Origin of the sequence: Flavobacterium piscisymbiosum (genome assembly GCF_020905295.1) — a bacterium.
In the GTDB taxonomy this organism is placed as follows: Bacteria; Bacteroidota; Bacteroidia; order Flavobacteriales; family Flavobacteriaceae; genus Flavobacterium; species Flavobacterium piscisymbiosum.
Genome location: NZ_JAJJMM010000001.1, coordinates 5,074,486 through 5,305,171, shown reverse-complemented (window position 1 = coordinate 5,305,171; position 230,686 = coordinate 5,074,486). Strand labels below are relative to the sequence as shown.

At 34.5% G+C, this 230,686-nt stretch carries 171 protein-coding genes, 7 tRNA genes, 6 rRNA genes and 1 pseudogene (1 of these 185 cut by a window edge); 96 read left to right on the top strand and 89 right to left on the bottom strand.

Annotated features, from left to right (window positions below):
• Positions 1–560: the start of a hybrid sensor histidine kinase/response regulator transcription factor gene (locus LNP81_RS22505; RefSeq protein WP_230039522.1), read on the bottom strand. It extends 3,511 nt beyond the left edge of the window; the window shows 560 of its 4,071 coding nt (coding positions 1–560); it begins with the start codon at positions 558–560; the stop codon falls past the left edge of the window.
• Positions 561–2,047: 1,487 nt separating this feature from the next.
• On the opposite strand from LNP81_RS22505, the gene LNP81_RS22500 reads away from it, so the two are divergent.
• The 8 genes from LNP81_RS22500 to LNP81_RS22465 all read left to right on the top strand — a co-directional run bounded on the left by LNP81_RS22500 (position 2,048) and on the right by LNP81_RS22465 (position 14,835).
• The gene (locus LNP81_RS22500; protein WP_230039521.1) at positions 2,048–4,990 is read left to right on the top strand and encodes a SusC/RagA family TonB-linked outer membrane protein; all 2,943 of its coding nucleotides are present in this window, start codon (positions 2,048–2,050) and stop codon (positions 4,988–4,990) included.
• A 6-nt stretch (positions 4,991–4,996) separates the two neighbouring features.
• The gene (locus tag LNP81_RS22495) at positions 4,997–6,604 is read left to right on the top strand and encodes a RagB/SusD family nutrient uptake outer membrane protein (RefSeq protein ID WP_230039520.1); all 1,608 of its coding nucleotides are present in this window, start codon (positions 4,997–4,999) and stop codon (positions 6,602–6,604) included.
• Positions 6,605–6,636: 32 nt separating this feature from the next.
• A complete protein-coding gene (locus LNP81_RS22490; protein ID WP_230039519.1) occupies positions 6,637–7,704 on the top strand; it encodes a SusE domain-containing protein in 1,068 nt (355 codons plus the stop codon).
• Positions 7,705–7,785: 81 nt separating this feature from the next.
• Entirely contained in the window at positions 7,786–8,883 is a 1,098-nt protein-coding gene (locus tag LNP81_RS22485) for a glycoside hydrolase family 53 protein (RefSeq protein WP_230039518.1), read from the top strand.
• Positions 8,884–8,886: 3 nt separating this feature from the next.
• Positions 8,887–9,918: a glycoside hydrolase family 53 protein gene (locus LNP81_RS22480; protein WP_230039517.1), complete on the top strand. Its 1,032-nt coding sequence runs from the start codon at positions 8,887–8,889 to the stop codon at positions 9,916–9,918.
• 120 nt (positions 9,919–10,038) lie between these two features.
• Positions 10,039–12,477 carry a DUF4982 domain-containing protein gene (locus LNP81_RS22475; RefSeq protein WP_230039516.1) on the top strand — a complete coding sequence of 813 codons (2,439 nt, stop codon included), beginning with the start codon at positions 10,039–10,041 and terminating at the stop codon, positions 12,475–12,477.
• Between the two features lie 164 nt (positions 12,478–12,641).
• Positions 12,642–13,367 (top strand): hypothetical protein, encoded by a 726-nt coding sequence (locus LNP81_RS22470; RefSeq protein ID WP_230039515.1) that lies wholly within the window; start codon positions 12,642–12,644, stop codon positions 13,365–13,367.
• Positions 13,368–13,476: 109 nt separating this feature from the next.
• On the top strand, positions 13,477–14,835 hold the full coding sequence (locus LNP81_RS22465) for a DUF3108 domain-containing protein (RefSeq protein WP_230039514.1): 1,359 nt from the start codon (positions 13,477–13,479) through the stop codon (positions 14,833–14,835).
• Positions 14,836–14,891: 56 nt separating this feature from the next.
• Here the strand turns inward: LNP81_RS22465 and LNP81_RS22460 are convergent, their stop codons facing one another.
• The 7 genes from LNP81_RS22460 to LNP81_RS22430 form a co-directional block, all read right to left on the bottom strand.
• Positions 14,892–16,211, bottom strand: coding sequence for an OmpA family protein (locus LNP81_RS22460; protein ID WP_230039513.1), 1,320 nt, complete (start codon positions 16,209–16,211; stop codon positions 14,892–14,894).
• 28 nt (positions 16,212–16,239) lie between these two features.
• Positions 16,240–19,722, bottom strand: a complete 3,483-nt coding sequence (locus LNP81_RS22455) for an MBG domain-containing protein (RefSeq protein WP_230039512.1) — start codon at positions 19,720–19,722, stop codon at positions 16,240–16,242.
• Positions 19,723–19,731: 9 nt separating this feature from the next.
• Positions 19,732–21,153 carry a phosphatidylinositol-specific phospholipase C domain-containing protein gene (locus tag LNP81_RS22450; RefSeq protein WP_230039511.1) on the bottom strand — a complete coding sequence of 474 codons (1,422 nt, stop codon included), beginning with the start codon at positions 21,151–21,153 and terminating at the stop codon, positions 19,732–19,734.
• 127 nt (positions 21,154–21,280) lie between these two features.
• Entirely contained in the window at positions 21,281–21,931 is a 651-nt protein-coding gene (locus LNP81_RS22445; RefSeq protein WP_230039510.1) for a response regulator transcription factor, read from the bottom strand.
• Entirely contained in the window at positions 21,924–23,552 is a 1,629-nt protein-coding gene (locus LNP81_RS22440; RefSeq protein ID WP_230039509.1) for a sensor histidine kinase, read from the bottom strand. Before LNP81_RS22440 ends, LNP81_RS22445 begins: the two co-directional genes overlap by 8 nt.
• A gap of 300 nt (positions 23,553–23,852) precedes the next feature.
• A complete protein-coding gene (locus tag LNP81_RS22435; protein WP_230039508.1) occupies positions 23,853–24,884 on the bottom strand; it encodes a hypothetical protein in 1,032 nt (343 codons plus the stop codon).
• 62 nt (positions 24,885–24,946) lie between these two features.
• Complete coding sequence (locus LNP81_RS22430) at positions 24,947–26,065, bottom strand: LacI family DNA-binding transcriptional regulator (RefSeq protein ID WP_230039507.1); 1,119 nt, start codon at positions 26,063–26,065, stop codon at positions 24,947–24,949.
• 230 nt (positions 26,066–26,295) lie between these two features.
• On the opposite strand from LNP81_RS22430, the gene LNP81_RS22425 reads away from it, so the two are divergent.
• Both LNP81_RS22425 and LNP81_RS22420 read left to right on the top strand, forming a co-directional pair.
• A complete protein-coding gene (locus LNP81_RS22425) occupies positions 26,296–26,994 on the top strand; it encodes a DUF1826 domain-containing protein (protein ID WP_230039506.1) in 699 nt (232 codons plus the stop codon).
• A 92-nt stretch (positions 26,995–27,086) separates the two neighbouring features.
• Positions 27,087–27,644: a hypothetical protein gene (locus LNP81_RS22420; protein ID WP_230039505.1), complete on the top strand. Its 558-nt coding sequence runs from the start codon at positions 27,087–27,089 to the stop codon at positions 27,642–27,644.
• A gap of 302 nt (positions 27,645–27,946) precedes the next feature.
• On the opposite strand, the gene LNP81_RS22415 is transcribed toward LNP81_RS22420, so the two are convergent.
• Complete coding sequence (locus LNP81_RS22415) at positions 27,947–30,130, bottom strand: TonB-dependent receptor (RefSeq protein ID WP_230039504.1); 2,184 nt, start codon at positions 30,128–30,130, stop codon at positions 27,947–27,949.
• 583 nt (positions 30,131–30,713) lie between these two features.
• Between LNP81_RS22415 and LNP81_RS22410 the strand changes: the two genes are divergently transcribed.
• Both LNP81_RS22410 and LNP81_RS22405 read left to right on the top strand, forming a co-directional pair.
• Positions 30,714–30,794, top strand: a tRNA-Tyr gene (locus tag LNP81_RS22410).
• Positions 30,795–31,299: 505 nt separating this feature from the next.
• On the top strand, positions 31,300–31,527 hold the full coding sequence (locus LNP81_RS22405) for a hypothetical protein (protein WP_230039503.1): 228 nt from the start codon (positions 31,300–31,302) through the stop codon (positions 31,525–31,527).
• Positions 31,528–31,807: 280 nt separating this feature from the next.
• On the opposite strand, the pseudogene LNP81_RS22400 reads toward LNP81_RS22405, so the two are convergent.
• The 4 genes and pseudogenes from LNP81_RS22400 to LNP81_RS22385 all read right to left on the bottom strand — a co-directional run.
• Positions 31,808–32,194 (bottom strand): annotated as a pseudogene (locus tag LNP81_RS22400) (peroxiredoxin family protein); the annotation flags it as partial.
• Between the two features lie 18 nt (positions 32,195–32,212).
• Entirely contained in the window at positions 32,213–32,974 is a 762-nt protein-coding gene (locus LNP81_RS22395) for a DUF4369 domain-containing protein (protein ID WP_230039502.1), read from the bottom strand.
• A 259-nt stretch (positions 32,975–33,233) separates the two neighbouring features.
• Positions 33,234–33,674, bottom strand: a complete 441-nt coding sequence (locus LNP81_RS22390) for a KTSC domain-containing protein (RefSeq protein WP_041515768.1) — start codon at positions 33,672–33,674, stop codon at positions 33,234–33,236.
• Between the two features lie 622 nt (positions 33,675–34,296).
• The gene (locus LNP81_RS22385; RefSeq protein ID WP_089480432.1) at positions 34,297–34,548 is read right to left on the bottom strand and encodes a hypothetical protein; all 252 of its coding nucleotides are present in this window, start codon (positions 34,546–34,548) and stop codon (positions 34,297–34,299) included.
• Positions 34,549–34,635: 87 nt separating this feature from the next.
• Between LNP81_RS22385 and LNP81_RS22380 the strand changes: the two genes are divergently transcribed.
• The 12 genes from LNP81_RS22380 (at position 34,636) to LNP81_RS22325 (ending at position 46,413) form a co-directional block, all read left to right on the top strand.
• Positions 34,636–35,178 (top strand): hypothetical protein, encoded by a 543-nt coding sequence (locus tag LNP81_RS22380; RefSeq protein WP_230039501.1) that lies wholly within the window; start codon positions 34,636–34,638, stop codon positions 35,176–35,178.
• The gene (locus LNP81_RS22375) at positions 35,178–35,324 is read left to right on the top strand and encodes a hypothetical protein (RefSeq protein ID WP_230039500.1); all 147 of its coding nucleotides are present in this window, start codon (positions 35,178–35,180) and stop codon (positions 35,322–35,324) included. Before LNP81_RS22380 ends, LNP81_RS22375 begins: the two co-directional genes overlap by 1 nt.
• 92 nt (positions 35,325–35,416) lie before the next feature.
• Entirely contained in the window at positions 35,417–35,644 is a 228-nt protein-coding gene (locus tag LNP81_RS22370) for a hypothetical protein (protein WP_230039499.1), read from the top strand.
• A complete protein-coding gene (locus LNP81_RS22365) occupies positions 35,634–35,987 on the top strand; it encodes a YchJ family protein (RefSeq protein WP_230039498.1) in 354 nt (117 codons plus the stop codon). Before LNP81_RS22370 ends, LNP81_RS22365 begins: the two co-directional genes overlap by 11 nt.
• A 130-nt stretch (positions 35,988–36,117) precedes the next feature.
• On the top strand, positions 36,118–37,236 hold the full coding sequence (locus LNP81_RS22360) for a vWA domain-containing protein (RefSeq protein ID WP_230039497.1): 1,119 nt from the start codon (positions 36,118–36,120) through the stop codon (positions 37,234–37,236).
• Between the two features lie 158 nt (positions 37,237–37,394).
• Complete coding sequence (locus tag LNP81_RS22355; RefSeq protein ID WP_230039496.1) at positions 37,395–38,858, top strand: AAA family ATPase; 1,464 nt, start codon at positions 37,395–37,397, stop codon at positions 38,856–38,858.
• A 734-nt stretch (positions 38,859–39,592) separates the two neighbouring features.
• On the top strand, positions 39,593–40,186 hold the full coding sequence (locus LNP81_RS22350) for a 2OG-Fe(II) oxygenase (RefSeq protein WP_230039495.1): 594 nt from the start codon (positions 39,593–39,595) through the stop codon (positions 40,184–40,186).
• Between the two features lie 250 nt (positions 40,187–40,436).
• The gene (locus LNP81_RS22345; RefSeq protein ID WP_230039494.1) at positions 40,437–40,877 is read left to right on the top strand and encodes a MarR family winged helix-turn-helix transcriptional regulator; all 441 of its coding nucleotides are present in this window, start codon (positions 40,437–40,439) and stop codon (positions 40,875–40,877) included.
• A 1-nt stretch (position 40,878) separates the two neighbouring features.
• Positions 40,879–42,198: a serine hydrolase gene (locus tag LNP81_RS22340; protein ID WP_230039493.1), complete on the top strand. Its 1,320-nt coding sequence runs from the start codon at positions 40,879–40,881 to the stop codon at positions 42,196–42,198.
• 30 nt (positions 42,199–42,228) lie between these two features.
• Positions 42,229–43,083 carry a DMT family transporter gene (locus LNP81_RS22335; protein ID WP_230039492.1) on the top strand — a complete coding sequence of 285 codons (855 nt, stop codon included), beginning with the start codon at positions 42,229–42,231 and terminating at the stop codon, positions 43,081–43,083.
• A 467-nt stretch (positions 43,084–43,550) separates the two neighbouring features.
• Positions 43,551–44,837: a Glu/Leu/Phe/Val family dehydrogenase gene (locus LNP81_RS22330; protein ID WP_230039491.1), complete on the top strand. Its 1,287-nt coding sequence runs from the start codon at positions 43,551–43,553 to the stop codon at positions 44,835–44,837.
• A gap of 352 nt (positions 44,838–45,189) precedes the next feature.
• Positions 45,190–46,413, top strand: a complete 1,224-nt coding sequence (locus tag LNP81_RS22325; RefSeq protein ID WP_230039490.1) for a sterol desaturase family protein — start codon at positions 45,190–45,192, stop codon at positions 46,411–46,413.
• Between the two features lie 315 nt (positions 46,414–46,728).
• On the opposite strand, the gene susR is transcribed toward LNP81_RS22325, so the two are convergent.
• Positions 46,729–48,327, bottom strand: coding sequence for a SusR family glycan utilization regulator (gene susR / locus LNP81_RS22320; RefSeq protein ID WP_230039489.1), 1,599 nt, complete (start codon positions 48,325–48,327; stop codon positions 46,729–46,731).
• A gap of 481 nt (positions 48,328–48,808) precedes the next feature.
• On the opposite strand from susR, the gene LNP81_RS22315 reads away from it, so the two are divergent.
• The 6 genes from LNP81_RS22315 (at position 48,809) to LNP81_RS22290 (ending at position 58,630) form a co-directional block, all read left to right on the top strand.
• Entirely contained in the window at positions 48,809–49,333 is a 525-nt protein-coding gene (locus LNP81_RS22315) for a DUF5004 domain-containing protein (protein WP_230039488.1), read from the top strand.
• Between the two features lie 8 nt (positions 49,334–49,341).
• Complete coding sequence (locus LNP81_RS22310; RefSeq protein WP_230039487.1) at positions 49,342–50,424, top strand: hypothetical protein; 1,083 nt, start codon at positions 49,342–49,344, stop codon at positions 50,422–50,424.
• A gap of 121 nt (positions 50,425–50,545) precedes the next feature.
• On the top strand, positions 50,546–53,566 hold the full coding sequence (locus LNP81_RS22305; RefSeq protein ID WP_230039486.1) for a SusC/RagA family TonB-linked outer membrane protein: 3,021 nt from the start codon (positions 50,546–50,548) through the stop codon (positions 53,564–53,566).
• Positions 53,567–53,590: 24 nt separating this feature from the next.
• The gene (locus LNP81_RS22300; RefSeq protein ID WP_230039485.1) at positions 53,591–55,105 is read left to right on the top strand and encodes a RagB/SusD family nutrient uptake outer membrane protein; all 1,515 of its coding nucleotides are present in this window, start codon (positions 53,591–53,593) and stop codon (positions 55,103–55,105) included.
• A gap of 235 nt (positions 55,106–55,340) precedes the next feature.
• Positions 55,341–56,585, top strand: a complete 1,245-nt coding sequence (locus tag LNP81_RS22295; protein WP_230039484.1) for a glycoside hydrolase family 99 protein — start codon at positions 55,341–55,343, stop codon at positions 56,583–56,585.
• A gap of 26 nt (positions 56,586–56,611) precedes the next feature.
• Positions 56,612–58,630: a glycoside hydrolase family 97 protein gene (locus LNP81_RS22290; RefSeq protein WP_230039483.1), complete on the top strand. Its 2,019-nt coding sequence runs from the start codon at positions 56,612–56,614 to the stop codon at positions 58,628–58,630.
• A gap of 720 nt (positions 58,631–59,350) precedes the next feature.
• Here the strand turns inward: LNP81_RS22290 and LNP81_RS22285 are convergent.
• Positions 59,351–60,268: a hypothetical protein gene (locus tag LNP81_RS22285; protein WP_230039482.1), complete on the bottom strand. Its 918-nt coding sequence runs from the start codon at positions 60,266–60,268 to the stop codon at positions 59,351–59,353.
• 641 nt (positions 60,269–60,909) lie between these two features.
• Here LNP81_RS22285 and LNP81_RS22280 point away from each other — a divergent pair.
• The gene (locus tag LNP81_RS22280; RefSeq protein WP_230039481.1) at positions 60,910–62,082 is read left to right on the top strand and encodes a hypothetical protein; all 1,173 of its coding nucleotides are present in this window, start codon (positions 60,910–60,912) and stop codon (positions 62,080–62,082) included.
• Between the two features lie 145 nt (positions 62,083–62,227).
• Here the strand turns inward: LNP81_RS22280 and LNP81_RS22275 are convergent, their stop codons facing one another.
• Entirely contained in the window at positions 62,228–62,662 is a 435-nt protein-coding gene (locus LNP81_RS22275; protein WP_230039480.1) for a DUF6526 family protein, read from the bottom strand.
• A gap of 313 nt (positions 62,663–62,975) precedes the next feature.
• On the bottom strand, positions 62,976–63,458 hold the full coding sequence (locus LNP81_RS22270; protein ID WP_230039479.1) for a DNA-deoxyinosine glycosylase: 483 nt from the start codon (positions 63,456–63,458) through the stop codon (positions 62,976–62,978).
• A 216-nt stretch (positions 63,459–63,674) separates the two neighbouring features.
• On the opposite strand from LNP81_RS22270, the gene LNP81_RS22265 reads away from it, so the two are divergent.
• The 3 genes from LNP81_RS22265 (at position 63,675) to LNP81_RS22255 (ending at position 66,383) form a co-directional block, all read left to right on the top strand.
• Positions 63,675–64,700 (top strand): helix-turn-helix domain-containing protein, encoded by a 1,026-nt coding sequence (locus LNP81_RS22265; protein ID WP_230039478.1) that lies wholly within the window; start codon positions 63,675–63,677, stop codon positions 64,698–64,700.
• Positions 64,701–65,021: 321 nt separating this feature from the next.
• The gene (locus LNP81_RS22260; protein WP_230039477.1) at positions 65,022–65,972 is read left to right on the top strand and encodes a bifunctional helix-turn-helix transcriptional regulator/GNAT family N-acetyltransferase; all 951 of its coding nucleotides are present in this window, start codon (positions 65,022–65,024) and stop codon (positions 65,970–65,972) included.
• An 87-nt stretch (positions 65,973–66,059) separates the two neighbouring features.
• Positions 66,060–66,383, top strand: a complete 324-nt coding sequence (locus LNP81_RS22255) for a cupin domain-containing protein (protein WP_230039476.1) — start codon at positions 66,060–66,062, stop codon at positions 66,381–66,383.
• Positions 66,384–66,466: 83 nt separating this feature from the next.
• Here LNP81_RS22255 and LNP81_RS22250 read toward each other — a convergent pair whose 3' ends face one another.
• The 20 genes from LNP81_RS22250 to LNP81_RS22155 all read right to left on the bottom strand — a co-directional run bounded on the left by LNP81_RS22250 (position 66,467) and on the right by LNP81_RS22155 (position 90,298).
• Positions 66,467–67,666: an NAD(P)/FAD-dependent oxidoreductase gene (locus LNP81_RS22250; RefSeq protein WP_230039475.1), complete on the bottom strand. Its 1,200-nt coding sequence runs from the start codon at positions 67,664–67,666 to the stop codon at positions 66,467–66,469.
• Positions 67,663–68,151 (bottom strand): low affinity iron permease family protein, encoded by a 489-nt coding sequence (locus LNP81_RS22245; protein WP_230039474.1) that lies wholly within the window; start codon positions 68,149–68,151, stop codon positions 67,663–67,665. Before LNP81_RS22245 ends, LNP81_RS22250 begins: the two co-directional genes overlap by 4 nt.
• A gap of 6 nt (positions 68,152–68,157) precedes the next feature.
• Positions 68,158–70,977, bottom strand: coding sequence for an AsmA family protein (locus LNP81_RS22240; protein WP_230039473.1), 2,820 nt, complete (start codon positions 70,975–70,977; stop codon positions 68,158–68,160).
• Positions 70,978–71,117: 140 nt separating this feature from the next.
• The gene (locus tag LNP81_RS22235; protein WP_230039472.1) at positions 71,118–72,014 is read right to left on the bottom strand and encodes an MlaD family protein; all 897 of its coding nucleotides are present in this window, start codon (positions 72,012–72,014) and stop codon (positions 71,118–71,120) included.
• A 24-nt stretch (positions 72,015–72,038) separates the two neighbouring features.
• Complete coding sequence (locus LNP81_RS22230; RefSeq protein ID WP_230039471.1) at positions 72,039–72,824, bottom strand: ABC transporter ATP-binding protein; 786 nt, start codon at positions 72,822–72,824, stop codon at positions 72,039–72,041.
• A gap of 1 nt (position 72,825) precedes the next feature.
• Positions 72,826–73,584, bottom strand: a complete 759-nt coding sequence (locus LNP81_RS22225) for an MlaE family ABC transporter permease (protein WP_230039470.1) — start codon at positions 73,582–73,584, stop codon at positions 72,826–72,828.
• 270 nt (positions 73,585–73,854) lie between these two features.
• The gene (locus tag LNP81_RS22220) at positions 73,855–76,131 is read right to left on the bottom strand and encodes a glycosyltransferase (RefSeq protein WP_230039469.1); all 2,277 of its coding nucleotides are present in this window, start codon (positions 76,129–76,131) and stop codon (positions 73,855–73,857) included.
• Positions 76,112–77,206, bottom strand: coding sequence for a glycoside hydrolase family 130 protein (locus LNP81_RS22215; RefSeq protein WP_230039468.1), 1,095 nt, complete (start codon positions 77,204–77,206; stop codon positions 76,112–76,114). The genes LNP81_RS22220 and LNP81_RS22215 overlap by 20 nt, the downstream gene beginning before the upstream one ends.
• A gap of 474 nt (positions 77,207–77,680) precedes the next feature.
• A complete protein-coding gene (locus LNP81_RS22210; protein WP_230039467.1) occupies positions 77,681–78,148 on the bottom strand; it encodes a DUF1440 domain-containing protein in 468 nt (155 codons plus the stop codon).
• A gap of 12 nt (positions 78,149–78,160) precedes the next feature.
• Positions 78,161–78,670, bottom strand: coding sequence for a DinB family protein (locus LNP81_RS22205; RefSeq protein ID WP_230039466.1), 510 nt, complete (start codon positions 78,668–78,670; stop codon positions 78,161–78,163).
• Between the two features lie 22 nt (positions 78,671–78,692).
• Entirely contained in the window at positions 78,693–79,070 is a 378-nt protein-coding gene (locus tag LNP81_RS22200; RefSeq protein ID WP_230039465.1) for a VOC family protein, read from the bottom strand.
• A gap of 81 nt (positions 79,071–79,151) precedes the next feature.
• On the bottom strand, positions 79,152–79,361 hold the full coding sequence (locus tag LNP81_RS22195) for a hypothetical protein (RefSeq protein ID WP_230039464.1): 210 nt from the start codon (positions 79,359–79,361) through the stop codon (positions 79,152–79,154).
• A 9-nt stretch (positions 79,362–79,370) separates the two neighbouring features.
• Entirely contained in the window at positions 79,371–79,751 is a 381-nt protein-coding gene (locus LNP81_RS22190; protein ID WP_230039463.1) for a DoxX family protein, read from the bottom strand.
• Between the two features lie 411 nt (positions 79,752–80,162).
• Entirely contained in the window at positions 80,163–80,900 is a 738-nt protein-coding gene (locus LNP81_RS22185) for a GNAT family N-acetyltransferase (RefSeq protein WP_230039462.1), read from the bottom strand.
• Between the two features lie 63 nt (positions 80,901–80,963).
• Positions 80,964–81,569 (bottom strand): Crp/Fnr family transcriptional regulator, encoded by a 606-nt coding sequence (locus LNP81_RS22180; RefSeq protein WP_230039461.1) that lies wholly within the window; start codon positions 81,567–81,569, stop codon positions 80,964–80,966.
• A 415-nt stretch (positions 81,570–81,984) separates the two neighbouring features.
• A complete protein-coding gene (locus tag LNP81_RS22175) occupies positions 81,985–83,403 on the bottom strand; it encodes a TolC family protein (RefSeq protein ID WP_230039460.1) in 1,419 nt (472 codons plus the stop codon).
• A 130-nt stretch (positions 83,404–83,533) separates the two neighbouring features.
• On the bottom strand, positions 83,534–86,695 hold the full coding sequence (locus tag LNP81_RS22170) for an efflux RND transporter permease subunit (RefSeq protein ID WP_230039459.1): 3,162 nt from the start codon (positions 86,693–86,695) through the stop codon (positions 83,534–83,536).
• 11 nt (positions 86,696–86,706) lie between these two features.
• Complete coding sequence (locus LNP81_RS22165; RefSeq protein WP_230039458.1) at positions 86,707–87,930, bottom strand: efflux RND transporter periplasmic adaptor subunit; 1,224 nt, start codon at positions 87,928–87,930, stop codon at positions 86,707–86,709.
• A gap of 241 nt (positions 87,931–88,171) precedes the next feature.
• On the bottom strand, positions 88,172–88,765 hold the full coding sequence (locus LNP81_RS22160; protein ID WP_230039457.1) for a TetR/AcrR family transcriptional regulator: 594 nt from the start codon (positions 88,763–88,765) through the stop codon (positions 88,172–88,174).
• 603 nt (positions 88,766–89,368) lie between these two features.
• Positions 89,369–90,298 carry a ketopantoate reductase family protein gene (locus tag LNP81_RS22155; RefSeq protein WP_230039456.1) on the bottom strand — a complete coding sequence of 310 codons (930 nt, stop codon included), beginning with the start codon at positions 90,296–90,298 and terminating at the stop codon, positions 89,369–89,371.
• Positions 90,299–90,398: 100 nt separating this feature from the next.
• Between LNP81_RS22155 and LNP81_RS22150 the strand changes: the two genes are divergently transcribed.
• Positions 90,399–91,229, top strand: coding sequence for an AraC family transcriptional regulator (locus LNP81_RS22150; RefSeq protein WP_230039455.1), 831 nt, complete (start codon positions 90,399–90,401; stop codon positions 91,227–91,229).
• A 174-nt stretch (positions 91,230–91,403) separates the two neighbouring features.
• Here LNP81_RS22150 and LNP81_RS22145 read toward each other — a convergent pair whose 3' ends face one another.
• The 7 genes from LNP81_RS22145 to LNP81_RS22115 all read right to left on the bottom strand — a co-directional run bounded on the left by LNP81_RS22145 (position 91,404) and on the right by LNP81_RS22115 (position 100,705).
• Positions 91,404–91,856, bottom strand: coding sequence for a GNAT family N-acetyltransferase (locus tag LNP81_RS22145; RefSeq protein ID WP_230039454.1), 453 nt, complete (start codon positions 91,854–91,856; stop codon positions 91,404–91,406).
• A gap of 330 nt (positions 91,857–92,186) precedes the next feature.
• Positions 92,187–92,612, bottom strand: coding sequence for a response regulator (locus LNP81_RS22140; RefSeq protein WP_230039453.1), 426 nt, complete (start codon positions 92,610–92,612; stop codon positions 92,187–92,189).
• A gap of 415 nt (positions 92,613–93,027) precedes the next feature.
• Positions 93,028–96,132 (bottom strand): efflux RND transporter permease subunit, encoded by a 3,105-nt coding sequence (locus tag LNP81_RS22135; RefSeq protein WP_230039452.1) that lies wholly within the window; start codon positions 96,130–96,132, stop codon positions 93,028–93,030.
• Positions 96,133–96,166: 34 nt separating this feature from the next.
• Complete coding sequence (locus tag LNP81_RS22130; protein ID WP_230039451.1) at positions 96,167–97,255, bottom strand: efflux RND transporter periplasmic adaptor subunit; 1,089 nt, start codon at positions 97,253–97,255, stop codon at positions 96,167–96,169.
• A gap of 32 nt (positions 97,256–97,287) precedes the next feature.
• Complete coding sequence (locus LNP81_RS22125; RefSeq protein ID WP_230039450.1) at positions 97,288–98,574, bottom strand: TolC family protein; 1,287 nt, start codon at positions 98,572–98,574, stop codon at positions 97,288–97,290.
• A gap of 98 nt (positions 98,575–98,672) precedes the next feature.
• On the bottom strand, positions 98,673–100,031 hold the full coding sequence (locus LNP81_RS22120) for a sensor histidine kinase (protein WP_230039449.1): 1,359 nt from the start codon (positions 100,029–100,031) through the stop codon (positions 98,673–98,675).
• A 2-nt stretch (positions 100,032–100,033) separates the two neighbouring features.
• Positions 100,034–100,705 carry a response regulator transcription factor gene (locus LNP81_RS22115; RefSeq protein ID WP_230039448.1) on the bottom strand — a complete coding sequence of 224 codons (672 nt, stop codon included), beginning with the start codon at positions 100,703–100,705 and terminating at the stop codon, positions 100,034–100,036.
• A gap of 694 nt (positions 100,706–101,399) precedes the next feature.
• Between LNP81_RS22115 and LNP81_RS22110 the strand changes: the two genes are divergently transcribed.
• Entirely contained in the window at positions 101,400–101,948 is a 549-nt protein-coding gene (locus LNP81_RS22110; protein WP_065449057.1) for a type 1 glutamine amidotransferase domain-containing protein, read from the top strand.
• A 1,127-nt stretch (positions 101,949–103,075) separates the two neighbouring features.
• On the opposite strand, the gene LNP81_RS22105 is transcribed toward LNP81_RS22110, so the two are convergent.
• Positions 103,076–103,441, bottom strand: coding sequence for a helix-turn-helix domain-containing protein (locus tag LNP81_RS22105; RefSeq protein WP_230039447.1), 366 nt, complete (start codon positions 103,439–103,441; stop codon positions 103,076–103,078).
• Between the two features lie 126 nt (positions 103,442–103,567).
• Here LNP81_RS22105 and LNP81_RS22100 point away from each other — a divergent pair, with 126 nt between their 5' ends.
• From LNP81_RS22100 to LNP81_RS22090, 3 genes are read left to right on the top strand one after another with little or no spacing between them, the layout of a single operon-like run.
• Positions 103,568–105,163, top strand: a complete 1,596-nt coding sequence (locus LNP81_RS22100; RefSeq protein ID WP_230039446.1) for a hypothetical protein — start codon at positions 103,568–103,570, stop codon at positions 105,161–105,163.
• Positions 105,141–105,707, top strand: coding sequence for a hypothetical protein (locus LNP81_RS22095; RefSeq protein WP_230039445.1), 567 nt, complete (start codon positions 105,141–105,143; stop codon positions 105,705–105,707). The genes LNP81_RS22100 and LNP81_RS22095 overlap by 23 nt, the downstream gene beginning before the upstream one ends.
• Before the next feature lie 11 nt (positions 105,708–105,718).
• The gene (locus LNP81_RS22090) at positions 105,719–106,279 is read left to right on the top strand and encodes a hypothetical protein (protein WP_230039444.1); all 561 of its coding nucleotides are present in this window, start codon (positions 105,719–105,721) and stop codon (positions 106,277–106,279) included.
• Positions 106,280–107,223: 944 nt separating this feature from the next.
• Here LNP81_RS22090 and LNP81_RS22085 read toward each other — a convergent pair.
• From LNP81_RS22085 to LNP81_RS22075, 3 genes are read right to left on the bottom strand one after another with little or no spacing between them, the layout of a single operon-like run.
• The gene (locus tag LNP81_RS22085; RefSeq protein ID WP_230039443.1) at positions 107,224–108,309 is read right to left on the bottom strand and encodes an efflux RND transporter periplasmic adaptor subunit; all 1,086 of its coding nucleotides are present in this window, start codon (positions 108,307–108,309) and stop codon (positions 107,224–107,226) included.
• A complete protein-coding gene (locus LNP81_RS22080; protein WP_230039442.1) occupies positions 108,299–111,583 on the bottom strand; it encodes an efflux RND transporter permease subunit in 3,285 nt (1,094 codons plus the stop codon). The genes LNP81_RS22085 and LNP81_RS22080 overlap by 11 nt, the downstream gene beginning before the upstream one ends.
• A 10-nt stretch (positions 111,584–111,593) precedes the next feature.
• A complete protein-coding gene (locus LNP81_RS22075) occupies positions 111,594–112,979 on the bottom strand; it encodes a TolC family protein (protein ID WP_230039441.1) in 1,386 nt (461 codons plus the stop codon).
• Positions 112,980–113,144: 165 nt separating this feature from the next.
• On the opposite strand from LNP81_RS22075, the gene LNP81_RS22070 reads away from it, so the two are divergent.
• A complete protein-coding gene (locus LNP81_RS22070; protein WP_230039440.1) occupies positions 113,145–114,185 on the top strand; it encodes a sensor histidine kinase in 1,041 nt (346 codons plus the stop codon).
• Complete coding sequence (locus tag LNP81_RS22065; protein ID WP_230039439.1) at positions 114,182–114,880, top strand: LytR/AlgR family response regulator transcription factor; 699 nt, start codon at positions 114,182–114,184, stop codon at positions 114,878–114,880. Before LNP81_RS22070 ends, LNP81_RS22065 begins: the two co-directional genes overlap by 4 nt.
• A gap of 105 nt (positions 114,881–114,985) precedes the next feature.
• On the opposite strand, the gene LNP81_RS22060 is transcribed toward LNP81_RS22065, so the two are convergent.
• Positions 114,986–115,702, bottom strand: coding sequence for a DUF4386 domain-containing protein (locus LNP81_RS22060; protein WP_230039438.1), 717 nt, complete (start codon positions 115,700–115,702; stop codon positions 114,986–114,988).
• Between the two features lie 150 nt (positions 115,703–115,852).
• Here LNP81_RS22060 and LNP81_RS22055 point away from each other — a divergent pair, with 150 nt between their 5' ends.
• The gene (locus LNP81_RS22055) at positions 115,853–116,326 is read left to right on the top strand and encodes a hypothetical protein (protein ID WP_230039437.1); all 474 of its coding nucleotides are present in this window, start codon (positions 115,853–115,855) and stop codon (positions 116,324–116,326) included.
• A gap of 162 nt (positions 116,327–116,488) precedes the next feature.
• Here LNP81_RS22055 and LNP81_RS22050 read toward each other — a convergent pair whose 3' ends face one another.
• The 9 genes from LNP81_RS22050 to LNP81_RS22010 all read right to left on the bottom strand — a co-directional run bounded on the left by LNP81_RS22050 (position 116,489) and on the right by LNP81_RS22010 (position 126,527).
• On the bottom strand, positions 116,489–117,253 hold the full coding sequence (locus tag LNP81_RS22050; RefSeq protein ID WP_230039436.1) for an SDR family oxidoreductase: 765 nt from the start codon (positions 117,251–117,253) through the stop codon (positions 116,489–116,491).
• Positions 117,254–117,392: 139 nt separating this feature from the next.
• Positions 117,393–118,118 (bottom strand): SDR family oxidoreductase, encoded by a 726-nt coding sequence (locus LNP81_RS22045; RefSeq protein ID WP_230039435.1) that lies wholly within the window; start codon positions 118,116–118,118, stop codon positions 117,393–117,395.
• A 335-nt stretch (positions 118,119–118,453) separates the two neighbouring features.
• Positions 118,454–119,377 (bottom strand): helix-turn-helix domain-containing protein, encoded by a 924-nt coding sequence (locus tag LNP81_RS22040; protein WP_230039434.1) that lies wholly within the window; start codon positions 119,375–119,377, stop codon positions 118,454–118,456.
• Between the two features lie 206 nt (positions 119,378–119,583).
• Positions 119,584–120,147 (bottom strand): 2'-5' RNA ligase family protein, encoded by a 564-nt coding sequence (locus tag LNP81_RS22035; protein WP_230039433.1) that lies wholly within the window; start codon positions 120,145–120,147, stop codon positions 119,584–119,586.
• A 64-nt stretch (positions 120,148–120,211) separates the two neighbouring features.
• The gene (locus LNP81_RS22030) at positions 120,212–121,582 is read right to left on the bottom strand and encodes an alginate export family protein (protein ID WP_230039432.1); all 1,371 of its coding nucleotides are present in this window, start codon (positions 121,580–121,582) and stop codon (positions 120,212–120,214) included.
• Between the two features lie 3 nt (positions 121,583–121,585).
• Complete coding sequence (locus LNP81_RS22025; RefSeq protein WP_230039431.1) at positions 121,586–123,373, bottom strand: amidohydrolase; 1,788 nt, start codon at positions 123,371–123,373, stop codon at positions 121,586–121,588.
• Between the two features lie 47 nt (positions 123,374–123,420).
• Positions 123,421–124,110 carry a hydrolase gene (locus tag LNP81_RS22020; RefSeq protein ID WP_065449042.1) on the bottom strand — a complete coding sequence of 230 codons (690 nt, stop codon included), beginning with the start codon at positions 124,108–124,110 and terminating at the stop codon, positions 123,421–123,423.
• Positions 124,111–124,339: 229 nt separating this feature from the next.
• A complete protein-coding gene (locus LNP81_RS22015; protein WP_230039430.1) occupies positions 124,340–124,654 on the bottom strand; it encodes a hypothetical protein in 315 nt (104 codons plus the stop codon).
• 841 nt (positions 124,655–125,495) lie between these two features.
• Positions 125,496–126,527, bottom strand: a complete 1,032-nt coding sequence (locus LNP81_RS22010; protein ID WP_230039429.1) for a helix-turn-helix domain-containing protein — start codon at positions 126,525–126,527, stop codon at positions 125,496–125,498.
• A 107-nt stretch (positions 126,528–126,634) separates the two neighbouring features.
• On the opposite strand from LNP81_RS22010, the gene LNP81_RS22005 reads away from it, so the two are divergent.
• The 3 genes from LNP81_RS22005 to LNP81_RS21995 all read left to right on the top strand — a co-directional run bounded on the left by LNP81_RS22005 (position 126,635) and on the right by LNP81_RS21995 (position 131,800).
• On the top strand, positions 126,635–129,028 hold the full coding sequence (locus LNP81_RS22005) for a TonB-dependent receptor (RefSeq protein ID WP_230039428.1): 2,394 nt from the start codon (positions 126,635–126,637) through the stop codon (positions 129,026–129,028).
• Positions 129,029–129,052: 24 nt separating this feature from the next.
• Complete coding sequence (locus LNP81_RS22000) at positions 129,053–130,291, top strand: DUF4374 domain-containing protein (RefSeq protein ID WP_230039427.1); 1,239 nt, start codon at positions 129,053–129,055, stop codon at positions 130,289–130,291.
• A gap of 75 nt (positions 130,292–130,366) precedes the next feature.
• Positions 130,367–131,800 carry a PepSY-associated TM helix domain-containing protein gene (locus LNP81_RS21995; RefSeq protein ID WP_230039426.1) on the top strand — a complete coding sequence of 478 codons (1,434 nt, stop codon included), beginning with the start codon at positions 130,367–130,369 and terminating at the stop codon, positions 131,798–131,800.
• Positions 131,801–132,019: 219 nt separating this feature from the next.
• On the opposite strand, the gene LNP81_RS21990 is transcribed toward LNP81_RS21995, so the two are convergent.
• On the bottom strand, positions 132,020–132,967 hold the full coding sequence (locus LNP81_RS21990; RefSeq protein WP_230039425.1) for an alpha/beta hydrolase: 948 nt from the start codon (positions 132,965–132,967) through the stop codon (positions 132,020–132,022).
• Positions 132,968–133,410: 443 nt separating this feature from the next.
• Between LNP81_RS21990 and LNP81_RS21985 the strand changes: the two genes are divergently transcribed.
• The 8 genes from LNP81_RS21985 to LNP81_RS21950 all read left to right on the top strand — a co-directional run bounded on the left by LNP81_RS21985 (position 133,411) and on the right by LNP81_RS21950 (position 143,350).
• A complete protein-coding gene (locus LNP81_RS21985; protein WP_230039424.1) occupies positions 133,411–134,886 on the top strand; it encodes an MFS transporter in 1,476 nt (491 codons plus the stop codon).
• Positions 134,887–134,972: 86 nt separating this feature from the next.
• Positions 134,973–135,812, top strand: coding sequence for a 5-dehydro-4-deoxy-D-glucuronate isomerase (kduI, locus tag LNP81_RS21980; RefSeq protein ID WP_230039423.1), 840 nt, complete (start codon positions 134,973–134,975; stop codon positions 135,810–135,812).
• Positions 135,813–135,817: 5 nt separating this feature from the next.
• Positions 135,818–136,609 (top strand): gluconate 5-dehydrogenase, encoded by a 792-nt coding sequence (locus LNP81_RS21975; protein ID WP_230039422.1) that lies wholly within the window; start codon positions 135,818–135,820, stop codon positions 136,607–136,609.
• Positions 136,610–136,632: 23 nt separating this feature from the next.
• Complete coding sequence (gene uxaC, locus LNP81_RS21970; RefSeq protein ID WP_230039421.1) at positions 136,633–138,039, top strand: glucuronate isomerase; 1,407 nt, start codon at positions 136,633–136,635, stop codon at positions 138,037–138,039.
• Positions 138,040–138,294: 255 nt separating this feature from the next.
• Positions 138,295–139,317 carry a sugar kinase gene (locus tag LNP81_RS21965; RefSeq protein WP_230039420.1) on the top strand — a complete coding sequence of 341 codons (1,023 nt, stop codon included), beginning with the start codon at positions 138,295–138,297 and terminating at the stop codon, positions 139,315–139,317.
• 10 nt (positions 139,318–139,327) lie between these two features.
• Positions 139,328–139,999, top strand: coding sequence for a bifunctional 4-hydroxy-2-oxoglutarate aldolase/2-dehydro-3-deoxy-phosphogluconate aldolase (locus LNP81_RS21960; RefSeq protein WP_230039419.1), 672 nt, complete (start codon positions 139,328–139,330; stop codon positions 139,997–139,999).
• Positions 140,000–140,205: 206 nt separating this feature from the next.
• Positions 140,206–141,648 (top strand): tagaturonate reductase, encoded by a 1,443-nt coding sequence (locus LNP81_RS21955; RefSeq protein WP_230039418.1) that lies wholly within the window; start codon positions 140,206–140,208, stop codon positions 141,646–141,648.
• An 88-nt stretch (positions 141,649–141,736) separates the two neighbouring features.
• Complete coding sequence (locus tag LNP81_RS21950; RefSeq protein WP_230039417.1) at positions 141,737–143,350, top strand: UxaA family hydrolase; 1,614 nt, start codon at positions 141,737–141,739, stop codon at positions 143,348–143,350.
• A gap of 229 nt (positions 143,351–143,579) precedes the next feature.
• Here the strand turns inward: LNP81_RS21950 and LNP81_RS21945 are convergent, their stop codons facing one another.
• On the bottom strand, positions 143,580–144,608 hold the full coding sequence (locus LNP81_RS21945) for a LacI family DNA-binding transcriptional regulator (protein ID WP_230039416.1): 1,029 nt from the start codon (positions 144,606–144,608) through the stop codon (positions 143,580–143,582).
• 335 nt (positions 144,609–144,943) lie between these two features.
• Here LNP81_RS21945 and LNP81_RS21940 point away from each other — a divergent pair, with 335 nt between their 5' ends.
• The 12 genes from LNP81_RS21940 to LNP81_RS21885 all read left to right on the top strand — a co-directional run bounded on the left by LNP81_RS21940 (position 144,944) and on the right by LNP81_RS21885 (position 163,538).
• Positions 144,944–146,332: a glycoside hydrolase family 28 protein gene (locus LNP81_RS21940; RefSeq protein ID WP_230039415.1), complete on the top strand. Its 1,389-nt coding sequence runs from the start codon at positions 144,944–144,946 to the stop codon at positions 146,330–146,332.
• A gap of 36 nt (positions 146,333–146,368) precedes the next feature.
• Positions 146,369–149,545 (top strand): SusC/RagA family TonB-linked outer membrane protein, encoded by a 3,177-nt coding sequence (locus LNP81_RS21935; protein WP_230039414.1) that lies wholly within the window; start codon positions 146,369–146,371, stop codon positions 149,543–149,545.
• An 11-nt stretch (positions 149,546–149,556) separates the two neighbouring features.
• Positions 149,557–151,251, top strand: a complete 1,695-nt coding sequence (locus LNP81_RS21930) for a RagB/SusD family nutrient uptake outer membrane protein (protein WP_230039413.1) — start codon at positions 149,557–149,559, stop codon at positions 151,249–151,251.
• Positions 151,252–151,351: 100 nt separating this feature from the next.
• Positions 151,352–152,284 (top strand): alpha/beta hydrolase, encoded by a 933-nt coding sequence (locus LNP81_RS21925; RefSeq protein WP_230039412.1) that lies wholly within the window; start codon positions 151,352–151,354, stop codon positions 152,282–152,284.
• Between the two features lie 11 nt (positions 152,285–152,295).
• A complete protein-coding gene (locus LNP81_RS21920) occupies positions 152,296–153,261 on the top strand; it encodes a DUF4861 family protein (RefSeq protein ID WP_230039411.1) in 966 nt (321 codons plus the stop codon).
• A gap of 171 nt (positions 153,262–153,432) precedes the next feature.
• Positions 153,433–154,635 (top strand): glycoside hydrolase family 88/105 protein, encoded by a 1,203-nt coding sequence (locus tag LNP81_RS21915; RefSeq protein WP_230039410.1) that lies wholly within the window; start codon positions 153,433–153,435, stop codon positions 154,633–154,635.
• 22 nt (positions 154,636–154,657) lie between these two features.
• A complete protein-coding gene (locus LNP81_RS21910) occupies positions 154,658–155,878 on the top strand; it encodes a glycoside hydrolase family 88/105 protein (protein WP_230039409.1) in 1,221 nt (406 codons plus the stop codon).
• 120 nt (positions 155,879–155,998) lie between these two features.
• Positions 155,999–157,597 carry a glycoside hydrolase family 43 protein gene (locus tag LNP81_RS21905; RefSeq protein ID WP_230039408.1) on the top strand — a complete coding sequence of 533 codons (1,599 nt, stop codon included), beginning with the start codon at positions 155,999–156,001 and terminating at the stop codon, positions 157,595–157,597.
• A gap of 103 nt (positions 157,598–157,700) precedes the next feature.
• Positions 157,701–159,710 carry a pectate lyase gene (gene pelA, locus LNP81_RS21900; RefSeq protein WP_230039407.1) on the top strand — a complete coding sequence of 670 codons (2,010 nt, stop codon included), beginning with the start codon at positions 157,701–157,703 and terminating at the stop codon, positions 159,708–159,710.
• Between the two features lie 225 nt (positions 159,711–159,935).
• Complete coding sequence (locus LNP81_RS21895) at positions 159,936–161,285, top strand: glycoside hydrolase family 28 protein (protein WP_230039406.1); 1,350 nt, start codon at positions 159,936–159,938, stop codon at positions 161,283–161,285.
• A gap of 253 nt (positions 161,286–161,538) precedes the next feature.
• On the top strand, positions 161,539–162,282 hold the full coding sequence (locus LNP81_RS21890) for a rhamnogalacturonan acetylesterase (RefSeq protein ID WP_230039405.1): 744 nt from the start codon (positions 161,539–161,541) through the stop codon (positions 162,280–162,282).
• A gap of 899 nt (positions 162,283–163,181) precedes the next feature.
• Positions 163,182–163,538 (top strand): hypothetical protein, encoded by a 357-nt coding sequence (locus tag LNP81_RS21885; protein ID WP_230039404.1) that lies wholly within the window; start codon positions 163,182–163,184, stop codon positions 163,536–163,538.
• Here LNP81_RS21885 and LNP81_RS21880 read toward each other — a convergent pair.
• Together LNP81_RS21880 and LNP81_RS21875 are read right to left on the bottom strand one after the other, a co-directional pair.
• Positions 163,500–163,691: a response regulator gene (locus LNP81_RS21880; RefSeq protein ID WP_346432745.1), complete on the bottom strand. Its 192-nt coding sequence runs from the start codon at positions 163,689–163,691 to the stop codon at positions 163,500–163,502. The genes LNP81_RS21885 and LNP81_RS21880 overlap by 39 nt on opposite strands.
• A gap of 5 nt (positions 163,692–163,696) precedes the next feature.
• Entirely contained in the window at positions 163,697–164,788 is a 1,092-nt protein-coding gene (locus LNP81_RS21875) for a sensor histidine kinase (protein ID WP_230039403.1), read from the bottom strand.
• 483 nt (positions 164,789–165,271) lie between these two features.
• On the opposite strand from LNP81_RS21875, the gene LNP81_RS21870 reads away from it, so the two are divergent.
• The 7 genes from LNP81_RS21870 (at position 165,272) to LNP81_RS21840 (ending at position 173,672) form a co-directional block, all read left to right on the top strand.
• A complete protein-coding gene (locus LNP81_RS21870) occupies positions 165,272–166,906 on the top strand; it encodes an NADP-dependent glyceraldehyde-3-phosphate dehydrogenase (RefSeq protein ID WP_230039402.1) in 1,635 nt (544 codons plus the stop codon).
• A gap of 1,155 nt (positions 166,907–168,061) precedes the next feature.
• Positions 168,062–169,575: ribosomal RNA gene (locus LNP81_RS21865) — 16S ribosomal RNA — on the top strand.
• 127 nt (positions 169,576–169,702) lie between these two features.
• Positions 169,703–169,776 (top strand) — tRNA-Ile (locus LNP81_RS21860).
• A 137-nt stretch (positions 169,777–169,913) separates the two neighbouring features.
• A tRNA-Ala gene (locus LNP81_RS21855) sits at positions 169,914–169,987 on the top strand.
• Between the two features lie 186 nt (positions 169,988–170,173).
• Positions 170,174–173,057: ribosomal RNA gene (locus tag LNP81_RS21850) — 23S ribosomal RNA — on the top strand.
• A 137-nt stretch (positions 173,058–173,194) separates the two neighbouring features.
• A 5S ribosomal RNA gene (gene rrf, locus LNP81_RS21845) occupies positions 173,195–173,304 on the top strand.
• The 16S, 23S and 5S rRNA genes sit together here with 2 tRNA genes alongside, the layout of an rRNA operon.
• 125 nt (positions 173,305–173,429) lie before the next feature.
• The gene (locus LNP81_RS21840; RefSeq protein ID WP_230035762.1) at positions 173,430–173,672 is read left to right on the top strand and encodes a hypothetical protein; all 243 of its coding nucleotides are present in this window, start codon (positions 173,430–173,432) and stop codon (positions 173,670–173,672) included.
• Positions 173,673–173,840: 168 nt separating this feature from the next.
• Here LNP81_RS21840 and LNP81_RS21835 read toward each other — a convergent pair whose 3' ends face one another.
• From LNP81_RS21835 to mnmE, 4 genes are all read right to left on the bottom strand, one after another.
• Positions 173,841–174,056 carry a transposase gene (locus LNP81_RS21835; RefSeq protein ID WP_230039401.1) on the bottom strand — a complete coding sequence of 72 codons (216 nt, stop codon included), beginning with the start codon at positions 174,054–174,056 and terminating at the stop codon, positions 173,841–173,843.
• 193 nt (positions 174,057–174,249) lie between these two features.
• Entirely contained in the window at positions 174,250–175,032 is a 783-nt protein-coding gene (locus tag LNP81_RS21830) for a GLPGLI family protein (protein ID WP_230039400.1), read from the bottom strand.
• A gap of 4 nt (positions 175,033–175,036) precedes the next feature.
• A complete protein-coding gene (locus tag LNP81_RS21825) occupies positions 175,037–177,835 on the bottom strand; it encodes an outer membrane beta-barrel family protein (protein WP_230039399.1) in 2,799 nt (932 codons plus the stop codon).
• Between the two features lie 639 nt (positions 177,836–178,474).
• Positions 178,475–179,875 carry a tRNA uridine-5-carboxymethylaminomethyl(34) synthesis GTPase MnmE gene (mnmE, locus tag LNP81_RS21820; RefSeq protein WP_230039398.1) on the bottom strand — a complete coding sequence of 467 codons (1,401 nt, stop codon included), beginning with the start codon at positions 179,873–179,875 and terminating at the stop codon, positions 178,475–178,477.
• 184 nt (positions 179,876–180,059) lie between these two features.
• On the opposite strand from mnmE, the gene LNP81_RS21815 reads away from it, so the two are divergent.
• Complete coding sequence (locus tag LNP81_RS21815) at positions 180,060–180,893, top strand: universal stress protein (protein ID WP_230039397.1); 834 nt, start codon at positions 180,060–180,062, stop codon at positions 180,891–180,893.
• A gap of 65 nt (positions 180,894–180,958) precedes the next feature.
• The gene (locus tag LNP81_RS21810; RefSeq protein ID WP_230039396.1) at positions 180,959–182,731 is read left to right on the top strand and encodes a MutS-related protein; all 1,773 of its coding nucleotides are present in this window, start codon (positions 180,959–180,961) and stop codon (positions 182,729–182,731) included.
• A gap of 345 nt (positions 182,732–183,076) precedes the next feature.
• Here the strand turns inward: LNP81_RS21810 and LNP81_RS21805 are convergent, their stop codons facing one another.
• From LNP81_RS21805 to LNP81_RS21775, 7 genes are all read right to left on the bottom strand, one after another.
• Complete coding sequence (locus LNP81_RS21805) at positions 183,077–183,706, bottom strand: DsbA family oxidoreductase (RefSeq protein WP_230039395.1); 630 nt, start codon at positions 183,704–183,706, stop codon at positions 183,077–183,079.
• Between the two features lie 397 nt (positions 183,707–184,103).
• A complete protein-coding gene (gene dnaN / locus LNP81_RS21800) occupies positions 184,104–185,222 on the bottom strand; it encodes a DNA polymerase III subunit beta (protein ID WP_065448533.1) in 1,119 nt (372 codons plus the stop codon).
• Between the two features lie 107 nt (positions 185,223–185,329).
• A complete protein-coding gene (gene gldG, locus LNP81_RS21795) occupies positions 185,330–187,015 on the bottom strand; it encodes a gliding motility-associated ABC transporter substrate-binding protein GldG (RefSeq protein WP_230039394.1) in 1,686 nt (561 codons plus the stop codon).
• Positions 187,015–187,740, bottom strand: a complete 726-nt coding sequence (gene gldF / locus LNP81_RS21790; protein ID WP_230039393.1) for a gliding motility-associated ABC transporter permease subunit GldF — start codon at positions 187,738–187,740, stop codon at positions 187,015–187,017. Before gldF ends, gldG begins: the two co-directional genes overlap by 1 nt.
• Positions 187,741–187,948: 208 nt before the next feature.
• Positions 187,949–188,245 carry a putative quinol monooxygenase gene (locus tag LNP81_RS21785; protein ID WP_230039392.1) on the bottom strand — a complete coding sequence of 99 codons (297 nt, stop codon included), beginning with the start codon at positions 188,243–188,245 and terminating at the stop codon, positions 187,949–187,951.
• A 156-nt stretch (positions 188,246–188,401) separates the two neighbouring features.
• Positions 188,402–188,923: a hypothetical protein gene (locus LNP81_RS21780; RefSeq protein ID WP_230039391.1), complete on the bottom strand. Its 522-nt coding sequence runs from the start codon at positions 188,921–188,923 to the stop codon at positions 188,402–188,404.
• 52 nt (positions 188,924–188,975) lie between these two features.
• The gene (locus tag LNP81_RS21775) at positions 188,976–189,803 is read right to left on the bottom strand and encodes an SAM hydrolase/SAM-dependent halogenase family protein (protein ID WP_230039390.1); all 828 of its coding nucleotides are present in this window, start codon (positions 189,801–189,803) and stop codon (positions 188,976–188,978) included.
• Between the two features lie 272 nt (positions 189,804–190,075).
• Here LNP81_RS21775 and LNP81_RS21770 point away from each other — a divergent pair, with 272 nt between their 5' ends.
• The 8 genes from LNP81_RS21770 (at position 190,076) to LNP81_RS21735 (ending at position 198,134) form a co-directional block, all read left to right on the top strand.
• Positions 190,076–191,026: a PhoH family protein gene (locus LNP81_RS21770; protein ID WP_056190794.1), complete on the top strand. Its 951-nt coding sequence runs from the start codon at positions 190,076–190,078 to the stop codon at positions 191,024–191,026.
• A 321-nt stretch (positions 191,027–191,347) separates the two neighbouring features.
• Positions 191,348–191,863, top strand: coding sequence for a hypothetical protein (locus LNP81_RS21765; RefSeq protein ID WP_230039389.1), 516 nt, complete (start codon positions 191,348–191,350; stop codon positions 191,861–191,863).
• Between the two features lie 15 nt (positions 191,864–191,878).
• On the top strand, positions 191,879–192,229 hold the full coding sequence (locus LNP81_RS21760; protein ID WP_230039388.1) for a DUF1801 domain-containing protein: 351 nt from the start codon (positions 191,879–191,881) through the stop codon (positions 192,227–192,229).
• Positions 192,230–192,239: 10 nt separating this feature from the next.
• Positions 192,240–192,701, top strand: coding sequence for a DUF6985 domain-containing protein (locus tag LNP81_RS21755; protein WP_230039387.1), 462 nt, complete (start codon positions 192,240–192,242; stop codon positions 192,699–192,701).
• A gap of 158 nt (positions 192,702–192,859) precedes the next feature.
• Complete coding sequence (locus LNP81_RS21750; RefSeq protein WP_230039386.1) at positions 192,860–193,690, top strand: Cof-type HAD-IIB family hydrolase; 831 nt, start codon at positions 192,860–192,862, stop codon at positions 193,688–193,690.
• Between the two features lie 196 nt (positions 193,691–193,886).
• The gene (locus tag LNP81_RS21745; RefSeq protein WP_230039385.1) at positions 193,887–196,232 is read left to right on the top strand and encodes a S9 family peptidase; all 2,346 of its coding nucleotides are present in this window, start codon (positions 193,887–193,889) and stop codon (positions 196,230–196,232) included.
• Positions 196,233–196,494: 262 nt separating this feature from the next.
• A complete protein-coding gene (locus tag LNP81_RS21740; protein WP_230039384.1) occupies positions 196,495–197,451 on the top strand; it encodes a phosphoribosylaminoimidazolesuccinocarboxamide synthase in 957 nt (318 codons plus the stop codon).
• Between the two features lie 302 nt (positions 197,452–197,753).
• Positions 197,754–198,134, top strand: a complete 381-nt coding sequence (locus LNP81_RS21735; RefSeq protein WP_230039383.1) for an ankyrin repeat domain-containing protein — start codon at positions 197,754–197,756, stop codon at positions 198,132–198,134.
• A gap of 57 nt (positions 198,135–198,191) precedes the next feature.
• Here the strand turns inward: LNP81_RS21735 and LNP81_RS21730 are convergent, their stop codons facing one another.
• Positions 198,192–198,731 carry an SRPBCC family protein gene (locus tag LNP81_RS21730; protein WP_230039382.1) on the bottom strand — a complete coding sequence of 180 codons (540 nt, stop codon included), beginning with the start codon at positions 198,729–198,731 and terminating at the stop codon, positions 198,192–198,194.
• Between the two features lie 363 nt (positions 198,732–199,094).
• On the opposite strand from LNP81_RS21730, the gene LNP81_RS21725 reads away from it, so the two are divergent.
• Positions 199,095–199,475, top strand: coding sequence for an ankyrin repeat domain-containing protein (locus LNP81_RS21725; RefSeq protein ID WP_230039381.1), 381 nt, complete (start codon positions 199,095–199,097; stop codon positions 199,473–199,475).
• Positions 199,476–199,649: 174 nt separating this feature from the next.
• Here the strand turns inward: LNP81_RS21725 and LNP81_RS21720 are convergent, their stop codons facing one another.
• From LNP81_RS21720 to LNP81_RS21690, 7 genes are all read right to left on the bottom strand, one after another.
• Positions 199,650–200,252, bottom strand: a complete 603-nt coding sequence (locus tag LNP81_RS21720) for a DUF2238 domain-containing protein (protein WP_230039380.1) — start codon at positions 200,250–200,252, stop codon at positions 199,650–199,652.
• A 145-nt stretch (positions 200,253–200,397) separates the two neighbouring features.
• A complete protein-coding gene (locus LNP81_RS21715) occupies positions 200,398–203,496 on the bottom strand; it encodes an efflux RND transporter permease subunit (protein WP_230039379.1) in 3,099 nt (1,032 codons plus the stop codon).
• A 3-nt stretch (positions 203,497–203,499) separates the two neighbouring features.
• A complete protein-coding gene (locus LNP81_RS21710; RefSeq protein WP_230039378.1) occupies positions 203,500–204,585 on the bottom strand; it encodes an efflux RND transporter periplasmic adaptor subunit in 1,086 nt (361 codons plus the stop codon).
• An 11-nt stretch (positions 204,586–204,596) separates the two neighbouring features.
• On the bottom strand, positions 204,597–205,841 hold the full coding sequence (locus LNP81_RS21705) for a TolC family protein (protein ID WP_230039377.1): 1,245 nt from the start codon (positions 205,839–205,841) through the stop codon (positions 204,597–204,599).
• An 83-nt stretch (positions 205,842–205,924) separates the two neighbouring features.
• Positions 205,925–207,286 carry a sensor histidine kinase gene (locus LNP81_RS21700; protein ID WP_230039376.1) on the bottom strand — a complete coding sequence of 454 codons (1,362 nt, stop codon included), beginning with the start codon at positions 207,284–207,286 and terminating at the stop codon, positions 205,925–205,927.
• Entirely contained in the window at positions 207,283–207,963 is a 681-nt protein-coding gene (locus LNP81_RS21695) for a response regulator transcription factor (RefSeq protein ID WP_230039375.1), read from the bottom strand. The genes LNP81_RS21700 and LNP81_RS21695 overlap by 4 nt, the downstream gene beginning before the upstream one ends.
• Before the next feature lie 66 nt (positions 207,964–208,029).
• Positions 208,030–209,118 carry a M42 family metallopeptidase gene (locus LNP81_RS21690; protein WP_230039374.1) on the bottom strand — a complete coding sequence of 363 codons (1,089 nt, stop codon included), beginning with the start codon at positions 209,116–209,118 and terminating at the stop codon, positions 208,030–208,032.
• A gap of 81 nt (positions 209,119–209,199) precedes the next feature.
• On the opposite strand from LNP81_RS21690, the gene LNP81_RS21685 reads away from it, so the two are divergent.
• The 8 genes from LNP81_RS21685 to LNP81_RS21650 all read left to right on the top strand — a co-directional run bounded on the left by LNP81_RS21685 (position 209,200) and on the right by LNP81_RS21650 (position 216,441).
• Positions 209,200–209,880 (top strand): DUF4294 domain-containing protein, encoded by a 681-nt coding sequence (locus tag LNP81_RS21685; RefSeq protein WP_230039373.1) that lies wholly within the window; start codon positions 209,200–209,202, stop codon positions 209,878–209,880.
• Between the two features lie 1,059 nt (positions 209,881–210,939).
• Positions 210,940–212,453 (top strand): 16S ribosomal RNA (locus tag LNP81_RS21680).
• Between the two features lie 127 nt (positions 212,454–212,580).
• Positions 212,581–212,654 (top strand) — tRNA-Ile (locus tag LNP81_RS21675).
• A 137-nt stretch (positions 212,655–212,791) separates the two neighbouring features.
• A tRNA-Ala gene (locus tag LNP81_RS21670) sits at positions 212,792–212,865 on the top strand.
• A 186-nt stretch (positions 212,866–213,051) separates the two neighbouring features.
• Positions 213,052–215,935: ribosomal RNA gene (locus LNP81_RS21665) — 23S ribosomal RNA — on the top strand.
• A gap of 161 nt (positions 215,936–216,096) precedes the next feature.
• Positions 216,097–216,206, top strand: a 5S ribosomal RNA gene (gene rrf, locus LNP81_RS21660).
• Between the two features lie 70 nt (positions 216,207–216,276).
• A tRNA-Phe gene (locus LNP81_RS21655) sits at positions 216,277–216,349 on the top strand.
• A gap of 6 nt (positions 216,350–216,355) precedes the next feature.
• Positions 216,356–216,441, top strand: a tRNA-Leu gene (locus LNP81_RS21650).
• A gap of 456 nt (positions 216,442–216,897) precedes the next feature.
• Here LNP81_RS21650 and LNP81_RS21645 read toward each other — a convergent pair.
• The 3 genes from LNP81_RS21645 to LNP81_RS21635 all read right to left on the bottom strand — a co-directional run bounded on the left by LNP81_RS21645 (position 216,898) and on the right by LNP81_RS21635 (position 218,271).
• Complete coding sequence (locus LNP81_RS21645) at positions 216,898–217,116, bottom strand: hypothetical protein (RefSeq protein ID WP_230039372.1); 219 nt, start codon at positions 217,114–217,116, stop codon at positions 216,898–216,900.
• An 82-nt stretch (positions 217,117–217,198) separates the two neighbouring features.
• Positions 217,199–217,528 carry a YegP family protein gene (locus LNP81_RS21640; RefSeq protein ID WP_230039371.1) on the bottom strand — a complete coding sequence of 110 codons (330 nt, stop codon included), beginning with the start codon at positions 217,526–217,528 and terminating at the stop codon, positions 217,199–217,201.
• A 203-nt stretch (positions 217,529–217,731) separates the two neighbouring features.
• Positions 217,732–218,271, bottom strand: a complete 540-nt coding sequence (locus LNP81_RS21635) for an NAD(P)-binding domain-containing protein (protein ID WP_230039370.1) — start codon at positions 218,269–218,271, stop codon at positions 217,732–217,734.
• Positions 218,272–218,752: 481 nt separating this feature from the next.
• Here LNP81_RS21635 and katG point away from each other — a divergent pair, with 481 nt between their 5' ends.
• The 3 genes from katG (at position 218,753) to LNP81_RS21620 (ending at position 222,279) form a co-directional block, all read left to right on the top strand.
• Positions 218,753–221,026, top strand: a complete 2,274-nt coding sequence (gene katG / locus LNP81_RS21630; RefSeq protein ID WP_255700763.1) for a catalase/peroxidase HPI — start codon at positions 218,753–218,755, stop codon at positions 221,024–221,026.
• Between the two features lie 151 nt (positions 221,027–221,177).
• Complete coding sequence (locus LNP81_RS21625; RefSeq protein ID WP_230039369.1) at positions 221,178–221,780, top strand: 2,3-bisphosphoglycerate-dependent phosphoglycerate mutase; 603 nt, start codon at positions 221,178–221,180, stop codon at positions 221,778–221,780.
• A 121-nt stretch (positions 221,781–221,901) separates the two neighbouring features.
• A complete protein-coding gene (locus LNP81_RS21620; protein ID WP_230039368.1) occupies positions 221,902–222,279 on the top strand; it encodes a nuclear transport factor 2 family protein in 378 nt (125 codons plus the stop codon).
• Between the two features lie 196 nt (positions 222,280–222,475).
• Here the strand turns inward: LNP81_RS21620 and LNP81_RS21615 are convergent, their stop codons facing one another.
• From LNP81_RS21615 to LNP81_RS21605, 3 genes are all read right to left on the bottom strand, one after another.
• Complete coding sequence (locus LNP81_RS21615) at positions 222,476–223,225, bottom strand: polysaccharide lyase (RefSeq protein WP_230039367.1); 750 nt, start codon at positions 223,223–223,225, stop codon at positions 222,476–222,478.
• A 547-nt stretch (positions 223,226–223,772) separates the two neighbouring features.
• Positions 223,773–224,399, bottom strand: coding sequence for a DNA-3-methyladenine glycosylase (locus LNP81_RS21610; protein ID WP_230039366.1), 627 nt, complete (start codon positions 224,397–224,399; stop codon positions 223,773–223,775).
• An 81-nt stretch (positions 224,400–224,480) separates the two neighbouring features.
• On the bottom strand, positions 224,481–224,630 hold the full coding sequence (locus tag LNP81_RS21605) for a hypothetical protein (protein WP_230039365.1): 150 nt from the start codon (positions 224,628–224,630) through the stop codon (positions 224,481–224,483).
• Between the two features lie 398 nt (positions 224,631–225,028).
• Here LNP81_RS21605 and LNP81_RS21600 point away from each other — a divergent pair, with 398 nt between their 5' ends.
• Positions 225,029–225,571, top strand: coding sequence for a YcxB family protein (locus tag LNP81_RS21600; protein WP_230039364.1), 543 nt, complete (start codon positions 225,029–225,031; stop codon positions 225,569–225,571).
• A 185-nt stretch (positions 225,572–225,756) separates the two neighbouring features.
• Positions 225,757–226,206, top strand: coding sequence for a hypothetical protein (locus LNP81_RS21595; protein WP_230039363.1), 450 nt, complete (start codon positions 225,757–225,759; stop codon positions 226,204–226,206).
• Between the two features lie 114 nt (positions 226,207–226,320).
• Here the strand turns inward: LNP81_RS21595 and LNP81_RS21590 are convergent, their stop codons facing one another.
• Positions 226,321–227,445 (bottom strand): glycoside hydrolase family 88/105 protein, encoded by a 1,125-nt coding sequence (locus LNP81_RS21590; RefSeq protein WP_230039362.1) that lies wholly within the window; start codon positions 227,443–227,445, stop codon positions 226,321–226,323.
• A 23-nt stretch (positions 227,446–227,468) separates the two neighbouring features.
• Positions 227,469–230,270, bottom strand: a complete 2,802-nt coding sequence (locus tag LNP81_RS21585) for a glycosyl hydrolase (RefSeq protein ID WP_230039361.1) — start codon at positions 230,268–230,270, stop codon at positions 227,469–227,471.
• Positions 230,271–230,686: the final 416 nt, after the last annotated feature.

Sequence of the window (230,686 nt, the reverse complement as noted above, 5' to 3'; positions counted from 1 at the left end):
TAGAAGATTTGCTTTTTCGAATTATAAGCTATTGATCTTGCGATGTAATTTAATTTTCCGTTGAAAGGGATCGCCGTTCCAATTTTTTCTCCCTCTTTATAAATAACGATTGCTTCTTTTGTAGCAACGAGAATAATATGTAATGAGTGTACCGCAATGATTTCGTAAGCAGTAACATTGAGAGGTTTGATTTTTTTATTGGTATCATAATATTTCAATGGACTAAAAGAAGATCTTTCTGCATTAAAAATTACAGGTCCGGCAGTTGTTCCTATCCACAAATTATTTTCAAAATCACCTTCGATACAGCTAATGGCATTTCCCTGAATAGAATTAGGATCGGTATGAATGTGGCGGTAAATCTTAAAATCGTTACCATCATATCGGTTTAGTCCATCAAAAGTTCCAAACCACATATACCCATTTTGATCCTGATATATAGAGGCAACAGAATTGTTCGAAAGTCCCGATGAAATATCAAGATGTCTTATCGGGTAATTTTGTCCGGATGCATTTATGTGCAGAAGACTAACAACAAGAAAGAACATTAACTTATTCATAGAAAATTTTTTAAAAGCGTGCTGTTCTTTGATATACGAAAAAATGATAGGGATGTAATCAGAAAGCGGAATCAATTTTTTATGTGAATATATTTGAAATCTGTATACTTTGCGAAATTAACACAATTATTAAGTAATGTTTAAAAACACTACCGGTTTTTTTAGATTAACGATAACTGTTGATTATGCATAAAAATTTAATTAAACACATAGAAACATAGATTTTATGATTTTGAAAAAGATAGATCAAAAAACTAGTTTCTCACACATAGTCCCAAAGCGCAATATTATTAAAGTAAGTCGGATCTATAGAATTAATACATTTTAATCAGGAAAATAATTAGAAAAATCCGTTTTTATCAGCGTTTTCGCTTTAGCGAATCAGTAAAATCAGCGTCTAATTTTGACGCGGATAAAACAGATTTACTTCGTAAAAACGCGGATTAAAACGGATTTTATTTGTAATAATTTTATTTTGTAAAAGTGTAACTTAATGACATTGCCGAAGCCTCGGATAGATTTTAATTAGAAAAATCCGTTTTTATCAGCGTTTTCGCCTTAGCGAATCAGTAAAATCAGCGTCTAATTTTGACGCGGATAAAACAGATTTACTTCGTAAAAACGCAGATAAAAACGGATTTTATTTTCTAAAAGCTTACTGTTTTTTAACGCAGAGAACACAAAGATTTTTATTTAAGATTGCTTTAAAAAAAACACAGAGAACGCAAAGCTCGATCAATAGAAAGCTTTTGAACTTGTGTTTTATAAAAAGTTAAGAGTAAAAAAACTTAGCGCTCTTTGCTGTAAAATTTTTTTCTTTCTCTAAAGGGTTTAGTTTGATATATTAATTGTTTTTTACCGCAGAGAACACAAAGATTTTTATTTAAGGTTGCTTTAAAAAAACACAGAGTTCGCAAAGCTAAATGAAGACAAAGCTTTGCGAACTTTGTCCTTTTTAAAAGCTAAGAGTAAAAAAACTTAGCGCTCTTTGCGGTATAATTTTTTTCTTTTCCGTAGTTTTTTTTGAGAATATACCGGTTAAAACCTACAAACGATTTGATTATTAAATCGATTATTTTAAAGCTTAATTATTGATATTTTGATTTTTTTTAAACCAAAAAAATAGATAATATGTTTTTATGAAGTGTTGTAGAGACACTTTTACGAAATTGTCCCCTTTTATAAATGAATTTTTCCCTGTCTAAATAGCTTGCTCTGTATTTAATTTGCAGAGTCAGTTGATAAGCTATAACGTTTGAGTAATACTACTTTATTTTTCGACCATAACAAGTCAACCAAAACAAACTAACCAATTATCGTAACCAAAAACAATTTAAACATGACCAACACTTCAATTACAATTTACAACGGGAAACACTTTCCTAAACACTAGACTTATTTTAAAAAGCAGATTATAGTCCTGACTTATAAAATTCTGCAATCATTTTGTAACCAACACTAACTTAAACCAACCCAATTAAAAAAGTATGAAAAGAATTAAAAACAAATTTTTACTTTTATTACTCTTACTTCCTTTTTGTGTTTTTGCTCAGAACACTATTAGCGGTGTTGTTTTGGAACAAGGATCCAAACAGCCCATACCAGGAGTAAACATAAAAGTATCAGGGGCAAACATTAGTACCTCTACCGACTTTGATGGAAAATTTAAATTATCCGGAGTAAAAGCAGATAGCCAGATTACGTTTTCTTATACCGGTTATTCCAATCAGACTATTCCGGTTGCCGGACAAAAAAACATAACCGTATATCTCGAAGAAGATACTAACTTACTAAAAGAAGTAGTGGTTCAGGTAGGTTACGGAAGCGTGAAAAAGAAAGATGCGACAGGATCTGTTGTCGCACTTACGACCAAAGACTTTAACAAAGGAAATAATATTACTACAGAAAACCTGCTTAATGGTAGAGTTGCCGGTTTAACCGTAAATTCAACGGGTGCTCCGGGTTCTAGTTCTCAAATCAGAATTCGAGGCGGAAGTTCGCTTTTTGCAAGTAATGATCCTCTTATTGTTATCGACGGATTACCTCTTGATAATACTACAAATACAGGATCTTCTTCGTTTTTAGCTTCATTAAATCCTGCAACAGTAGAATCTATTACGGTTTTAAAAGATGCATCGGCTTCTGCAATTTATGGTTCTCGCGCTTCAAATGGTGTTATTATTATCACGACCAAAAAAGGAAGCAAAACATTATCTGTAGATTATAATGTACAATATGCCGCAGGAACGCTGACTAAAACGGTAGATGTTTTTAGTGCAGATGAGTTTAGAAGTGTTATCGCAGACAGAAGAAGCGATGATTTAAGTAAACTGGGAACTGCAAATACAGATTGGCAAAAAGCAATTTACAGAAACACCGGAACAATCGATCAAAGTTTAGCCATAAGAGGAAGTTTATTCAATATTATTCCAACGAGTTTGACTTTAGGAAATACAGATCAGCAAGGTCTGCGTTTGACGAATAATTTCAAAAGAAATACGGTTGGTTTAGTCATGAATCCTGCTTTCCTTGACAATCATTTAAAATTGAGACTTTCGGCGAATTATACCAACGAAAAAAACAGATTTACAGATGCTGTTGAAGGAGCTGCTATTGGTTTTGACCCGACTCAGCCCATAAAAGTTGAAGGTGCGCCTTATGGTGGTTATTTTGAATATACTACCGGAATTGATTCTAACGGAAATTATCCTTTAGTTTCAACCGCAGCAAGAAATCCTGTTTCGCAATTGTTGAACACCAATGACAGAGGAACGAATGACAGAATTTTTGGAAATTTTGAAATGGATTATAAATTCCATTTTTTACCTGCTTTAAGAGCCGTTGTAAATGTTGGTTATGATGAATCGAATGGAGACAGAAGAAGATTGGTTGGTGCTGATGCAGGTTCTGCTCCGTCAAACAACAACATTCCGTATGGTACAAATGAATATACAGAAGCCACTAGAAAAAATAAATTATTAGATACTTATTTAGTGTATAATAAAACTTTTAAATCATTGAATTTTGAGGCGACAGCTGGTTATTCCTATCAAAAATTTCAAAGTTCAAAATTTGAAACCGGTAATATCCTAAACCCGGATTTACCATCAACATTTCCTGAAACAACTTTGGATACAGATGTAGTTTTATTAGGATTCTTTGCCAGAACAAACTTAAATTTTAGAGATAAATATTTATTAACGCTTTCTTACAGACGAGATGGTTCTTCAAGATTTGAAGAAGCAAACCGTTGGGGGAATTTCCCTTCTGTAGCTTTTGCATGGAAAATCAAAGAAGATTTCTTTAAAGAAAGTACCGTATTATCGGATTTAAAATTAAGATTAAGTTACGGTATTACAGGACAACAAGATATTCCTGAGCCAAATGGATATTTGCAGAAATATCAGGTGGGTAGCGGAAACTCTGAGTACTATTTTGGTACAAGTCCGGTTCCGGTTGCACTTCCTTCAAAAAGAACAAACAATTTGAAATGGGAAGAAACTACTTCGTACAATGCAGGTCTTGATTTTGGATTTTTAGACAATCGTTTATCTGCCGGACTTGATGTGTATTACAAAGAATCGAAAGATTTATTGGTAAATGCAGCAATCTCTGATGGTAGTAATTTCTCTAACCGTGTGTATCAAAACGTAGGAAGCTTTACCACAAAAGGGGTCGAGTTTACGCTTAACGCGAATGCCATTAAAACAGAGAATTTCAATTGGAATATGAATTTTAATATTGCCAAATTCGAAAGAAGAATCAAAAATCTGGTAAACGGAAGTGATATCTTTTTAGGAGACAATATTGCAGGAACGGGAACTCCGGGACAAATTTTCAGAGAAGGTTACACACCTTATTCTTTCTATGTTTATAAACAATTATACAATAATGAAGGAAAACCAATCGAAGGTGCTTTTGCAGATTTAAATGGTGATAATATTAGAAATGATTCAGATAAATACATTTATAATAATCCTGATCCGGATTTTACTTTAGGATTTGCATCTAATATGAATTATAAAAAATTCGATTTTTCATTCAATTTAAGAGCCAGTATTGGTAACCGAATTTACAATGCCGTAGATGCCAGCAGAGCACAATATGATGCTATGGAAAACGGTGGGGTCTTAAGTAATGTTCCGTCTCAGATACTAGATACTAATTTTCAGACTACTTCAAGTGTTGTATTATCAGATCTTTATATCGAGAATGCTTCTTTCTTAAAAATGGACAACATTACGTTAGGTTATACTTTAAACAACTGGTTAAACAGTAAAGCATCGTTAAGATTTTCGACTGGAGTTCAGAACGTTTTTGTTATTACAAAATACAGCGGTTTAGATCCTGAAATTACTAATAACGGTGTAGACAAAACAATTTATCCTAGACAACGATCTGTTTTATTTGGTCTTAATCTTAAATTTTAATAAAAGATGAAAAAATATATTTTAATAACAATTTTAGCATTGACTACCGTTTTTCATTCTTGTACAGATGACTTAAACGTAGTCTCTGAAGATGATGACGTTCTTTCGTCTGATGTTTTATTTTCGACTCCGGACGGATACAAAAAGGCTTTCGCAGGAGTTTACGGAAATTTAACTTTAACGGGAGTTTTGGGTCCAGATAATTCTTCGCTTGAAGGTGTAGATGCAGGAACAAGCCAGTTTACAAGATGTTTATTATACATGCAGGAATTAACGACAGACGAACTGGTTTGGAGTTATGAAAATGACGGAGGAACAGCAGAATTACAACGTAATATCTGGACACCGGCAAATCCTGTTATTCTGGGAATGTTTAGCAGAACCATGGTTTCTGTTTCGTATGCCAACGAATTTTTGCGTCAGAGCACGCCTGAAAAATTAAGTTCAAGAGGTATTACAAATGCTACAACGCTGGCAGATATTGCACTTTGGCGTAAAGAAGTTCGTGTTTTAAGAGCGTATGCGTATTATAACATGATGGATTTATTTGGAAAAGCACCAATGTATACCGAAAATGATCCTGTAAATTTTGCCGGACCTGAGTTTAACAGAAAACAATTATTTGATTTTATCGAAAGTGAATTAAAAGCAGTTTTACCAGATTTAAAAGCAGCCAGAACAAATGAATACGGACGATTAGATCAATCTATGGCGCGTATGATTTTGGCAAAAATGTATTTGAATGCTCAGGTTTATGTTCAGGCGAATCGTTTTGATGACTGTATTACAATGTGTAACGAAATCATTGCAGGCGGTTATACTTTGAAACCAAAATACCTGGACAATTTTAAAGCAGATAACGAGAACTCAGAAGAAATTATTTTCGGAATCCAGTCAGATGGAGCAGTTTCTCAAAACTGGGGCGCAACAACGGTTTTAACAAACGGACAAATTGGTGCCTGGGAAAACAATGGTGCCGATTTTGGAATTGGCGGTTGGACTGGAGCACTTAGAATAAGAAAAGAATTTGCGCAAAAATTTGATGGTGTAAAATTCAGCCAAGACACAAGAAATACTATAGGGAAAGGTGTTGCGGGCGATCCTGCAAAACAAAGATCTATTGATATTGAAGATATTGGTGTAAAAACACAAGGTTACATTTTATCTAAATTTTCGAATAAAACTACCGCAGGAGTAAACGGAATCAGTTCTACTTATGCTGATACTGATTTCCCATTATTCAGATTAGCCGATGTATATTTAATGTACGCAGAAGCGACTTTAAGAGGCGGAAACGGGACAACTGCTCAGGCATTAACTTATGTAAATGCTTTAAGACAAAGAGCGAATAGTAATTCGACTATTGGAAACATTACTTTAAGCGAATTAACACTTGATTTTTTAATTGACGAAAGAGCGCGTGAATTACATTGGGAAGCACACCGAAGACAAGATTTAATTCGTTTTGGAAAATATACCGGAGGATCTTACAATTGGGCGTGGAAAGGAAACTCTTCAAAAGGAATTTCGATTCCGGCTTACATGAGCGTTTTCCCTATTCCGGAAGGATCATTGGGAGCCAATAGAAATCTGACTCAAAACACGGGTTACTAAAACTTTTTTTTTTAACATAAACGATACAAAAAATGAAACACATATATAAAATTTTTATAGCTATTGCTTTAGTTACAGGACTTTGGTCTTGTGAAAACGAAACAGATTTGATGATCCTTGAGCCTCAGGAAGCTGCTTTCTCTATAATTACACCTGATAATGGTTCTTCGACTGTTTTAAATAAAGACACGCCTAACAATACTGCCCTGACTTTTACCTGGGAAAAAGTGAGTTACGGTACACCAACTATCGTTACTTATACCGTACAGTTTGCAGCGAGTAATACAGAATTTGCAGCTCCCGTAGATATTACGTCTTCGACTTCTACTCATGCCAGTATTACAGTAGCAGAACTTAATGCAAAAGCACTTGAATTGGGGCTTACGCCTGATGTTGAAGGAACAATCGATGTTAGGATTAAATCTACGGTTGGAACAACACTTTCTGAGCCAAAACTTTCTACGCCAATCACTATTGCATTAACGCCTTACAGAGGTGTATTCCCTAAAATTGATTTGTTTTTAGTAGGACCTGGAACCGCTGCAGGATGGAGTGTAACGAGCAACAATATGCCAATTTACAGAGATACAAAAGAAACGGCAAAGTTCTATTATACAGGATTTTTTAATAAAGATGGTTTTAAATTAATTGAACAAATTGGATTCTGGGCTCCGGCTTACGGAACAAATGGTGCAAAAGTACAATACAGAGCAACAGAAAGCGATACTGATCCGGGGGTTTTCCCTACAGCAACTTCAGGTTATTATAGTTTTGAACTTAATCTTGAAGAACTAACCTATAAAATTGAGCCATATACAGGACCAATGACAACGTATGCCACAATTACTTTGACAGGATCTGTATTAACAGGCGATGACACCGGATGGAATATGGATGTTCCTTTAGTGAAATCTGATTTTGATGGACATATCTGGAAAGTTACACAAACTTTAAAAGCCGGAAAAATGAAGTTTAAAGCTAATGGCGGATGGGATGTAAGCTGGGGTGATAATGGCGGAGATATTATTGTTGAAGCTGGAAAATATGAAATCTGGTTCAATGACTTAGATGGTCGTTATACATTCATTGCAACTCCATAATTGAATTAAAAAAAAAGAGAAGCCTCAGCTTATTTTGAGGCTTCTTCTAAATTCAAAATTTCAATCATTATAACTCCTATCATGAAAAAATATATAAAAATTCTTGGGTTAATTGCGATCACTGCGATTCAGTTTTCGTGCTCGAATAATGATTCGGCCGATACAGAAGCGGTGAATCCGCCGGATGCAACGGATACTTTTATCAGAGCATCAGATGTTTCTTTTCTTCCTCAAATGGAATCTTTGGGAACTAAATTTTACAGCAATGGCAAAGCCGAACCAATGCTTACAACACTAAAAAATGCAGGTTGTAATACCGTCCGAATTCGTTTATGGAAAAATCCTGTAAACGGTCGTTCCGGTTTAAGTGAAGTAAAACAATTGGCACAAAAAGCAAGACAAGCCGGTTTAAGAGTTTGGCTTACCGTTCACTATTCTGATAATTGGGCAGATCCGGGAGAACAAACCGTTCCTGAAGAATGGAAAAATTTATCTTTTGCTGATTTAAAAACAGCCGTTACCAATTATACATCAACTATAATGACAGAAATCAATCCGGATATTATTCAAATTGGGAATGAAATCAATAGCGGATTATTGTGGCCACAAGGAAATCTAATCAGTAACGAACAACAATGTATCGCTTTATTAACTGCGGCTAGCGCAGCAGTTCGCAGTAAAGCGCCCAACACAAAAATAATGATTCATTATGCAGGTGTAGATGGCGGTGCAACGGATTGGTTTTTTACTAAAATGAAAAGTATCGATTACGATTATATCGGGTTATCGTATTATCCGGTTTGGCACGGTAAAGACTTAACAGTAGTAAAAAATACTATTGATGCTTTGGGACAGAAATTTGGTAAAAAAGTCCTGATTGCAGAAACTGCTTATCCTTTTACTTTATTGCATAATGACCAGACGAATAATATTGTAGGAACAAACGATCAGTTGGTAGCGGGTTATCCGGCAACTCCGGCGGGACAAAGAACTTTTGTTACGGATATTAAAAACATCGTAAAAGCATCCCAATTCGGACAGGGATTTGCGTATTGGGGAGGCGAGTGGGTTGCTTTTAAAGGGCCACAATCGACAAGCGGTTCTACATTCGAAAATCAGGCTTTATACAGTTTTGATAACAATGCCTTATCAGTAATGCAGGCTTTCAGTAAAGAATAAAATATGAAAAAATCACTTAAAATTGGATCTTTTTTAATGCTAATGGTACTTGCATTTACTTCTTGTAAACCAAAAATGATTAGCGAAAAAAACTCCTTTTCAAATGGAGCAGATGTAGGCTGGCTGCCACAAATGGAAGCAACAGGCTATAAATTTTATGATGCAGACGGTTCTCAAAAAGACTGTCTGCAATTATTAAAAGACCGAGGAATAAACACCATTCGTTTACGTGTTTGGGTAAACCCGAATAATGATAAAGCCAGCGGACATTGCAGTCCGGAAGAAACGGTTGTTATGGCAGTTCGTGCGCAAAAAATGGGAATGCGTATCATGATCGATTTTCATTACAGCGATTCATGGGCAGATCCCGGCAAACAAAATAAACCTGCTGCATGGGCAAAACATTCTTTTCCGGAATTGTTAACCGATGTTTATCAGCATACTTATGACGTTTTGAAAATGCTGAAAAAAGCAGGAGTAACGCCGGAATGGGTTCAGGTTGGAAATGAAATCCCAGGCGGTATGCTTTGGCCGGAAGGCAGTACAGATAATTTCAGTCAGCTGGCGCAATTACTGGATAAAGGATATGAAGCTACGAAAGCGATCGATCCAAAAATTAAAGTAATTGTTCATTTGGATGAAGGAAATAAAAGTGAAAAATTCAGATGGTTTTTTGACAAAGCGACTGAAAATAAGGTAAAATATGATGTAATTGGTTTATCGTATTATCCGTATTGGATCAAAACTGATTATCAAAGTACTATATTAGATTTAGAAAATAATCTAAAAGACATGGCTTCCCGTTACAATAAAGAAGTGATGGTGGTTGAAGTTGGTGGTGATTTCGAACAAGTACAAAACACTAAAGAGATGCTTGAAGCTACTATAAAAGCGGTAAAAAGCGTGCCTGATAATAAAGGATTAGGTGTTATTTATTGGGAACCACAAGGCGAAAAAAGCTGGAGCGGTTATCAATTGAATGCCTGGCTTTCTGACGGGAAACCGTCGCCGGCATTGGATGCTTTTAAAGAATAGAAATTTTTTAAATTAAAAATTAAAAATTAAAAATTAAAAATTAAATTTTACCATTAAGATATTAAGTTTCATAAAGCTAAATGATCTTAATATCTTAAGGGTGAAAAAATAAAACATAAAATGAAATTAATTTTTAGATCAATATTATTCGTATTTCTTCTGGTTTTTTCTTCCGGAAAAATGATGTCACAATCAACGACTGTTATTTTAAAAGACAATTGGCGCTTTTCTAAGGAAGTAAAAGAAGATGCATCTTCGATAAAATTTAATACTTCGAAATGGGAAAAAGTCAGTGTACCGCACGATTGGGCCATTTACGGACCTTTTGATAAAGAATGGGACAAACAAGTTTCGGCAATTGAACAAAACGGAGAAAAAGTGCCTACAGAAAAAACAGGTCGTACCGGTGCGCTTCCGCATATTGGTACAGGCTGGTATCGCAATACGTTTTCTATTCCGGAGTTTAAAAAAGGAAAAAAAGCACTTCTTATTTTTGAAGGCGCCATGAGCGAACCTCAGGTTTATTTAAACGGAAAAAAGGTAGGAGAATGGGGTTACGGATACAGCTATTTTTATATTGATATTTCGAAAGATTTAATAGCCGGATCAGAAAATGTACTGGCTGTAAAATTGACTAATGAACCATTTTCTTCAAGATGGTATCCCGGAGCAGGTTTATACAGAAACGTGAGTATTGTAGTAAAAGAACAGGAAAACTTTGTACAATGGGGAACTTTTATTACCACTCCGGACATCAAAGAAAACAGCGCTGTTGTTGATCTTAAAGCTGAAGTTAATGGCAGTAATTTGTCGATGGTAACGGAAATAAAAGACGCAGCTAATACTACAGTAGCAACACAGAAAGTGACAGAAATAAAAGACGGAAAATTTCATCAAGCTATTGATGTTGCAAAACCTCATTTATGGAGTCCTGAAACACCTTATTTGTATACAGCGATTACTAAATTATACGCTGCCGACGGAACTTTAAAAGACGAACAAAATATAAAATTTGGTATCAGATCAATTAAATACGAAGCCAATAAAGGATTTAGCCTTAACGGAAAAGTAACTAAATTTAAAGGAGTTTGTCTGCATCATGATCTTGGTCCGCTTGGTGCTGCGGTCAATAAAGCGGCGCTTCGAAGACAGCTTACGATTCTGAAAGATATGGGATGTAATGCAATTCGCAGTTCTCATAATATGCCTTCTTTTGAACAGCTTGAGTTGGCTGACGAAATGGGATTTATGTTTCTGGCTGAAAGTTTTGATGAATGGGCAAAGCCAAAAGTGAAAAACGGATATCATCGCTTTTTTGAAGAATATGCAGAAAAAGACATTGTAAATTTAGTGAGAGCTACGAGAAATCATCCTTGTATTGTAATGTGGAGTTCAGGAAATGAAGTTCCGGATCAATATGGTGCAGAGGGTTTAACAAGAGCTAAATTTTTACAAGATGTCTTTCATAGAGAAGATCCTACGCGTCCGGTAACAGTTGGAATGGATCAGGTAAAACAAACTATGGAATCCGGTTTTGGGGCTTTATTGGATGTACCGGGTTTGAATTACAGAGTGCATCTTTATGAAGAAGCTTATAAATCATTTCCACAAGGATTTATTTTAGGTTCAGAAACTGCTTCTACAGTGAGTTCAAGAGGAATTTATAAATTTCCTGTTGTACAGCAAAAAGAGAAACAATACGATGATCTACAATCTTCGTCTTATGATCTTGAAGCTTGCAGTTGGTCGAATGTTCCTGATGAAGATTTTGTGCTTCAGGATGATAAACCGTGGGTTATTGGCGAATTTGTCTGGACTGGTTTTGATTATTTAGGAGAACCAACGCCTTATGATGAAAAATGGCCATCAAGAAGTTCTTATTTTGGAATTTCTGATTTAGCAGGACTTCCTAAAGACCGTTTTTATTTGTACAGAAGCAGATGGAATAAGGAAGATAAAACGCTTCACATCTTGCCGCATTGGAACTGGAAAGGAAGAGAAGGAGAAATTACTCCGGTTTTTGTTTATACCAATTATGACAGTGCAGAACTTTTCATAAACGGAAAAAGTATGGGTGTTCAGAAAAAAAACAATTCAACTCCGCAAAACCGTTATCGTTTAATGTGGAATGATGTCAAATACGAACCCGGAACTGTAAAAGTGGTGGCATTTGATTCGAATGGAAAAATAGCTGCTGAAAGCGAGGTTAAAACCGCCGGAGATCCTTATAAAATTATTCTGGAAGCAGATCGAAAAGTGATCAAAGCCGATGGTGATGATATCTCTTTTGTAACTGTTTCGGTGGTAGATAAAAACGGAATTCCTTGTCCTACAGCAGTTAATGAACTAAATTTTAAAGTAACGGGCGCTGCAACGTACAGAGCTGCTTGTAATGGCGATGCTACTTCATTAGAAATATTTCATGACAATAAAATGAAGCTTTTCAGCGGTAAATTGGTAGTCTTGGTTAAAGCAATTAAAACTGCAGGAGCAATACAATTGGAAGTAACAGGTAAAGGACTTCAGAAAGGTAAAATCGATTTAAAGTCAGAATTGTAATAATTATTGATGTTCATTTCAAAACGGTATTTTTCATAATAAAAAAGCGCAAATGTCACTGACTTTGCGCTTTTTTTTGTTTCTTCGAAATTCTAAATATCATAAAATTCTATCATTTTTTGTATTCAGTTTTGTTTAATTCATGCTCAACATTCGTAACCATTATGAAAATTACGCTCAAAATATTAATACTATGTTTTCTGTTTTTTTCTTGTAATAAAACAACAAAATCAATAGACAAAAAATTAAATAATAAAGAAGTTTCAATCAAACAGGAAGAAAAACTAGCGTGTGCAAAAAAAGAAACTACAAATAATTCAAAAGAATATATTCAAATTAAATTCTCTAATTTAACTATTTCAATGAAAGATTATGATTTGAGTTGGGGAGACGAACATCCAAATGATAGAATTTATGAAACTAAACAAGATACAGTTTTTTTTACCCTTGATCCAGGTTATATGCTTGACCAACCATTTAAAATTGAAAAAACTGCATTTGATGAAATAGAATTATATGGACAATTTGAAATAAAAACAGGAATGAATACACATCAAGATGTTGAAGAGCCGCTTTGTGTTTTGGAAGACTGGAAAAGTTACACTTCAAAATGGAGCAAGCTTAAAATTGACAGAGAAGACATGAAATTTGTATACATTGAGTCAAAGACAGATTATCCAATAAACTTCACTATTGAAGAATTAAAATTTGCTGTAGGAAAACATTGCGGACCTGAATGGTTAAATGAAATCAAGAATGCTAAATCGGTTGATAAATCAATTATTACATTTTTTCTAACCAAATATGTTTACAAAATTAAAGCTAAGAATAGCCAAACAAATAAAGTAATTGAAAAATACATTGTGTTTTATACACCTACAAATTGCTAGACATTAAAATATTCTTTTTATTATTTAACAATACAGCTATAGTCATGGAATCAGGTATTGTTTTTTATATCTCACATTATTAAATTTGTTGTTATCAAAAAAACACACAATGAGAGGTAAGAGTATAGAGGGTTCTTTAGTAATAAAATTAGCATTTTTAAAAAATAAAACAGCAAGTTTGGTAAAACAACTTCTTTATGTGATGAGTCTTCTTCCGTTTGTTGCATTCGGTCAAAAGACAATTGCACCCGGCAGCAAGGATATCAATACCAAATACATCAAACACGAAAAATCGATCTATACCGTGTACTATGTAAAAGATACAAGCTGGACAAAACAGGGAACATTGACTTATGATATTGTTGCGGAAAATAATCAATTGAGTTTGACTAATTCCTACACTCCAAAAGACAATTCGAGAACTAGCGTGCGCACCAGTGTGGCAGATCCGCAAACGTTGAAACCTATCAGTTATACCAGCGACGGAAAGGAAACAAAACTAAATCTCAATTTTGCTGAGACGATTACGGGTAATTACTATTCTAAGAAAACCAAAAAGGATAAAAAACTGAAGTTGCATCCAAAAGAGCCATATATTGACTGGAACTGGACCGATCATTTAATAGGAACATTGCCATTAGATGTAGGTTATAAAGCCCGCATTCCACAATTCTATTATAATGATGAGTCTGATGTTCTTGTTGAATATTATAGCATCAAGGAGGTAAAAAGCTTTATCTACAATTCTCCAAGAACCGGTAAGCACGAAACATGGCTTGTGACAGTATCAGAAGAAAGTACCGGTGCCATTTATAATTATATTGTAGACAAAAAAGATCATCGTCTATGGCAGAGGGAAATGTCGATGGGAAAAGGGATGTGGGAAATTACAGTCAATGAGGAATTGGACTATCAGCCTATTAAAAACAAATTCAATAAAGAAGAAGCGGCCCAACAGATTTCTAAAGGCAGCAGTGTAATTATTGGAACAGCTTATGCAAGATCGGATTCCGGTAAAAAATTAGGCGGATTGGTGAATACAGCTAAGAAACAATATGCGCCAAAGGGCACAGAGATTACACTTTTTCCAAGTTCGGCATATTATGAGGAGTGGGTAGAAGTGAACAAGAAAATTCGCAAACAGAAAAAAATGCCGGAAGTTCCTTTGAATGCTGATTTTGGTTATTCGGTTAAAAAAGCCAAAGTTTATGATGATCAGGGACATTTTGAGTTCTCAGATCTAATGCCGGCTACTTATGTTGTTATGGCCACCTTTGATTTTTCTAACTCTTACAACTATTCCTATGTGTCCGGCTATACGAATTATTATAACTATTGGGGTTATACGGGTTCGTCAACAAATTACGGTACAGCCAGACAATCCTATATTGATAAGGCTAGTATCGAGAAGCGTGTAACCATCGATAAAGATGGGGAGAAAAAAGAAGTTAACTTAAAAGAAATGTAATTTAATAGATTGCCTAAATAGTTTGATTCTTATTGTTTTATAGCGGTATTAAGAGATTATTTTTTATCGATTATTTCAAGTTTAACTCTTCTGTTAAGCGGTTTATTTTCTGCAGGAGTATTTGGAACTAAAGGTTCGCTTTCTCCTTTTGAGAATAGAAGCATACGGTTAGAGTTTATTCCTTTATTTTTTAGATAATCTGCTACATTCTGGGCTCTCTGCATTCCAATTTCCAGATTGCGGGCTTCAGTCCCTATATTACACGTATATCCTGTAATAGTTAATTCTGTGTCTTTATTCGAATTAAGAATTTTAGCAATTTGATCTAATCTTACAGCAAGTTCAGGCGTTACGTTTGTATTTCCAATTTCCTGAAATGCAAGAGGCTGTTTTTCGATATAGTTACGTTCTTCTATGGTCAGCTCTTTTTGCAACGGAGCAGTTTCAACTACTTGTTTTTGAACTGAAGGTTCCTGAACAGGTTGGGCTGGCATCGCAGAAGTTATTTCTTCTGTTTTAGGCTGAACTGGCTGTTGTTTATCTTTTGCTAAAGAAAAACCTAATTTAATTTGTATGCCTGCTGATAAATAATGGCTTTCCTGAACAATTTTCTTATTTCCAATTACACCTTTCGCCTGAATATTGTCGATTCCGTTTGGGTTGTAAGAGACAATATTTTGATCGGGAGTGTTTTTTGCCATATCAGAAAGACCATAATCAAGATATATTCCGGTATAAAGTTTTGTTTTTTCTTTTAAAGTAAAAGACAGTCCCGTTTCCAGGCTTACTAAAAATGAAGTCTGCAAACTTACAGAAGTTTTATCCTGCCAATTATTTACTGTACCAAATCCGTGTACAGGCAGATCATCAACCAGTAGATTTAAATCAGGATAATAGCCACTTAATTGTAATTGGGAAGAAGAAGCTTTTACAGTTTGTTTTCCCGGAAAAAGGACTTTTCCTCCAAATCCAAAATACAGTTGAGTTTTATAAGCAACTGCAGTTCTGTATTGCAGAAGAAGCGGAATCGCGGCAGAAATAAAATGCTGGTCTTCTTTGTATTTTGAAGGAGTTACACGATATTCAAAAGCAGAAGTCTGATCATCGACTTCATAAGTTGTGATCGTATTTCCATCATTTAATTCAAAACTATTCTGATTGTATATAACATCAATTCCAGTGGAAATTCCCCAATGATCGCTGAAGAAATAGGTATATCCAACACCTATTCCTCCACCAAATTTTAGTTTTCCTTCACCCAAATTACTGTCATATAAAATTCCGGATGGCCCTCCGTTGATTTTAATATTAATTTCCTGTGCTTTTATAGTGACACTAAACAATACAATTATTGCTATGGTGATTTTAATTTTCATTGTTTTTAATTTTAAATTAAATCTCATTTTATTTAACCAATAAGTTGATTGTTTTTTTCTGATTGTTGTTCAGCGAAAGAACGATAACATACATAGCTGACTGAGCAGGAGCGGTAATTTGGTTTTGAGTTTTTACATTTGAAATAGTCTGAACTAATTTTCCAGTAATGTCAAAAATGGTAATCTGGGCTCCATTCAGTTGAGATTCGCTAAAATCACATTCTAAAGTAAATTGGTTTAATGGTCTGGCTGGATTAGGATAAATTTTTAGTTTTTTAGTAAAGGAAGTTCCTGTTATTTCAATCGGACATGATTTTATTGATTTCCCTTCTTTATCTGTAGAAATCACATAATAAGATCCATTTAAGGGCTGACTTTCACTGTAATATTGGCGTGTTGCCCCAGAGACTGGATTTTCGTTTTTGTACCATTGCCAGGAGATAAAATTGGCACTTTTATTATTAAAAAATAATACATCTTCCCATTGTTGCGTAATTAGTCCCGATTGGCTTACTTCAATAGGTTTAATCACCGCAGGAGCCGGATTATGATTTTGATCCCCGTTTTGATAAGCCGTAATAGAAGCACTTCCAGAGTTTATAACCTGAAGATCTGTACCGGAAATTGATCCAATCGCAGGATCTGTTATAAGGTATGAAACTGGCAGTTCGCTGCTGGATGTTGCGCTGAGGGTTACTTTATCAGCGTTTTCACAGCCAAACTCTAAAGTCTGATTCCAGGTAATAGTTTGATTTGCTTTAGTGATTTCAAATTCTGCCCCAGTAAAGACAATTGTATAGTCTGCACCAGCACTTATAGTTCCTAATTTGATGTTGTACTTTCCTGCATTTTCTCCGGAATCTCTGGAAAGTAGTCCTGTGATTATAGCATTTGTGTCTCCGTTTTCAAATCCGGAAGCTGTATAATTAAATACAGGATCTGTAGTACCGTAAACTTTGATATGTCCGGAAGCGGCAGTTATAGTCAGAGTATATTTTTCTGTTGTAAAACTTACTTCGTTTCCATAATTTATAAAGCCATTGCTGTTTATGGCATAAGTTTTTACATAATACGTTTTGTTTCCTTTAAGTCCTGATAAAGAACTTGTAAATGTTCCCAAAGCAGATGTGATATTAATTTTTGTATCATTTATGGAGGGATTTGTATGAGCGGCATATACAAAACCGACTTCTGTCAGACATTCTCCCTTATCAGTATTTACATCAGAAGAAACAATTCCGGAAAGCAGTACACTATCAATTGTAATGTTTGCTGCTGCCAAAGTGCTAAGACTAACGGGCTTTTCAGGCTGCGATATTACGACTGTTTCAGTTGTGCTGCAATTGTTTGTATCGGTAATTGTTACAGTATAAGAGCCGGCAGTTAGTCCCGATGTGGTATTTGAATTACCACCAAATGGCGCCCAGGAATAGTTATAAAGGCCTGTTCCGCCTGTAACGATTACCGAAGCAGAACCATTATTTCCATTATAACACGAAACGTTAGTTTGGGATTTTTCTACTTTCAAGGCAGAAGGTTCTGCGATTGTAAAGTTTTTTACAATTGAGCATCCACCGGAAGCCTTTATAGTCACAGAATAATTTCCGGCAGCAAGATTATTGGCAACAGCATCATTTCCGCCAGATGGTGACCATGTATAAGTAAAAGGTCCGGGAGCTCCACTTGGCACTACTGTAGCAGAACCTGTTGATGTGCCATTACATAAAACATCAGTTTTTGAAGCGTTTGCAACTAATGTGTTAGTTGTCGTAATTATATATGTTTTTGTTATAGTACATCCGTTGGCATCTGTAATCAAAACACTGTGATTTCCGGCTTTCAGTCCTGTTGCTATTGCAGTTGTTGCACCAGATGGTGACCATAAATAAGTATAAGGAGTAGTACCGCCAATAGCAGTTACCGCAGCCTGACCATCAGTTGAACAAGTGGCATCGATCTGACTTTGAGTAGCTGTAAAAGCATTTGGCTGGGTAATAGTAAAGCTCTCTGTAAGACTGCATAAATTAGCATCTGTTATTGTTACTTTATAAGTTCCGGAAATAAGTCCTGTTATTTCTTTTGCAGTAGAACCTCCATCCCAACTGAATGTGTAAGGGGAGATTCCGCCTGACGGGTTAATAATTATACTTCCGTCAGACGCTCCATTGCAGCTGACATTATCCACGACTGCATTGGAGCTTAATGTAGAGATGTTCAAAACTGCCTCTTCGGAAGTGACAGAACCACATGTTCCTGCAGCAATTAATCTATATTGGTAACCGTTAGCGGCCGCAGAGGCATTGGTGATGTTTAAAGTTGATGTGAATGCCCCTGAATAAGGCGCGGTATTTTGTACATTGACAAATCCCGAGCCCGTATTGACCTGCCAGTGATAAGTAGATACATTGCTTACAATTGCAGAGAAAGCAGCATTGCCATTAGCACATACTCTTGTTGATATAGGCTGAGAGAGGATTGCAGGAGAAGGGTTTACGGTAATTTTAAAATTTTTAGGCGTGCCTTCACATGATGTGCCATTACTGGTATATTTTGGGGTCACTGTAATAACAGCCGTAACAGGCTGGCTGGAATTATTAACCGCAGTAAAGGCAGGTAAGCTCCCTGTACCGGAAGCAGCAAGCCCAACTGTTGTATTATTATTGGCCCAGGTATAGGTAACCGGAGCTGTATTGCTGCTAAAATTTACTGCATTTGTTAAAGAACCATTGCATAATGTCTGGTCATTTACAGTGTTTACATCAGGTATAGGATTTATAATGGCATTCTGAGTTTGTTTCGCTGTTACAGTTCCATTGCTTGCTGTAACGGTATAAATGCCTGCACTAGCTGCGGTAATATTGCCTATGCTGGGATTTTTTTGATTGGAAGTAAAACCATTCGGACCAGTCCAATTGTAAGATATCCCGCTGGTTAATCCCGAAAAATCAGAGGTAAGGTTTAGAGTACTGCCAGCACATGGAGTGTTGGCTGTGGTAACAAGAGGCAGGATTTCGACAACAAATATCCAATAATCACCGCCATTATTTTGTACCTGAAGAGATGTAATTCCTGACTGTGTAATGGTAATCATGCCATTGCCGCCAACTAAATCTCCGTTTGATATAGAACCTTGTGCGTTAAAATTGCAGGCACTAAAAGATGAAAGGTTTGACGAATTTAATGTATATGATGCTTCATTTATTTTTATGTCGATATTAGTATTCGAATTAAATGTTTGGCGGATTCCTCTAATTCTTACCCCCGCAATTGGAACATTAAAGCCAAAAGTAAAATAGCCTCCATCAGTAGCATTGTAACCCAAAACACTGGGACAGCTTTGGTCAATGTATACATTTCCGCCGTTAGGATTGTAATTAAATCCAACATTTATGCCGCCAACGGAATAAATTCCAGGTGAGGAGGGATGGAGAAAATTATAGTAAGGCTGGGCTTCTGCTTTATTTGAAATAAGGGTTGAAAAAATTGTCAATAAAAGTATAATTCTTCTCATAATTCAGGTCTAAAAATTAGAATTTACAATATTGATTAAGAGCCCGTTTTCGATAGCATTATCATTTCCTCCATTATTATAAAAATCAAGAGGAATAATCCCTAAAGATCTTTTGCCGCTGTAAGATGTGTATTTCATTAACCAGGGATTCATTTTTGGATTAACACCTAAACCTCCCCAGGCATATTGGTAAGGAGTGTGGCCACCCATGCCAATAGTATTGAAGGTAAGAAAAAGGGGATTTGAGTTGTTGTGAGCAGTATTGGCGGCCAATTTCAGATTTTTCTCGACTAAATCTGCTTTTTTATGGGTATCATGAGCTTTGTAGTTATCTTCTATCTGAAATTTTTGCCCTTTCGCGTTAGCTGATTCAAAAGTAGCATTGTCTTTCCAGGGGCGGCCAAACATTATACCAACCTTATCATTTTCAAAACCAGCTACAGGCTCATATGTAAAACGGTAGAGAAATAAGATTTTGCCCCGTAGTTGTTCCAGTACGGGAAAAATATCACCTTTATAATAAGAATTCGGGTATTTTTGAAGGTATTTTATAAAGTTGTTTGATATCTTTTGGCCGCTCTTTTCATTTTCTACCGACATTAAAATAACTTCAGATGGATGCTGGGCCAGAAAATCAATGCATGATTTCATTATTTCTCCAAAGCTTACTTTGCAGTTATATATTGAATGGTATAACTGAAGCGGGTCAGATGCATTTGCGTCATTGTTTTTAAGTCTGATATCTAAAAAACGAATCCCATCTTCTAACTGCTGAAATATATCATAATTTTGGCATCGCGCTCCAAAATCGGCTGAGGAAAGATGATATGTTCCTGTATCGTGTGTACCTGGAATGCTTAGGTTTGTAATAGTTGAATCCGGTGATAAGGAGTGCATCCAATCTCCTAATGAAACTTTAAAATTAAATCCATTCACATTAAAACAATGAATATTTAGCTTAATGCGTTTATTATCTGAAAAAAGAAAATTTCCGTTGTTTCGTTCTTGTAAATTAGCACCGCCAATCCACCAATTATTGCTGCCATTATTTCCTTGTGCAATGATAATATTAGAAAATAAAACAGGTAATCCATTTAGTACAAAGGACAATGTACAGGAAAATGAAAAATTAAGTTCATTTGGTAAAGCTGTAGTAGTGTCACAGCCCAATGCTGCACCTCCCGTTATTTTGCTTTTAAACCAGTTTGCGACCTCTTTAGTTTTATGCCTTCCTGCTTCAACTGATATTTTCCAATGCTTTGAAGATGATTTTTTAATAATGAGATTACTATTCCAGGGCTGTCCCTTAGAAATTTGATAATCATTAATTTTTATCTGAAGGTTTTCTATATCTTCAGATAAAGTAATTTCAAACTCATTTGGCCAGCTTTTAACTAGTGCTGCCTGGTTTAAATTTTCTGTAGTTTTCATAAAATTGGTTTACATTATCACTGGTAAAGATGATATAGGATTTAGTTTGGAGGTTTAAAACTAAATACTTGTAATTCAATTATTAAAAAAATGTTCTGAAACCTATTTTTTTTGTTCTGAAATAGAATCAGAAGTTTTTGGAGATTTTAAAAATCTTATTTTCGATGTATAATTTGTCGTTTATGATTTTTGTAACGTGGTAGGGATTTACAGCAGTACTGCGGTTAATTCTTTTGAAATACTTAGCAGGAAAAACTTCCTCAAGATAGGTCATAGTTGTTCTTAAAACCTGGTTTCTGCCTGATGTCAGATGTATTTCAACATAGACATGATCTGCTTCGGCAAATAGAAAATCCTTCGACTGAAAATAATAAATCTGTTTTCCCAGCTCAATTTTAAAAATCGAATCTTCATTGGCCAGAGCCAGTTGAATAGCAGTAACAAGGTTTACCTTTTCTACGGGTTTAGAAAGATAAGCGGCAGGCCGCAGTGAAGTAACTTTTTCGAGAGTGCCGGGATCGGTCAGGGCTGTGGTAAATATAAAGGGAATCGAAATACCGGCATTGATAAATCCTGCCAGATCAAGTCCCGTTTTATCTCCCGAAAGAGAAATGTCGATTAAGGCAAGATCAAATAGTTTATGTGAGAGCAGCATTCTGGCTTCTTCATAGCTGTGTGCAGTTTCGACTGTAAAAATAGGTTCCAGCATTTTTTTTAACGAAAGTGCAATTAAAACTTCATCTTCGACGATTAGTATTCTGCTTTTGTGTTCAGTCATTTGGAAATACGATTTTATAGTCTGCTTTTTCTCTGGTATAATTTCCTTTTAATTGTTTTACCATTCCTTCAATAATCAGAAGCCCCAGAGAATCATTATTTTTTTCAAAATTAAAGATAGTTCCGTTGTCAGAATAACATACTTTTATTTCGTTTACATCCGTTTTTATAAGTTCCAGATGTAAAATAAGGTCTTCTGAAGGCTGGGCATGTTTTACAGAATTCGTTACCAGTTCGTTTACAAGCAGTCCCAATGAGAGTATTTTATCTACAGTAAGATAAATCTCTTCGGTATTATTTATATATGTAAATGTCCTGATGTTGCTGTTTTGGTGGGTTTCAAAAATCTTATCCAGATAATTTCGAACTTCAACCATTGCATGTTCATTATGATTCACGCTGTAAGTATACAATTCATGAGCGATCACTATAGTTTTAATGCGTTGGTAAAGATCATCAAATTGGTTTTTGTAATCTTCATTTTTTCCCTGGTCTTTTTGAAAATCAATCAGGCTTAAAATTACAGCCAGATTATTTTTGACACGGTGATTCAATTCCTGCACCAGAAACTGTTTTCCTTCCAGGCTGACTTTCAGAGCGGTATTGTTTTCAGAGATTTTTTTCTTCTGATTTTCGATTTTTCTTTTGTTCTTCATCAGCTGGCGGGTAAATAAAATCAGGACAAGAACCGAAACAAGCAAGGTGATGTTTAAGATGCGGGTGTTTTTGATATCTTTTTTAAGGGACTGTTTTTCTGCTTTTTCTTTTTCAAAATTATAATGCGTTTCAAGTTCCTTAATTTTAAGATCGCGCTGTTCGCTGTAATATTTTTTATAATATTCTGATGCAATCTTGTAGTAATAAAGGGCAGAATCTGCTTTATGCAGTTTTTCCAGTATCTTACTTTTAGTCTTATAAACATCGGCTTTATAATCCAGGACATTTGATTTAGATACCACAGCCAAGGCAGAATCTATATATATATATGCAATAGGATACTGCTTTTTGTCCAGATAAAAGAAACTCAAATTATTATACATAGAAATAACAGCTTCATAGTGGCGTTGCTTTTTGTATAAATAAAGTGCTTGTTGATAATGCTTTAATTCTTTTTCAGGATTTGTTTTCTGGTTTCCAAGTCCTAAAATTAGCTCAACCACCGGCATATTTATAGAGTCATGTACAACTGCAGCATATTCTTTTGCCTGCAAAGCCAACTGGTACGCTTCTTTTGCATGGCCGCTCACCCTATAATAGGAAGATTTACGAATTAAGAAATTGGTATAGTTTTTTAATTTCAGCTGCGGGTATTTAGAAAGAAGTTCCTCAGCTTTCTCTAATTCTTTAAGGCAGGAGGGATAGTTATCATTAATCTCAAAAATGAGTGCCCTTTCTACATGTGTTTTAAGTTGCTGCTCTGCGTTGGTTTGAGTACTGGCGATCAGGGTTTGAGAAAGCTTAAAGGCTTCGTCGTACAAACCCAGTTCAGTAAGGATTTTCATTTTCATGATGTCCAGTTCTATTTTCGGCGAGCCTTTATAAAATGCACTGTTTTTATTAATAAGACGTAATGCTTCTTTAAAATCACAATACACTATTTTCTGCTCAAGGTCTTTTTTCAAAGATTCGAAAGAAGGGTGTCCAAAGCAGGTTAAGGTTACTAAAAATATAAAAAAACTAAAATGAATTCTCACTGTGTATAAAGTTAAACAGATTAAATATAGTCAAAGATATTGTTTTCCCTGAATACTCAAATTTAGAAACTGCTTTAGAAATTCCGTCTAAATTGTTCTCAATTAGCCATTCTTTGTTCCGAATTCTGAAAATGAAGATAAAAAGAAGACGAAAACGTAATTTTTTTATGAAGATCTTGTTTTAATTATAGTGATAAGAATTCAAAATAGTGAAAGCTTTCCTCGAGGCTAATCAAAATCAATTTCATTTAGATTAACTGTATCAGCAATTTGAGAAGAAATTTCGGTTGGTATTATTAGTATTTTATTTTTCGATATAAATTCTATTTTCTTATCACAGCCTGTATTACAGGTTTCTACCATAATTGGAAAATACAATTTTTTATTTTTGTCGTAACCAATAATATTATTACGAAAATAACTAACGATCTTAAAATCGGCATTTTCAATAACCTCGTCTTTATTATAGTTTCCCGTATATTGAAATAAATTTTCTGTATAATAAGTGCTTTTTATAGAATGAGGAAATGTAGGTTCTGTCTTTCCTGCAGTATTATCCTGTTCCCATTTTTGTTCATAATTTTTATAATAATTAATGTCTTTTTCTTTTCCTGAAGGATTGTAAACCCATTTACTTTTATTGGCAAAATCGTATAATTCTTTTTTAATAGTTGGGTTTGAATCTAGGATTTCATTTTCTATAAACCTACCATCTATGCATTCATCACATCTTAAAGTTGCTTCTCCCGTATATTTTAGGATAAAAAATTTTAGGTCGTGAATGTTTAACATAATAAAATTTAAAATAAATTCAGGATCTCCATTGCCTTTAGGAGATTCCATTACTGCAAATAGAAAATATTCTGTATTCTGAATTTTTTTTCGTACTGCTTTTTTATCAATATTGATATAATAAAACTCATCAGAAAATAAAGTGTTTCTTAGGACAAGTTTCTCCTCATTTGTATTTTTTGTATACTTTGATGCAACAAGGACATTCTTGTCTCCAACAAGAAAAAGTTTATCGTCATCACTGGCTTCAGTAGCAGATATCTTAATTATTTCAGTATTCTCTTCGTTACTAAATTCAAATAGAGTAGCAGTTTTGCTGTTAGCTTGTACTGTGGTGCTATCTTTTTTTATGTTTTGATTTGTGTTTTCGTTCTTTAGTTTATCATCAGATATTTTTTGATCATTCTTGCAGGAAAAAAGCACGATAGATAAAAGGAGTACAATTATTTTGTTGTTAATCTTTTTCAATTAATTTTTAGTTTTGAGATTATATGAAGATGATGAAGCTATTAGCAGTAAAAAAAATGGACTTATTCAAATATATAACTGGTTAAAATTTTCTCTTTCTTTGGTTTCTTTTTTTTAGAATTTTCAGAAAAGTACAGATATTCACGACCAGCACATAGTACCATTGGGTGTTCCGGAGGTGTCATATCGATAAATCCGGGATAGAATGAAATGGTGTTGCTATGGTTTACCAAATTTTCTTCTATTTTGTCAATTATCAACTCTGCAGCGGTTTCTCCTATTTTTAACGGAGGCTGATCCAGAACAATTTCTGGAGGATCTACTATAGAATAAGTACTAGTAAGTTTACGCCCTGAATAATCGACTATAGTAATTTTTTCGAGCAGTTTGATATTCTCTTTTTTAAGATAAGACAAAGCTCCGTATGCCATCCAAAAGGAGAGGGCAAAAATGCTGTCGAATTTAATATTTGCTTCCAGAAGTTTTTTTACGGCAAGCTCTCCTCCTTGAGTTTGTAAATCGTCTGTTTCTATAATAAGTGATGAATCCTGAATTTTAAATTTATTCAAAATCCGATCATAATCACGGGCCTGTTCGCATATCTTTCTTTCTGCCTTAGATCCCATGAGGCAAGCTACCCGATTGTTTTCTCTATTTATTAAATCCTCAAATGCATCACAAGCCGTAATATGATCATTAGCAATTGTTATTGTGCTTTCGGATCCATTTGAACGCTTTTTACCAAATAAGACAACAGGAGTACCTCTTGTTATAATTCCTTTACAAGTGTAAAGATTATAATCACTATAAATATTAATAATGATACCATCAACATTAAAAGCTTCAAGTTGCAAAAGGTTTTCTCTTTCGCGTTCCAGATTATTATCCGATTCTAAAATAATCAGTTTATAACCTAGAGGATAAAGGATTTTACGCACTCCGTCAAGTACTTTTGCAAAAAAAAGCGTTGTTGTTTTAGAAACTATAAATCCTATGGTTTTAGTTTTTGATTTCACATCTAGCTTAGGAGTATTAAAAAAATAGCCTAATTGTTCTGCAGCAAATCGTACTTTTTCTTTCGTACTTTTATTTACATCTTTGGCATCACGAAGTGCTCTGGAAACGGTTGATGGAGATAAATACAAATGTGCTGCTAACTCTTTTAGTGTGATATGTTTCATATTCTCAAATTTAATCAAAAATAACAAAAAAGGTGATATAGGATCGTAAGCTTCGAAAATCCCAGCAAGCGAAAGCATCGAAAATTGATCTAATAAGCAACTGGAATACTTTTACTTTTCGCAGCAAAAAGATGTTAGTTTCAAAAGTTTATCTTTATAAAAATACAGCAACTGATTAGTATTGCATAATTTTGTAATGAATAAAATAACGAGTCTTTTAATATTCTAATATGAGCGATACATTTTCTGACAACAACCAAATTGGTATAGTATCTACTTTCTCTCAGCTTGTTCATACTAATTTTAAAGGTGAAATGAATGCGTTATGCTGGTACAGAAATTTGGATGGAGATTTTAACGAAATTGTAACCAAACTAGGTTTAAAAGAAAATATAACAGAAGTTTATCCTGAAGATCTAATCGCACTCCAACTATCCGAAAAAGGAAATATCGCAAGAGAAATAATCTTAAATGATTTAAAATTATTAACTGATTTTGGAGCTTCGCCCTCTCTTAATTTGCTGAAATGTTATGATCGTGATGATGAATTTGATTTCATATCTACTGATGTATATTCATTTCACGTTGATCGTTCGCCCATTGCAACAGATACTTTTTTATGTACTTATCATGGAGCGGCAAGTGATATTATTTCTAATTCGCAGGCAGAACAAAAAATTCTAATTCCAGAAATCAGGTCAAAACTCAAAGAACTGCATGATGGACCAACGGAAGAATTCGAAAACTTTTTGAAAGAGAATTACTTTGATTTGCATTATAAGGTAAATGAAGATGCAGAACCTATTAATTTAGGCGTATTGCATCTTTGGCGACTGGCCGTAGATCATCCAAAACAACAAGTGTTGCCTTGTATTCATAGAGCACCTATAGAAAACGAAGGAGAATATAGATTGTTGCTGATTTGTTAGAGGAAATTATTGGTAGAACATAGTAATGGAAGCTTTTTTTGAATCCTTGAAAACTGAATATTTTGAGGATTAATTTAAATAAATAGTAATAAATGAAATATATTTTAGAATTACAAGAAGGGACTAAAGTGAAATTAATTATACTAATTTTTGTTTTATTTTTTAGCTTTTATTATGTTTTTAAGAATTACAAAACAGCACATTTACAATCTAAAATACTGTCCTTGATAGGCATAGTAGGTTCTATTTGGCTTATGTACTACGAAATTAATAAAAACAATAGTGTTGAGTTGCTAAAGAGAAATTTTGAATTGACAACTGGTACAATTGAAAAGTACTTAGTTCCTAATATAAAAGGAGCAATTCCTTCAGTGGGAAAAGGAGCAGACCATAATTATATAAAATATTCTTATGAGGTAAACGATAAGACAGAAACAAATTCATATGATGAAAATTATTTTATAAAAATACCGGATATAAAACCAAATTTAAATATTCCTTATCTAGTGATTTATGAAAAGACCAATCCTTTAAATAGTTTTATTCTGTTAAATTATCCCATCAATAATGCTGATGATTTGAATCGTTATCAAGAGAAATTTTCACATGGTATACCCGATGATACTTTCAAAAAAGAAACTGCTGAATAATTTATTAATCTGCTTTTAGAAAACGAAGGAGAATATAGATTGTTGCTGATTTGTTAGAGGAAATTGTTGTTGCAATCCAGTAATAAAAAGCTTTTTTAATATTTGAAACTGCTTAAAAGAAAAAACCTGCAAATTCAAAGATTTGCAGGTTTTATTTTTTATAAATTTTACGGAGATTGAATTTAAGTTTTCAATAATTGATTGTTTTTGTGTTGATCATTATAGAAAACCAGCTCTGTAATATTTTAAAAGAGACTTAATTTTTTATGGGATAAAAAATCCGTTCATTATATTGGACAGTATTAAAATGCCTGAGTAAAACTAATAGTCAGGCGAGTACCGTTTTCCTTCACATAGTTCATATTATTAGACTGCCATTGCGAGATTACAGTATAATAGTCTTTATTGAAGAGGTTCTCAACGCCAAAACGTAAAGTGCTTTTTTCTCTGAAAGTATAACTAGAAGAAAGGTTAAAAGCGGTGAAAGATTTAATTGGTCCTGTTCCATAAGTATAAGCCCCATTAACAGGTTCAAATCTGTCTCTTCCTGTTGTACTTGTCATTTGCAAAAATATAGACCACGCTTCAAGTGGTCTGAAAACGGTATAAGCTGCTATTTTAGGCGGATTTATACGATCACCTCCTAAATATACTTTTTTGTCTGCAAGTTCACGTTTTCCTTCAGTAAAGGAATAATTGGCTCCAATATCAACTTTTGGATGAAGACGATACTTTGCTGACAATTCAAAACCATAAATTTTTTCAGGTGAACGTGAAATCTGCGGATTACCATCAATGTAAACATACGAAGCTCCTAATTTTGAAGTACTGTAATAAACAGCGCCTTCATAAGAAAGTTTATCAAAAGATCCTGAGAATCCAAATTCATAATTATTTGCCGTAACCGCTTTTATCGAAGTATTGCTTACTGTATTTTCTTTTGCAGCACGCAGAACCAAACCTAAATCGGCGACGCTAAAACTTTGAGAGAAACTTACAAAAGGTTTAAATAAAGACCATTTTGTATAACGCAGTCCCGCATTAAACATAAGTGCATTAAAATCTAGTGCCCCGCCATTTATTGCAATACCACCGCCAACATAAGTTCCGTTTACATAATTACGAATACCAATTGTGGTATAATCCGGCACATCGATCTTTACATTTTCAAGCCTTAAGCCAGTTTTTAATACTAAGTTTGGTCCAAACATATTTTTAAGCTGAAAATACGGTGCCAGGTTTGTCATACTCATTTCAGGAATTACTACCCTGTCATCAGTAAGATGTGTATCTGTTATGTCTGAAAGTATATCCAATCCATAAGTTAAATTACCTGAAATAAGAGAACTAAACTCATAAGGAGTATTTAAATTCAGGCGAAAACCAAATTTCTTACTCTGTGTAGCAGGCTGTCCATTGTTTTCAAAAAAGTCACTATAATTAATTAGGGTAAGGTAATCCTGAAAATAAAGAGTAGCATTAAGATCTGTTTTTCCAATTAAATTCTTCCCAATATAACTTAAACTGGCATTATGATTATAAGGCGTTCCTTCCGGATCTCCGGGGCGTTGTCCTTTAACTCCCGTAGTTGGAGAATCAAAATTGCCATAAACTCCAGCTTTTGCAATGTAATTTGTATGCTGGGTACTTTCGAAGTAATTATACATGAATTCCAATCGATTATTATCATTAAAGTCGTAACCAATTTTCGCAAAAACGTTCCAGTTTTTAAGATCATTCATTCCGTATTCTGGAGAAAGTACACGGCCTTTAGCATCGCGATAAAGTCCAGTCTCTTCATAACGTCCACTTACAACGTAATCTAATTTCTTTACTTTTCCTGTAAAGAGTTGAGAAACAAAGAAGCCAGCTGTTCCTTTAGGTTTAATAAGAGAGAAAGCTGTTCCCAGCTCTGTTGATCCGCTTATTGCTTTGTCTGTATTCGCTTTTTTAGTAATATAGTTAATCAAACCTCCATCTGCACCATTACCATAAATAGCAGTTGCGCCTTTTATTACTTCTACACGATCTAACACAGTAGGATCAAGAGAGCGCATATCTTTTGCCCCATCTCTTAAAGGTGTAGATTGCGGAATGCCATCAATCATTACCAATACACGACGACCACGCAGAGTCTGTCCTAAATTTTGAGTCCTGTTAGTTGTAAAACCAAGACCCGGCACCGTTGCGCCAAGGATATCACTAAGATTAGAACTTATACTTAATTGCTGTTGTATTTGTTTTGTTGATAATAGAGTAACAGAAGAAGGAACTTCATCTAAAATTTCTGCCTTTCTTGATGCAGAAACGACAATTTCCTGTAATTCATTATCAGCTGATGACTTATCTGTTAAGACGCTATCTTGGCTTTTTGTATTTGCGTTTTTATCTTTTTCGTTATTTTTATTGGTTTTAGAATTCTCTTGTGCAGAAAGTGAACTTATAGTAAAGAACACTAGTAGGAGTAAAATAGAAAAATGCTTCATTATTTATTTAGACTTGATTTAAATAGTACAAATGTAAATATTACAATTTATTTAAGCAATTAAAAACTTTTGTATTTAATACGAATCAGGACAATCATTATTATGTCAAACCATTCGAACTTTCTTTGGAGTTAACTAAAAAAGGAAGAATTTCTCACTGCATTTAGAAATAAGATTTTTTAGGCGCAAGATGTCGGGGGTAAGGACTTAAAAAACTATTGTAATTTAAAGTCGTAATACTATTATTTATTATTATTTCGAAAAATTAATTGTTCGTAGTATCAATCAGTATCTTTTTCTCATAACTTTTATTCTTATTTTATGAGCAAAAGTGACTGCTCTGAAAGTAAAGCCACAGAAATAAAAGCAAAAAAAGCATAAGATTTGATTAAGAATAATCTTATGTTTTAAAATAAGTCAAAAAAATATAGCCATTACGTGTTTTTTATTTTATTCAATTCCAACGAATTAAAAAATAACTTTAAAATAACTTAAAATTAAGTTCATTTTTTGTTTGTAAACATCAAAAACGTTCCTATATTTGCAACCGCTTAGAACAACAAAGCGCACTAACGCTGAGATCGGGGAGATACTCAAGCGGCCAACGAGGGCAGACTGTAAATCTGCTGTGAAAACTTCGCAGGTTCGAATCCTGCTCTCCCCACTAAAAGTCCTAATGAAAATTAGGACTTTTTTTATGGATAAAATTTAATGTTGAAAATCTAAAATCGACCTCCCGAAAATTTATAAAAAAGCAAAATCTAGGATCAATTCTAAGATGGATCAACACGAAAACGGATCAACACGAAAACCTTTGGATATAGAAAAAATTACCACGGAGAACGCAAAGTTTTTTAAATATACTAAGTTTAGAAAAAACACATCCCGAAGCCTCGGGACACAAAGCTTTGTGGACTTTGACTGTGTAAACACTGCTTAAATCTTAGTAAACTTTTGAATCCCGATAGCTATCGGGATTGCGTTCTCTGCGTTAAAAAATAATTAGGGAATATAAAATTTTTAATGTTTCTCCACGACATTCAGTGTTGATACTCTTTTTACAAATCTATAGTTGGTCAATTTTCGTATATCAGGTTAAAGGAACTATCATGGAAACTTTATCGATATTTCATAGAAAAATTTTGCAGACATTGGCCCAAAGATACGGCATGAGCTATAGTATAGAAGAACTGACCAGTCTTCTTAGTTCTATTTTTAATACTTCAACAACATTAACAAGTAATATATCCTCTGAAACAGAAAATCAGGCAAGGGTATTAGAAGCTTTAATGTTTTTGGATGAAATGGGATATGTCTTTCTGAATTCGGATACAGACAAAAGTTTGATAACTATAAAAGGTCTAATTATATTAAACGATAAAGTCTTGTGTAATTAATTCAAATCTAAGATCGGAATTAAGATTTCTAAAGCGCAAAATTTGTAAACTTAAACAATAACGAAGTTTTGCGCCTTTAAGCCTCAGGACGTCGCTTATAAAAGCTAAAAGTAACAAAGCTTAGTTGTGTTACTACGGTAAATTATTTTCTCTCTCCACAGGTTTTGAGAGCGAGCCTAAAATTAGTTTTAATTCTAAATTGATCTTTAATTACGAGATACATCCTAAAACAAAAAAATCTCCACAAGGGAGATTTTTTGTTTTTATTATAATAGTGCTATTATTTAGCTAAAAGCTCTAATATTTTTGCTCTTAATTCAGGACCTCTTAAGTCTTGAGCAACTACTTTTCCTGATGCGTCAAGAATAAAAGTCGCCGGAATAGACTCTACTCCGTATTGTTTAGCAATTGGCTCTTCCCAAAATTTAAGGTTAGAAACATGCGTCCAGGTTAAACCATCTTTTGCGATAGCTTCTGTCCACTTGCTTTTTTCTTTATCTAATGAAACACCAATAATATTCAATCCTTTTGAGTGTAGTTCTTTATAAATTGCTACAACATTAGGATTTTCCTTTCTGCATGGTCCACACCATGAAGCCCAGAAATCTACAATAGTAACTTTACCTAAACTTTCTTTAAGCGAAACTACTTTTCCTTCCGGATTAGGAGCTGAAAAATCTGCTCTTCAGTTAGGGCTGCCAACAGGAGCTGCTGATGCACCAACTGCAGGTAATTTTGCCTGACCTAGTTTTGTTTTAATTTCTTTTCCAGGAGCAGTATTTTTTACAGACTCATCTAAAGCATTGTATAAGCTCTCTGTTTTTTTAATATCAGCGCTTGGGTCAGAAACCATACTTTGAATAATCAAAGCAGAGATGTAAGCTTTTGGGTGAGTTTCAGCGTAAGCTAAATATTTCTTTTTAGAGTTAGCCTGAACTTCAGTTTGAAGCGTCATGTATTGTTTCATCAAACCGTTGATAGTTGCTGTATCCTGAGCTTGTTGAGCTTGTTGCATTTTTTGAGTATTCTTTTTCTGAAAATCAACTAAGCTTTTTTGAGTTTTAGTTAAATCCTCATTAAATTTCACGTACTCATCATTGTTATAAGTTCCAGAAACTTTAGATTTATGAATACTATCTTTATCAATTGTAATAGCAATTTCTCCAGTTTCTAATATAAAAGGAATTGGTCCGTTTGCACCTTGAAGGATTAAAGTATGAAAAGCTGGTTCAGTTACTTTTCCTTTTATTTCGAATTTTCCGTTTTCAACTTTTACTGTATCCAATGATACTGCCATTTTAGTCGTTGGGTCCTGACCTTGTAGAATGATTGTTTTTCCGTTTTCAATACCTGTTGCAGTTCCTGTAATTAGGTATTCTCCGTCTTTAACTTTACTGCATGAAATAATCGCTACAGAAGCGGTTAGTAAAAAAAGTATTTTTTTCATTATAAAAAATTAATTAGTTAATTGATTTGTGCAACAAAAGTATCTAAAAATATAAAACTTAAAGAATTTTGTAACCTAAAATTTTGTTATAGTTTTTTTTAGTGTAATTCTCAGGTAATCAGTGTGTTTGTTGGCTTGATTTGATTCAAAACTCTTAATTATATTATTATTATGAAAATAAATAGATAAATTTTTAATTTTTAAGCATAAAAAAAGCACTCTTATAAGGGAGTGCTTTTGTAAATATTTAAGTATAAATCTATTCTTGATTTGTTTTCTTTCTCCATGTAAAAGAGTTCAAAATGTGTCTTTTTGCGAATCTTCCAGGAGAATCAGCATTTACCATTTTCACGTAAGTTGCTTTAGGAACACTAATGTATTCGTAAACACTTCCGTTAGAAAAATCGATGATCAAACGACCTTCAACAAATTTATAATCAGTAATTGATGAAGTTGCGATAGTCTCTGTGTATTCAGGTAAATTTGCTTTAATCGTCTCAGGATTAATACTTACCAAAAAGTGATAAGCCTCAATAATAGCCTTACTTTTTTCTTCTGCTTCTTTCAAACCTGCGTCATCACCTTGAAATTTATCAGGATGAGATTCTTTCATCGCATTACGATAGATTGTTTTTAAATCTTTTAACTCTGCAGTTTTGTCTACGTTTAGTAACTTGCGGTATTCAACTATTTTTTTCATAAATAAGGTAACTACTTGTCTATTAGTTTGAAATTGAAATTAATTGCTCAAAAGACAAATTTTTTGCAAAGGTACACTTTTTTTTAACTTTTTAGTTTTGAACCAAAAAATATTCGAAAAATATCTAAAATATTGATTCTGAATATCCAGACGAAGGTTTCTTGTTTGTTTAAAAATAATTAGGAGCTATTTCCCGCTATCCGTTTCAAACGAAGTTCACTGAATTCCAATTAAAATAAAAGCAAAGTGAAGTAATCTTTTATGTCCGCGGCGGCGGACACAAAAGGATTTCCACTTCTATCGGGGCTAGGGCTTTAGTTTTCGTGAGATATTTAGTTGCTAAAAGTTTTTTAATCTAAAATTTTTCTATTAATCTAGCTTTGCGACTTTGCGACTTTGCGCGAAATTGTCAATGCTAAGTTTAACAATGCTTAAAATTTAATCTCGCAAAGTCGCAGAGTTTTTTTAGTAAAGAATTTTATATAAAAAAAACACAAAGTTCAAAAAGCTAAATATTCAACCAGCTTTGCGAACTTTGTGTTTCTCAACGTAATGTTATATAAAAATCTTGGCGTTCTTTGCGTTTAAATTCTTATTTCAACCTGAAACGTGAAACAAAACCTTATTTATCCTCAGGTTTCTGATTTGCTTTATGAAAATTCTTCGATTTCTTAGGATACTTATCATAACTAATATCGCTAGGATTTTCGATAACAGATTTTATAGTAATCAATTCACCTAAAGTATGATTAGCATGAGCGATTTTATAATCTAAAAGATATTCGCCACAAAAATAATTATTGTTTTCATCTTTCTCCATGATGCCGGTATAAACCCCTTTTTGCAACATTTTTTCTTGTGAATCTTTAGACATGACTTTTTTATTTTAAAATTAAAGGCACAAAGTTAATCAATTTATGTTTGTTTTAGGGAGTTCTTTACAATCTCAGTATATTTGCACATGCAAAAAAACTTCAAGCCACATCCTAATTCGTTCAAAAATACATTTTGTGTTTTTCATGAAGTACTTTCAACTGAAATTGAAGGATTAAAGAAACAGTTTGAAAGCAAAGCCGGAAGTACCTATTATTATACCGAAGCCGGAATGTATCGCGTTTCGAATCATTGGGGAAGACTTGCCAACAGCAAATGGCGTTTGGTAGCGCGTGAACCGGAAACCGAATCGAAAACAAAAATAGGATTTGCTAATTGGAACGAGTTTTATCCGGACAACGCCGAAGAGAAACTCTATTATATAGAAGCTAATTTTGAAAATAATAGCGTAACCTATCAGCACAAAAAGAATCCGCAGTATGATGGAAAACCGGTTTTAAGAACCAGTTTCGAAACCACAAAAAGAATCAAGCAAATCCGGAATTTGCAGCAACTAACATCATGGGCAAAACATTTTGATTATGATGATATAGATGATTTACGAAAGCAAATTATCACCGAATTGATTTACACCGAGAAAACTTTAGAAGAAATTAAAAGAGAAATATAATGGGACGCAACAACGAAAGGAATATCAAAAAGCATAACGACAAATTGCACAAAGCCCAAAACAAAGTAAAGCAGGCTGAAATTGCACGTAAGGAAAAACTAAAAGAAATTATCAAAAAGTTCAACGAAGACAAAGTGCAGGAATAAAAACGTTTCAAGTTTTCTTTGTTTCAGGTTTCAAGTTATGCTCAGCAACTTGAAACCTGAAACCTGAAACAAAAAATAACAAAATAATAAATATGAAATTCGAAGATTTAAAAGTAAGCGTACAGGAAATTATTGATTTAATTGCTGCAAAAAACAATAGAGAAGCCAATAATAAATTGCTTGAAGTAAACGAAACTTTAGACGAAATGTTAGATCATGCAGAAGAAGATGAAGATCTAAGAGAAATCAGCAGATATCAGGTTTTATTGAATAAACTGCATGTGAAAATTAACGGCGAAGAGCAGGTTGATGGAGAATAAGTGCTTTTGCGATACAGGTTTATTATTTAAAGATTGCTGCGGATTGTATCTCGAAAACAATCAAAAAGCACCAACAGCTTTGGCTTTGATGCGCTCAAGATTTTCGGCGTATGCCACTCATAATGCCGATTATCTTATGGAAACAACATACATTTCTGAACGAAAATATTATTCGAAAGCAGAAATCCTAAAATGGGCAACAAGCAATAAATGGCAGAAACTGGAGATTATAAGTTTTACTGAAAATACAGTAGAATTTAAAGCCTATTTCTTCGATTCAAACCATCAGCCTCAGGTACATTACGAATTTTCAACCTTCAGATTCGAAAATAATGCCTGGTAATACGTTGACGGAAAGTTTGAATAATTAGTAGACTTCTTGCCAATTTGGGCTAATTTTATTGAAATACTTTAACTAAAAATTAATAAACGTTTCTTTTTTCATAATTCTAAAATAGCGTAATTTTAGAATTATGAAAAACGAATTTAAAAAAGGTTTTTATTTTAAAACGTACGAAGCCCCATTTCAGTCTCCGTTTGAAAAACTTTTTGGCATTTTCAAAGAGCTAATCACCCATACTTCGGGGGATTTTGATGAAGCTATAGACTGGCTTCGGGAGTTGGACAAAGAATATAAACTGACCGACGAAAACTACACAATCGATGATTTTATCGAAGATTTAAAAAAGAAAGGTTACATAAAAGACGAGGTCAAAGAAGATGGAACAGGAGGTTTTGGAATCACTGCTAAAACAGAACGCGCCATTCGTCAACAAGCTTTAGATCAAATTTTCGGAAATTTAAAACGTTCCGGAACAGGAAATCACAAAACCAAACATGCCGGAAATGGCGATGAACATACCGGAGAATTCCGCGAATTTAATTTTGGAGATGGTTTAGAACGTATTTCGTTAACCGAAAGTTTACGAAATGCCCAAATCAATAATGGTGTAGAAAGTTTCATGCTAACCGAAAATGATTTGGTTGTCGAAGAAACCCAATACAAAGCCCAAATGAGTACGGTTTTAATGATCGACATCAGTCACAGTATGATTTTATACGGTGAAGACAGAATCACGCCGGCCAAAAAAGTGGCTATGGCTTTGGCCGAATTAATCACAACTCGTTATCCAAAAGATACGCTGGATATTTTGGTTTTTGGTAATGATGCCTGGACAATCCCAATTAAAGATTTGCCTTATTTGCAAGTGGGACCTTATCACACAAATACGGTTGCAGGACTTCAGTTGGCAATGGATATTTTGCGTAGAAAACGAAATACCAACAAGCAAATTTTCATGATTACCGACGGGAAACCAAGTTGCGTGCGCGAACGTGACGGTTCGTATTACATGAACAGTAACGGACTCGACGAATATATTGTAGATAAATGCTACACTCAGGCGCAACAAGCCAGAAAATTACACATACCCATTACAACATTTATGATTGCAAACGACCCGTATTTGCAGCGTTTTGTTAATCATTTTACCGAAGCCAATCAAGGAAAAGCATTTTATACCGGACTAAAAGGTTTGGGTGAAATGATTTTTGAAGATTATGAGACGAATAGGAAGAAGAGAGTTAGGTAGTTTTCAGTCTCAGTTTACAGCTGTCACGCTGAGCGAAGTCGAAGCACTTTTGCACACAAAGCATATCGTAGAGGCGCATAGCAGTGCGTCTCCCGCAAAGAAATGACACAATATTTTGTCATTCAAAAAAATAATAACAAAAACATATTTCAATAAAAATGGAAATAAAAAATATAAACACGTTAGGACAATTAAAAGCCTCAGGATATAAAAGTATAAGTATCAAAGACGAATTGCGAAATAATCTTCGTGAGAAAATCAAATCCGGGAAACCGGTTTTCGAAGGTGTTCATGGTTTCGAAAATACCGTAATTCCAGAATTGGAGCGTGCAATTTTATCTCGTCACAACATCAATTTATTAGGACTTCGAGGTCAGGCAAAAACACGTTTGGCGCGTAAAATGGTCGAATTATTAGACGAATATATTCCGTTTGTAGCAGGTTCTGAAATCAATGACGATCCGTTGAATCCGATTTCTCGTTTTGCAAAAGACTTAATTGACGAAAAAGATGATGAAACTCCAATTTCGTGGTTGCACAGAAACGAACGTTTCTTCGAGAAATTAGCTACTCCAGATGTAACAGTAGCCGATTTAATTGGAGATGTTGACCCTATAAAAGCAGCAAATCTTAAGTTATCTTATGCTGATGATCGTGTAATTCACTTTGGAATGATCCCGAGAGCAAATCGTTGTATTTTTGTAATCAACGAATTACCTGATTTACAAGCCAGAATTCAAGTTGCATTGTTTAATATTTTGCAGGAAGGCGATATCCAGATTAGAGGATTTAAACTGAGAATGCCACTTGATATGCAATTAATCTTTACGGCCAATCCGGAAGATTACACGAATCGAGGAAGTATTGTAACACCACTAAAAGATAGAATTGGATCTCAAATCCTGACGCATTATCCTGAAAGCGTTGCTATTGCGAGAACAATTACTGAACAAGAAGCAAAACTTGACGAAACACAGCATAAATTAGTATATGTGCCAAGTTTAGCCAAAGATATTTTAGAGCAAATAAGTTTTGAAGCTCGTGACAGCGAATACATCGACAATAAAAGCGGTGTAAGTGCGAGAATGAGTATTACTGCTTTCGAGAATTTAATGAGCACGGCAGAACGTCGCGCCTTAAAAGCCGGAGTAGATAAAACGACTTTACGTTTGTCTGATTTCATTGGGATTATTCCTGCAATTACCGGAAAAGTCGAATTGGTTTATGAAGGAGAGCAGGAGGGAGCGGCATTTGTTGCGCACAATTTAATAGGTTCAGCTATCAGAACGTTATTTCCAACACTTTTGCCTAAGATAGAAAAGCTTGAAAAACCAGATGCAAAAACGCCATATTCAGACTTAATTGAATGGTTTTTCGCCGAAAGTGGTTTCGAATTATTAGATGATGCTTCGGATAAGGAATATCAGGCTATTTTGGATGAAGTAGCTCCGTTAGATGCTTTATTGAAGAAATACCAGCCTCAATTGGATAAAAAGGACGAATATTTCTTTAAAGAATTTATTTTATGGGGATTGGTAGAATATAAAAAAATAAGCAAAGATCGCTTTGCACAAGGACATCAGTTTAAAGATATGTACGGAAGTTATATTAGTAAATTATAAGTTATAAATTATTAATTTAAGATTGCGTATTACAAGTCAAACCCGACAGGTTTTAAAACCTGTCGGGTTTTTTATTTTAGTTTTTTTGGCTAATTTTTAAGTTTGTCACCCTGAGCGGAGTCGAAGGGCGCTCCAATTGAAATGGGCTTCGACTTCGCTCAGCCTGACAAAACAATCCGAAAAAAAATGCCATAGTTTTATCGAGAAGTTGACTCACACACATAATTCTATAAAAAACGACGATTTTTATTATAGAGTTTCTAGTGTGATCCTTTCTTCGTCAGGATGACAAGACTGGCTAAAAACAAAGACAAAGACTGAAAACTGAAAACTGAGACTGGATACTACGTCCGTTCGATCGAGAGAGATAAGAGCCTTAAGCTTTTAGAAAATAAAATTATTGCAAATCAAATCCGTTTTTGTCCGCGTTTTTACGAAGTAAATCTGTTTTATCTGCGTCAAAATTAGACGCAGATTTTACTGATTCGCTAAAGCGAAAACGCTGATAAAAACGGATTTTTCTAATTATTATCTTGATTAAGCTGTTAAATTATTTTATAATTTTTCTCTTAACTTAATAACATTGGGATAGGAGCTAGCTAGCGAAGTAGCGTTGCTCGCTCAAAGTATGGTTATCGTTCTCTTTTTTTAATTTATTCAAAAACAGAACCTTTCCATTTTTAATTACTCTACCTTGCTCCGTTGGCTGCATTTGCAGTTTTCCCAAAAACAAAATGGAAAATGGTTTCGAAGATCTGATTGCGAGTTATATTGAAAACAAAGTGGGGATATCAGAACATTTTTTAAGTCCTGAACTAGCGAATCATTTAAAACAAAATTTACTCGACTTAAACGAGAAAAGTTTGTTGATGGCTGCCGGAATCGGGAATTCAGAGAAAGTGTCTTATGACGGTGCAATTAGAAGTGATTCGATTTATTGGCTGGATAAAAAACATAACAATGTGTTTGAAAATGAGTTCTTTGCTCAAATCGATGCCTTTATTATTTATTTGAATGAAAGCTGTTATGCCGGAATTACGGGCTACGAATTTCATTATTCTTTGTACGAAACGGGAGATTTTTACCTGAAACATTTAGATCAGTTTAAGAATAATCCAAGCCGTAAATATTCTATGATCAGTTATCTTAACAGCAATTGGCAGGAAAGCGATGGGGGAGAATTAATGATTCATCAGGAAAATAACAATCAAAAAATAGCACCTACTCAGGGCAAAACAGTTTTCTTTAAAAGCAACGAACTGGTTCATGAAGTTTTGGTGACTCAAAATACAAGAATGAGTATTACAGGCTGGTTGAAAAGTGATTAGTTTTTAGAAGAAAGAAGAAAGAAGAAAGAAGAAAGAAGAAAGAAGAAAGAAGAAAGAAGAAAGAAGAAAGAAGAAAGAAGAAAGAAGAAAGAGAGTTTTATCGCAATCCCGATAGCTATTGGGATTGCGGTAAAATTCTTTGCGGTTAAAATCTCATTTTTAACTTACAGTAAAGATTTTTTTTTACAAAATGACTTTTTATTTTAATTTATATTGATATATCAATTATATTTGCCTCAAATAAAAAGATATGAAACTTGAAAATCCAACCGGAACTGCACTGTATTCAATAGAAAAAGCAATAAAAGAATATCGAAAACTGGCTCAAAAAAATATTAGCAAAGTTGTAAAAGATATTACTGTAGATCAATGTTTAGTATTGATTATTTTAAATGACAACCAGAATATTTCTCAAAATGAACTGGCGAATCTTGTATTCAAAGACAATGCTTCGATTACAAGAATGATCGAACTGATGGTTAAAAATGAATATTTAAACCGAACGATTCATCTGGAAGATCGTCGAAAATTTAACCTTGTAGTCACCAATAAAGGAATAAAAACGCTAGAACTAATACTGCCGGTTATTAAAATTAACAGGCAAACAGCACTTGATGGATTGTCGCTGGAAGAAATAGCATTGCTTGATAAAACACTCAACAAAATAATCGTTAATTGTAAAAATAAATAGCATGAAATTAAGATTGACTCTAATCGCATTGTTGGTATTTACTTTTGGATTTTCACAAAAAGAACTTAGTACTAAATTAGAACAATATATGGATGCACAATTTGGCATTAATGATTTTAGTGGTACTGTATTGGTTTCTAAGAACGATTCTGTACTACTTAAAAAAGCGTATGGTTTTGCTAATTATGAGTGGAAATTAAAAAATACCATAGATTCTAAATTTAGTTTAGCTTCGGTTTCAAAGCAATTTACAGCTGTTGCTATTTTGCAACTGGCAGAAAAAAAGCAACTTTCCTTAGAGGATCCTCTTAGTAAATATTTTACTGGTTTTCCTAAAGGAGACAAAATAACCTTAAAGATGATGTTAAGCCACAATTCTGGTCTGGATATGGATTTTGATGAGTTGTATTTGACTAAAACAGATCTTAATAAAGATTCGGTTTACACGTATCTGGCAAAAAAGCCTTTGTTGTTTGAGCCTGGAACGAGCACGGCTTACAGTAATATTGGCTATTATTTATTGGCACAAATTATAGAGAAGGTATCCGGACAATCGTATGCAGCGTATTTAAAACAAAATGTATTCGATAAAGCAAAAATGTATAATTCAGGAGTTTCGACTAACGATGAAATAGTAGCTAAAATGACTCAGCGCTATTATTTTAACGATAATAAATTAGTAAAAAATCCGTACATCAACTGGAACTTTAATCTGGGACACGACGGTATTTATTCGACTGTTGAAGATTTGAATTTATGGAATAAAACCTTATTTGATAGCCAAACTTTATTGACAGAGGAATCACAAAAGAAAATGTTTACGTCGTATAATGACCATAATTTTGGTTTTGGAGTTGTAATTAATCCGTTTTATAATCAAAATCATGAGTTAATTGCGCATGATGGAGGTTTTTTTGGAGCGATGACTTCGTTTAATAAATACATTGAAGATAAAGTTTTTATTACGGTGTTATCCAACAACCAATCAAAGTCATATTACATTGCTTATGGTCTTGCCGGAATATGTTTTGGGAAGGAAGTAGAAAATCCATACAAACATATTCAAACAGCAATAGACACTAAAGTTTATGATCAGTATATTGGTGATTATGGAGATATTAAAATCTTAAAGAAAGATAACAAGTTGTATTACAATGATTATAGTATCGAATTGCTGCCGGAATCTGCAACCAAATTTTTCCGCTCAGACAATAATAATACTACCGTAGAATTTATTACAAATAAAAAAAGAAAAATTACACAGTTAGAAATAAAAAAGGCTGGAATAAAAGAAATAAAAAATAAAACCAAAGGAGTTTAAGTACTATTTTTGTGCTCAAAATATAATCCTATGTTGTTTCTTGTTTTAAGTATTTTGTGTAGCGTAATTGTTGGTGTAATTTTTAAAATAACCAGAAGATACAATGGCAATCCAACGCAAATTGTGGCTTTTAATTACGTAGTTGCCTTAGGCCTCTGTTACTTTACTTTTAGCCCGAATTTGGCTGAAATAGATTCGAAAGCACCCTGGAATATTTATATTGCAATTGGGGTTTTATTACCTTTTGTTTTTCTGTCTTTAATGGCTTCAATAAAACACATTGGTATTGTAAAAACAGATGCGGCTCAGCGTTTATCATTATTCATACCTATACTGGCAGCGTGGTTTATTTTTAAGGAAGAATTCAATACTTATAAGGTTGTGGGAATTGTAATTGGCTTTCTGGCTCTTTTATTTATTCTAAGAAAACAATCTGCAAACACAGAAAATAAATGGTTTTTCCCGGCTGCAGTTTTATTGGGATTTGGAGTGATTGATATTCTTTTCAAACAAGTAGCACTTTACACGAGTTTGCCTTATCCAACCTCTTTATTTGTTGTTTTTTGTGTTGCTTTAGCGGTAGCGATAGTAATTTCTATTTATGAAATAGGGATTAAAAAAGTAAAATTAGAACCTAAAAACATCCTTTTTGGGGCTTTGGTGGGAATCTTTAATTTCGGAAATATTCTATTTTATTTAAAAGCTCATAAGGCTTTCGCCGAAAATCCTTCGACAGTTTTTGCCGGAATGAATATGGGAGTTATTGTTTTGGGAAGTCTTGTTGGTTTGCTTTTTTTCAAGGAAAAATTATCCAAAATTAATTTCATAGGGATCTTTTTAGCCTTGATTTCGATTGTTTTTATCGTTATTTCTCAATTTAAATAATTTATTTTTCACTCTTAATTTGTTAGTTTACAGCTTCTTTAAGGCTGATTTTAATAATTATTAAAATAAACTCGACTAATTCTATAGAATTTATAAATATAATTTATAGATTTGCAGTAACAATGAAAAACTATAGTCTATATATCATCCCGTTTATGTGCAGCTTCACGATGTGCTGCATGTCAAACGATGCGATGAAATGGCGTTAATAGAGAAATACTTGTTAGTTATTTTTTTTTTTAGCCTTTCATGCACCATGAAAGGCTTTTTTTTAGAACCATTAAAAAATGAATAAAATGAGATCAAATAGAAATACAAATAGTATGATGGAATGTTGTCTGATGAAAATTCCATGTTGTAGTTGTAGTAATTATTAAAATAATAAAAGCTCTTTGTAACTATCAAAAAGACTTTTTTAATGGATCAATTTCTAAACCCAATAAACCCAAATTAAAAAAATATATATCATGAGTACACAATTAATAAAACAGAATCCCTTTCAATCGATGATTGATCGCTTTAATATCGCTGCTGATATCTTAAATCTGGATGAATCTATCAGACAGAAACTGCAACGACCGGAAAAACAAATTGTTGTTAATTTTTCGATTACGTTAGATAACGGAAAAGAGCAAAATTTCGAGGGATATCGTGTTATTCACAATACAGCTTTAGGGCCATCAAAAGGAGGAATTCGATATGATAATGCCGTAAATCTTGACGAAGTAAAAGCGCTTGCTGCCTGGATGACTTGGAAATCTGCTGTAACCGGAATTCCGTTTGGAGGAGCAAAAGGCGGAATTATTTGTGACCCAAGAACGCTTTCTAAAAGTGAATTAGAGAAAATTACAAGAGCTTATACGAAAGCTTTAGCGGATATTTTTGGCCCGGAAAAAGATGTTCCTGCTCCGGACATGGGCACGGGGCCTGACGAAATGGGCTGGCTGATGGATGAGTTTTCATTGGTTCACGGCAAAACAATTCATGCTGTTGTAACCGGAAAACATTTGCATTCAGGAGGATCTTTGGGCAGGGTAGAAGCAACAGGAAGAGGTGTAAGTATTATTACCTTATTGGCGCTTCAAAAACTAAAATTAAGACCTGCGAGATCTACTGTGGCGATTCAGGGTTTTGGTAATGTTGGTTTGCATTCGGCTTTGTTTTTGTTCGAAAAAGGACTAAAAGTAGTCGCTGTTAGTGATGTTTCTGAAGCTTTTTACAATCCTGAAGGACTGAATATTCCGGAATTAATCTTGTATTATAATCTCAATAATAAAAGCATTAAAGGATATCCAAATTCAGTAGCCATAAAGCATGAAGATCTATTATTGCTGGATGTAGATGTGTTGATTCCGGCTGCTAAAGAAGATGTTATCACGCAAAAAAATGCCAATGAAATTCGCGCTAAAATTATTGTAGAAGGAGCAAACGGACCAGTTTCGTCTGATGCGGATCAAATATTACATCATAATAATGTATTGGTAGTTCCGGACATTTTAGCGAATGCCGGCGGAGTTACTGTTTCTTATTTCGAATGGCTTCAGAATTCGCTTTTAGAATCCTGGAGAATCCACCAGATTAATACACGCTTAGAAGATATTTTAGAAAAAGGTTTTGAAACTGTTTTTAGAATCGCTGCCAAACATAACGTAACGCCTCGTATTGCTGCTTATATTATTGCGTTGCAAAAAGTAGCCGATACACAATCTGTAAAAGAAGTTGCTTTGGCTGAGCCAAAATTTAAGCAGAACTAAAAAGTAGGTTTTAGAATATAAAGACTGTTTTCATTGATTACTATTATTTTCAAAAGAGAAAGTATTAATCGATGAAAATATCTTTGTTTTAAGTTTATAGTAATGCGCGCTGTATGACGTGAAAAATTATTAAACAGATAGAAACATAGATTTTATGTGAAATAAAGGAAACAAAAAGAAATACATTTCTTTCGCATAGTCCCGATAGCTATCGGGATGTGCATTTAGATAAGTGAAACGTCCTTTTTTTTGAGCAAACAAAAGCTATGTTTCTATGTGTTAAAAATAATTGTCCCAGTGTTTATAGTAAAATGTATTTGAGTTTTTTTAAATCAAAAAAGGAATTTTTAAAATGAAACATATTAATTTTCTAGCTTTTGCAATGCCTGCTTTTTTTCTGTTCTTATTTTTAGAATATAAATTAGCGCAACGCAAAAAGAGACCGGAAATTTTTAACTACGAAAGTTCAGTGTCTAATATTAGCATTGGTATTGCAGAACGACTGATCAATTTATTTATAGCCGCAAGTTTTTATCAGTTGTATTATTTGATATATGACAATTATAGAATTTTCGATATCCCAAGCAATGTTTTTGTTTGGTTTGCCTTGATTCTCGCGACCGATTTTGTTTGGTATTGGTACCACAGATTAGGTCATGAAGTCAATTTTTTCTGGGCAGCGCATATTGTGCATCATCATAGCGAAGAATTTAATTTTACGGCTGCTGCCAGAATTACTACTTTTCAGGCCGTTGTAAGAACCGGATTTTGGTGCGTACTTCCGTTGGTTGGTTTTCATCCGTCAATGGTCATTACGATGCTTATTGTTCACGGTGCTTATTCTTTCTTTACGCACACACAGCTTATAGGCCGAATAAAATGGCTGGAATATGTTTTTGTAACTCCATCGGTTCATGGCGTTCACCATGCTTCTGACGAGAAATATTTAGATAAAAATTATGGCGATATGTTTACCTTTTGGGATCGTCTTTTTGGAACTTTTCAGGAAGAAGAAGAAAAACCAAAATACGGTTTAACGCATCCGCTAAAAAGTTATAGTTTCCTTTGGCAGCACTTTCATTATTATTTTGAAATCTACGAATTATGGAAACGTTCTGAAGGCTTTAAAGCCAAATGGAAAGCCATTTTTGGAAGTCCAGCACACATGGATCAGGATATTCGTCCTATATTAGAAAAGCGATTTCTGCAGGATAAAGCCAATCCACATCAAAGGCTTCGGTTTAAGAATTATCTTTATATTCAGTTAGGGGTATGCACTTTGTTTCTAACGGTTTTTACCTATTATTTTGAATATTTGAATGTCGTTGATAAGGTTTTTGTGCTTTCGATTATCCTTATCACTTTAGTCAATTGTGGTGCTTTATTAGAACAGCGAAAATGGATGTATTATCTTGAATATGCCCGGATTTTTATGATTACGACGTACTTTTTATATGTGGAAAATTTAATTTCGTTTTTCTTTATTCCGCTAGCCATTATGATTTTTGCAGAGCAGTTATTTTCGTTAAGTACACGATATCAAAATGTTGTTTTGCAATTGGAGGTTTCAGAATAAAGAGTAAAGAATAAAGAGTAAAGAATAAAGAGTAAAGAATAAAGAGTAAAGAATAAAGAGTAAAGAATAAATAATAAATAATAAATAATAAAGAAAATAGAATAAAGAAAATAGAATAAAGAAAATATAAAAGAGCGAAATTTAATGTCTCTTTTTTTAGGATAAGTTTGTTAATTTCGATGAAGGAGAAATCTCCGCAAATAACTCCGTAAAAATTGTCAAAATTTGTCGAGCTTCTAGCGGAGATTTCTCCTTCGTCGAAATAACAAGATTGTGTAAAAACTTAGTCCCTTAGCATCTTAGTTCCTTAGCAACTTAGATAGTTTTAATCGCCATAATCTTCTCTTCAAAAGTATCCTTAAAATCTGATTTGCTTTTGATTCTGGTTTTGTACGTGTAAATGGTAGCTACAGAAAGTTCCAGGAATTCTGCCATTTGGTTACTGTCCTGAATTCCTAAGCGATACAAAGCGAAAATGCGCAATTCGGTGTTTAAAAGTTCTCCTTTTTTTACCACGCATTTATGATCGTTTGGGAATAAATTATTAAAATCGGTTACAAAAGTGGGGAATAACTTCAGGAAGATTTCATCAAATTGATGAAAAAGATTCTCGCGCTCTTCCTTTACATTATAGCGTTTTAAACTTGCAATAACTTCATCTGTTTTCTTGGTAATGATTTTATGAAGTGTACTTTTCTGAATATGATCTATTTTATTGATAAAGGCCGAAGTGGCTTTAATAAAATATGTGATATATTCTTCTTTAATAGCATTGGCTTCACTCAGACTAATATTCATTTCCTGAAGTTGCGCGTATGAGAAAGCCATTATTTTTCTGGCTTTATTTCTTTCTTTTAATTGTTTAAAAATGATAATCGAAAACAAAATAATAATTACCGTAAGGATCGTTAGGAGAATAATAATCTTTTCGAGTTTATCATTTTTTTCTTTTACATTGTTTAATTGTGCTTTTTCGATAATAGGCAATATCGACGAAATTTCGATTTTACGATGTCTGGCATTATAAAAAGTCGCATCATCCATAGCAATATTAATGTACTCATTGGCTTTGTCCAGATACCCCATTTTAAAGAGTTCGTTGGCTAAATTTCTAAGGGCAACGGTTTCTTTTGTAGCATTTTTGACATCGGCGATAGCCGCAAGTGCCAAATAATAAATTGCCTTTTTTGTATATCCTCTTTCAGAATAAATATAACCGAGACTTGAAGTTGCAATTCCGTAATAATCAGATGGTAATTGGTAATTGTTGATCCAGTAGCTAAACGCAAATTCAGCGCCACGCCAATCTTGCTGTTTCAAGCGTTTCAAACTCTCTGCAGCCCAATATTCGTTTGTATTGGTTCCTATTAATTCTAACGCCTTTTTTAGGAAATGATTTCCTTGCTGAACATAATGAATATTGAAACGCTGATCTTTATTATAATCGGCCAGATCATAATAGGCGCGGGCTTTGATCGAATAAAATTCGAATTTATTTCTTTGATCGAGTTTTTTATCGTCGATAACATTCAAAGTATCAATAGCTTCTTTAAAGAGACCTGAGGAAAGCAATACAAAGCCTTCTTTTATTCGGCTTTTGGCCAAATAAATAGGTTCTTTAAGCACAATTGCTTTGATCTTGGCTTGTTCTAAATAATAATAAGCCGAGTCGTATTTGAAAGATTTATATTCTTCAAACAGCAGCATATAAGTATCATAAAGCTGTTCGTTGTTCTGGCTCAGAGTAAACTTAGAGACGTTTTTCTTTAAAGTTTCTATTTTATGATACTTCTGTTTTAAGTAGATTTCCTTTTTAAGGAGTACTTTATCTAATTCTTCCAGAACAGGATTTGTCTCTTTCGCAGAGAGAGAAAAACCTGCAAGTAAGAAATATAGAATTACTATTCTTCGCATGTTTTTGGTTTGGTTTAGGAGGTAAAAAAGTTTTAGTTCGGCTTGAGTTAATTCGTTTTTTATTCAAAAATAGTTTAAGAGCTGATGATTAGCAACTTTTAAAATGGGTAGCTTCTTTTGTAATATATATAAGAGAAAGGAAGTGATTATCGTGTGAAACCGGGTTTAGAATGTTAAAAGTACTCTAATAACTTGCAATTATACAATAAAAAGGAATTAAATATATGTATAGTGAAAAAAAAATCTATTTTAATTTAGTTATTGTCATTTTTACCATAGTTTATTTGCGTTTTTCATCTCAACAGAACCTTGATTTTTTAATTTGCGAAAACGTTTTAGTTTGTTGATTTTCAGGTTTTTAAGCTGTGAAATTACTGAATTATATCTTGATTTTTCGCAGATATTTTTTTTTAGGTTTATTTAACATCTAGTTTCGTACTGTCCTTTTAAAGGATAAAAAAACTAACAAAAACCAAAATTTATGAGATGTAAAAGTATTTACTGGTTAGCTGTTACAATGTGTTTATTTGCCATTGGTTGCGATAACACAGAAGACGGAAGCTACGTTGATCCGATTACCATTTATGAAAAAGTAAATGGAAACTGGGGATTAACAAATTTGAAGATGGTTGATGAATTTGCAAAGGCAAATAATATCACCCCAAGTGAAGAAAACTTGAGTACCTATTTCAACTACGAAGATTTTAAAATCAAATTTAATGTAGATGAAAAAAACAATCCAACAAGTTATGAAGTTGCAGGAAATGTACCTCCTTTATTTGCCCCAAAAGGATACTGGCAACTAAGCTCAGATTTTCAGCCTACAACAGGAAACGGGCCTACTAAAATCTATTTGTACAGCGACGCTCAAAAAACGCAAAAAACAGATGAACTTATATTATCATCTGTTCCGGGAAAAAACGGAGAAATGGAAATTCAGTTACCGCGTAAATCCGGAGGAAGCGTATTTATTTCTTATGTGTTTAAATTAACTGCTATTAATTAAAAAGTAATATGAAAAAATTTATATATACAATTTTACTTGCCTTATTAATTGCTCCTAATTTTGTGCAGGCACAAGAAACAACCGGAGCTGTAGGGAGTATGACATCATTTCCTGTAGTATACAAATATGATGAAAAAGTGACGTGGTTTTTTGATCTTTCAGGAACTACATTTGCTGAAAATGAAGTTTTATATTTATGGATTTGGTCGCCATCAGAACCAGATTCAGGAAATTGGGAAAACTCATCAGACTTTGCTAAACTTACACATGTAAAAGATAAAATCTGGAGTATTACTTTGACTCCAACAGAATATTTTTCCAAAACCCCAACTGAAATTGCAGCAAGTGCAGGATTTTGGCTTCGCATAAAAAACAAAAATGGATCGAAACAAAGTGAAGTGGCGAATATGCCATACACGGATTTCTCTTCATTTTATACTGCGAATGAGCTGATTAGAGCTTACCCAACAAAACCAACTATTGATAAAGGAGTAAGTATTTTGTTTAATGCCAATCTGGCTCCGGGATTTGCAGGTGCTACAAGTGTACACATGCACAGCGGACTAAACGACTGGACTATTCAGCAAATGTACGAAGCATCGAAACCTGAGATTGCCGAAAAAACAAAATTGAAAGATTTAGGAAACGGTTTTTATAAAATGGATTTAGTTCCAAAAGATTATTACAATGCCCCGGACGATTTCGTGATGGAAAATCTGGTTTTCCTGATGGTAAAAGACAATTGGGCAGGAACAACTCCGGATCAGGTTTTATACGCTGGAGCTTTTGTACCGCCGCCAGCACCGGTTTTTGGATTTTTCCCTTTACAAATAAGTCAGAAAGATTTTCTTGGAATGTCAAGAAAAAATAACGAATCGGGCGTAAACAAATTAATCTACACGATTACAGCCGGAAGCAAAGTTATCTCGGGTGAGTTTATCGGAGGAACAGCTGAGATAAAAGGATTTGTCAATTTGGTTTCAGAGCTTAAGGATGTTCCGAATTTAAGTGAAATTCATGTTGTGGTAAAAGACAATAAAGACAAAACAATTTCGGATACAACGATTCCTCTTAAAACTTTAGACAAATAATTCACTATCAAATTTAAACATCAATTCTAATGAAATGAGCATAACCCTAAAATTGGTCGTAATGCCAAAAATTGATATGCGAATTACATATGATCGATAAAAAAACAATAAATAACTAGATATGAATAGTAAAAATAAAAAAATAGTCCTGCATCAAATGTGGACTACTCAAAATGTGGTATTCATGATTTTCATGCTTTTTCTTTCGGCAGGAATGTTTGCGCAGGAAAAAAAGCAGGTATCAGGTACCGTTTATGATAATACAGGAAGTGTATTGCCGGGAGCAACGGTAATTGAGGTAGGAACCAGAAATGCAACCACTACAGATTTCGATGGGAAGTTCGTCCTTACGGTAGCCGTAGGAGGTGCTATCGAAGTTTCGTTTATTGGATCTACAAACCAAAAGGTTCAGATTACAGCGGCAACAAAACCAAACATCGACGTTCGTTTGCAAAATGATGGTTATCAGCTTGCAGAAGTTCAGGTAGTTTCTGTTGGATATGGAACGCAAAAGAAATCAGATTTAACCGGAGCTATTTCGAGTGTAAAAGCAGATGATCTGGTAAAAGGAACAATTTCTTCTACAGAACAGGTTTTACAAGGAAAAGTAGCGGGATTAAATATCATTCGTCCTTCTGGAGATCCTGCTGCAGGTTCTACAATACGTTTACGTGGAGGAACTTCACTTACAGCAAGCAACAGTCCGCTTATTGTGGTTGATGGTATTGCCGGGGTTGATATCAATATTGTTCAGCCATCGGATATTAAATCTGTAGACGTTCTTAAAGATGCTTCGGCGACAGCCATCTACGGATCAAGAGGAGCAAACGGAGTTATTATCATTACAACAAAATCAGGTACAAAAGGTGTTTCTGTAACCTATAGCGGATTATCAAGCGTAGGTTATGTTACAGATAATTTAGATCTTTTATCAGCCAATCAATGGAGAGGTTATGTACGAAATACCGGAAACTCAGATGCTGTTGATTATGGCGGAAATACAAACTGGCAAAAAGCAATCGAGCAAACGGCTATTTCGCAATCGCATACTTTAAGCATTAATTCAGGTAAGGCTGACAGTGGTTTTAGAACTTCACTTTCGTACTTAAACAACGAAGGAGTTATAAAAAAGACAGGTCTTGAAAGATTAAGCGGAAACATCAATGCGTACCAATATCTTGGAGACAATAAAGACGTAAAATTTGATATGGGTTTATTTGCCAATGTTGATAAGTGGCATCCAATGGATTATAGAATTTTTGAGCGCACTTATAACTTAAATCCAACAATTCCGGTTTATGATGCTAATGGAAAATTTTCTTCTGTAGCCGGAAATATATACGAAAATCCAGTTGAGATTTTAACAAACAGAACGACAGATAATGAAAGACACAGATTGTTAGGATATTTTAAAACTGAAGTTAAGTTTTTAAATGATTTTCTTGCAGTAGCCAATATCTCGTACGAACACAATGCGGTAAAAGGAAGTACTTACAAACCAAGTTACGCGGTTATGGAAGGAACAACTGAAAATGGTTACGCTCAAAAAACATATGCAGAATATGCTAATGCACAAGGCGAAATTTATGTAAATTATAATAAAGTAATCGATAAGCACACTATTGGCGCGCTAGCAGGATATTCTTATTTAGAGAATATTTATGAAGGTTTTGGCGCACAGCGTAGTGGTTTTGTAACAAATGCTTTTAGTTATAACAATCTTGGTGCAGGTTACAATTACCGTTTAGGCGATGTGTATTCATATAAAGGAAAATCGAATCTGGTTTCGTTTTATGCACGTGCAAATTATTCGTATGACAGCAAATATTTGTTGACTGCTACAGTAAGACGCGATGGTTCGAGCCGTTTTGGAGAAAACAATAAATGGGGAACTTTTCCATCTGCATCTGTAGCCTGGAAAGTTTCGAGCGAGGAATTTATGAGTTCTACAAAAGGATGGTTAGACAGTCTTAAATTTAGAGTGGGTTACGGTGTTACGGGTAATCAGGACGGAATTGGAGAGTACAAATCGCTTTCTATTTTAGGAGTGGGTAATGATAGTTATTATGATCCAACTACAGGAACGTGGAGTTTGGCTTATTCTCCAAAACAAAACCCAAATCCTGACTTAAAATGGGAATCAACAAGACAACTGAACATTGGTGTCGATTTTAGTTTATTCAACAGAATTACAGGTTCATTCGAATATTATTCAAAAAACACAGATGATTTATTGTACACTTACGAAGTGCCTCAGCCTCCTTATTTAGTAGGAACTATGTTGGCAAATGTTGGTGAAATGTCTAATAAAGGAGTTGAACTTACGTTGAATGCCGATATTATAAAAGGAGATAAATTTACTTGGAATGCCAATTTAACTTTAGGACATAACGTTCAAAAAATCGAAAAGTTATCGAATCCTACTTATAAAACAGATGTTATTTACAGCGGATCTCTTCACGGATTAGCGGGTATGTCAGGACAATATTCTCAAATTATTGCCGAGGGTTATCCTGTTGGAACTTTCTGGGGATTCAAAAATGCGGGCCTTGATGCAGATGGTAAAATTCAATACTATAATGCAGCGGGAAGTGTAGTGGCAGAAAGCGCTTTAGTAGATGCTGATAAAAGAGATTTAGGAAATATTCAACCTGATTTAACGATGGGTATCGGAATGAACTTTACTTACGGGAATTTTGATTTAGGTGTTACCGGATACGGAATGTTTGGTCAAAAAGCATTAAACGCAACCAACATGATGCTGAACGATCCTAACAGATTACCCACGTTTAATGTTCCGGATGATTTCCTGAATAGTGGCATAACATCAGCTCCAAAATATTCAGATTACTGGATCGAAGATGCTTCTTTTTTCAGACTTCAAACAGTTTCGGTAGGATATACTTTGCCATTAAAATACAAAAGTTCGAAACTTAGAATTTATCTTATGGGAGAAAACCTTGCCGTATTTACAAAATACAAAGGTGTAGATCCTGAAATTGGATTAAATGCGCAGGACGGAATAAATCAAACAGGAGTAATGGATTTAACCGGATTAGCAGCTCCTGGAATTGACAGATACAATAACTATCCTCGACCAACGACGATTTCTGTAGGATTAAATTTTACGCTGAATAATTAAGCGAATAACTCAAAAATATAAAAAATGAAAATCAAAATAACAGCAGCATTATTAGTAAGCATGCTTTTTACGATATCATGTACCAATCTAAACGAGGATTTATATGATAAAGTAGAAGATGGAAATTTTGGAAACACTCCCAAAGAAGTTGATGCATTAGTTGGTGGAGCTTACTCTTCGTTAAGAGGATTTGCAGATGGTATCTCAAATAATTATCCAACCTCTGAGTACGTATTCTTTTTAGAAGAAACCGTTTCAGATGAAGCCACGATTCCAACAAGAGGAACAAACTGGTACGATGGCGGTCAATATCAGGATGCACAAAAACATACCTGGAAACCAGACAATCGTTTGATTCTTTCGGCCTGGCGTTACAACTACACCGGAATCGCCAAAATCAATTCGATTATTTATCAAGTAGATAAATCATCATTGACAGATGCAGCCAAAGCACCAATTTATGCAGAATTAAAAGCCTTGAGGGCTTATTATTACTACAATCTTCTCGATTTATTTGGGAATGTGCCAATCGTAGTAAATTTTGAAGACACCTCATTGCCATCAAATTCTACCAGAAAACAAGTATACGATTTCGTAGAAAAAGAACTGTTAGATGCCATTCCGCATTTAACATCAAACGTAGTTTATTCTAAATTTACTAAAAACGTAGCCTATTCCGTATTAGCAAGATTGTACTTAAACTCAGAAGCTTTTATAGGAACAGCGCGTTGGCAGGATTGTATCAACATGTGCCAAAAAGTTACAGGATATACTTTAGCCCCTGATTTCTTTGCGAATTTTGCCACGCAAAACGAAAAATCACCAGAAATTATTTTCTCAATTCCTTACGATCAAAAAGCAGGAACAGTAGGCAATTATATGAATTCAATGTCTTGTCATTACTTACACAAATTAACCATTTCTGCTTCTGGAAATGATTATCCGTGGAGCGCTAACGGAATGTGTGCACAGCCGGGCGTTTATTCTGCCTTTGCAGCAACAGATAAAAGAAGAAAATGTATGGTGGCAGGAGATCAGATTAATGTAGCCACAGGTCAGGTTATTGTTATGGATAGCGGAGAACCTCTTACTTATACAGAAGAAGTGACAAGTGTAGCCGATGCCAAAGAAAACCAGGGAGTTCGTTTAGGAAAATACGAAATGAAAGCCGGAGAACAATGGGAACGCGATCATGATTTTGTATTGATTCGTTATGCCGAAATCTTAATGATGCAAGCCGAATGTTACGTTCGTTTAGGAGCTGCAGATTTAGCAAAACCTTTTGTACAGCAAATTACAGCACGTGCAGGAGAAGAAATGCCTGCAGTTATAGATCTTGCTTTTATAGACAAAGAATTGCTTAAGGAATTTACTTTTGAAGGAAGAAGAAGAACAGACAACATCCGTTTTGGAACATTCTTCGGCTCATGGTGGGAAAAAGGACCAACGGAGAAATACAGAGCGATTTTCCCAATTCCAAGTACAGTGCTGACAACAAATAAAAATCTGGTACAAAATCCTGGGTATCCTGTAAACTAGGTTATTGAATGTCAGTCTTCCATGTTGGTTAGTCGTGGAAGGCTGACATATTTTTAAACATAGAGAAGCTTATTTAAATTAAAAATTGAGAATTAAAAATTAAAAATGCTTTAAGGATCATAATATTTCGAGTAATTTTTTTTTTTACGCAAATACAGCAGATTTTTAATTTTTAATTCTCAATTTTTAATTCTTTTTTATCTCTGGCAAATTATAAAGTAAATAATACATCAATATGAAAAGAGCTATCACATTATTGTTTTTTGGGATCATGAATGTTTTAGTCGCCGCGGGTTGCAGCAGCGATGATAAAAATTCTGATGCACCTACAGAACCGGAAACATTTGAACCTGTTGCGATTGAAAAAACAAATAGCACCAAAATTTATGTTCATTATATGCCTTGGTTTGAAACCAATGAAAGTAGTGCCGATAAAAAATGGGGATATCACTGGACAATGGCCAACAAAAATCCAAACAACATTGGCGCAAACAATCGCAGAGAAATTGCGTCGTACTATTATCCACTCATTGGGCCTTATCATTCAGGCGATAAAAATGTGATCGAGAATCATTTATTATTGATGAAATATTCAGGAATCGATGGAGTTTTGATCGATTGGTACGGCACTTTTGATGTAAATGATTATCGAATGGTAAAAGAAAATACAGAACAGTTTATCGCAATGTTAGACAAAGTTGGACTAGAATATGCTATTGTTTACGAAGACCGATTTTTGCCGAATGTTGTCAACGCCGGAAAAGCAATTTCGGTTACCAGTGCTGCTAAAACCGATCTATCTTATATGGAGAAAAACTATTTTGATGATAAAAATTACATCAAAATAAACGGAAAACCATTACTGCTTAATTTTGGCCCAATCGTGTTACAAACACCAGCTGAATGGACAAACGTTTTTAATGTTCTGACCACAAAACCTACTTTTTTAACGCTCTGGAACGAATCTGTAGATGCCGGAGATAATGCCTCGGGAGAATATGCCTGGGTATATAAAAACAACACCTATCTGACTAATTTTTATACCAATAACAAACCAAAATTGAATGTTGCAATGGGAAGCGCTTATCCTGGTTTTAAAGATTTTTATGCCGAAGGTGGTGGCGGAGCTGCAATTGGATGGACAATAGAACACAACAATGGAGCAACTCTTGATGAAACACTTTCTCTGGCTAAAAATGCAAATTTAAATTACCTGCAATTAATTACCTGGAATGACTTTGGAGAAGGAACAATGTTCGAACCAACAGTAGAATTTGGTTATACGTATATCGAAAAAGTAAAAGCATTTGCGGGGGTAAAAAGCACCGAGATTGTTTTTCCTGAAATCAGTAAAATGTATAATCTGAGATTAGAAAAGAGAGGCAATGCCGATGCCCAGAAAAAATTAGATCAGGCTTTTAATTATTTTGTCTCTATGCAGCCTGCAAAAGCAAAACAGTTACTAAACGAAATTAAATAAAGAGTTGTAATTAATACAATTAAATAATGAAAAACATAAAATATAGATACTGTCTAATCGCTTTAGCATCAATGTTGATCGTTGCCTGCAGTACTAAAAAAACATACAAAATAAGTTCTCCGGGAAAAAATACCGAATTGGTTTTTGAATTAACGCCTTCAGGTCAGCCGCAATATAGTTTAATATCAAACGGAAAATCTGTTATAGAACCTTCTTTATTAGGATTTGAATTTAAAGGAATCCAAAAAATGACAGAGGGTTTTGAAGTGGTTTCCACCGAAGAAAAATCGGCTGATGAAATCTGGGAACAGCCTTGGGGTGAATTCAAAAAAGTGAGAGATCACCACAACGAATTGATTGTGCATTTGAAAGAATCAAAAGGAGAAGAACGTCTGGTTGATATTGTTTTCAGGGTTTTTGATGATGGAGTTGGTTTTAGATATGAATTTACAAAACAGCCTCATTTAGGGAAAGTAGAAATTTCAAACGAAATCACACAATTCACTTTTAAATCAGATAATGATGTTTGGTGGATTCCGGTGCATCGCGAAAACAGCTATTACGAAAGTACCTACCGTAAAACTGCTGTTAGTAAAACCGATACAATAAATACACCGGCAACTTTAGAAACCAAAGAAAAATTATTTGTGGCGATTCACGAAGCCAACCTAACCGATTTTGCCTCAATGACGTTGCTTAAAACAAATGATAAACAATACAAAAGCGAATTAGTGCCGTGGGCCAATGGTGTAAAAGTATATGCCCAAACGCCTTTTAGAACACCTTGGAGAACTATTGTAGTAGGGAAAACTCCGGGTGAAGTCGCAACTTCGACTATTATGCTGAATTTAAATGATCCTTCAAAAATTGAAGACCTTTCCTGGATTACGCCATCAAAATATATCGGGATCTGGTGGGGAATGCATTTAGAAAAATTCACCTGGGGACAAGGACCAAAACATGGTGCGACGACTAAAAACACAAAAGAATACATTGATTTTGCTGCGAAAAATAATCTGGACGGAGTTCTGGTAGAAGGCTGGAACGAAGGCTGGAATGGCGACTGGACTGCCGATGGTTCTTCTTTTAGTTTTGTAAAAGCCTATCCTGATTTTAATCTGGAAGAAATTACAAAATATGCCGCTATTAAAAATGTTCGTTTAATAGGACATCACGAAACGGCGGGAGCCACAAAACATTATGAAAGCCAGTTAGAAGATGCATTTAAATTGTATCAGAAAATGGGGGTAAATACCGTAAAAACGGGTTACGTAAATAAATATTTAGATAAAAAAGAATGGCACGACAGCCAGTACGGAGCACGTCATTACAGAAAAGTAATGGAAACTGCAGCTAAATATCATATCATGATCGATAATCACGAACCTATAAAAGGAACCGGATTACAGCGTACCTACCCAAACTTTATGACACAAGAAGGCGGAAGAGGACAGGAATATAACGCCTGGTCTGTAGATGGAGGAAATACACCGGAACATCTTACGACTTTGCCTTTTACAAGAATGCTTTCAGGTCCGTTTGATTATACACCGGGGAATTTCAATTTTGATTATAAAACGCCTTCGGGAGCAAGAGTACAAACGACTTTGGCAAACCAGTTGGCTTTGTATGTTATTATTTTTAGTCCGTTGCAAATGGCATCAGATTTACCGGAGAATTACGAAGGAAAACCGGAATTTCAGTTTATAAAAGATGTTCCTTGCACATGGTCAGATACCAAAGTTTTAGATTCTAAAATAGGAGAATATACCACTATAGTCAGAAAAGACTGGGAAGAGAAGAACTGGTATTTAGGAGCTATTACAAATAGTTATGCCAGAAATCTTAAAGTAGCACTATCGTTTTTAGACTCTGGAAAAGAATACGAAGCCGAAGTTTATGCAGATGGAGCAGGAGCAAATTATAAAACAAATCCGTATCCTGTGACGATTTCAAAACAAAAAGTAAACAATAAAACAATATTAGATCTTAAGTTGGCAGCTGGAGGAGGAACAGCTATAAAATTTACTCTAATAGAAAAGTAAGTTAGTAAGTTTTATTTTGAGTTAAGTTTAAGTTTGAGCAATAAACCCGATAGCTGTAATAGTTATCGGGTTTGTTATTTTTTTTAATCCTGTAATACTCTGATTTTTGTCATCCTGACGTAGGAAGGATCACACACGTAACTCTACAAAGATTGGCGATTCTGTTTATGGAATTTCTTGTGATTACTTTGTCTTCAATGGCACACGGATTATACTGATTCGCTTCGCGAAAACGCTGATAAACACGGATTTTTTATAATGTACTAACCGCAATCTTGTCATACTGAACGAGGGATCTCCGCTAGAAACTCCGAAAAGAATGTTACCAATCTATGTCGATTAACTAGTGTGATCCTTCCTCCGTCAGGATGACAAGATTGGGGTTGTTTTGTGATTACTTTGTCTGCAATGGCACACGGATTATACTGATTCACTTTGCGAAAACGCGGATAAACGCGGATTTTTTATAATATACTAAACGCAATCTTGTCATCCTGAACGAGGGATCTCCGCTAGAAACTCCACAAGAATGTTACCAATCTATGTCGATTAACTAGTGTGATCCTTCCTCCGTCAAGGATGACAAGATTGGGGTTGATTTGCGATTACTTTGTCTGGAATGGCACACGGATTATACTGATTCGCTTTGCGAAAACGCGGATAAACGCGGATTTTTATTTGAAGATTTTGAATTTTGTCTAATCCTAAATTTTCAATCTTTTAATGTTTATAAAACTTAACATGATTTCCAAAAGCGTATGTTGCGGTTATGGTTGGGCCATTGTATCCCCATTTAAAATAACCGTTTAGTCTTTCTTTTTCTGCATCGACTCTAATGTTTAAGCCTGTGTATCCTGCTGTTAAACTAAAGTTTTTGTAAACATTATATAACACAGATAAATTATAACTTAAAATACGTCCGTCGATATTATCTATTTTAATGGCGAAGTAATTAGCATTGGCATATAATCCCCATTTTTTGGCTAATACAATTTCTGTCCAAAGTCCAATATCAGGAAGAGGTGCTGTAAAATCAAAATCGTCTCTGTATTCTATTTCAGCAGTTACTCCTTCAAGTTTCATACCAACATCTGCCAGCATGATGTGTGCTCCTATAAGTGCCCCAATTTCGTATTTGGGTTTAGATACAAAAGCATATCCATAAGTAATACGATAAATTTGATTGTCCATAAAAGCTGAAACTGTTGCATTTACAGGATAGGTATGATCACCAAATTCTATTTCTTTTTGAAGAGTTTTGCTTGCGGTTCTTTTCAAATAAAAGTATTCTGCACCAAGTCTGGATCTTCTTGAAATTCTCCATTCAAATGCACCAGCAAATGAGGTGGTATTTTTGTTAAATCCAAGATCTTTTTCAAAATCAATCATATTTCCAAAATCACCATTATTGCTTCCTACTTCTACCTGTGTATTATTAGTTGGAAAAAAAGCGCCGGCAGTAACTTTAAATCGTCGTCCGTGCCATGGTAAATCTGCAGCATCATAGTCCTGAAAGTCTTCTGGAGCATTGTTCTGTAAAGTTGAAAGAGAGTTTTCTACTGGTATTTCGGCAGTTGTCTGAGCCTGAATTGTAGAAAAGGAAAGGGAAACTATCAAAAAATAAAATAATTTTTTCATGAGACTTATTTTTTAGATTTATTGATAAAATTTTAACATTTAAAGTTAACAAAAAAATCATTCATTTTTCATTTTAGATCTTCTAATTTGTAAAGTTTATCTGTGTATCAGTAGATTATGGGTTTGCTGAACTTTGTTTGTATTTATGATAAGAAAAATCATGTACTGTTTCTTAAGAAACCTGTGTTCTTAAAATGGCAATGTTTGCGAAAATATTTTATAAAAACTGGAGCTGCGTGAGGGATAGGAGAATGCTACCGCAGTAGCGCGGATAGCCCGACAGCATCCTGATAAGAGGGCGTATAAGCGCAAAGTAAATTTGCCCTCTTATCAGGATGGTGGCACGCCCTAATTCAATATCAATATCAAAACTCAATATCAAAACTCAAAACTCAAAACTCAAAACTCAATATCAATATCAATATCAATATCAATATCAATATCAATATCAAAACTCAATATCAAAACTCAATATCAAAACTCAATATCAATTTCAAAACTCAACTTCAATATCAAAAAGAGTATCAATGAAAATATTTTTTTAAATTTTGGATTCTATCTTATTTTCGATTGATATTGATTTTTGCCATTGCCATTGTAATTGATTTAGGTTATATTTGAGAGTAAATCTGAAAACAATTATGGATAAAAAATTAAAACAATACCTCGTAAAGTCTTTCGTAGTACTATTATTGATTCATTTGGGCTATTTTTTGTATGGCTATTTTAAGTTTGAAGGAATTGGGAATATCGATATTTATACTGAGTTTTACAGGTTTAAGTTTTATGATGATGTCTCTATTTCGCAGTTTTTTGTAACGGGATTGTTTTTACTTTTCTTTCTGATTTTTTTATTAAAAAATCATTCAAGACGCAATTATTCATTTGTCAATTTGCTTAAAATTGGGGGATTGTTGCTGCTTATTTCTTTTTTTAGTTTTTCATTTTTTGTGAGTTACAGTTTTGGAATGAATGCAAAAATGAGAACTGAATTGTCTGAAGCGAAACTTAATAAGGACAAAACTTTACTGAATGTTTTACGTCCGTTTTTGTATAATTATACTTCTTATAGTTCACAGAAATTATTTAATCCGGTAAATGTTTTATACCCAAAACCTTATCCGGTAATTGAGGTGGTTGACAGTGTGATGATTCAGAACGATAATTATATTACCGAAACGAATTATTATAGTATTGATACTTTGAAGATGTTAACGACCGATTTAGATAAAGTTTCGTCTGCAACGAGTACAATTTTAGATAGTATTGGTTTTGGTAAAAAAGAACTTTTGGAGCGTATCATCAAGAAAAATGTGATAAAAGACAGTACCGAAATTATTTATAAAGGTATGCGTGTAAATCCTGATTATGATGAGAATATTTGCATATTTATCGAAAATAAAGCTTTGTACAAACCTGTAAATGGTATTGCTATCGAGCAACAACAATATGATGCTGCGGTAAAAAGATATAAGCTGCTTTATAAAATCAAGGAGGATTCGTTGCTATATAATTTTAAGCAACTGGATACGCTTTTAAGAAAATACAAAATCGAAACAAGTCTGGTGCCTAAAGATTTGGCGAAAGATGTCAGGTTTTATCAAAGTCATGCTAATGAACCTTTGAACGGGATTAGAAATAATTTTGACAGAAAGGCGCTAACAGATAAATTCAATACTCTGGAACGATTATTCTACGAACCTAAATATCTTCATCCGTCTATTATCGAAATCTTTTTTGGTGTTGTTTTAGGTGCTTGGTTAATTGGTTTCTTAATTTATATTTTGTTTAATTATAAAAGAAAAACAGTATAAATAAACGTCAATTGAGTTTTTAAATTTGTGATATTTATCTTGATTTGCGAATTGATTTTTGCAATTACAGTTGCTATTGCCATTGATTTTTGACTTTTGCCATTGCCATTGCCATTGCCATTGCCATTGTCATTGATTTTTATAATTAAACCCTGTTATAATCGGCTTTCCAGTGTACGATGGCTTTTTTTATGGCATCACCGCTGAGGTTGTTTTTTAGTGCATCTTCAAGCAGTGGCACCAATTCATCATCGGGAGCAAACCGAAGGGCAAATATTTGATCGTCTGTTAGTTTATATTCTATTTCCTCGAATCTTTTTCCCGTAAGGGTAAAATAACGGTAACGCACTTCCAGGCGTACAATCCTGTTTTGAAGAATAAGTGCGTAATGCTGGCGCAGCATAAAAGCAAGACAAAATAAAAAGACAAAAACAACGCTGATAAAAGACCAAATTAAGGTATCGTTTGTGGTAAAAGCAAAGTAAATACTGGCGCCTAAAAATAGGGTTAGAATAGGGTAGTAAATAAAATGATGCGGAGTGTAAAAACGAATATGATTGTAGTAAGTTTGAATTTTCATAATTATTTTCTTTACGGTTTGATATTAAAAAATAAAAGCTACCCTAAAAAATAGAATAGCTTTTTTTCCAAAAATAAACTAACATAACCAATGTTCTCTTTATAATTAAACTTTTTTCAAAGTTCTCTTAGTAGTATCTATATTTAAAAAAAGCCTCACGCTGCATTCTCTTTTTCAATGGCTTTTATTTGTTTGGTAAAATTAGTCAGGAGGTGAAAAAAAGCTGTTATATTTTAAAATGTAAATGTTATATTATTTCAACTTTTGCAGTTGAATGGTTATTTTATTTGCCTTGAATTTTATTCTTTTCTGATTATAATGAACTTATAATTTTCCATTGGTCTAATTTAGACTGATAACTTTTGCTTGCATTTGCCGGGCTTGTAGAAGGTAAAGTAATGAGTTGATAGTCTTTCTTTAAATGAACATATTTTTTAAAGAAAGCAGCAGCTTTTTGTCCATTGAATAATATGGTTTTAATGTTGGAATGTTCTGCCAGAAACGTTTCAAAGTCATTCGCGATTTCATTTTTTATAGCACTGTCCAAACTTCCAACCCTGTCGCAAAACTGCAACACATCCCACAGAGCGATTTTGTTTTTTTGCAAAAGTTCTTTCTTCGTTTGATAATCATTACAGAAATCTTCCTGAAAAATAGCGAACATAAATTTCCAGAAATTATTCTGATTATGACCGTAATATTGATTGATTTCCAGCGATTTTGTGCCGGGCATTGTGCCCAATATCAAAATAGTAGCATCTGTATTGGATATGGGAGAGAAAGAAAAGCTTTTCATAAAATGAATGTTATTTATATAGTAAGGTAAAAAATATTACGGTTACAACCATTGTCCAGAGGTAATTATAAAACAATTTAGAAAAATTATATAACATTTTTGAGAGACTTGTGAGCGAACTTTGATTCGTAGATTTTTAGAAATTCCGGTGCTATAAACCGACTTTTCTTTTTTTACAAATCTAGATAAATGAAGTTGAACTTAAATCCCTGCAAAATGAAAATACTTACTATAAATACAGAAAGAATTCAAAATATTTTTGAAGAATTAAATACATACTTAGGAGGTAAAGTAACTTTGGATCTGGATGAGTACACGCTTGAAACTAATAATAGTTTTGCAAAAGGTTCGATCATTGGATCTTCTTTTAATGATGACATTTCATATGTTCAGTTCGATATGACTTTTTCTGCAGATGTTCGCATGGATATTGTAAATCCTATAGAATCACCGGTTTATTTTGCCTATTGTTCTAAAGGAAGTTTGTCACATAGTTTTGGCAGTACCGGCGAGGAACGAAAATTTAAAACATTTCAGACCGCGATAGTTACCTCAAAGAAAAATCAGGATAATGTACTGTTTTTCGAAAAAGATAAAAAAACAAAATTTACCCTAATAATAGTAGGAACTCAGGTAACGCATCAAAATCCGGATCACTCTTTGAACCAAAAAGTAAAAGAGACTTTCTTTGAAAACAATACTGTTCAGGATTTCTTTTACGTAGGTTCATACAACCTGAAAATTGCCGAAAAAATAGAACAATTAAACGCCATTACACAAACCGGAATTGTTAGAAATCTTCTAAAAGAAGGAATTCTGCGCATCATCTTGGCAATGGAAATTCAGCAGCATACAGATGATTTATGTATGAATTCTAAAGATACAAATTGCCTTACCTTACGCGAAATGGAGGAAATCAAAGAACTTTCTGAAGCCATTAGAGCCAATCCGGAAGAAGCTTTTACGATTAAATCCTTAAGCAAAAAATCAGGTTTATCGCCAAACAAATTACAGGAAGGTTTTAAAATGATTCATAACAGAACCGTAAACGATTATATTACCCATATGCGTGTTCTAAAAGCCGAAATCTTAATCAGAACTTCTGATCTTAATATATCCGAAATCGTTTACTGCATAGGTTTTACCAGCAGAAGCTATTTCTCAAAAATATTCAAACAAAAATTCAATTGCAGTCCAAAAGAATATAAATTCAATTTGAATCCGTTGGCTATAACAGCTTAATTAAAAAGTTGCTAAGGTTCTAAGGGGCTAAGATTCTAAGTTTTTTACCTGCAAAAAAAGATACTATATACTAAGACGTACATCAGATACGTCTTTTTTTATGCCCATAATCTTTTTCAGGAGCTGTTTCCTGCTATCCACTTGTATCTTTTCCTGGCTAAAGAAGCCAGAAAAAGGATACCGCTTCTATCAGGGCTAAGGCACTCATTTTTATTAAATATTTATTTTAAGTTAAGAAACTTAGAATCTTAGTCCCTTAGAATCTTAGTATCTCAAAAAAAAAGAATACATTTGCATAACTAGTTATGTAATTAATTATATATGGAATTTTTCGACAAAGTAGGTAAAGTGGCTTTAGGAAGTCGGTTACGTTTAATGACAGCTATAATCACAGATGATGCTGCCAAAATATATGAATCATACGGCATGAATTTTATGCCAAAATGGTTCCCGGTGTTTTATACCCTTATGGAAGACAGAGAAATTACTATTACAGAAATCGCAAGTGAAATTGGTCATTCGCAACCGTCTGTAAGCAAGATTGTTCAGGAAATGATTACTGCCGGATTGGTACAAGAAAGCCTGAAAAGCAGTGATAAGCGTAGAAATGTTGTCGGTCTTACACCACAAGGCTGGGAATTTTCGAAAGAACTAAAACTTCAATTAAAGGATGTCGAAGCAGCAGTTGATGGATTAATAAATCAATCGACTCATAATCTTTGGGCAGCACTTGAAGAATGGGAGTTTTTATTAAATCAAAAATCATTGTTTAAACGAGTAAACGAGGAGAAGAAAAAGCGTGAAAGTCAGGATGTACAAATCGTAGCATTCGAACCTCAATATCTTGAAGCATTCAAATCCTTAAACATACAGTGGATTTCGACCTACTTCGAAATGGAAGAAGCCGATTATAAAGCTTTGGATAATCCTGAGGAATATATTTTAAACAAAGGCGGGAAAATCCTTGTGGCGTTATATCGCAATGAACCCGTAGGAGTTTGCGCGCTTATTAAAATGAAAGATTCCAACTATGATTTTGAAATGGCAAAAATGGCCGTTTCACCAAAAGCTCAGGGAAAAAACATTGGCTTTCTATTAGGTCAGGCAATCGTAAACACGGCCAGAGAACTGGGAGCAAGTAAAATATATCTGGAAAGCAATACGATCTTAAAACCTGCAATAAATTTGTATTACAAATTAGGTTTCCAGAAAGTATACGGTTTGGCAACGCCTTATAAACGTTGTAATATTCAAATGGAGTTAAAAGTTTAATTAAAGGTGCTAAGATACTAAGGTTCTAAGTTGCTAAAAACCTAAGTTTTTTACTTAGCCCCTCAGAATTTCAAAAAAGAAAAAAAAATGAAAAACATTGTAAAAAAAGAAAATGCTGTTTCAAGACAGTTTTTAGGAGTTGATTTTGTTGTGCTTTCGATAGGGAGAGATTCTATGGTAACAAAAATGTTGTATAAATCGACAGATAATGTTCCGTTTCACAAACATCCAAACGAGCAAAGTGGTTACGTAATTTCGGGTAAGTACAACTTAAAATTTGGAGGAGAAGAATTTGCATTATCAGAAGGTGATACCTATTCGATTCCTGCTAATATTGAGCATTCTATAGAAATTATCGAAGCGGGAGAAGTAGTCGATGTATTTACACCTATAAGGCAAGATTATTTATAATCTAAGTGACTAAGGTTCTGAGTTGCTAAGTTGCTAAGAAAAAAACTTAGAGACTTAGCAACTCAGTAATTTAGAATCTTTCATCAACGCCCAAACCTATAATACTCTAAATCCTGATTCTTTTTATTATTAATAGAATCCATGATAGAGTTCATGCCTATAACGCTAAAGGTGATTCCGTTTCCTCCAAATCCAAGAACATAGTGTTCGTTTTTGGTGGGGTCCGGTTTCCCAAAATAAGGCAAACCATCTTTGGTTTCTCCAAAAGTTCCTGCCCATGAATAATCAATTTTGAAATTGATCTTGGGAAATTTTCTCTTAAAATGCCTTAATAGATATTGCTCTTTTTTATCCAGTAATTTGTCTCGTTTTTTAGCATCTTTAAAATCCTCGTCGCCACCGCCCATAATAATTCGGTTGTCAGATGTTACTCTAAAATAGAGATAGGGTTTAGAAGTATCCCAAAAAATAGCATTCTTAAAAGCCGTGGGTAAAAATTCAATATTTTCAGATGCAATTACGTAGGTACTTTTTAAATCTACCATTTTTTCGGTTAGTGTTTCAGTACTTTCATATCCACTGCAGTGAATAATATGTTCTGCACTAATGGTAAACTTGTTTTCGGTATGGGCAATCGATTTTGATTTTTGATTTTGAATCGAGGTAATATTCGTTCTGTCATAAATTTGCATGCCCTTTTTTTGGCAGTAATGCAGTAAATCATTTGCGAGTTTATAAGGATCCATAACCGCTGCAGTTTTAGATTCTATTCCCGCAATGGCATTTAAACCCATTTTTTCAAGATCCCATCTTTCAAGCCAGTTAACATCAAATCCGTGTTCTTTTCGGCATTTAAATTCGTTTCTCAAAAACGGAATATCCTTTTTAAGGGAACAGTAATAAATGCTTTTTTTAAATTCGAACTGACAGTCACTTTTTATAGTATCAATAATAGTACGTAAATCAAAAATGGCTTTTTTTCCGTTGCTATAACTATCAACGGCACATTCTAATCCTCTAATTTTTATGAGTTCATGAAGCGGAACATCTATTTCATATTGAAGCAGGGCAGTGCTGGCAGCAGTACTTCCGTTGGCAACATCGCGACGATCAACCAATATGACTTTTTTGCCTTCGGAAATTAACTTGTAAGCGATTAAAGCGCCGGTAATTCCTCCGCCAATAATTAAAATCTCTGTAGTATGATCTGAGTCTATAGAAGGATAACTGTATTTCATGGCACTTTTTAAAGGCCAAAAAGTTTCAGAGGAACGTAGTTTCATTTTTTTGTAATATTTCGGGTGCGTAGTTTAGTTCTGTTCTTATCTTTTCGTTCGTGCTGTTCAGAAGCTTCTGCAATAGAGTGTGAGTTTCTGATGCTTTCGTCTTTTTTGGCCAGTTCACTCAGTTTGTGATAATATTTCTGAACGATAATCATTTCTTCTTCGGTCATACTTTCAATATCTACCAGACTATTGCTGGAATATTCGTTGGAAGCAACTAATTCATTAAGTTTTAACTGAATGGCCAATGAATCTTTGTTTTGTGCTTTCTGAATCAGGAAAACCATCAAAAAGGTGATAATGGTTGTTCCCGTATTAATAACCAATTGCCAGGTTTCTGAGTAATCGAAAATAGGACCTGACACTGCCCAAACTACTACAATTAAAAAAGCACCTATAAAAGCTGTCGTGCTTCCTGCCGCTTTAGAAACATGAGTGGCAAATTTTTCGAAAGCACTGCTTTTCTTTTGTTTTTTAGTTTTCATTTTGATTTACTTTTTTTGTTTGCTTACTTTTTCTTTACGAATCACTTTGTTGTGTTTTTCATCATAAACTGCGGGATCAATTTTTTTACCTGTTTTACTGAATATTTTAATTTTAGGATCCTGATGCGTTCCCGTTATCACAATCGGAAATCCAACGATTCCAAAAGGAGGTAATCCTAATCGCATTCGTAAATCTAAAAGCCCGTCGAAACTTGTTGTCCCTTTTATGGTAGGTCTAAAACTGGCCACGCTAAAGGTGAAATCTTCAATATGAATTAAATTATTATTAATGGTCGAATTGATTTCGATGCCTTTTAAATTAGGATCATCCAAACCTTTTTGTCCTGTTTGAGAACTAATACCATCAAATAATTTTAATCCTTTGATTTTTACATCGCGTAAATTCAATTTTCCACCGCCATCAAGCGAGGCATAAATAGGGCTCATATTTCCGTCTAAATCTCCTTTTATTTTATAATCTACAGAGATAATTCCCTGCGCTTTTTCAGCTACAGTTACCATATCATGAAACATCGGGATTTCTTTGTAAGCTCTTTGAACACTAAAATCTTTGGCTGTAAAATGAGCATCAAAATGGGCAGATGTCGGCGATTCGTCTTTATAAGTTGCATTAATACCTACTAAACAATCGATGATATTAAAATTGGCATTTTCTAAATAAAAACCAGCTTTTGTCATTCCTACTTTACCATTAAGTTTGTTTAAAACCAGTCCGTTGTATTCTACTTTATTCGCATCTGCAGTAAGCGCGACATTTAGGTTTTTGGGTACAATAACCACTCCGCTCATCTTTGGATGATCTTCTTTGGCATATTCAACTTCAAGATTACGATCTGTGTTTTCGCCTTTTTTAAGCGCCATAAATTCATCAACGTTAATCAGTTTTGATTTCATTTTAAAATCTCCACTCAAAGTTCCGTGTGATTCCAGAAAATAATTAATGGTATTTAATAAATAGCCATTAATAGCAAAATCAGATTTACCATAAAAGGCATCAAATTTTTCGAACCACATTTTCTCATTCTGGAAACGGAAATTTCCTTGTTTGATAAAAAATGCTTTTGGGAAAAGTTCTGATGTTGCTTTGATGTTTTTTAAAATAATAGTTCCTCTATTATCCAGTTTATCGTATTGCCCTTTTGTGGCGTAGCTTTGTTTTCCTTTAAGTGAAAGATCTGCTTTTGCATAACCCGTTACATCAAGTCCTTTTTGAGAAAAAACCTGATAGATTCTGCCAACATTTAATTCTCCTTTTATTTTAGCATTATACGCCAAATCGCTAAAATCCGAAAGTGTTGCATTTACATACATTGGATTTCCTTCAAAAACAAATGATGCAGGAGCAACGGCAACAATCAAATCCTGAAAAGTTCCGGCTTTGTTAAGTACATTGGCAACAAAAGTAATGTCTTTAATAGGATTAGGATAAGAGTCGGTTTTTAGCCAGCCGTTGTGTAATGCAATTCCGCCAATGGTTTTAGGGAAGAGTTTTTTCGAAGTACTAAAAATACCTTTTGCCTGAATGTTAGTTTTTAAGGTTCCTTTTAAATCTATACTGCTTAAACCCAATGCAGCATCAACTGTGGCTAAGTCTAATGCACCTTTTACGCTTGCATCGACAGTCATTTCGTTAAATCCTTTGCTGCGTAAATAAGCATTGAAATAGTCTTTTTCGCCAACTTTAAATTTAAAAGTATCAAGATTAATCAATAGTTTTTCGATGTCTAATGAAGGTAAAACAGCATTTAGATTCATCTGAAAATCAGTCAGTGGAGCGGGAGCATTCTGGTAATTAATCGCGCCTTTATTGATTTTTAAATTAAAAGCTAAATCCGGTTTTTGTTTTTTGGCAACATTATAATTTCCTCTAAAAGTAAAAAGTAAATCACTGTTACCTGAGATTTCGGTTTCATTCATCCACGTTAAATATTCTGGAGGCATTACAGAAAATAAATCTTTTAGTGTTGTATTTTCAGATGCGGCTTTGATATTAATTTTATACCCGTCTCTTAAAATGGTAAATAAACCAGTAAATTTTAATGGCAATTTATTGATTCGTAATTCATTTTTTTGAAGAATAAACGAAAGAGCGTGTGTATTAATTCTTGTAATTAAATCAGCGCGGACTGCTTTTTTTCTTAGATAAGCGGTTCGGTCGTAATAGAAATCTACATTATCAATTCTTGCATCGGTATTTAAGTCGAAAATATCTTCGCTCAAATTTCCTTTTCCTACGTAATTAAAACCTTTTGCATCGACCAGGATTTTGGCAGAACGATCGTTGTATTTTACATGACAATCTTCCAGGTCAATTCGTTCTAAGCGAATAGCTGTTCCTTCTTCGGGAGCATTAGGATCGTCCGGTTTTTTATCGCGATCTTCCGGAGCGACATAAATATTATAATTGGCCTGTCCTTTTTGGTTGACCATTATATTGATTAAGGCTTTAGAAACATATAATTTATTAATTTTTACTTCATTATCAAAAATCAATCTTTTTAGGTTGATACCAAAAGCTACCTGTTCTGCTTTTAGCAAAGTATCATTACTAAAAGGCGCTGATCCTGTCATTGACAAATCATCAAGAGAAACAGTCAGGGAAGGAAAGTGTGTAAAAAACGAAAGTCTGGATTTCGAAAAATCCAGTTTAGTGTCTAATCGTTCGTTGGCGATTTTCTTTACTTCTGTAGCAACGGTTCCGGGAAATAGCAATGGTATCAAAAACAATAATAGCAAGATACTTGCTATTACTATTCCTGTTACTTTTAAGATTTTCAGGCTTATATTTTTATATGAAGTTTTCATAGTATTTCAATTTATTCCATAAAATTATATATGGATCGATTTTAAAATATGACTCATAGAATTGTAAGTGAGAGGCGTGTATTTTTTTTAGGTAAAAAGTATGTCTCTATGAGTTAGAGTAATTTTATCTGGCATATTCATTATTTTCCTTTTTCAGCTTTTTTAGTATCTTCAGCTTTTTGTTTTTCCAGTTTTTCTTTTTCTTCTTTGGCTTTCTCTGCTGCTTTTTCCTTTTCTTTTTCGGCTTTTTCAGCTTTCTCTTTGTCTTCCTTAGCCTTTTCTTCTTTAGCTTTTTCTTCTTTAGCTTTTTCTGCCTTTTTCTGCTGTTCTTCTTGTTGCTCTTTTATTTCTTCTTTTTTCTTTTCTTTTTCTTTCTCTTTTTTCTTGAAGTATCCTTTAAGCAGGAAGTTATTTTTTGCAGCTTCCATATTTTCACTAAAACCTTTTGTACCTGATTCTAAGTTCGAAAGTGTATTCGAAACGCTGTTCGCCATTTTATCATCACGAACTAATCGTGCCAAAGCACCATTTCCGGTATTCATACTATGGCTGAAAATGGCTAATTCATCGGTGATTACAGCAGCATTATCAACACTTTTCTTCACGCTTTTCATTAAATCCTGCATTTCAATTCCGTTTACCGAAGCAATTGCACCACCGTTTTCTATCACTTTTGTCGATTTAACACCGGGAGAAATAGTAAGCACTTTGTCTCCCATTAATCCATCAGAACCAATACTTGCACGGGCATCTGTTTTAATAAATTCACGAACTTCATCCTTAATAACCATTCTTACCACTACCGAAGAATCGTTTATTAATTGAATTTCTTCGACCGTTCCGATATTAATTCCTGAAAAACGAACATTATTTCCCACTTCTAAACCGCTCACGGTTTTAAACTGTGATGTGATGTTGAATGTCGAACCAAAAAGATTTTTTTGTTTACCAATAAAGTAAATTGCCATTATAAAAAGCAATAAACCTATTGTTACAAACATTCCTAATTTCCAAGTATATCCAGATTGCTTCTCCATGATTTCTAATTATTTGTTTTAATATTATTGAAAAAAAGAACGAACCCATTCGTCTTCGTCTTTTTCTAGTTCTTCATATGTTCCTTCGGCATGTATTACACCATCTTTCAAAACCATAATTCTGTCGGCTGTAAGTTTTGCACAAGCCATATCATGGGTAATAATGATAGAAGTTGTTTTGCGTTTATGTTTGATGTTGAGAATCAATTCGCTTATTTCACGAGATGTTATCGTATCTAATCCGGTTGTTGGTTCATCGTATAATATGATTTCCGGTTTTAAGATTAAAGTTCTGGCAAGGCCAATTCGCTTTTGCATTCCACCCGATAATTCAGATGGCATTTTATCAATTGCATCACTTAGTCCTACATTGTCCAGGGCTTCCATCACTTCACTTTCAACTTCCTCGGCGGTTAAATCTCTTTTGTGTTTTTTTAATGTAAAAGCCAGATTTTCGCGAACCGACATAGAGTCGTATAAAGCACCACTTTGGAACAAAAAACCAATACGGACTCTAATTTCATTGAGTTCCGGTTTTGTGAGGTTCAATACATTTTCATCAAAAACTTTTATTTCGCCTTTATCAGGTTCGATTAATCCCACAATACATTTTATAGTTACCGATTTTCCTGATCCTGAACGTCCCAGTATCACCAAATCCTCGCCTTTGTTTACCGTAAGATTTACACCTTGCAGGACTTTGTTGTCTTTACCAAAAGTTTTATGCAAGTCTTTAATGACAATGATAGGTTCTTGCTTTTTGGTTTTAGAGACTTTATTTTTTTCTATATTTTCTTTTTCCTTAATCATCTTAAAAAAATAAATCGGTTATTTGAACAGCAACCATATCAATAATAAAAATGGTTAATGAAGCGGTTACTACGGCAGAGTTGGCTGCTTTTCCTACACTTTCGGTTCCGTTAGAGGCATTAAATCCTTTATAACATCCAATCATTCCAATAAAAAATCCAAAAAAGAATGTTTTTACGGTGGCCGGAATTAAATCCAGAAATTCAAGCGATTGAAGAATTTGTGTGAGGTAACGGTAAAAGTTGACATCACCATGAATGTTAATCCCAACATATCCGCCAATAATCCCGATTGCATCTGCAAAAAATACCAATAAAGGCACCATAAGGGTACAGGCCAGGATTCTTGTTACTACTAAATAATTATAAGGGTTAATAGCCGAAACTTCCATCGCATCAATTTGTTCTGTCACTTTCATAGAACCTAATTCGGCACCAATTCCTGACGAAATTTTTCCGGCACAAATTAAGGCTGTAATTACAGGAGCGATTTCTCTAATCAAAGAAAGTGCTACCATTCCCGGTAACCAGGATTCTGCTCCAAATTTTACCAAAGTTGGTCTGGATTGCAGCGTTAGTACCAAACCCATAATAAAGCCGGTTATAGCAACCAGCGGCAATGATTTATAGCCAATAACATAACATTGTTTCAGGAACTCTTTCGTTTCATAAGGCGGAACAAAAACCTCCTTAAAAAACTGCTTTGCAAACACTGTTGCATTTCCTATTTCTGCGAATGTATTTTTTAAAGTAAGTATCAAAATACTATGTTTTTAAGTTAAAATCTAATGCATCAAAACCAACTTTTATGCAGGTTGCATATCCCTTGATTATTATAGATTAAAATTACCTTACAAGTACAGATAAAATCTTACACAACTTTTTTAGAAGTTTATATAATTAACATAATCAAACACAATAATTAAAATAAAGTTACGTTGTTGGTCAAATGTTAAAAACAAAAAATCCCTTTATAAAAGGGATTTTTAGGGTTCAATAGTATATTTAGTTAGAAATATATCTTCAATAAATTAAGAATTAATAGCAATTCCGGTTTTAGTTTTCATTATCGGAATCACTTTTACTTCTGCTATTTTAAGGTTTTCCATTAATAATCTGGCTGTTAGAAAACATACAGTCGATTCGGCTCCCTGATTTAAGTTCACATTTTCTTTTTCCAGTCCGTCATAACCACCGCCACTTATTGGGTTGTACATGATTTGTCCCAAATGATTTTTTCCTAAAAACCAATTGAATGCCATTTTCATTTTTTGTTTGTATTCAGAAGTACCAAAAGCGGTATAAAACGAATTTAAAGTATGAATGGTGTAGGCAACATCTATTGGCTGTTCTCCGTATTCGTGTAATTGTTCTTCTGAATCTCTGTGCAACCATCCGTTATTAGAAATTACTTTGAAGTTTTTGTCCTTAAACATTTTCGACATTAAAAAGTCAAGAGAATCCAAAGCTACTTTTTTGTAAATAGGTTTGTTGGTTGTTAAAAAAGCGAAAAGCATAGATTCCGGTAAAATACCATTTCCGTAGGTCATGTAATTTTCGAACCATTTCCAATCGTGCGAAGCGTGAATTTCATAATTAGAAAGCAATTTAGCATTCAGCTTGTTGATAATTGCTGCTACATATAAGTTAGGAACAGCAGTATGGTATAAATATAATCCTTTTGTTGCAAAGCCAATAGAACGTGGCGATTGAATACTTTCTGCCCATTTTAATGAATGCAATAAACATTGAGCCGCTTTTTTTACAATAGCTTCAGGCAGGATATCAGTGTTGGCAACCACAGTTCCTAAAGCCCAGATTGCTCTTGCATTAGAATCTTCCAGATTTACTTCGGCATTTTGTTCGATGTGTTCGCGGTTTTCCTGATCGACATAATTGATAAAGTTTCCTTTTGGTTGTTGGCAACGAACAATAAAATCAAGATAGATTAAAATATACGCTAAATCTTCTTTGTCCTGAGTTAGTTTATAATGCATGCAGATCGCAATTAATGCGCGTGCATTATCATCTAATGTGTATCCGGATTCTAAATCCGGGATCGAAATTTTACTAAACTGAATAATACCTAAATCAGTAGTCATTCTTTTAATATGTCCTAATTGAATAGAAGGATAACTGTATTTTATTTCTGATGGATTGTCGATCAATTGTTTGTAAGTTTCCATGTGGGTAATGGCTACGTTTTCCCAAGATGAAGCTCTGGTTTTTCTAAAAGCATTAATTCCCATTTCTTCTCTTAAGTGATCGTCTGAAAGCAATTTGATAGCGGCTTCAGAGAATTGATCTACATCTCCAATATCTACCAATATTCCTGAATCAGGAGTTAAAACTTCTAAAGTATGAGGAATTTTTGATGCTACAATAGGGCAGGCGCAGCTCATTGCATAAGCAAAAGTGCCGCTCACGGCCTGATTAGGATCTTTTGAGGTAAACAAATAAATGTCTGCAGCTTTTAGATAATCTAAAAGTTCATTTGTATCTAAATATTCATTTACAAAACGCACGTGATCTTTTAAATTTAAATCGGCTACAATGCCTTCTAGTTTATCGCGATAAGCATCTACACCATCAACTATTAAGTTAGGATGTGTTTTGCCAATGATTAAATACAATGCATTAGGTGTATTTTCTATGATTTTTGGAAGTGCTTTTAAGCCTGTTTCAATGTTTTTACCTTCTCCTAAAAGACCAAAAGTAGCCAGTACTTTTCGATCCTGAATATTGAATTTTTCTTTGGCTTGTTGTGGCGCTTCGTAAATAACAATATGGGTTCCGTGTGGTACGCAAGTAATAATATCATCACTTATATCATAATCTCTCATCAAGATTTCTTTTGACTGATTGGTCATTACAAAAACCGAATTGCTATAAGAAAGCAACAGTTTTACAAATGTTTTCAATTCCTTATTTGGATTAGGAATTACACTGTGAAAGGTATAGGTTAAAGGTTTTTTTACTTCATTCAAAAAATCTAATAAATAGTCTCCATAATTCCCATCAAACAAACCAAATTCATGTTGAATATGAACCAGTTTTACAGCTTTGTCTTTATTGATTTCCTGTGCCACTTTTGCATATTCTTCTTTGTTTTTTGTATTCAAAGTATAGGCTTGTGTTGGGTTTGCTTTTGGCTCCTTTACCAATTCGCAAATCTCGCAGGTAATCGATTTACCAAAAACATCGGTAATTCCTTTTATAGTATCCTGAGTATAAGTCGCAATGCCGCATTGTGTTGGTGGAAATGTAGAAAGAAAAACTATTTTTGATTTATTTGATATCGTTTTCATGGGGATTCTGTTTTAGTTCTGTTAATAAGTCGTTTAGGTTCAATGAGGCTACCGCAATTTTGTCATCGGCAGCACCGTAATAAATATATAATTGGTCGTCAAAAATGGCTGTTCCCGTTGGGAAAACTACATAATTTACATAACCATGTCGTTCATAATATTCTGATGGCGTTATAATGGGTTTGGGCAATCTGGCTAAAACCTTTTGTGGGTTCTGGAGATCTAATAACACTGCCGAAGCATGATAAACCAAACCTTTTTCGCGCCTTTCTGCCGAGTGGTAAATTAGTAACCATCCGTCAGGAGTTTCTATTGGGGGAGCGCCTGGTCCAATATGACTTGTTTCGTGATCATATTTGGGCTCCATCACAATATAATCGGGCAAATTCTTCAAATAATCTTTCCAGAAATCTACTGTCAAATCTTTCTTATTTTCGAAAGTAATTATTTGAATGGATGGAAATAAGCGATGTAAAGCCACAAATTTCCCGTTTATTTTTTTTGGAAAAAGCACTACATTTTTATCCCATACATATAAACTATCTTTTAAAGTTTCTGTTAGCGGATAATGTCTTTCAACATTAAAAGCCAGAATCTTGGCAATCTTCGGATTTTGTAAATGTTTTCTAATGAGATTAGTAAATTCATTTAATATAAATCTCGGGGTAATAATTCCTTTCTTTTTAAAAGTTTTCAAATCTTTAGAAGTAGCTAAAGCTCCACAGGCATTCAATCCGTCATAGGTAACATAAGTCATATAAAAAAGATCATCGATTTTTGTAATTCGGGGATCTTCAACACCATGAATCTCATAAATATATTCCGGAATAAAGATGGGTTCTGTTTTTCTTTCTACTAAAGTTGTCGGACCTTCGAAACGACAATATCCAATAGTCGAAAAATTACCTCTTTTAGCTGCTCTGTAAAACATATGAACGTTATTACCATCCTGATAAATGGCCGGATTCAAAACTCCTAGTTCTTCAAATGCTCTTTCTGTTTTTTCTAAAATCACACCGTGTTTTGTAATTAATTCCGACGATGTATTTAATTTTAGTTTTGCAGCTAATTCCATGTTTCTAAAATTTTATCTAAAATTACTTTAAGGGTACAGCGCTGATTAATGCAATCGATCAAAAAATTAACTCAAACGGATTTATGTGGGAATTCTGTAACGAAAAGGGGGAATTATAAAAGTAAGTCAAAAAACTGATTTATAGTTAATTGCGATGATAAATTAACGTTAATAGTTGATGGAATTTGTAAGAATTATGGATCTTTGAATAAATAAAGAGTTTAGAGATTAAAATGTCATTTATTAATTAAAAAACTAAGATTATGTTACTTTATAAAATTACACTTTATAATTAAGGCGATTATAACAGGAAATAAGTTTACAGTCTCGGTTTTCAGTTTACAGCTTTGTGCCGTAAACTGAAAACCGAGATTTTTTTTAAGTTATAAACTGAGATTGAGAAACTGAGACTGAGACTGAGACTGAGACTGAAAACTGAGACTAAATACTGACACTGAAAACCGAGACTAAAAACTATTCTCTAATAGAATAATATTTCTTAGCAAATGATGCAATAGGAAGTCCAATACAAAGCATTAAGATCGTAATGGATAGGAGTAAAGGAAAATCGAAATGTTTCTCTGGTAAAATAGGAAACATTATTGGCAAAACAATAAGATTCATTACAATCCAAACTAAAATGCCATAGACAAATCCTGAAATTACAGTACTTTTTCTAAGAACGGGTAAGTAAGGATAAATTGTAAAATAAAACCATGAAAAAATAAAAGCAATCAGGTAATGAAGTCCAAGTCCGTACCAGGCCATTTGTGGTCCTGCGGTATAAGCTTCTTTTTTAAAGATACCACTAGCAATAGACTGAAGGATTTTTACAGCGGTTGTTTTTTCCAGTATAATAGCATAAACAAAAATAGCAGCCAGAATATCAAGTGTTCCGGCAATTAAAGTCGATAAAAAAATAAACCCTGATTTTGATTTCATGTATTTGAATAATTATAATGCTGTTATATAATGTGAAATTTTTTGTAGTTGATGCGTATGTCTTTGAGAATGCACAAGAGCAAAATTAATCCATTCGTAGATAGTGAAATGCTCGAAACCAGGAATTTGAAAATCCAGGCAGGTTAGGGTTAAATCATAATCTTCGGATGCATTGAGTAAGTCAGACTCTATTTTAAGCAAAGATAAAGTTAGTGCGTTTTGATTATAATTCTTCATTTCAGGCCTTAAAAAATCCGGTGCATCCATTTTAGTGCTAAAATTGAGAAAAATGCCTTCAAGTTCCTTTACATGTTCGTCATATTTGCGAATCGTTTTTTTTGTATTTCCCGAAAATAATTCAGGATAACCGGAATTTCCCAGAATAATATGTTGTACAACCTGACCCGGTGTCCAGCTTCCTTTAAAAGGCACAGTATTCATTTCTTCTTCAGAAAACGAAGAAAGAGATTCGTTTAACTTTTGAAATGTTTCAACAATATTTTTTTGAAGTGCTGTTTTCATTTTGTTGATTTTTGAATTGAAATTATTCCCTAACAGATGTTATCCACCACACATTTCCAAAAGGATCTGTAACACCACAAGTTCTTCCATAATCCTGATCACTTAGTCCCATTAAACTTACTGCGCCATTTTCTAATGCTTTTTTATAGGTTTCATCAGCATTAGGAACATAAACAAATAAGTTGGCATTTTGTTGAGGCCAGTCTTTAATTTCATCAGTAACCATTATAGTGCTGTCGTTTAGGATAATTTCGGCATGCATTACAGTTCCGTCGTCCCGTAATACCTGTTGATTAGAATCTTGTGCATCGAAAACTTTTTTTGTAAAATCGATGAATTGTGCTGCGCCTTTCAAAATTAAATAAGGCATTATCGTTTGATGTCCGGCCGGTAAATTCATTTTGCTTTTGGTTTAATAGTTAGTAGTATAAAATTACAAATTTTAACTTAATAAATTAAATATCAGTAAATTGCTTTTTTTTTACAGCACTTCACAATGAAAACCGTTTGCATTAAGAACCGCAATAATTTTTCTGTTTGAAATAGATAAACTATGAATTCGCAGAATTTTATCACAATCTTCCAAGTCAAAATTAATGGCACTGTTAGGAAAATGCTCAAGAAGTTTTTCCACAATCATTTGTGATTGCTCCACTTCCTGAACATTTGTTTTAAAAACTTCAATCATCATTTTTAAAGTTTATAAAGCGATGTTGTTATATCGCTCAATTTTATGGTAATAATGATATGAAATCGCCAGGATTACTAAAAATATTAGTGGAAAAAACGACTGAAAACTAACTCCATCAACCGCACAATGACTAATAGAGGCAAATATAAAATCAAAACCAAATCCGGCATAAGCCCATTCTTTTACGTTTTTGGGAACTTGCGGAATCACCAATACCAGAACGCCCAGGATTTTGAAAACGACCAATGCATTCCCAAAATATTCCGGATAGCCTAAATGTCTGATCCCTTCTTTTGCCATTTCACTCTGAGATGTTAGTGCCGGCATAACGCCTTCAAATAAAAAAATAATAACAGTAGTAATCCAAAAAATAATTTTAGCTTTTTTCATAGGTTTGTTTTTAAGTGGTTATCAGTTAATGTATTACAAACTTACAAATGTTATTTTTTGTACAAATAGTTATTTACGACTATTTTAAGGTCATTTAGGACAAAGTGGGGATTTTAGATTTTAGAAGGTAGATTTTAGATTTTTTTTGAGAGTGAAGAATGTAGAATATAGAGAATAGAATTTAGATTTTTTATAAACAAAGTTTGCTGTGCAGTTTGTCATCCTGAGCGAAGTCGAAGGATCGCAAAGAAACTCTATAATCAAAATCGCTAATCTTTATCGAGCTACTTATGTCCTTCGACTTCGCTCAGGAAGACATAAAATGAGAGTAAAAAAAGAAGTATAAAAAGTATAGGGAAACCCGTTAAAATCCGCGTTTTTGCGAAGCAAATCCGTCTCATCCGTGTGCCATTACAAAGCTTTTAAAATATAATTTTTAATCACAAACAAATCCTCAAAACCCAGGCGAGTGTAAATGTCTTTTCCCATTGCAGAAGCTTGCAATAAAGCATAATCAGCACTTAAATCTATAGAAAGATTTAGTGCAAATTTCATGATTTCTTCGGCAAAGCCTTTTCTGCGCATTTCAGGAATAACACCAACGCCATGAATGCCAATATTGTTTCCGGTTTGAAAAAGCATAAAAGTGCCGATGGGTTGATTATCCTTAGAAACCAAATAAAAATGAACATTTGTATAATGCTGAATCAGGATTTCTTTACTGATTATATAACCAAAAGCATTAGGATATAAGTCTGACCAGATTTTGGCATCTTGCTCATTATCAATTTTCTTAAAGCTAAGATCATGTTCTAGTTTGAATTTCTGATTTAGTTTTAATGTCATTGCGACTTGTTCCGTTTTTAGTTCAAAACCATAAGCTTCCAAAATTTCATAAGATTTCGTCCCGAAGATATCCCAATATGGTAAAACCAAACCCGAATTGGATTTCATGGTTTTGATAATATCCGGTAAGTCTCTTTTAGCAATGTCTTTGCTTAGCCATAATTTATTGGGCCAACCCGAATTTTCGATTTTGCAGTATTCGAAAGTATCGTTTTTATGATAGGAGAGGAAAGGAGTTCCCACGGTTTTCCAGAAGTTGGTCAGGTTATTAATATTGTCCTGGATGAGGTTTGTATTTTTCATTTTAATGCAATTGAGAGACAAAGATAACTTTAGGTTTTATGAGAAACCTTTACATATGTTGATTTACAAATCTTTTTCGAGTGTTTTTCTGATTCGGCTTAATTGTGTGGGTGTGATTCCTAAATGCGATGCAATATGAAGCAATGCAATTCGCTCTGCAATATCGGGATGTTTCGCTAAGAGATCCAGATATCTTTCGGTTGCATTTTCCATCACGATAGAGATTTCCCTTTGTTCTTTTTCGATTACCCAATTTCTTTCGAGATAAGCAATATAGAAGTTTTTTAGATCATCATTTTGAAAAATGAGTTCTCTGTATTTTTTATAATTAATGTTGATTACAATAGAATCTTCCAGCGTTTCAATAGAAAAATCTGAAGGGGTTTGTTGTATTAATGAAGCTGTAGATCCTGCGAGATCTCCTTCGAGAAAGATGTTTTTATTGTAGATATTTCCTTCGGTATCGGTTATAAATGCTCGTAAAGCGCCTTTAGCAACAAAGTAAATTTCTTTCGCAATTTGACCATTTCTTAAAAGTAATTCTCCTTTTTTTATTGAATTTATCTCAATGTTATTTTCGATTAATTGCCAGGATTCCTCAGAAATAGGAGAGTAGTTATTGAATTTTACTTTGAGATCGTTGATGTATTTTGCTTGATTGATTGACATTATGCTGAAGTTTTTTAAGCTTATCAAAAGTAAAGAAATAAAGTGTAATAACATTATGGTAAATGGTACGCGGATGACACGGATTCGCTAAAGCGAAAACGCGGATTTACGCGGATTTTTTTATGCTGTTTTTTGCCCTCATTTTTACAGGGATTGACAAACTGGTTCGAAGAACGTAGCGTTCCTTCGACTACGCTCAGGATGGCAGACTTTGATTAAGATTGCTGATTTTCTTGTGTGATCCTTCCTGCATCACGATAACAAGATTGCAAATAAAAAATCAGTATAAATCTGCGTTTTTGCAAAGCAAATCCGTGTCATCCGTGTGCCATGACAACAATAAAAAAACGCCATGAAACTAAAAGTCTCACAGCGTTTTCATCTCAAAAAATAAATAATTAACGGGTAATGGGTATTATCTCCAGCCTCCACCTAATGCGCGATATAACTCGGTATTGGCAGAAAGTTGTTGTCTTTTTATGTCAGCTAATTCTAACTCACTTTGTAGTAAATTTGATTGCGCTGAAAGCACTTCAAGATATTCAGCCATACCATTTTTGAATAACAAATTGGCATTTTTAATGGCTTGTTGTAATGTTTTTACTCTTTCTTTTAGAAAAGATTCTTGCTGTTGCAATTTCTCTACTTTTACCAAAGCATCAGATACTTCGCTAACGGCTACAAGAACCGATTGTCTAAAGCTTAAAACCGCTTTTTCTCTTTCGGCAACGGCAATATTATATTGCGTTCTTACCTTTTTATTGTTCAGTAAAGGTTGAGTCAAACCTCCCGCAACGGTTCCGAACAATGAAGCCGGAATATTGAACCAATTACTGGTTTCGAATGAATTTACACCACCCTGAGCAGTAATTTTAAGTGACGGATACAAGTCGGCTTTTGTGATTCCTACGTTTGAATTGGCAACTTTAAGTGCTAATTCGGCACTTTTTACATCCGGTCTGCGGCTTACTAATGAAGACGGAATTCCGATTGCATTATTGTTTTTCACTTCAAGAACACTTAAACGAGTGGTTCTGGTTTTAGAATTCGGGAATGATCCTGTTAGAACACTTAAAGCATTTTCCTGAATGGCAATGTTTTGTTCTAATTGCGGAATCAATTGTGCCGAAACTAATTTTTGTGCCTCAGATTGTTGAATCGCTAATGTAGTTACCTGGCCGGCATCGTATTTTAATTTAATGATATTGGTTGTACTATCATTCAATTTGTAATTCTGTTTGGCGATTTCTAATTGTGCGTCTAACATCAAAAGGTTGTAATATCCTTTAGAAACATTGGCTACGATAGTCGTTTGCAATGCTTTTTTTACTTCTTCTGACTGAAGATATCCAGCATAAGCGCCTTTTTTCTGATTACGGATTTTACCCCAAATATCAGCTTCCCATGAAAGTGTTGCTCCGGCAGAATAATCATCAATATGATTTTGGCCTAAAGCCTGACCTAAATTCTTTCCTGTAAAACTATTATCAGAAGGGTTGCTTGTACTAGCACTTACATTAAGATTTACCTGAGGAACATTTCCCCATTTAGATTGTGTAAATCTGTATTGTGCAATTTCGATATTCTTAGTAGCAATCTGTAAGTCATTATTTCTGGCTACAGCGCTATCAATGAGCTCAATAATATCTTTTTCTGTAAAGAAATTTTTCCACTCCACGTCAGCAATACTTGTAGTATCTTTTGAAACCGATGCATTCCTGAAATTTTCAGGAAATGCATCTTTTGGAGTTTCAATATCCTTCGAAACTTTACAGGATATTATAGTCGTGATCAAAATGGCGATCATCACGATTTTGGTTATATAATTTTTCATTTTATATGTTGTCATTAAATTTCTGTACAAGTATCTTTTCTACTATCAAGATCTCTTGAGATTTTATAGGATATGTATCCAATGCCAATTATGATGGCTACGAGGATTGTCGTTATATAGTTTTCCATTTTTATTTTTCTTCGTTATGAATTACGGCTACTGGTTTTCCAGAAACCTTTTCTTGTAAATATTGGAAGATGATGAATAAAACCGGGATGATAAACAACCCTAATATTACTCCTGAAATCATACCTCCGGCGGCACCAATACTAATAGAGTGGTTACCTTGTGCTGACGGTCCTGTGGCGCTCATCATCGGGATTAATCCCACAATAAAGGCTAGTGACGTCATGATAATTGGACGCAAACGTAGTTTGGCTGCATCGATTGCTGCTTTGACTAATGCCTGACCTGATTTTCGTTTCTGGACGGCGAATTCTATAATCAAAATCGCATTTTTGGCGAGCAGACCAATAAGCATTACCAGTGCAACTTGTACGTAAATGTTATTTTCAATTCCTGTTAATCCAATAGCTACGAATACTCCAAATATACCTGCAGGGATAGATAAAATTACGGCCAATGGCAAGATGTAACTTTCGTACTGTGCAGCAAGTAAGAAATAGATGAATATCAAACACAGTAAGAAAATTGTTGCCGACTGACCTCCTGACGAAATCTCTTCACGAGTTTGTCCTGAAAATTCAAAACCATAACCCGCAGGTAATTGTTGTGCTGCAACTTCTTGTATTGCTTTAATGGCATCTCCTGAACTAAATCCTGGTTTCGGGATTGCATTGATCGAAATCGAATTAAACAAGTTGTATCTCGAAGCCGTTTCTGAACCATAAATACGAGTTAGTTTTACTAAAGTATTTATTGGCACCATTTCTCCAGTTTTGTTTTTCACGAAAACTCGGTCAATTGATGACGGATCAGCTCTGTCAGCGATATCGGCCTGAACTACAACTCGGTAATATTTACCAAATCGGTTAAAGTCAGAAGCTTGCGCGCTACCAAAATAGGTTTGCATGGTTTGTAAAATGTCTTTTACTTTTACGCCTAACTGATCTGCTTTTTCATCATTGATATCCAATTGCAATTGAGGATAATCGGCTTTGAAAGAGGTAAAGGCTACGGCAATTTCCGGACGTTTCATCAATTCACCGATAAAGTTTTGAGAAATTCCACTAAACTTGTCCAGTTTTCCTCCAGTTTTATCCTGAAGCACTAAGTCTAAAGCTTCGACGTTACTAAATCCAGGAACGGTTGGGAAACTAAATACGAAGAAACTTCCGCCAGAAATTGCACCTAATTTACCTCGAACCTGATTCATGATCTCATCAATATTCTTAATATTTCCACGATCTTCATTTGGTTTAAGCAATACGAAAACAACTGCTGAAGATGGACTTGTAGAATTCGTCAATAAGTTGAAACCTGAAATAGCGGTTACAAATCGGGAAGCATCTAAACCTCTTAATGTGTTTTCTGCTTCGGTCATTACTTTTTGAGTTCCGTCAAGAGATGTACCTGAAGGTGTGTTTACTGCAATTGCAATAAATCCTTGATCTTCTGTCGGGATAAATCCTGCAGGAGTTGTTTTTACCATAATTACAGTAGCAACCGTAATTAAAGCCAAACCTCCTAAACTCAACCATTTTCTACGAATTAAAAATTTCAAACCTCCAACATAACGGTTGGTTAGGGAATCAAAACTTTTGTTGAATCCGTTAAAGAATTTTTGTTTAAATCCTTGTTTCTCATAAGGAGCATCTCCATGAGCCGAATGATTGTCTTTTAAGAATAATGCAGCAAGTGCAGGACTTAAGGTTAAAGCGTTTACCGCCGAAATTACAATTGCAATTGCCATTGTAAAGGCAAACTGACGATAGAAAACCCCTGTTGAGCCTTCCATAAAACCAACCGGCAGGAATACAGCAGCCATTACCAGCGTAATCGAGATAATAGCACCCGTTATTTCGTGCATTGCTTCATGAGTTGCTACTTTTGGAGACAGATGTTTGTGCTCCATTTTAGCATGCACGGCTTCGACGACGACAATCGCATCATCTACCACAATACCAATCGCCAGAATTAAAGCGAAAAGTGTTAGAAGATTGATCGAGAATCCGAATAACTGCATGAAGAAGAACGTTCCTAAAATTGCTACAGGTACAGCAATAGCCGGGATTAATGTTGATCTAAAATCCTGAAGGAATATAAATACTACGATGAATACCAATATAAACGCTTCAAGTAGAGTATGTTGAACTTGCTCAATAGACTGGTCTAAGGCAACTTTTGTACTATAGAAAATGTTATGTTTTATTCCCGTTGGGAAATCTTTTGAGGCTTTCACCATCAATTTGTTGATCGCAACCTGAATATCATTAGAGTTAGAACCTGCTAATTGGATAATACCAATTACAACTCCTTTTTTACCATTTAAACGAGTTAAACTGTTATAAGAATAAGCACCAAGTTCTACTCTGGCTACATCTTTGAGGCGAAGTACTGAACCATCAGCATTAGAACGTATAGCAATATTTTCATATTCTTCAGGTTTGGTTAATTTTCCTTTGTATTTAATAACGTATTCAAAAACTTCTTTACTTCTTTCTCCAAATTTACCCGGAGCAGCTTCCAAACTTTTATCCTGGATCGCGCCCATGATTTCGTTTGGAGTTACTTTGTAAGTCGACATTTGTGTTGGATTAAGCCAAACACGCATAGAGTAATCTTTTACACCTCCAAAAATACTGGCAGAACCAACTCCCGGAATACGTTTGATCTCCGGAATAATATTAATCTGAGCATAATTGGCAACAAACGTTTGATCGTATTTTGACTCATCATCAGTATACATACCAATGGCCATGATAAAACTATTTTGTTGTTTTGCAGTAGTTACACCTTGCTGAACAACCTCTGCAGGTAACTGGCTAGTTGCCTGAGCAACCCTGTTTTGCACGTTTACCGCAGCCTGATCTGCATTTGTTCCTAATTTAAAGAAAACCGTAATAGCAAGAGATCCGTCATTACTGGCTGTAGAACTCATGTAAGTCATGTTTTCAACACCATTTATAGACTCTTCAAGAGATGGTGCCACAGAACGTAAAACCGTTTCTGCATTCGCTCCCGGATAAACCGCAGTTACCAAAACCGATGGCGGCGCAATATCAGGAAACTGTTGTAAGGGCAACTTCGTAAGACCAAGTATACCTAATATCACCAATAAGATGGAAATAACGGTTGCCAGTACAGGTCTTTGTATAAATATTTTGAACATTTTCGTAAAAATTATTTTTTATTAATTATTTGGGCAACTTTTGCAGGAGATGATTTCTCAGGCTGAATTACTTGTCCTTCCTGAAGTTTATCAATACCGCTTAATACAATTAAGTCACCGGATTTTACACCATCCTTAATTAAGTAGTTTGTTCCGCTTTTACCAGAAACAGTGATAGGCATTTTTGTTACTTTGTTTTCTTTGTTTACCGTGAAAACAAAAACTTTATCCTGCATTTCTACAGTAGCCGATTGTGGAACCAAAACAGCATCATCATGTTGAAGACCTAAACGAATTTTTCCTGTATTTCCTGAACGTAAAGTCCCGCCAGCATTAGGGAAAGTCGCTCTTAAAGTAATCGCTCCGGTAGTTTTATCAAACTGACCGTCTACCATATCAATTTTTCCGGTTTGAGGATAAGCGTTGTTATCTGCTAAAACCAAAGTAACAGGAGGTAATTTTTTTAGTTTATCGCCTAAACTGTTTCCAGCGTATTGCGCTTTAAAGTTGATGAAATCAGTTTCACCTAATGAGAAATAAGCAAATACTTCATGTACATCAGACAAGTTTGTTAAAGGTTCAACATCTGATGCCGAAACTAAACTTCCTTGTTTTTTAGGTAATCTTCCAATATAACCACTTACTGGGGCTGTAACATTGGTATATCCTAAGTTAATTTTTGCAGAACCTACCATTGCTCTTGCTTGTTCGATATTAGCAGCAGCAATTTTTTGAGAAGCTTTAGCCGTTTTTAACTGATAATCAGAAACTACTTTGTTTTGTACAAGAGGAGTTAATTTATCAACTTCTAACTGAGCGTTGATTAATGCAGCTTCGTAAGCATGAAGACTTGCCAATGCATTGTTTAATTGCTCACGGAACGGGCGTTCGTTTATTTTAAATAAAGTCTGACCTTTAGTTACATAAGCACCTTCGTCTACATAAACTCTTTCAAGGTTTCCGCTTACTTGTGGGCGTATTTCAACATCAACTGTTCCTTGTATCGAAGCAGGATATTCAGCATCTGTAGTAGTGTTTTCGCTTGTAATGGCTAAAACTGGTAATAATGGTGGAGCAGGAGCTGCCGGAGCCTGCGACTTATCTGCACAACTGCTTAGCACTAGCGCCAGAATAAAACTGGTTATAATTACATTTTTCATTTTCGTATTGGTTTTAATTTGTTGGACATTCTTATTATTTAATTTTTGTGGTATTCGGATATTCTGGGCATTCATATTTAATTATATTAAATTATCTAACGTTGTTAAGTAGAATTGTGCAAAAAACCATACAATGATGCCTTCCGATTCTATTCGTAATCGGTATTAAATTATTTATCACTGTTAAGTAACAAGAGAAAAAAACGCTATATTACTCTATTAAATTTTCTAACACTGTTAAGTAAAGTAGTAAAAAAATAGTTGCTAAATTACCTATTAAATCATTTATCACTGTTAAGTTAAAATGAAATTTTTTTTATTGTATTGATTTTATGATTCCACCAATCGCATCTTTTAGGATTTGATTGTTAATAGTTTCCATTATTTCACTTTTGTTGATGATATTAATTGCAATCAAACCATGTATTACAGAGAAGAAAGTAAAATACTTTTGTTTGATTACTTCATCAGTAGGGTTGCTGTTTTTCATAATCTCAGCAATTACCGAAGTAAATAATTTATACGGTCTCTCCTGAGCCGAACATTGTTGCTGACAACAATTCATTTGTACTCCAAACATTACCTGATACATTTCAGTATCTGTAAAAGCGAAGTCCCAATAGGCCATCCACATGGCTTCTAATTGTTCTTCCGGTTTTTCAAATCTATCTTTGGCTTCCTGAAGTTCTTTCGTTAACTTGATAAAACCTTTTCCGGTTAATTCATTTAGGATAGCCTCTTTATTCGAGAAGTACTCATAAATAATTGGAGCCGTGTATTCAATCTTGTCAGCAATTTTTCGCATACTCAGACCTTGCCATCCCTCTTCTTTGACGATAGCATAAGCAGCCTCAAGAATATTACTTCTTGTCTCTTCTTTTTGTCTTAAAATTCGATCTTTACTTGCCATTTTAATTAAGTATTAAATTGTTTAACACCGTTAGGCAAATGTATGGCGGTTTTTCTGATTATGAAATAAATTTGTCATAATATTTTCTTATTGTTGTATAGACAAGTGTCAAAAACCTTTGAAAGCCTTTAAATATAAAGGATTTTTCGAAAATGATTTTTTTAAGGAGCAGGTAATTTTCGTGTTTTCAAGACCATTTGTCCTGCTCTACACTATATCTTTTATGGTGAACCCCACCATAAAAGGATGCCGCTTCGATCAGGGCTAGGCGAGAAATGGTATTTTTCATAAGATTTTCATTCAATTCTGCTTTTTTTTAGCAAAGTTTGTCATCCTGACGAAGGAAGGATCACACAAGAAACTCCGCAATCAAAATGGTCAATCTTTGGCGAGCTACTAGTGTGATCCTTCCTTCGTCAGGATGACAAAAATGAGAATAATCATAACCTAACCGGATTAAAATCCAGCCCTACAATATAGGTCGAACCTACGGCTCTTTTTTAAATCATTTTAATGATTATCCACATAGATTTTAAAATTCCGGAGGAATGATTCATATTGTAGGGCCGGATTTTAATCCGGTTGAAAATGAAACATGTTTCATTAAGAAACGTTATATAACGTTTTTATTTTTTCATTCACACCATTATAAAACGGAGTTTCAATTCCGTATTTTTTAGCATTTTCAATAACATAATCAACCAGAAATTGTTTCTCGGTTTGATTATCATTCTCAAAATCCAATTGTAAAGATGATTTGGATTCAAACGGAAATTTGGTTAATAAATCTTTAGAAGTTTCAATATCCTCATTGGTCAAATTGATATTGTTTTTCTTAGCAAGCGATTGGATTTCGATCATCATATTTTCCAGAATATGCATTAGATTTTCATCCTCCAAAAGTTGACCAAAAGTAACTTTATAAGCAGAAGTGATTCCGGCAACGGGCGCAACGAACAAATACTTCTTCCATAAGATCTCATTGATGTTTTCGACATACGTAATGTCTAAACCTCCGGCAGTCAATAATTTTATTAATTGTATATTTTCTTTTCCTCCAACGAAAATTTTCCCTGGCCCGCCAACATGCTGAACATGCCCGGCTTGCTTTACGTTTGATGCCACATAAATACAACCTTCCATAATTTGACCAGCTTCTGGTAAAGTTTCTCTGATTATTTCTTTGGCATTAACCACATTTTGCAAAGTGATTATGATTGTTTTTTCGTTGATACAATCTTTATAAGTAGATAATACATCTTTTAAAGAATAGGATTTAGAGGTAAGGATTAAAACATCCAGAATTCCAATTTCTGTTGGATTGTCTGAAACTAAATCAGGAATTATAGTGGTGGTTTCACCTTTTGATTCAAATAGCAAACCTTCATTTTGAATCGCTTTTTTGGTTTCGCCTCTGCAAATGAATATGATTTTGGTTTCGCTGTCTTTATATTTTTTAGCCAGGGGAGCGCCAACAAATCCGCCGATGCCGCCAATGCCAAGAATACCTATTTTTGTTGTATCTGAGTTCATATTGTAGTATTTTGGGTTTTAAATCTTGTTGCAAAGTAAATAGGTTCAAGATCATTAATTGATGTAAAAATATCGGTTATATTTGTAAAAATTAAGGATTATGAAAGACACCTTTTTTATATATAAAGATTTCGAAATTTATTCGGTCGAAGAACTTACCTGGAAAAAGGAAGTTCATAGGCATAATTTCTTCGAATTGTTATACATAGAGTACGGAACCGGAAATCATATCTTAAATTCGATTCCTCACAATTATAAAGAAAATGATATTTACTTACTTACGCCCAAGGATTATCATTCTTTTAAAACATTAACGCCTACCAAGTTTCATTGTTTACGTTTTCTGCCCAATTTCTTTTCGAATAAAAAAGAGATCGAGGAAATAGAAAAACTATTTTATTACCACAATCAAACCAACGGAAATTTGATTTTCCTTGAAGACGATAAAGCTTTTTGCGAAATGGTTATCCTAAAAATACTTGAGGAAGTTGCCAGACCAAAAGGACAAAACGAAATCATAATCAAAAGTTTAATGATGTCGCTGATTCAGATCATTAGACGAAATGGAAGTATAAATGAGAATAGTTTGAATTTTCAAACGACTGAAGTTTTAAAAATTGATACGATTTTAAGTTATATTCGGTCGAATATTGCCAACCCACATTTATTGAAGAAAAAAGAAATGGCGAATCATTTTAATGTTTCTATCCATTATATTGGTGAGTATTTTAAAACCCATCTCAATATAACTTTACGTGATTACATAGAGCAGACAAAGCTGAAAGTCGTTACAGAAAAATTGAGCAAAAGTAATTTGACATTTTCTGAAATCAGCAATGATTTGGGGTTTATTGATAGTAGTCATTTTAATAAATTCATTATGCGAAGCACTGGAATATCGCCATCTGAGTTAAAAAAATCATTAAGTTAAAGGGAAATCTATAAAATTATTAGATAGTTTAATTAAGAAAGTAATTAGAAAAATCCGTTTTTATCAGCGTTTTCGCTTTAGCGAATCAGTAAAATCAGCGTCTAATTTTGACGCGTATAGAACAGATTTACTTCGTAAAAACGCAGATAAAAACGGATTTGATTTGCAATAATTTTATTTTATAAAATCCATTTCGACGTGCTCAATTCCGGCATCGAGGAAATAATTATCCGTTTGTCTGAATCCGTTTTTGATGTAGAACGGGGTGGCAATTACCTGAGCATAAAGATAAATTTTGGCTTCGTTTTTTAAATCGTCTAAAATTTTCAATAGAATCGCTTCACCAATTCGTTGCCCTCTAAAGGTATTCAGGACAGCAATTCTTTCGATTTTTGCTCCTTTTTCCATTTTTCGGTATCGCGCTGCTCCGGCTGGTAATCCATTTACGGTTGCCAAGTAGTGTACGGCTTCTTCATCATCCATCGATTCGCGTTCCTGCGATACATTTTGTTCTTCTACAAATACTTGTCTTCTTATTGAAAATGCGGTTTCTATTTGTTCTTGATTATCGACTTTCTCAACTATAATTGTATTTTGTGTATAGGTTTGACTGGTGTTATCGCTCATTTTAATTTACTTATGTATTTATAAAAAATAATCTGTGTGCAAATATACGTAGTCAACTACATATATTCAAAATAAAATGTAGAATTTAATCTTTTTTTATAGTAAATAGGGTGCTTAAGGTAATGCTGAAAAGTGATTGAAGTACTAAATTTCTAGAATAGCCCCGATGGGAGCGGTATCCTTTTTCTGTCCGCCGCGGCGGACAGAAAAAGATATAGTGTACAGCGGGACTAAAGTTCTGGTTGAATGAAATTTATTTGCTCCTAAACAAAAAAACACCTCTAAAGATTATGTCCAGAGGTGTTTTTAAAATTTAATAAGTTCAATTATTTACTTTACATAGTTGGGAGAAACACAAGTTTCCCAGTAACTTACAATTGTTTTAATCATTTCTCTAATTTCGTTATAGTCAGATGGCTTAACAAAAAATCCCTGAATAGATTTTGAATAAGCATCGACAACATGTTTTTGTTCTGCACTTGTAGAAAAGAACAAGTAGGGGATTGATTTGAGTCTTAAATCTTCGTTTTGATGAATTTTTTCCCGCAATTCCATGCCATTTAATTTTGGCATATTGATGTCAGAAAAAATAATAAAAGGCTCAACTTGTGTAGAGGTTAAGTATTCTAATGCTTTTTCGCCTTCGGAAAAAAAGATAATTTCATTTTTATAATCAAGTTCTATAAAGATATCAGTTAAAATTTCCTGATCGTCGAGATCATCTTCAATTATAATAATTGGCCCGCCTTTGTTCATTTGTATTTTTTTTAAAGGTAGATGTTTATTCTTAGCTATTTGTTGTTTTTATAATTTAGTGATAATCAAATAAAAGCCAATAGACAGTGTTTCGCTTTCATTAAGTCATTCTTCAAACACAATCTCCTTGCGATCTTAGAGCAAAGCGTAATTCACAAAACTTTGCGAACTTTGCGTAATTCTTTGTGAACTTTGCGGTAAAATTTTCTTTGTCGAGTTACTTATGGGCTTCGACTTCGCTCAGCCTGACAAGATTGCGTTAGAAAAAGTTTAACGTAATGACGATTTTAGTATGACAACTATTTTTTTACCAATATTTAATCTATACAAGATATATCCAATTGTATGTTATAATAAAAAACACCTTTAAACATTACGTCTAAAGGTGTTTTAAAAATAAATATAGTAAGATAAATTATGATTCTGTGTTACTCAGATCTTTTTTACGATAGACCAGATAAAACACTTGTGGTAAAACCGTCAAGGATAAAATCATACAGGTTATTAATCCGCCCACAATCATGATGGCCAATGGTTTCTGAACTTCAGAACCCATTCCTGTAGACAATGCTGCAGGTAATAATCCAAGCGACCCCATTAGGGCAATCATCACAATAGGACGAATTCTGGCGTAAATTCCGTTGGATATGGCATCTTTTAAATGCATTCCCGCCCTCATATTTTCCTTAATGATTCCGATGAGGACAATACTGTCGATGGCGCTGACTCCAAAGAGAATAATAAATCCGATTCCGGCCGATATCCCGAATACGGTTCCTGTTGCCCAAAGCGATAAGAAACCACCAATAAAGGCGTAAGGCATGGCACTCACAGCGACCATTGTATCTTTGAAATTACCAAAATTGAAATACAGCAGACATAAAATCAAGATCAATACAACGGGAACAATCATTGCTAATTGTCTCGAAGCTCTTTCTTTGCTTTCGAATTCTCCTGCCCATTTCATTACATTTTCTTTAGGAAGTTTTACTTCTGCGGCAACTTTTTTCTGTGCTTCGTCAATAGTACTTCCTAAATCTCGTCCCTCGATGCTGAATCCTACTGCTATGTAGCGACTGTTTCCCTCGCGATAGATGAATGTTGGGCCTGTTTTATATTCTACGGTTGCGATTTCTTTCAGCGGTACTTTTTTACCATTCATAGTTGGAATCAGAATGTCTTCGATTTTTTCTTTTGAGTCCCGATATTCTTTTTCAAAACGTAAGGTGATATCAAAGATCTTTTCATCATCATAAAACTTGGTTGCGGCCTGACCTCCAATGGTCATTCTTATTACCGCTTGCGCATCGGCGGTTGTTATGGCATAACGCGCCATTTTTTCGTCGTGAAGCTGAATCCTTAATTCGGGTAAACCAATGTTTTTGTAGACATTAATATCTTCGATTCCTTTTACATCTTTGATCGATTTGGCGACTTTTGCAGCCATGGCTTCGAGTTGAAAAAGATCATTTCCGAATATCTTAATCACCAGCGGACTTTTTACTCCGGCAACATATTCCTCAACATTATCCTGAATAGGCTGGCTAAATCCAAAACCAATTCCGGGATATACATCGAGTTCTTTTTTGATCTCGGCGATTAATTGTTCTTTGCTTATATCGCGTTTCCATTCGTCCTGATGTTTTAATTCGATATGCAATTCGATATTAAAAAATCCGGTTGGATCTGTTCCGTCATTTGGTCTCCCGGTTTGTGTCAGGACAAATATTACTTCTTCGAATTTCCTTATTTTCGTTTTCATTTCTTTGGTAAGTCTTACCGCTTCGTCCAGATTGATACTGTTAGGCAAAGTAGCTCTTACATAAATAGCTCCTTCATTCAGTTTAGGAATAAATTCTGAACCATAAAAAGCGAACTTCGCACAACAAACTGCCAATAAAGCAAGGAAAGCATATATTGTTGCTTTGCGATGTTTGGTACTCCATTTAAAAAGTTTAAAAAGGTTTTCTCTAAAGAAACGCGAGATCATATTTTCTTTCTCTACAATATTTTTTGTCAGCATGACTTTACACATTGCAGGAACATAAGTAAGGGATAAAATCAACGATCCTAATAGCGCGTAACTTAGTGTGAAGGCTAGGGGAGAGAACATTTTTCCTTCCACTTTCGTGAAAGAGAAAATAGGCATCAGCGCAACGATTAAAATGATCAGTGCAAAGAAAATGTACGTGGCTACGCTGCCCACACTTTTCTTGATAAGTCCCATTTTGCTCATATTGTTAAAGCGTTCCATTCCCACTTTATGCGCTTTCTTTTCGAGCGACACAAAGACTTGTTCGACAATAACCAATGTTCCTTCGAGGAGTAATCCAAAATCAAGCGCTCCCATAGAAATTAAGTTCGCAGGTAATCCCTGAATTCTCAACATAATAATGGCAAACAAAAACGAAAGCGGAATCACAGAAGCCACAATCAATGAGGTTCTCCAGTTGTAAAGGAAAATAAACACGATTAGCGATACCAGTAAAATCCCTTCGATAAGATTCTTGGTCACGGTATGTACTGTTGTGTCGACCAATTTGGTACGATCTATAAACGGAACTATTTTTACATTATCTGGCAGCACTCTTTCATTAAGTTCTGCCAAACGATCTTTCAATCTCTTGATTACTTCACCCGGATTTTCTCCGCGTAACATAATCACGATTCCTTCTACCACATCATCATCGCCATCTAAACCTACCTGACCTAATCTTGGTTTGGCAGATATTGAAACTTCGGCAACGTGTTTTACTAATATGGGCGATGATCCTTTGGTTTCGATTAAAATATTACCAATATCTTCGACTTTATTGATCAAACCAACTCCGCGTACCACATAAGCCTGATCACCACGCTGAATCACGTCTCCGCCAACATTTACATTACTTTTAGAAACAGCTTCGTAAACATCAAGTGCAGATAAGTTGTAGTTTTCTAATTCGGTTGGATTAATTTTGATTTCGAAGATTTTTTCTTCACCACCAAAACTCACCACATCGGCAACTCCGGGAACAGCAATTAGTTCTCTTTCGATTACCCAATCCTGAATGGCTTTGATTTCTTTAATAGGTAAATCACTTTTGATGATATACCTGAATATCTCACCCGTTGCTCCGGATGGCGGTTCAATATCAACATCTGCACCTTCCGGAAGATCTAATCCGTTAAGGCGATTTGAGGCATATTGCTGTGCGTAAAAATCTTCGACATCATCATCAAATAATACCGTTACAACCGATAATCCGAAAAGCGAAATAGAACGTACTTCGGCTTTTTTAGGAATCGTGTTCATTTGTTTCGAAATCGGAAGTGTGATGAATTTCTCTACTTCTTCGGCACTTCTTCCGGGCCATTGCGTAATGATTCTTGCCCTTGTATTGGTTACATCAGGGAAAGCTTCGATGGGGGTATGGATATAGCTGACTATTCCGGCGACTAGTAGTACTGCTGTCAGGAAAAAAACTATAAGGGAGTTTTTTAGCGAGAAAGCGACCAGTCCTTGTACAAATTTTTTCATATTTTGTATGGTGTTTATCCGTTTTTAGGAATAATTAGTTTTTTAATCGTTCGTGAATTAACAGTTGATTTTTAGTAATCACCATTTCACCTTCATTAACTCCTTTATCAAAATAAATCCAGTTGTTGTTTTTTATAATCGGATTCACTTCTCTGGTTTCTATCGTACAATCGTTTTTATAAATCAGGATATGATCGCGATTGTTATCAAAAATCACTGCTTTTGCAGGAACAGCAACTAACATTTCTCCGCCTTTACTTTTATCGATAATGATATCGGCAGTCATTCCCGGTTTTAGTTTTAAGTTTTTGTTTTCCATTACAATTCTGGCTTTCAGAACATGTTCATCAGCATCAAAAACTTTTGCCATCATTTTTATTTTTCCTTTAAAAATTTCATCCGGATATGCCGGTGTCGTAACATCGACCAACATATTTTCACTTACATTTTTTAAATTACTGGTGTATACATTGACCAAAACCCAGATTTCTTTGAGATCAGAAATAGTAAAAAGTGGCTCGCTGCCATCTGTAATCTGCATTCCCGGGCTTATGTTTTTAGCTACTATATAACCCTCAGTTGGTGCTTTTATCAAAAAAACAGATCTTTCGCTGCTGGCGCTAAACATAGCGAGATTGGCTTTTACATTTTCTAAAGAAGATTTTAAAACATCCAGTTCGCTTTGTGCCTGCATTAAATCTTTCTGAGAAGCGATTCCGTCTTCAAACATCGATTTGGTCGATTGTAAATTACGTTGTGCTACCGCTATTTGCGATTGAAACGATTTACTTTCAGATTGCATACTGTTGAGTTCTGTACTTTTTATCTCGGCCAGAATTTGTCCTTTTTTGACATAATCACCCAATGAAAAAGTAGTTTTGGTAATAATCCCTTCTACAAGGCTATTAAACTGCACTACGTGATCAGCATCATACGTTATATTTCCGGTAAGGTTTATCGATTCACTAACCGAACGTTTTTGTACCGGTTCGATCGTGATTTTTTCTTTTAAGTCTTTGTCGATACAAAATTTTTCCTCTTTTGTATCTTTGATTTCTTCTTTTTTGCCACATCCGTAAACGAGCATTAACCCAAGTATCGGGAGTAAAATAAGTTTCTTCATTATGTTTGTTATTATTTTTAGATAATTAGATTTTAATTGATTTCCTGACCCGCGATGTAACGCAATTCTTCAAGGTTTTTGTTCAGGTCTTTTTTAGAATTCAGCAGGATCGATTTGTTGTCTAAGTAGGCATCAACAAAATCAAGATATTCTAACATACTGGTGTTGCGCTGCATGAAGTTTTTGCGGTAGCTTTCGAGAAGTTTATCTAAATCTGATTCATAATTAGCCTCGACACTTTCATATAATTTTTTAGTTACTACTAAATCTTCATAAGCTTGTAAAACCTCAGATTGTACGCTAATCGTTTTCTCTTCGGTCAATAATTTACCTTGTTCGATTGCTATTTTAGCCGCTTTTATATTCCCTTGATTTCTATTAAAAAACGGAAGATCCAAAGCAAAACCAAGTCCCACGAAATCGTTCATCGTACTGGCACCACGATCGTAGCTAATGCCCAGTGTAACATCTGGCGTTCGCATTGCTTTTTCGTATTTGTACTTATTATCGTTGTAATCATTTCCTAACTTAATGACTTTAATATCAGGACGATTTTCTATTGCCGAAGCCATAAGATTGCCTAAGTTGATATTTTCGATATTTTTATTGTCAGGAACAAAACCCTCATCTGTAAGTTTGATGTAGCTTGTAGCAGGCAGATTCATTAAAACCTTCAATTCTTTTTGTAGTGAATTGTTTTCTTTCTTTAAATCACTGATTTCTTTTAAGAACTGCAGTTCAGATGCTTTTAGTCGAATGTATTCGCCACGGCCAATATTTCCCTGAGCGACCTGATTGCCATATCCTTTTAGCATGGTTTGCATCGACGAAAGCTGTTTTTTGTAAACCGCTTCCTGAGCCTGAGTATATTGAAGTTCAGTAAGATTACCTCTAAATTCGATTTTTAGATTACGCAAAAAAGTTTTAAAGTATTCTTTAGCAATATCAGCGCTCACTTTTTCCATCGCGATAAGCTTTTTACGTTTTCCGGCTGTTTGTACGAGTTGTTCCAGTTCTGCCGTAACCTGAGTAGTTTTACCAAAATTGCCCCATAACGGCGGAACTTCCTGCGCTGTAGCATTGTGCCAAAGGTTAAGCTCGCCAATCGTCAGCGTAGGATTCGGCCATAATTTAGCCTGAATCACCTGCGCATCGGCAATGTCAATGTTTAGTTTTTCAGAAAGAAGAGCAATATTCTTATCCAGAAACAAAGCCTCGGCCTGTGTTCGGGAAAGAACAATTGTATCGTTTATTGCAGCAGTTTGTGCCACACTTTTGTGCGATACAATAACGAGTAGAGTTAAGAGTATACGTTTCAAATTAAGTTTGTTTTTAATATGTTGCAAAGCTATCTACAGCATATTAAACCTTAATTTGATGTGTGTTAGAAAGGAGTTAGAGTTACATTAGAAAACGATTAGAGTGGCGGAAATAATAAGGTTACCGTCGTTCCAACATCTTTTTTGGATGTAATGGTAAAGTGAATATTATTTTGTTTGAATATAATATTGGCCAACGAAAGCCCAACGCCGCTGCCTTTTATATCATTGACATTTTTGCCCCTGTAAAAGGTTTGTTTGATGAATTTTAAATCCTCTTCGCTAATTCCGGTTCCGTGATCTTCAATTACAATTTTAAGCTGATCATCCTGTTGCAGCAAACTTATTTTGATAGGATTTCCGTTAGAGTATTTTACGGCATTTTCTATAATATTATACAAAGCAATCTTAATTTCATTACTGTTTCCTTTTATCGAAAGCAGTTTGTCATTGACAATTTCAATAGCAATTTGTATCTGAGAACTTTTTAATTCATACACATCCGGCAATTGATCGTTGATGTCCCAAACCAATTCATCGACCCTGAAAATTTCATTGAGTTCTGTATTGTTTCTCAATCCCGAAAGCATCATCAGCGTGTTCATCGTATCTTCGATCTGATACACGTTTTCTAATACTTTTTCAGACATTTCTTTGTATTCTACACTAGTTCTGTCTTTTTGAGCAAATACTTCAAGGTTTCCGGAAATTGCCGTTAAAGGTGTTTTGAATTCATGCGAAACATAATTGATAAAGTTTTTCTGAATGATAAAAGTATCCGATAGTCGCTTAAACAAATTATTATACGTCTCGATCAGTTCCTGAATATCATCTTTGGTGTTTGGCGAAACAATATGGCGATCGAGCGACGATGCTTCGATTTCATTTACCTGATTGATAATATTTTTTATGGGACTATACGCCAGATTCGAAAGCAAACGGCTCACAATATATATCGTGATTAATCCGCTTATTAAAACCAAAATCATAATGATTAATAATCTGTTGGTAATGGTTTTAAATTCCTGATCGTTTTTCTTGACAAAAACCACAAAATCACCCTGATTATCATGATAAAAACTTCCGAAATAAAAATGATGATTCGATTTAAAATTCAATTTTCGATTCTTACGAATGTAATCCAGCCGTTCTGCATTTATATTTTGGTCGACTGTTTTATCGCCGTATACGATCTCATTTTTGTTGTTATAAACACGCGAAATAATCTCAAGTGAATTTTCCCTGAATTGCTGTCCAATAATCAAATGCTGATTCTCCGGTAATTCATCTTTTTCCAGATAAAAAATCCCAGTTAGCAAACACGTTTTCTGAAGTTCATTAAAAATGATTTTTTCCGAATAACTGTAAAAAGACAAATACGTAATAATAGAAGCAATGACAAAGACAACGCTAAACGTAAAAGAAGATATTAAGGTAAACCTGTTGCGAATTTTCATGACTATTCTTTAAGCATATATCCGGTTCCTTTTATGGTATGGATGAATTTATGATTTTGCTCGATTTTGTTTCTTAAATAAGAAATATAAACATCTACAACATTCGTGTTATTATCATAATTAATGCCCCAGACTGCGTTTAAAATCTGAGTTCTTGACATTACCTTGTTTCTGTTTTCCAGTAAAAATAAAAGCAATTTGTATTCACGCGGAGATAAATCAATCAAAACATCATTTTCTGTAACCTTATGTTCTTCAGGGTTTATGGTTAAACTTCCCAAGGTGTATAAAGTTTCTACTTTATCATAATTAAATTTAGTTCTGCGCGTCAAAGCATTTACCCTCGAAATCAATTCCTTAAAATGAAACGGTTTAACCAAATAATCATCGGCACCGGAATCCAGCGCATTGACTTTATCATCAGTATCGCTGAGCGCGCTGAGCATTAATATTGGAGTATGAATTTTCTTGAAACGCATCATTTTCGTCAGCTGAATTCCGTCGATTCCCGGTAACATAATATCCATCAGGATAATATCCCAGGTATCGTGCTGAAGAAGATCCCGTGCAATCTCGCCCGTTTCAGCCAGATGCACCGTAAAATTATTTTCTTCTAAACCTTTTATAATAAATTCGCTAATGCGTTTATCATCCTCAATGAGTAGAACATTCATAATCTAATATTGTTATAATTGGTTTTTGTATAAATCAGGATTTAAAAAATAAACTAAAGTTGAAATTACCTGACGAATTGTATTTTTAAGAGAAAATCAAAAATAGCAATTAATTATCGCAATCGCTGTTAAAATTGAATCTTGTAGGAAAAGAACAACTTAATTATGACCCATAATAATCCTGATAGTCCCAAAAATTCAAAAAGAGTAAGTCTTCTATAATTTAGTTTTTTATCCCAATTGTCATCCTGAGCGTAGTCGAAGGCTTATGAAAACAAAACTCAAATAAATCCTTTTGGAATTTGGAATTTTAAAATTTGGAATTTAAGTTTTTTTAGGAGCTATTCCTGCTGTCCTTCCAAATCTTTTTCTTGCTAAAGGAGCAAGAAAAAGGATTTTCCCTCCCATCAGGGCTAGTCAGTTGTTCCATAAGAAGATTTTATTTTTTAAAAGAAAAAACCGCTTTCATTTTATACTAAGTAATTTCATTATTTTCTAAACTTTCATCCTATAAAATAGTAAACCAAATTGACATTATTTTTATATAATTTCGATTTAATTTTTAATAATAATTTGAATTTCAGTTAATTAACTTTTTTTAAAGAAAGGTTTAACATCGTCTGTTTTCGCTGGCTGTAATGGAATTACTAATTTTAACTAAATCAAAATTAATAACGTTTTAAAAATTAAAATTATGAAAAAGAATATAGCCATATTAGCCACAAACGGTTTTGAAGAATCAGAATTATCATCGCCTAAAGCCTATTTAGAAGAGCAAGGTTGGAATGCAGATATCATCAGTTTGAAATCTGGAACTATCAAATCCTGGAAAGACGGAAATTGGAGCAAGGAATATAATGTTGATGTAGTATTAGATCAGGCAAATGAAGCAGATTACGATGCTTTGGTACTTCCGGGAGGAGTTATAAACCCTGATTTATTAAGAAGAGAAGAGGCTGCAGTAAATTTTGTACGTTCCTTTTTTGAAAGTAAAAAACCAGTAGCGGCTATTTGTCATGGTCCTCAAATTCTGGTAGATGCAGATGTTTTAAAAGGTCGAAAAGTAACTTCGTTCTTCTCTGTTAAAAACGATTTAATAAATGCCGGAGCACAATGGGAAGACTCAGAAGTAGTTGTAGACAACGGATTGGTTACCAGCCGAAACCCGAATGATTTGCCCGCTTTTAATAAAAAAATGGTAGAAGAAATTAAAGAAGGAAAACACGAGCGTCAGACAGTGTAATTTCTTTTTACATTTATCATGTTACAAAAAATGCAAGATCAATTTTGGTCTTGCTTTTTTTTAAAATTAAATAGTTATATAGCGCGTAAAACGCTATTTTTTTTGTTTTGGATTATAATTTATGAACAGACATTTAAAATTATCTTTTAATGCTAAAAGATGAATTGTATCTTTTTCGTAATTTAAAATCTTATATTTCAATTCGCATAATTCCAGAATACTATCATTTTTTGAATATTTCCAGTAACAATCTTTTACTTGTCCATCAATATATATATATATATATATATATATATATATATATATATGTTTTGTATTATCTAAAAGATGTCTATTTTCGAAATCACCATTTGGATAAAATTTCATGTAAAAAGTAATTATTGATTTTGGATTATATTTATTATCACTTATATAACACCATTGTTTATCTGGATTCATAAGTTGATTTTCAAATTCACTTTTTTTACAGGAGGAAAATGATAGGATAATAATTAAGAGAAATATTTTCTTAAAGGTTTTATTCATGTAATTTGGTTCTTAAAACAGTTTTTCCAAATATATTAATTTTTGATTATGTTTTATTCGTTTATAATAATTAAGCGAGAACATGAAACTCTTCAAAACGAAATAGACAATTTGAAAGAGAGATTTTAATTGCTGATTGAATTAGCTGTGGTTTTGAATCCTCATCTGGATGTGGATTAGTTTTTTATTATATTTTATCCCCGCTGCGCAAATGTCTCTGACTTTGCGCCATTTCAAAAAAATATAACTGAAAAATAGAAATGTCATAAAGTCTCTGACTTTAAAACTAATTATCTTAGAATAGTTTTCTTATTGTAATAAATCAATTTAATATAAGAACTAATCGTAAAAATTCAGGAGACTTTTATCAGGTTTACAATTTCTAAGAAACAATAAAAAAGCGCAAAGTCAGAGACATTTGCGTAGCTTGTCATGAGAACACTTCGCAGAGCGGAGTGTTGAATCCTTATTTGGATTTGGAGTAGAGTTTTCTTTTCGAATTATTAAATAATGGACAAACCTCGATTTTAAACTCGAGTTTTTTTTCTTTAGATTATTTGCCATTCTTTGTGTTCACGAGAGAGACGATTGCGCCAGAAGGGTTATGGTATTTTTTCATCTAATTTACTTCTTAAATAAGCAATTTCATTTTTTAAATTAATTATCTGTTCTCTATACAATTCACGCTCCTTATTAAAAAGCTCTACAATCATTTCTTTTTCATTATCAATCTGTTTTGAACTAGTTTGAATTGACTTTCTTAAGAATTGATTGTCATTAAAATCCATAATATAATTCACCTCAAGTTCAAAAATTAAGGCTACTTTCTTCAACCTTACTAAATTAATTTTTGTTTTACCTCGTTCAATATCAGAGTAAGCAGATTGCGATATTTCTAATAAATCAGCAATATATTCCTGAGAATATCCTTTAATAATTCTAATTTTCCTTATTTTTTCTCCAATCATTTTTTTTATTTGTAAAAATAAGAAATAACTTATTTTTTATTGCTATAATTATAAAGTAAAACTTATAAATTATTAGTGGTTACTGTTTTAATTTTGAAAATATTAACTAACCAAAAATTTATAATTATGAAGAATAAAAAATTATTTATAGTATTATTTTTGATACTAACTTGCTGTTTATCATGTGAAAAAGATCAAATGAATGAATCAAATGAAAGAATAGCTTTGATTGATAAAATTAACATTGAGAACGGAAGACTATCTTTTGCTAACAAAACCGCTTTCTTAGAATTTTACAATACATCAAAAAAAGAAAGTAATGATGCAATCGCCTCTATGTTAGAAGAAAGATTCTACAAAAACAACTTTTACTCTTTAAAACCTATCGTTAATGATGAAACAGAAGTTAAAGAAGTCCAAAAGCACTTTGCGAAAATTAGACAACAGCAATTGATTAATAAATCTATAAATTCTAAAAATGCTTCTCAAATAGCAGACGGGATATTACTAGATGAGGCAATTATAGACCACTACGATATAGCAGAGGACATAATAGGTGATGAGTTATTCCTAAGTCTTCTAAACGAAGATGCAGAAATACAAGTTGACGATATAATCTATAAATATACAGATCAAGGAGTCTTATTTTGTAATAAAGAAAAAATATATGAACTTTATCATTTCATGCAAATCTATCAAATTAAATCACTAAGCGAAATTGGAGAAATGAATGTGTATGGCTATCCGAAATTTAATCCTAATGGTGGTTTAAAACAGGTTACAGCTAATATAACTTCATTTGTAGATGATAAAGTAACAGAAAATAATTCCAGCGCTTTACCAAAACCGATTTCAAACGAATCTCTTACGGCTTCTATTAGCCCTATTTTCAACAATGTTGTAGATAATCTTGAAGTATGCAATCCAAAGAGTCCCTGGCTAGCAAATCTTTTCGGAAAAACTAAAGTCTGCACAACAAATTACGAAAGTAAACGTCGAGTAAAATTAAAATATTATAATGTAAACCTATTTTTAGCATATTCTATTGGAGTTAAAGTAAAAAATCAATTTCGAGGCTGGACTGGAATTTGGAGGGAAGAAAACACAAATGAAGTTGCTCTTGGAGTAAATAGTGTAACCTGGTTTTTTGATAATTCAAAGATTTTTAGTAATAACAGCAACAGTATGATAGCCAATTATTATGTAACCGACACTGGCAAGCTCTATACAAGCTTAAACAGCTATAATAATGCAATATATGCCGGAACAAATAAACCAATACCAAATTTACCATTCAAAAAACTTGACATGATAATTGAAGTTGCCGCCGACTATATAGGTAAAGATCTCACAGAATACCAAATTCGAAAATTATTCTATGGATCAATATATGGGCAGGCTGAAAAAATAATGAAATCATTGAATAAACCAATGAACGAAATTGGAGTGATTATAAATCAAAGAGGTCAGACTATTGTACAATATTATAATTTAGGAACAAGTTGTACTAATTGTTCTGACAGGCAAAAAACTTTCGATTGGGCAGTAGTTAGTCCAAAAATAACGTACACTTTTGGAGCTGGAAATGGTGGCGATCTTAATGTTAAAACTGGTTTTAATGACTTAAAATTTGATTTTAAAAATCCTAAAGTAACAGGAATAAATATATATGGAATGGTAAACAAAAACGGAACATGGCATGGCTTTAAAATGGTTTTTTAATATTCTATTTTTAATTCCTATAATAGTGTATTCTCAGGAAAAAGAATTTAAAAATAAGGGATTTAGCGTTGCTGCATCAGCGCTAATCCTTTTTCCATATGATTTTAAAATACCATCAGAACATGATGAAATATCTGAGACTAGCACGAAATCAAAAATATTAGGAACAAGCGTACACCTAAACTATTACATCTCTAAATGTTTTGCTTTTACGGCAAGTAGTGGTTATGAATCTATCAACCAGCCAAAAATTGATTATATCCCAATTACTGGCGGAATTAAATGGGTTTTAAACGACACAAAAGAAAGCCTTTTAACTTCTCTTGATTTTGGAGGACATTTGGGACATGTAGAAAAATTTGGTGTTTTATTACGCATAGGTGTTGGATATCGATTTGTGATTGCAAAAAAAATACTTGCGGATTTTGAATTATGCTATTCTCATCAAAATTTATATAAAACTTTTATCAAGCAGGATAATCGAACGATGAATTACCACAATATTGAAAGTGCCGGATTTAAAATAGGAATAGAAATTTATTAATAATGTAAACAATGAAAGTATCAAAAATAATAACTCTTTTAGTCGTATTAACATTTGGGATAAAGAGTATATCGCAAAATAAAGTAACATTACAAAAATCGATTTTTGGAGCAGAGACCGGTTTTTTAGGTTTTTGGGTCAATAATGAAACCAGACTAATTTCTAACTTATCATTAAAAAGTGAACTAGGTCTTGATGCAGGCTTTTTTGCAGGAGCATCAGGTACCAAAATTGGTACTGTACTTGTCCCGGTAATTACGTTAGAGCCCAGATATTATTACAATATTGAAAAAAGGGTGCGTAATAACAAAACAACATCAAACAACAGTGCCAATTTTATTGCATTAAACTTAAAATATCAACCTGATTTATTTGTCATTTCAAATAGTGATGTTGATGCAATAACAAACATTTCTATTATTCCAAAATGGAGTATTCGTAGAAACTTAGGAAATCATTTTCATTATGAAACTGGTTTTGGTCTTGGTTACAGGTACTTTTTAGAAAAAATAAATAATGAAAAGGGAGAAGTTGCTGTTGATTTACACTTAAGAATTGGGTATAATTTCTAAGTTAAAAGTGCTGAATTTATTACAATTAAAACTAGGTCCTGATAGAAGGGGGAATTCTTTTTTGTCCCGCCTCGGCGGATAAAAAAGATTAGAATGATAGCAGGGAATAGCTCCTAAAAAATTCTAAAAGCTTTCATTTAATTAAAAGGTTTAAAAGAACATAACCACAAAGCCTGTCATTTAGAGGAACGGGAAATCCTCGCAAATAACTCCGCATGCAAAATCGTCAATCTTTGTCGAGCTACTTGCGAAGATTTCTCCTGCGTCGAAATGACAAAATTGGGGTTACTTTGCGATTAAAGGGATTAATCCCGAAGCCTCGGGACCTTGCTACAAAATAAATTATTCCTACGCAATTTTATAAAGAGTTCCGGAGGAACGGATCATATTGTAGGGATGGATTTCAATCCATTCAACGCATACAAAATCGTCAATCTTTGTCGAGTTTCTTGCAAGGATTTCTCCTGCGTCGAAATGACAATATTGGGGTTACCTTGCGTTTCAAGGTATTAATTCCGAAGTCTCGGTACTTTGCTACAAAATAAATCATTCCTACGTAATTTTATAAAGAGTTTCAGAGGAACGGATTATATTGTAGGGATGGATTTTAATCCATCATACGCATGCAAAATCGTCAATCTTTGTCGAGTTTCTCGCGAGGATTTCTCCTGCGTCGAAATGACAACAATACGCGTAATAGTTAATTACAAAACTTTGCGCCTTAGCTCCCGATAGCTATCGGGATTGCGAGATTAAAAAAACTCAGCGAATTTCTGCGCCATCTTTGCGAATCTCTGCGAAACAATTAAACATAAAAAAAGGCAGCACTTTATCAGAGTGCTGCCCAAGAGGTAAATTGTAATCCACATTTTAAAATTAGATTTTAAAATGCCGCATTAAGCGTACAGTTTTTGGTAAACTACTATAAGAAAGCTAAACGCAGGTTATTCGTTTATGATATCGCCTTCTTTAGTTTCTTCGCTGGCAATTTTTACCAGTTTATCTTTCGGGTTCAAATCTCCGAATATTTCGATTTTATCGTCGATTTCTCTTCCTTTTTTTACATCAACTCTCGTTGCTTTGTGGTTGATTACTTTGATCACATACAAACCTTCGGCAGAACTCACCAATGCCGATTTTGGAACTACAAATGTGCTGTCTTTTGCGTTAAGCGGCAGAAGTACTTCGGCAACCATTCCCGGTAATAAGTTTTTCTTCGTATTGTGTACGTCCATTTCGACTCTTTCAGATCTTAGTTTTAGATCTAAAGCTCCTGACATTCTTGTAATGGTAGCTTTGAAAGTTTCCGGTAATGATTTTACATTAAAACTCATTTCGTCACCATTGTGTAAATATCCTGTATAAAGCTCAGGAACAGAAACTGCCAAACGTAATTTATCCTGTTGCTGAATCGTCAATAAAGGTAAATCAGATCCTTTTCCTGCCGGACCAACAAACGTTCCTAAATTGACGTTTCTTGCCGCTACAACACCATCAAAAGGAGCACGGATTTCAAGATAACCTCTCATAATCGACACTTCTTTGTGAGCGGCAACTGCGGCCTGATATTGTGCGTAATCTGAGTTTTTCTTTCCGTTGGCCATTTCTAAATCGTTTTTAGAAATCGTTCCTTCGACTTTGCTCGTTTCGTACAAACGGTTGTAAGTACTTTTGGTAGTGGCATAAATAGCTTCCATCGATTTTAGTCTTGATTCGGCTGCAGCCAGTTGAGAACTGATTTCCGGAGCTTCAAGAACGATCAAAAGCTGTCCTTTCTTTACTTTGGTACCAATATCTACTTTTAGCAATTTTACAAAACTGCTTACTTTTGCGTACAAATCTACTTGTTGAAAACCGGTTAATTCGGCTGGCAAACGCAATTCTGTAGTTAGCTTTTCTTTTTCTAAAGAAAATGTTTCTGTTTTAGGTTCAATTTCGGCAGTAACAGTTTCTTCTTTCTTAGAATTACAACTGTTAAGGAAAAATAGTGCTGCAAAAAACAGCGCGCTAAATTGTATTTTATTTTTCATTTTTCGGATTTAATGATGAGATATAATGGATGCTTTCTTCGTCTTCAGGATCTAAAGAAACAGATTGTGTTGTTGTTTTTTCTTGTGCCCAGGCAAAAATCAATGGCAAGATAAGCAATACTGCAAAAGTCGAAAATAATAATCCGCCAATTACAGCTCTACCTAACGGAGATACCTGATCGCCACCTTCGCCATGACCAATTGCCATTGGTAACATTCCAGCAATCATCGCAACTGATGTCATGATAATAGGACGAAGCCTTAAAGCCGCAGCTTCACGAGCCGATTCTAACGCGTTTCCGTTCTTTTTACGCAACTGTTCTGCATTCGTAACCAATAAAACGGCATTCGCGATCGAAACCCCAACCGACATAATGATTCCCATATACGATTGTAAGTTTAGCGTAGAACCGGTAATAGTAAGCATTAATAAGGCTCCTAAAACTACCGCAGGAACTGTGGTTAGAATTACTAACGAAACTTTGAACGACTGGAAATTAGCGGCTAACATTAAGAAGATTACAAATATGGCAACCAATAATCCTACTTGTAAACTGCTTAATGTTTCTACCAATACTTTACTCATTCCGATTGGAGTAATGAATAACCCCCTAGGTAATTCTCCCAACGAACTGATAGTTGCATCCACATCTTTTACTGCCGTACCTAAATCGGTCTGGCTAATGTTGGCTGTAACGGTAATGTATGGCATAGCCCCTAAATTGTCATTTTCACCACTTACAAATCCGGGTGTAATTTTGGCAACGTCACTTAAAACAGGACGAAGCGAATTTTTCAATACCGGAATTTCTCCAATATCAGTTTTACTCTTCATTTGATTCAACGGAACCTGAACCTGAACGTTGTATGATAATCCGGCTCTTTCATCGACCCAGGTATTTTTCTCAGTATATCGTGATGATGAGGTCGAGGCTACAAGCGATCTCGAAATATCATTCATATCTACGCCCAATTCGGCAGCACGAGTTCTGTCAATATCAATATTCATTGCAGGATAATGAATAGGCTGACCAATTTGTACGTCTCTGAAATAAGCAATCTTTTTCAGTTTTTCTACAATTTGAGTAGCGTATAATTCATTTCGTTTTTTGTCTTTTCCGGCAATACGAACTTCGATAGGAGTAGGGGAACCCTGACTCAAAACTTTATCTGTTAATTCGATTGGCTCAAAAGAAAGTTTTACATCCGGAAGCACTTTTTTTATTCGGGCTCTAAAGTCGTCCTTAAAGTTGTCCATATCCGTATGATACTCTTTTAAACTTACCTGAAATACTGCTTCATGCGAACCTGCCATGAACAAATAAATAGGGTTAATCGAGAATAGCGAAGGGTGCTGACCTACATATACAGACGAGATTCCGATATGCTCTTTACCCACCATTTTTTGCAATTCTTTCAAAACAATGATTGCTTTTTCTTCGGTACGTTCTAAACGGGTTCCGTCGGGAGCGCGCATTCTTAACTGAAACTGACTTGAATTTACTTTCGGGAAAACATCTTTTCCAATGAAATTGATAAAGACAACCGCCAATAGCGTAATTCCAACCAGATATATTATTGCTGTTGCTTTTTTATAAGGGAATAATCGATCCAGCGTTCTCATAAAACGGATTCTAAAACGCTCGAAAGCACCAATTTTTCCGTCATTGTCGATATCTTCTTTTGCGACCATGGCTTTTTTCTGCGTGATCAGATCTTTTTCAGATTCCGGTGTTAATCCGCAATCGTTAAACTCTGCTTCATCATCAGTAATATTAGGTCCATGTTCGTGTTTTGGATGTGCTTTCATTAGCCAGTTTGCCATTACAGGAACAAAAGTCTGAGACAGTAAAAACGAAATTACCATCGAGAATCCAATTGCTAAAGCCAAAGGCAAGAACAACGCTCCCGGAATACCAACCATGGTAAATGCCGGAGCAAATACCGCCAAAATACAAAGTAAGATCAATAATTTAGGCAAGGCAATTTCCTGACAGGCATCCCAAATAGCCAGCGCCTTGGGTTTGCCCATGTCGAGATGCTGGTGAATATTTTCGATAGTTACCGTACTTTCATCCACCAAAATTCCAATTGCCAATGCTAATCCGCTTAAAGACATTAAGTTGATCGTTTGCCCGAATAATTTCAGGAATAAAACCCCTGAGATAATCGAAATAGGAATCGTTAAGATTACAATTAAAGCCGCACGTTTATCACCAAGGAAAAGCAATACCATTAATCCGGTTAAAACCGCACCAATAATTCCTTCTGTAATCAAACTTTTTACCGAATTGATTACATAAACCGACTGGTCAAATTCGTATGATAATTTTACATCTTCCGGTAATGTACTTTGAATTTTAGGCAATTCAGCTTTTAATTTCTGAACCACATCCCAGGTCGAAGCATCTCCGGCCTTTGCAATACTAATATAAACTGAACGTTTTCCGTTTACCAACGCATAACCTTGCGTAATATCGGCACCATCTTTTACAGTGGCAACATCACCTAATTTTAAGTTTTGAACGCTTCCTTTAAACAACGGAATGTTTTCGAAATCCTTAACTTCTTTGATCGTATTATTGGTTGGTGTAATATAGTTTACATCGCCCATTCTCACGTTTCCTGACGGAGCCGTCTGGTTGTTGATACGTATCGCTTCAACCACCTGATCCGGCGTCATATTGTGCGAACGCAATAAATCAGGATCTACGTTGACCTCGATAGTTCTTGGGCTTCCGCCAAAGGGTGCCGGCGATAATAAACCCGGAATCGAAGTAAACGAAGCACGAACATAAACGTTGGCTAAATCCTGTAATTCGTTATTGGATCGTATTTTACTGCTCAAAACCAATTGTCCAATTGGCAGAGATGAAGCATCAAAACGAATGATAAACGGAGGCTGGGTTCCCGGAGGAAACGCCGCCTGAATCCTGTTCGAAAGTGAACTCAATTCGGCTGCAGCCTGAGCCATATTCGTGTTTTCATAATAAGTTAATTTCATGATCATTAACCCCTGAATATTTTTGGTTTCTACTGATTTTACACCATTGGCAAAAGGTAAAATGTTGACATAAGTCTTAGCAAAATAAGCTTCCATCTGGTCTGGCGTATAACCCCCAAAAGGATGTGCAATATAGATAACCGGTAAGTTCATTTTTGGCAGGATATCTACCTTAATGTCCTGTATGGCACCAATTCCGAAGAAAAATAGACCCGCAACCAATACTAATATGGAGATGGGTTTGCGGAGTGCAAAACGTATTAAATTCATTAGGATCTAATTAAAATTCATTTATAAATAAGTCAAAATTGCCTGTCGCTGCTACTTTAAGCAAAAACGATTGCCACACATTATTGTTGACGATATCTCGGTCGATTTCGGCGCGATTTAGCGTGTATAAAGTTTGAGTAATATCTGTAAGATCAGTCAAACCGTTTTTGTATAAAGTCGATTTTTGCAAATACGCTTTCTTGGCTGCATCGACCTGAATTGGCGCTTCGGCAAAGTTGTCAAGTGTAATTTGTATTTTATCGTCGGCTAGTTTCAATTGCGATTTTAATTCTCTGTCGGCCTGGTTGTACTCTTCCTGTAAACCTTGCGAAACATACTTTTGAGCACTTACTTGTTTGCTCGCTCTAAACGGAGTAGTCAAATTCCAGCTAATTCCAATTCCGACCAAATAATTGGTACGATCCGGATTTACGCCATCCCAGTAATTTCTGTTGAATGAATTCTGATCTGTAATATAGTCGCTATTAAAACCTGAGGCACGTGTTTGCAAAACACCAAATGCGCTCATAGTTGGATAATAAAAACGCTTGTATAATTTTACTTGTTGATTGCTGTAATCAATTTTCGTTTTATAGAATTGTAATAAAGGATGCAAACTGTCTGAAGTTGCCGTTCTTCTAAGAACCTCTTTCGGGATATCGTTTACAAACAAAGTATCTGTCGCGAAATCCTGAGGCGCAACGCCCATCAAATCAACTAATTTATTGTTTTGTTCCTTGACGAAGTTTTTAGCCAGATTCAAAGAGATCTTTGCTTTCGAAACTTCGGCTGTAGCCAATGTAGAATCGACTCCTGCCAATAATCCGTTTTTAACGCGGGCTACGGCAGTTTTCTTGAAAATTTCGGCGCGGCTTAAATTCTTTTGTTGCGAAATCAGTAATCTTTGGCTGGCAAGCAGATTCAAATAAGCAGCAGCAATTTTAATTTCCTGTTGAAATTCTTCCTGTTTCAAATCTTTTTCCTTGGCCTGAACATCGATTTTAGCCAAATTGATTTTTTCCTGAATTTTTCCGAAGGTGAAAAAATCCCAGTTCATGTTGACCAGATACAAGGCACCAAAAGCTGAATTCCAGTTTTGATCCGGCAATGCAGGTCCGGAAGAAGCTGTTCCTAAACCATTAAAACCGTACAAAGCACCGTTTTGCCCGTTGATTGTTCCGTAATCCTGTTGTGCCGATAAATTAAGATTGGGCAGATAATCACGCTTGGATTGTTTGAGCGTCTCGCGTGAAGCATTGGTGTAATTGCTTTTTGCTTTGATGGAACCGTAGTTTTCTAAACCTGTTTTAATGGCTTCTTTTAAAGACAAGGTTTGTGCATAACTACCACAAGCAAAAATCAAGAAAACTAATAAAGTAATTTTTCTGAAGTACATAAAATTAGTGGTATGAAATTGATAGAACAAAATTATTTGACTTAAGCTGATATATGTCATCTTAAATGATGTACTGCGATAATAAATGACCAATTGAATTCGTCATTTTTTGGAAAAATAAATTAAATTTTTGTTCGTACTTTGTAGACTATTTAAGTATTAAAAATGAATAAAAAATTTGATAACATATTGGATAACAAATGGTGGCAGGAAGTTGCCGTTGTTGCCTTTTCATTTACGATTTACACGTTAAAAAATGACTGGATGTTATTTAGTTCGTTTACTTCCATATTAATGGGCGTTTTTTTCTACTTGGTTTTATACATGCACGCACAATTCAATCGTTTCTTTCTTTTGCCCATCTTATTCAAAACCCAACGCCCTATAACTTATATCATTTTAACTCTTTTTGGCGTCTTTGTCTTTTCGGTCGTTTTATACGAGATCACCATGCTGGATATGTTTAGCAATTGTCATCTCTATCAAAACTCCCATCAACGGAGTTATGCGTATCAACTGGCAAGTGTTTTAGGAACTTTGGTTTGTATTTTAAGCCCGATTATTGTGTTTAAATTCTATAGGATTCACAGGAAAAAAACGAATGAAACCTTATTGTTTAATGAAATGCAATTGAACTCGCTGAAAGGACAACTAAATCCTCACTTTTTGTTCAATACCTTTAATACGCTTTACGGAATTAGTCTTGAATTTCCCGAAAGAACTCCGGATTTAATCATGAAAGTATCGCAGTTAATGCGTTATCAGTTAGAAAGTAATAGCAAAAAATGTGTTTCTCTTGAGGATGAACTGGAGTTTATAAACAGTTATGTCCAGCTCGAAAAAGAACGTGTTGGATATCGATGCGAAATAACATATGATTTTAAAATCGATAATGAAAATGCGTATAAGATTTCGCCGATGCTCTTGATTGCTTTTATCGAAAATGCCTTTAAACACGGAACCTGCGCGATTGAAAAATGTTATGTCAGGATTTTTATAACTGTCGAAGAAGGACAATTGCATCTTCATGTTGTCAATTCAATTCCTACAAAAAAAACAGATGTGGTTTCTACCAAAATTGGTTTAAAAAATACGATAGAACGTTTGAATTTGATTTACGGAAAAAATTATAAACTGGATATTCAGGACGATAAGAACACTTATATTGTAGATTTTAAAGTACAATTGAAAAAGTTTGTAGAATGAGAGAATCCAAAAAATGTATAATTGTCGATGATGAACCGGCAGCACATTATGTGTTAGCGAATTATATCAAACAAAATCCACAATTAGAGTTGGTTTTTCAGGGTTATAATGGGATCGAAGCTATGGATTATCTTCGTGAAAATCCTGTAGATTTGATGTTTTTGGATATTAATATGCCTGAGATTTCAGGAATGGAATTGTTGAAGATTCTTCCAACACATCCCAAAACAATTCTAACAACAGCTTATTCTGAATTTGCTCTCGAAAGTTATGATTACGGTGTAATTGATTATCTTTTGAAACCTATTTATTTTCCAAGGTTCTTAAAAGCAATTGATCGTTTTTTTGCTACCGAAAGTGTAAAACCCAAAACAGAAGAAACAGTCGTAAATTCTGTTAGTGTAAAAGTTGATGGTTATTTGATGGATATCGAATTAGATCAGCTTTTGTTTGCGCAGAGTTTTGGTAATTATGTGAAATTGTATACTACAAAAAGAACTTATCTGGCATCGATTACGACAAGTGAATTAGAGAAATGTTTACCGGAGAAAAATTTCATGCGCATTCATAAATCATATATTGTAGCGCTGGATAAAATTGAAGCAACAGACAAAGATTTTGTTGTGATAAAAAACGAAAAATTACCCGTTGGGATTACCTATAAAAGAGAATTATCTGATAGGTTAAAAAAATAAAACCCGAAATAAGTGCTTACTAATTCAACTATTTCAAAAATGAAAGCCTGCAATGATTTTTCTTGTGGGCTTTTTTATTTCTATTCGGGCTTTATTATAAAATGATTATGCTACTTTTTGTTTCCAGATCGATAGATTTACTCCTTTAAAAATAAGCCACAAGCTGAATGATAATTCGGCAAGTAAACATGGCATTAATAAGGCTATACTAGAAAATTGTGGTGCAAGTATTAATACAAAACTGTTCGTTAAATAACATATTCCTGCAACTGACATTAAAACGCCAATTGTTTTAGGAAAGTATACTGATCTAAAAATTAAATATCCTTCAAGAAGACATACAAAACCAAAAAAGATCAATCCAATGCCGAAACCAAAGTCGTGCAGTTTGATCGAAAGATAAGACAGTGTATGCAACTGATCCGGCGTAAAAGATTTAAGATATTCTGCATCTCCCAAAAAGAATAATGCAGCTAAAAGATTTAACTTATTGAGTACCAAAACTGCAGTTTGTATCAAATTAAAAGATAAATTAAGCAAGGCCAGTTTTTTACTTACCGGTTTTAAAAGGTAATACAGAATGATCATTACAGGCAAATCGCAAATATGCATGATCAGATCAGCTGTAATTCCCATTTTCCATAAAAAGTCAGCGTGCATTATATTGTTTGCAGTCGCATTGGCATCTCCGGAAACAAAAAGTTTATTTCTAACAAGAGCTTCAGCACCAATTCCCATCAGAATAATAACCAGATATAATATTCCGGCTATACGGGCATAAAGTTGTGGTGAACTTTCGAAATTCTTAAAACTAAATTTCATTGTTTTGTGGTTTTGGTTTCATATAAGACGGCTTATTTAGGATAATGTTACTCTTTCTTTTAACATTTTTTTTCAATTTCATATTTACTTCAAAATAAAGTAGTAATTTTAATACGTTATTTTAAGGATTGTTGATTTAAAACCATAATGATGAAAAACCTTTTCTTTATTATTACCTTTTTATATAGTAGTTTTTTACTAGGACAAAATGGAGTTTCTCCAGATAAAGTGGTTACTCCGCCAGAAAAAGTATTGTTTACTTTTCAAAAAGAATATCCCGGTAAAGTTCCGGTATGGAACCTGAAATATGTTGGTGACGATGATGATGAAATTCGTTACGAAGCAAAATTCAAAACAAATGCAACTACAGAAGTCTTGGCAGTTTACGATAATTTGGGAGTTTTAAAAGCATTTGAATCTCAAATTCCGCTTAGTAAACTTCCTCCAAAAGCTCAGGCTTATTTAAAGAAAAATTATCCGGCCAAATCCATCAAAGAAATTGCCGTCGTGGTAGATGACAAAAACAAAACCACTTATGAAGTGGGAATACAAAAAAACTCTAAATTTTATGATGTTGTTTTCGATAAAAATGGTGGTTTTGATGTAATCGTCGAAAAAGATTAAATCTCGAATACTTACTAACTCAATATATTTCTAAATGAAAAACCCGACAGATTTTAATCTTGTCGGGTTTTGTTTTTATATTACGTAACAAACCTAACAGGTTTTTAAAACCTGTTAGGTTTAGGGCTATGACTTATTTAATAATTCATAATTCATAATTAATTAAAGCATCATTCCGCCAGAAACCTCAATACGCTGAGCGTTTACCCAACGTGCTTCTTCGGTACATAAAAAGGCAACAACACCGCCAATATCATCAGGTAAACCAACTCTTCCTAAAGCCGTTACTGATGCTATTTGTTGGTTCATTTGCTCATTATCACGAACAACACCACCGCCAAAATCAGTTTCTATAGCGCCTGGAGCGACAACATTTACTCTGATTTTTCTTGCGCCTAATTCTTTTGCCTGATATTTTGTCAAAGTTTCAATTGCACCTTTCATAGCTGCGTAAGCGGCATAACCCGGAAATGAAAAACGAGCCAAACCAGTTGAAATATTCACGATTCCACCACCATCATTGAGGATATTCAATGCTTTTTGAGTCAGGAAAAAAGGCCCTTTGAATTGAATATTAGTCAATTGATCAAATTCAGCTTCTGTTGTTCCAATGAATGAATTGTGAATTCCGATTCCTGCGTTGTTGACAAGGAAATCGAATTTATCAGTTTTAAAAGTGCTTTTTAAAACTTCTGAAACATTGGTGAAAAAACCATCAAAAGTACCTGAATCAGCCACGTTTAATTGTAATGAAGCTGCTTTTTGACCTAATGCTTCGATTTCTTTTACAACAGCATCAGCTTCGTCTTTTTTACTGTTGTATGTAATGATAACATCGATTCCTTTTTTTGCAATTGCGATTGCCATGTTTTTTCCTAAACCTCTGCTACCACCTGTAACAAGAGCTATTTTTGTATTTACTGCCATTTTATTTAAATTTTAGATTTTAGATTGTTGATTTTAGATTATTATAGATCGCCAACAGATTAAGAATTTTATAGATTAAAAAAATCTGCTAAATCTGCGTGAAAAAAATAATTTTTAATTTTTAATTCTCAATTTTTAATTAATTCCCATGTAATGCATTAAACGACGCTTTTAATTCCGGTACACTTGCGTTTATTCTTGTTGCACTGGTTCCGAAAGTAAGTTCGTCTTTTCCTTCTTTTAATTGTTCGAAAATAGATTCTATAAAATCACTTACGCTTGGATGTGCGTCGTGCAAACCAACACCTCCCAAATCTGTATTCAAAGCTGGCGGAATAATTTCGATTACTTCAATATTTTTTGCTTTCAGCATATGGCGAAGTGATAAAGTAAACGAGCGAAAAAAAGCTTTTGTAGCCGAATAAACCGGAACTTTTGCAAAAGGAGAAAGCGCCAATCCTGATGTTACATTCATTACGGTATTCAGTGAGTTTAACTGAATAAAAAGTGATGTTAAATGTAAAGGAGCTTCAATATTAGTAGCCAATTCTGATTTCATGCTCTCATAAAAGTCAGCATCGGTAACCGAAACCCATTTTTGAATTCCTGCGTTGTTGATTAAAACATTTAAGTCAGGATGATTTTCCGTAATCCATTCGTAAAGTGCTACGCGTTCAGCTTCGATGGCAAGATCGCAAACTTTTGTAATTACAGTTGGAAATTTTGCTTTCACTTCATTCAAAACAGATTCACGTCGACCGCAAATAATTACGGTATTGTTTTCCTGAATAAATCTTTCGGTTAGTCCAAGTCCGATACCGCTTGCACCACCTGTTATTAGAATTTTGTTGTTTGATAAGTTCATCTTTTTCGATCTTTTAAATTGATAAGACAAAGGTAGGAGCGAAGTAGGAATGGGGAATTGTAAATATCAAATCGATGTTTGCGAAATTCAAATCAGAGGGAAATTAAATTCCAATTTTTTGAAGTTCCAAATTCCAATTCTCATTTTATGTCTTCCTGAGCGAAGTCGAAGGACACACACTGTAGAACGCACTGTACGGATTCAGCATGAGATCCTTCGACTTCGCTCAGGAGGACAAACTCTTGAGAAACTATTCTGCGCAATCCAAAAATCTAAAATCTAAAATCTAAAATCTAAAATCTAAAATCTAAAATCTAAAATCTAAAATCTAAAATCTAACTCCTAAAAGCAAGAGGCGTAAATGTCGTTTGTTTTTTAAAGAAATTAGAAAAATGCGCCAACTCTTCGAAGCCCAATGAAAATGCGATTTCAGAGATGTTCCAATCCGTTTGTTTTAAAAGGATTTTGGCTTCATTCGTTAATCTTGTAGTGATTAATTCAGTGGTGGTTTTTCCGGTGTTTTCTTTTAAAACCTTATTCAAATGATTGACGTGAACAGATAATCGTTCTGCAAAATCTTTGGCTGTTCTTAGTTCTAATCTTTGGTTTGGTGATTCAATAGGGAATTGTCTTTCCAGTAATTCTGCAAATAAAGAAGAAACTCTTGCCGCCGAATTATGCTTAGAATATAAAGCAGTTATAGGCTGTAATTTTTGACCAAAGTGAATTAACTCAGCAACATAATTACGAATCAGATCGTATTTGTAAATATAATCTGAATTGATTTCTTTTTGTATTTTATTGAAAATCAATTCAACTTCTGCAACTTCTTCATCTGTAAGCTGAAAAATAGGATATCCGTCTGAAGAAAAAATAGGCAATTCATCTAAGTCAATTCCGCTTTTATTTTTGGATAAAAACTCACTCGTAAAAACACAAAATTGCCCGGACTGGTTGGTGTCTTGCGGCACATAATTGTACGGGATTTTTGGCGTAGCAAACAAAAGTCCTTGCTTTTCGATTTCGATTATTTTATCGGCATACTCGGCTTTATTCTTACCACGAATTAAACTTATCTTGTAATAAGCTCTTCTGTCGTAAGGCATTCCCGGTTTTCCCTGCATACGTTCTAAAAGTTCTTTAATGTCAAATACATTAAAATGCCCAATTTCTTTTTTGATGTCGTTGGGTAATAATGAACTTGGTTCTATGGAAGAACCTTCGGTGATGTCCTGATAAAATGAATCGAGTGATTTCATAAGATGAATTGTAAAATTCAAATATACGAAAAATAGATTTTAGTTTCAGGTTCTTTGCTTTGGGTAGATTTAACCGCAAGGTGCGCTAGTAATTTCTCGCAAAGACGCAAAGTCGCAAAGTTTATTGCCTTTGTGACTTTGCGTCTTTGCGAGATTAAATAAGGCAGCTTTGCGAACGTTGCTTAAGACCCTTGCGAACCTTGCGGTTAAAAAAGGCTCCCCTGAATTAATTCCGGCTGAGGATTACTGCCAAAGGGGAAAGTTTCTAAGATAAAATATTGCCTTTTAATGGGATCAAATTCTCTTAATATAATGGCATCACATAAAAACTCCATATTAATGGTAGTGAATAAATCACGGGCAATTTGGATGTTTTCGGGCTCTAGATTTCGTCCTATTGAAATATGAGGGTCATCGCTTCTGTCCTTACTGGCAATCAGAAGTGCTTCCTGAATTTTTTTCATAATAGGTTTTAGGTCTGCTTTAGAATTTTCGCTCGGGGATATAAAGAAAGCCCGACTTTCCTCATAAGCGTTAAAATGATCTAAATGAATTTGAACAGGAGTTAAAGTGTCAGCGACTTTCAAAAGTTTTTGTATGTACTTAGCAAGTTGATTTTCATTTGCTTTAAATCCACCAACTGTAATATGTGCCACAGAATTGCAGCTGCCGTACCATCCAATTCTATTGAATAATTCTAATTTTAATTTTTTGATTATTTCAATTCCATCTTCTGAAGGATGAAAAACAACAGAATATTTCTTTTCCATTTTTACATCTGGTTTTACGCAAATTTAAAATTTAAATTTCATTGTCAAATTCACGTAAAAATAATCAGAATTTAAATTGAGCAGTCAAAGCCCCATAAAAATAATCTTTTCCTGTACCAACCTCTTTTAAGAATGAACCTGCATTAAACCAACCGGTTTCAAGTGTAAAAGAAAGAAAGTCATTCATAGCATAATCTAGATTTGTAATCAATTGAGAACCTATAAAACGTTCTGTAGTGTCTTTTCCGGAATACAATAATTGCATATTGGGCGCGTATAAACCATCGCTTATTGTTTGTCTCCAAAAAATATCATAATCAAATCCCAAACCCAATTTTTTAGTTAATTCTAAATTAATCGACGGATGAATATCAATTAAATTAGACGGGCCAATTAAAGCTACTAATCCGAAATAAGCGCCTCTTGGATATAAGGGATTAAAGGTTTGTAAATGATTATCATCTGAATGTTTATCTCCTGAAATAATTTCTGTTTTCAATCCGATTTCGGGACTGAATTTCACATTTTCAAAAGTATAACAGGCAAAAGAAGAAAGTGTCCAGGCGGAAATTGTTTTCTCACTTATTTTTCCGAATTGGTAAAGTGCTTCAAAATCGTATTTCCAGTTTCCTTTGTTTTTCCAGATTCTGGTTCCTAAAGAGTGTCTGGTTTCTTCTCCAATAGCATCATCAAAAACGGAACGGCTCTTCCATAATCCTAAATAATATAAATCGATATTTTCTACAAATGGTACTTTATGAATCACAGTATAACTTCCCCAGAATTTGGCATTTTCATTGAATTCATCATTAAAGGTTCCGGTTTTATTCGCGATCGGATGAGTGAAAAAGGCATCGGTCTGCCAATTTCTATTTTTATAAAACAATTTGATTCCGTCAAAAGCAAGTCGGCTGTTTGGGCCTTCTCGAACTGCTACCAAACGCTGCGAACCGTACATCATTTCCTGTCTTCCGGAACGTAATGTAAATTGTTCGCTTTTATTATGAATAAAATCGATATCTAAAAAAGCCTGATGAATATCGAGCTGATTTTCATCTACCGGACTCGGATCTATTTTGCTGTTTGCCAGACTGCTTTGAAATTCTACAAAAGTTCTGAAAATTCCCAAATGAACATCAGCATGAAGCAGATAACGGGAAAGTAAATAGCCGTCGCCTTCGTCAGATTCATCGCCCCATTTATCATTTACAGTATAAGTATATTGCCATCTGGCTTCCCCGCCAATAGAGGCGAAGTAATTGCTATTTTTGCTCAGCGGAATATATTTGATTTTCTCGTATGCGTTTTTGGCCGAATCTGTTTGTAAATAAGTAGCATCATCGTCATACCGCAACTTTTGAAATACGGGGTTTTGTTGTGCATTTGTGGCTGAAATGAATCCCAAAAACAGCAATAATCGGAATAGTGTGTTCATAATTTAGTTTTTTTGATATCCGCCAAAATAGTTTACAGGACTCCAATCCGGAATTGCTTTTGGAGTAGGTTGAGCAAAGTTTCTAAAATCATCATCAGCATAAACTACTTTACCGTTTACAACTGTAAGTTTCGATTCGATGTTTAAAATTTGCTCTTCAGGCGTGTTAAAATAATCATCAGAAAGAATGGCAAAATCGGCTAATTTATCTGCTGTGAGCATTCCTCTGTCTTTTTCGATATTGATTAACTGTGCGCTTCCGTAGGTAAATAATTTTAGTGCCGTTGTTCTGTCTACTATATTTTCGTCATTCATATATTTTAAACCGCCCAGTGTTTTTCCTGTAGTTAACCAATATAAACCAACCCACGGATTGTAACTTGCTACACGAGTTCCGTCAGTTCCCATTCCTACTTTAATTCCTAATTCTAATATTTTCTTTAGCGGAACTGTGTTTGCAGCTGCTGCTTTGCCATATCTTTTTATGAAACTTTCTCCCTGATATGCCATTCTATGCTGAATTGCCAATCCGCCGTTCAGCGCTTTTATGCGTTTTAAGTTTTCTACAGAAACCGTTTCTCCGTGATCAAAGAACCATAAAAGTCCGTTTAGGGGATTTTCTTTGTTGATGTCTTCAATAACATTTAAAAATCGGGTGATGCTTTCGTTATATGTGGCGTGAATTCTAAACGGCCATCTGTTTTTTACCAATAAAGACAACACTTCTTTTAATTGTCCTTCCATCGCCGGGCTTAATTCAGGTCTTGGTTTGTCGAAGTTTTCAAAATCTCCGGCACTCATTACTAAATTTTCTCCTGCACCCTGAACATGGTATTCTACTTTATCAGAATGGTCGTCGTCGTCACATCCTTCGCCAATTTCTACAGTCTGCATCCATTTGGTATAATCGTTTAGTTCTGTTCCTGCTTTTTGTGCAAACAAATAATAAGGCATTCTAATGGTTAAATCGCTGTCTTTGCATAAACCGTTGGTTACGCCGTAATCGTCAGGGAAATTTTGAAATCCGCCTCCTGCATCCATAATTGCTGTTACGCCAAGTCGGTTCATTTCGGTCATAAATTGTTTAGTCGAATTGAATTTTTCATCTTCAGTTAATTCCGGAAGTTTAGCAAGTGTCGAGTATAAAATAAAAGCGTTTGGTTCTGCCACTAATAATCCGGTTGGGTTTCCGTTGGCATCTTTTTCAATCAATCCCGCATTTGGGTTTGGTGTATTGGCATCTATTTTTAAGGCTACGATTCCGGCCTTGTTTAGATAAGCGTGACCGTATAAATGAAGAATAAATGCCGGAACATCTCCTGTAGCTTCATTAATTTCTGCTAAAGTTGGTAATCTTTTTTCTTCAAACTGATAAGCATTCCATCCGCCAACAACGCGAACCCATTGGCCTTTTGGCGTTCTTTGTGCTTGTTCTTTTAGCATTGCCAAAGCTCTTTTTAGAGTACGAACACCATCCCAGCGCAACTCGGTATTAAAGAATCTTCCACCGCGTATAATATGCATGTGTGAATCGAATATTCCGGGAATAATTACTTTTCCTTTGGCATCTATTACAGTTGTGTTTTTGTTTTTTAGTTTTAAAATGTCGCTGTTTTTTCCGGTTTTAAGGATTTTTCCATCGGCAACAGCCATTGCTTCTACAATCGTATTTTTATCGTCTAAAGTATGAATTACAGCATGATGAACGATAAGTGTGGCTCTTTTGCCTTGAGCGAAAACAGGCAGGGAAATGATGAAAAGAAAAGCTAGTATTTTGAAAGAGAGTTTCATGGTTGTGGTATTTTTTGTTGGTTTTGAATGATTTAATTAAAAATTAATTAGTGTTTCAACATTTCGTGAGCGTATTGAACACCAACACCGTAAGCACCACCGTATTTTTTAACTAAATCTGTTACAGGTACATAAGTTTCCTGACGAGCCCAGTCGCGTTGTAATTCTAATAAATACTGTAATGAAGTTACCGGATGAGCACCTGCCTGAACCATACGGGTTACGGCCATTTCGTGTGCTTCTTTAGAAACATCGCCACTTGCATCTGTAATTACATATACATCATAACCTTCGTTGATTGCTGATAATGCTGGCCCAACGATACAAACGCTTGTCCATAAACCTGCAAAAACCAGTTTCTTTTTACCTTTTGCAACTATAGCTTTATGAGCAGGAATATCTTCCCAGGTATTCATTGAAGTACGATCGATGTAGTTTGAAGTAGCTTTTGGATAAAATTCTTCGATTTCACGAAAAACGGGTCCGCTAAATGACTTTTCTGCAACGGTTGTTACAATGGTAGGAACTTTGAATATTTTTGAAGCTCCGGCAACTAAAGCGGTGTTGTTACGAAGTTGATCGATTGGAATGTTATTTACTGCAAATGCCATTTGGCTTTCGTAATCAATAAGTACTAATGTGTGGTTGAAAGGATCTAATTGTGCAGGACTTGGTTTTTGAGCGAATCCAATAAAAGTTACAAATAATAATGCTGCGGTAAGGATTAATTTTTTCATGATAATTTATTTTTGTTGTGAATAAAAAGGTTTTTTAAAATATTTTGTATTTGATTTTCAGTGTTTTGCATTCAGATTAAATGCTTTGTTTGTAATGTTTTGATTTTAAAGGTTTTTTCAAAAAAGGCAATAAAGTTCCTAACGATATATCGTCAATTTTTTATTGGATATTCGTGAATGAAATGCTTTAAAGCTTTTTAATGAATTTAAAAAAGGAAAATTCTGCTACCTAAATTTTTCCTTTTAGATGTAATCGGTGAAGGATTTCTGATTTTAATAAACCGCTTCCTCCTCCAAAATGTTCAATTACTTCGACTTCGGGTTGTTGTTCTAAACAAAAAGAAGTGAACTTTTTTTCGACATGATCTTCGATTCCGGAACTCAAAAGAACAATGTCGATTTTGTGATTTTGAAAGTATTCCTGAGCTTCATTCTCGTGATGAAAAGCAACTGCGTTCCAGTTTTCATCTGCATTTACAAGTCGAAGTAAAATGGCCAGGATCGCTTCGTTTTTTCCGAGTAATAAGAATTCAAGAGTTTTCATAATCGTTTTTTTTTGTTTAAGTTTCTAAGAGGCTGAGTTATTAAGTTACTAAGTTTTTTTTAGGCTTTAATTTTTCAGTTGGATAGAACTTGTAATTTGTTTTACAAATGTATTCGTTAATTCAATTTTGTTCGCTTAATCTAGGACAAGAAATGTAATTTTCTACAATTTGATGATTTCAGGTTTAAGATGGCAGCTTTTTTTAAGAACTAATAATTTGTTTGACAAATGTATTGGTTAACTCAAAAAGCTTGGCTTAATCCAGGACAAGAAATTAATCTTTAGTCGAAGTATGTTTTTCAGGTTTTAGATTCAGTTTTAAAAAGAACGATTCATTTATTTGACAAATGTATTACTAAGCTAAAAAGTAGTCGCTTAATCTAGGACAAGAAATTAAGTTTCAATTTTTGAAAGCTAATTTGGAGATTCAGCTGTAGGATTTCTATATCATTTTTTTTAGAAATAATAATTTTTATAAAAAAAAAATAAGTTATAATTGTTTGAAAAAGAGGCGTAATGTCAAGTAAAACAATAAATTAAAATTGAATGATTATAAATAAGAGAAAAAAAAGAGTACCAAATGTGGAAACCCGTAATGTTTTCTCTAAAGGAGCTTGTAGATTTGTGTTATAGAAATTGATATTGACGTTGTTTTTGCCTTTTTAAACAGCATTTTTTAATTTCTATGTTACTGTTTTTGGAGAAACATTTTTTTTAGAATGAAAATTTGACACCATTTCATAGTGGTTATCTTTGTATAAGTTTGCAAGACATACAAGAAAGTCTAATTTTTATAGGGTTTTTAGATTTTGTTAATCAAAGTCTGAAAACCCTTTTTTTATTAGCTTAACAGTAAAATTCCCGTAATCCAAAAATGAATATGGTCCCAATTGATTTTGAACTTTTGAGGTGAAAAACCATAGAAGTTTTTAAAAGCTGCCGAAAAATGAGACACATCTTTATAGCCACATTTGTATGCTACATCACTAACTGTCGAAGCTTTATTCTGAAATAATTCTTTGGCATGCTCCATTCTGAGTTTAATAATATAACTTTTCACGGTAGTTCCAAAACAAGCTTTAAACCCTTTTTTTAGTTTAAATTCATTTAGCGAAATCAACCTTGAAAGTTCTGCCAATGTTGGTGCGTGAACATAATCGTTGTCTAGTATTTGTTTGGCTTCTAATAATTTATTGTAATCGTCTTCATCAATTAAATCTTTTTGTATGGGTATGGTAATGATTGTTTCAAGCTGATGTATAAGCAGTTCCCTGATCTTAGTTTCGATATACATTTTTTTTAGGGCACCCTGACGGTTACAGTTCTTTATTTCGTGAATCACCCATTGAATTGCCGGCGTAAAGGGAATATATTTCGAAGTAAGATAGCTCGATTTTTTAAGCAGGATATTTTTTGAAAATTTCTCATGAAGTTCCCAATCTTCATTGATGATATTGTAATAAAAGTCTTTTGACAAGATTATAGAAAAGTAATTAATTTCTTCAAAGGCAGGTATTTTTATAGTTGCTTTATATTTTGTAGCGTAAAATATATTATGAGTATTCTTTTTTGAATATTTTTCTGTTTCTAATTCATCAATATGAGTTTCGACGTTATTGCAGTAAATAAAATTCATCACCACAGATTCTTCATCAATTTCAAAAATGATAGTTTGAGGCGTTGAAAAGAGCATTTGTGTATCAAGCAAAACCATTCCTTCGGTGATTAAATGATGGCTCTTAATTTGTTCTGAATCACCATTTTTTATATTTACATTCTCTTCTGTTAAATAATTTTTTGGGTAATAAGTGTCACCAATTTCAATTTGAATAAGTGACTTTTCGTGTGCTAAAATTTTCGATTTGATCTTCAAAATATAATCCGTTTTTACAAAATAATAATCCGTTTTTCCCTATCTTTTTTCGAGTTGTTGATGGTACTTTTGCGCCAAAGTTATTTATAATTAGTCTAATTAAAGATATGACAACTCACAAATTTTTATTTTTTAGTATATTTTTTTTCTTTTCGGTCTTATCGCATTCCCAGCAAAATCAGGGTTTTTTCGTCATTGGAGAGGTAACAGAAAATTCCGGACAAACAATTCCGTATGCCACGATAAGTATCGAAAAAACGAACTTCAGCATGATTTCGGATGAAAATGGGAGTTTTATTTTCAAAAATATAAAGCCGGGAAAGTACACTTTAAAAATCACTGCAATTGGTTTTTCGAACTATAAAAAAAATATTGAAGTTTCATCGGCAGATGTCAATTTTAAGGTTCGCTTAGAAAATGAATTAAACGAATTGGAAAGTGTTACGGTTTTAGGACGTACAGCAACCGATAAAGTAAATAAACAAGCTTATAATGTAACGGCTCTTGATGCTAAAAAGCTTCATAATACTACGCTTGATTTGTCTCATGCTTTAGACAGAGTTTCCGGTGTTCGTGTCCGTGAAGCTGGTGGAGTAGGTTCAAGATCAGAACTTTCGATAAATGGTTTCTCGGGAAATCAAATCAAGGTTTTTATTGATGGAGTTCCCATGGATAATTTTGGATCTTCTTTTCAGCTGAATAATATTCCTGTAAATCTTGCTGATCGTGTCGAAGTTTACAAAGGTGTTGTACCCATTTGGCTGGGCGGTGATGCTTTAGGAGGTGCGGTGAATATTGTGACAAATAGCAAACCAAGAACTTATGTTGATGCATCTTATTCTTTTGGATCTTTTAATACGCATCGTTCTGCTGTAAATGCGGGTTATACTGCTAAAAGCGGATTTACGACAGAAATAAATGCTTTTCAAAATTATTCTGATAATAATTATTGGGTCAATGTTGATGCAGCCAATTTGTTTTCGGGTCAATATTATCCAAATCAGCGTGTACGAAGATTTCATGATAATTACCATAACGAAACTGTGGTTGTAAACATTGGAATTACTGGAAAAAAATATGCTGATAAATTGTTATTTGGCCTTACAGCAGGTCAAAATAAAGCAGACATTCAAACAGGAGCAAGAATGGAAAGTGTGTTTGGATCTGTTTATTCAAAAGGAAATATCCTGATGCCAACTGTAAAATATCAGGTTAAAGATCTTTTTACAAAAGGGTTGAATTTTAACCTTACGGGGAATTTTAATTTTGGAGAAGAAAAAAATATTGATACCGTATATATCAGATATAACTGGTTTGGCGAGAGCAGAAAGTTTGACGGTTTAGGAGGAGAGCGCAGTCGCACGTTGCGTAAATTCAAAAACAATAACGGAATTGCTACAGCAAATGCCACTTATAGTTTGAACGAGAGACATTCATTTATGTTAAATAATACCTTCAACACTTTTGATCGTAAAGAAAGTGATGAGTTGGTTCCTGAATCTTTAGTGTACAAACAACCTAAAAAATCACAAAAAAATGTAATAGGACTAGGTTATAAGTTTGATTATAACGAGAAGTGGAGTACATCTGTATTCTTAAAAGATTATTCTCTAAAAACGACTTATTCCAGAAGTTATAACCCATCTGGAAATACCGGAGATATTGCATACCAGCAGTATGTAGACCATACTTCTGTAATGGGATATGGTGGAGCAACAAGCTACTATATCAGACAAAATTTGCAGGTAAAAGGATCTTTCGAAAAAAGTTACCGTTTACCAAATCCACAGGAAATCTTTGGAAACGTAAATGAAAATATTGCCGGAAATCTTGACCTTAAACCGGAGACCAGTAATAATTTTAATGCTGGAGTGAGTTATCAAACTAGCTTTAGAAAAGTAAATGCCATGACATTTGATCTGAACTTTTTGTATCGGGATGCTACAGATTTTATACGTTCTGAGCTGAATATAAATCAAACCATGCAAACCAACGTCAATCAGGGCCGAGTGACTAATTACGGAGTAGATACAGAGATTCGATATTCATACAAAAACCGATTTACTGCAGGTGTAAATATGACTTATCAAAATCTTCGTAACATGACAAAATTTGAGCCAGGTCAGGAATATGTATCGCTTTTTTACAAAGACAGGGTGCCAAACATCCCCTATTTATTTGGAAATTTTGATGCGACGATATTTTTTAATGATTTTATAAAAAAAGGAAATAATTTATCTGTAGGATACAATCTTCTTTATGTCTATGATTATTATTTGTCATGGCCAAGCCGTGGTATTCAGTCTAGTAAACTGGATATTCCAACACAGTTTAATCACGATATAAATATTGTTTACACGCTTGCAGACGGAAAATACAATATAGCTTTTGAATGTAAAAATGCATTAGACAATAAGCTGTACGACAACTTTTCGTTGCAAAAACCAAGTCGTGGCTTTTACCTCAAATTCAGATATTTTTTCGATAAATCACGTAAATAATTTAATAATTCAAACCATAATAACATGAAAAAAAGTAGCAAATTAATTTTGTTCTCAGCTTTAGTAGCTTTTACAACGTTCTCTTGTAGTAGTGATTCTGATAAACCCGGAAATGAAACAGGCGGTGGAGTAGACACCGGAAAAACAAAATATATAATTACTGCCACTACGGGAGCAGCAGGAATTGCAGATTATTTGTTAACTGCTGATGATATTTCTAAAGGGTCTATTACTACAACCGGTAATGGTATCGAACAAGACGGATCTTACCGCTATTACATTACAGCGCAAAATAATTTTTTTAGTTTATTATACGGACAAGGAAATCCTGGTGCTGTAACAACTTATAACCTTAATGCAGAAGGAAAGTTAATTAAGAAATCTAATTTTCAGGCAGAAACGGTACACGTTTTTACAGCTGTAAACAAGGATATTTTAACGATTAAAGTTCCAAGAAGCGGTGCGGCATCTATTGCTCAAATGTATAAAATTGATGCAGAAAAATCACTTATTACAGGTGAGGCGCAACAAGACACGAAAAAATTAGCAGGAAACGGTGAAAGAGCCTTTTTTACCTGGGCAACTCAGGTGGGCGAAAAAGTGTATATGCCTTATATGAGTATTAAAGGTGACGGAGTTGATAATTTTGGAACTAAAAACCCTGACAGTACATGGGTTGCGGTATATACATATCCAGAACTTAAATTAGAAAAAGTGATCAAGGATAACCGTACCAGTTATTTAGGAGGTTATTTCACAAACGGATTGTATCAGGACGAAAACGGAGATGCTTACGGTTTCTCAGGAGCAGTTGCTACAAGCAATTCTGTTGTAACTTCGACTAAACCATCTGCTGTGGTAAAAATTAAAAAAGGAACTACTGAATTTGATAAAACGTATTTCTTTAATGTACAGGAAAAGTCAGGAGGATATAAAATTGCTTCATCCAGCTATATCTCTAAAGGAAAAGTTTTGCTACAAATGTATGGTACGGCAGGAACTAATAAAGGTGCTGCTAAACTGGCAATTGCTGATGTTTACAATCAAACTTTTACATGGGTAACTAATGCGCCTGAAACAATTAGTTTTACAACAGTAGAAAGATATAATCTTGTTAGCGAAGACGGTACATCTGCTATTGTTGGTATTAATACTCCTGAAGGAAACTGGATTTACACAATCAACGGCTCAACTGCTGTTGCTGCTAAAGGAATAAAAGTTGAAGGTGGTCAGATTACTGCAATTGCAAAATTAAAATATTAAAAATTGGTTTCTTTTGGACCGTAGGCCTTTCGGGGCTTGCGGTTTTTTTATTTATCTTTTTATACGCTACTAATTATGTTTTCTTTTTCAAAATCAAATACAAATAAGAAAAAAAGTAAAAAATCGCTTTTCAAGCGTATTATGGCCTGGTTGCATTTATGGCTCGGACTGGCTTCCGGTATTATTGTGGTCATTGTTAGTTTAACGGGTTGTATTTATGTTTTTGAAAACGAAATTAAGGATTTTATCGAAGACTGGCGTTTTGTAGAACCTCAGGAAAAAGCTTTTTTATTGCCCTCGCAATTAGTTACAATTGCAGATAAAACCATGAAAGGCAATCATGCCACAAGTGTTACTTTTGGATCAAAAGAGGATGCTGCTATCGTGGGGTATTTTATCGAGAAAAAAGAAAGCAAAGACGAAAAAGGAGAACATAAAAGAGGAGGAAAAAAAGGAAGTTTTAAAAATGACACGGCTAAAAATGGGAGTGAAAAAGGAAAATCTGATCTAAAACCGCAAGGAAAAGGCAAGCAAAAAGGGGAAAAAGAAGAAAAGCCCAGAAAAAGAAGAAGTGGTGTTTTTACCAGTATTTATATGAATCCGTATACCGGAGAAATATTAAATGTAAAATCTTTTTCGAGAGGAGAATCTCCCGATTTTTTCAGATGGATATTAAACGGTCACCGAGCTTTATGGCTACCTTATAATATAGGAAGGCCAATTGTGGGCGTGGCGGTTATAATTTTTGTTATTTTATTAATTTCAGGGATAGTGCTTTGGTGGCCAACTAAATGGATTAAGTCCATTATTAATAAAAGTTTTAAAATAAAAACAGATGCCAGTTTCAAACGTGTCAATTATGATTTGCATAATGTGCTTGGGTTTTACAGCTGTATTTTTCTATTCTTTATTGCTGTAACCGGTTTAGTATGGAGTTTTGACTGGTGGAGTAAATCACTATACTGGGTTACATCCGGAGGAAAACCATTAGTCGAAAGCCGTGAATCTCCAAAATCAGACACTACAAATGTTAGGACTTTTAATCTTACTACGGCTGATAAAGTTTTGTTGAAGATGAACAAAGAAAATCCACAGGCAGCCGGAATTCTAATTTCTATTCCTGCCAAACCAGCAGATCCTATTGGAGCTTTTGTTTACAAACAAAAAAACACCTACTATAATATGGACAGGTATAATTTTGATCAGCAGACTTTAAAAGAGATTTCAATAAAGTCAACTTTTTCAGGAAAATATATCGATGCTAATATACCAGACAAAATACGAAGAATGAATTATGATATTCATGTAGGAAGTGTACTGGGACTTACAGGGAAAATTATTGCTTTTTTTGCCAGTCTAATCTCTGCCAGTTTGCCTATTACTGGATTTTTAATTTGGTGGGGAAAACAGAAATTTGGCAAAAAACCAGCTGCATCTCCAAAAGTTGCCACAAAAGCAATTCCTATTACCAAAGCTAAACAAGTCTTAGAGAAAGAATTGTCAGTTTAACGGATTGGGAATCCGTTTTTTTATAGTTTTTGATGTTGGTTAAAGGCAAAACTTTATGAGTTTTGCCTTTTTTTTTAATTTGATGCATTGAAGCTAATCCCGTACCTGATCCTGAAAGGATTTGCTCCCGAAGCCTCAGGACTATCGGGGATAGGTCAATCATTTTCATAACACTATTTCTATGCTTCGAGAGGGTAAAAAATTATACTCCTATTAATTTTATTTAGTTAATCCCTGACTTCTAAGCCATTCTTCACAATCTCGAGTCCAGAACTTGCTGGTATCTTTTATGCCCAGGCCAAAACCATGTCCGCCTTTTTCATAAATATGCAATTCAGCGGGAACGCCATTGTTTTTAAGCGCTAAGTAAAAATTGATACTGTTTTCGGGTAAAACAGTCGTATCGTCTGTTGCATGCACCAAAAAAGTTGGCGGAGTTTGTGCGGTTACCCTTTTTTCATTCGAAAACGTATCAAGCAATTCCTGAGAAGGATTATTGCCTAGCAAACTAGTTTGCGAGCCCTTGTGGGTAATATCATTTTGCATGGATATTACAGGATAGATTAAAAGAGAAAAATCTGGACGGGCACTGACTTTAAAAGTGGTTTCATATGTTTTTTCGTCGTAATGTGTAGCCAGTGTAGATGCCAAATGTCCTCCAGCAGAAAATCCTAAAATTCCAATTTTATTAGTATCAATATTATACTTTGCAGCATTTTGTCTCACATAACGCACAGCTTCCTGGGCATCTTGCAAAGGGCCAATGTTTTTGTTTTTCATAATCTTATCATTTGGCAGTCGATATTTAACTACAATACCAACAATGCCCAGACTATTAAACCATTCGGCTACTTTGGTTCCTTCTTTATCAATTGCCAAATGTTGATACCCTCCGCCAGGAAAAATGATAACTGCGGCCTGATTGGTTTTACTTTTTTTAGGTAAAAAGATACTTAATGTGGGAACAGAAACCAGACTTGTACTTTGGACTTTTCCATCCTTAATACTTTCGTTTTCTTTGTAATCGGCTGCTTTGATTTCGTCTGGTATTTTATTCCAAAGCGGGATGATTACATTATTTTGAGCCTGTACCTGAAATGTGGCACTTGCAAACAAGGCAAGAATTGTAATCGATTTTTTCAGGAACTGTTTTTTTGATTTTTTCAATTGTATAACGAATTAGTTAAATGTAATTTTTTAGTAAGAAATTCAAAAATAGAGATTTTTCGCCTATATCTGTAACTCAAAAAACGTTAAAAAGAACTTTTTATTTTGAGATGTCTTACAGGATTGCTAATTGATTTGAAAGTATTGATTCTAGTACAATTTTACCCCCTAAAAAGGACAAATTTCATATGCCTGCTTTTAACAGATATATTGTTTAATGTGTAATTTTGAATAGACTTTTTTGTTCTATATGTTTATTTATTTAGTTAAAATAATTTTTTATCTAATATATTTGGAATATAAAGATTTAAAACTATATTTGTGCAATCGATTACATTATTTTATTTTGTTAGATTTGGCAGATTGATTTTTATTGTCTTTTAAGAGCAATGAGTAAATTAATATTGCAAAAAAAAATATCAATTTTATAATTCAATTTTACTATGAACCAACCACCAGACACAGTTATTACCAACCAAGACCAAAAAAAATCTACAGGAACGTATCGTTGGAGTATTTGTGCTTTACTGTTTTTTGCTACCACAATCAACTATTTAGACAGACAAGTACTTTCACTAACATGGAGCGATTTTATTGCGCCGGAATTCCATTGGACAAATAATGATTATGGAAATATAACAGCATTATTCTCTATTTTTTATGCTGTTTCTTTGTTATTTGCAGGCCGATTTGTAGACTGGCTTGATACTAAAAAAGGATTTCTGTGGGCTATCGGAATATGGTCTTTAGGTGCTTGTTTACATGCTTTTTGCGGTATTGCAACAGCAGGAATAATTACAGGAAATTGGTTTGTAGGATTTGAAGGCGCAAAAGACGCTATAGAGTTGGTGCAGGATACAGGATTGGTGATTAATGTAAGTGTTACATTGTTCATTTTTGCCCGTTTTATTCTGGCAGTGGGTGAGGCAGGAAACTTTCCAGCAGCAATTAAGACTACAGCCGAATATTTTCCTAAAAAAGACAGAGCATTTTCAACCAGTATTTTTAATGCAGGTGCAACAGTTGGAGCGTTAGCAGCGCCAATATCGATTCCGTTTATAGCTAAATCATTCGGTTGGGAAATGGCTTTTATTATTATTGGAGCCTTAGGTTTTATATGGATGGGATTTTGGGTTTTTATGTATGATAAGCCAGAAAGACATCCAAAAGTAAGTGCTGCAGAACTAGAATATATTCAACAAGATGATATTGCAGATAGTAAGTTAGTAGGTTATGTGCCTGAAACAACCACAAAAGTGTCTTTTGTAGAATGTTTTAAATACAAACAAACCTGGGCTTTTGCATTTGGTAAATTTATGACCGATGGTGTTTGGTGGTTCTTTTTGTTCTGGACACCGGCTTATTTAAGCTCTGTTTACGGAATGGATTCTACACAAGCTGCTTTGCCATTGTTTGTTTTATATATGATTACCCTACTTTCTATAGTAGGAGGTTGGCTGCCAACTTATTTTGTAGAGAAAAAAGGAATGAACCCTTACGAAGGAAGAATGAGAGCGATGTTGATTTTTGCATTTTTCCCTTTATTGGCTTTAATTGCACAGCCTTTAGGTTATATAAGTTACTGGATTCCGGTAATTATAATTGGTATTGCAGGTGCAGCTCACCAATCATGGTCGGCAAATATTTTTACAACTGTTGGAGATATGTTTCCTAAAAAAGCAATCGCAACTATTACAGGAATTGGAGGATTAGCAGGAGGTGTTGGTTCTACTATAATCAATAAAGGTTCAGGATTATTGTTTGATCATGCTAAAGAAACCAATATGTCATTTATGGGCTTTCATGGTATCGAAGCAGGCTATTTTATTATTTTCTCTATCTGTGCAGTATGTTACTTAACAGGTTGGGTCGTAATGAAAAGCTTAGTTCCTAAATACAGCCCAATTACTGGTTTGTAATATTTAGAAAATTTTATAAGTTTAAAAAAGGTATATTTAAAATAAAAATCTAATTTTGTGCAATCGATTACATTAAAATAAAAATTATGACAAAATATAGTTCAAGATACGCGTCAAGCCCCGAAGCAGTAAAAAAATATGATACTCAGGAATTAAGAAGTGAATTCTTAATTGATGACTTAATGCAAGAAGATGAGATTGTTCTAACCTATTCTCATTACGATAGATATATTGCAGGTTCTGCAGTTCCTGTAAAAGGTAATTTAGTGTTAGAAAGTATCGATCCGCTTAAGGCATCTTATTTTTTAGAAAGAAGAGAAATCGGAATTATTAATGTTGGAGGAAGCGGTTCTATTGTTGTAGAAGGAAAAACATACGCATTAGGATTTAAAGATGCTTTGTATATCGGTAGCGGTAATAAAGAAGTAATTTTTAAAAGTGACGACAGTAATAATCCTGCGAAATATTATATCAACTCTGCACCGGCCCACACTACTTACCCAACGGTAAAAGTAAGCTTGGCAGAGGCAAATAAATTAGAATTAGGTACGATGGAAACGGCTAATCACCGTACCGTAAACCAAATGATTATTGGTAGTGTTGTAACAACATGCCAGTTACAAATGGGAATGACGGAGTTACGACCTGGAAGTGTTTGGAATACCATGCCGGCTCACGTACACGATCGAAGAATGGAAGTGTATTTCTATTTGGATATTCCGGAAAATCAGGCAGTTTGTCATTTCATGGGGCAACCTCAGGAAACAAGACATATCTGGATGAACAATCATCAGGCTGTAATTTCTCCACCATGGTCAATTCACTCAGGATCAGGAACCAGTAATTATACTTTTATCTGGGGAATGGCAGGAGAGAATTTAGATTACGGAGATATGGATGTTTGTAAAATAACTGATTTAAGATAAGAATTATGACAGACTTATTTGATATAAAAGGAAAAATTGCCCTGATCACAGGAAGTACACACGGACTGGGAATGGCAATGGCAAAAGGATTAGGTCAGGCGGGAGCAACAATTGTTGTAAACGGAAACTCTTCTCAGCAAAAAATTGATGATGCTGTAAATGAGCTTAAAAACGAAGGAATAAATGCAGTGGGTTATAAATTTAATGTAACCGATGAAAAAGAAGTTATTGCTGCCGTTCAGAGAATTGAAAGTGAAGTTGGTCCTATCGCTGTTTTGATTAATAATGCAGGAATCATCAAAAGAATTCCGTTAATCGAAATGGAAGTTGCTGATTTTAAAGAAGTGATCGATATTGATTTAGTAAGTCCTTTTATAGTATCTAAGCATGTTGCTAAAGGAATGATCGAAAGAAGACAAGGAAAGATAATCAACATTTGTTCGATGATGAGCGAATTAGGCCGTAATACGGTTGGTGCTTACGCTGCTGCAAAAGGCGGCTTAAAAATGCTGACTAAAAACATGGCAACAGAATGGGCAAAATACAACGTTCAGATTAACGGAATTGGGCCAGGTTATTTTGCTACTGAACAAACAAAACCAATTCGTGTTGACGGTCATCCGTTTAACGATTTCATCATTAGCCGTACTCCGGCTGCAAAATGGGGTGATCCCGGAGATTTAGCAGGAGCAGCTATATTTTTATCTTCAAAAGCAAGTGATTTTGTCAACGGTCACATTTTGTATGTAGATGGAGGAATTCTGGCTACAATTGGTAAACCATCAAACGAAGATTAATTCTCAATTATATTAAAAAAGACATGAGCTTAAATCAGACATTCATAAACGATAACTTTTTACTTGAAAATAAATTCGCTGAAGAGTTATATCATAACTACTCAAAAAATCAACCTATAATTGATTACCACAATCACTTAAATCCACAGTTTATTGCCGAGGATAAGGTTTTTGATAATATAACACAAGTTTGGATCAACGGAGATCATTACAAATGGCGTGCGATGCGTACATTAGGGATCAACGAGCAATTTGTAACAGGAAATGGTTCAGATAAAGATAAGTTCTTAAATTGGGCAAAAACGGTTCCGTACACGATGCGTAATCCTTTGTATCACTGGACGCATTTAGAATTGGCCCGTTATTTTGATATTTATGATTTGCTAAACGAAAAATCAGCAGAGAAAATTTATATAGAAACGACAGAGAAAATTAATTCTCAGGCATACAGTACACAAAACCTGCTTAAAAAAGTAAATGCTGAATTGGTTTGTACCACAGAAGATCCGATTGATAGTTTAGAGTTTCACCAGAAACTAACAAAAAATCCTATCGGAACTAAAATGAGTACGGCTTTCAGACCTGATAAAGCCATCTTAATTTCTAATGATGGTTATAATGCATATCTGGACACATTAGGGGATGTGTCCGGTATTGCAATTAATACTTTTGCTGATTTGCAGGCTGCATTAAGAAAGAGAATTGAGTTTTTTAATGCAAACGGCTGCAAATTAAGTGATCACGGTTTAGATCAGATTTATTTTGAAGAATTTACAGAATCTGAAATAAATACTATTTTCAAAAAGAAAAGAGAAAACAGAATTATATCACCGGACGAAGCTTTAAAATTCCAAAGCGCTGTTTTATTATTCTTATCTGAAACGTATCATGAATTTGGATGGGTACAACAGTTTCACTTAGGTGCATTGCGTAATAATAATGCACGTATGCACAGAATTTTAGGCCCGGATACAGGATGGGATTCTATTGGAGATTATCCGCAGGCGCAAAAATTATCCAGCTTTTTAAACGCATTAGATAGTAAAGATAAATTGACTAAAACAATCATTTATAACTTAAATCCTGCTGATAACGAAGTGATGGCAACCATGATTGGAAACTTCAATGACGGAAGCGTGCGCGGAAAAGTACAGTTTGGATCAGGATGGTGGTTTTTAGATCAAAAAGACGGAATGACCAAACAATTAAATGCCCTTTCTAACATGGGATTAATTAGTTGTTTCGTAGGTATGTTGACAGATTCAAGAAGTTTCTTGTCTTTCCCAAGACATGAATATTTCAGACGTATTTTATGTAATCTTTTAGGAGACGAAATCAAACGCGGAGAATTACCAAACGATATGGAATGGATAGGAAAATTAGTTTCAGACATTTCATATAACAACGCAAAAGAATATTTCAAGTTCTAAAAATAATTTTACCATTAAGATATTAAGGAAAATTAAGTTGAATGCTGAATAGAAAATTAAGATTAAAAGTTTTAAAAGAAAGCAAAACGCAGATTTTGCGGATTTAATTTAAGAAATCATTTTAATTTTTTATCCCGATACCTATCGGGATGACTAAAACAAACCATCAAGCTTAATTTTTCTTAATCTCTTAATGGTAAAAAGAAAAGTCTCTTAGTGGTAAAAAAAAATTACTGGTAAAACAATAAAAATAATATGAGTAAAGTAGTTGCATTCGGAGAAATTATGTTGCGTCTTTCTACAGAGAGGCATTTACGTTTTTCACAATCTACGGCATTTGGTGCTTCTTACGGAGGAGGCGAATTTAATGTTTGTGTGTCTTTGGTGAATTATGGCGTAAACGCAGAATTTGTAACAAGATTACCTGAGAATGAAATTGGTACTTCGGCATTAAAAGAAATGCGAAAAATGAACGTAGAATCTAAAAACGTAGTTTACGGAGGAGAACGTTTAGGAATTTATTTTCTTGAAACCGGTGCCGGAACACGTGGCAGTAATGTTGTTTATGATCGTGCACATAGTTCGATGGCAACTATTCAGAAAGGTACAATTAATTGGGAGAAAGTCCTGGAAGGTGCAACATGGTTTCACTGGAGCGGAATTACCCCGGCAATTTCAGAAAGTGCTGCAGAAGCTTGTTTAGAAGCTATTAAAGTAGCGCATAAAATGGGAATTACTATTTCTTGCGATTTGAACTACCGATCAAAATTATGGCAATATGGTAAAACGCCAAGTGATGTTATGCCAGAAATGCTAAAGTATAGCAATGTTATTTTAGGAGATATAGATACGGCGTATTTCATGTTAGGAATACCTAAGGTTAACCCGAATTATCAGGATGAGAAATCACTTCCTGTTTTGTATACGAAACTGTTTGATTTGATTCCGAATTTAAAAACAGTAGCCACTACATTACGTTATTCTGTAAGTGCATCACACCAGAGAATTGGCGGTATTTTATTTGACGGAAAAGTAATTTATAATGCAGCTGTAAAAGAAGTTACACCCGTTGTGGATCGAGTAGGTAGTGGAGATGCTTTTATGGGTGGATTGATCTACGGATTACAGCAATATCAAAATAATAACCAGAGAGCGTTAGACTTTGCAGTAGCGGCTTGTTGTTTGAAACATACCATTGCAGGAGATTATAATCTGGTTACTTTAAAAGAAGTTGAAAATATGATAGATGGAGATGGTTCTGCATTAGTATCAAGATAATTAAGAAAAGATGGCAAAATATTCAAGAATTGAAGTGGCTTTACAAATGAAAGAGAACGGAATGGTTCCGTTGTTTTTTCATTCAGATATAGAAGTAAGCAAGAAAGTATTAAAGGCATGTTATGATGGTGGTGCGCGATTAATGGAGTTTACCAGCAGAGGAGATTTTGCTCATGAAGTTTTTGGAGCTTTAAACAAATATGCTTTGGCTGAACTGCCGGGAATGATGTTGGGTGTAGGTTCTATAACCGATGCAGCAGCAGCTTCATTGTATATGAGTTTAGGGGCTAATTTTATTGTAACTCCTGTTTTTAGAGAAGATATAGCCATAGCCTGTAATCGACGTAAAGTGCTTTGGTCGCCTGGTTGCGGAACACTTACTGAAATTGCAAGAGCGGAAGAATTAGGATGTGAAATCGTAAAATTATTTCCTGCGGATATTTACGGACCAGAGTTTATAAAAGCTATAAAAGGACCTTGCCCGTGGACGAATATTATGCCAACAGGCGGTGTTTATCCAACCGTAGAAAGTTTGTCATCCTGGTTAAATGCAGGCGCAACTTGTGTGGGATTAGGTTCACAATTAATTTCGAAAGATATATTAGATAAAGAGGATTATGATGGCTTAAAAACGAAAGTAAGCCAGGTTCTTGATATCATCAAAAATATTAAAAATAAATAAGGAGTAATCATACCGATCCTTATTTACAAGCGTTTTTTTTAGATTTTAGAGATTGTAATTGAGCATTACACTTGAAAAATAAATTTTGTCATTCCTCACAGCAAAATTTACTTTCCTCACACAAGTGTAATGTTTCTTTTACAATGGAAGATTTAAAAGCTAATAAGGTTTTAATGTGGTTATTTATAACACTTTAAAGATTTAAAATGAAAGAGTTAAACAGAAAAAATACAGGATTAGAAAAATTACAGCCAATAAAAGTAGTTCAGTTTGGAGAAGGAAATTTCCTGAGAGCTTTTGTTGATTACGCATTTCACAAACTAAATAAAGAAGTTGATTTTAATGCCGGTATTGCAATGGTGCAACCTTTGAAAGACGGTATGGTACACCTGATTAACGATCAGGATGGTCTTTATACTTTGTTTATGAATGGTATTAAAAAAGGCGAAAAAATACAGGATATTGAGTTGATCACTAATATTGTAAAAGCTATAAATCCGTATACTGAATTTGCAGATTATTTGGCTTTAGCCAAAGAAGAAGAACTTCAGTTTATTGTTTCAAATACTACTGAAGCCGGAATTGAATTCATCGAAAGTGATACTCCGGATATGCAGCCGCCAGTTTCATTTCCTGCAAAGTTGACGGTTTTATTATATGAAAGATTTAAACATTTCAATGGAGATACTTCTAAAGCAGTAACTATAATTCCTTGTGAATTAATTGATTATAACTCAGAGACGCTTAAAAAATATATTTTGCAATATGTTGATTTATGGAAATTAGAGGATGAATTTAAAACTTGGGTATCAGATGCTTGTACGTATCACAGTACTTTGGTTGACAGAATTGTTCCCGGATATCCAAGAGCTGAAATTGAAGAATACAATAATAAATTAGAGTATAAGGACAATTTAATTGTTGCTGCAGAACCTTTCTTTCTTTGGGCTATTGAAGGTGGCGATGCTTTAAAAGCAAAATTACCTTTTGATAAAATAGATTTGAATGTAAAAATCGTTGATGATATACGTCCTTTTAAAATGATTAAAGTTCGTATTCTAAACGGTGCACACACGGCAATGGTTCCTTTTTCACTTTTATATGGTAATAAATTAGTAATGGAAACGGTAAACGGAGATTTTACCGGAAAATTCGTAAACAGCGTTATTAGTGAAATTAGTGAAACGCTTGATATGGACAAAAATGAAATTACAGCTTATTCTGAAGAGGTAATGGACCGATTTAAAAATCCATTTATCAAACATGCGCTGGCTGATATTGCATTAAATTCTATTTCAAAATTCAAAGTAAGAGTTTTACCTAGTTTATTAGGATATTATAATGCTAATAAAAAATTGCCTGTTAACTTAACTTTTTCGTTAGCAAGTTTAATTCAGTTCTACAAAGGAACCTGGAATAACGAAGCATTACCTGTAAAAGATTCTCCGGAGATAGTTGAAGCATTTAAAAACGCGTGGCAATTAAAAGCTACAGATCTAGTTGTAGCTAAAATATTGGCTAATACTGAATTCTGGGGTGAAGATTTAACTCAGGTGAAAGGTTTACCTGAGGCTTTGGTACTGGCCTTAAATGAAATTGAAGAATACGGAATAGAAAAAGGTTTTGCTAATTTTAGCAAACATTATTAATTGGAATAGTTTCTAAAATTCTAAGTTTTCGGGACGCATCTTAGCGACTTAGCACCTTAAAAACTTAGCTACTTAAAAAAAAACGATCATGCAAAAAAAATTAATAAAAGTCAACCCGGCAGATAACGTAATTGTCGCTTTAACCGATTTGGTACAAAACGAACAAATTATGTTTGAAGGAAATACCATCTCACCAACAACTGATGTTAAAGCAAAACATAAAATCGCAGAGAAAGATTTTACAATTGGTAATGATATTATAATGTATGGTGTTTTGGTTGGAAAAGCTGCCAAACCTATAAAAAAAGGAGAAGTAATTACCACCGAAAATGTAAAACATCAAAGTGAAAAAGTTTTTGGTAAAAACGGAAATTTAGGTTGGACTCCACCAAATGTAGATCGTTGGAAAGATAAAACTTTCAACGGATACCACCGTACTGATGGGCAAGTTGGAACCAAAAACGTTTGGTTGTTTTTTCCATTGGTTTTTTGTGAAAACAAAAATATCGAAAAACTGAAAGATATTTTCGAAAATGAATTAATGCCTAAAAAAGAAGTTTCTTATAAAAATTTGTTACGCTCTTTAATTGAAGAAAAAAGCGTAGAAGAAGTTTCGGATAAAAATTTAAATGAAAATCTTTTAAATAACGTCGAAGTAAAATTTATCAATCATCAAGGTGGTTGTGGAGGGATTCGACAAGATTCAGAATTGTTGGCAAAACTGCTTGCAGGATATGTGAACAACCCAAATGTTGCAGGTGCAACTGTTTTAAGTTTAGGTTGCCAAAATTTGCAAGTTGATATTTTTAAAAAGGCATTGAAAGAAATGAGTCCGAATAGTGATAAAGAAATTTTGATCTATGAGCAACAACAAATTGGAACTACTGATCAAATGTTTCAAATGGTGATTAAAGATTCTTATGAAGCTATTAAAAGAGCCAACAAAATTGAACGCAAACCTGCTCCTCTTTCAAAGCTAAGTATTGGTTTAGAATGTGGAGGGTCTGACGGATTTTCAGGAATTTCTGCTAATCCGGCATTAGGAATTGTTTCAGATATTTTTGCAGCTTTGGGAGGGAAAACAATTTTGGCAGAGTTTCCGGAATTATGTGGCGTTGAGCAAGAATTGATGAACCGATGTGTTGATGAAGAAAAAGCAGATAAGTTTTTAACTTTAATGAAAGCTTTTGAAAAATCAGTTGTAGATGCAGGTTCAGGGTTTGATATGAATCCATCTCCGGGAAACATCAAAGACGGATTAATTACAGATGCAATGAAATCTGCTGGCGCAGCTAAAAAAGGAGGAACTTCACCTGTTGTAGATGTTTTAGATTACGGAGAATATATTTCAAAACCAGGATTAAATCTTTTAAATACGCCAGGAAATGACGCCGAATGTACCACAGGATTGGTTGGATCGGGCGCAACAGTTGTTTTATTTACCACAGGTTTAGGAAATCCGATGGGAAATCCGATTGCACCCGTTGTGAAAATTTCTTCGAACACAGCATTAATTAATAGAATGTCTGATATTATCGATGTAAATGCCGGAACGGTGATTACTGGTGAAAAAACCATTACCGAGGTTGGAGCAGAAATAGTAGATTACATTATAGAATTGGCGAGCGGAAACGTGGAAACAAAAGCAGACCAATTGAAACAAGATGTATTTATTCCTTGGAAAAGAGGAGTTTCGCTTTAATTAAAAGCTAACTATATAACAAAAAGCTCACTTGAAAAGTGAGCTTTTTTGTTTTTTTACCATTAAGATGTTAAGATAATAAAGCTTTGTGCTTATTGGTTTTTAATTTTTTCTAAGAGAATGAAACTTAATCTTTACTATTAAGATATGAGCTTTGAACTTAATTTTCTTAATATCTTAATGGTAAAAAAAAAGTTCATTGTTAAATGAACTTATAGGGTAAAAAAAATTATGAGTTAGATCTTGACGATGATTTACGGATGTGTAATTCAGGAGCGAGAACAACCTTTTTTTCAATTTTTATAGTGTCGGTTTTATCTACTTGTTCTAAGAAAACACGTGCTGACATTTTTCCCATTTCCAGTGGTGACTGATCTACAGAAGTAATAGATAATTCCATGAATTTAGTAAATGGTTCGTTACTGAAACCGGCTACACAAAAATCTTTAGGAATATTAATATTTCTTGATCGTAGCTCTTGAATTGCCCCTAAAGCAGCGAAATCACTGGATGAAAATATAGCATCCGGTGGAGTTTCTAATTGTAATAAAATATCAACTGCGTCTTTTCCTGCATCAACAAAACTTTTAACGGGGATTACATATTCTTCTCTAAATTCCATTCCGTTATCCAGTAAAGCTTGTTTGTATCCTAAAAACCTGTTTTTGAAAATCTCAAGTGATTGATCTCCTGATAAATGAGCGATAGATTTACAGCCTTCGTCGATTAAGTGTTTTGTGGTAAGGTAGCCACCTTTGAAGTCATTGATGGTTACTGAGCTAACGCCGTCAATATGTTTGCTTCTGTCAAAAAAGATAAGAGGGACATTTTTTTGTAATACATTATGAAATGCACCATCGTTTTCTCCGGTCACATCGGTAACAGACATTAATATGCCATCTACCTGAGCATCTATTAAGGTATACAAGTTTTCGTTTTCTCTTTTCGTGCTTTCATGAGTCTGGCAAATGATTACCTGATAACCATGAGGATGAAGTTCCTCTTCGATTCCTCTAATGACAGATGCAAAAAAGTTGCTGTCTATACGAGGAACAATAACGCCAATATTATTACTACGTCCGCTTTTTAATGCCAACGCCAGTTTATTTTGCTTATAGTTCATCGAAGCAGCGGTTTTAATAACCAGCTCGCGTGTGCTTTCTTTTATTTTAGGATTGTTGTTTAAAGCCCTTGAAACAGTAGCGGCAGTGATATTCAGTTTTTCAGCAATATCGTAAATAGTTATTTTTTCGCTCATTAAAAAAGGTTTTCAGATTAATCTCAGACAAAAATACATTTTTTTTTATAACGTTACACAAATTGTTATCGATTACCATAATTTATAATTAAAACGTTTTCGGATCAACAATGATAATAAATTATAGGTTTTTTTACATTAAGTGTAATTATATTTCATAATAAAAATTAAATATATAAATTTTTTACTAATTAATTTGGTGTGTAAGAACTTATTTTATACTTTCGTGTAATCGATTACATATATGTAATGGTTTGAAAGACTAAACAATAAATCCTTCACAAATGTTTGTAAATAAGATTATAGCACTTAGACCTTTTTTAATCTCCAGTATAATGGCTATAACAGTGTTGTCATGTGCAAAGCATGCTACTGTAGTTTCTGATTCAGATCCTTGGAAAAAGATGGAATTAATTATAAAGAGTATTCCTCAGACTCAATTTGCTGATAAAACTTTTAATATAAATGATTTTGGTGCCATTGCTGATGGAAAAACTTCAAACACACTGGCCTTCGAAAAAGCAATTAAGGCATGTGCAGGCAATGGCGGTGGAAGAGTTTTGGTGCCTAATGGAAAATATCTGACAGGCCCCATACATTTAGAAAGTAATGTGAATTTGCATTTAGAAGATAATGCAGAAATACTTTTCAGCATAAACCCAAAAGATTACCCGATGGTTCATACTTCATGGGAAGGAACCGAACTTATGAATTATTCTCCTCTTATATATGCCAAAAATAAAACCAATGTTGCCATAACAGGAAAAGGAACTCTTAATGGTCAGGCTGATAATACAAACTGGTGGATTTGGTCCGGAGGAAAAGATTACGGATGGAAGAAAGGAATTCCTTCTCAAAATGATCCTCAAAACCGCGAAGTTTTAATTGAAATGGCAGAAAAAGGTGTTCCGGTTGGGGATCGTATTTTTGGTGAAGGACGTTATTTACGCCCCAATTTTATTGAGTTTTTTGAATGTAACACAGTTTTAGTAAAAGATATTACCGTAATAAATGCTCCGTTTTGGATTTTACATCCCATAAAAACAAATAACATCATTATTGATGGCGTAACAGTAAATAGTCACGGGCCTAACAATGATGGCTGCGATCCTGAATATTCTCAAAATGTACTCATTAAAAACTGCACTTTCAATACTGGCGATGATTGTATTGCCATAAAATCCGGACGTGATGCTGATGGAAGAAGAGTGGCAATACCAAGTAAAAATATCATTGTTCAGAATTGTAAAATGATCGATGGTCATGGCGGAGTTGTGATGGGAAGTGAAATATCTGCTGGTGTAAATAATGTTTTTGTAGAGAATTGTGTAATGGACAGTCCTAATCTGGATCGTGCAATTCGTATTAAAACCAATTCAAAAAGAGGAGGAATTGTAGAAGATATCTATGTGAGAAATCTTGAAGTAGGAACTGTAAAAGAATGTGTCTTGCGTGTAACCATGTTCTATAACGTATACGGTTCTCAAACAGGAAATTTTATACCTACAGTACGAAATATCAATCTTGAAAATATAACGGTAAAAAACGGCGGGAAATACGGAGTCTGGGCCGAAGGATATGAGGAATCTCCTGTCGAGAATATTACGCTAAAAAATGTAGTAATAGCCAAAGTAGGGGAACCTTACTTATTAAAAAATGTAAAGAATATCAATTTTATAAATACAAATGCGAATGAAAAAAGAGTAGAAACGATTAAAAATTAAAAACTATCAATTTAACCAAAACTATTTAACCAAACTATGAATTTTAAACAATTATCGAAGAAAAAAATAAAATACAATCTTGTATTTTTATTTTTCCTGAATTTCCTGTTGAGTACTACAATCTACGCTCAATCTACTGTGGTAGAAGGGAAAATTACAGATGCTGCAGGATTATCACTACCAGGTGTAAATGTCCAGGAGAAAGGAACTAAAAATGGTACCTCTACAGATTTTGAGGGAAGTTTTAAAATTAACGTAACCAGTAATAAAGCCATTTTAATAATTAGCTATTTAGGTTTTCAAACACAAGAAGTTACTGTTGCAGGAAAATCTAAAGTAAACGTAAGTCTGTCTGAACAATCGAACTCACTTAATGAAGTTGTTGTGGTGGGATATGGTACTGTGAAAAAATCAGATGTTACAGGTACAGTAAGTACTATAAGTGCGGCGACTATAACTGAGAGAAATACAACAAATCCATTAGAAGCTATACAAGGAAGTACAGCAGGTGTTCAAATTTCTTCTGCTTCAGGGCGTGCAGGCGATGGATACAAAATCGTTATCAGAGGAAACAACTCTTTGCTATCTGATACTAGTGGTACTAATTCTACAAGTGTAGGATCGACTCCATTGTTTGTTGTTGATGGTGTACCACTGGACAATATTGACTTTTTAAACCCACAAGACATTGCCAGAATGGATGTATTAAAAGATGCTTCTTCTGCAGCAATATATGGTTCGAGAGCTTCTAACGGTGTTGTGATTGTAACAACAAAAAGTGGAACAACAGCTAAAAAAGGAATTAATGTTAGTTTTAATACATCATATGGAACTAAAACAGCTGCGAGATTACCAAAATTTATGAATTCACAAGAGTGGTATGCATTTAATCAATCTGCATTTTTATCTTATCCAGCAACTTCGCAAACACCTCAGGCACTTGCAACTGCCTCTACAGGTAATAGTCCTTTATTAGTTAAAAGATACAATGAAGGTTTTAGTTATGATTGGGTTGATGCGATACTTAAACCTGGTGCAACACAAAATAATTATTTAAACATTTCGGGGCGTGGCGATTCAGGTTTAAGCTATAACATAGGGCTTGGTATGCAAAGTGATGAAGGACTTATTGATAATGATTCGACAGACAAGTACTCTTTCAAGTTAGGATTAAATCATAAAATAAATGACAAATTCTCTACAGGTGTAAACATTACTGTAGCGCGTATTGTGAGCCAATTAGGTAGTGATTTAGCAATGCAGGATGCATTTAGGCTACCTACACTTTTATCTCCATGGGCCGTTGATGCTAACGGGAATGATATTGTAGGACAATTAACATTACAGCCTGGTAAAATAACGCAACCTGGTAATACCACCCTTATTTTAGACAGAACTGGTAATGTCAATCCATTAATGGAAATTGCAAACTCTTCACAAACAGAAAGAACATGGCAAACTGTAGGTAATGTTTATTTTCAATACCAAATGTTAAAATGGTTAAGCTTTAAAACAACTTTTGCTGCAGGTATAGTAAATTCTGTTACAGGTATATCCAATACCGCTAATACAAATCAGGGAATTCTAGTAAAAGGGAATTCTTCATCAATTAGAAATTACAATAATTTCAATTATACTTGGGACAATCAGCTAGACCTAAAGCATACTTTTAATGAAGTACATGATTTTAGTATGTTATTATTGCAAAGTACTTACGCCAACACGGATGAAAATTCATACTTATATTCAAGTAATCAGCCTTTTGAATCAGGGATATACAATGTTGGTTCTGGATCACCTTCAACTTATTCTTTTGTTGCCCCAACACCAGAAACACCTTATGTGAAAAACGAGTTAAAATCTTATGCTGTACGTTTAAATTATGCTTACAAGGATAAATATTTATTAACTGCCTCTAACAGATGGGATGGTTCATCTGTATTATCAAAAGGAAATCAATGGGAAAGTTTTCCATCTGTAGCTTTAGGCTGGAAAATTAGCAAAGAGTCATTTTTAAAAAACAGCAGCATTATTTCTGACTTGAAATTAAGAGCTAGTTTGGGGTATACAGGAAATGACAACGTTAATGCTTATGCCTCGCAAGCACTTTTAGACCAACAAACATTCTATGCGAACGGATCGAATCTGGTTGCAGGATGGCAATCAAAAAATTTAGCTAATAAAAAATTAGCTTGGGAAAAAACAAGAGAAGTAAATTTTGGACTTGATTTTGGATTACTAAAAAACAGAATTTCAGGAAGTGTTGATGTTTATGACAGATTATCAACTAACGTAATCAATAGTAGACAGCTTCCTTATGAAACGGGTTACGCAAGAACATTTGACAATGTAGGTTCAGTTAGTAACAAAGGTGTTGAAGTTTCGTTGACAACTAAAAATATTCAATTAGAAAAACTAAAATGGGAAACAACATTCATATTTAGTAAAAATATAAATGAATTAGTTTCTATTAATTACCAAGAAACGAGTGATATAGGGAATAATCTAATTCTTGGTTCAGAATTAAATCCTAATTTCCACTATGTCTATGATGGCGTTTGGCAAGAAAGCGAAGCTACTCAAGCTGCTTTGTTTGGTGCTAAACCTGGTAATGGTAAATTAAAAGACCTGAATGGTGATAATAAAATTGATGCTAACGATAAAACTGTAATTGGCAGTAGCGTTCCTAAATGGCAGGGAAGTTTTTATTCTAAACTGACATTTGGCCAATTTGATTTCAATTTCTCGATTATTACGAGTCAGGGACAAACCGTATATAGTCCTTTTCACAGACAATTTACAGATGTTACAGACAGAAACCGTCAAAGGGTAAAAATGGACTATTTTGTACCAACCAATGGTGCTGGTGTTACTCCAAATGCTTCAAATAATGCTCCAAGACCTGGTCCTACAGCGGGTGGTAATGGAGCAGGTGCGACTTATCTCGAGACAACAAATACAGGTCTTGTTGGTTATGCATTTTACAGAGATGCATCTTACGTAAAAGTAAAAAACATCTCATTAGGTTATACATTAAATTCAGATTTGATGCAAAAACTTAAAATTAGTAATCTAAGAATTTTCATTAATGTTTTAGATCCGTTTGTTTTTACTGATTTTGATGGTTACGATCCTGAATGGGCAGGAGCTGCGATAGGTATTAACCGTCCATCTTCTATTACTACTCAATTAGGATTAAGTGTTAACTTTTAATAAAATAAAAAATGAAAAAAATAATAATAATTTTAGGAGTAATTGCCTCACTATTTACTTCGTGTAGTGACATAGATGAAAAAAGTTTGTCTTATCCTGCGGCTGATGAAACATACAGAACCTCAGGTGGATTTCAATTGTTAGTGAATTCTACTTATGCAAGATTAAAAGAAATTTATGGAAATAATCCATGGTTTTTTGTGGGAGGGACTGATTTGTATGCTGAAGGTTTTAATCCCGAATCGCCTTTAAGTAATTATGCTAGTCTTGTACCTTCATCTAACAATGTTGAAGAGTTATATGTATCTTGTTATTCTCAAATACAATCAGTAAATAAAGTATTGTATTATTCAACAATTACAGAGCAAACATCTAATTTGAATGTATTAGTAGGTGAAGCTCGATTTTTAAGAGCAAATGCTTACTTCTTGTTGGTTCAGGCTTATGGAGGAGTACCTATTGTTAATGATCATATAGTTAGTACTGAAAACACATCTTTTAACAGAAATACAGAACAAGAAGTGTACAATCAAATTATTGAAGATTTGAATGCTTCTTTAGCAAATGTAGGAATAGCAAATTATGCGACATCAGGAAAAGTGAACAAGAGAGCTGTAAATGACTTATTGGCTAAAGTATATTTAACAAGAGGGTACCAATCTTATGGGGAGTCTACAGATTTTGCTAAGGCGGCAGCCTTTGCAGATGCAGCTATTGCAGGACAGCCATTAGTATTGCCATTTGATCAACTGTTTAAACCTGGAAACGATCTAAATGCAGAAACTATTTTCTCTGTTCAATATGACAAAGCTTCAACAAGTACTAGTCCAACCACTCTTGGTAACAGACAATATTCTTATTATAGTTCTAATTTAGGAAGTACCAATGTTGGTGCGCCACAAAGAAGTCAAAATTTATTACCAACACAGTACGCTTTAGATCTTTATGAGGGGCCAAATGACAAAAGATGGGATGCAACTTTTATGACCACAATTTATTCAGGTACTGAAACTACAAACGGAGTATCTTCAACTGTTGTATATTTTCCTTATTATAGAAGTAGTACTTTGAGCACATTAAAAACATTGCATTTTTATGAGCCAAAAGGGTATACACCCTCTCAAAGAGCTGCTTATATAGCTTCACATCCTGATTTACAAAAACCTAATAGACCAAATGGAGACCCGAGAGGATACCATAGATATGGAGAATACGGTGCAGAAAGCGTTGCTGTTCCGGGATGGATTAATGATTGTGGTACGATACCTGTGAAAAAATTTGATGATCCTGAATTATCGACACCACTTGGTACTGGAGCTGTAAGCACAAGAGATATTATTCTGGCAAGATTAGCAGACACATATTTAATTGCTGCTGAAGCTTATCTTAAAGCAGGAAATCCTGCAACGGGACTATTACGCTTAAATGCCGTGAGAACCAGAGCAGGAGTAACTGGCGCCCTTCCTGCAGAATTTAATATCGATTACATTTTGGATGAAAGAGCAAGAGAAATGTTAGGTGAGTATAATCGTTGGTTTGATTTAAAACGAACAGGTACCTTGACAACACGAGTACCAGGCAATAATTATAAAATTAAATTAGCCGATTTTGGAACTGCTCCGAATCAAAAACTATTAAGACCAATTCCTCAAAAAGCAATTGATTTGAATAAAAATAAAGATTTCCCTCAGAATCCTGGTTATTAGTAATTTTTATAATCTTTGAGGTTTTGTTTTTTTGAAGAAGTTAAGAGGAGTTCGGTCATGAATCGGACTCCTTTCTTAACGAAATAATAGTTCGCTTGAAATGAAAAGAATGTTGTTGGTATTATTGTTTGTTTCTCAGGGGATTATAGCACAAGGTTATAGTGTTGATACGTCATATACCGTAAAAAGTACTTATGTCAAACTAATTAAGAAATATCCTTTTATAAAAATTGCCGAAGCAAATAAAGGAGAAAATGATGTTCAGATCGAGAATATAGTGTATTACAAGGAAAAAAACCGAGTATTACATTTAGATGCCTTTTTTAATAAAAAGGAAAAAAATAATCCAGGCGTAATCATGATTCATGGAGGCGGATGGAGATCAGGAAATAAAAATCAAATGCAGGTTTTAGCACAGGAAATAACCTCAAAAGGGTATTCTTGTTTTGCAATTGAATACAGATTATCGCTCGAGGCAAAATATCCGCAAGCGATTTATGATGTAAAAAATGCTATTAAATTTATAAAAGATAATGCGAAGAAATTTCATGTAGATCCAGACAAAATTGCCGTTTTAGGATGCTCCTCAGGAGGCCAAATGGCAGCTTTGATTGGTACAACAAATGGAAATTTAGTTTTTGAAGATGCAAAATACAAGAGTAAGTCTTCTTCGAAAGTGCAGGCGATTATTGATGTAGATGGAATATTGGCTTTTAAACATCCCGAATCAGAAGAAGGAGAAATGGCTGCTTTTTGGTTGAACGGAACTTATGAGGAAAATCCGGAAAATTGGAAACAAGCGTCGGCATTAAGTCATGTTGATAAAAATACACCGCCAACACTGTTTATCAACAGCAGTTTTGACCGGTTTCATGCAGGGCGAGATGATATGATTGCAATTTTAAATCAAAATAAGATTTACAATGAAGTAAAAATAATTCATAATTCACCTCATTCCTTTTGGTTTTTTCAGCCTTGGTTGGATGAAACAGTAGAATATACCACACAATTTTTAAACAGAATATTCAAATAATTTATAATAAAATGAAAACAAAGATCACATTAGCAACCTTATTTTTAGTTGGAGTTACAGCGGTTAATGCTCAAAAATACGACATTAAAACAGCGAAAACGTATGCCGAAATATCTGCAAAAACTGATGGGAAATGGGAAGGACGTAAATATATTGGAGGAACTGTTTTTAAAAATGTCGACCGACTAAAATTAGCTCCGGAACATACAGATCATTCTTTTGATATTCGTTACGAAGGTCCGGGTTGGGAGAGTAACCGCATTGGATATCGTTTGTATCTGGATTGGAGAAATGCCATTGATATTTTTGGAAAGAAAACTTCAGCAAACATTTTGCCATTAGTAGGTCAGGATAATTTTGATTCGTATCACGAAATGAGCGATTGGGGTGCAGATATTCTTAAAGCCGGAAAAGGAATCGGAATTGGGTCTATCGATCGTTATTTAAATGATGAAAAATTACACTTCCGTGAAGTAGACTCAACCATTGCAACTGTGGTAAACAAAACGAATGAATCTGGTGTAAAAGTGAATTACTACGGATGGAAAACGGCTTCTGATAAAATCGATTTTACATCAGTTTTAACCATTAAACCAGATCAGCTTTATACGCAACACACGATTCAGGCATCAAAAGAAATTAAAGGAATTTGTACCGGAATTGTAAAGCAAAAAGATGCTGAATTACTAAAAAAAGAAAGTAAAAATAAAAAATGGGCGTATTTGGCCACTTACGGTGAGCAATCATTAGTTCCGGATAAGTTAGGAATGGCTATTTTTTATCAAACCAATACAATCGAAAATGTTGCCGATACCACTTTAGATTACCTTTTGGTTTTTAAACCTACTACAAAAGCAACTTCTTTTTACTTTTTAGGCGCCTGGGAACAAGAGCCTAACGGAATTAAATCAAAAGAAGAATTCGTAAAGTATTTAGATCAAAAACTTGAAGTACTGAACAAAAAAGGTAAAATTTAAAAAAAGATTGGGAGATAAAAGATATAAGATGAAAGATAAAAAAAATCTACTTAATCTGTGTGAGAAAATAACAGAAATAGGTAGGTTAGAGTTTAATTTAGAATTCAAATAAAATCTTTTTAATCCTTTTAATCTGTGGCAAAAAAACATCAAGTGCTAAAATATAATTTTATGTTTAGATCGACTTTTTTAAAAATAAATCTTATTGTTTTGTTATTGATTATTAGTAATAAAACAATCGCCCAAAAGAATGAAACTGCTGTTCTTCCTGACAATTTAAAATGGTCAGAGAGAACGGCACTTACTATTTTAAATACCTATCCTAAAGCTTCGCAGATTGACGGAACTAAAAAGCCAAAATGGGATTATAAAATGGGATTGGTATTGTTTGCTTTTGAAAAATTATATCAAAAAACAAACGACAAAAAATATTTCAACTATATAAAAGAATATGCCGATGAATTAGTAGATGCAGATGGAAATATTGCCGATTACAACATAAAAGATTACAATATCGATTGTATAAATCCGGGAAAATTATTGTTTATTTTATATGATGAAACCAAAGAAAATCGTTACCAAAAAGTAATAGAGCAATTGAGAACTCAGATTGAGAGCCAGCCAAGAACGGCAAGTGGAGGATTTTGGCACAAACAAATATATCCAAATCAAATGTGGATAGATGGTTTGTATATGGCGGAACCTTTTTATACACAATATACAGTCAAGTATGAAAAAGGTAAAGCTTTGGATGATATTGCCAAACAATTTGAATTGGTGCAAAATCATTTGGTAGATCAAAAAACAGGTTTGGTGTATCAGGCCTGGGATGAAAGTAAAGAAATTGCATGGGCAAATCCTGAAACAGGAAACTCGCCAACCATTTGGGGACGCGGTATAGGCTGGTATATGATGGCTTTGGTAGAAACATTAGATTATTATCCAAAGACAAATCCAAATTATAAAAAGCTGGCAGACTATTTGAACCAGATAGCAAAAAGTGCAGTCGAACATAAAAGCGCATCAGGTTTATGGTATCAGGTGGCAGACAAGTCTGATTTGAAAGGTAATTATTTAGAGTCATCTTCTTCGGCAATGATTATTTATAGTCTGGCAAAAGGAGCAGACAAAGGATATTTATCTTCAGGTTATAAAAAGATTGCCCAAAAATCCTTTGATGCCTTTCTTGCAACGTTTGTAAAAAAAGATAAAAATAGAGAAATAATGATCTCAAATGTATCGTCGAGTGTTGGTTTAGGAGGAAAACCTTTTCGTGACGGAACAAATGAATATTATACCAATAGCAAAGCAAAAGACAATAGTTCGCCGGCTTTGGCAGCATTTTTACTGAGTGCAATAGAATTAAAAAAATAATAAAATTTAAATATATTTTAAAATGAAAAATACTAAAAGACATAGTTATTTTACATCGGTTGTTTTAGTTTGTTTAATAGCCTTTACAAGTTGCAAAGTGACTTCTCAGGAACCTGCAAAAAAAGAAATTGTAATTTCTAAAAGTTTAAAATGGTCTGATAAAATGGCTTTGACCTTAATGAAACGCCATCCTGAAGCCTATATGATCGATGATTCGAAAAAGCCAAAATGGGATTATGTTCATGCTTTGGTTTTGCATTCGATCGAAGAATTGTACAAGAAAAATCCGGATTCAAGATACAAAACGTACATAAGAGGTTACGTAGATGAGTTAGTGCAAAATGACGGAACTATTAAAACCTACGAATTAGACAAATATAATATTGATTTGGTAGTACCCGGACGTTTGCTTTTTAATATTTATGCGGAGTCGAAAGAAGAAAAATATCTAAAAGCAATGCAGTTAGTGCGCAAACAAATTTTGGAGCAGCCACGTACACAAAGTGGTGGATTTTGGCATAAAAAAATATATCCAAACCAAATGTGGTTAGATGGTTTATATATGGGAGAACCATTTTATGCACAATATACGCTTACATTCGAAAATGGAGATAAATTTGATGATATTGCAAAACAATTTGAGGTAATTCAATCACATGCAACAGATCCAAAAACCGGATTATTGTACCATGCCTGGGACGAAAGTAAACAAATGCCATGGGCAAATAAAGAAACGGGTAATTCGCCAAATTTCTGGTCAAGAGCTTTAGGCTGGTATGTTATGGCACTAGTTGACGTATTGGATTATATGCCAAAAGATCATCCAAAACAAAAAGAATTGGTAAAGTACCTGAACAATGCATCGGCTGCTTTGGCCAAATATCAGGATAAATCAGGTTTATGGTATCAGGTAACAGACAAAGGCAATAAAGAAGGAAATTACCTTGAAGCTTCTGGATCATCAATGTTTGCTTATGCTTTTGCAAAAGGTGCCAACAAAGGATATCTTCCTGCGAGCTATAAAAAATTAGCGAACAAGGCTTTTGACGGTTTGACGAAAAAATTAATAAAAGTAGATGCCGATGGTGGAATTACACTAACACAAGCTTGCCAGGTTGCCGGTTTAGGCGGAACTCCTTATCGTGACGGATCATATGAATATTATGTAAACGAAAAGAAAAAAGACAATGATCCTAAAGCTACCGGACCTTTTATTCTGGCTGCTTTAGAGTTGAATAGATAATTTCTATTAAGGTTAATCAACCAGTTTGTCTCTTTCGTCGAATTGACAAAAAAAACGCTATAAACCCGACAGGTTTTAGAAACCTGTCGGGTTTAATTGGAAAGCATAATATATAGCAAAATGAAAAATATAAAAGCTCTCTTTCTTTTATTAGCCCTATTTTCGATACAAAAGAATTTCGCTCAGGTTTGGGTGCCGGATAATGGAGACGGAACGTATACAAACCCTATAATTCATGCCGATTATTCGGATCCTGATGTGGTACGAGTAGGGGATGATTTTTATATGACAGCATCGTCTTTTAATTGTATTCCCGGATTACCAATTTTGCATTCTAAAGATCTTGTAAACTGGAAGATTTTAAGTTATGCTTTGCCCAAACAGCCTCCGTTTGACTTTTTTAATAAAGTACAGCATGGCAATGGCGTGTGGGCTCCAAGTATTACTTTTCATAATAATGAATTTTATATTTACTATCCTGATCCTGATTTTGGAATTTACATGATTAAAGCCAAAAAAGCAGAAGGACCATGGTCTGAACCTCTTTTGGTAAAAGAAGGCAAAGGACTTATCGATCCTAGTCCTTTGTGGGATGATGACGGGAAAGTATATCTTGTTCATGCCTTTGCAGGAAGTCGTGCGCAAATTAAAAGTCTGATTGTAGTTTGCAGCATGAACGAGGAAGGAACAATTGCCAATAATGACGAAGTAATGGTTATTGACGGTCATGAAAGTGAAGGTACAATCGAGGGACCTAAATTTTATAAACGAAATGGTTACTATTACATTTTTGCTCCTGCCGGTGGGGTTTCTACAGGTTGGCAAACTGTTTTAAGATCAAAAAATGTTTTTGGACCTTATGAAAAAAAGAACGTTCTCGAGCAAGGAAAAACAACCGTAAATGGTCCGCATCAGGGTGCCTGGGTGCAAACCCAAACCGGAGAAGACTGGTTTATTCATTTTCAGGACAAAGGTGCTTACGGAAGAATTGTACATCTTCAGCCTATGAAATGGGAAAAAGACTGGCCAGTTATGGGACAGGATTTTGATAAAAACGGAATTGGGGAGCCAGTTACAACATTCAAAAAACCAAACGTAGGAAAGAAACATCCAATAGAAACTCCTGCAGAATCTGATGAGTTTAATGAACCAAAATTAGGTTTGCAATGGCAATGGCAGGCGAATTCTCAAACCAATTGGGGTTTTCCGTCAAGTTTAGGATACCTTAATTTATTTTGTTTGCCAACTATAAAAGAAAGCAATAAGATATTTGAAGCGCCTAATTTATTGCTGCAAAAATTTCCTGCCGAAGAATTTACCGTAACGACAAAAATGACATTTAATACACGTTTAAATGGCGAATCGACTGGACTAATCATTATGGGATTGGATTATAGTTATCTGAATTTAAGAAACGATAATGGCAAATTATATTTGAACCAGAAAACAGGAACTTTCGATAAAAAAGTTGCTGAAAGCGAAACCACTCCTGTTTTAATAAAAAACAATATTATTTATCTTAGGGTAAAAATTAAAAAAGGCGGAATCTGTAATTTCTTTTATAGTTTAGATGATAAAAAATATGAATCGATTGGTTCTGAATTTATATCGAAAGAAGGAAAATGGATTGGTGCCAAAGTCGGTCTTTTTGCCTTGAGCGAAAAAGTAACAAATGATTCGGGAAATGTTGCGGTAGATTGGTTTAGAGTAACAAAGTAATAAAAGGGTGCAAAGGGACAAAGGTTCAGCGTTTTTTTTAAGTGTTGAGATAAAAGCTGTAGATTAAAATAAAAATCGATCCAACGAAAATAAAAATATACAAATGGTTTTATTAAAAAAATATATAGTATTAGTGCTATTTAGTATTTGTTTTGCTGTAAATGCTCAAAACACTTATAAAAACTGGCCGGATATTATTCGCAAAAGCGATGCTGGCTGGTTTGGCACAGAAGAAGCTAAAAAGATAGCAGAGAATGTTTTGTTGTATCAAAGAGATATTGGCGGATGGCCAAAGAATATTCAGATGCAGCAAGAGTTAACCCCGCAGCAAAAAAAGGATTTACAGGCGCTTAAAAAGTCAACAAAAGAAATTACAACAGACAACAGCGCAACCTGTCAGGAGATGCTTTTTATGTCTAAAATGTACGCACAGGTTAAAGATGAGCGTTATAAAGATTCTTTTTTAAAAGGTTTAAACTATTTATTTGAGGCACAATATAGTAATGGAGGCTGGCCTCAGTTTTATCCATTAAAAAAGGGATATTATACACATATTACATACAATGATGATTCGATGGTGAATATCTTAAACATCATGAAACATGTAAGTGACGATACTGATTTTTATAGCATAAAACCTTCAAAAGAAACTATCGAAAAAGCTAAAAAATCTTTCGATAAAGGAATTGATTGTATCCTAAAAACGCAATACAAACAAAACGGAGTTTTAACCGCGTGGTGCGCACAACACGATGAAGTTACTTTTGCTCCGGCAAACGCAAGAGCTTTTGAATTGGCATCTTTAAGCGGGTATGAATCGGCTAAAATTGTATTGCTTTTAATGTCGATAGAAAAACCTTCGGCAGAAATAATTACAGCGGTTAAAAGCGCTCACGCTTGGTTCGAAAAAACAAAAATCACCAATCTTGAAGAGAAACGTATTTTAAACGATGAAGGGAAAATTATAGACAAGAATATGATTGTCACTCAAAATGCGGCACCAATTTGGGCAAGATTTATGGAACTGGATAATAATGAACCATTTTTTAGTGATCGTGATGGAGTTAAGAAAAAATCTCTTGATGAAATTGGTGCAGAACGCAGAAATGGCTATTCATGGTACACCGATGCACCAAAAGAAGTATTGAAAAAATTTCCTGCATGGGCCATTAAAAACGGAGTAAAACTTACTTCTGCAGCGTCTGTAGATAAAAAAAAAGCTAACTTTTTTACTGTTGCTTTAGACGGTTCAGGCGATTTTACAAAAATTCAGGAAGCTATAAATGCTTGTCCTTCTTTTCCGTATGAAAAAGTGACTGTGTTTGTAAAAAACGGAATTTACAATGAAAAGATCCGAATTCCCGAGTGGAATACTCATTTAGCACTAGTTGGAGAAAGCAAGGAAAATACCATTATTACTTTTGATGATAATTTTTCGAAGATTAATACAGGAAGAAACAGTACTTTTTTTACTTATACAATTTTGGTTGAAGGGGACGATTTTTCGGCCTCCAATTTAACCATTAAAAATGCATCGGGAGACAATGGCCAGGCTATTGCTTTATCTCTTGTAGCCAATCGCGCTCAGGTATCAAATTGTAGTATTTTAGGCAATCAGGATACTTTGTATTTGTCTGGAAAAAATGCCAAACAATATTTTAAAGATTGTTATATCGAAGGAACAACAGATTTTATTTTTGGAAGTGCTACCGCTTTATTCGAAAATTGTGAAATCAGAAGTATCAAAAACTCTTATATCACGGCCGCTTCAACACCACAGGATACTACTTTTGGATTTGTTTTTAAAAATTGTAAACTTACGGCTGAACCAGCAGCAACGGCAGTTTATTTAGGAAGGCCGTGGCGTATTTATGCCAAAACCGTTTATATTGACTGTGATATGGGAAAGCATATCAGACCCGAAGGCTGGCATAACTGGTCGAAACCGGAAGCAGAGCAAAATGCTTTTTATGCTGAGTATAATGGCAAAGGCGAAGGTTTTCAGCCTACAAAAAGAGTTTCATGGTCAAATCAGCTTACAAAGAAAGAAGCTGCAAAATATACAATAGAAAATATCTTAAAAGATTCGATTGCTAATTGGTATTCGAAGTAAAAAAAATATTGCCCACGGATTTTAACCGATTAAACGGGTTTTCACTGATTTACTTTTTATCTTTTTTTACTAAAAAAGAATGAAGATCTGCCTAATCTGCTTAATCTGCGAGACTTTTTTAAAATATTCGTTTTTAGTTTGCTTTATACAGTAATAAAAAAAATCAGCGAAAACCAGTTTAATCCGTTACAACCCGTGGGCCAAACCAAAATAAATTATAAAATTATGAATTTTAAGTGTCTCATTTTTCTATTGGTTTCATGGACTTCTTTTGCGCAGCAGACTGAATTTCCATCTGCAAAAGTAGATGCTATTGTTAATAGAATTCAGCTTCCTGTAATTCCTTCTTATCAAATAAATGTTTTGAAATTAGGAGCCAAAGGAGATTCTGTTACCAATAACAAATTGGTATTTGATAAAGCCATGGCATTGTGCAAAAAGAATAATGGCGGTACTATAGTTGTTCCTAAAGGAATTTATAAAATCAATGGTCCAATTCATTTTGTCAGTAACGTTAACCTTAAAATTGAAAAAGGCGCCAAGATTAAATTCAGCGATAATCCAGAAGATTATTTGCCAATGGTATTAACGAGTTGGGAAGGTACAATGTTGTACAATTATAGCCCGTTAATATACGCTTACGAATGCTCTAATATTGCCATAACAGGAGAAGGAGCAATTGATGGCGAAGGAGGAAAGACCTGGAAAAGCTTTAAAGCTAAAGAAGGAACAGGAAAGAACTTAAGCCGCGAGATGAATCATAACAATGTTCCAATTAAAGACAGAAAATTTGGCGAGGGCTATTTTTTACGTCCGCAAATGATTCAGTTTTTTAATAGCAAGAACATTTTGGTAGAGGGTATTCGTATCGAAAATTCTCCATTTTGGTGTTTACATTTATTAAAATCACAAAGTATTACGGTTCGCGGAGTGAGTTATAAATCATTAAATTATAATAACGACGGGATTGATCCTGAATATGCAAAAGATGTTTTAATCGAAAATGTAACGTTTGATAATGGTGATGACAATGTGGCCATTAAAGCAGGAAGAGATCATGAAGGAAGAGCAAATTCAGCTACCCCAAGTGAAGATATTGTGATAAGAAATTGCAATTTCAAAGGACTACATGGCGTTGTAATAGGAAGCGAAATGTCTGCGGGAGTTCAAAATGTATATGTCGAAAATTGTAAAACCGTTGGTTATTTAAAAAGAGGTATTTACTTGAAAACCAATGCGGATCGGGGCGGTTTTATTAAAAACATTTTTGTTCGAAACATTCAACTCGATGAGGTAGAAGATTGCTTGTATATCACGGCAAACTACCACGGAGAAGGAAAAGGTTTTCAGTCTGAAATATCAAATGTTTCGTTTTCGAATATTACCTGCAATAAAGCCACGGCATCAGGAATTGTAATTCAGGGATTTCCGGATAAAAAAGTTCGAAATATCTCTTTAAACAATATAGACATAAAGTGGGCGAAAAATGCCATTTCAAGTACGAATGCTGAAAATGTAGTTTTAAACGAAGTTTTTATAGGAGAAAAAGCTACGGTTCCTTCGGCAGCAAAATAGGTTTTTTTTCAGGTTCAAAGGGACAAAGGTTCAGAGTGGCAAAGGTTCAAAGGTTTTCTGTAGAGTCGCACTGAAGTGCGTCTATTGTAACCGTAAAATAACCACAATATTGTCATCCTGAGCGAAGTCGAAGGACACACAAGTAGCTCGAGAAGGAAGAAAAATAACAACAGTGAAAATCCGTATAATCTGTGTGGCATTAATCATATAATAACTAATTCAGCACAATCTAATAATTCAACAATCCAACAAAATGAAATATTATCTATTTATTATCTGCCTGATTACCACAGCAAGTTTTGCACAAAAAACAACTATATATACCATTGGAGATTCTACAATGGCGAACAAAAAAGACCCGGACAAAAATCCTGAGCATGGATGGGCTCAGGTTTTGCAACTTTTTTTTAAAGATAATTTTGTTGTCGAAAATAAAGCGGTAAATGGCCGAAGTACCAAAAGTTTTATCAACGAAAAGCGTTGGGATTCTATTTATAATAAGCTAAAAAAAGGTGATTATGTTTTTATTGAATTTGGACATAATGACGAAAAAATAGAGGATTCTACACGATACACAAATCCGCATACAAGTTACCGTTATAATTTAATTCGGTTTGTAAAAGAAAGTCGTGAAAAAGGAGCAACGCCAATATTGTTAACCTCTATTGCAAGACGTAATTTTAATGAAAAAGGTGTCTTAGTACCAACACATGGAGATTATCCGTTAGAAACAAGATTAGTTGCGCAGGAATACAAAGTTCCTTTTATTGATCTGGAATATTATACAGAATTGCTTGAACAATCTTACGGGCCAGAAAAATCAAAAGAATTGCATTTGCATTTTAAAGCAGGTGAAAACTCATATTACAGTAAGGACAAAGCTGATGACACACACCTTTCATTAAAAGGAGCTACTACTATTGCTCAAATTGTTATTAATCAGATTAAAAAAATAGAAGATCCTTCGGTAGAAAAACTTAAAAAAGGGATTAAATAACATCTTGTTTTTAATTTGAAAAAGATGTCTGATAATACAATTTTAAAACCTTTTAGAGGTAAATATTGTTTTTTAGTATAGCTTAATTTGTATTTAATATTAAGAAACTTTTGTTATAAGTAAATTGTTTTTGTTTATTCTTAGTATTCTATTTTAAATATTTTGATGATTTTTTTAAGAAAGAGAAAGCGAAAGTTTTCTCTTTTTTTATTTTTATGGGGCTATTTTTATTTAAAAAATAGCCATTTTAAGAGCTGAATTAAGACTAATTTAGTTTTTTTTACTTGAGAAAACTGAATTTTAACAATTTTAAAAAACTGAATTTAATAAAGTTTTTTTTAGTTAATTATATTACAAAAATCCCTTGAAACTACTTGTTTTTGTAGAAAAGTATTGTTAATTTATTTGTGAAAATTAGGGCTTAATTTTTAAATTTGAAATCCTTTTTTAAGTTAATAAAAGCTGAAATTAACAAAACATTTTGTTTTTTGTTATTTTTCGATCTGAAATTCAGTAACTTAGCTAATGTAAAAACAACGAGAACTATTTTTATTTCTTATATATTAATAGTAATTACTACACGCCTCCATTGATTTTTTTAGTATCTAAAGGTCCCATTCTTTTTATTGCGTTATTATTAAAAAAATAAATGAAAATAGAGATTTTTATTTATGGTTTTCATTAATCAAAAATTTTAGTATCGTATAGTCTCCTACAACTATAAGTACTTTGTAATTGATTCATTTTATAGAATTGAATCAGATTTTTTACCTCTTATTCCAGCAGAAATTTAAATAGAATTACAAACTGATCATTATTTAAATACTGCCTTACTTTTTATTTGTTTTAAATAGAATTGTTGCGTTCAATTAGATTGTTTAATTAATTAAAAGGCACTTATGAAATCAAAAATTACTTTTGTTTTAATGTTAGTTTTAGTACCTGTAATGCATTTTATGGGAAACAATGCTTTTGCCCAAACAGTAAATGGGGTAGCTAGTACTACCGGATGTCCTAATGGAGGTATTGTGACAGCCAGCAATTCGGCATCATGGACAACACCACAATACCAATTGTTGAAATCTGGTGTAGTTGTAGCTCCTGTTCCTAATGATCCCAATCAATTTACAAATAATCCTGTTTTTACGGGTTTAGCAACTGGTAGTTACACTGTTAATGGTAGGGATACGAATGTAGGAACAATTTTTAGCAGTACCTCAATTGATATCAGGCATGTTAAGATCTGTAATCAATAAATGGATATCAGAATACTTTAATACATCGATAGCTTCGCTTACAGAAGATGCCTTGTAGGTATGATAATTAAAGGATTTTAAATGGCGCTGAATCAAATCCAGCATGTCATAATTATCATCTACGATAAGTATGTTTTCTTTCATTAAACTCATTATGATTAGTTTAAAGGTAATTTTATTATGAAAATAGTTCCTCTGGGAGTATTGTTGCGAATTGTAATTTCTCCGTTATGATTTTTGATAATCCCATGAACTACGCTAAGTCCCAGTCCACACCCCTTGTTGGTAGCTTTAGTGGTAAAAAAAGGTTCAAATACCTTTTGTTTCATGGCATCGGGAATTCCAATTCCGTGATCTTCGACTGTTATGAATAAGTTTTCCGTATCACTTTCGATAATTGTTTTTATAATGCTTTTCTCAGGAGAAGCATGTATGGCATTGATCAGTAAATTAAAAAAAACCTGCGTCAGTTGTACATTGTCGATCCTGGCGACTACAGTATCGTTTTTAAAAATGAGTTCACTTTTGATATTTCTTTTCTGAAAGTTTTGTTTAAGAAATGACATTGCAAAATTTACAATAGGCTTAATTTCTTGTAATTGCAGTTGCTGCGGCATTTCGCAAGAAAAGAACATTAATTTTTTTACAATTTCGCGGGAATAAATAACCGAGTTTATTATGATAGAAATATCAGAATCAATTTCGGGATTTGTATTATTGCTTTTGATTAATTCAGCATAACCCAATATATTTCCCAAAGGAGTATTGAGTTCATGAGCAATTCCAGCCGTCATTTCTCCAAGAACAGACAATCGGTCTACTCTTTCTACAGTTCGCATTAGGATTTGTTTTTTTTTGAAGTTTTTTAATTTCTCTAAATAAGTACCAATTTCAAATGCAATAGTGTCCAGTAGCTTTTGCTCTTCTTTCAAAAAATCATTTTGACTATATTTATTTTCAGGGTAATGAACTTTAATATAGCCAACAGTAACATTTGCAACACGTATATCACTATATTGCGATACAGTTTGCTCATTAAGCTTTGTTGTAAGTAAAGCGTAATCAGGAATTAATAATTCGACTACAGCATCTTTATTATATCTCCATGCTTTTTTTGTACTTAAAATTATTTTTTTAAACACTTGTTTTTCTTTACCATCAGATCTTGCTATTGTTTTCGAAACTTCATAAAGACAAGTCAGTTCTTTTACTCTTTCTTTAAGTTTTTCTTTTGTAGGAAAAGATTTCATTGTTTTTGTAGGAAATTATTTATAATGAATTTAAATTAAAACCAAAAGTAATTAAATATTTTGCTTAAGAATATTAATTAACTTTTTATTCAACTATTTGAAAACAAACTAAATAGATATTGATTATTAATCTTATTATGATATACTAATAACTTTTAATGGTATATTTATGTTTGTTTTTAAGCTATGGAATTTGAATGTAAATGTAGGAAGTTTGTTTTTCAAACTTAAATATTGAATCCGATTAAAAGAAAATATCTGTTTAAAAAAGTATTTCAAATTGAATAAAGTTTCAAGAGGCTTAAAACTCTATTTAAATACTGATCTAATCAGTAAGTTGTTTTTTAAATTGTTTTGATTTTAATTATTTACAGTAATTAATATCAGATACTTATGTTTAATTTTTGTAACTTGACACTGGTTAGGTTATTTTGATAAGCTCATATCATAGAGCTACTTTTATTTACAAGAGAAAAATTAGATATGGAAAATTTAAAAGCATCAAAAACAGCTATAGACAGCTTGTTTAGGGAAGAAAGTTCTATCCCTAATGAATACAGGATTTCAGAAATCCATCAAAAGGAATATCTTTTAAACGGTGAGTTAGTTCCATGGAATGGTGATGTAGCAGAAGTTTTTTCTCCGGTTTTTATTCAGGGAGAAGAAGGGCTTAAGCGAAAGCTGGTAGGTACAATTCCTCATACATCAGTAAAAGAAGCAATGCAATCTCTCGACGCAGCAGTTGCAGCATATAATGATGGGCAAGGTGTGTGGCCAACAATGAGCGTAGAGAACCGTATTAAATGCATGCAAAGATTCGTATACCTGATGATTCAGCAACGCGAACCAGTCATTAAACTATTGATGTGGGAAATTGGTAAAAGCCTCGGGGATTCTACTAAAGAATTTGACCGTACTGTCGAATACATCAATGCAACAATCGATGCCTTAAAAGATTTAGACAGGCAATCCTCAAGATTTGAAGAATCAGAAGGAATTCTGGCACAAATCAGACGCTCTTCCTTGGGAGTGGTCCTTAGCATGGGGCCTTTCAATTATCCACTTAATGAAATTTTCACTACTTTAATTCCCGCGCTCATCATGGGTAATACCATTTTGTTTAAATTGCCCAAGCATGGTGTTCTCGCACATTATCCTTTGCTTAATGCCTTCAAAGAAGCATTTCCTCCCGGTACAGTAAATACTTTATACGGGCGAGGGGCTGAAATTATATCTCCTTTGATGGAAAGCGGGAACATCAATGTATTGGCTTTTATCGGTTCCAGCAAGGTAGCCAATAACCTGAAGAAACTGCACCCAAAAGCCAACAGGTTGCGATCTATTTTAAGCCTCGATGCCAAGAATGCAGCTATAGTAACTAAGCATGCTGATTTGAATGTTGCTGTGAATGAATGCCTGCTTGGTGCTCTATCGTTTAATGGACAACGTTGTACAGCGCTCAAATTAATTTTTGTGCAAAGAGAAATTGCTGATGAGTTCGTTACAAAGCTAAGTGATGCCGTTGCAGCTTTAAAACCTGGACTTCCATGGGACAAAGATGTAAAAATAACCCCTCTTCCTGAATTAGACAAGCCGGGCTACCTTAAAAACTGCCTTGATGATGCTTTGGCCAATGGTGCTAAAATCATTAATGAAAATGGCGGTTATACCAATAATTCATTTGTTTTTCCTGCTGTCGTGTATCCTGTAAATGATAAAATGAAACTCTATCACGAAGAGCAATTCGGACCCATAATACCCGTTGTGCCATTTGATTCGATAGAGGAACCTATAACATATCAGATTAACGCCTCACACGGAATGCAGGTAAGTATCTTTAGTGAAGATCCCAAGGAAGTTGCAAGCCTGATAGATCCCTTTGTAAATCTTGTGAGTCGCGTAAATATTAACTGTCAGTCACAGCGTGGTCCCGATGTTTTTCCTTTCACAGGAAGAAAAGACAGCGCCGAGGGAACCTTATCAATATCCGATGCATTGCGCTCATTCTCCATTCGCTCGCTCGTAGCTACAAAAGCTACCGATGCCAATAAAACATTACTGAATTCTATCGTAAAAGATCACGATTCTAATTTTCTTAGTACAGATTATATTTTTTAAAGATTAAAAATTAGTAAACAGGCAGCCACGGTTGCCTGTTCTTATATTATAGTAGCAATCAATATTTCATTTATTGAATTGGCAACTCTATAAATTGTGAGGAAGAAAATCCAAATGAAGTACAGTGGTCTTGGTTCTCTCTTATATATTTAAGTACAATTTAGCTCTACTATATATAAAGGAAGAATTTTTACATATAATATATAAGTAAAACCAACCTTTGGAAATTTGGGTTCAAACGTTAGCGAACAAGCGAAGCAATTTAAGATTTGGACTTTAATAAAGATTAGGAGCTATTTCCCGCTGTCCTTCCAATCTTTTGTGGTGAACCCCACCACAAAAGGATTTTCCCTCCCATCGGGGCTAGGGCAGTAGTTTTCAAAAGAAACATTTAATATAAAAGAGAAACAAAATGCTCCAAAAAGCAAAGCTTAGCGTCTTTATGTCTTTGCATGAAACTATAAATCGCAGTAAAATCTAGCTTTGTGTCTTATTTAAGACTCAAGATAAACCAGGAGAAGCAAGAAAAAAACAAACCTTCGCGTCTTAGCGCCTTCGTGGCAAAACCCATTAAAACCACCTAAAAGAGGCAAAAACCAACAAAGTCACCCAGACTATAAAAAAACTTCGCCTTGTAAGAACCATCCATCCAGCCATTTATAAAAAAGATTAAAAATAGTTAAGAAAAGCTATTGTTTAACTGAATAAACTAGCTACTTTTGCACCCGCAACAGCGATAGACGTTCTTTTAAATACTGACAAGCATACGAGATCAAAGAGAAAATTTATTTTCAAAAAAAGATTGCGAAAAGCTTGTGAGATTTGAAAACGGATGTTACATTTGCACCCCGCAAAACACGGAAAGTTCATTGATAGATTGGTAGGTTTTAGAAGTAAAAAGAAAAGAAATTTTCTTTAGAAAAAACTTCAAAAAACATTTGCCAGTTAGAAATAAGTTTTCTACTTTTGCACCCGCTTTGAGAAACAAGCGCAACAAAATTGAAACACGTTCGTAGACATATTGAATTGACAGCCGCTTTAACAGAGATGTTAAGGCAAAAGAATAAAGAGTAAGATAATCGAGAGATTAGAGAATAACCGATAGAGACTGATTCGAATAACAATACGATCTTGATTTATTAAGATCAACAATATACGATGAAGAGTTTGATCCTGGCTCAGGATGAACGCTAGCGGCAGGCTTAACACATGCAAGTCGAGGGGTATAGGTTTTCGGATCTAGAGACCGGCGCACGGGTGCGTAACGCGTATGCAATCTACCTTTTACAGAGGGATAGCCCAGAGAAATTTGGATTAATACCTCATAGTATAGCAGTTTCGCATGAAACCACTATTAAAGTCACAACGGTAAAAGATGAGCATGCGTCCCATTAGCTAGTTGGTAAGGTAACGGCTTACCAAGGCTACGATGGGTAGGGGTCCTGAGAGGGAGATCCCCCACACTGGTACTGAGACACGGACCAGACTCCTACGGGAGGCAGCAGTGAGGAATATTGGACAATGGGCGCAAGCCTGATCCAGCCATGCCGCGTGCAGGATGACGGTCCTATGGATTGTAAACTGCTTTTATACGAGAAGAAACATCCCGACGTGTCGGGACTTGACGGTATCGTAAGAATAAGGATCGGCTAACTCCGTGCCAGCAGCCGCGGTAATACGGAGGATCCAAGCGTTATCCGGAATCATTGGGTTTAAAGGGTCCGTAGGCGGTTTAATAAGTCAGTGGTGAAAGCCCATCGCTCAACGGTGGAACGGCCATTGATACTGTTAGACTTGAATTATTAGGAAGTAACTAGAATATGTAGTGTAGCGGTGAAATGCTTAGAGATTACATGGAATACCAATTGCGAAGGCAGGTTACTACTAATTGATTGACGCTGATGGACGAAAGCGTGGGTAGCGAACAGGATTAGATACCCTGGTAGTCCACGCCGTAAACGATGGATACTAGCTGTTGGGAGCAATTTCAGTGGCTAAGCGAAAGTGATAAGTATCCCACCTGGGGAGTACGTTCGCAAGAATGAAACTCAAAGGAATTGACGGGGGCCCGCACAAGCGGTGGAGCATGTGGTTTAATTCGATGATACGCGAGGAACCTTACCAAGGCTTAAATGTAGATTGACCGGTTTGGAAACAGATCTTTCGCAAGACAATTTACAAGGTGCTGCATGGTTGTCGTCAGCTCGTGCCGTGAGGTGTCAGGTTAAGTCCTATAACGAGCGCAACCCCTGTTGTTAGTTGCCAGCGAGTCAAGTCGGGAACTCTAACAAGACTGCCAGTGCAAACTGTGAGGAAGGTGGGGATGACGTCAAATCATCACGGCCCTTACGCCTTGGGCTACACACGTGCTACAATGGCCGGTACAGAGAGCAGCCACTGGGCGACCAGGAGCGAATCTATAAAACCGGTCACAGTTCGGATCGGAGTCTGCAACTCGACTCCGTGAAGCTGGAATCGCTAGTAATCGGATATCAGCCATGATCCGGTGAATACGTTCCCGGGCCTTGTACACACCGCCCGTCAAGCCATGGAAGCTGGGGGTGCCTGAAGTCGGTGACCGCAAGGAGCTGCCTAGGGTAAAACTGGTAACTAGGGCTAAGTCGTAACAAGGTAGCCGTACCGGAAGGTGCGGCTGGAACACCTCCTTTCTAGAGCCTTATGTGTTAGTTGATTTATCAACACGCTGAGGAAAAAAGAAGAAGCTTTATAGGATTATAATTTTAAGACTATTTTACTCTTGCTGTTAGTTCAAATAATAAATTTTAAGTAAAACAGAGTCTCGTAGCTCAGCTGGTTAGAGTACTACACTGATAATGTAGGGGTCGGCAGTTCGAGTCTGCCCGGGACTACTTTTTTAAGGTTTTCAATTAAAAATTGAGAATTAAAAATTAAAAAAGACTGTAAACTTAGAAAAAGGAAATTTTAGAGGTTGAGTAACCGTTTTAAGTACTGTTAACTGAGGACTGTTAACTGACAACTAAAAAATGGGGGATTAGCTCAGCTGGCTAGAGCGCCTGCCTTGCACGCAGGAGGTCAACGGTTCGACTCCGTTATTCTCCACAAAAGTAGTGATCGGTAAAATGGTGGTTGTTGTTCGGTGCAAACTGAATACTAAAAACTGTAAACTGAGCACTGGCTTAAAGTTCATTGACATATTGAGATAAGAAAATAATAAAAAGTAGAAAGCGTTTTTATTAGCAATAATAAAGACAAAAAAAACGGTCATAATTGATTTTATGATTGGTACAATAAGCAAAATAAGGGCGTATGGGGGATGCCTTGGCTCTCAGAGGCGATGAAAGGCGTGATAAGCTGCGAAAAGCTACGGGGACGGGCACACACCGATTGATCCGTAGATACCTGAATGGGGCAACCCACTATGTTGAAGACATAGTACACCGATAGGTGGGCAAACCCGCTGAACTGAAACATCTAAGTAGGCGGAGGAGAAGAAAACAAAAGTGATTCCGTAAGTAGTGGCGAGCGAACGCGGATTAGCCCAAACCAATGTTGTTACGGCAAGATTGGGGTTGTAGGACCACGACATTTTATGTACAAGGAACCGGAAGTTACTGGAAAGTGACACCATAGAGGGTGATAGTCCCGTATGGGTAACGAGTATAATAGATAGTGGTATCCTGAGTAGGGCGGGGCACGTGAAACCCTGTCTGAATTTGGCGGGACCATCCGCTAAGGCTAAATACTCCTGAGAGACCGATAGTGAACCAGTACCGTGAGGGAAAGGTGAAAAGAACCGTGAATAACGGAGTGAAATAGATCCTGAAACCATACGCTTACAAGCGGTCGGAGCCCTTTCGTGGGGTGACGGCGTGCCTTTTGCATAATGAGCCTACGAGTTAACGTTGCTGGCAAGGTTAAGTGGTTAAGCCACGGATCCGTAGCGAAAGCGAGTCTGAATAGGGCGCTTTAGTCAGTAGTGTTAGACGCGAAACCGTGTGATCTACCCATGGGCAGGATGAAGCTGTGGTAACACACAGTGGAGGTCCGAACCGGTTGACGTTGAAAAGTCTTCGGATGACCTGTGGGTAGGGGTGAAAGGCCAATCAAACTCGGAAATAGCTCGTACTCCCCGAAATGCATTTAGGTGCAGCGTTATGCGTAAAGTTATATAGAGGTAGAGCTACTGATTGGATGCGGGGGCTTCACCGCCTACCAATTCCTGACAAACTCCGAATGCTATATAATGTTTCATAACAGTGAGGGCTTGGGTGCTAAGGTCCAAGTCCGAGAGGGAAAGAACCCAGACCATCAGCTAAGGTCCCCAAATATATACTAAGTTGAAAGAACGAGGTTTGTCTGCCCAGACAGCTAGGATGTTGGCTTGGAAGCAGCCATTCATTTAAAGAGTGCGTAACAGCTCACTAGTCGAGCGGACGAGCATGGATAATAATCGGGCATAAGTATATTACCGAAGCTATGGATTTAGAGTTTACTCTAAGTGGTAGGGGAGCATTCTAACAGGGTTGAAGGTGTATCGTAAGGTATGCTGGACTGGTTAGAAAAGAAAATGTAGGCATAAGTAACGATAATGCGGGCGAGAAACCCGCACACCGAAAAACTAAGGTTTCCACAGCTATGCTAATCAGCTGTGGGTTAGTCTGGTCCTAAGGCGAACCCGAAAGGGACAGTCGATGGCTAACGGGTTAATATTCCCGTACTACTAATTACTGTGATGGGGTGACGGAGTGATGAAAGCGCCGCGAACTGACGGAATAGTTCGTTGAAGTACCTACCTATAAGATCTGCAGGCAAATCCACAGATTTTGGGGAAATACGATAGTACTCGGAGTCTTCGGACAAAGAGATAGTGCGCCTAAGGGCTTCCAAGAAAAACCTCTAAACTTCAGGTAATTAGTACCAGTACCGTAAACCGACACAGGTAGTTGAGGAGAGAATCCTAAGGTGCTCGAGAGATTCATGGCTAAGGAATTAGGCAAAATAGACCTGTAACTTCGGGAGAAAGGTCGCCAGCAGCAATGCTGGCCGCAGTGAAGAGGTCCAGGCGACTGTTTATCAAAAACACAGGGCTCTGCAAAATCGTAAGATGAAGTATAGGGCCTGACACCTGCCCGGTGCTGGAAGGTTAAGAGGAGATGTTATCTTCGGAGAAGCATTGAATTGAAGCCCCAGTAAACGGCGGCCGTAACTATAACGGTCCTAAGGTAGCGAAATTCCTTGTCGGGTAAGTTCCGACCTGCACGAATGGTGTAACGATCTGGACACTGTCTCAGCCATGAGCTCGGTGAAATTGTAGTAACGGTGAAGATGCCGTTTACCCGCAGTGGGACGAAAAGACCCTGTGCACCTTTACTATAGCTTAGTATTGACCTTGGATAAATGATGTGTAGGATAGGTTGGAGACTGTGAAGTGGCGTCGCCAGGCGTTGTGGAGTCATTGTTGAAATACAACCCTTTGTTTATCTGAGGCCTAACCCCGTTTTGCGGGGGACATTGCTTGGTGGGTAGTTTGACTGGGGTGGTCGCCTCCAAAAGAGTAACGGAGGCTTCTAAAGGTTCCCTCAGTACGCTTGGTAACCGTGCGTAGAGTGCAATGGCATAAGGGAGCTTGACTGAGAGACATACAGGTCGATCAGGTACGAAAGTAGAGCATAGTGATCCGGTGGTTCCGCATGGAAGGGCCATCGCTCAAAGGATAAAAGGTACGCCGGGGATAACAGGCTGATCTCCCCCAAGAGCTCATATCGACGGGGGGGTTTGGCACCTCGATGTCGGCTCGTCACATCCTGGGGCTGGAGAAGGTCCCAAGGGTTGGGCTGTTCGCCCATTAAAGTGGCACGCGAGCTGGGTTCAGAACGTCGTGAGACAGTTCGGTCTCTATCTACTGTGGGCGTTAGAAATTTGAGTGGATCTGATTCTAGTACGAGAGGACCGAATTGGACAAACCTCTAGTGTATCTGTTGTCCCGCCAGGGGCACCGCAGAGTAGCTACGTTTGGAAGGGATAAGCGCTGAAAGCATATAAGCGCGAAACCCACCACAAGATGAGATTTCTTTTAAGGATCGTGGAAGATGACCACGTTGATAGGCTATAGATGTAAAGGCAGTAATGTCATAGTCGAGTAGTACTAATAATCCGTAAGCTTATGTACACCCTTTTCCTCCCGAGCAATCGGGAGGAAGAAACTTTCTAATACTTTTATGTTTCTTTATCTCAGTATGTTAAGATATTACTTCAATTAAAAATTAAAAATTGAAGAACAAATTGCCCAAAGCAATTATAACTTCTTAAGGTGGTTATTGCGGCGGGGCTCACCTCTTCCCATCCCGAACAGAGTAGTTAAGCCCGCCTGCGCAGATGGTACTGCAGTTATGTGGGAGAGTATGTCGTCGCCTTTCTTTTAAAGATCCTCATCATTTATTTGATGAGGATTTTTTGTTTTATAAAATACTGGAGTTATGTGGGAGCCCCGATAGCTATCGCGGGTCTGTCGCCTTTCTTTTGAAAAACTGTTTGTAAAGAAATGAGATTTTTTGTTTTACAAATTGGTTCGGGATTTGGTTTAACAGCAAGGAACGCTAGTTTTTTTTTAGATCCTTATAAATCGCTAAGTCCGCAAAGCTGTGCGCTTATATGTTGGGATTTAGAAATTGAACCCTTTGTTAAAATTCTCATTAATATTTTACAAATAGTCCAAGGTTTAAGCCTTGATGGCACGTTGTGTCCAATGGTTGAAACCATTGGCTATGTTTGCAAAAAGTTATAAATTACCTGGGTGAAGTAAATACACGTAATATTTTGGAATTTGGAATTTTATAAATTGGAATTTCTTTTAAAAATTATACTTCTAATTACGGATCAACACGAAACCCTGTGGAGCAGCAAAAATTAAGTATAAATATTGGTTATTCTAAAGAGGAAGAATTCTACATTTCTAACAACTGGATCCAAATGCTTTTATTTTAGCATTGAAAGATTCTGCAGGCGTATTAGTACTTCTGTTGTCAAAATAATTCAATATCGTTTGATAGTGATTTATAATTGTTCGGGTTATTGTACCAAAAGATTTAAATCCAGATTGGTTTACTTTTTCGTGCCATTTGGGTAGTTTGGTAAAGTCTATTGGTTTCGTGGCAACATCGTGGCGCACTAGGTCGAAAAAAATAAGACGCTGGAAATATGCGGGTCTTAAGCTTAAGTTTCGAATACTCCACTATCCAAACTTTAATCTAAACAAACTTCCAGCATCTATCTGCACTATTACTGGCTCCCTTGATATGTTTTGGAAATCGCAGGAATCATTTATATTGGTCTTTGTGTAAGAAATAAGTCTTAATAGCTAGTTATAAAGAGTAGGCTTGTAATGTTTTTTTTGCCCATTTTCCCCAGTCTTTCAAAGCATCCAAAAGTATTTTGTTTAGTCCTTTATTGTCAGTAGCTTTACCTTTAATTGGTGGAGCTAAATCTTTGTCAGAAACTGGAATTTCTGTAACTTTTGTAGCAAACCATGTCATATTTTCATGCGGCAGTGCCAGTCCTAAAATTGTTCCGGGTAATCCTGTAAAAGATTCAGGGCCACCAGCAAATGGAATTTGAATAGTGTAATAAGCAACAACATAAACAGAATCGAGAACTATAGCATTTGCTCTGCGGCATTCATAACCCGCTATTTCTCTTGTTTCATCGGTAATTTTCCAATCAATTTTGCGTAAACTGTCTTTAACTAAATATAAATCGTCATAAACATTTTTTTGTGTAATACTGGTTTTCGCATCAAGATCTGTGGCGATAACATTTTTTAAATTAGCCATTGCATCGTCAGCAATCCAACTGGTGCTTGATGATTGATTTGTCTCATCCCATTTGTATAAACTCTTGTTTTTTGAAAAACTGAGAGTGCTTTTTGTAGTTTTAAATTGTGGATTGGTTTTTTTATAGCTTTCAAAAGCAGCTTGATAATAACTATCAGTTTCTCCTTTTATTTTTTTTGTAATCAAAGCATACATATTCGATTTTTTCTCAAATTCGATTACGCCATTTTGTACAAAGTGGTCATTTTGTGCAAAAGTATTAGAGCTTGTCAATACAATTATTAAAATTAAGATGCTATTTATTATTGTTTTCATGGTTTTAGTTTTGTTTAATTTCTCCTCCTCCCATTTTGCTGAAATCCCAGCTTACAGAGAACATAAAGTATCTTTGGATGGTGGTATAGGTACTTTGGTTGATATTTCCATTAAAGGCAGAACGATTAAATCCTATATTTTGGTTCAAAAGATCTCTTCCTGTTATAGAAACTTTTAAATTATCTGTTTTAAAGAATTTTTTGGTGATAGATGCATTCCAAATGAAACGTTCAAAAGATTCCTGAATCACTTGTGTTTTTCCATTATATTGATAATTACCATCTGTGCTAATTTCTAGTTTGAAAGGTAATTCTATACTGCTCCAGAAATTTCCATTAAAACCCCAGCCATCGCTATCACTATTTTCGTTGATGCTTGCATTAGCAACATTGTAAGTAGGTCCGAAGCTAGCATTAAAATTATATTTTTTTTCTTTATATTTTGATAAGTTTAGATTAAAGGAATAACTTGAATTTTTAGTTTGATTCAGTTTTGTATTGATGTAATTATAGTTTACATTTTTGTTGGCGCTTAAACCAATTCCTGCGTTCATGTCTATAGCTTTGATTGTTTTGCCAAAATTAGTATTCAAAAAATAACCTGTTGTAGCTTTGTCTTTTAGGTTTACAAATTGAGAAATACTTTCTCCTCTATCATTTGTAACCACATTACTTATTATTGGATTTAGCGTAAAATTGTACATTGCATTAACCGAAAAATATTGATTGCTAAGTACTTTATACGAATAATAACTTCCTCTAAAATTATTTCTAAAAGAAGGATCTAAATCTGGATTACCTAAAATCGTATTTAATTGGTTTTGATTATTTCGTATCGGTTGTATTTGTTCTAATGTTGGCTGATCAGTGTTTCCGTTATACGACAAACCCAGTACTTCTCTTTGTTTAAAATTATATTGATAGTTTATCTGAGGCATGTAGTTGACAAATTTTCGCGTAAAATATTCATCTGTATAAACATTATACTGTTTAAAGTTGACGCCGCTAAATTTAGAACCAAATGAAAAAACAGTTTTATTTTTTTTGTAATTAAAAATCGCTCCAATTTGATTTATCGTTTGGTCTAATTGATAATTATTACTAAAGACTGAATCCAGAACATTATAATTTCCATCAGTGGATTGATTAAAAGATTTACGATCAGATTTTCCATTACTTATGTTGAAGCCATAATTAAGAATTAAAGTCAGGCTTTTGGATAAAGGTTCGGTATAGATTAAATTTGATTTAAAAGCTGTATTGGTAATATTATTGACTTTATTTTGATCGACTACTTTGGTGCTATCCGGACTAATTACTGATGGTGTAAAAAATTCAGCTCTGGAATTTAAATAACCATCACTTTTGCTATTTGTACTTGATTGGTTTAAATTAAGAGATAATGTTCGCCCCGTTTTTTTAAGTCTTTTGGTTAATAAAGTATTTATGTTAAAAGTTTGATCATCAACATCATTTGTATTTGTCTGCTTCAAATTATTCAATTGGTTACCTTGTTCGTCAGTACCTTTTCGCATTTCTGTGTCACTTGAATTACTGTTTTTAAATAATCCATCTACATTTAATTTTAAAGTTAAAGTAGTATCAATTTTAATTTCATAAGCCAGATCAATTTTATTTTTAGTCATGTTTTTCTCAAAACTCTTGTCTGACGTATTATAAATACTGCTGGAACTTAAATTTTGCTGGTTAATGTCATTGCGATTTCCTGACAGTTTGATATCGCCAATTTTATAATTTACATTGATAGATTCTTTATCGTTGTTCCATTTATTGTCAAAATGTATTCCGCCAGTTTGAGCTACTGGAATTCCTTCACCATTAAATTGTCCATCCCAACTTTCAAATTCATCATTTCCATTGTTTGAAAAATTAATACCGCCGTCATCACTTACTTGATAGCTGTTTTGGCCATATTTATCTTTATCTCCCCATCCTAATCCTACTTGTCCTGTGTTGCCCAAAATACCATAAGCGGCTAATTTTTTCTTATCCCAAAACTTATTAAACATGGCCTGGCCTTTGTAAAAATTATCAGTTCCTCCTCCGAGTTCTACTTTCCCGAAATGACCATTTTTTTTGTCTTCTTTAAGCTTTACATTTAGCGTTTTGGTTTTCTGACCATCATCAATTCCTGTAAAAGCGGCCTGATCACTTTTTTTGTCGTACAATTGTACTTTATCAACCATGTCTGCACGTAGATTTTTTGTAACTAAAGTGGGATCATCACCAAAAAATTCTTCACCATCAACCAAAACTTTGGTTACAGTTTCTCCTTGAGCGGTAATTTTTCCATCCTTATCAATTTGTATTCCCGGGAACTGTTTTATCAGATCTTCTACTTTTGCATTAGGTTCTATTTTAAATGCTTTTGGATCGAATTCTAACGTATCTCCTTTGATTTTCATGGCGGCTCTATTGCCTTTTATAATTATTTCGGATAATAATCGTCCTTTATCAGCCAAATTAATTTTACCATAATCTTTAATTAACTTTGTTGAATCAACAGAAAATTGATCTACAAAATCAGCATATTTGGGATAAGAAACCAATAAAATAAATTTACCGGATTTAATATTATTCAACTCAAAATAACCATTTTCTTTGGCTCGGGTAAATTTTAGTAAAATTGAATCTTGTGCTCTTAACAAAGAGACTGATGCATTCGTTAAATTAGAACGGTTTATGGTATCTGTTACATATCCTTTAACTGCGCCTGATATTTGTGCTTGTAAAATATTTGATAAAAAAAGAAAGCAACATAATAATAGTATTGTTTGTCTCATTAATTGGTTGTAGTTTTTTGAAAAGTAGGCATTATTGTTCTATTTTATTTTTTGATAAATAGAACTAAAATGCACTTGTTATGTGATTTATTTTTGGATTAAGCAAGATTGTAGACTCTAAAATAGAAATTGAAATAGCACCTTTTGATACAGGTTTGCTGAATTATAGTGACTTGATTTTACGAAATTCATATTTTTTTTACGAGGTTTTGGTTGTTAGAGGTGTAAGTTTTAACGATTTTAATTAGTGATCGTTACTATAATAGTTAAATGTTAATGCAGGCCAAAAGTAAATAAAAATACTACAATATAAAAAAAGACTTTATTTTTATTGTCATGACTAATTTTTTAGATTAACAATCATGTTTTTTACCAATATTAAGTTGATCTTAAATTCTTGATTGAAAGTTCATCTTTGTTGATTACGATTTCATGCCGATTATCTAGAGAGTGCTGCTGGGACTAATAATATTTTAGATGGTTATGTTCTTCTATTTGATCTAATAAAATTATATAGTAAAAATTTAAGCAAAACATCATATAGAATCCAAAAAAAAAATAAATAAACAAAAAAACGAATTAAAATATTGATAATCAATATTTTAATTCGTTTAGGTGTAGTTGTTTTGTATTGTTTGTCTATTTTCCGATGCAGAAATTTGCGAAGATATTTCCTAATAATTCGTCATTTGAGACCTGGCCTGTGATCAACCCGAATTGGTATAAAGCTTCACGGATATCTAGCGCAATCAGGTCACTTGAAAGATTGGTTTCAAGACCGTATTTTACTTTTTGTATTTCATCTAAAGCTTTTAATAACGAATCATAATGTCTTGTATTCGTTACAATTGTTTCGTTGTTACGAAGGGCTCCTGTATTTACAAACGAAAGTAACTCATTCTTCAAATCGTCAACACCAATTTTCTCTTTCGCCGAGATTAATAAGAGCTTTGCATTCAGATTTTCAAGCTTAGTGGTGATGTTTGCTACTTCATCAGCAGACAATATATCTTTTTTATTTACGACAATAACCAAAGGTTTTAGCGGATATTTATTTTTGATTTGTTCAATTTCAGAAACAAATTCAGAACTTGAAACCTGAAACTTCAAACCATCGAATAAATAAATAACCACCTGTGCCTGCTCAATTTTTTCGAAAGTTTTTCTGATTCCAATACTTTCTACAACATCTTTAGTTTCACGAATTCCCGCCGTATCGATGAATCTAAAACCAATTCCGCCAATAACCAACTCATCTTCGATAGTATCACGAGTAGTTCCCGCAATGTCCGAAACTATGGCGCGTTCTTCATTTAATAGAGCATTTAGTAAAGTCGATTTACCCACGTTTGGTTCACCAACAATAGCAACCGGAATTCCGTTTTTGATTACGTTTCCAACCGCAAATGAATCTATTAAGCGTTTTAAAACAAATTCAATTCGGTTCAATAATTCATGAAACTGAGTTCTGTCGGCAAATTCTACATCCTCTTCTGCAAAATCCAGTTCTAATTCTATTAACGAAGCGAAGTTTAAAAGCTCCTCACGTAATTTGGCAATCTCATTACTAAAACCACCGCGCATTTGCTGCATTGCAATTTGGTGAGAAGCTTCATTATCAGATGAAATCAAATCCGCAACAGCTTCTGCCTGCGATAAATCCAGTTTTCCGTTCAGGAAAGCTCTTAAAGTAAATTCACCCGCATCAGCCATACGACAGCCTTTTCTCAATAATAACTGAATAATTTGCTGCTGAATATAAGTAGAACCGTGACAAGAAATTTCGATTGTATTTTCGCCTGTATAAGAGTTTGGTCCTTTAAATACAGAAACCAATACCTCGTCAAGTGTTTTCGAATCATCGACAATATGCCCCAAATGCAAAGTATGCGTTTTTTGCCTGGTTAAGTCTTTGTTTTTGATGGATTTAAAAACCGAATTTCCAATAGCAATCGCTTTAGAACCCGAAATTCGAATTATAGCAATAGCCCCCGCTCCGGATGGAGTAGCTAATGCAACTATAGAATCTTGATTTATCATGCCGCAAAGGTATAAAAAAAGCAATAAAGTTGAGTCTTTAAGACCGTACCTAAAGCATGTTCTTTTCATCAATAAAAATATATTTATCAATAAATTATTAAATGTTAAAATACTGATAATTGTCAGAGTATTTTTATTATAGAATGACTAAATTTGAGAGAACAACTTCTAAATCACAATCAAAATGAAAAAAATATTATTCCCCACCGATTTTTCCGAATGTGCAACAAATGCATTTGTGCATGCTTTAGAATTTGCAAAAGTGGTTAATGCCGAACTTATTTTGTTACATACTTTTGAAATCCCGGTATACGACAGCCAATTTTTTCCGGAAAACTATGCCGCGATTTACAGCTCGATAGAATTAGCCAAATTTGAAATGTTCAAAGACGAAATTCCAAAGTTAAGAACCATTGCAGACGAACGAAATTTAGGCGACATTGTAATAAAACACCGTCTGATGGATGGAGATTTGATTTATAACTTAAAAAATGCCGTCGAAGAAGACAAGGTAGATTTTGTAATTATGGGATCATCAGGAGAAACAGACTGGACAAAATTTTTCCTGGGATCAAATACAAGCGCTGTAATTTCAGAAATTCAGGTTCCTGTTTTATGCATTCCTGCCGATACAAAATTCAAAAAAATAAAAAACATTGGTTTCACAACCCGATACCGCGAAAAAGACAAAGTCGAACTTAGAAAAGTACTGGATATTGCCAAAAAAACAAATGCAAAAGTAAAAAGCTTGTACGTTAAAACTTCAAGTTCAGATGTTTCTGATGTGACGATTAAAGAATGGGAAAAAGAATTTGCAAATGAAAATATTGAGTTTCTGGTTCTGCCAAGCGACGAAGTAAAAGAAACTATTCTTGATTTTATATTGTATAAAGATATAGACGTCCTTACGACAATAACACACAAAAGATCATTCTTTGAAGGTCTTTTTGACTCTAGTTTCACTAAAAAAATTGCCAAAGAAGTTTCTGTGCCGGTTTTAGTAATGCACGAAACCTAAAATTTTGCTTTGATAGTAAATTTGTAAGTGTAAAACCTATATTTGTATTTCATTAAATTCAAAAAATGGAATCATATCAAAATAAAGTCGAGCACTATACTGCAATTTTCAATAAAATCAATAAAAGATACAATAGCATAAGTTTCCTGCGTCTTTTGAGTGTTTTTCTTTGTTTATTTTTATTGTTCTATTACATAAAAACAAACGAAATCTTATACGCCGCTTTTGCTTTTCTATCTTTTGTTGGTTTTCTTTTTTTAATGAGAATCCACTCAAAATTGTCATTTAAAAGAGAGCTTACAAAAGCCATTTTAAAAATCAATAAAGATGAAATTACGTATCTAAAAAGAGAAAAAATCCCTTTTGAAAACGGAATCGAATTCAACGATTTTCATCATCCTTATGCTTACGATCTGGATATTTTTGGAGAGCATTCTTTATTTCAAAACATCAACAGAACTGCCACGTTTATCGGAAAAAAAACATTAGCCAATCAGTTATTGAACTTGTCTTCTAATGAAACTATTCTGGAAAATCAGGAAGCAATAAATGAACTTAAAACCAAAATCGACTGGCGTCAGGATTTTTTGGCTCTGGCAATGATTAGTAATGATTCTAAAGATTCATACGAATCACTACTTTACTGGAATTCATTTAAAAATAACACGCTACCTAAAGTTATAGTTGCATTATCGGTTATTCTTCCAGTGCTGTTTTTAGGATTTTTGGCAGCCTATTTTATCACATCAAAAACAATCTTATTATCTTATCTTACCTATGTTTTTATTGCAAATCTAATTGTATTAGGACAATCTTTTAAACGCATACAATCCGAAATTGCAAAAGCAGATAACGTAGATAAAATCATCAAACAATACAGTTTATTGGTTCAGAAAATTGAAACCGAAAATTTTCAGTCAAAGAAATTAATCGACCTGCAGCAACAGCTTGTTTTTAGAAACGCAACGGCAAGTACACATTTAAAAGACTTGTCTGAATTGTTTTCGAGAATGGATACTATCAACAATTTTGTGACAGCTACGGTCTTCAACGGAACATTTTTATTCAATCTGCATGTTTTAAAAGCACTTTTAAAATGGAAAGACAATTATTCGACCGAACTCGAAAAATGGATTACAATTATTGGCGAATTTGAAGCCCTGAACAGTTTGGCAAATCTGGCCTATAATAATCCTGATTTTGTTTTTCCTGAAATCAATTCAGAATATAAAATCGGATTTTCAGACCTAAGCCATCCATTACTTAATCCTGTAACAAGAGTAGGGAATGATACCCATTTTTATCCGCAATCCTATATGATTTTAACCGGTTCTAATATGTCCGGAAAAAGTACTTTTTTAAGAAGTTTAGGAATCAATATGGTTTTAGGCGGAATAGGATCAGTTGTTTGTGCGTCAAAAGCAAACATGCATCCACTTCCAGTTTTAGTTTCAATGCGATTATCAGATTCTTTAGCCGATAGCGAATCCTATTTCTTTGCCGAAATAAAGCGTTTAAAGCAAATTATGGATGCCTTAGAAGAACGTCCGGCTTTTGTATTATTAGACGAAATATTAAGAGGAACAAATTCTGATGATAAACGTAACGGAACAATAGAAGTAGTAAAAAAAATCATTGCTAAAAATGCCATTGGCGCCATCGCCACACATGATATTGAAGTTTGCCTCACAACCAACGAATATCCTGATATACTAACCAATCAATGTTTCGAAGTAGAAATTCAAAACAACGACCTTCATTTCGATTACAAACTCCGCAACGGAATTTGTAAAAATAGAAGCGCCACTTTCTTAATGCAGAAAATGGGAGTGATATAATTTTAGATTGTAGAGTTTAGATTGTTTGGAATTTGGATTTTTTAAACTTTAGAATTTAAATTTGAATTAGGAGCTATTTCCTGCTATCCGTTCCAATCTTTTTTGTCCGCCGCGGCGGACAAAAAAGGATTTCCACTTCTATCAGGGCTAGGGCATTCGTTTTCAAAATAAAATTAATCTTGAAATTTGTCACTCTGAGCGAAGTCGAAGAGCGTTCCAATTTTTTGTTTAATTTGTCATCCTGACGCAGGAAGGATCACACTAAAAACTCCGCAATAAAAGTCGTCAATCTTTGTCGAGCTACGAGTGTGATCCTTCCTCCGTCAGGATGACAAAATTATGTTTTTACTTCAATCCTTCCTTAATCGTATTCACAAAAGCCTCAACTGGCTGCGCGCCTGAAACCGCATATTTCCTGTCAAAAACAAAAAACGGAACTCCCTGCACACCAATTTCATTCGCTTCATGAATATCCGAATGAACATTATCTAAATAAAGATTTTCATTGTCAATAACTTCTTTTACTTCATTAGAATCTAAGCCAGCTTTTACAGCCAACTCTATTAAAGTTTCTGTATCATTTAAATCCCTTCCTTCAGTAAAATAAGATTTAAAGAAAATTTCTTCCATTTCATCGCCTAATTTTTTGGTTTTAGCCAATTGTATAATACGATGAGAGGTTAAAGAATTTGAAATAATAGCTTTGTCAAAATGATAATCCAAACCAACGCTTTTTGCGCGTTCTGTGACACCTTTATGCATTTCTATTGATTGCTCAGCCGAAATACCTTTTCGTTCTGCCAGAAACGTAAAAACGTCTTTACCGGCTTGCGGTGTAATAGTGGGGTCAAGTTGAAAACTTTTCCACTCAATTTCAAATTCACCATTTGGAAACTCAGCTAAAGCGGTTTCCAGTTGTCTTTTTCCGATATAACAAAACGGACACATGATGTCCGACCAAATCTCTATTTTCATATTACAAAGTTAGAAAAAAAGTTTCAGGTTTCCTGTCTCGTGTTTTTTACCGCAAAGCACGCAAAGATTTTTCGCAAAGTTCATAAAGGTTCTCTTTATAAAATAATGCAAAGTTCGCAAAGTTTTATTTCGATTCAGCTTTGCGAACTTTTTTATCTTAAAAACAAACCATTAAAAACTTTGCGTACTTTGTGGTAAAATCAGCACAAACCATAATCGCATTTCAACCTGAAACTTGAAACAAAAAATCCTCCAAATAAAAAACCGCAAATCTTAAAAAAAGAATTGCGGTTTCTAGGTATAAAAAATGGTTGGTTAATAGCGATATTTTTTTTACAATGATATGTCTTTAATTTGAAACTAAAAAAAATCCCTGTAACAAAAAGAAGTTTTGATGTTAACTATTTAACATCACAGGCATTACCAACATTGTAACAGTTTCACCTTCTTCTAAGCCATCAACTGGCGTAAGAATCCCGGCTCTGTTAGGTAATGACATTTCTAACATAATCATATCCGATTGTAAGTTGGTTAACATCTCTGTTAAAAAACGAGAGTTAAAACCAATTTGAAGATCATCTCCCTGATAATCACAAGTCAATCTTTCTTCAGCTTTGTTAGAGTAATCGATATCTTCGGCAGAAACATTCAATTCAGCTCCTGCAATTTTTAAACGAATTTGGTGTGTTGTTTTGTTTGAGAAAATCGCAACACGTTTTACTGAACTTAAAAATAAAGAACGGTCGATCATTAACTTGTTTGGATTCTCTTTCGGGATTACCGCTTCGTAATTAGGGTATTTTCCGTCGATCAAACGACACATTAAAATATAATTATCAAATGAGAAAGTAGCATTCGAATCGTTGTATTCAATTTTTACTTCAGCATCAGAACTTCCTAAAATACTTTTTAAAATATTCAAAGGTTTCTTTGGCATAATAAAATCAGCTACCTGAGATGCTTTTACATCTGTACGGGCATATTTTACCAATTTATGAGCATCTGTAGCAACAAAAGTCAAACCTTCCGGAGAGAACTGGAAGAAAACTCCAGACATTACCGGACGTAAATCATCATTTCCGGCAGCAAAGATTGTTTTACTTACAGCAGTTGCCAAAACATCAGCAGGGACAAGAGTTACAGAAGGATCTTCAAGATTTACCGATTTAGGAAATTCTTCTCCTGCAGCATATGCTAAAGCATATTTACCAGAATTTGAACTAATTTCAACCGTATTGTTTTCTTCAACTGTAAAAGTTAAAGGTTGCTCTGGAAACGTTTTCAAAATTTCAAGCAAAAGTTTCGCCGGTACAGCAACACTTCCTTTGCTTGTAGAATCGATTGATAATGTAGCAGACATTGTAGTTTCAAGATCCGAAGCTGAAACTGTCAACTCATTATTGTCTAGTTCAAATAAAAAGTTATCTAAAATAGGCAACGTATTGTTACTGTTGATTACACTACCTAAAACTTGTAATTGTTTTAATAAGTACGAACTCGATACTATAAATTTCATCTCTTTTGTTTTATTTTTTTGCACTTTTCCTTAGTATTTCTTCAACTAAGATAGGTTTTACAAATATATCGTAAACAATCTTAGTTTCGCAATTTTTTTATTAACATCTATTTGCTGTATTTTCTTTTACGGATGTAAGTAAAAGCCAATCCAAAAACTAATAATATTAGAATTGGAAGTCCGATAGTTATGAATTGCGTCAGGCTGTAATTCTTGTAAACTTTGTCTCCGTCTAATAAAGGCAAGCTAACATCTTTGCTTCTAATGTTAATAAGTCCCGTATCATCCAGCAAATAATTAATACAATTCATCATAAAATCTTTGTTGTCGTATAAAATACCTGTACGCTGATCGTAACCTAATTCTACCGGCATCATGTTTTTATCCAATTGATTTCTGGCCAAATCTCCATCGGCAATCACAATCATTTTATTGGGTTTTCCTTTTGCTACAAAAGAATTTTCCTTGAAAGGCAACACACGATTCTCAAAAGCCGAGTGAAAAGAACCCTCTAATAAAACAGAAAGTGGTTTATTTCCTGTGTTGATATAATCCTGAGGCGAAGTTTTTTCGGTTACGCTGCCCAGGTTAATCTCCGTTGGAGTTCCAATTGCTTTTGAATACTGGGACGATTGTAATAGAACTGTTTTTTTAATTCCGTTTTTCAAAGTGTCAATCGGACTGGCGAAATCAAATTTAATTTCTCCCAGATTTTTTACGATCGGATTATTGCTGGTTGGTATTACAACCGGAGAAAATTTCCAGATAAATTCCTGATATTGTGTAGCGCTTCCTTGTTCGCCAGTAGCTAATTTTAATTTGCTTCCTCGTTCATCTTTTACCAGATCAGGATTTATTCTGAATCCGTATTTGAAGAACATATCATTTAGATTTAAGTCTCTAGGATAGGCTAAAGTTGCACCGGATTGATTGTACAAACTGTCCATATCAGCTGCAACCTGATCGATAAGCCATAAGGTTTTTCCACCGTTCATGATAAACTGATCCAAAACTTGTTTTTCTTCATCAGAAAAACTTTGGGTTGGTTTTGAAATAATGGCTAAATCGTATTTTTTTAAAGCGTCTAAAGTTCCGGTTGGATTTTTAGTTACCGAATCTAAAGTAAAAGGCCCAATGTAATAGCTTTCGCGAATTTGCATTAGCATTTTGGCAATATGAACTTCGTTTAGTTCTCCGTTTCCTTTTATAATAGCAACTTTCTTTTGTCTGTCTTTGCTGATTTTATTGATGGCATCTGCAATAGAATATTCTAAATGCTGAATAGACCCAATTACTTTTTGTGTAGTCGAAGCGCCCATTATATTCTTTAATAATGGAATATTGACTTCTTTATTGTTATAAACCGCAACTGCCCACGGGAACACCATTGCCTGAGATTGTTTTCCTTTGTCATCAACAGTAATGTTTATTGGCGTAAGACCTTTTTGGAACAAAGATTTTACAACAGCCATACTTTCGTCTTCGTTTTCCATCGGGTTTACAAATTCGAAAACAATATTGCTGTTATAAGCCTGAAATTCTTCCAGTAATTGTCTCGTTTCTTGTTGTAGTCGTTTAAAATCTGCCGGCAAATCGCCTTGCATATAGATCTTGATCGATAACGGATTTTTAACCTGTTTTATGATTTGTAAAGAGGTTTCGGATAAAGTATAGCGTTTGTCTTTGGTCAAATCAAATCGCTGGAAAAATAAACTTCCTAAAACATTTAAAACGATTAAAACAAAAACAGTTATACCTAACGTTTTGATATTTTGTTGAGTAGATGCTTTCATTACGCTTTAAAAGATTTTAATTGATAAACGGTAAAAGACAGAAATAATACGGTGATGCTCAAAAAGTAAATCACATCGCGAGTATCAATTACCCCTCGGCTCATACTTTTAAAATGATCCTGCATGCCTAATGCCGAAATGATGTTGAATGATCCGGGAATCAATGAAGCTAAACCTTCAAATCCAAAATAAAAGATAAAACACAAGAAAACGGCAATGATAAAAGCCACAATCTGATTTTCGGATAAGGTAGAAGTAAAAATGCCAATTGCCGAATAAGCCGAAATCAGAAACAATAATCCAAAATAAGAACCAATTGTACTTCCCATATCGATATTTCCTTCAGGGAAACCTAAATTCGAAATTACTTTTACATATATAAAAGTTGGAATAATTGCTAAAATGATTAATAGGAGAGAACCAAAAAATTTTCCGTTTACGATTTCCCAAATCGACAAAGGTTTGGTTAATAGCAATTCTAATGTTCCTTGTTTTTTTTCATCAGAGAAACTTCTCATCGTAACGGCCGGAATCAGAAAAATTAAAATCCAGGGCGCCAAAGTAAAAAACGGAGTCAGATCAGCATAACCGCTTTTCAATATATTATAATCTCCTTCAAATACCCATAAAAATAGTCCGTTGCTAATTAAGAAAATAGCAATGACCAAATAGCCAATAGGAGAGCCAAAAAAGGATTTTATTTCTCGTAAAATGATTGATTTCATGTATAACGTTTATTCGTTTATTTGTTTAATCGTTGATTTGTTTCAAATTGCTTGATTATTGTAACTAAAAGTTTTTTACCGCAAAGAACGCAAAGTTTTACGCCAAGTTCGCAAAGTTTTCGCTCAAAGCTTTGCGAACTTAGTGTTTTATAAAACCTTATTAAATATAATCTTTGCGTTCTTTGCGGTTAAATCGTTCCATTTTTTATTAATTTAAACTAACCAATTTATCCACACTCCACGCTTCTGGTTTTGCATTAAATAGCTTTTTTGTAAAACTCCAAACAGAATTAAAAAGCTCAGATTGTCTGTAATTTTCTAAATCTTCTTCGGTTTCCCAATAACTGTAAGTAAAAAAGATGCATCTATCATTTTTATCCTGATACAACTCTAAAAAACGATTTCCTTCTGCATTTCGTATTTTGTCTTTCACAGTTTCGAAATTCTCCAGAAAATCCGGAATTTTTTCTTCGTGAAAACTCATTTTTACTATTCGAACAAACATATTTTAATTTTAGATTTGAGATCGTAGATTTTAGATTGAAAAGTCTGCAATACGCGCGCAAAAGTATCAAAATTGATTGTTCTTTTTATTATAATTCTGTTTCTTATGAAAACATTTTTTTAGCAACTTTAATTTAGTTGCTATTTAGTATTCTGATTATTCTTTAATTATTGATTTTAATTTAAATATCTTTTGATCTCTTTGACTCATGATTTCATAAAGCTTTTCATTGAACAAGTTTTTTAAACCCTCCCAATTACTTGCATTTACACTTCCATTGCCATTTTTGTCAATATTATTAACGACGTTTAGATTGCCAATAAATTCAAAATTATCACGAAATTTCATGAAGTCTTTCCTCCATATAATAAAATTATAGCATCCTAAAATATATGGTTTTATTTCAGGGTGAATTATCCACATTTTCTCTAATTCTTCATCTGAATGTTTGTAGATGTTATTCTTTGTAGCGTCCCCAACTCCAAAGAAACTACTTTCTTTAGTTATCTCAATTGTTGGTTTTTCGTAGGAACTATAAGTTAATGCGCAAAAAGTAAAGTTATTCGGGCTTTTATCAATGTATATACCTGTACAAAGAAGAGCTTTGTATTTACCATCGTCAGCAATAAAGCTAAAGAGATCACCTTGTTTTATATTTTTAATTTTTACTGTCGTCATTTTTAGGTATTCAAAAAAAATGTAAATTCTGTAATCTAAAATCTAAACTATCTTACAAAAACTTAATCGTAATCACATCACGATAATTCAATCCTAATAAACTATTTGCAGAACCAACTTTTGAAGGATTACTTCTAAAAATAGCAATTTCGAGAAATCCTGCTTCATTAAAAATGGCCAGTTTTTCTCCCTCATAAGTTTTAATTGGGTACTTATCTGAAGTTGCAATGGCAGAGTAATTGGGTAAAATAGTTTTGATGCTTTTAGGTTTCATCACAATTTCATACGGGCGACCGCGCGAAACTTCTAAAAACTGTTTTTTAGAAATATTAGTCACAACGTTCCCGAAATGATCAATATAAATTACGTAACCCTTTAATGTATTCCCATCTGCAGCAACAACAGCCTGTAATTCTGTAACCTCTTTAACGGCTTGAATTTCTTTACCAATTACATTCAATAATCCGCCTTTTGCGATATGACAGGCTACTTGTATAAAAATATCCAAATCACTGTATTCAATCGGAAAACGATCATGAATATTGATTTCGACAATTTTCTGCGGAACGATTTTCTGCGTAAGCATACTTAGAATTCCGTTATCGGCACAAATAAAGTAATGATCGTTCCATTGCATGGCAATATGCTGATTCTCTTTATTACGCTCAATATCTACCCCAATCAAGTGCACGGTACCTTTTGGAAAGCTCAAATAAGAAGCTCCAACAATGTAACTTGCTTCTGCAGTGTTAAATGGATCAACGTCATGCGAAATGTCAATAATTGTAGCTTCTGTATACTCAGATAAAATTTTACCCTTAAGTGAACCAACAAAGTGATCCTTTAAGCCGTAATCGGTAGTAAGGGTAATTATTGACATAATTTTGTTTATAACTATTGGTAGTATTTAAATCTAATTTTCATTAAATTTGAGAAATGCAAATCTAAGAATACTAAATTCAAATTGAAAGAAAGAAAAGACAAATTGCGATAAAATATATAGTAGTCTTAGTTTTCAGTTTCAGTTTTCAGTATTTTAACAAAAATGATTTTAAAACTGTGACCGCGACTAAAAACTGCGACTTTTTAAAACAAACACCCGACAACCACTGATTATAAAACTGATTTATTTTTAATTTAAAATTAACTCATTTGAACGAAAGAATTATCGAGCTCATAGACATCGCTCCAAAAGACTTTTGGGGCGCTCAAGACACTCATCTTGAAATAATTAAAAAGTATTACCCAAAGCTTAAAATCGTAGCGAGAGGTACCACTTTGAAAGCATTTGGCGAAAAAGAAGTTTTAGATGAATTCGAAAAAAGATTTCAGAGGCTTATGCTTCATTTTACCCGATACAACAACATTGACGATAATGTAATTGAACGCGTAATAATGAGTGATGGTCAGGATGAAAGAAAATCATACGATCATGACAAAATATTAGTTCATGGAGTTGGCGGTAAAATAATAAAAGCCATGACACCCAACCAGCAGTTACTGGTAGATACCATCAAGAAAAATGATATGGTATTTGCTGTAGGTCCTGCCGGAACCGGAAAAACATATACAGGTGTTGCAATGGCAGTAAAAGCACTAAAAGACAAAGAAGTAAAAAGGATCATACTAACGCGACCAGCGGTAGAAGCAGGAGAAAATCTTGGTTTTTTACCCGGCGATATGAAAGAAAAATTAGATCCGTACATGCAGCCTCTTTATGATGCTTTGCGCGATATGTTACCCAACGAAAAGCTCGAAGATTACATTTTAAAAGGAATTATTCAAATTGCGCCATTGGCATTTATGCGTGGGCGTACGCTTGATAACGCCTTTGTAATTCTCGATGAAGCGCAAAATACAACACACTCGCAAATGAAGATGTTTTTGACCCGTATGGGGAAAAATGCCAAATTCATGATTACGGGTGATCCCGGGCAGGTCGATTTACCACGCAGAACTATTTCTGGTCTGAAAGAAGCGATTTTGGTCTTGAAAGACGTTGACGGAATTGGAATTATTTATCTTGATGATAAAGATATCGTACGTCACAGATTAGTAAAAAAGGTAATTGATGCGTATAAACAAATAGAAAATCACGATTAATTTTATAAAATGTCAAATGTAAATCGTGAAATGTATTTTGACATTTATTAATATTCGTTTTATGCATATCTTTATTAGAAATGTGTAAAACGAATATTTTTTTTGAAATAACTTTATAAATTAAGAAATTCTTCGAATGGATAAGATGCAATCGGTAACTATTCTCGTAATAGGCTTATTATTTTTCGTTTTTAGATTAAATGCTCAAAATAAGGTTAATAACAGAGGGAACTTATCAAATAATAAATCAAAATTATCAGGTAAAGAAATTGTAGCAGAACTATCAAAACTTGATTTTTTAAATTAACAGATAAATCAGATTTGAAAATAACACAAGCTGAATTTGAAATTTCATATAATGAATTAAGATTTTTTGAAGGTTTAATGAAAGAAGATTTAATTTTTACTGATAATAGGTTTTATTTTATTGACTCTGAAACTTTATTTGAAGGAGGAGGATTGATTCAATATTTAGAAACAGTAAAACTTTCATTTGATAAACTCAATTTGAAACTTGTTTTTTGTGAGGAGTATAATAATCAAACTGAAAAACATTGGAAACATACAATTAGGTTGAATGGAAAAGAATATGTAGCATACGATAATGATTTTAGTGAAAATGATTGGGGAATTTCATATATAAACTTTATTGAAATGTTAAATAGTGAGCTTAAATTACAACAGAGTAAAGAACAATTTTACCCTATTAGTTCAGGCAATGACGGAAGAATGGTTTTGTTAACAGATGAACAATTTGAGTTTGTGAAAGCAAATTATCCAAATGATAGCGAGCATCCAAAAAAAATGGAAGATTGGAAAAGAGGTTACGGACTATAGATTAAAATTATAAAAATGAAACAACTGGATGATTTCTACTTCAAACAAGAAGAACCCATACAAGGGATATTTTTGGCATTAAAAGAAATTATTCTAAAACAAGACAAAGACATTACTAATGTTCTAAAATACGGAATGCCGTTTTTTTGTTATAAAGGAAAAATGTTTTGCTATTTATGGATTCATAAGAAATTCAAACAACCTTATATCGGAATTGCTGAAGGTAAACACTTTGATGAACCTTTTTTAATTCAGGAAGCTCGTTCGAGAATGAAGATTATGTTACTTGACCCAAATGAAGATTTGCCGTTGGAAAGAATTGAAACGGTTTTGCAGAAAGCTTTGGAATTATATAAAAACAGTTAGAATAAATTATATGGAATCGAAAATAGTTGGACAGCTTCAACCTTTGGAATATGATGAAGATTTTTTTGAAAGCGAGCCTTACACAATACCATATTTCAATAACAAGAAATTAAAAATTGGATTTGTAGAAGCAAAACATGAACCATATCTATCTGAAGCAGATAAAGTATTAGAAAATTTCTTAAATATAACTGTAGAAGAAAGAATAAAAGATTCACAACTAGTTTTTAAGTATTATGATGAAACTTTAAACTTTGGATATACGGAAGACCTTGATATTAAAGCCGTCGAAGAAATTTGGGATTTTGTTTATCCAAATGAGATAATTATTAATTGGGACGAAAACGGTGATTTTTATTTGTGTGTTTCTTGCGGTTGTGAATGGGAGGAAGAACACGGACTTCAATTAGTTTTTAAAAATGGATCAGCCTTATCGAGAGTAAGCGGACATGATGGACAATTTAGTGATTAACTATTTTATATTGATTAACATAACTAAAAAAACAGTATTTGACGAAATAGTTAAATAAATAATAAACTTCAACTATTTTGGTCTTTAAAGCCCTTTTATCTTTGCTCTTCTTGCGGTAAAGCCGTAAATTTACACATCATAAATACTTGATCTTTAATATGACAAAATTAAAAAATATAAAAGTTGTAGTGACCGACCTTGACGGAACTTTACTCAACCCTCAACACAGAATATCAGATTACACCAAATCAATTTTTCAGGAACTTCACAATCAAAATTATCTTATTGTTGTGGCTACAGGACGTCATCATCTTGATGCAATGGCTATTATCGAAACGCTGGAAGTTCCGGTTTTTCTTGTAAGTTCAAACGGAGCCAGAATTCATTCACCGGAAAAAGAAGAGCTTTTTGCATTCAACTTAAATAGTGATGTTGTAAAAGCTGCATTAAATGTCGAAATCGATCCCGAAATTACAGTTGTTTTATTCAAAGAAAATGTTTGGCAAACCAATAAATGGAGCGAAAAACTAAATGCTTTTCAGGCCGATTTAAAATACCATCCGGAATTGGTTGATTATAAAAACCTGGAAGATTTTGGCGCAATTAAAATTTTCTTCTCCTGTGATAATCATGAAAAATTAGTGAAGTTGAAAGATGATATTTTAGTCCATTCTTCAGAATATTTGCACCACGCTTTTAGCTTGCCAACGTGTTTAGAATTTATGGATAAATCTATTGATAAAGCAGTTGCGATCGAAATGGTACTTGAAAAACAAGGTTTTACTCTGGATCAGGCGATTTCATTTGGAGACGGTTTCAATGACGTTCAAATGTTATCTGCATCAGGAAAAGGTTTAATTATGGGAAATGCTCCGGCATTGCTCAAGGAAACTTTACCTGATTTAGAAGTCATTAAAACTAATGCAGAAGATGGAGTAGCACAATATATAGCAACGAAAATTTTAAATAAAGAATTTGCTGTAAGCTAATTTAAAATAATAAAAGAGTTTGAAATTGCTGAAATTAGAATTTTAGGCTTTTCATAAAATTAAGATCCCTGAAGTTAATTCTTCAGGGATTTTTTTATTAAATGAAAAATTTACAAATGATTTCGCAAGCAAATAACAAAAAAACTTTTTTAATAATTTTCAAAGTGTATTTTTGTTTTATCAAAAAACGAATACCATGACAAAAAACATTTTTATCATTGCCCTTTTAATTTTTTCAATTTCGGGCAAAAGCCAAACATTAAAATTGGAAGAAATAATGAAAGGCGAATCTTTTATTGGAAATCAACCTACAAACGGACGCTGGTCTCTGGATGGTAAAAAAGTATATTTTGAATGGAATCCAACCAATGATTTAGGAACAAGTACTTATTTCTGGCAAAAAGGAGCAGCAAAATCAGTTTTGGCAGAACCAAAAGAAGCTGCTTTTTCGAAACTTGATTTTAAAAGAAAACCAAATTCTGATGTTGCTTATTATACTGATAACGGAGGATTGTATTCGTATACAATTAGCACAAAAACGATAAAGAAAATTATTCAGCAAAGTACTCCAATTTCAAACCTTCAATTAGGCGCAGCAAATGGAATAGTATTCTTTGAACAAAATGATAATATTTTTAAATACAATACTAAAGAAGGAACAATGCTGCAAATAACCAACTTTAATAAAGGTACTAAAAAAGAAAAACCAGCTGGTAAAGATTCTTTTTTAAAGACGCAACAAAAAGAATTATTTCTGTTTATTAGAGATAAGGAAGCTAAAAAACAATGGAATCTTGCCAAAAGCAAAGCCGTTAAATCTGATTTTGCTAAAGAATATTTTTATGGAAAAGATAATTTCTACAATCTAAAAGCAAATCCAAATGGAAATTTCGCCACTTTTAGTCTGGTAGAAGAATCTGATGTGAAAAAAGAGAAAATGGAAGTTTTTATAACAGATGATGGTTATAATCAAACTCCTGATACCAAAGAAAAAGTGTCAACGGCTAATTTTGTAAAAACTAAATTCGGAATTTATTCTTTAGCAAAAGATACCGTTTATTATGTCAATTTTTCGACTTTAAGTCATATTCAGGATACTCCAAAGTATTATGAATCGTATGATAATTTAAAAAACAAAGCCAAAGAAGATAAACTAGTTACTTCTCAGGCTCCAGTTTATAATGAAGATGGATCTTTGGCAATTGTCGAAATCAGAAGTCAGGATAATAAAGACAGATGGCTGGTAAATTTAAATCTTGAAAACGGAACTTTTAAAGAAATCGAACATCAGCATGATGATGCGTGGATTGCAGGTCCCGGAATTCCTTCGTATTCTTTTGATTCAGGAACTTTAGGTTTTCTGGCAGATAATGAGACGATTTATTTCCAGTCTGAAGCCACAGGATATTCGCATTTGTATACTTATAATGTAAAATCAGGTAAGAAAACACAACTTACAACTGGAAATTGGGAAGTTCGTGATGTTACATTATCTAAAGATAAAAAGGTATTTTATTTAACCACAAATACAACACATCCGGGAAATAGAAATTTCTATAAACTAGAAGCAACAGGTGGAGCTTTAGAACCAATTTTAACAAAAGACGGAGCGCATGAAGTAGTAGTTTCTCCTGACGAAAAATCACTTTTGGTTCGTTATTCGTATAAAAATATTCCTTGGGATTTTTATATTGCCGACAATAAAAAGAATACGACTTTACAGCAAATTTCTTCTTCGGTATCAGAAAGTTTCAAAAGCTATAAATGGAGAGAACCTGAAGTAATTACATTCAAAGCACAAGACGGAACTCCTGTAAATGCAAGATTGTATACGCCTAAATCAGAAAACGCAAACAAAGCTGCTGTGATTTTTGTTCATGGTGCGGGTTATTTGCAAAATGCTCACAATTATTGGAGTAATTATTATAGAGAATATATGTTTCATAACATGTTGACTGATTTAGGTTATACAGTTCTGGACATCGATTATAGAGGAAGTGACGGCTACGGACGTGATTTTAGAACCGGAATTTACCGTTTTATGGGAGGAAAAGATTTATCTGATCATCTTGACGGGAAAAAAATATTAGTAGAAAAATATGGAATTGATGCCAATAGAGTAGGGATCTACGGAGGTTCATACGGTGGATTTATTACTCTAATGGGAATGCTGACTACTCCCGGCGAATTTGCTTCGGGCGCGGCATTGCGTTCGGTTACAGATTGGGCACATTATAATCACGGATACACTGGCAATATTCTAAATTTTCCGGAAACAGATCCTGAAGCTTACAAAAAAAGTTCTCCTATTTATTATGCAGATAATTTAAAAGGAAATTTGGTAATGTTACACGGAATGGTGGATGATAATGTTGAATATAAAGACATTGTACGTTTGTCACAACGTTTTATAGAATTACAAAAGAAAAATTGGATTCTTGCTTCTTTCCCTGTTGAATCTCACGGTTTTAAAGAAACTTATTCCTGGATTGATGAATACAGCAGAATTTTGAATTTGTTTAATTCAACGCTTCTTAAATAAGTTTACAGTTTTCAGTCGCGGTCTCAATCTCAGTTTTCAGTCACAGTGAAAAGCAGTTTACAGAGGGTTTGAAAACCTAGTTAAAGCTTTGTCAAAGTTTAAAACTTTGACAGAGCTCGCGCAAAGACCGAGATCGAGAGTGAATACTGCGACTGAATACTGCGACTGAATATTGCGACTGAAAACTGAATACTGAAAAACTTGCTTGCTCTTTTAATTAGTTTTAAATTTGCATTCATAAAAAACAACACAACTAGCAATAATGAGCAATACAATCACAACTACAAACTTTAATTTTCCAGATCAGAAATCAGTTTACCGCGGAAAAGTTAGAGAAGTTTACAACATCAATGACGACCTTTTGGTAATGGTAGCAACCGACAGACTTTCGGCTTTTGACGTGGTTTTACCAAAAGGTATTCCGTACAAAGGGCAAATCCTGAATCAGATTGCAACGAGATTTATGGAATTGACAGAAGATATTGTACCAAACTGGTTGATTGCAACTCCGGATCCTAATGTTGCTGTAGGACATTTATGTGAGCCTTTTAAAGTAGAAATGGTTATTCGCGGTTATGTTTCAGGACATGCTGCTCGTGAGTATGCTGCCGGAAAGAGACAAATTTGTGGTGTAACTATGGCAGAAGGTTTAAAGGAAAACGATAAATTTCCTGAACCAATTATTACGCCAACTACAAAAGCAGATAATGGTTCTCATGACGAAGATATTTCTCGTGAAGATATTTTGGCTAAAGGAATTGTTACAGAAGAAGATTATATTGTATTAGAAAAATATACGCGTGATTTGTTTCAAAGAGGGACTGAAATTGCTTCAGAACGCGGATTAATTTTAGTGGATACAAAATACGAATTCGGAAAAACGAAAGATGGTGTTATTGTTTTAATTGATGAAATTCATACACCGGATTCTTCTCGTTATTTTTATGCCGATGGATATCAGGAAAGACAAGATAAAGGAGAAGAACAAAAACAATTATCAAAAGAATTCGTTCGTCGTTGGTTGATCGAAAATGGTTTTCAAGGGCAGGACGGGCAACAAATTCCAGAGATGACAGACGCTTACATTGAATCAGTTTCTGAAAGATATATTGAATTGTATGAAAATATCTTAGGAGAAAAATTCGTTAAGGCAGATATTGCAAATATCGATCAGCGTATTGAGAAAAATGTAGTAGAGTATTTAAGTACTAAAGAGTAGTTTTCGGGCTTATTTAACCGTAAACTTTTAAAAATAAAAATGCCTTGTTATACTAATAGCAAGGCATTTTCTTTTGTGTAAATTTTTACTAAAAAGTTCAATTTAGAATAAAGATAGTAGAGAAGCAAATAGAAGTGCAATGAAGCGTTTCTCTGAGTTGCACTTTTTTTATTTAATTTTTTTTTCATTTATGTGTAACATATTTGATTGTTTAGACGACTACTATAGTAATCAAAAAAATTAAGAATGATATTTAAGCATTAATTTAATTTTTACATCAATCATAAAATCAATCAATCAACATGAAAAAATCAGTAATTATTTTAGGTTTAGCTCTGGCTATGTCTACACAAGTATCGAAAGCATCGAATATCAGGCAATTAGTAAAAGATCCAATCGATTCTCCTGCTAATGAAGTGTCGTCTCTACATTACGCCGTATGTGAGGGAGATATTGAAAAGGTTAAAAAATTAATTGAATACGGAACCAATGTAAATAAGTTGGTTAGAGATATGTCACCTTTGATGTTGGCAGCCCGTTTTAATAAATTTGAAATTATTAAGGTTTTATTGGCTAGCGGAGCTAATCCCAGGATCGAGAATGAAAAAGGTTTAAGAGCAATAAATTTCGCAGAGTACGCAAAAGCTACTGAATCTATCGCAATTTTGAAAAATGCAAAATAAGATTAGCAAAAAAGCATCAGTTATAGCTGATGCTTTTTTATTTATTAGCGATATAGATTATTCCTGTAATTTATCCTTTAGATTTTCAAGACCTTTTTGCAAATCATTCCCAATCATTTGATCCATTTTCATCATGGGCAGCATGATATTCATTGGGTAGGGAATAACGCCATTAATCCCCCATTTTACTTTGGTTTGATTTCCTGAAACAGTTTCTGTAGACATAAAACCTACGGCTGTATCTTCCATTGGTTTTTTGAAGCGCAAAGCAAAATCGATACGTTTTCCTGTAGTTATATTGGTAATTTCCTGCTCGCCAACACCAACTTCTTTTACATCACTTTCCCACGCAGATTTTGATCCAACTTCTCCATCAGTTCCGGTATAAGTTACTTTCATTTTTGGATCGGTATTGGCCCAAACACTAAATTCGTTTTGATTTTTTAAGGATCTTACGTAATTAAAAACGGTATCAACTGGTTTATTGATCGTAATTTCTCTCTCGATTGCATAGTTTTTTGGCATCACATACGCCGCGATTAATACGATGGCAATAATCAAAATGAGGACGATCAGAATTTTTTTAATGATTCCCATAATTTTTGGTTTTAAGGTTGTTAATTGGTTTTTGTTTGTTTATTAAATGGCAACTTGTTTATTTAATGTGATTTAAATATAGAGTAAATTTAAAAAAACTAAGGGCTTGAATTTATGATATGATATTTTTTTTGATATTTTTTCATTTTTACTGTAACATTTTGAATAAGATAGCGTCTATTATGTAGAAGCTTTTTTAAAAAGAGATAACATAAATTTTAAGCTTCTTGGATATTTGTTATCTAAAAGTTAAGAATTAGTTAAAACATGGTACTTTGTTATGCATAATACATGAATTAGAAGTACATTTACATAGAAATTAAAAATCATCATTAATCAATCAACAATTAACAATCAATCATTATGAAAAATTCAATCATTTATTTAGGAGTAGCTTTAGTAGCATTTGCAAATGTTTCAATGGCTTCAAATCAACCATCATTTGTACAACCACAAATGGAAATCGTAAACAGTTTCTCAACTCCACTAAATGTGGCTGTGAGTAAAGGAGATCTTGATTTTGTTAAAAAATTAATAGAATACGGAGCTGATGTAAATCAATTATCTGAAGATCTGTCACCTTTGATGATAGCTGCACGTTATAACAAAGTAGATATTCTAAAAGTTTTATTAGCAAACGGAGCAAATGCATCTGTTAGAAATGACAAAGGGTTTACAGCTTTAAAATATGCACAATTATCAAATGCAACAGAGGCTATTGCCATTTTGAAAGATTTGAAATAAAAGTTTAAATCGAGTTTTTGAGTTAGTATACAAAACGACCTTCCTTGAGCAGAAGGTCGTTTTTTATTTGGATACTTTTTTAGCCCCGATGGGAGGGAAAATCCTTTTGTCAGCCGCGGCGGACAAAAGATTTGGAAGGACAGCGGGAATAGCTCCTAAAAAAACAGAAGATTCTTAAAAGTCTGTTTTTTGAATCTGATTATCTTGTATTTTCGAAAATAGAATCAATCCCACAATTGCACCAATCGTAGCAAATAGCATATCCGATTGTGTATCCCAAACATATCCTTGTGTTCCTAAAAATGCATCGCCGCCATCTCCGGTTGCTATCGAAACAAACCATTCGATAAATTCATATGCTGCGCTAATAGCCAGACAAATGGAAACTATAATAAAATTGAAGAAACTTTGATTGGCAATTACTTTTTTGCGAATAAATAGTTCTCTTATGATCATTGCCGGAACCAAACCTTGCGCAAAATGACCTACTTTATCATAATTGTTTCTGCTTTGATGAAAAACTTCTTTGATGTAGTCAAAAAACGGAACTTCGGCGTACGTATAATGTCCGCCAATGAACAGAATGATGCAATGAATTAAAATTAAAGTATAGGTAAAATTGGTAAACCTAAATTTTTTGAAAGTGAATGCTAAAATCAAAAATCCGATAATGGCAGGAATTACTTCGAGAAAGCAAGTAAAACCTTCTTTTGGGTTGATGACCGAGGCAAGTAGCGAAATGAAGAAAACGCTCACTAAAAAATAAATATACTTCATAAGGTTTTATATGTAATAAAAATAAGACGCAAGATAATGAAGTAATATTTAGTAAAAATAAAAAAAGCACCATTAAAAATAATGATGCTTTTTTCTTTCAAACCTAATCAAATTAATTTAACCAATTAATCAATCTTCAATTTCTTTATTCGATTGGAATATGTTTTTTGCGGTTGAACACCCAAAATATAATAGGGAAAACCAAAAGTGTTAAAACAGTTGCAGTAATTAATCCTCCGATAATAACAATTGCCAATGGTTTTTGTGACTCAGAACCAATTCCAGTTGAAATTGCTGCAGGCATTAAACCTATAGATGCCATAAGTGCGGTCATGACCACGGCTCTTGTTCTGGCTTTTACACCCATAAATATCGATTCTTCGAGTGTGAACTTGGCTTTTAAATTATGATGAAATTCGGATATCAGAATAACTCCGTTTTGAATACAAATTCCCAGCAAGGCAATAAAACCAACTCCTGCAGAGATTCCGAAGTTCATTCTGGTAAGATGCAGTGCAATAATTCCTCCAATAATCGCAAAAGGAACATTCGCCAGAACCAGTAATGAATCTTTGATATTGCCAAATAAAATAAACAAGAGAACAAATATCCCGATTAAACTGATAGGAACAACCTGAGCCAAACGGGCACTGGCGCGAACCTGATTTTCAAATTCTCCTGTCCATCCTACGGTATATCCGTTTGGAAGTTTCATTTTAGCCACTTTTGCCTGTGCTTCTGCAATGGTACTTCCTAAATCTCGATCACGAACAGAGAATTTTACACCTATAAAACGTTTGGTATTATCTCTGTAAATAAATGCCGGCCCCGTTATGGTTTTTAAATCAGAGATTTCTTTCAATGGAATTTTAATACCGCTAATAGTTGGAACTTTAAGTTCGGCAATATCATTTTCATCTTTACGATATTCCTTAGAAAAACGAACTCTGACATCAAACTTTTTATCGTCTTCATATTTTTCTGTTGCTGTTTTTCCTCCAAAAGCTAATTCTAAAACCGCTTGTGCATCACTTAATGTTACTCCGTAAGCTGCCATTTTATCTCTGTCGAGTATAACACTAATTTCAGGCTGACCAACATTTCTTAGAATTCCGGCATCTTTTATACCCGGAATATTTTTTATTTGTGCCAAAACTTCGTTTGATAACTCGTCTAATTTATCCAGATCATCTCCATAAATTTTAACAGCATTTGAGGCTTTAAATCCTGCCACAGATTCTGCTACGTTATCAATTACCGGTTGCGAATAATTATAAGTAATTCCCTGATGAACGCGTAGTTTTTCATCCATTTCATTAATCAAATCATCCATGCTGATTTTTCGTTTCCATTCTGATTTTGGTTTTAAATCAACCTGAAGTTGTATAAATCCAAATCCATTTGGGTCAGTTCCGTCATTACTTCGTCCGGTTTGCGATAAAACATTTTTTACCTCAGGAAAACTTTCCAGATCTTTTCTAATTATCGCAGCTGTTTTTACACTTTCCGGCAATGAAGTACTCATAGGCAATTCTGCCGTAACCCATAAAGCTCCTTCGTTAAGTTGTGGTAAAAACTCTGTTCCTAAAAAAGTAGCCGAAAAGAAAACCACTACCAAAAGCGAGATTGAACCAATTAAGGTTTGTACTTTATGCTTAAAAGTCCAGGCAAAACTTTTACCTACAATTCGATCCCAGAAATTAACAAACGGATTATTTTTTTCTTTTACATTTTTATTTAAAAGTATATGCGATAAAACAGGAACTAAAGTCAGGGTAAAAAGTAATGCGCCCATTAAAGCAAAACCTAATGTATAGGCTAGGGGAGAAAACATTTTTCCTTCTACTTTCTGGAATGAGAATATGGGTAATAAGGCAGTAATAATGATTAATTTAGAAAAGAAGATGGCTTTACCCATTTCGGCTCCGGTTTTTTTAATCAAACTTCCTTTTGCAATTTTATTATATGCTGTCATTCCTAATTGATGCGCCCTATGATCTAAGACGACAAATAATCCTTCGACCATTACCACGGCACCATCAATAATAATCCCGAAATCGACCGCACCCAAACTCAGTAAGTTCGCGCTCATTCCCATCATTTTTAGACATAAAAAGGCAAATAATAAAGAGAGCGGAATAACAATCGAAACGGTAAAAGTAGTTCTCCAGTCGGCCATAAAGAGGAATACAACGCAGGTAACCAGAATAATTCCTTCAAATAAGTTATGCATTACAGTTTCGGTCGTGAAATTCATTAAATTATCACGATCATAAAAAGTTACTAACTTGATGTCTTTTGGAAGAACATTATCGTTTAAGTCTTTTATTTTTGCTTTTATTAATGCTAGTGTCTCCTGAGGATTTTCACCTTTTCGCATTACAATTATACCTTCGACAACATCATCATTTTTGCCTAATCCGGTTTGGCCAACTCTAGGCATGGCGCTTTCATAAACCGAAGCCAGGTTTTTTACTAAAATAGGATTCCCGTTCGCATCATCAACAATAATATTTTCGATATCCTGAATCGATTTTAGAAGTCCAACGCCACGAACTACAAAAGCCTGACCGTTTTTTTCGATAATATCTCCACCCACATTTAAGTTTCCTGCATTTACAGCGTTATAAACCTGAAGTGGTGTAATGTTGTATTTGGCTAGTTTAATTGGGTCAACACCAACTTCGTATGTTTTGGTTTGTCCTCCAAAAACATTCAAATCAGCAACACCGGGAACAGAGCGAAGTTGTTTGTCAATTACCCAGTTTTGGTAAGTTAGTAACTCTCTACTATCTCTGCTGTCACTTTTTACAATATATCTAAAAATCTCACCGGTAGGCCCATAAGGCGGCTGAACATCCGGTTCTACATCATCCGGAAGCGAGACATTTTTTAATAAATTGTTTACCTGAAGACGCGCAAACTGATCGTCTACGCCGTCATCAAAAATAATTTTGATTACCGATAATCCAAACATCGTAATACTACGAACGCTTGTCTTTTTTTGAACCGAGTTCATCGAGATCTCGATAGGCGAGGTTACAAATCGCTCTACTTCTTCGGCACTTTTCCCGTTCCATTGCGTTATGATGATGATTTGAGTATTTGTTACATCCGGAAATGCGTCAATAGGCATATTTTTGAAAGAAATAAACCCGGCGACTGCTAATAATCCTACCCAGAAAAAGGTAAACGCTTTATTCTTTAGCGAAAAAGCAATAATATTTCGTATGAATTTGTTCATGTCTTATTCGTTTAAAGCGCGATAAATAAATAACTGATTGTTGGTAATTACTTTCTCATTTTCTTTTAAACCTTTAGAAATGTAGGTTACATCACCAACAACTCTGTAAACATCTACTTGTCTTGTTTCGATGTTATTACGATCCTTAAATACCATTACAAAGTTTTTGCTTTTATCAAAAACAATTGCCTTACTCGGTACGGCTATCATACTGTCTCCTTCGCTATAAGACAGTTTGATATTGGCATTCATATCAGGCTTTAGCATATAACCGGGATTCTGTAATTTTATACGTGCCTGCATGGCCTTAGTTTCGGGATCGATAACGTTGAAAATTTTATCGACTTTTCCTTTAAAAACTTTATCAGGATAACTTAAGGTTGTGACATCAGCATCGATTCCTAATTTTACTTTATTAATGTCTATTTCATTAATATTCGCCAAAGCCCAAACTTCGCTAATCTCAGCAATATCAAAAATGTTTTCAGAACGGTCATTTCGTAAAAGCATATCCTGATTGATGCTTTTTTGAATAATAAAACCACTAATTGGTGCAGTTACTTCGTAAATCGAACCCGCTTTGATGTTGTATATTTTATACGTTTCCTGAATTTTACTCAATTGAGATTGCGCTTTATTTACTTCAGATTTTGCCTGAAGAACATCACTTTCAGAATTTAATTTTCCGTCAAATAATTCCTGAGCAACTTTCATTTGATTTTTCGCTACCAGTAAATCGTTTTTAGCATCAATCGATTGTTTTTCAAAATCAGCAATATCGGTACTTTTTATCGTAGCCAAAACTTGTCCTTTACGCACATAATCTCCAAGTTCTACATTTACTTTGATCACGTTTCCGCCAACAAGCGGGTAAACGTCAATCATTTTATTGTTATCAGCGGTAATTTTCCCGTAAAAACTTAAAACGTTTTTGACAGGCTGAGTTTGTGCTTCGGCTGTAGTAGTTGTTTTAAGCATCGAATCGCTCAAAGCAAAAGACGTATTAGTATCAGGATTTTCAACTTCCTTTTTGCAGCTTGCGATTGATAAACTCACAAGAGCAATTCCTATAATTAGTTTATATTTCATTTTGTTTAGTTTTAGAATAAGTCTTTGTTGATGGTACTATTAAGTTCTTCGCCCGAAAGCACTACTTTTTTCTTTAATTCATTTACCAGTATAGAAGCCTGATTATAACTCTCCATAAAATCAGTAAACTCTAATAAACTGATATTTCGTTTCTGAAAGTTGGTCAGGATTCCGTTATAAACCGCTTCAAAGTCTGAATTTACAGTAGGTTTTATCACAACATAGTTTTTGCGGGATTCGTCCCATTTGTTCCATGCCGATGTAATTTCGGTTTGCAACTGCAAGTCAAAATTTTGCTTCTCAATTTTTGATTGTTCTAAAATCGTTTGTGCATATTTGATGTTTCCTTTGTTTTTATTCCAAAGAGGTAACGGAATTCCAAGTGTCAAATTAGCTTCGTTATTAAAAGCTCCGCTTCGCTGATCATAATTGGCTCCAAGAGTAAGATCCGGAATCGAAAGGGATTTTTGCCATTTTACATTTATTTCGTTTGCTTCAATATCTTTTTGTTTGGCTAAATAATCAGGACGATTTGCGATAGCATCATCTTGAAAAGCCTTAAGATCAAACGGAATTGTTTTAATGTATTTATTAAATTCTTCCTTTGAAACATCAGGAACAATATTTTCAGCAGAATTCAGTAATAATTTTAAGTTGGCTTGCTCTTCAATATTTTCATTTACAACTCCCATTCTTTCATTCTTAAAATTTAAAAACAGAGATTGTAAACGCACCACATCCCGCAAAGGAACATTTCCTTTTTGCGCCTGAATAGAGTAGGAGTTAATTAAGTCTTCAATGTGAACCAGTTGTTTGTCTGTAGTTTCAAGACTTTTTGTGTTGTAATAAACGGTGAAAAAACTTTTTCGCAATTGAAGTTTTAAAGTCCTCAACAGATCATTAAACTGTAGTTCGGCTAGCTTTTCATTAGTTTGAGCCAGCTTAATTTCATTGCGTTTTTTTCCACCTAAATAAATCAATTGCTCAATCCCAAATACTTTTTGTCCGTCTTTCCCAATATCAAAATATTGCTTCCGCTCGGGGTTGTAAGCGTTTAATTCTGCGGTAATGGATGGATTGTCCCAAATACGGGCCTGAATCGTTAATGCTTTCGATGCATCGATATTATATTGTGATGCCAACAAAAAAAGGTTGTTTTTAAGAAATTGGCTTTCACAGTCCTGAAGGGTGACTGTTTTTTGAGCCAAAACTACCGGACCGAAAAGTACAAGTATGAATGCACAGAGTTTTCTCATTGTATTATTTTTAATTATACAAATATGCTATCACCAGACTTTAAGACTCCTTAAAATCTACCTTAAAAATACCTTAAAATAATTTAAAAATGAAAAAATAACTGAAATAAATTCGTGTTAATCTCTGGAATACTGTAAGTTATGTTTGCTTTGTGCAATGTTAAGATGCGTTGCACAATACGCAAACCAAGGCCAAAGCCTGAAGTTCCTTTTGAATTTTTGCCACGCATAAAAGGTTGAAAAAGAATTTTTTGTTCATTTTCTTTTAGCGTGTTCCCCGTGTTAGAAATAGAAATAATTAAGTTATTATCCTGAGTGCTAATAACAACTTTCGCCTGTTTATTATCAGAGTAAACACAAGCATTCTTAAGTACATTGCTTATAGCGATTTCCAATAAATTTTTATTGCCTTTTATTTCTAAGGCAGTATCTATATTATCGCTTTCTTCTATTTCGAACAAAATTAAAAACTCAGGATAGCTTTTATTTAAATTCTCTATAGCCGAAAATAAGATTTCATCCATACGATGAACTTCATTACTTTCATGTTTCTTATTATCTATTTTAGATAAAATCAAAAGCGAATTAATTAATTCAGTTAATTGATTTACATCAGATAAAATAGTCTTCAAAAAACTCTTTCTCTCATTGCTGGTCTTAGTATCAGCGATTACGTTTTCTATTTGCGAAGTAATTCTGGATAACGGAGTTCTAAGTTCGTGAGAAGCATGTGCAGTAAATTCTTTTTGCCTTTGATAGGAGATTTCGATCCTGTCCATCATAAAATTGAACTCATTCGCAATCAAATCAATTTCATCCTTATTGCTTTTTGATTCTACACGAGTATCAAGATTGTTCTCGTTTATATTCTTTATTTTCTGATGAAAAGTATTTAGCGGACTCATTAATTTTTTAACCGTAATCGAAGTAACTACCCAGCAAATACATGTAAAAAAGATATAAGAAACTATTAGTGTATATCTTAAAAATAGCAATCTGCGTTGACCAAAATTATCTGTGGCCGATATTAAAGCATAAAAATCCCTGTCATTGGTATCATAAAAAACACCATAAACCTCATAGTTTCCTTGTTTCTTAAAAAAGGTTTTATGCTTTTTTAGATATTTTAGATCATCTATAGACCATTTTATTTTTGCATCATCAATACTACTATAAATAAGTTTGTAATTAGAATCAAAAACCAAAGTTTTCTCATCATACAATTTATTGATCGAATTTTGATCAATCATCTTCAAAAGCTGATTATCGATTTCCTTTACATTTACAAGAAGTTTAATATTCGATAGCGCCTTAATTTCAAGACGATCCCTGAATTCATCTTTCCTGAAATTGGAATACAAAACAAATATCAAAGTAGAAGCCAACCCAAAAAGGATTGTAAATAATAAACTTACTAAAAGTGATATTCGATTTTTTAATGTCATTCCTGATCGCTCAAATAATATCCGTAACCCACCTTGGTCCTGATAAGTTTTGTTTCATGGTCTTTATCTATTTTTTTCCTCAGAAAATTGATATAAACTTCAATCGTATTCTGATTGGTTTCAATATGATAATCCCAAAGTTTTTCGGCTATAAATTGTTTAGATAATACTTTTCCTTTGGCATGAGCCAAAATCAAAATGAGTTTAAATTCCTTGGGAGTCAGTTTAATCTCTTCACCTGAGCGAAAAATTTTCATATCATCTTCCAGAATTTCTAAATCATTTATAATAATCTTGCTTTCACTTTGCTGCGGAATATCTTTTCGTCTTAACAAAGATGAAATGCGGGCAAATAATTCTTCAAAATGAAAAGGCTTCACCAGATAATCATCGGCACCATTATCAAAAGAAGATAATTTATCCTCAATATCGCTAAAAGCCGTTAACATAATGATTGGTGTTTTTTTATCAACCTCACGAATACCTTTGCAAACATCAATTCCGTTTGTACCGGGAACATTAATATCAAGAATGATTAAATCATAATCGTAAGGAAAATATTTTTTTAATAACAAAGTACCATCATAATAGGGGAAACACTCGAATCCTTTTGTAGTAAAGAACGCTGAGATTTCTTTAGATAAAGTAAAATCGTCTTCGAGTAATAGTATCTTCATGCAGTTTTATATTTGCAAATTCGGCCATTTATAAAAATAACCGAATTTGCGTTTTTCAATCAGTTCTTATTTAAAATAAGAAAAAGTTTCATTGTTTTCAATTTTCAGTAACGATTCATAAATCAACTGAATCACATTTTCAACATCTTCTCTATGCACCATTTCTACAGTTGTATGCATATAACGCAAAGGCAAAGATATCAATGCCGATGCTACGCCGCCATTACTATAAGCAAAAGCATCAGTGTCAGTTCCCGTAGCACGAGAAGTTGCATGACGCTGAAACGGAATCTTATTCTCTTCGGCAGTATCAACAATTAAATCACGCAATTTGTTTTGTACCGCCGGAGCATAAGCAATAACAGGACCTTTACCCATTTTAAGGTCACCTTCAACCTTTTTATCAATCATAGGTGTAGTCGTATCGTGGCAAACATCAGTTACAATAGCAACATTAGGTTTAATAGTCTGAGCAATCATTTCAGCACCACGAAGACCAATTTCTTCCTGAACCGAATTCACGATATACAAACCAAACGGAAGTGTCTTGTTGTTTTCTTTTAATAAACGAGCCACTTCGGCAATCATAAAACCGCCCATTCTGTTATCAATCGCACGACAAACAAATTTATTTTCGTTCAGGATCATAAATTCATCAGGATAAGTAATCACGCAACCCACATGTACGCCCATTTCCAGAACCTGTTCTTTAGTTTCGCAACCCAAATCAATAAAAATATTACTAATTTTTGGAGCCTCTTCCTTATCACGCAAACGCGTATGAATCGCCGGCCAGCCAAAAACACCCTTTACAATGCCTTTTTTAGTATGAATGTGAACCCTTTTCGATGGTGCAATCTGATGATCAGATCCACCATTTCTAATAACATATAATAAACCATCATCAGTAATGTAGTTTACATACCACGAAATTTCATCTGCATGCCCTTCAATTACAACCTTAAAAGGCGCATCAGGATTTATAACTCCAACAGCAGTTCCGTAAGTATCCGTAATAAAAGTATCTACATAAGGTTTTAAATAATTCATCCAAAGTTTTTGCCCTTCGCTTTCGTAGCCAGTAGGAGAGGCGTTATTTAGGTAGCTTTCCAGGAAAGCAATCGAGGTATCTTTTAAGATAGATTCTGTGCTCATAAAAATATTTTTTTGCTAATTTATAAATTTGGTATTAGAGTTGTATATAAATATATAATTTTACACTTAAATTATGATTCAATGAGATTTACCTACTGTATTTTATTCCTCGTGTTGATTTCGTTTACAACTCAGGCTCAGGTTACAACCAAAGAAAACCAGCAAATGGGTTATATATTAACCGAGCAAGACTCTATTTTGAATGATACAATTCAATTGCCCGAGATTATTATTTCGAAAGAAAAACTCGATCCCGAAGCGCAAAAGCAATTCCTGATCCTTCAAAACAGGGTTTATAAAGTATATCCCTACGCAAAACTAGCCGCTGATAGATTAACAGCGCTGAATAGCGGAATGGCACGTTTAAAAACCAACCGCGAAAAGAAGAAGTACTTTAAAATAGTAGAAGATTACCTTAATAATGAATTCGAGGCAAGACTTAAAAAGCTTTCGCGTAAACAAGGTCAAATTCTGGTCAAGCTTGTTCACAGACAAACCGGCATCACAACATACGAATTAATTAAAACCCTAAAAAGCGGTTTCAAAGCCTTTGTATCCAATACAACAGCCAATTTATTCGACATTAGCCTAAAAACCGAATACAAACCCTACGAAGTCAACGAAGACTATCTAATAGAAACCATTCTTCTCAGAGCATTTGAATCCGGTCGCCTGGTAAATCAAAAATCCGCTAATCCTGTAAACTACGACGATCTAATGAATCATTGGGAAGCAAAAGCTAAGACACTCAATAAAAAATAACCTTCCTATATATAAGGTAAGATTTCATTCCCATAACCCGACAGTTTTCAAAAGCCGTCGGATTTATTTTTTGTACCTATATATAAGGACAAGTTTCTACTATAATATATAAGAGCAATTTTCACATACTAATACATAGACTAGCTTTTATTGGAATTTGGAATTTTAAAGATTTGGAATTTAATAAAGATTAGGAGCTATTTCCCGCTGTCCTTCCAATCTTTTGTGGTGAACCCCACCACAAAAGGATTTTCCCTCCCATCGGGGCTAGGGCAGTAGTTTTGAAAAGAAACATTTAATATAAAAGAGAAACAAAATGCTCCAAAAAGCAAAGCTTAGCGTCTTTATGTCTTTGCATGAAACTATAAATCGCAGTAAAATCTAGCTTTGTGTCTTATTTAAGACTCAAGATAAACCAGGAGAAGCAAGAAAAAAAGAAACCTTCGTGCCTTAGTGCCTTCGCGGCAAAACTCATTAAAACCGCCCAAAACAGACAAGACCTAACAAAGCCACCCAAACCATAAAAAAACTTCGCCTTGTAAGAACCATCCATCCAGCCATTTATAAAAAAGATTAAAAATAGTTAAGAAAAGCTATTGTTTAACTGAATAAACTAGCTACTTTTGCACCCGCAACAGCGATAGACGTTCTTTTAAATACTGACAAGCATACGAGATCAAAGAGAAAATTTATTTTCAAAAAAAGATTGCGAAAAGCTTGTGAGATTTGAAAACGGATGTTACATTTGCACCCCGCAAAACACGGAAAGTTCATTGATAGATTGGTAGGTTTTAGAAGTAAAAAGAAAAGAAATTTTCTTTAGAAAAAACTTCAAAAAACATTTGCCAGTTAGAAATAAGTTTTCTACTTTTGCACCCGCTTTGAGAAACAAGCGCAACAAAATTGAAACACGTTCGTAGACATATTGAATTGACAGCCGCTTTAACAGAGATGTTAAGGCAAAAGAATAAAGAGTAAGATAATCGAGAGATTAGAGAATAACCGATAGAGACTGATTCGAATAACAATACGATCTTGATTTATTAAGATCAACAATATACGATGAAGAGTTTGATCCTGGCTCAGGATGAACGCTAGCGGCAGGCTTAACACATGCAAGTCGAGGGGTATAGGTTTTCGGATCTAGAGACCGGCGCACGGGTGCGTAACGCGTATGCAATCTACCTTTTACAGAGGGATAGCCCAGAGAAATTTGGATTAATACCTCATAGTATAGCAGTTTCGCATGAAACCACTATTAAAGTCACAACGGTAAAAGATGAGCATGCGTCCCATTAGCTAGTTGGTAAGGTAACGGCTTACCAAGGCTACGATGGGTAGGGGTCCTGAGAGGGAGATCCCCCACACTGGTACTGAGACACGGACCAGACTCCTACGGGAGGCAGCAGTGAGGAATATTGGACAATGGGCGCAAGCCTGATCCAGCCATGCCGCGTGCAGGATGACGGTCCTATGGATTGTAAACTGCTTTTATACGAGAAGAAACATCCCGACGTGTCGGGACTTGACGGTATCGTAAGAATAAGGATCGGCTAACTCCGTGCCAGCAGCCGCGGTAATACGGAGGATCCAAGCGTTATCCGGAATCATTGGGTTTAAAGGGTCCGTAGGCGGTTTAATAAGTCAGTGGTGAAAGCCCATCGCTCAACGGTGGAACGGCCATTGATACTGTTAGACTTGAATTATTAGGAAGTAACTAGAATATGTAGTGTAGCGGTGAAATGCTTAGAGATTACATGGAATACCAATTGCGAAGGCAGGTTACTACTAATTGATTGACGCTGATGGACGAAAGCGTGGGTAGCGAACAGGATTAGATACCCTGGTAGTCCACGCCGTAAACGATGGATACTAGCTGTTGGGAGCAATTTCAGTGGCTAAGCGAAAGTGATAAGTATCCCACCTGGGGAGTACGTTCGCAAGAATGAAACTCAAAGGAATTGACGGGGGCCCGCACAAGCGGTGGAGCATGTGGTTTAATTCGATGATACGCGAGGAACCTTACCAAGGCTTAAATGTAGATTGACCGGTTTGGAAACAGATCTTTCGCAAGACAATTTACAAGGTGCTGCATGGTTGTCGTCAGCTCGTGCCGTGAGGTGTCAGGTTAAGTCCTATAACGAGCGCAACCCCTGTTGTTAGTTGCCAGCGAGTCAAGTCGGGAACTCTAACAAGACTGCCAGTGCAAACTGTGAGGAAGGTGGGGATGACGTCAAATCATCACGGCCCTTACGCCTTGGGCTACACACGTGCTACAATGGCCGGTACAGAGAGCAGCCACTGGGCGACCAGGAGCGAATCTATAAAACCGGTCACAGTTCGGATCGGAGTCTGCAACTCGACTCCGTGAAGCTGGAATCGCTAGTAATCGGATATCAGCCATGATCCGGTGAATACGTTCCCGGGCCTTGTACACACCGCCCGTCAAGCCATGGAAGCTGGGGGTGCCTGAAGTCGGTGACCGCAAGGAGCTGCCTAGGGTAAAACTGGTAACTAGGGCTAAGTCGTAACAAGGTAGCCGTACCGGAAGGTGCGGCTGGAACACCTCCTTTCTAGAGCCTTATGTGTTAGTTGATTTATCAACACGCTGAGGAAAAAAGAAGAAGCTTTATAGGATTATAATTTTAAGACTATTTTACTCTTGCTGTTAGTTCAAATAATAAATTTTAAGTAAAACAGAGTCTCGTAGCTCAGCTGGTTAGAGTACTACACTGATAATGTAGGGGTCGGCAGTTCGAGTCTGCCCGGGACTACTTTTTTAAGGTTTTCAATTAAAAATTGAGAATTAAAAATTAAAAAAGACTGTAAACTTAGAAAAAGGAAATTTTAGAGGTTGAGTAACCGTTTTAAGTACTGTTAACTGAGGACTGTTAACTGACAACTAAAAAATGGGGGATTAGCTCAGCTGGCTAGAGCGCCTGCCTTGCACGCAGGAGGTCAACGGTTCGACTCCGTTATTCTCCACAAAAGTAGTGATCGGTAAAATGGTGGTTGTTGTTCGGTGCAAACTGAATACTAAAAACTGTAAACTGAGCACTGGCTTAAAGTTCATTGACATATTGAGATAAGAAAATAATAAAAAGTAGAAAGCGTTTTTATTAGCAATAATAAAGACAAAAAAAACGGTCATAATTGATTTTATGATTGGTACAATAAGCAAAATAAGGGCGTATGGGGGATGCCTTGGCTCTCAGAGGCGATGAAAGGCGTGATAAGCTGCGAAAAGCTACGGGGACGGGCACACACCGATTGATCCGTAGATACCTGAATGGGGCAACCCACTATGTTGAAGACATAGTACACCGATAGGTGGGCAAACCCGCTGAACTGAAACATCTAAGTAGGCGGAGGAGAAGAAAACAAAAGTGATTCCGTAAGTAGTGGCGAGCGAACGCGGATTAGCCCAAACCAATGTTGTTACGGCAAGATTGGGGTTGTAGGACCACGACATTTTATGTACAAGGAACCGGAAGTTACTGGAAAGTGACACCATAGAGGGTGATAGTCCCGTATGGGTAACGAGTATAATAGATAGTGGTATCCTGAGTAGGGCGGGGCACGTGAAACCCTGTCTGAATTTGGCGGGACCATCCGCTAAGGCTAAATACTCCTGAGAGACCGATAGTGAACCAGTACCGTGAGGGAAAGGTGAAAAGAACCGTGAATAACGGAGTGAAATAGATCCTGAAACCATACGCTTACAAGCGGTCGGAGCCCTTTCGTGGGGTGACGGCGTGCCTTTTGCATAATGAGCCTACGAGTTAACGTTGCTGGCAAGGTTAAGTGGTTAAGCCACGGATCCGTAGCGAAAGCGAGTCTGAATAGGGCGCTTTAGTCAGTAGTGTTAGACGCGAAACCGTGTGATCTACCCATGGGCAGGATGAAGCTGTGGTAACACACAGTGGAGGTCCGAACCGGTTGACGTTGAAAAGTCTTCGGATGACCTGTGGGTAGGGGTGAAAGGCCAATCAAACTCGGAAATAGCTCGTACTCCCCGAAATGCATTTAGGTGCAGCGTTATGCGTAAAGTTATATAGAGGTAGAGCTACTGATTGGATGCGGGGGCTTCACCGCCTACCAATTCCTGACAAACTCCGAATGCTATATAATGTTTCATAACAGTGAGGGCTTGGGTGCTAAGGTCCAAGTCCGAGAGGGAAAGAACCCAGACCATCAGCTAAGGTCCCCAAATATATACTAAGTTGAAAGAACGAGGTTTGTCTGCCCAGACAGCTAGGATGTTGGCTTGGAAGCAGCCATTCATTTAAAGAGTGCGTAACAGCTCACTAGTCGAGCGGACGAGCATGGATAATAATCGGGCATAAGTATATTACCGAAGCTATGGATTTAGAGTTTACTCTAAGTGGTAGGGGAGCATTCTAACAGGGTTGAAGGTGTATCGTAAGGTATGCTGGACTGGTTAGAAAAGAAAATGTAGGCATAAGTAACGATAATGCGGGCGAGAAACCCGCACACCGAAAAACTAAGGTTTCCACAGCTATGCTAATCAGCTGTGGGTTAGTCTGGTCCTAAGGCGAACCCGAAAGGGACAGTCGATGGCTAACGGGTTAATATTCCCGTACTACTAATTACTGTGATGGGGTGACGGAGTGATGAAAGCGCCGCGAACTGACGGAATAGTTCGTTGAAGTACCTACCTATAAGATCTGCAGGCAAATCCACAGATTTTGGGGAAATACGATAGTACTCGGAGTCTTCGGACAAAGAGATAGTGCGCCTAAGGGCTTCCAAGAAAAACCTCTAAACTTCAGGTAATTAGTACCAGTACCGTAAACCGACACAGGTAGTTGAGGAGAGAATCCTAAGGTGCTCGAGAGATTCATGGCTAAGGAATTAGGCAAAATAGACCTGTAACTTCGGGAGAAAGGTCGCCAGCAGCAATGCTGGCCGCAGTGAAGAGGTCCAGGCGACTGTTTATCAAAAACACAGGGCTCTGCAAAATCGTAAGATGAAGTATAGGGCCTGACACCTGCCCGGTGCTGGAAGGTTAAGAGGAGATGTTATCTTCGGAGAAGCATTGAATTGAAGCCCCAGTAAACGGCGGCCGTAACTATAACGGTCCTAAGGTAGCGAAATTCCTTGTCGGGTAAGTTCCGACCTGCACGAATGGTGTAACGATCTGGACACTGTCTCAGCCATGAGCTCGGTGAAATTGTAGTAACGGTGAAGATGCCGTTTACCCGCAGTGGGACGAAAAGACCCTGTGCACCTTTACTATAGCTTAGTATTGACCTTGGATAAATGATGTGTAGGATAGGTTGGAGACTGTGAAGTGGCGTCGCCAGGCGTTGTGGAGTCATTGTTGAAATACAACCCTTTGTTTATCTGAGGCCTAACCCCGTTTTGCGGGGGACATTGCTTGGTGGGTAGTTTGACTGGGGTGGTCGCCTCCAAAAGAGTAACGGAGGCTTCTAAAGGTTCCCTCAGTACGCTTGGTAACCGTGCGTAGAGTGCAATGGCATAAGGGAGCTTGACTGAGAGACATACAGGTCGATCAGGTACGAAAGTAGAGCATAGTGATCCGGTGGTTCCGCATGGAAGGGCCATCGCTCAAAGGATAAAAGGTACGCCGGGGATAACAGGCTGATCTCCCCCAAGAGCTCATATCGACGGGGGGGTTTGGCACCTCGATGTCGGCTCGTCACATCCTGGGGCTGGAGAAGGTCCCAAGGGTTGGGCTGTTCGCCCATTAAAGTGGCACGCGAGCTGGGTTCAGAACGTCGTGAGACAGTTCGGTCTCTATCTACTGTGGGCGTTAGAAATTTGAGTGGATCTGATTCTAGTACGAGAGGACCGAATTGGACAAACCTCTAGTGTATCTGTTGTCCCGCCAGGGGCACCGCAGAGTAGCTACGTTTGGAAGGGATAAGCGCTGAAAGCATATAAGCGCGAAACCCACCACAAGATGAGATTTCTTTTAAGGATCGTGGAAGATGACCACGTTGATAGGCTATAGATGTAAAGGCAGTAATGTCATAGTCGAGTAGTACTAATAATCCGTAAGCTTATGTACACCCTTTTCTCCCGACTCAGGTCGGGAGAAGAAACTTTCTAAAAATAATAAATAAAAATACTTTTCTTTATCTCAGTATGTTAAGATATTACTTCAATTAAAAATTTTGAATTAAAAATTAAAAATTGAAGAACAAATTGTCCAAAGCAATTATAACTTCTTAAGGTGGTTATTGCGGCGGGGCTCACCTCTTCCCATCCCGAACAGAGTAGTTAAGCCCGCCTGCGCAGATGGTACTGCAGTTATGTGGGAGAGTATGTCGTCGCCTTTCTTTTGAAAACCCTGTTTCTAAAAACAGGGTTTTTTATTCTAACTTTTACTTATTTAGTTATAAGTAATATGGTACCTTAGCTCAGATGGTAGAGCAATGGACTGAAAATCCATGTGTCCCTGGTTCGATCCCTGGAGGTACCACATCATGCTCGGATGGTGAAATTGGTAGACACGCTGGACTTAAAATCCAGTGAACAGCAATGTTCGTGCGGGTTCAAGTCCCGCTCTGAGTACTAAAAACTTCAATTGGCTTATGCTAATTGAAGTTTTTTTTTTGCGTAAAATCAATTTTTTACCGCAAAGAACGCAAATATTGGGGATCAACACGAAAAAGTTCTCATTAATATTTTAGAGATAGTCCAAGGTTTAAGCCTTGATGGTACGTTGTGTCCAATGATTTAAACCACAGGCTATGTTCGCTAAAAGTTATAAATTACCTGGACAAGTGAATACGCGTAATGCATTGGAATTTAGAATTTTATAAATTGGAATTTCTTTTTACTGCAAGGCTGCGTTAGGATGGGAGCGCTATCCTTTTGCGATTTACTGAAATTCTGGCGAAGCCAACCCATAACATCTCTCGCAAAAGATTTAGCGGACAATCCGTTCCGCCGTGGCGGAAAAACGCAAAAATTATTCTTATCTTATTATTAATTTGAATCTATTGATAAGTGATCAATTATTAATCATTAATCATTAATTTTATCCTTATGGTATTGGAGAAGCCATTTTTCCATTTTTTCAAGTAATTGCCCTTCTTTTGGATTACCTATAGGATCTTGGAGGCCATTTATTGTTTTACTAAAGGCAAACTTTTTGTTTTCAAAAACACAAGTGAATTTTGGAAATTCATTATGGGAAACCACCCAGCTTTCGGGAGATATTTTTTTTATTTCAAATTTTTTCATTAAGGCAAATGCTACAATGGCAGTTTGGGTTACAATGGTATAAACTGTATTTGACAGAGATTATTATGGCAACTGGCAAATCTTAACATTGATCTTCTATGGATGCGATAGGTGCAATTTTTTTTACCCTGTTTATAGCCTGCTCGCGAGAGAGATTGGTGGCATACTTTTTACTGGTGGCTATTGTGTGTCCATTGGCTGTTTTGAGATAAAAATATAACTCCCAGTCTATGGTTGTTTTTTTTTGAAATTTTCCAGCATCCTTTGCGTAGGCTCTTAATTTTTCGATTGCCTTTTTACAGCTAATTTTAGTGAGATAATCTTCACTGCTAAGCAAAATTTGCCCTGCTTTTGATTTGAGGTGAACCTGAAATTTTCCAGACTGCTTTTTGGTAATCACAAATTTTCCCATGTGAATATGATTTGAGGTTTATCAATTCAATTTGAGTTATACTTTTTTTGGGGAAAGCTAAATGTACGAAAAAAAAGAAGTATTTCAACGAGACCAAAAAAGGATTACTTTAGGGCGAGATTATCTGTAACGAAAGGAATTGAGGATAAAAGTTGATAATGAGGAAATCTCTTAAGTATTACCGGAAAGACAAATTATACTTTCTAAGTGTTTAGCTTTTTTAGTTCTAGAAGTTCAATTCCTGTAAAATTGAGGGTATCTAAGTATGTTTTGACATTGTTTTTTACTTTGTGATTCTTTGTTGTAAAAAATATTTTGGTACGATCATTATTTTGACTATTTGGCCCCGTTAGACAATGTAATGGATTAAAGAGTTTTACAATATGTGAATCCGGCAATAAAGAAGCTATAATGTCACTTGATGATTGGCCAGAGGTAATATCTAAAACTTCATTGAGATTAAAAATAGGATTGTTGGTATGAAGTATAATTTTTCCTTTCATATCAGGCATGGCCTTCAGTGCATTTTCAAGATCATCACGATTTAAAAATAGTATTATTAGTTCTGCTCCGGCTGCTTCATTTATGGTCACAAGTTTAACATGACTACCTATATGTTGTGTAAGCTCCTTAACGACATTGATACCACGTGGATTGCTCAGCAGCACTTCGTATCCTGAAAGAGCAGATCTGGTAGCTAATTCTAAAGTAATGTTTCCGATTCCTATTATCCCTATCGTCATAATATGAAAATTTTTAATTCTTATCAGAACAAGTGCATAATAAGAAGTATCAATAAATAAATTTAAAAAGTGATGTGTGTTGGTAAAACCAACTTATAAAAGAAGAGCTTTTTATTTTAGATGTAATTTAAGAAATAACGATGTTATTTCTTACCGTAAAAACACCTGTTTTACATCTTGATTATAAAAATGATTTATAAAATATTGACTCTGCTGAAAGAAAAGTGTGTACTTGCAGTAGAGGTCTTACTTTATCATAGATGCAGTTGCTTGGTTGTTGACGGGAACTTGACTTGGTCGTACACAAATATGATGTAAAAAGTATTTTGTTTTTGCATTTTCCTGAGCGAAAATATTGAATTGGCTCAGGAAGTTTCTCTTGTGATAGATTTTATCTATAAAATAAGAAATATTTATGATTCACCGTGATAGCATTCTCTTTATTTACTTCGTAAATTAGTATCAAAATAAATTTAAAACTATGGAGAATCAATCTAACGACATCAGTAAATGCCCATTTCATAATGGGAGCATGGATAATGAAGCTGCAACAGGTACAAAAAATCGTGACTGGTGGCCCAAGCAGTTAAAAGTAAATATCCTTAGACAAAATTCAGGATTATCAAATCCTATGGATAAGGATTTTGATTACGCAAAAGCTTTTAATAGCCTCGATCTTGAAGCGGTAAAAAATGATTTGCATAAACTTATGACGGATTCCCAAGATTGGTGGCCGGCAGATTTTGGTCATTATGGAGGTCTTTTTATTCGTATGGCTTGGCACAGTGCAGGAACTTACCGTGTGCATGACGGGCGTGGTGGTGCAGGAGCTGGCCAGCAGCGATTTGCTCCCCTTAATAGCTGGCCTGATAATGTGAGCCTTGATAAGGCCAGAAGATTACTCTGGCCAATAAAACAAAAATACGGACAGAAAATTTCCTGGGCAGATTTGATGATCTTAACAGGGAATATTGCCTTGGAATCTATGGGGTTCAAAACATTTGGTTTTGCAGGAGGACGAGCTGATGTTTGGGAACCTGATGAATCAGTTTATTGGGGTTCTGAAACCACATGGCTTGGAGGTGATGAACGCTATCGTGATGGTTCTGAAGGAGCGCCTAAAGATCATGGTGTAGTATCCTCAGATGATAATGCCGACGGTCATATTCATAGCAGAAACCTGGAAAAACCTCTGGCAGCTGTGCAGATGGGATTGATTTATGTAAACCCTGAAGGACCTGATGGAAATCCTGACCCTATTGCGGCAGCTAAAGACATTAGAGATACATTTGGTCGTATGGCAATGAATGATGAAGAAACTGTAGCTTTAATAGCCGGTGGGCATACGTTTGGTAAAACCCATGGGGCGGCCTCTTCTGACCATGTTAGCAAAGAGCCGGAAGCAGCAGGTATCGAGCTACAGGGATTGGGCTGGAAAAACAGTTTCGGATCAGGAAAAGGTACTGATGCGATTACAAGCGGATTGGAAGTTACCTGGACAACTACACCAACTAAGTGGAGTAATAATTTCTTCGAAAACTTATTTGGCTTTGAATGGGAACTTTCCAAAAGCCCCGCAGGTGCTCATCAATGGGTAGCTAAAGATGGTCCTGCTATCATTCCTGATGCTTTTGATACTACCAAAAAGCATCTGCCAACGATGCTTACAACCGACTTGTCTTTAAGATTAGATCCTGAGTACGAGAAAATATCACGCCGTTTTTTGGAAAATCCTGATGAATTTGCCGATGCTTTTTCCCGTGCATGGTTTAAATTAACGCATAGAGATATGGGACCACGTGCACGTTATTTGGGACCTGATGTTCCTCAGGAAGAATTATTATGGCAAGATCCTATCCCGCAACTGAACCATAACTTAATAGATCAAGAGGATATAACGAATCTAAAAGAAAAAATAATAGCTACAGGTCTTAATGTCTCTGAACTGGTAGCTACGGCATGGGCTTCAGCCTCTACATTTAGAGGATCTGATAAACGTGGCGGAGCCAATGGTGCTCGTATAAGATTTGCTCCTCAAAAAAACTGGGAGGTAAATAACCCTGTGAAGCTTACAAAGGTACTGGAGAAACTCGAGAGTATTCAGCGAGAGTTTAATGTCTTACAAAATAATGGGAAAAAAGTTTCATTGGCAGATTTAATTGTTCTGGCAGGCTCCACTGGGGTAGAGAAAGCAGCTAAAGAGGCTGGACATCTAGTTACAGTGCCTTTTAGCCCAGGACGTATGGACGCCTCTTTGGAGCAAACAGATATAGAATCATTTGAATATCTGAAACCCAAAGCAGATGGCTTTAGAAATTATAGAAAAACTAAATCGACAGTCTCAACTGAGGAACTTTTGATTGATAAGGCTAATTTACTCACGCTTACGGCTCCGGAACTCACTGTGCTCTTGGGAGGCCTTCGTGTTTTGGATATTAACACTGATGGAAGTAAAAATGGTGTCTTTACGAACCGTCCGGGTCACCTTACCAATGATTTTTTCGTCAACCTGCTTGATATGAATACCCAATGGCAGGCTGTTTCGAATGATCAGGAGTTATATGCGGGAAATGATCGTAGTACCGGTCAACCTAAATGGATGGCAACACGTGCTGATCTTGTTTTTGGTTCTAATTCAGAATTAAGAGCTGTGGCAGAGGTATACGCAGGTGGTGATGCACAACATAAATTCGTAAGTGATTTTATTGCAGTATGGAATAAAATAATGAATTTGGACCGCTTTGATCTGGTTTGATTATTTTTTCGGTTAAATTGAATATCATTATAATTTAAATTTGAATAATAGTAAGCCCGATAACTAATCGGGCTTATATTATTGATATTGTATCAATACAGATTACAGACTTTGTTGTCTTAGTTTTGATGTTGTTTTTAAATAAAGAAAAATGGCACAGTTAATTTTTGTCCGACATGGACAATCCCTTTATAATTTAGAGAATCGATTTACAGGAATCCTTGATGTTGCCCTAACCGATAACGGAAAGGAGCAGGCAAAACTTGCCGGGGATAAACTAATTGGCTATGTTTTCGATATTGCTTATACCTCCATGCTTATAAGGGCGCAGGAAAGCCTTCGTATTATCCTCAATGAAATGAAGCTAACTATTCCCATTGTAAAGGACAAAGCTTTCAATGAACGTATGTACGGTACTTTGCAGGGGCTTAATAAAGAAGAAACGGCTCAAAAATACGGTTTGGCCCAAGTTGAAATCTGGAGAAGAAGTTATGATGTTTGCCCTCCTGGAGGCGAAAGTCTTTCGGATACTTACAACCGAGTAGTTCCCTATTATAAAACTCAAATAGAACCAGAGCTAAAAAAGGGACAAAATGTATTAATAGTAGCCCATGGCAATAGCCTAAGATCCCTAATGATGTATCTGGAAAATATTAGTCCTCTGGATATTGTAACGGTAAACATTGCAACAGGCATACCAAGAGTATACACCTTTGATGATCAATTAAAAATCGCCAGTGTAAAGGATCTTTAAATAGTATCATGTGATTTTGCTTTAAAAATTAATTATGCAATTAAATCTATGTTAAAAGTCTATAGCCATTTTGATATTAGTTTGAACTTTGTGAAACTGTTTAATTAATAAAAAGATGATTATGGAAACGCAAATTATTGAACTGGAAAAAAAATATTGGCAGGGAATGGAAAATCACGATTATCTAATGGTAAAAAAACTCACCCATTTCCCTTGTATAATAGCAAGTAAAAATGGTGTACAAAGTGTAGACGAGGCCAAGTTTAGAAAGATGTTTGAGTCAGGGGATGGTGATAAAATAAAAGTAGTGAACTTCTCTAATGTCGAATCACAATTGGTTGGTGAAAATACTGCTGTTTTAGGTTATATTATAGAATTAGCAATTGCAGGGGATAAACAAAAAGCCGCTATAAAATGTGCCTGCACTTCTACCTGGATTAAAGAAAATAGTAGTTGGGTTTGTGCACTACATACCGAAGCAGAATTAGTTCATCAGTAGATTGCATTAAATTTAATTGCAGATTTGTTTAAAGTTTTAGCTACAGTCTGCTATAATTACTTGAATTAAAAAGGATAAGAGGCATTAGAAATATTCATTTCGTGCTAAATTAGTAACAACTTCGATACTATTTATTATGTATTAATAATAGTATCGAAGTTTTTTTAAGAACTAACTGTTTTAAAGTTAATATCTACTATTGAGCATCCCAAGCTGCACTAGGGTAATAGATAGAACTTGTTACCGGAGCTTTCCAGTATTCCTGACTGCCACCACGGAAAGTATGCAAGCTTACTGCATTGACATTTCGTTTAGAATCGTTAGTAACCCAACGAATTGTTTGATTCAGTATCTCGGTACCATTTACATAATATTTGACATATCCGTCAGTATTTGAACCAGTATTTAGCTTCACAGATATTTGACAGTTGTATGTCACACCTTCTTGAATATAGTACTTTTTTCCAAAATCATTACCAAATTGCCCAGGCTGATCTTTATAATAAACATAAGGTTGGAGATAAGCACCGCTTCCTTTGGCAGAATTTGATCCACTTGGACAATACCACATAAATCTGGCGCTACCACCATTGCCATCCCATCCTGGATCGCCACCTGTATTTTGATCACCAATTAATATACCATATCCGCATTTACCACCTCTGCTCCAATAAAATCCAGAATTAAATTTCATCTGGAACCAAACAGTGTAAACGCCTGTTGACCAAACACCATACGATGTACACAAACCACCGGGACACGATAGTGTATTGGTTTGTAATGTAATTGTTCTGGCCCCGGCACCACCACCTGCTAATGCGGCATTAGCTGAGACTGCATCTTTGCTAGTGTTTTGCGACACGTCTTTCTTATCGATTTGTGACGTTTCTTTGTTAGCGCTTTGTGGTACATTTAAATCTTGTTCCTTTTCACAGGAATTAAGCAATACTGAAATAAATAACAAACAGGTAAATTTTAGGATTTTTTTCATTTTTAAAATTTTAAGGTTAGTAAATAATTAATTAATGGTTAGTAAAGAATAATGATTATAGCATTTGATACTGAAAAAGAAAAAGTTATTCCAATTCTTAAAATCGGTATCAAGGGATAATCAGGTAATTGACTCTGCAAAGTTGATTAATAAGAATTTACGTAAGGAGTAGAAAAGTACGTTTTTGGGTACAAAAAAATCTGACTGGTGTGTTTTTAATATTTTTAGAAGAGTTTAAAAATAAGATTGATAAAAAAACACGAGTAATTTTACTTATTTAAGATCTTGTTTCTTAAAAAGATTTTATACCTTGATTTGACTTGAAGAGATTTGGTTTTGGAAATGATTGAATATAGTTATTAAATTTAAATTAACTATGATTCGAAATTAAGTGTTTGCCTAAATCATTTTTGAGTAGGTTCGATATTTGTTCACTTTAATAGGTAGAGCTCTATTAATATAATTGATTTAAACTGAATTCTAATATTGATTTCACTGACAACTAACGATTAATTGTGCTTATTTTCCCATTATTAGGCTTGCTTACGTATTTATTGCCTTTAATAAAAAAACGCCAGGGCAGTAAGGCATCTTCCTGAGCATATGCCACGCCAATTCTTGGACCGGCAATAATTTCATCACTTTTATATCGAATGCCGTGATCCTCTATCCAGATTTCATCACCGGTTAGTTCTTTTTTATTAAAAGAGCCATTTATGCCTAAAGCTTTAGCCACAGAACCCGGACCAGAAGAAACAGCAGCTTTGGTAACAGGCATATTACGTCTTCGCTCTATGATATCCTGACCTACGAACGGCTCGACGGCTCTTATGAGCACTGCATGCGGTTCCCCTTTGAGAGAACTTACAACATTAAATAAATGATGAATGCCATAACACAAATAAACATAACTAATACCTCCAGCTGCATAAAGCGTTTCTGTCCTGTTTGTACGACGACCACCGTAGGCATGAGAAGCTTTGTCCAGTTCACCAAAATAGGCTTCGGTTTCTACAATTATACCTGCTGTTATTTCTCCGTTTATTTCAGTAAAAAGCACTTTACCCAAAAGATCTGTGGCCAGGAAAACGGGATCTTGATTGAGATAATAAGAAAAGGGAAGTTTCAAATCAATTAAATTTTAGTAGATAAGTGTAAAATCTTATTTAGTATGTAACAGAGAATAAACAAGGATAAAGTTAAGTAATATTTAAGGCAGTTCATTGTTTTTTGAAGACGCTGATTTTTTTATTTCAGTTGTCGTCTTTTCATTACTTCTTGATGCTGTAAATTTTACCTGAGACTTTTTGTCTGAAGTTCTGGTACTAGGAACGTTATTTTTGTGGTTTGAAGTAGTCATAGAAAGGATTTATATCATTTATATACGTTGGATGAATCCGATAACACTTTATGTTTAAGTAGATTTTTTTTTGAAATCAATATATTCAAATTCATGATTTTTTTTTAAAAAATATATCTCCTAAAATTACGTAATCGATCAGCGATACAATTACAATATAAAGCTGTTGTTTTATACGATTGCCAGTCGTTTATGAGATATATAAAATATTAAATTAAATATATCGTAAAATTTATTGCATAATAAGTCTTATTCTAATATTATAATGGCTTAAAATGGATAATGTGTATTGGGGCTTAGTGGTAATTTTGAACAATGTTTTCTAGTTGTCTCAATTTTTAAGTAAAAGAGATGTAGAGAAGCTGAAATTTTTGAAAATCAAAATACCACAATTCATTATGAATACTACTAATTTTTGCCTGGAATTTGATCTTAATACTTCAGAGATACGAAAACTCAACAAAATGTATTTTAAAGATCTGTATAAAGAAAAAGTTATTATTTTTTCAGGAATTGTTCTATTGATGGTGATTTTCTTTGATTTCTTTGATCTAAACAATGAAGTTGATTATCTGCAATGGCTATTGCGCAATCTTGTAATCATTATATTGTTTTTCTCCTTTCAATATTCGTTGGTAAATACAATAAGCAAAGTTTTTTTTCAGTTTACCAAAAAACTCCTCAAGTACAACAGGTTTAGCAAAAAATACAAGTTCAATTTTTCAAACTCAGGTATTTGCGTTCACTCTCCTTTGGGTGAGTTTGCCCATAAATGGAGTCAAATTGAAAAGGCAATTTTAACCAAAGATTTTTTCTTTTTGTATGTTAAGGATACCAATGGATATATTATTTCGATTTCCAACAAATGTAAAAACCATCATAAGATCGATCAATTGATTGCTTTTGTAGAAGTAAATGTTACGCCTATCATTAAAATTTAAGCTTTTAGCAGTCAAAAAAAGCTTATTCTGTTCCTTTTATGGCCTTTAGTGTCATTTTGTTCACGTCATGCAGGTTTATCTTTGTAATGAATTTAAAGTGCTTGATTATTAGTTTGTTATGTTTTGATTTTAAAAGATTTATAATAAGAATATATAATCTTTAAGTATTTGCAAATACATTAAAAATGGAAAAAGAAAGAGTTTTGGTGCGGGATAATAAAGGAGTTTTCCTAAAGATGTTCAAAAGAAGATTCAAAAGTGAATTTGATTTTTTTGAAAGCGCGTTTACATACAAAAATGAAAATGAATCAACAGAGTTTAACCGCTCAATATTTGTGATTTACGAGAAGTCTGAACTTTTAGAATTTTTACAATTAGATAAAAAAGGAACAAATGTTTTGGTTTGTTTATTCAATAAACAGCTATATGATAGTTTATCTTTTTTAGAAGAAGTGAAAAGTTTGATTTTATTAGATAGTTCTAAGACAAGATTCGAAATTATCAAAGAATTAAAAATGTATTTTACAGGCGAGTTCGATGCAGTAACAAAAAGCCCGGAAATGAACTTTCAGGCTTCTAATATAATGTCAACAAAGTTCGGTAATTTTCACAAAGCTTTATTTTTTCTAATGTAATTTAGGTTTATTATAATTCGATTTCCAACTAAGTAGATGTAGTTGGAATAAAAAAATGCAGGAATCTTATCAAAGATATCCTGCTTTTTTTATAAGTATAAATAGTGAAAAAAATTATTTCATTTTATATATTTCTGATCCGGCCAGTAAAAAACAACCTAATCCGTAGTCTTCAAAATCAGGAATTTTGTCGTAAGATAAAGGCTGACCATCTTTTGGTTCTTTTCCTGTCGATTGCAAATAGCCTAAAAAACCATTGGTATGCAAACTTTCAGTTGTCATAGCATTCCATGCTTTCTGAATTACAGGCACGTAAGTCTCTTTTTTCAAAATCCCGCTGTTTATTCCGTATGCCATTCCATACACAAACAATGCTGTACCAGATGTTTCTTTTTCTCCAAAATTAGTAGGATCATGTAAGCTTACATTCCAGAAACCATCCGCTCTTTGTATAGGTACCAAAGCGGCAGCCATCGCTTTTAAATCTTTTACATATTGTGCCCTGTGAGGTGCATTTTCAGGAATAATAGTTAAAACTTTAGCCAAAGCAGCAATTACCCATCCATTTCCTCGGCTCCAGTAACAATCTTCTCCATTTGGTTCCTTGTACGGAGGATCAAAATCAGCATCACGCCACCATAATCCATCTTTAGGATTGTAAAGCCCATGATCTCCGTGTTTATCTCTCGAGTACATATACATTTGATACATTTTCTCAAAATAGCGATTGTCTTTTTCTAGAACTCCTAGTTTTGCAAAAACCGGCATCCCCATTTGTATAGCGTCAATCCATGACCAATCGTCCAATTGATGTGTATTTAAAAGCATATTGATATTGGCTCTTGTATTTTTTAATTTTTTAGCATCCGGCTCCAGATTATACAAATCAATATAAGTTTGTGCGGCACAGTAATTATCTGCATTTCGGGTTGTATTTCCGCCATTAAAACCCCATTTATGAAATTCAGACCAGGCATAGGCATAATCGTAATATGCTTCTTTAGGATAAATTTCATGTAAAGCCATAAGTCCTTCATAATAAACCCCACGCGTCCAGATATTACTTGGACGTTCTTTGTTGGTGATTATTGTTTTGCCGGTTTCAGGCCATTTTTGCATAAAATAATCATTGGCAAGCATCATTTGTTTGAGTACTAATTTTTTATCAAAGGCTTGCTGCGCATTTGCTCCGTTGGTGCAGGATAGGCATATAGCCAAAAATAAGAGTAATTTTTTCATGTCAAGTATTGGTTATTTAGTAATTAGTTTTCTTGTTTTAATGGCGTAATGGTAACAGGGCCCAATAATCCTGAAGGCATCGGTTGCCACTTTGTAGCATCGAACTTTTTATAATCTTTATCGACCATATTGATTTCATAAAAAATCTTCCATTCCTGACCTTTTAGCTCCATATCTCTTATTCTGTTGGCGGGAAGATTGGTCACCTGAATTTTTAAAATGTTTTTTCCCGGTTTTAGTTTTTCAATATTTAATTGATAAGGAACAGACCAAGCCGTGCCGATGAAAGTATCATTTATCCAGACTTTAGCACTCTCCCGAACGTCTCCCAAATTCAAGCTCCAGTGATCTACTTTTGAATTTGGTTTATTAAATTCTAATGTATAAGTCGCAGTTCCAGAGAAAGCTTCTGCTTGTGGACTTAGTTTGGTCCAGGATTCTAAAGAAGAAATCGATGCACTTTCAGGCAATTGCGGACCACCTTTATCAAAAGTTATTTTCCAGTTTCCTTTTAAAGAAATAGCTTCTGAGATAGGTTCATAATAATGCCATTTTTTTTGTGAAGCTGTATTTTCTGTTTTTAGAAAATAAGATTCCCCTGGCGCTATTTTAATTTTAACCATTGTGGTTTTGTCATTTTTAGTAACTGTTGCATTACCATAAGCTCTGGTTAAAGGATCAAAAATCATTACTTCCTTATTGCCAATCTGAAGAGGAATAAAAGTATCGATGGTTTTTGGAGTATGATTGACCAGATAATAAATCTTCTCACCATCAATATCTCTTCGGGTATATTTTAAACCTGTTTCAACTAGCGTTTCAGGATATAATCCCGCATTCTCTAAAGCCTTAAATATATCTGAAGATGGTTGTACGAGTTCTTTATTTGCCGTTAATAAATTTTGAAGCTGTAGCTCCTGTTTTTTATAGTCGTTAAATCCAGGTACTGACTGAGGCAATCCTTCAAAAATAATAGATCCGCCGGCTTTTTTAAGTTCGATTAATTTTTGCAAAGTAGCAAGAGGCATTTTTTGGCAAGGTGGAATGATTAGCGATTTAAAGCTACCGCCCGGAAGAACAATTTTTCCGTTTACAACTTTTGCTTCAGCGATAAAATTATCAGAAATAAAATCAACACCATATCCCTTTTTCATTAAACTTTTAGTAGTAGCATAAAAAGAGGTATCATGTAACCATTGTGATAAAGAATGTATTTTAAATTCAAAAAATAAAGTTCCTTTTTGATATTTGTCCCACGTGTCAAAAATAGGCCAGTATAAAAGGATTTCATTATCTGATTTTCCTTGTTGTAAAAGTGACTGGCAGTTTGATATATAAGAGAAAAGAGCAGGAGCATCTTCCCAGATAGTATTGTTGGCATTAAAATTCACAGAGGCATAAAACTGCCATCCGGGCCAGACTGCTCTGTCTGGAGAATAGGTCGATCCGTGAAGAAAAACATGATTGATTCCGTTTAGCATTAAATCTTCGACCTCAGGTTTGCATTGTGACAGGGCAGTTTTAAAATGTTCCCTAAGCCAGGTAAAAGTTTCAGAAGAAACCAGATTTTTGCCTGAAATATGAGCCGCAGATGACGAAAATTTCAGCATTACCGGATCAGCATCGCCTTCACGGATATCTTCTTTTTCGCGCCTGAAACCCGGAATATCAAATGGCATCGAGCCAAAAGTTTCGCATTCCGGAATATCTGCAGAAGCATATAAATCGATAAGATTTCCGGGAGATCCGTGCGCCTGAAGTTTGGTTTTATAGTTTTTAGAATGCGCCCAGGCAGTCCATGATTTATCAAACTTATTCAATAACAACTCACCAATCGTTTGTCTGTAATCACTTCTGATTCTGTTTCCCACTTCATTGTCAGTTTCATTTAATAAAAGAGGTAATTGTTTTTTAAGATCATAGCCACGCAAGGCTTTGAATTCCTCAAAAAAGTTAGGTGTAAAATCAGTTCCGTATACCTCATAGCTGTCATTAAAAATAGCCCTGATTTTTCCTTCTCGGCCTTTAAATGCTGTGTTAAACGGAACAACGTAAGCATTGAATGCTTCCTGAGAATAATGATCTAAAGTATAGCCACTGCCTCCAGGTGCTGCTCTTTTTACCTGTTGTCCTGTTTTACCGCTAAAAACGGCATAAATAGTAAAATCTTTTTTAGTGGCTTTCCAATTCAGTTTATTAGGTTCCGACTGATCTGGAAGTGCAATATGACTTCCTTCAATGCCTTTGTCCTTAGCATTAACTTTATTTTTTTTTAACTGATCAGTTAAATTGATATAAGTGCCATCGCTAGCATAAGCCACAACATATAAAAGTTCAGCAGGTATTTTTTCTTTACTGTTGCTGAGGGTAATATTTTTATTGAAAGTCTCATTTTTCTTAAGCGGATACTTTTCCACAATTAGTTTTGTGGCTGCATGTGGTAATGTAACGTGCGAACCTCCGTAAGGCCATCCTGTTCCCAGCACCATGTCGACCTGCATATGAAGACTATCAGCAATGTGAATGGTGTAATCCAGCATTTCCATCCATTTAGGAGAGAGATAATCTATAAAATTATTTTCTTCGCCTTTTACGCCATAAATAGGGGTAATCTCTACACCGCCAATGCCTGCTTTATAAAAGTCTATTAAGCTCCTTTTCAGGTTAGGTTTATCTACGGCACTTCCCATCCACCACCATCGAGCCCAAGGCTGGTTTATATTAGTAGATTTTGGCCAGGGAGAACCTGTTGTTTCCTGTGCAAATGCACTAAAGGCACAGGAAAAAAATAAGGTAATGAGGAGGTTAAATTTGGTTAGTTTCATTATGTACTCAAAAAGTTTTAGTGGTTACTAAATTAATCACTTCACATCATTAAAAAATTATGCAGGACAATTTTTTAGTAGCAGTAATGAAGTAAAAGTATTAGGAACGTATTAAAAGGCTATCCTGTAGCATCCTGTTTTTGGTAATTATATTCAAAAAACAGAATGTTTAATCAATGTAGTTACTTATTTTATAATTCTTTGTTTTTTATTAAAATAAATATGAAATGATAAAAAATGGTTTAATTAAATTTTTGATATGATATTTATTAATCTTTCATTTTTTTTAAGGATTGTAAATCAATCAGTTGTGAGATTTTTGTCTTAAAATAAATATAAAAACACTATAATGTGTTGAAATCTAACAGGATACTACAGGATGCCACGCAAACAAGTTCTGGATAAATTTGAAAAAC

Bases quoted from the DNA above. Each gene is read 5' to 3' on its own strand.
- LNP81_RS22500 (WP_230039521.1), top strand. From the start codon at position 2,048: ATGAAAAGAATTAAAAACAAATTTTTACTTTTATTACTCTTACTTCCT.
- LNP81_RS22495 (WP_230039520.1), top strand. From the start codon at position 4,997: ATGAAAAAATATATTTTAATAACAATTTTAGCATTGACTACCGTTTTT.
- LNP81_RS22490 (WP_230039519.1), top strand. From the start codon at position 6,637: ATGAAACACATATATAAAATTTTTATAGCTATTGCTTTAGTTACAGGA.
- LNP81_RS22485 (WP_230039518.1), top strand. From the start codon at position 7,786: ATGAAAAAATATATAAAAATTCTTGGGTTAATTGCGATCACTGCGATT.
- LNP81_RS22480 (WP_230039517.1), top strand. From the start codon at position 8,887: ATGAAAAAATCACTTAAAATTGGATCTTTTTTAATGCTAATGGTACTT.
- LNP81_RS22475 (WP_230039516.1), top strand. From the start codon at position 10,039: ATGAAATTAATTTTTAGATCAATATTATTCGTATTTCTTCTGGTTTTT.
- LNP81_RS22470 (WP_230039515.1), top strand. From the start codon at position 12,642: ATGAAAATTACGCTCAAAATATTAATACTATGTTTTCTGTTTTTTTCT.
- LNP81_RS22465 (WP_230039514.1), top strand. From the start codon at position 13,477: ATGAGAGGTAAGAGTATAGAGGGTTCTTTAGTAATAAAATTAGCATTT.
- LNP81_RS22460 (WP_230039513.1), bottom strand. From the start codon at position 16,211: ATGAAAATTAAAATCACCATAGCAATAATTGTATTGTTTAGTGTCACT.
- LNP81_RS22455 (WP_230039512.1), bottom strand. From the start codon at position 19,722: ATGAGAAGAATTATACTTTTATTGACAATTTTTTCAACCCTTATTTCA.
- LNP81_RS22450 (WP_230039511.1), bottom strand. From the start codon at position 21,153: ATGAAAACTACAGAAAATTTAAACCAGGCAGCACTAGTTAAAAGCTGG.
- LNP81_RS22445 (WP_230039510.1), bottom strand. From the start codon at position 21,931: ATGACTGAACACAAAAGCAGAATACTAATCGTCGAAGATGAAGTTTTA.
- LNP81_RS22430 (WP_230039507.1), bottom strand. From the start codon at position 26,065: ATGAAACATATCACACTAAAAGAGTTAGCAGCACATTTGTATTTATCT.
- LNP81_RS22425 (WP_230039506.1), top strand. From the start codon at position 26,296: ATGAGCGATACATTTTCTGACAACAACCAAATTGGTATAGTATCTACT.
- LNP81_RS22420 (WP_230039505.1), top strand. From the start codon at position 27,087: ATGAAATATATTTTAGAATTACAAGAAGGGACTAAAGTGAAATTAATT.
- LNP81_RS22415 (WP_230039504.1), bottom strand. From the start codon at position 30,130: ATGAAGCATTTTTCTATTTTACTCCTACTAGTGTTCTTTACTATAAGT.
- LNP81_RS22405 (WP_230039503.1), top strand. From the start codon at position 31,300: ATGAGCTATAGTATAGAAGAACTGACCAGTCTTCTTAGTTCTATTTTT.
- LNP81_RS22395 (WP_230039502.1), bottom strand. From the start codon at position 32,974: ATGAAAAAAATACTTTTTTTACTAACCGCTTCTGTAGCGATTATTTCA.
- LNP81_RS22390 (WP_041515768.1), bottom strand. From the start codon at position 33,674: ATGAAAAAAATAGTTGAATACCGCAAGTTACTAAACGTAGACAAAACT.
- LNP81_RS22385 (WP_089480432.1), bottom strand. From the start codon at position 34,548: ATGTCTAAAGATTCACAAGAAAAAATGTTGCAAAAAGGGGTTTATACC.
- LNP81_RS22380 (WP_230039501.1), top strand. From the start codon at position 34,636: ATGCAAAAAAACTTCAAGCCACATCCTAATTCGTTCAAAAATACATTT.
- LNP81_RS22375 (WP_230039500.1), top strand. From the start codon at position 35,178: ATGGGACGCAACAACGAAAGGAATATCAAAAAGCATAACGACAAATTG.
- LNP81_RS22370 (WP_230039499.1), top strand. From the start codon at position 35,417: ATGAAATTCGAAGATTTAAAAGTAAGCGTACAGGAAATTATTGATTTA.
- LNP81_RS22365 (WP_230039498.1), top strand. From the start codon at position 35,634: ATGGAGAATAAGTGCTTTTGCGATACAGGTTTATTATTTAAAGATTGC.
- LNP81_RS22360 (WP_230039497.1), top strand. From the start codon at position 36,118: ATGAAAAACGAATTTAAAAAAGGTTTTTATTTTAAAACGTACGAAGCC.
- LNP81_RS22355 (WP_230039496.1), top strand. From the start codon at position 37,395: ATGGAAATAAAAAATATAAACACGTTAGGACAATTAAAAGCCTCAGGA.
- LNP81_RS22350 (WP_230039495.1), top strand. From the start codon at position 39,593: ATGGAAAATGGTTTCGAAGATCTGATTGCGAGTTATATTGAAAACAAA.
- LNP81_RS22345 (WP_230039494.1), top strand. From the start codon at position 40,437: ATGAAACTTGAAAATCCAACCGGAACTGCACTGTATTCAATAGAAAAA.
- LNP81_RS22340 (WP_230039493.1), top strand. From the start codon at position 40,879: ATGAAATTAAGATTGACTCTAATCGCATTGTTGGTATTTACTTTTGGA.
- LNP81_RS22335 (WP_230039492.1), top strand. From the start codon at position 42,229: ATGTTGTTTCTTGTTTTAAGTATTTTGTGTAGCGTAATTGTTGGTGTA.
- LNP81_RS22330 (WP_230039491.1), top strand. From the start codon at position 43,551: ATGAGTACACAATTAATAAAACAGAATCCCTTTCAATCGATGATTGAT.
- LNP81_RS22325 (WP_230039490.1), top strand. From the start codon at position 45,190: ATGAAACATATTAATTTTCTAGCTTTTGCAATGCCTGCTTTTTTTCTG.
- susR (WP_230039489.1), bottom strand. From the start codon at position 48,327: ATGCGAAGAATAGTAATTCTATATTTCTTACTTGCAGGTTTTTCTCTC.
- LNP81_RS22315 (WP_230039488.1), top strand. From the start codon at position 48,809: ATGAGATGTAAAAGTATTTACTGGTTAGCTGTTACAATGTGTTTATTT.
- LNP81_RS22310 (WP_230039487.1), top strand. From the start codon at position 49,342: ATGAAAAAATTTATATATACAATTTTACTTGCCTTATTAATTGCTCCT.
- LNP81_RS22305 (WP_230039486.1), top strand. From the start codon at position 50,546: ATGAATAGTAAAAATAAAAAAATAGTCCTGCATCAAATGTGGACTACT.
- LNP81_RS22300 (WP_230039485.1), top strand. From the start codon at position 53,591: ATGAAAATCAAAATAACAGCAGCATTATTAGTAAGCATGCTTTTTACG.
- LNP81_RS22295 (WP_230039484.1), top strand. From the start codon at position 55,341: ATGAAAAGAGCTATCACATTATTGTTTTTTGGGATCATGAATGTTTTA.
- LNP81_RS22290 (WP_230039483.1), top strand. From the start codon at position 56,612: ATGAAAAACATAAAATATAGATACTGTCTAATCGCTTTAGCATCAATG.
- LNP81_RS22285 (WP_230039482.1), bottom strand. From the start codon at position 60,268: ATGAAAAAATTATTTTATTTTTTGATAGTTTCCCTTTCCTTTTCTACA.
- LNP81_RS22280 (WP_230039481.1), top strand. From the start codon at position 60,910: ATGGATAAAAAATTAAAACAATACCTCGTAAAGTCTTTCGTAGTACTA.
- LNP81_RS22275 (WP_230039480.1), bottom strand. From the start codon at position 62,662: ATGAAAATTCAAACTTACTACAATCATATTCGTTTTTACACTCCGCAT.
- LNP81_RS22270 (WP_230039479.1), bottom strand. From the start codon at position 63,458: ATGAAAAGCTTTTCTTTCTCTCCCATATCCAATACAGATGCTACTATT.
- LNP81_RS22265 (WP_230039478.1), top strand. From the start codon at position 63,675: ATGAAAATACTTACTATAAATACAGAAAGAATTCAAAATATTTTTGAA.
- LNP81_RS22260 (WP_230039477.1), top strand. From the start codon at position 65,022: ATGGAATTTTTCGACAAAGTAGGTAAAGTGGCTTTAGGAAGTCGGTTA.
- LNP81_RS22255 (WP_230039476.1), top strand. From the start codon at position 66,060: ATGAAAAACATTGTAAAAAAAGAAAATGCTGTTTCAAGACAGTTTTTA.
- LNP81_RS22250 (WP_230039475.1), bottom strand. From the start codon at position 67,666: ATGAAACTACGTTCCTCTGAAACTTTTTGGCCTTTAAAAAGTGCCATG.
- LNP81_RS22245 (WP_230039474.1), bottom strand. From the start codon at position 68,151: ATGAAAACTAAAAAACAAAAGAAAAGCAGTGCTTTCGAAAAATTTGCC.
- LNP81_RS22240 (WP_230039473.1), bottom strand. From the start codon at position 70,977: ATGAAAACTTCATATAAAAATATAAGCCTGAAAATCTTAAAAGTAACA.
- LNP81_RS22235 (WP_230039472.1), bottom strand. From the start codon at position 72,014: ATGGAGAAGCAATCTGGATATACTTGGAAATTAGGAATGTTTGTAACA.
- LNP81_RS22230 (WP_230039471.1), bottom strand. From the start codon at position 72,824: ATGATTAAGGAAAAAGAAAATATAGAAAAAAATAAAGTCTCTAAAACC.
- LNP81_RS22220 (WP_230039469.1), bottom strand. From the start codon at position 76,131: ATGAAAACGATATCAAATAAATCAAAAATAGTTTTTCTTTCTACATTT.
- LNP81_RS22215 (WP_230039468.1), bottom strand. From the start codon at position 77,206: ATGGAATTAGCTGCAAAACTAAAATTAAATACATCGTCGGAATTAATT.
- LNP81_RS22210 (WP_230039467.1), bottom strand. From the start codon at position 78,148: ATGAAATCAAAATCAGGGTTTATTTTTTTATCGACTTTAATTGCCGGA.
- LNP81_RS22205 (WP_230039466.1), bottom strand. From the start codon at position 78,670: ATGAAAACAGCACTTCAAAAAAATATTGTTGAAACATTTCAAAAGTTA.
- LNP81_RS22200 (WP_230039465.1), bottom strand. From the start codon at position 79,070: ATGAATTTACCGGCCGGACATCAAACGATAATGCCTTATTTAATTTTG.
- LNP81_RS22195 (WP_230039464.1), bottom strand. From the start codon at position 79,361: ATGATGATTGAAGTTTTTAAAACAAATGTTCAGGAAGTGGAGCAATCA.
- LNP81_RS22190 (WP_230039463.1), bottom strand. From the start codon at position 79,751: ATGAAAAAAGCTAAAATTATTTTTTGGATTACTACTGTTATTATTTTT.
- LNP81_RS22185 (WP_230039462.1), bottom strand. From the start codon at position 80,900: ATGAAAAATACAAACCTCATCCAGGACAATATTAATAACCTGACCAAC.
- LNP81_RS22180 (WP_230039461.1), bottom strand. From the start codon at position 81,569: ATGTCAATCAATCAAGCAAAATACATCAACGATCTCAAAGTAAAATTC.
- LNP81_RS22175 (WP_230039460.1), bottom strand. From the start codon at position 83,403: ATGAAAAATTATATAACCAAAATCGTGATGATCGCCATTTTGATCACG.
- LNP81_RS22170 (WP_230039459.1), bottom strand. From the start codon at position 86,695: ATGTTCAAAATATTTATACAAAGACCTGTACTGGCAACCGTTATTTCC.
- LNP81_RS22165 (WP_230039458.1), bottom strand. From the start codon at position 87,930: ATGAATGCCCAGAATATCCGAATACCACAAAAATTAAATAATAAGAAT.
- LNP81_RS22160 (WP_230039457.1), bottom strand. From the start codon at position 88,765: ATGGCAAGTAAAGATCGAATTTTAAGACAAAAAGAAGAGACAAGAAGT.
- LNP81_RS22155 (WP_230039456.1), bottom strand. From the start codon at position 90,298: ATGAACTCAGATACAACAAAAATAGGTATTCTTGGCATTGGCGGCATC.
- LNP81_RS22150 (WP_230039455.1), top strand. From the start codon at position 90,399: ATGAAAGACACCTTTTTTATATATAAAGATTTCGAAATTTATTCGGTC.
- LNP81_RS22145 (WP_230039454.1), bottom strand. From the start codon at position 91,856: ATGAGCGATAACACCAGTCAAACCTATACACAAAATACAATTATAGTT.
- LNP81_RS22140 (WP_230039453.1), bottom strand. From the start codon at position 92,612: ATGAACAAAGGCGGGCCAATTATTATAATTGAAGATGATCTCGACGAT.
- LNP81_RS22135 (WP_230039452.1), bottom strand. From the start codon at position 96,132: ATGAAAAAATTTGTACAAGGACTGGTCGCTTTCTCGCTAAAAAACTCC.
- LNP81_RS22130 (WP_230039451.1), bottom strand. From the start codon at position 97,255: ATGAAGAAACTTATTTTACTCCCGATACTTGGGTTAATGCTCGTTTAC.
- LNP81_RS22120 (WP_230039449.1), bottom strand. From the start codon at position 100,031: ATGAAAATTCGCAACAGGTTTACCTTAATATCTTCTTTTACGTTTAGC.
- LNP81_RS22115 (WP_230039448.1), bottom strand. From the start codon at position 100,705: ATGAATGTTCTACTCATTGAGGATGATAAACGCATTAGCGAATTTATT.
- LNP81_RS22110 (WP_065449057.1), top strand. From the start codon at position 101,400: ATGAAAAAGAATATAGCCATATTAGCCACAAACGGTTTTGAAGAATCA.
- LNP81_RS22105 (WP_230039447.1), bottom strand. From the start codon at position 103,441: ATGATTGGAGAAAAAATAAGGAAAATTAGAATTATTAAAGGATATTCT.
- LNP81_RS22100 (WP_230039446.1), top strand. From the start codon at position 103,568: ATGAAGAATAAAAAATTATTTATAGTATTATTTTTGATACTAACTTGC.
- LNP81_RS22095 (WP_230039445.1), top strand. From the start codon at position 105,141: ATGGCTTTAAAATGGTTTTTTAATATTCTATTTTTAATTCCTATAATA.
- LNP81_RS22090 (WP_230039444.1), top strand. From the start codon at position 105,719: ATGAAAGTATCAAAAATAATAACTCTTTTAGTCGTATTAACATTTGGG.
- LNP81_RS22085 (WP_230039443.1), bottom strand. From the start codon at position 108,309: ATGAAAAATAAAATACAATTTAGCGCGCTGTTTTTTGCAGCACTATTT.
- LNP81_RS22080 (WP_230039442.1), bottom strand. From the start codon at position 111,583: ATGAATTTAATACGTTTTGCACTCCGCAAACCCATCTCCATATTAGTA.
- LNP81_RS22075 (WP_230039441.1), bottom strand. From the start codon at position 112,979: ATGTACTTCAGAAAAATTACTTTATTAGTTTTCTTGATTTTTGCTTGT.
- LNP81_RS22070 (WP_230039440.1), top strand. From the start codon at position 113,145: ATGAATAAAAAATTTGATAACATATTGGATAACAAATGGTGGCAGGAA.
- LNP81_RS22065 (WP_230039439.1), top strand. From the start codon at position 114,182: ATGAGAGAATCCAAAAAATGTATAATTGTCGATGATGAACCGGCAGCA.
- LNP81_RS22060 (WP_230039438.1), bottom strand. From the start codon at position 115,702: ATGAAATTTAGTTTTAAGAATTTCGAAAGTTCACCACAACTTTATGCC.
- LNP81_RS22055 (WP_230039437.1), top strand. From the start codon at position 115,853: ATGAAAAACCTTTTCTTTATTATTACCTTTTTATATAGTAGTTTTTTA.
- LNP81_RS22050 (WP_230039436.1), bottom strand. From the start codon at position 117,253: ATGGCAGTAAATACAAAAATAGCTCTTGTTACAGGTGGTAGCAGAGGT.
- LNP81_RS22045 (WP_230039435.1), bottom strand. From the start codon at position 118,118: ATGAACTTATCAAACAACAAAATTCTAATAACAGGTGGTGCAAGCGGT.
- LNP81_RS22040 (WP_230039434.1), bottom strand. From the start codon at position 119,377: ATGAAATCACTCGATTCATTTTATCAGGACATCACCGAAGGTTCTTCC.
- LNP81_RS22035 (WP_230039433.1), bottom strand. From the start codon at position 120,147: ATGGAAAAGAAATATTCTGTTGTTTTTCATCCTTCAGAAGATGGAATT.
- LNP81_RS22030 (WP_230039432.1), bottom strand. From the start codon at position 121,582: ATGAACACACTATTCCGATTATTGCTGTTTTTGGGATTCATTTCAGCC.
- LNP81_RS22025 (WP_230039431.1), bottom strand. From the start codon at position 123,373: ATGAAACTCTCTTTCAAAATACTAGCTTTTCTTTTCATCATTTCCCTG.
- LNP81_RS22020 (WP_065449042.1), bottom strand. From the start codon at position 124,110: ATGAAAAAATTAATCCTTACCGCAGCATTATTATTTGTAACTTTTATT.
- LNP81_RS22015 (WP_230039430.1), bottom strand. From the start codon at position 124,654: ATGAAAACTCTTGAATTCTTATTACTCGGAAAAAACGAAGCGATCCTG.
- LNP81_RS22005 (WP_230039428.1), top strand. From the start codon at position 126,635: ATGACAACTCACAAATTTTTATTTTTTAGTATATTTTTTTTCTTTTCG.
- LNP81_RS22000 (WP_230039427.1), top strand. From the start codon at position 129,053: ATGAAAAAAAGTAGCAAATTAATTTTGTTCTCAGCTTTAGTAGCTTTT.
- LNP81_RS21995 (WP_230039426.1), top strand. From the start codon at position 130,367: ATGTTTTCTTTTTCAAAATCAAATACAAATAAGAAAAAAAGTAAAAAA.
- LNP81_RS21985 (WP_230039424.1), top strand. From the start codon at position 133,411: ATGAACCAACCACCAGACACAGTTATTACCAACCAAGACCAAAAAAAA.
- kduI (WP_230039423.1), top strand. From the start codon at position 134,973: ATGACAAAATATAGTTCAAGATACGCGTCAAGCCCCGAAGCAGTAAAA.
- LNP81_RS21975 (WP_230039422.1), top strand. From the start codon at position 135,818: ATGACAGACTTATTTGATATAAAAGGAAAAATTGCCCTGATCACAGGA.
- uxaC (WP_230039421.1), top strand. From the start codon at position 136,633: ATGAGCTTAAATCAGACATTCATAAACGATAACTTTTTACTTGAAAAT.
- LNP81_RS21965 (WP_230039420.1), top strand. From the start codon at position 138,295: ATGAGTAAAGTAGTTGCATTCGGAGAAATTATGTTGCGTCTTTCTACA.
- LNP81_RS21960 (WP_230039419.1), top strand. From the start codon at position 139,328: ATGGCAAAATATTCAAGAATTGAAGTGGCTTTACAAATGAAAGAGAAC.
- LNP81_RS21955 (WP_230039418.1), top strand. From the start codon at position 140,206: ATGAAAGAGTTAAACAGAAAAAATACAGGATTAGAAAAATTACAGCCA.
- LNP81_RS21950 (WP_230039417.1), top strand. From the start codon at position 141,737: ATGCAAAAAAAATTAATAAAAGTCAACCCGGCAGATAACGTAATTGTC.
- LNP81_RS21945 (WP_230039416.1), bottom strand. From the start codon at position 144,608: ATGAGCGAAAAAATAACTATTTACGATATTGCTGAAAAACTGAATATC.
- LNP81_RS21940 (WP_230039415.1), top strand. From the start codon at position 144,944: ATGGCTATAACAGTGTTGTCATGTGCAAAGCATGCTACTGTAGTTTCT.
- LNP81_RS21935 (WP_230039414.1), top strand. From the start codon at position 146,369: ATGAATTTTAAACAATTATCGAAGAAAAAAATAAAATACAATCTTGTA.
- LNP81_RS21930 (WP_230039413.1), top strand. From the start codon at position 149,557: ATGAAAAAAATAATAATAATTTTAGGAGTAATTGCCTCACTATTTACT.
- LNP81_RS21925 (WP_230039412.1), top strand. From the start codon at position 151,352: ATGAAAAGAATGTTGTTGGTATTATTGTTTGTTTCTCAGGGGATTATA.
- LNP81_RS21920 (WP_230039411.1), top strand. From the start codon at position 152,296: ATGAAAACAAAGATCACATTAGCAACCTTATTTTTAGTTGGAGTTACA.
- LNP81_RS21915 (WP_230039410.1), top strand. From the start codon at position 153,433: ATGTTTAGATCGACTTTTTTAAAAATAAATCTTATTGTTTTGTTATTG.
- LNP81_RS21910 (WP_230039409.1), top strand. From the start codon at position 154,658: ATGAAAAATACTAAAAGACATAGTTATTTTACATCGGTTGTTTTAGTT.
- LNP81_RS21905 (WP_230039408.1), top strand. From the start codon at position 155,999: ATGAAAAATATAAAAGCTCTCTTTCTTTTATTAGCCCTATTTTCGATA.
- pelA (WP_230039407.1), top strand. From the start codon at position 157,701: ATGGTTTTATTAAAAAAATATATAGTATTAGTGCTATTTAGTATTTGT.
- LNP81_RS21895 (WP_230039406.1), top strand. From the start codon at position 159,936: ATGAATTTTAAGTGTCTCATTTTTCTATTGGTTTCATGGACTTCTTTT.
- LNP81_RS21890 (WP_230039405.1), top strand. From the start codon at position 161,539: ATGAAATATTATCTATTTATTATCTGCCTGATTACCACAGCAAGTTTT.
- LNP81_RS21885 (WP_230039404.1), top strand. From the start codon at position 163,182: ATGAAATCAAAAATTACTTTTGTTTTAATGTTAGTTTTAGTACCTGTA.
- LNP81_RS21880 (WP_346432745.1), bottom strand. From the start codon at position 163,691: ATGAGTTTAATGAAAGAAAACATACTTATCGTAGATGATAATTATGAC.
- LNP81_RS21875 (WP_230039403.1), bottom strand. From the start codon at position 164,788: ATGAAATCTTTTCCTACAAAAGAAAAACTTAAAGAAAGAGTAAAAGAA.
- LNP81_RS21870 (WP_230039402.1), top strand. From the start codon at position 165,272: ATGGAAAATTTAAAAGCATCAAAAACAGCTATAGACAGCTTGTTTAGG.
- LNP81_RS21840 (WP_230035762.1), top strand. From the start codon at position 173,430: ATGAGATTTTTTGTTTTACAAATTGGTTCGGGATTTGGTTTAACAGCA.
- LNP81_RS21830 (WP_230039400.1), bottom strand. From the start codon at position 175,032: ATGAAAACAATAATAAATAGCATCTTAATTTTAATAATTGTATTGACA.
- LNP81_RS21825 (WP_230039399.1), bottom strand. From the start codon at position 177,835: ATGAGACAAACAATACTATTATTATGTTGCTTTCTTTTTTTATCAAAT.
- mnmE (WP_230039398.1), bottom strand. From the start codon at position 179,875: ATGATAAATCAAGATTCTATAGTTGCATTAGCTACTCCATCCGGAGCG.
- LNP81_RS21815 (WP_230039397.1), top strand. From the start codon at position 180,060: ATGAAAAAAATATTATTCCCCACCGATTTTTCCGAATGTGCAACAAAT.
- LNP81_RS21810 (WP_230039396.1), top strand. From the start codon at position 180,959: ATGGAATCATATCAAAATAAAGTCGAGCACTATACTGCAATTTTCAAT.
- LNP81_RS21805 (WP_230039395.1), bottom strand. From the start codon at position 183,706: ATGAAAATAGAGATTTGGTCGGACATCATGTGTCCGTTTTGTTATATC.
- dnaN (WP_065448533.1), bottom strand. From the start codon at position 185,222: ATGAAATTTATAGTATCGAGTTCGTACTTATTAAAACAATTACAAGTT.
- gldG (WP_230039394.1), bottom strand. From the start codon at position 187,015: ATGAAAGCATCTACTCAACAAAATATCAAAACGTTAGGTATAACTGTT.
- gldF (WP_230039393.1), bottom strand. From the start codon at position 187,740: ATGAAATCAATCATTTTACGAGAAATAAAATCCTTTTTTGGCTCTCCT.
- LNP81_RS21785 (WP_230039392.1), bottom strand. From the start codon at position 188,245: ATGTTTGTTCGAATAGTAAAAATGAGTTTTCACGAAGAAAAAATTCCG.
- LNP81_RS21780 (WP_230039391.1), bottom strand. From the start codon at position 188,923: ATGACGACAGTAAAAATTAAAAATATAAAACAAGGTGATCTCTTTAGC.
- LNP81_RS21775 (WP_230039390.1), bottom strand. From the start codon at position 189,803: ATGTCAATAATTACCCTTACTACCGATTACGGCTTAAAGGATCACTTT.
- LNP81_RS21760 (WP_230039388.1), top strand. From the start codon at position 191,879: ATGAAACAACTGGATGATTTCTACTTCAAACAAGAAGAACCCATACAA.
- LNP81_RS21755 (WP_230039387.1), top strand. From the start codon at position 192,240: ATGGAATCGAAAATAGTTGGACAGCTTCAACCTTTGGAATATGATGAA.
- LNP81_RS21750 (WP_230039386.1), top strand. From the start codon at position 192,860: ATGACAAAATTAAAAAATATAAAAGTTGTAGTGACCGACCTTGACGGA.
- LNP81_RS21745 (WP_230039385.1), top strand. From the start codon at position 193,887: ATGACAAAAAACATTTTTATCATTGCCCTTTTAATTTTTTCAATTTCG.
- LNP81_RS21740 (WP_230039384.1), top strand. From the start codon at position 196,495: ATGAGCAATACAATCACAACTACAAACTTTAATTTTCCAGATCAGAAA.
- LNP81_RS21735 (WP_230039383.1), top strand. From the start codon at position 197,754: ATGAAAAAATCAGTAATTATTTTAGGTTTAGCTCTGGCTATGTCTACA.
- LNP81_RS21730 (WP_230039382.1), bottom strand. From the start codon at position 198,731: ATGGGAATCATTAAAAAAATTCTGATCGTCCTCATTTTGATTATTGCC.
- LNP81_RS21725 (WP_230039381.1), top strand. From the start codon at position 199,095: ATGAAAAATTCAATCATTTATTTAGGAGTAGCTTTAGTAGCATTTGCA.
- LNP81_RS21720 (WP_230039380.1), bottom strand. From the start codon at position 200,252: ATGAAGTATATTTATTTTTTAGTGAGCGTTTTCTTCATTTCGCTACTT.
- LNP81_RS21715 (WP_230039379.1), bottom strand. From the start codon at position 203,496: ATGAACAAATTCATACGAAATATTATTGCTTTTTCGCTAAAGAATAAA.
- LNP81_RS21710 (WP_230039378.1), bottom strand. From the start codon at position 204,585: ATGAAATATAAACTAATTATAGGAATTGCTCTTGTGAGTTTATCAATC.
- LNP81_RS21705 (WP_230039377.1), bottom strand. From the start codon at position 205,841: ATGAGAAAACTCTGTGCATTCATACTTGTACTTTTCGGTCCGGTAGTT.
- LNP81_RS21700 (WP_230039376.1), bottom strand. From the start codon at position 207,286: ATGACATTAAAAAATCGAATATCACTTTTAGTAAGTTTATTATTTACA.
- LNP81_RS21695 (WP_230039375.1), bottom strand. From the start codon at position 207,963: ATGAAGATACTATTACTCGAAGACGATTTTACTTTATCTAAAGAAATC.
- LNP81_RS21690 (WP_230039374.1), bottom strand. From the start codon at position 209,118: ATGAGCACAGAATCTATCTTAAAAGATACCTCGATTGCTTTCCTGGAA.
- LNP81_RS21685 (WP_230039373.1), top strand. From the start codon at position 209,200: ATGAGATTTACCTACTGTATTTTATTCCTCGTGTTGATTTCGTTTACA.
- LNP81_RS21645 (WP_230039372.1), bottom strand. From the start codon at position 217,116: ATGAAAAAATTTGAAATAAAAAAAATATCTCCCGAAAGCTGGGTGGTT.
- LNP81_RS21640 (WP_230039371.1), bottom strand. From the start codon at position 217,528: ATGGGAAAATTTGTGATTACCAAAAAGCAGTCTGGAAAATTTCAGGTT.
- LNP81_RS21635 (WP_230039370.1), bottom strand. From the start codon at position 218,271: ATGACGATAGGGATAATAGGAATCGGAAACATTACTTTAGAATTAGCT.
- katG (WP_255700763.1), top strand. From the start codon at position 218,753: ATGGAGAATCAATCTAACGACATCAGTAAATGCCCATTTCATAATGGG.
- LNP81_RS21625 (WP_230039369.1), top strand. From the start codon at position 221,178: ATGGCACAGTTAATTTTTGTCCGACATGGACAATCCCTTTATAATTTA.
- LNP81_RS21620 (WP_230039368.1), top strand. From the start codon at position 221,902: ATGGAAACGCAAATTATTGAACTGGAAAAAAAATATTGGCAGGGAATG.
- LNP81_RS21605 (WP_230039365.1), bottom strand. From the start codon at position 224,630: ATGACTACTTCAAACCACAAAAATAACGTTCCTAGTACCAGAACTTCA.
- LNP81_RS21600 (WP_230039364.1), top strand. From the start codon at position 225,029: ATGAATACTACTAATTTTTGCCTGGAATTTGATCTTAATACTTCAGAG.
- LNP81_RS21595 (WP_230039363.1), top strand. From the start codon at position 225,757: ATGGAAAAAGAAAGAGTTTTGGTGCGGGATAATAAAGGAGTTTTCCTA.
- LNP81_RS21590 (WP_230039362.1), bottom strand. From the start codon at position 227,445: ATGAAAAAATTACTCTTATTTTTGGCTATATGCCTATCCTGCACCAAC.
- LNP81_RS21585 (WP_230039361.1), bottom strand. From the start codon at position 230,270: ATGAAACTAACCAAATTTAACCTCCTCATTACCTTATTTTTTTCCTGT.